Origin of the sequence: Pandoraea oxalativorans, assembly GCF_000972785.3 — a bacterium.
Lineage (GTDB): Bacteria > Pseudomonadota > Gammaproteobacteria > Burkholderiales > Burkholderiaceae > Pandoraea > Pandoraea oxalativorans.
Map to the genome: position 1 here is coordinate 173,014 of NZ_CP011518.2, position 230,686 is coordinate 403,699.

Sequence of the window (230,686 nt, forward strand, 5' to 3'; positions counted from 1 at the left end):
GATTCCGGATGCCTGGCAGGCCGCCCAAGCGATCGTCGCGGCACACCTCTCGCCCACCGGCAATGAGGAGCTCCGACGCACCCTGGCCACCGACGCAGCCCCCCAGGGGATTTTTGCCCAACTGGGGGATTCGGGTCGGTTGTGTTTGACCGCCCAAGTGTGCCATCGAGACGCGGACGCGCACGTGCTCGACCGGCGTTGGGCGTTGGCCGTAAGCGATTACGCCACGGCCAAGCTCGCCTACGCGCAGGTGCCGGGCTCCGAGGCGACGGTGAAAGAGCTGGACCGACTGGCGACGCTCGCGCAAGCGCAGGCAAATCAACAAAATCAACACGTCGAGACGAAGCTCAGCCTGCTGTGGGAACGCGCTCAGGCGTTGGCCGATCAGCCCGAGGCGGCGGCTCCTATTTACATGAAGATCGGTCGCTTAACGTTCGAGCACCATGTCACACTCGACGACGTCGAGGCCCTCCAGGCCACCCTGCAGGACGCCGCCAAGGCCTTCGCCGCGGCATCCGCCCGCTACACCGACAGGGGGCAGACCGCGAAGGCCCTCGACGCCGATCTGAGGGCCGCACACGCCTTGGATTGCGGGCTGCAGTACCAAAAAGCCGCGGCCCTCTACACCAAGGTCAAGCAAGGCTTGCTCGCACGGCAAGACGTTCATAAGGGGAGCCATGGTGCCGAGCGGGCCGACATCGACGCCCATAATGCTAAATACGCCGAAGACCGAGCCCGTGCAGCCGACATTCATCGGCTACTGTACCGTACGGCGGTCGACTTCGCTAAAAGCGGCCAAGACGCCGAGGCGGCAAAGAGCTACGAGTCCCTCGCATGGATGCATCAGCGGGCGGGGCAACCGGTGCAGGCCGGGCTGCTCTTGCGTCTGGCCCAGGCGTGCCACGTGCGCGTCGCCCAGCGGCAGATGACCGCGGCACAGGACTTCGCGGCACAGGGTAAATACGCCCGGGCAGGGCATATTTACGCCGACGCGCAGGAAAGGTTTCGACTGGCCGATCAGCCCCAACAGGCCCAGGAGGCCAAGGAGGCCAAAAAGCTCGCCTACGCCAGAGCGGAGGCTCAGTCCAAGCTGTTTGAGCAGCTCGCGCAGGCCATGGGGGCGCACACCACCAAGGTCGATCAGAACCAACCAGGCGGGGTGGAGAACACCCCACTGGTCAACCGGCTCCAACAACTTTTGCGGGAATTCCCAGACGCACTGCCCTAAGGGTTCGACGGGTTCAGACGCACATGCCGAGCGGCGCGGGCGGCACGTGAGAGCGTTGGTTCTGTCGCGATAACGAAGGTGCGCCGAAGCGAAGCCCGGGGCGCGCCGGGGGTGCTGTCACGTTGGCGCGGGCGTTGGCCTATCGAGCGTGACCGGCCGAGTCTCAAGCAAACCGGTGCCCTCGGCCGCGATGACGGCCGGGGGTGGCGCGGCTGCCCCCGCCACCCCGAGCCTCGCCGCCTATGGCTGCCTCATCGCTCGATGGGCTCGACGGGCTCGATGGTGCCGGTGGGGCCAGTGGCTCAGCATCAAATCGGCCAACGAAGTTTAAAAAACACCAAGGAACGCCCCGCACCTGCCATTCCCGCGCATGGCATGGCGCGCGGCCGTCCGACGCGTGCAACGTCACCTTCCTCTCGCCCTCGCCGGGCGTATTCAAGCGGTGCAATCGACGTCCGCGGGGCGCGGCGACCCAGCGACACAGCGACAAAGCGACACACGGCATCTTGACGAGGGGGCGTGACGATCGATGGCAAAAAGCACGGGCTGTCGCGGGCGGTGGAGCGGGTGGGGAAGACTCCGATGTGAGGCGTTAAGTCGGCTCGCCCATGGCAGCGCTTCACCTCAGTGCACGCGCGGGCCTGGAGCCGGTGCATGGCGTGGCGCTATCGCCGCATGCCGAGCAGGGCGCGAGGGCCGGTCAGGCAATCGCTCGCGCTCAAAGGGACGCAGGGCGCAGGGACGCAGGGTCGAAGGCGGGCTGTCGGCAGCGGTCGGCCCGCGTGTCCACCGGTCATCGCGTCACGCCGACATTTTCTCCTCAAGACGCAGAGGTCTTGCACACCGCTCGCGCGGGATCCGCCGCGACAACGGCGTGCGACGCCGTTGGCCGTTGCCCCCACGGCGCGAACCCGCGCCCTTTGGGGCGGTCAAGCTCGTGCGTTGAGCACGCACGGCGGTGGTCGAATGATCCGCGTGTCGTCGCGCCGCCCGTCGCAATCCCTCTGTCGCAAACCTTCTGTCGCAAACCTTCTGGCGCAGCGCCCGGGGGGCGTTCACGGATCGAGGCGCAACCCTCGTCAGCAGGGCGAACCCGCAGGCGCGTACGGGCTTTGCGTCGATCGCCACAGCCAGTGGGGCGGCGGCACGTTCCCCGTGGCCTAATAGCCAAAGTAACCGCTGAAGAGCGCGGTAATGGCGTGATGGAGCGTGTCCGCCGACACCGGATACGTCTCACCACAGTGCCCGCATACCCATGGTTCGGGCGGACTCGACGAGAGTTCGCTGATCAGCTTGTGATTACTCCCGTCACAGTGGCTGCAGTGGGTGATCACGGGTAAGTCGAACCAAAAGTCCCAAGTCAGGAGGGCACGCAGAAATTTCATGGAGCGGTTCTCCCGGCATCAGGTCCGCCTCAGAAGCGCAGCGTCCCGCAACATGCCGATAGTGTTCAAGGCGAAGCACCGTGGGGCATCCCGCCGGCCGGTGCGTGCGACGCCGCAACCCCCGCGGTGCGGGGGGAGGGCGGTGATCGGCGCCGGCGGACCGCGCGCTGATCGTGTCATCGAAAGCCCCCTTGGCGCTCGACAAGCGGGACGCGTGCGCGGGGGGCGCATGGCGGCGCGGGGGCCGGTGGGCTTGAGGGTGGGACCGCCGCAGAGGCTCGCCCTTGTCGGGCGGCGTCGACGCGCCACTACACGCGACACGCGGGTATGACCCTCACCCACGACCCGAGGCCGTGGCCGGGCGTGGCCGCCACGCCCGGGTTCCCGGCAAGGGGACAAGGGTCGTGACAGCCGCAGCGTAACCGTCCTGCGGGCGGCGCGCTTCCGGGATCGCGCGCAAACTTTCCGATTTCGGCGACGGGAGGGGCCATCGGGGGAACCCCGCGGCAGGCACGGCACGATCGACCCCGCCCGCCGAGGCCGCGGCCGTGGCCCAATGGCTGATCACGCGACGGCGCCGCCTCGCGATCGGACAGCGCGCGCGACCCCGTTGCTCTAACGCCCGCGGGGGGCGGGTCGCGTGCGCTCCGTCACCCGGGCCGGGTCGCGGCGAGCATCGGATAGGTGAAGAGGAAGAAGTGCGCCACGTTCAGCCCCCCGTGCGCGAGCACCGCCGCGGCCAGCCCTCCGCCGCGGTAGGCCCAGCCGTAGCCGAGGCCCGCCACCATGGCGAACCCCCTCCAGGGCCACCCCCCGGCGACATGCGCGAGACCGAACACGGTCGCCGCGACGCCAAGGGCGATTTCGTCTGCGTAAGGTTGCGCTCCGAGCCAACGGCGCAGACCGCCCTGCAGGTAGCCGCGGAACAGCGCTTCTTCGACCAGCGAGACGAGCAGCAGATTATTGAGCAGCCAGAGCCCACTGACGGACGGCCATTTCGGTGCCCACTTGACCAGCCCGAGCAGCACCGCCATCAGCCCACAGCTCACGAGGGTCATCACCAGGGCACCGAGCCCCACCCGCAGCGATCCCCACCCGACTTGCGGGCGCCGAATCCACGGTAGCACCAGCAGCAACCAGAAGCCCGCCAGGGGCTTGTCCAGATTGAGGTACATCGTAAATGGCACCGCATCGGCGGTGAAGCGTTCGGGGCCGATCACGCGGGGATTATGAAAGCCCGGGAGCCAATGCAGGCTGAGCGCGATGGCGAGCCCCACGAATACCGCGTGCCCGAGGCCGCGCAAATACCGTGGGCGCCGGGGCGACACCGCATAGGCGGCCGCGAACAGGCCCGTGATCGGCAACAAGGCCCAGGCATCCATCTGCCCACCCGCCAGCGCCGCGCCATAGCCGATCGAGAGCAGCCCCAGACTCAACCACCGAGCCGCGGGCCACCATAGCGCCAGCGCGGCGGGGAAAATGGCGATCCATGGCACGACGAACATGGGCGTGTCTCCTTCATGAGTGAATGGCCATGGCAGGGTCGATGCCAAGTCCGATACCAAGTCCTATGCCACGTCCTATGCCACGTCCTATGCCACGTCCTATGCGCGGGCACCCGACCGCAGCGCGCGTCAGCATGGTTTATTCCCATGCGATGCGCATCGCACTGCCTTGGGCTCTGCTGCGCGCATGCCCCTGAGGATGATCGACTGGCGTCGCACACCACCGTCCCCGCAGCGCATCTTGCACGCTCGGCGCATCCGCGATCGCCACGTCAGCCATCTCGTCCCGTCCCCGGCGGCGCAACGGGAACACGACCGACCGGAGCGGGTGTGCATCGACACGGCCTCGGGCGAGGGCGTGGGAAATTCCGTGTGCAAGGCGGGCGAGGCATCACACGCACGGTCGCACGCAACGATCGGCGTTAAGGATAGCGAATGGATTGCCGGGCGCTGTCACCGCCTTGGCTGCACGCCCCCATCCGCGGCGATATTGCCCATCGCCCGCCCAATGCGTTTCGGCGCTGCAGCATCGCTCGGGAAGTGAGCTCGCGTGTTGATGATCTTGCGCTGATGCGCAGGGCGATGTTCAAGGGCGTTCGTAGTGTAGCTAACCTTGCGCACGTCCGGGGCAAACGCCACTGACCGCATCACGCGATCTGCGGCGTTGCGCCACGACGCGCTCACCGTTGGGAATTCCTGGCCTGCATGGCCCGTCGGTCAACGCGTTCAATGCGCGCGTCCAATGCGGTTTGAGCGGCCTCGGCTCTGAGGACGATGCAGACCGGAGCGGTTTGATCGCAGCCGCCGGCCCCGTGCGACCCTTCCCACTCGCGGCATCGAGGCGATTACGGAGCCGATGGACGATGCCGGTTTGCCGCGTCGTTGCGCCAATCACGGCGGCCGGCGATGCCGGCATGGCTTTGAGGCCAACGGTCACGGCGATCAGGACGTCGTGCATCCCTCGCGTTTTCAGCGCGTTGAGCACCTTTATCGAGACTAGGCACCTTCGGTGCGCGCGAGCCACAGGCGCAGGGGGGGCGCGCGAGCCGTCAGGCAAGCCCCCCGGTGCCAGATGGCGCGCCGTGTTATGCACCTCGGCGTGTTCGCGAATCTTTGCCCGCAGCGCGTCGAAGCACACCGGCGGATCCACCGGCTCGCGGGGCCGGGACTGCCAGGCAGTGACCCCCGGATCTCACGCAGCGCCCTGCCGCGGGCCTACCTGGCGACGATTTTGCCGTCGAGGCCGGCGAAGCGGCATTCGCGGGTCGGAATCAGGATGGCCCCGAAGCCGCCGGGCAGGTCATTACGGTCGCGCGGCATCTCAATGCGAATTGGGCCGACTTGGCTCCTTTGCCCGTTGCGCCGATTCGCGACGGTGGCACGCGTGGCAGCGCCGGACACATAGCTCAGAGGGTGATTCGTCGCGCCGCCCGCGCACGCGCGGCGCGATCAGCGCCTTCTCACGCGCCATGGTCGCGGCATGGATCGCTTGGGCCGTTATCGAACCTTTACCGAACGGCGCAAGCGGTTCGGCGGCAATCGCCGGCCGATTCGCCTGCGGCACTTTCTGTTGTGCCGGATCGTCCCGGCCACGATCGCGGCGATGCACATGACTCGCAAGGCGCGCAGGTGTGGTGATGGCGTCGCCTCGACGGCAGCCGGACAATGGCTACGCCCTCACAATGTCGATCGTCCTGATCCACTCAGGTTCAGCGCGGTCTCAACGCCCTTAACGCGACACGGTCAGCAACGGCCGGGGGCATGCCGCTGCCGGCGCGGCAACGCCCCGCGCGAGCGCGCCGGTTGACAAACCGCCGTTCAATAATCGAACGAAACCGTGCCAATCCGAAAGCGTTGCGTGGGGCCACGGCATAAAAATGACCTGTCTGCAGGGCTTGCAGCGTAGCGCACCAGGCCCAACCGAAACGGGGATGGCGGCGCTTTGCAAATCCGGCGCCAGCAGCCCGCCTTGCCCCCGAGGCTCTCTCAGCCTCCTGAGGACTCCTGAGAACTCAGGAGAACTCCTGAGGTAGCCGAATTGCTTCAATAGGATAACCAACATGTTTTTTTTTCCAGTCTCCTCTGACCAGATCGTCCTTCGCATCCGGTATGAAAATAACGATTCCATCAACTGGGCCGAGGCGCAAATCATCAAGGACGCGCCAAACCTTGAGCGAGTCGCCACGCTCCGAGGCGATCCGCGCAGTTTGTGTGAAAAAGTGCGGGATTTGTGTTGCCTGGCGCCTGAATACAACGGCGTCACGAAGGAGGCTGAGCGGATGCTGTGGCGCCTGACGCACGCCGAAGGCGACCGGCTCGCCGACTTCGAAGGCTTGCGCGATGTGGTGACGGACGAGGGCCGGGACAATTTCCTCTATCTGTCGTTTAATCGCGACACTGTCGACTTCGCGCTGGAGGGGCTGGAAGAGAACCCCATTCACTTTACGGCGGCTCCAGAAGGTATCCCAAAGCGCATCATCCAAAACCTCTGGGCGCCAACGGGGCGAGAGCGGCAGGCCGGACCCGCGGTCGCCCAGAGCAACCTCGCTGCGCTGCGGTTGTACCATGACGCGTCCCCCCATATACGGGAGATGCTGGACCAGCTCGCCCGCCCGTCGACGTTTATGGCGATATGCCGGGCGTTCGATCTACCTGAGGCGGGGGCTGAGGCGCAGAGGGAGAGGGAGGCGGAGGCGGAGAGGGAGAGGGAGGCGGAGAGGGAGAGGGAGGCGGAGGCGGGGATGGTCCACACCGCGATGCTACCAGCCGGGACCACGGACTCTTTTATCGAGCAGGCGCAGCGACAGCGGCCGACATTCACCCTGCGCGCGCTTACGAACGGCATCATCCGAGCGACCGTGAGCTATAGCATCGGGTTGGCGCGACAGGAGGTCACGTTTCTCATTCGCGAGCTCCCTCACGAAGGGGCTCCCGTCGAGGATACCCTGCAGTGTGTTTTCACCAAATACATTTCCCCTTTCGCATGACCCTGCCTGAATTTTGCGTACCGCAGCTCACGCCACGGGTCGTATCGCTTCGTGAGCGTGCGGTGTGCGGTTGCCGTTCGACGAATGGATGCGTTGGCGATGGTAAAAGCCTTCGATCCGGTCCACCGCCTCCCGTCTTGCCTGCGCTCGGGCTCTGTGTCGACACCGCGGGCCTGCTCAGCGCTCAAGGTCTTAAAGGCGCGCTGCATCGAGACGTTGTTCCACGCGTTGGCTCGCCGACGCATGGACGGGGATGCAAACGAAAACTTGGAAGAATTACGAATGGAGCCCTAAGTACTTTCGATGCGCAATGACGCTGCGTATCCCGTCGGGGCTTTCGCGCCCGCTCGCGTGGTTTGCCCGGCGTTGCGTTTGTCCTTCAGCCGGTCGCTCTTGCCGGTGAACTGCACGATACGGGTGTGATCGATACGGGCGTGATGCGGCAGTCGATCGCGCGTCGCCGCCGTCAGCGGCGGTGCGTCGGCAAACGCGGTGGCCCACCGCGTAAGCGCCGGTTCACGAGGCTGCACGAGGGCGTCGCGCTGCTACCGCTTGGCCACGACGTTAAAGAATGGGTGGGCTGATTCTCGTCCAAACGGCAAATGGCCGATGTCAGCGATGACCCGCCACTTGGGGCCGACCACGGCTCGGTTAAAAAGCGCTCACAACCGCTTCTATGGCCTGGCAGTCGCTCGGGGCATCATCCAGTCGGCGCCCGTCGTGCCGCGCGTTTTGATGCCGGCGTGCATTGCCCGATGCCAAGGCACAGGCGAGGTGCGTTTTGTGCGCGCCTGACGGGCCCGGCAGCCCCACGTTCTCGGCACGCTCGATCAATGCCGGAGCGATGGCGGAGGTGGCCGCCTTTCGCCGGGCAACCCTCGCTTGCGTCGTGTCGGTGCAGGCGCCGGCGTCGTGCTTCAAACCGGCGACAACATGAATGCCGCTTACTCGCTCGGCGAGCGCACCGAAGGCTTCTCTTTCGTCGTGGTATGTCCCCGAAGATTGGCCGCCTCCGCCGGCCGGCGGCCGATGTGGCGGCTGGCCGGCCGGTGTCGGTGCGTTGCGCGCATCCGCGCCGCGTGCTCGGTGAGGTGAACGGTTTTGTGCGCACCGCAAAATCGAGCTTCAGCGCCCGGTCTCGAAAGAATTGACCGGCGTCAGTTTTTAGCATGATCCACGGACCCCGCTTTTTTTCGGTTCATCGTGGAAAACCGGGGAAGTTTTCAAGGCAATTGACGATCTGACGCCCATAGAGACGGGGTTCGGGGGAGCAATTGCGAGATGAAAAGCGCTGCAAGCCCTCGGTTGCCGGACGGGATACCGAGTTGGGCGAGGGGAGGGGCCTTCACAGGACAGTGGGACACTGTCGTTGTATCTGAAGCCATCAAGCCGAGTGATGCTGTGCGAGCAACGCGGCAAGCGTCGCTCGCAGATCCACGAGACGACGGGGCGCCGGGTTCGGGATCTTCCGTTGTTTGAATATCGCGTGGTGTTGCATGTGCCGCGTCGTCGGCTTTGGTGCGAGCACCGTGGTGGGCCGAAGCCGGAGACGTTGGACTGGCGCGGGCGCTGCCGGCGGGTCATGGCACGCTTTGCCAATGCCTGGGAAATTCTGCTCAAGTCGACCAATGTCCAGGCCGTTGCAGCGTTCTACGGTTTGGATTCGCATACCGTCAAAGCGATCGACAAAGCGAGTCGGCGAGCCGGCATTGCCGAACCGGATGGGACGCAGGTTCGATATCCGGCGATGGACGAATTCGCGCCGCACGAGGGCCACCGTTACGCCACGGTGGTGGTCGAGCCGCTCCGTCGGCAGGTGCGATGGATCGGGCATGGCCGTTCGCGTGAAACTGCCCGGCCCTCGTTGAACAGCCGCCCGAGGGCGTTGCAGAGCGTATCGAGGCTGTTGCCATCGATATGCCAACGGCCTACGCGTTGGAAATCAAGGCGAACTGTCCGCAAGCGGACATCGTCTACGACTTGTTCCATGTCATTGCCAAATACGGACGCGAAGTGATCGACCGGGTCCGGGTCGATCAGGCTAATCCGCTCCGAGACAACCGGCCGGCACGCAAAGGCCTCACATCAAGCCGCCGGCCGCTCTTGCGCAATCAAAGGAATCTACGGCCGGAACAGTCCGTACATCTGAGTGAACCGCTGCACGCCCACCCGCCCCTGGTGTGCGCCTATTTGCTACGCGACGAACTCAAGCGACCGGGGTTCTACCGAAAGCCGGCTTGGGCGCAAAAGGCATGGGAACAGTGGATTACTCAAGCCAACCACAGCGGTATCGCTGCGCTGAAACTATTTGCACAGCGCCTGCAAGGCTATTGGCACGGCATCCGGGCCCGCTGCCGACCCCCGCTTAACACCCGCGTCGTTGAAGGCATCAACACCACCCTCAAGGTCATCAAGCGCCGCGCTTACGGATACCGCGACGAGGAATATTTCTTCCTTAACATCCGCGCAGCTTTCCCCGGCAATCCACGATGAACCAAAAATAGCCGACTCGGCTTGAGCAAGAGCGGCGACACCGAGGTGCGAACGTTGCCGCTCCCCGGGGCGGGTGCCGACATGCAGGCACGCCACCGCTGGGAGGACCGGCAAGGTGAGCGATCTCGACGACGGCGCGCGGCGCAACCACCACGTAGCGAGTGGCGCGCCGGCCAACACGAACGCACGGATCGTGCGGGCGCCGCCGGCTCGCGATCGGGAGTCGCGCGGTGACCACGAGTCCGATGACCCCGTCAGGCCGACTGTGTCATCCGCCGCGGCATCACGCGGGTGGCAAGCACGAGCCCCCGTGCACCGATTGCCTCGGTCATCATGCGGTGATGACACCCCAGCTCAGACCGTGACGCGCCCCGCCCCGCGTTGCCAAAGCGCCCTGAGCGCGCCAAGGTGATCGGGGCCGCGTCAGCCTATTTCCTCAGGGGCCGGCTTGCGCCCGGCATCCCCGTGGGCATCCCCGTCCGCAGGCCTGGCGGCCGGCCCGACCTTCAAACCATCGCGACACAAAAAACTGCCGCACCGGGGGCGTCCGAGCAAGACAACGCGCTCGCCGGCCGGTCGGGTGGCGCGCGCCACGGCGCGAGTCTGCGAATTTGCGGAAAGCGGGCGTCTTCGCACAATTTCGAAAGCACGGCCGCCGGCCTTTGGGTACAAAGTCGCATCACCTGCCGGCCCGCCCCGCGGCGGGCCGGCAGGAAGCGAGCGACTCACGGCGTGTCGTCGGTCGCGGCGGCGACGCGTGGCCCGGCACCTGTCCCCCCCGGGGGTGAGCGATAGCGCGCGCGCAGGTCGGACGCGTGCCGAGCGAGCGCTGCGGCGCGGCCGTCGCCCCGGCGCCGTTCGGGCTCGACGCTGTAAGGACGACAGTCCCCGTTCTGTCCTGCCGTTTTGTCCCGCCTTTTTGCTCTGCCTTATCCCCGGCATCGAACGGCGTCCCGCTGCCCGAGGCGTGCCCGTTTGGGCTTGTGTGCGGCACCGGCAGCCGCCCGCGCGCGAAGTCGCCGGCGCGGCGCGCAGCAGGCAAACCCCGGGCGCGATGGCTGACGAGGGCCGTGGAGCGCGCGGGTACGGCGCGCGCGCCGCAGCTTCACACGCCGATGGCGGGGCGGTGTCCCTTGGCGCGTCGGCACCCCCGCAAGACGCACGGGTTGTGCGGCGCTGACGCAAGCGGGCGGGCAAACACTCCCGTATTCCTAATTTTCGACCCATGGCAGGTTTTTCGGAGCGGCATCATGCAGAGCACTAAATCGAGCGAGACCCACGCCCCTGTCGGACCGTCGTATGATCCGAACGAGACGGGGCAGGCGCCCGCCGACGCGCTCCGAACGGCAGCGCCGGGCGGCGTCGGCGCAGCGCCGGGCGGCGTCGGCGCAGCGCCGGCGGGCGAGGGGTTCACCCCGACGCGCACGCTCGCCGAGCAGGGAGCACTGCCCGACAAGGCCGAGCCGTGGACGAAGATCCGCCTTGATCTGCCCCACTGTCAGCTCACGCCGGCGCAGCTCCGCGAAATTGCGGAGTTCATCGAATCGCAGTCCGCCTCTCTGCGCGATCTGTCGCTGGACCTGTCAGGCTGCAGCGGCCTGGAGTCCCTGTTGGGACTGGAAGAAGTTTTCAGGTCGTTAGGCAGTGCAGCGGCGCTTGAAGTGCTGGTGATTTATATGAGAAGTCCCGCGTACACGGACAATGACGAGACGCTCGCGGCGCTCGGTCAATCCTTGACGGAGCTCGACGCACTGGGCGCATTCGCGCTCGACATCGCCGGCCACAACTTTTCGGATGTTGGCGTCGCCACCTTCTTTTACCAAGTGTCGAGAGTGCCCAATTTGCGGCAAATGTGGCTCAGTTTCGCGAGGGGCAAACGCCTGAGTGCCCAGTCGTTTGAGCACATCGAGCATCTGGTGGCGGCCTCCGAAACGCTGAAAAAGCTGTCGCTTGACTTTTCCCACATGCAGGCGATTGACGATGAGGCGTCGGCCTATTTTGGGCCGATTGCCGGGCGCATCGCAAAAGCGCTTGAAGAATTTAACGTGAATATCAGCGGCACCGCTTGCACCAACGACGGCCTGGAAAACATTCTGCGGGGTACCCGAGCGTCCCCGGTTGAGCGCCTGAGCATCCACGCCTTTGACGTTGCGAGAATCGACCACCACGCGCGTGCGATCGTGAATGGTTTTAGCAGCTTTCGCATGAAAGCGAGCCTTTATACGCGGCCTGAGGACTTCACTTGACCGGCCGCCGACAGACCGCCGACAGACAAGGCGGGGTCGCCGACCGCGCGACGCCCGGGTGAGATCCGTCGCACGCTCGCCGGCCGCGCGACACCGCCACCCGGGGCCCGCGTTTCGCCGCGGTGACCGCCTGAGCGCCCGGACGCGGGCTTTTTATCCGTGCTTCCGCGACCCGACCGGCGTGCCCCGCTGTCCTTTCCCCTGCGCTGAGTCTAGCGACTCCCCCCTCGGTGAGCGGGCGGAGCCCACCCGTCATGGCAACCCCTCGATCAATCAGCGAATAAAAACCGAGAGGTTGTGATGAAGCGTCTAGGGCGCAAGGACGCGATGACGCATGAGCGCGGCGCGCGTCTATGGGCGCCGCGGCCCCTGCGAAGCCCCCTGAGCGACAGCGGCCACAATTTTTCAACGCCACCTGCCACGGCGTCTTCGTTGGTTCGCCAACCCGGCGGCTTCGCGCCGCGCCGACGAATACGTCGTCCGGACACCCGGTGACTTAGCGAGCGTGAGGTGACGTAGCGAGCGTGAGGTGACCTCGCCAAGCTTGGCCGGTGGCGTTCGTCTGCGACGCATTGCGCCGGAGCTACGGCGATCGCCGTCAACGATTTGCGGGGAAGTCGCTCGCCACGGCGGTCTCGGCCGATATCGCGCCCGCCCGGCCGAGTCCGCCTTTTTGAGACGGAGGGGACGTCCCAATGGACCGTGGCCGGCCCGGCACCCGGGCCTATGCCGTCTTGTCACCCGCCTCCTGGCGCCGGACCGTCGCCGGATCACATCTCGGGCGGGCCCAGCGCAAATGCGATGCGGGGCCCGCACATGCGCCTCGCGCACGAGCCAATGTATCGATCCCGGCTCATCGGGCCCGGGGCGTCTTGCGAGCGGCGTTGCAGACGCCTCCGCGTTCCGGACGTCGTTTCATCGCCACGAGGAACGTGAGGCGGGACATGAGGTGGGACGTGAGGCGGGACGTGAGGCGGGACATGAGGTGGGGCGTGAGGCGGGACGTGAGGCGCGACGTGAGGTGGGACGTGCGGTGGGACGTGAGGCGCGCAGTGCGCGGGCCGCCGGGCCGCCGGACCATTGCGCCGCCGGTCCGGCGCGACGATGCGTGGGGGCACGATCCGCATGGCGCCTCGTGCCATGCGCCGCGCTTCGCGCCCGGCCCCCGTCTCACCCCCTTACGCCACCGGGATGCCCGGTGGGTGTCTCAGCGGTCGATGCGCCCCATCGTCGCGCGACCCCGACAAGGCATCGGCCGGACCATCCAACACTGATGTCCGTACCAGGCACGTCTGCAACTGTCTCAACGCCCTTAGAGACTCATCCGTCTCGAAGAGGCCTCTTTTTACGGGTGAAGCCAATTGCTCGAGCGCGCATCGTACCCGCTCGGGGCCCGTCGTTGCCGAGTCCCCGCCGAACCGGAGTTCGCCGAACTTAAGCGCCTGCACAATGGCGCCCATCGCCGGTTCGTTTAACTCATGGCTCGACAGTGCCCCGGCGATCGCATGCTCGCCGGCCGGCGTGTCCGCCTTGCCGAGCAGGCGGTCGAACGCCTCCCTCGTCGGGGCGTCACGTAGGCCCGCGCGAATGTCGGCGATCGTCTGCTCACCTACCGCGGCCCGTCCGTTTTTAACGCACTGGTTTGTATGCGTGATAACGGACGTGAACCGTGCCAACGGATCGCGCGTCTTGTCGTCGCTTGGGCCCGCGCCAACGTCGGCGATCGTGTTGTCACCGACCTTGGCGCGTTGGTCGTTGACGAGCGTGTTCACACCGTCCATAACGGACGCGATCGTTTCCAGTTGGCGCATCACTTGGTCTTGACGAAACTCGCGGTCGATCACCCGGCGTTCCAGCGCCAGGAATCCGTAGGCGCCGCCGAAACCCGACGCTGCGGCCAAGCTTGCCCATACCGGCGCCATAGCACCCGCCAACCCCATGGTCGCCAACGTCAGCGCCGCCGTGAGCGTGAGCGTGAAACAGATCACGATGGCCACGTGAGTGAGTGTCCTGCGCCAGTCGCACGGCGTAAATACAGCCTGCATATGCTCAATGTCGCGACCCAGCGCCTCTAATGCCACCGCCGTCTGCGACAGCACCTCAACGCTTGGCGTGCCCGTGTCTCCGGTTTCCCCGGCCAGTCGGGTTCGACAGTGCTCTAAGTCGTCTAGACGGCGCGCGACATCCGGGCGGTCTTGCAACTCCGGCAGGTCTTTCAACGCAGTCATCAAACCACCCAGTTCGGTGTGAAGCGTTTTTCCCCCCTCGAGCACCTCTCGGAGGACGGTGTCGGTCAGCGCCACCGGGACGTTGCCAACCTCGGCCACCGGGTGATTCGCGCTCACGCTCGTGGAACCCCGCGGACTTGCCCCATCTATGCTACCCATGTCCCACTCCTAAGTTTGTGTGTCCGGCACGCTCCGCCGCCCGGGCGCCAATCATGCGCAATCGGTTCCTGTGCGCGGCGCACGAGAAGGTCGACGCGGCCGAACCGGGGCGCACACGGCACGCCCCGTGAGAGGACAGCCGCATCGGTGCCGCCCGGCGCCCATGACGCCGTTGTGGCCAAGAAAACAGCCCCATTTCACCGTAAAGCGACCGGTCTTTCGGTTTTCCGCAAACCCCGCACGCCAAGGGGGCGCGGCCACCCCTCGTTCTCAATGCTTGGTTACCGGGCGAATGTGCCTGTTGATGTGCCCCAAACCAGCGCCTTCGACCACGGCCCCCGGGCTCAAAAAATGCTGAAAACCTACGTCAATCCCCACGTCAATCCCCGCGCCGGCCACCCAAGCGAATCCTTCCCCGCCCGGGCCCCGTCCGAGGTATCGAGCGCGCGTCCGGGCGCGCGCCGCGTGCCCCGCGTCGCCCCCGCCCGGGGGGCGGCACAGCGTCTGCCGTGGCCTCGCATCGTGGCGATGAGGCGGCATGGGGGTCTTGCTGTGATTATCCGCATGACCCTTCAGGCAGGCTTCGGGTGAACACCTGAAGTGCGCGCCGTTACCGACGGCCGGCCTTCCCCCGCTTCGCCCCCACCCGGTCCTCGACAACCCGGGGTGGGGATTGCCGGCCGCTCACGCCCCGCGGGATGCGGCCCCTGTCTCGGAGGGCAAGTCGGTTTGGCCGCTCGCCGACAGGTCAGGGCGGCAGGCTGACGCCCGTCGCTCTGCGGCGGGTTGTCCGGCCGGCGGGCCCGCCTGGAATTTGCCGGTGAGAGTCTCGCCCAACCCGTGAGCGACAAGGCGACGCCGCTCAAGCGCCGTGGTCCGTCCCGAATCATGCGCCGCGGCGGACGTGGCGAGGCCGAGGTGCACAACGGGCAGCGCCGAACGGGCAGGGTGACGGCCCGGTTGACGCGGCACATTTGCACAGCCGGACGAGGTTTTATGGGCCCGAAGGTGACAGCGGAGGACGCGCGCGAGCGGCGCCGTCCACTGCGGCAAGCGCCGAGCGAGGGGACGCATGCGCCGGTGCGCGTGACGGATCCGATTGAGCCGAAGATTGACCCGAAGCGCGGGAGGCCCTTCCCCCGCTTCCCCACCGCACCCGGTCGTGCGGGCCGTGTCGCGTTAAACGACCGTGAGGGGCGGTTTCGTGCACCGCCCGGCGGTCCCCTGTGCCGTGCGATGACGGCCTGAGAAATTTGCGCGTACGCTTCATCCACGGTGAGCACGTCGCCGCAACGATGGCTTGGCGTGCGTTGCGGGAAAACCGCGGCCATTACCGCGCCGCGTTCTCGCGACGCGCCAACGGCAAGGGGGGGCGCCCAGGCGCGCCGGTAGATGACAAGCAAACCAAGCAAACGTCGGGCCGCGCCGCCTCCAAGCGGGACCTCTATTGACGGCAACGAGACGACACGCGCGTGTGTCGGAGCTATCGAGAGTGTCGGAGCTATCGAGAACGGGGCGAATCGGCGCATCAAGCCGTGTGAGCGGCGTGAACGGCCGGCGGCCGGCGCTGACGGGGTCGACGTCGGTGTCGGGGTCGATGACGGCGGTGTGGTGGGCCCCGCGCCGCGGGCCGGAGCCCGGCGCGGGCGCGAAAAGGGCTCGGTGGGACCGACGCGTGTCGGGCACGCCGGCACGGCGCCGGAGATTGTCACCGCCGGGCATGGCGCGATTTTGCGTCCCTGCCGGGGCGCGCCGGCATCCACATAAATGAATTGCCGCACACGCGTCGCGCGCCTGAAAGGCGCAGGCGTCGATCGGTCGTTATCCTATACGTCTTCCTCGCCGTTCGGTTGCTGAAGCTGTGCGGCCTCAGGCAAAGGGGGGGCAGCGCGAGCTGCGCCTCATACCGTACCGACCTCAGTTCGGTGTTGCGGTTCGTGACGCTGTATGACGCCTTACTCAACAGCATCGCGGTGCTGAGCGAATGCGCCGGGAAGACGTTGCGCGCCTCGGCGCCGAAGCGCACCCGGGCGTCATCGTGGAGCGTATGCTGCCACGAGTGAAACGCGATATCGACCCGATGGGCGAGCCGATGCCAGAATGTCCGGCGGGCGAAGAGGATGATTTTGCGTTGCTCAAGGCGCGGGTTTTCAAACACCGGCAGACCATTATTCCGGCTGACCCGGTGCATCGCGGCTTCCCCGCGAGCGAGCGTGGCCAACACGTGCCGTCGCAGGGCCGCGTCAGCGGGGAGCGACCTCTGAATCAGCTCGATCGCGCGGCCGAACACGGCCTCTTTCGCCACTTCGAAAGTCATCTGGTTCGGCGGGGGGGCCGATAAGTGGTGCTTCCTTGCCCACTTGGTGAGGAGGGGCGCCAGGTCCGCTGCCTCGGGCAGCGCCAACTGTGCCAGATTGCTTAATGCGGCGCCGGCCTCGCCCAGGCTCGCCAGGCTCGCGTTGATGACGTCCTCACCGTCGACCTGAATGACCAGGGGCGGCGTGCGCGGGGCGGGGAACAGGGCTCCCGTTAGCATGGCACGGATCTCCGCCTGCAGCCTCGCGTTGTCCTGCGCCGCGAGCCGTGCGAGCTCGCGCACGTGCGCGTTGCCGGCGCCGTAGGTGGACGGGGGAAGCGGCGTCGCCCGCGGCGACGTGCGCTCGTCCAGCGGAGGCACCCAGCACGTGAAGGAGGGAGTGCCAATGTGTAAGAGGCGACCGGCGCGCAAATTGTTTGCCCGGTTCTGGACCATTGCATGCGCGCACAGGTCAGTGACTTTTTGCTGCGTCTCGGCATCCACCGGGGCACGGTCGCGGTACACGCGGTGAGCGTCATTGTCGGTTCGGTAGCGCGCCACGCGATGGCGCCGCGGGCCATACGCTTGCTCTGCGCGCACGAACCAAGCCATCGGATCATCGAGGTGGAGGTCGATGCCGGCCGGGCGGGCGAGCTCGGCCGGGTCCGTGAGCTCGTTCACCCCGCCCACCACGAATTTGACACCCCGGGCGCCAAACAGGGTGGCCAGCGCGTGCTTCAGGCGCTCCCAGCCATCCGGCGCGGCGGCCGGCACATCGAGATGCCGCTGCGTCGTCTCGACCAGAAGCGGGCGTTGGTCCGGCCGGGCCACTTGCACCGTGGCCCTGGTCAGCTCCGCCTCGAGTTGCCCCTCAGACGCGCCGCTCCCCGTGCTCGTAAACGTCACCGCCAGGTCGACGATGTGCGTGGCTTGGGGGCAGGCTGCGCTTCGTTGTCCGTGTACGTCGTCGTCATGTGAATGCACACCGTGTTGCCGTCGGTGTGCACATCGATGGCCTGCCGGTGCTTGCGCCGCGTCGCATCCGGCGCGACCAGTAATTCATGCGCTGACAGGAACGTCGGGCATGCCAGAAAGCCCGCGATATCCCGGGCCTGAACGAGCGCGAGGTCGGTTCGCACCCGGGCATTCTCAAAGGCGTCGCCCATCTGCGCGATCAGCGTCTGCAGCAGCGCGCCGCCGCGCTCGCCGACCGCCACGCGAGGGTCGATCAGCCTGTCAAGCGCCACGCTATTCACGCTTAGCGCGATCGGGGCGCGCTCATCGCCCGGCGCGGCCCAATATCGTGCCGCCATGTCCGCGGCAACCTCACGCTCGGTGCGGTCGGCGATTTCGGTTTGAGGGACCAGCACCTGCTCAATAATGCTGGTATGCGTGCGGTTCCACGAGCGAATCCGTGTGCTGGGTGGCATGCGATGTTTCTCCCTGCAAGTGAGTTGAAAACCCTGACGCCGCTCGGCGCACGATGCGCTGAACGCACCTGCCGCACACCCGGCATCGCATGGACGCGCGGTTTGCGGGGATCGTGGCCGACGCGGTTTTGCGAGGCGGCGTCCCCGCGTCGAGCGTCAGGCGCGTCGTCATGCCGAGTGCGTGCCGAGGGTTCGGTGCCGGCCGAGCCGCCGGTACCCGCCCGGCAGACCTCGTGCCGCACCACGGGTTTTGGGGCCGCACGCCGCCGGGCTTTGCCCCGATGAGGTTGCCCCCTGGGGGGCCTGTCGCCAACGCCGGGCCGCCGATTGTGGAATCGCTTATCGAGGGCGCCGTCGCAGCCCTCTCGCGTGGGGGGCGCGCACGTACCGGGGGGAGCAGGGGCGTCCGCTTCGCCCCGGTGGCCTAAAATCAAGCGATATCGCTGAGGATTTTTACCGTATGCGGCGCGCGGTTACTGTCGAAAACAGGCCGCGATACCCGGCTTATGGAACGGTGAACGTCGCTGTGACGCCGGCGCACGCTTTAGCATGGACGCGCCCGGTTTGCCGGGCGACCAGGGCGATAGCCGCAGGGCCGCGGGCAGCGCGGTGGAACGTGAAGGGCGTCCGGTGCTGACGCCGCGTCGTGAACCGCCGGGGTTTTCGGTACCGAATTCAGAGCGCGTTTTTCGGCGACTCGGGTCACGTCGGCCCGCGCCGGCCGACGCCCACGCTTCGAGACGGGCGGAGGCCGCCGGTGTGACTCACGCAACGGCAGTGAGGCGTCGTCGCCTCCGTCTGCAACACGCCGTCGTCCGCGCGCCAAGGCGGCGCGGCGCCCCCGTCGTCGCCCGCGAAGCGTCGTGTGACGCGCTGCGGCGCTTGCCCGGTGTGCGGGCTCCTTTGCGTCGCGGGGGCGCCTGAGCGGCCACGGGGGCAAGGGGGGAACGGGCGGAACGGGCGGAATGGGCGGAATGGGCGGAATGGGCGGAATGGGCGGAATGGGCGGGCCCATCCTGAACCTGTCGTCCGCTATCCGCTATCCGCTATCCGCCATCCGCCATCCGCTTTCCGCCGGCGTTGCTTCGCCGCCCCTCGCGCGGGTCTCGTCCCGCCCGCCGCCGGCGCGCGCACGACGACGCGACCCGCACGGCGTTGGTGATCTTGGGCCCGCGCCTTAGGCGTTCACCCGCTTGGCGTCCCGCGACACGGTGTTTCCAGGGGGAGCGAACCGCCAAGCCGCGGGGGCGTCCCGAAAAGCGGGCGGCCCGGCGCGATGGCTGTCAGACCGGGCTCGGTTTGCCTGATCACGCTGCCGCGCCGAGCGTCGAGCAATTGCCGGAACCACGGCAACCGCGCAGGGAGTTCGCGCCGCTGCAAGCGCAGTGTCCGGCGCTCGCGCCCCGGACGCCGGCGGCCTCCCCGGGCAACGGCGATGCCCTCCCGGTCGGGCAGGCGGAGCGGGAGAATCCGCCCGACGCGGCGCCGCCGGTTTCCGTAAAACGGGCTTCCCGGCACGATTGCGAAAGGAATACGCCGGGTCATGCAGTAAAAAGGCGTTATGCGTCGCGCAGGGTCCGCCGGTCGCGCGCGGCGAAGTGCGACGGGCTGCGCACGGCACGACGTTATCGGTCACCGCCGTCATGCCACCCGCAACGGTACGTTACGGATGCGCCGAACCCGGATCTCGCGGATCTCTTTCACTGACAGTGTTTCAGGGGGCGATGATGAAAACGAACTTCTTTCTTTCCAAGTTTTTTCCCAACAGCTCACACCGGGGGCAAATATGCGACGTTCATAGCCCTTTTCAACTCAGGGCAGGCGCACGTGAAGTGACCCACGAGGTCGCGCGCCACGGCGCGCTGGATCGCGCCGAGAGTGAGCTGGTGCATCGGAGCCGAATCGGCGCGTATCGTCCCCATACGCTGCACCTGACGTGGGGTCCTCGGGAGCTCGGGGACCGAGAGGAGGAGACGCCGCCTACGGAGTACCGTTGGGGAGAGAATACGATGTGGCCTCCGCCGAAGGCGGTGGAGCTGCGCGTGGTCGATCGCCTGCTGACGAAGGCACAGCTCGAGGTGATCAAAGAGGAGATGCGCCGTCACGGCACGGAACTCGAATATCTGCATTTTGGAACGCCGGAGTGCCGCTCAGACGAGGTGGTCGTCACGAAGCATTCACTGCAGCCGATACCCGTGAATCCGGCTGAGGTTATCGCGTCTTTCCAAGTCGCGCCGAAGCTGAAGATATTGAGCCTGGATCTGAGTAATGCGGAATCTGTTCAGAATTCCGCCGCTTGCGCGGAAGTGGTGAATGGAATCGTGACAGCCTTGCATCACCTGCCTTCGCTCGAGCGCTTCGCGCTCGCCCTCGAGGGGGGCGCTCCCCGGCCAGACTCCATCGCACTGCTATTTGATAAAACATCGCATGTGAGAACGCTCAAAGCGTTTTTCCTGAGCCTCTCGGAAAGCCATGGATTTGGCAAAAATAATGTGGAATTGCGCGAGGCATGGCGCTCGCTTGCGAAGATGTCCTCGCTTGAGGAGCTGCATATCTACATGAATAATTTCCTCGACGACGATATGCAGGTCAACGACGCCGCCATTGCCGACCTGTGCGAAGCGGTGCAGAGCCTGTCGGCGCTCGGGAGTGTCAGACTCGAATTTGGCGTCTCGGAAACCACATTCGCGAGTGCCGCGCGCGCCCTCGAACTTGGGACAGAGTTGCCGCTGCGGACGCTGCACGTGCGCGATTACCGCGACGAAGCGCCGGAAGCGCAGGCGCCGATCGTGGGCGGCAACGATCCGATGTGGCAAGCCGCCCCGCCCCTCGCCCTCGAGCAATTGACGCTTGAAGTCAAGGGCATGCCCTATTCGATGAGGAACATTGTCGACCTGTTTGCGTGGATCGGAAGTGCCCGGACGCTGAAATCGCTTTCCCTGGACATCTCGTCAATCAGGGAGATCGGGGCAAATAATTCATTATCCCGTCATATATTTCGCAAATTGAGTGCGCTCACGTTACTTGAGACACTGGTGATTCGCACCAATGCCAATGTGCTGATGGATGACGCCGTTGTCATGGCGCTGGACGAGGCGTTGCGCAACATGCCGTGGCTGCGGACCCTCCGCCTGGAAATGGATGGGGCCGCTTGCACCGACGACGCGCTGGATCGCCTGTTTGACACGGTCGCAAACGAACTGGACTACATGGTCTCGGTGTACGTTCAGGCGCGCGGCTGCGAGAAAATCAACGAGGGCACCGTGCGCCAGTTAATGGCATTTCATTTCACCAATACCAACGTCACCGCGACCGTTGTGCTGAGCCCCGTGTTTGAGGGCGCCCCACAGCCCGAGGACGCGCAACGTGATGCCGGGCAGCTTGATGAAGCGCACCGTCATGCGGCGCGCCCGGCCGAGACGCGGTTGACCTGTTAAACTCTTGGTCTATCGGCCCCGCACATGATTGCACCGCGGGGTGGGGGGGCCGACTCGATGCGCTGCGCGACGCGCGCAGCCCGGCGAAGCGAGCGGCGCGCGCGCGCCTCGCCGGCGTGGCGCGACGGGCAGCCTCGCTGCGGGGGGCAATCACGCAGGGCCGGGGGCCGCTGAACGTCAGCCCGGCCCCCGGGAGCCTTGTGAAACGGCCACCGGCGCCTGCACGATGGCTGCAACGTCCCGGGGCCGGTGCGTTGTCGCTCTTCGCGCCTCGCGAGAAGCGTCCGGGCGCCTTCCGGCGTTTCGGCGCGCAGCTCACCCTTAGGCCCGGACCGGTCGGCGCAACCGTGCGAGCCGCGAGCGGCTGTCGGGCGCGTCACCCGATATGCGGTGGTAGCCCGTGCCCGTGTCGGGCGGCATAGCGCCCGGCTCGCCGCGTCGAGAAAGCCGCCGCATACGCCGGTGCTCTCGGCCGCGGCCGAACGAACCCCGGCGTCGGCGGCGCCGGTACCGGGTCGCGGGGCGACGGTGCCACACGAGGCATCGGGTGCGCTTGCGGGCGTCTGACACGCGCTGGCGCACTCCCAGGGCGCGCCGGGAGCTACGCAGCCGCCGGTTGGGCGAACGTGGCGCCGGTTCGGGGATGCGCACGGACTTCCCTTCGCCTTACCGGATTGTTTGCCCCCTGACGATCGCCGGCGGACGAGGAGAAATGAAGTGCAAAATACCGGGCATCGACCCCGTCGCCATTACGGTGGCAGAGCCGGTGTCTTCGGCGGCCTTTGACGATGCCCCTTCGGTGCCCAAATCGATGCGGCGCATGGGATTGAAGGCAAGACACGTGTCCGTCAACTCGCCCTTGGTGGCGCGGTGCTCGGTATTCGCCCACGGGGTGGCGGCGTGGACCCGGTGGCGCAGCGCCCGAGCGTCGATGCCGGCGGCATGGGCTTACGCCGCGGCGGACCGGTGCGCGGTTGGCTTGCATGGCTTGCGCAGCGACGCGTCGGGGTGTTGCCAGGCCCGACGCCACGATAGACGGCGGACTGTCGTGCGAGCCATTCCCTTTCTCTCGCGATATCAACGCCCGTCTGATTGGACGGATGGTCGCAGACCGATGCTGACGATCACGATGTCTTGAAAAACACCCGGCCCCCGTCTCAGAGCGGGCGATGAACGACATTCGCGCGGCGCGCACCGCTCACCGCCGGCAGGGCTGAAACGGTGAGGGCGGGGCGGGCCCGGCGCGCACGGTCGGCCCGTCCGTGCGAGGGGGCGGGGCGGGCGTGAGGCGCATGAGCCCCCGCCGCCACGCCACGTGTCGTGACATAAATCGGGCGTCGCGACATGATTTCGACGGAAATCGCGGGCGTCATGCGATAAAAATAGCCCCCGGGTCGCGGCGTATATGCGCGGGCCTGCGCGCGGCGCGCTCGGGGCGTGCACGCGACGCGAGCGTCCTGCCCCGGCGGCGGCCCGTGTTCCGCAAATCGCACTGCCTCGTCGCGATTTCCCAAGCGGTGGGCGCGATCAGCGCGCCGCCCACGGCGTCTTGCCCCCGGCCGGGCCGGGACCGGTCCGTGGTTTGACGCGTTTCACCCAAAGTAGACCCGGGGGGGCTGAAAAATGAGAGTGATCCAGCGCGACTTTCTGATGCCGGCTCACGCTGCCGGGACGCAACAATGCCATGCCTCAACGCTCATCGCGTTGCCCGACGGCGATCTTCTGGCGGCTTGGTTTGCCGGGCCGGGGGAAGGGCGGCCGGGTACCGCGATTTGGCTGAATCGGCGACATGACGGCCAGTGGCTCGCGCCGCGGCGGGTGGTGGCGAGCGATAACGCCGCGCACTGGAACCCGGTCCTGTTTCGTTTCCAAACAGAGGTGTGGTTGTTTTTCAAGACGGGGGCCAGTGTCCATACGTGGCGCACCCACTGCGTCAGGTCCGGCGATCTTGGCCGCACATGGAGTGTGCCGCGCGAGCTGGTTCCGGGGGATCCTCTGCCGCGGGGGCCCGCCAAGAACAAACTCCTGATCACGACAGCGGGTCTCTGGGTCGCGCCGGGGTCGATTGAAACCGACGGGCATTGGGACGCGTTCGTGGACCGCTCGTCTGACGAGGGGCGGAGCTGGAGCCTCTCGCCGGTGCCGCTCGTCCATCGGCGCAGCCGCCCGGCCCGGGCGGCGGCACGGTGGCCGGGACTGCATCGCGGGGTCTTCTGGCACAAGGATGTCACGCGGGTGTTGCAGTGGGACGGGGTGATTCAGCCCGCGCTGTGGGAGTCGTCGCCGGGCCGGCTGCATATGCTCATGCGTAGCACGCGCGGCCGGCTCTATCGATCTGACTCCGCCGATCATGGCCGGACGTGGTGTGAGGCCTATGCGACGCGGCTGCCGAACAACAACAGCGGTATTGACCTGGTCAAAACGGACGCAGGGAGCTTGGTGCTTGCCCACAATCCGGTAAAAGGCAACTGGGGCGCGCGTTCCCCGTTGACGCTGAGTACTTCGGCCGATAACGGCGAGCACTGGACGGAGGTGCTGGAGATCGAAAGCGGCGAGGGCGAATTTTCGTACCCGGCGTTGATCGGTGTGGGCGACACGCTGTATCTGACTTACACGTGCAAGCGCGAGAATATCGCGTTCCGGGCGCTGTGCGCGGCGTGACACGCGGGCGCGCCCGGGCGCCGCGCCGGCAGCGTTGCGGTGGGGTCGCGCCCCCCGTTAAACGCGGCCGGTGCGGACGCCGCCCGGATGGCCGGCGGGTTCCGCCAAAGCTCCACCGGTTCCGGCGGCACGCCGCCGGCCGGCCCATGGAAGCAGGCCGCGCGGCCCGCCGGTCCGCAGGGAATTCGACCCGCCCGGCGATGTTCGGGCCCGTCGAAACGTGAGAGAACGGCTTCCCACGGAGCACCGGAAGCCATGCAGAAGCGCCGATTCACGCTAGCGCGGACGCACGGATGCACGGATGCACGGTGCGCGCCCAAGCTTTCACGACCGGGCCATGGGCCTGCTTCGCCCGCAGGGCAGCGTAAGCGGCATCGTTTCCTGCAATGGCCGCCGTGTCGTGGCGTCAACTGAGCCACCTGCGCCTACCGAAACGCGTGCCGTCGCGCCGAGGGCAACCATGGCCCGACGGCGAATTTCTTTACGAAGGTGACCCCACATGCCAACGATTCAGCCCCGCGGAATTTGCGCCAAGATGACGCGCCTCGCGGTCGACCAGACCACGGCGCGCCACCCCAACGCGCTGTCCCTTGAGGATAACCGGTTCGAGAACACCAATACCGAGGCGTTTCGGCGCCACCTCGGACTGGTGGGCCCCGCCAGTGAGTACTTTGTGCCGCTCCCCCAGGGGCCCGAGGTGGCGCCCCTGACGCCCGAGGCACTGGCCATCGCGGGGCGGCCGAGCGCCGGGCTACGGGTGCCGACGTCGCCGGCCGACCTGGGCCCCTTCGTGATACCGCTGATCTTCGGCGTAGTCCCCCCCGAGGCCGATCGCCTTGGCGAGCGCGACACCGAGCGCCCCGTTGACGCCGGACTGGGCCATCTGGGCCAATGGCCGGCGGGTAGGAAATCCCTTGGACGGGGGGTCGACAGTGCGAGTCGGTCAGCGGCCCCCGAGGTGCCCTGGGAGCGCTCCCTCACCTCGCCGGTCGCGGGGCAACCGGTCCCGGAAGCGGTGGCCGTCTTGGGGCCCTTCGGGGTCCCGCTGCTCATCGACTCGGGAATGGCTTTCTTTGATCTCGATTACCGTGCCTACAACGCGGACATGTTTGAGGATGAGCCGGGCTACGTGGCCGGGTTTTTCGCGGGTATGAACTATGTGGAATCCCCCCTCTTTGACATCACGCGGTTCGAATGCGTGAAGCGGTTGTATGCCCTGGTGGCACCGCATACGCGGATGTGCATTCCGGTGGACGCGTTCGTGGTGACGCGCGTCGACCCGCCTGATGAGGCGGCGCGGCAACATCACCTGGAACAATGCGCGAACGACAGCATTCAGTTTGATCACACGCACCAACAGCTGCTGCTCAAGACGAAGTTGGGTAACGTCAGCGTGCATGCGTTCAGGACTGACGCCGACGCCGCCCAGAAAGAGCGCTTTCTTAAGCGGCTGGACACCCAGCCGAGCACCCTGGCGGACGCCGACGCATTGGCGCGCTTGTTTGAGGGGGCGGCGACACGGCTGCGTTACGTGAGCGCGACACGCCGCATCGCGCATTTTGCCAAGCATGGCCCCGGCTACGCAGAGGCCTATTTCCCCGGGCATCGCCTGCCCGATGATTTCGCCGCGTGTTCCCACCCGCCCCCGGGCGACCCCGCGCCCCGGCGGATCAAGATACGCACCTTCGACACGGGCACCGCCCCTTTCGTCGTGACCTGCTATCGGGACGAAAGGCATATCCGCAACTTATTTGAGCACAAGCTCAAAAAATTCCGGATCGCCAGGTTGGCGTTGTTCCCCGCGCGAACGCAAATGGCGCTGATCGCCGGGTTCGTGGCGGAAATGGTCAATGCGCATCCCTTCACCGATGCGAACAACCGCATTTGGACCCAGATTATATTGAATCACCTGTTGCGGCGCTGCGGTCAGTCCGAGTCGATCCTGGCGGTGCCCAATGGCTTCGCCGCCGTGGCCCGCTACTATTTGAACCGCTACCGACCGCATGCCGCCCTGCCTCCCGAGCCCACCTCCACTGACTTCCTCAACGCGCTGACCGATGCGCTGCTCGCCATCGAGGACGGCCAGCGCTACTACCAGGCCCTGCTCGATCGGGCGCGGGCGGCGGACGGCTTTGTCGCGCCGGATCGCTGGCTGTGATCCGGCATGGGTGCCCGACACGGCCGTGCCCGCGCCGCGCACCCCGTGTGCACGCCGGCGCGCCGTGCGCCTGCGCGCGCTCCGGTCGGTGCCGGCGTGTCGGCCCCTGTGGGGGGCCGAGTTCGTCGGCCCCGGGACGCGCGACTGTCGGCCGGGCAGCGGGCACGCGAGAGCGGCGGGCCGCGTCGCTCGCCGCCGGCGACACGGGCGGGATATGGCGCGGACCCGCCGCGCCCGCCCCGCGCCACCTTGCGTCGGCGCGTGACGGGATTGTCCGGGCGCGCCCGCGAATCGCGCCCGGGCGCTCCCGCGGCACCGTCAGTGACGCTCGCCCGTGAGATGGCGCGTGTCGCTCAATCGTGCGGCGTCCATCGGCAGCCGCGCTTCGCCGCGCACATCCGCACTGGCGCGCGCTTCACCGGGCCGTAAGCCCCCCGGCAAACCCACCCCCCTGGCGAGGGCCGGCGATTAAGGGGCGCCGACGTCCGACGATGCGGCGGCAACCGTTCGATCTCACCGGCTGTTTGCGTCGGCCGACGCGTGCGTGCGCGCGTGCGTCAAATAGACGTAGGGATTGGAGCGGTTCAGTTGTCGCGCGCGGATCCACCTCATGATCGCCGCCCCGCGCCGGCCCGCCCGCGCCGAGCCGGCAAACAACCCCTTGCCGTGTGCCATGGCGCACGTGCCGGGGAAGAGCCCCTCCCGGGTTGTGGCCCATCAAGCGTTCGCCGCGACGCCGTCTCGCGCGCCTGCCTGTGCCTGCACTTGGTTCGCATGGCCCCGTGATCCCCTTGGCGTCTCCGGCGCAAAGGTCAAGCGGGTCATTGCATGACGTCAGTCGATTTCCGATGAAAACTCCCCCCTCAAAGGGGCCGTTCGGGGGGCACGTCAATCACCCGAGCCACGGCGCGCGCCGTCGATTTCCCGCCCCGGGTCCGCCGCGGCCCCCGGCGCCAGGTCTGCCCTGTCCGCCCTGTCCGCCCGGCTGCGCGCGCTTGACTTGCGTGAGGCACACGCGGGGAGCGCCGCACGCGCGAGACTCGCCCATCGCTGCGCCCAACCCGACGCGCGGTTCCGTCAGCCGCGCCTCACCCTGCCGGCTGGCGCGATTTGCGCACCGGTTCATCCCGCCGTCAAGACATCTGCGTGTCCTGCGTATTCTGCGTATTCTGGGTGTCCTGCGTGTCGCTTCGGCGAGCGTTGAGCACCCCGTTAAGCGACACCGCCACCAGGGCGGCGAGAACCACGCCGCTGTGCAGCAACGGCGCAAGACTCGGCGGGAAAAATTGGAAGAACTTTGGAGCAAACGCAGGCGTCATTCCGATGCCGACGCTGACCGCCACAATCCAGGCGTTGGCGGTATTGCGTTCGTAGTCCACCTTCGCGAGGACGCGGATTGCGGCCACGCAAATCATGCCGAACGTGATCATGCTTACCGAACCCAATACATACACAGGCACCGCGGCGATGACGGCTGCGAGCTTCGGAAACAGCGCCAGCACCACCAGGATCCCGGCCGCCGTGGCCGTGACGAATCGGCTTCGAACCCCCGTCGCAACGAGCAACCCGACGTTCTCGGCATAGGTCGTGTAGGGAAACACGTTAAAGACTGCCGCCAGTGCCGTACCGAGTCCGTCAGCACGGAAGCCCCTGACGATGTCCCGCCGCCTCACCTCGACCCCCGTCAGTTCACCCAGCGCCATGAACACCCCCGCCGTTTCCACCGTATTGACCAGCATCACAACGCACATCGCCACGATGGACCACGGCTCGAATTTGAGGCCCGCCAGATGGAACGGCCGCACGATCTCCAGCCACGGCGCTTGCGCTACGCCGTCCAAGGTGGCCAGCCCCCGCGCCACACACACGATCATGCCCGCCGCGAGTCCGATCAGAATGGCAACATTCCTGACAAACCCACGGCCGAACTTCAGTAGCGCCATCACCACCAACAACACACCGAAGGCAACGCAGAGATAGGTCGGGCTACCGAAATCCGTCACGCCGGCGCCCCCCGCCATCCAGTGCGCGCTGATATCGAGCAACGACATTCCGATGGTGAGCAGAATGCTGCCGATGACGACAGGCGGAAACAGATACCTCAGACGTCCCAGCAACGGCGCCAGCACGATGCACAGCAGGCCCGAGACCAGCATCGCGCCAAAGACGCCGGCGAGCCCCAGGTTGGGATCGCTGCCGATGGCGAGCATGGCGCCACTGCCGGCAAATGAGACGCCCATCATCACCGGCAGTCGAATACCGAAGCGCCCCACTCCAAGTGACTGGACCAACGTGATCAGCCCGCCGACCAACAAGGCGGCGCTGATCATACCGGCGATTTGGTCGGCGGGCAGACGCAGCGCTTCTCCGATGAGGCGCGGGAACGCGACCGCCGAGGCCGACATGACGAGTACGTGCTGCAGTCCGAGCAGAACCATCTTGCCGGGCGATGACAGCGGGTTCAACGATGATGCGGCGTTTGAGTTCATCGGGTCTCTCAATCGGCTTCGTGTCGCAACAAGGCCAGCCCCCGTTTAAGGCCCTCCGGACGATCCGAACCTGAGCTCCGAGAGGCGCTGATTCGCGCGCCGGACCGCACGCGCAAGCGAAGCGGAAGATCCGGTCGGTTTGTTCCGAGGTTCCGCGGTTCCAAGGTTCCGTGGTGCCATGGGTGAGGGGCGCGTTCCCGGTATCGACTTCGGTCAATGCACACGTCGAACGCAGGCAGTGTTGGGCTGAAGGTCGTCGGGTCTGCCCGTTGGCTTGCCACGTCGTGCCCCGGGGAAGCCGTCCGCGTCGGTGACAGCGGGACGGCCGCGTGCCCGCCGGCCCGCCAGCCAGCCGCTTTCGGCGACGCACGCGTGGACAGCCGGGTTTGGACGGCCCGTGTGACGCCCCGCGCGTCGCTTCGCGCCGCCTTCGGGGGCCGGCGCGCCGAGCGTGTCAGCGAGTTGCCCAGAACTCGCGCTGCACCGCGGCTGCCTGCTCCGCTATTGCGGACACCGGACCGATCACCTGAACCGCCTTCTGGCCGCAGGCGAAGACGTGCCGGCACGGCAGGTTCATGGTCGGATTCTCCGCGTGCGCACCCGTCTGCTCAAGCAGCGACGCCTCGGTCATGCCGAACACGATGCGCCCAATATTCGCCCAATACGCCGTGGCGGCGCACATGCAGCATGGCTCAACCGTCGTGTAGAGGGTGCAGCCCCACAGAAATTCGGCCGTGAAATTGGTTGCGGCGACGCGCGCCAGGGTGGCTTCGGCGTGGTTCACGGTGTCGATGTTGCACTGCTCGAGCAGCACCGTTTCCTGGTCGGGCCCGACTAAGACGGCCCCAAACGGGTGATGCCCCAGCGATACCGCTCGACGCGCCACTTCATTGGAGCGCGCCAGGTGCCGCATGATCTGGTCCTGGCTCGGCTCCAGACCTTGCGCGGGAAATGGATTCATGATTTCTCCTTGATGGGCGGTGCGGCGCGTGCAGGCCTTATGCCCAGCCGCCGGTGAGGCCCCCACGTGCTGACGAATCGGGTCGCAGACGGACGTTGAACCCGGCGGTACGGCGCGTGCCAAAAAAGCGCCGGCCGACGCCGGGCCTACCTCCACTCGTGGCGACCGCCGCGCAGGATCCAATTTCTTTTATCGCGCGCCGCCATGACGACGTTACCCAGCAACGTCGCCGGTGTCCACCTGCGTGACAGCGATGCACGGCGTGTTCCATTTTCCGCATGTTTCGCGCCGAAATACGAAAGGGGGGCGCGGCGGATGATGGTATTTGTCGGCATCGCGGGTGCTTGTCCGAGAAACGGTTTTACGGGTGCCGCATGCCGGGTCGCACGGCGCGTGAACCCGTTGTCGTTGACGCGGCTGCCGACAGTTGCGTGAGGCTAACGGCGATCGTGCCCCGCCTGTCGCCGGCCGGCGTGCGGCACCCGGCGTGACACTATGCCGTCGTCCTTTGAACCCGTTAAGGAAAACCCAAGGCTTGGGTCGCGCACTGTTGCGACATGGGACGACGGCGGCCGTGCGGGGAGCGCTTTTTATCGGTCTTCGTCACAGGGCGCCGTCAAGCCCCCGGGTACGACAAGATTTGAAGCGCCCCGGGTTTTGCGCCGCCGCCCAATCTTGAGAGAGGGGAGAGAAGGGAGCTATGGACACCACCAAAAAGAAGACCCTGAGGTTCTCGCCGGAAGTGCGTGAGCGTGCGGTGCAAATGGTGCTGGAACATCAAGGCGAGCGTGAGTCGCGGTGGAAAGTGATCGCCGCGATAGCCGCGAAGGTGGGCTGCTCGGGCCAGACGCTGCGTAGCTGGGTGCGCACGGAAGCGCGGGTCCGGAGTTTGCGTCCCGGCACGAGCACGCAGCTGCAGGAACGCATCCACGCGTTGGAGCGCGAGCTGTGCGAGCTTCGGCAGGTCAACGAAATCCTGCGCAAAGCGTCAGCCGAGTTCGCACAGACGGAGCTCGAGCGCCGATCGAAGTGATGCGCAACGTTGCTGGCGATCACCGGCACGTCTACGAGTCGAGCGCGTTCCGCATCGTGCGCCCGAGCGCGCCCTCCGCGTACGTCAAGCGCGTGGCCCGTCGCGTTGCCGCCGGCTCGGTGCCGCCGCGGGCCCGGCGCGCCCGGATGCGCAAGGATAAGCTGCGACGCGCAGGGGCAAGACAATCGCCGGGGCTGCGCAGAAACGGTCGCCAAGCAATTGCGGCGCGACGGCATCCTCATCGCGTGCCGCACGATCGAACGGCGGAGCAAGCGCACCGGCCGGCGTGGCAGGCGCGACGGATCGAGCGACCCCTTCGTTTGCCCGTCCGTTTCGCCCATAAACACCTGCCGATACGGCGTTTGCCGCCGCCACCGCACCTTCTGCCGCCGACCGGCCAACCACGCGCGCTGTGCAACTCAGGTGTTGATCGGATACCATCAGCGCTCTCACACCGATAAAAAAACGGCGAGGGGGGTGAAAGGGACGAAAGGGGTGATTTCGCGTGCTGTGCGCCATACGACGGCGACTGCCCCAATATTTTTTACGGACTTCGGTCGTGACGCCGGCGCCGCCCCATGACAATGCCGCAACGCGCCAACCCCCCGGTTGGTTTTCGCCGGTACCCGCTGTCAGAAATATCCGCGTGTCTTTACCGTTCGGCGGCCGCCGACATCCCGCCATGGGGGCTCGGGGCGCCATCGGAGCTTCAGGGCCGGGCGTTACGGGCGGGCACCGTCGCTTCCTCTCGGGGCGCACGTGCAGCCCGCCCGACCGCAGGGCCCCCGAAAAAGCGATCGCGGGCGGTGAAAAGTCTCTCACACGCTTGCCGTGGTAGGCAGCCGCAGCGGTGCGGTCTTAATATCACGGACGCCGCGCTTCGCGTTGTGCGCGAGGCGACCTCGGCGCATGGGCGTCGGCCATGTGGGGGGCAGGGCGCCCGGCGCGGTGCCGGGGGGGCGGGCCGCGCGCGACAATGTGTTGTATCAACCTAACTCATCGCAAAGGATTCCCCGATGCCGGGTAAGACATTCATTTTTTTGCGCACTGCCGGCGCAGTCGCCCTCGCTTACTGGCTGGTGGCACTGCTCAGCGAGAGCCTGGCGCGTGCCGGTACGCAAAGCGTGCCGGTCTGGCTGGCCGCCGGGGTGGTGTACGGTGTGCTGTTGGTGGTGCGCGCGCCCCGGCGCGGTGCGGTACTGCTGGGCGCGACCGTGGCGAGCTATGCGTGGGGGCGGGTCGGGCACGGGCTCAACGCGGGCGCGGGCCTCGTGTTTGCGCTCATCGAAGTGGCCAGCATTGCCGCGGGCGTCTGGGTCGCTCAGCGTGCCGAGCGCGGGAGCCGCGCGCCGGCACGCGCGCTCAGCGCGGCCGGCTGGTTGATCGCCGGCGCGGCGCTCACCGCCGGGCTGGGGGCCACGCTGATCGCGGAATTCTGGCGCTGGCAGCAGCCCGACGTACGCTACGGTGAGGAGTGGTGCGCTTGGGCTTTTTCGACCGCGGTGGGCATCCTGCTGGTCACGCCGGTGATCGCCGTCTTCCAGGGCTTTCGCCTCAAGCGCTCGGGGGGCATGCCGATGGCGCAGTTCGGCGCGGGGGCGATCGCGTTCCTGGCGTTTGCGGCGATTGCCACGGTGGTTTTCGGCCAAGGGGTGGAGCAGCGTTTCGGGACGGTTGCGGCCAGCCTCGACTATTTGCCGATGCCGTTCCTGTTGCTGGCCGCCATGGTGTGGGGGCCGCGCGGTGGGGCGCTGGCGATGCTCGCCGGCGCGCTGCTGGTTATCGGCTTAACCGCGGGCGGGGGCGGACCCTTCGCGGTGGCCGACAGTTTTGCCGGCGAGGCGGTGATCGAAGTCCAGGCCTATGTGGCGGTATGGGCGGCGCTGATGCTGGTGGCGCGCGGGCTGTCGGAGGCGCAGCGCGAGGCGCGTGCCCAGGCGCTTGACTGGCGCTTGCGTTACGAGCGCATTCTCGGCGCGATCGGCGCGGTCAGCGTGGAGTTTGACGCCGTCACGGGCGCGGCATTCTGGGGCGAGCAGGCGGCGCGGGTGCTGGGCCGCGAAGTGCTGCAGTTCTCCCACGTGGGGGACTGGCACGCCTGTCTCGAGGCGTCCGAGCGCGGGCGCGCTCAAGCCGCGTGGCACGCCATCGCCCAGGGCGAGCAGTCGTCGTATCAGAGCTGTTACACGGCCAAGCTGGGCGCGCGGGTACTGACAGTGCAGGTGCAACTCGCCGGCGTGGAAGGCCCCGACGGCACGGTGGAGCGCATCGCCGGCCTGTTGCAGCCGGTGGCGAGTGTGCGCGGCGGAGGCGAACGTGACTGAGCCGGGCGTCTTACTCATTCACGGGCTGGGGGGCACGCAGTACGACCTGGGCTCGCTGCAAAAGCGGCTTAAGCATGCGGGCTTCGCCGTTTATTCCCCGACCCTGCCGGGCCATGGCACGCGGCCGGAAGATCTGGTGCAGGTCCGGGTCGGGGACTGGCTTGACGCGGTGCGGCAGAAGTACCACGAGGTGATCGGGCGCCATGAGGTGCTGCACGTGGTCGGCATGTGCATGGGCGCGCTACTGGCCGTGGAGCTTGTGAAGCGCGAGCGGCACGCCAGGGGCCGACTGGTGGCGCTGGCACCCCCCGTGTTCATCGACGGGTGGGCCACGCCCTGGTACCGCGAAGTGCGCCGGCTGCTGTACCACGTGCCCGGCGCGGCCGAGCGCATGAAGATCGTCGAGGAAGCGCCGTACGGTCTCAAGAACGAGCAGTTGCGCGCCATCATTCAGGCCAAGTTCAAGCGCGGCGATAACTTCCACTACCGTTGGGTGCCGCTTGCCTGTATCCGTGAGGTGGACCGGCTGCGCGCGATGGTGATGCGCGGGCTCGACAGCATTGTCTGCCCCACGCTGGTGGTGCATGCCCGCGAGGACGAGCTGACCAGCCTGCGCTCGGCGCACTATCTCGTGGAGCACATCGGCGGGCGGGGTCACGCGGGGCGTGCCCGCATGGTGGTGTTGGAAGACAGCTACCACATGGTGTGCGTGGACAACGACCGCGAGATCGTCGCGCGCAACGTGCTGGAGTTTCTCGGCGTCACCGCCGAATCGTCGCTGGGCATCGCCGCGAGCGAGCCGGGCATGTCCGCCGCCGACCTGCAGGCCTTGCTCACGGCGGTGCTCGCGGATTTGGCGCGCGGCGACTTCGCGAGCCTGTTCGCACGCGGCACGCCCGAGGTGGTCTGGTCGCAGCCGGGCACCAATCGCACCAGCGGGGTGTTTCGCGGCAGCCAGGGACTGGCCCGGATGCAAGCGTGGGCGGGCGAGATTCGCTTCGATGCTTTCGGCGCGCCCAGCATCAACCGCGGCATGGCGGTGGTGCCGGCCACGCTGCGCGCCAGCGCGGACTTCGCCTCGCAGGGCATTGTGGCGGTGGCGGTACACGCGGGCCGCTTGCGGGAGCTGCGCTGGTTCCCCGATGCGGTGCAGAGCGAAGATACGTACTTCGGCGCCACGACCCCGGCGCAGATGAAAACCCCTGTGGTGTAAGCGCCGAGGGCGCGGGTCAACGGGTCACAAAAAGCACCCGGGCGAACCCCGACCCGGCCGGTCGCGCGACGCCGGCCGTTACGCGAGTCCGGCCGGATTCGCGACTGCGGCCGGTCGGTGCCGCGGGGCCGCCCGCTTGCGTGCGAGGGCTCTCATCAGCGGCCGCGGCGCGCACGGCGCGCGTCAGGTGGCGGTGCGCTTCAGGTGAGCGGCCCGACGATGCGATCCATCATTGTTGAGGGAGTACAGGATATTTTTTCCGTCGCCGAGCCGACGTGCGGGCCGCTCACCTGAAGCGCACACGCAGAGGGTCTTGCGTGAGGTGACCGGGCGGGGCGCGGCGCGAGCCGCGCGTGGGGACAGACGGGGTGCGTCGTTATGGGCGCCTGCGCAGCAAGGTCAACGCCGCACCGGGTGGCAAGGAGCCCCCAAGCACCCGGGGGGAGTGCACCATTATAGAGCGTTGCCGGCCGGCAGACCAGAAGGGCCACGCGGTCCCCGTCTATTCCGACCCGCCCACGCGCCGTCTCGCCATGACGCGTGGCCGTCACGATCGTGCTCGGCCCCAAACCTCCCGCTGATCCGCCGCATGTTCTTTTTTCACTGACCGGGCGTCGTTGTCCCGTGCAGCAACGCACGTCGCTCGCAATATCGCTTCGTCATCGGGCGGCGTGCGGTACCCGATCGACGCATCGACGCGTCGACGCATCGACGAATGGATGCGTTGACGATGGTAAAAGCCTTCGCTCCCGTCCATCCCATCCCATCCCATCCCGTCCCGTCCCGTCCCGTCCCGTCCCGTCCCGTCTCGCCCGGGCGCACTTCTTTCGCAATTGTGATGAAACCCGTTTTACGGACACCGGCAGTGTCAAAAAAGCGTCGCGAGCACGACGCCCGTTTCTCAATCCGGCTCCCACGCCTTGCAGCGTAAAGAGGGCGGAGTGGGGGGCGGAATGGGGGGCGGAAGGGGGGCGGAGTCGGTCAACCGAGCCGGGCTGCGTCAGGCGATGCCGAGGACCGCACTTCGGCGCTGACGCGGGGTCCTGTTTCGCCTCCTTAGGACGTGTCTCGCTCGGTATGCGGGGGCGGCGAGGCTCCTCGTGGTCGGCGCCGAAGCCTCGCCGCCGCGCCTCAGGAAACAATATGTGACGCGTGAAACGCACGTCGCCCCCGTGAAAGCGAGGGCCGCGGGGGCCAGAGCGACGCCGGGCCGCGCGGGCCGCGCGTCACGACGCGGGCCGAAGGTGGATGAAGGAGTGAGGGAATGAGGGGATCGCGCGGCGCAGGACGCTCCGTCTCGCCGGTGGCGGGCCCCCGCGGCCCATCCGGCCGGCGGCGACGCACGCTGCGCTCTCCCACCGATCCAGGGCGGCCACCGGGCCCCCGGGGCTGAACGCCTCGGGCCTGCGCGGGATGCGACTCGGCACGCGCGTGCTCGCCCGCGTCGCGCGTGCTCGCCCGCGTCGCGCGCGCATGCACGCCAAAACTCGAGCCGCGTCGGCTGCCGTACGGTAGACTCCATACGCCTTGCCTCCGGCCGGGCACATGGCGCGTGCCCCGGCGCGACCCGTTGCCCGCCCCCACGGATTCATTTGAGGTATTCGATGAAGGCTGAGATTTTCTTCGGACTCTATTTGATCGCCATTACGACGGAAGCCATGTCAGGCGCGATTTTGGGCATGCAGCGCGGCATGGATCGGTTTGGTCTGGCCTTCGTCGGTACCGTCACGGCGCTCGGCGGCGGCACGATTCGCGACGTGCTCCTCGGACGGCACCCGTTGGGCTGGATCGCCCACCCCGAGTATCTCCTGATCACGTTGGGCGCCGCGACGCTGACCTCACTGATCGCCCGCCACGTGCATCGCTTGCGGGCGACGTTTATTACCGTCGACGCCGTGGGGTTGGCCGCCTTTACGGTCCTGGGCTGTGATATTGCCATGACCATGACGCACAGTCCCGTGATCGTGGTCGTCTCCGGGGTGATCTCGGGCATCGGCGGGGGCGTGATGCGCGACTTGCTGTGCGGTCAGGTGCCGCTCGTACTTCGCCGCGAAATGTATGCCGGCGTCGCCTGTATCGGCGGCACCCTGTACGTTGCGCTATTGCATTGGGGGGTGGCGAACGGCATCGCCACCGCGCTCGCCTGCGGGGTGGGGTTTGGGATCCGTATGTTGGCCGTCTGGTTTGGCTGGCGCTTTCGCACCTTCGAGGACGACGCGCCCGCGGACCCGGCGCATTAAGCCCCGGCGGGGCGCCGGTGCGCGCCGGTTCGCGGGCGGCGGTGCTGTGTCCGATGCCCGGCGTGCGGCTCGGGAGCGGCCCACCCCGGGGGGCGCCTTGCACGACGGGTCCTATGTCGGCGGCCGTTTTGCCGGTCACGGGTGCAGAGCGCCTGAGCGACGCAAAGCGCTCACGCCGGGCGAGGACGCGGCCGCGGTGACCGGCGCATGTACCGCGGTCCGTGAACACGAGGCAGGGTGACGCCGTGCCGCCGGGCTGCCGCGCGACGGCGCACAGCGAGGCGCCCGGGGCTCGCGCTGACTGCAGGATGGCGAGTTTTGCGGGGGCGGTGCCTTGCCGACGACGCGTCGGCGCGGTCAGGATTTCGATGCTTTGCCCGTGGTGGCAAGGCGTCATGACAGGCCCGAGACAACCTTTGATTTTAAGAACGTCCGCGCGTTCTCAGACCCGTCGAGCGGCCCCATGACGGTGGCCCCCGCACCGCTATGTTTTCTCGTGCCGGCCAGTCAAGCCCCCCAAAAAGCGGTGGCACGGGGTAGGGGCGGGCCCGAGCGCAGGCGTTTGACGATCGGGTGGGCCGGAGGCCGGGCGTCGGCAAGCGCCTCAAGTGCCCCGCCGTGTTGTGCGCCCCTCGGATGACGGCTTGCCGAGTGCCGGCAGGGTTTCACGAGCCTTTTGCCGGGGTGATCCCCCGGCCGGGTCACCAGGGCGCGCGCCGCGCGCCATGCGCGCCCATGGGCGTGTCCGCGGGGCATGCCCGCCGACGCGTCGCCCGGCGCGCGCGGCCCTCCTGCCCCGGCCGCAGCCGGGCTTCCCGATCCCTCCCGATCCCGCTCATCGACCGCTGCGCGCACGCCCGCCTGGGTGCGGCCGCCATCGCCCGCGTGCGCTCGTGGTGCCATGCCCCTGTCATGTCCCCGGGGCACGCCTGGCACGCCCGGCACGTCGTCGCGTCGCAAGGCACGCGTCGCGTCCGTCACGCGAGGGCACTCGCGTCGGTGGACGGTGATTTCCAAAAAGTGAGCATTGCCGCACGATTTCGATAGGCCGCCGGGTCGCCCCCCTCTATAACCGAGGGGAGCGGCGGCGCGGGTGTCCCGCTCCCCGGGAAGCGCCACGCGGGGGCTCGCCGCCGGCCGATGCTGACCTGCGTGGCGTGGCCGCCATGGACTTGCGCCGCACGTGGCGCACGACGGCGTCCGATCCCCGCGGGCCGGCCCCCCGGTCGTCTGCCCGAGTGTGCCACCCGCGTGTGTCACCCGAGCTCCCGGCGCGCGCCGGTGTGACGCAGCCACGGCACGGGTCGTGGCGCGATTCTTTGAGCAAGGAGTTTGGTTCATGTTTGATGGCGTCTCTTACTCGATTCAACCCCGCCCGGTCAGCCAAGTCCCCGTCCCGGCCCCCCTCGACCCGCGCGTTGAGCGCCAACAACAGTGCCGAGGGACGTTGGAACACTACCTCACGGTACCCAACGGGACACTGGTGGGCCCCGACAAGCAAGCGGTCTTGAATGCCATGACGGGCCTCGACTTGACACCCGAGCAGGCCCAAGTCATCCGCAACAGTCTCGGCCACGAGGCGTTGCAACATGAGGGGGGCGCGGGCAATGATATCGCGCTGGTGGTGGCCGTCATGCGCAAGCTCAGACACGATCACCGCTCCACGTTGCCGAACCTCGGCAAGCCGCCTAAGGCCTATGACGAAGCGGCAAGCTGCCTGGAACATTTGGCGCGGTACGAGCAGCCCACGGTGTCCGCCAAAGGCTTTCACGTGGTGAAAAAACACCACTATTTTTGTCTGGCGCCGGGCAGCAAACCGACCAAGGCGGCGGTCAAGCAAATTGTGCAGGCGCGGGGCACCCTCGCGTATCTCGATCTCTCCGATCTGGATTTGCGCGATGTCGATCTCACGCGCACGGACATGACGGGCACGCTGATGCGCCGGACCAAAATAAGTGTGCCGAGCCTACAACACGCGATCGACTGTCAGGCCATGCTGCACGGGGCGGATTTGTCGGGGCTCGATTTGCGGCTGATCAACTGGCGATTCGCGGACGTCAGCGGGGTGATCCTGTGGGGGGCCCGCGTCAACGGGGCGGACGTGACCTTTCTGAATCGTGGCTTCGCGAACCTGCGGGGGGTCGATCTGCATGACCAATTCTTACGCGGGGCGGACGTGGAGGGGGCCGACTTGCGCGACGCCCTGCTCGCGGGTGCCGAGGTCGACGCGCCCGTACTGCAGCGAGCCATCGTCTGCGGCGCGGTCATCACCCGGGTCCAGGCGGTGGGACAAAGTCTGTGCGAACTTCAGCCGCAGGGCCACGAGGTGGATCTGCGTGAGGCAAATCTCTCGCGCGCCGATCTGACGGGGGTGAATTTTCGTGGCTGTCGGGTGTGCTTGCGGCAGGCGGACCTGGCGGGGGCGAATTTTGACGGCGCTTTGATGAACGGGGACGGACTCGAAGAGTTTCTCGCCGCCGGGGCGAACCTGACGGGCGCCAATTTCTACGGCCGAGATCTGCGGCATGTGCGCGTGCGGGCCGGCCACGACCGGCCCATTGTGCTGCGCAAAACGCAGCTGGGGCACGCCCATCTGGCGGGCTCTTGGCTGCGGCAGGCGAGATTTCAAGGTGCGATATTTGACGACGATACCGTCATACTTTTCGAGTTTTCGGATGATTTGGATCTTGATTTCAATCACCTGAATAATCCCTCGGGGTCATTTTTTACCGCGGTCGAATCGATTGATGATGAATACGGTGCCCTCAAGCGAAACTTGATGACGCAGGTCGTCGAAGAACTGGCGAGGCACGATCTTGACTCGCTGGTGGAACCGATGCTCCAGATTTTGTTGAATCGACCGTTCGATTACGCCGGGGTGATCACGGGGAATAAAGCGTTTAGGGACAAATTTCTGCATTGTTTGGCAAAAAAAGCGGAGCGCGCGGCAGTGCCCTTGAATCACCATGGCTTGATTTTTTTTGTCGACAGATACCTGGCCAAATTGAGTCAAAGCGATCTCAAGGCGTTCATGTTCCAAAAGAATAATTTATTTATTCAAATCATCCATCAAGGGCTTGCGTCGCCGGAGGAAAGCACTCAGCAACTGTGTCGCGACATTTACCAAAACTATCTCGCCATGCCGCGCGTCATTTCCGTGCATGAAAAGCTGGATCGTGCATTGATGGAGGACTATCGGATTTTTACGAAGGGCGAAGATAATTTCGCGGTATCCGAGCACTATATGGATAAGTTTCTCTATAAAACGCATCCGGAGTACGGGGTGCGCTGGAATGACGACCGAGTGCTTTTTAAGCGTGGCGTGGATACGGAAATTGACGATATCGAGGCCGATGTTTTTCAGGATTTCACGGTATTTCTCAATAGTTTCGCTTTTGAAAAGAAGCATGCCAAGTTTCTGAGGCTGTTGGAGTTGTTGCGGCTCGGGCCGTATCTTGCCGCTTTTGTGTCCGTGATGGGCACGACGCGCTCCGAGCTCCATCTGTGTGGGGTCGAGGATCAGCGCCGCTTGTATGACACCTTCGATCACGTCTACCAAGTGCGGGGCATGGGGGCGCTGCATGACGGCGAGGCCAAAGTCGCACTCGAATTGAACCGGGACCACCTGGACGCGATTCTCGCGGATTACGAGTTGACGCGGGCGGATGCGCGCTCCCAAGCGACGCTGCTGCTGCTGCTGGGCGGGGTTTTTGCCCGCTTCAGCTCGTCGCGGGGCTTGGGGCAGGAAAGGGACTCGCCCCATGCGGTGCGCAGTTACGCCTTTGGACTGATGAAAGCGGCGCGTGCCACGGACGAGACCTTGGTGCCGGGGCCGACCTTTGAGGGCTGGACGGACCGGCTGCTGGGCATGGGCGATGCCATGGAGTGTTCGGGCATGCTGTCCGACGATCTGATCAAGTATTGCTACACCTTGCCCGGGTTCCACGCGCGCTTTGCCGGCGTGATTCCGCCGGCGTGGCAATAACGCACCGCGTCGCGCGGCCCGGGCGGCGGCGCGCCCAAGTTCAGGTGTTCACCCTATGCCGGGCGCGGCGGTCGTGTCGACAATGAAGGGTAAGCGATCCCATGCCGCCCGAGGGGAGAAAACCCGCGGGGCAGGGGTCGGTCGCCCGAGCCGGACACGCGTCTGGCCTGCTCCCACCTTCCTGACGGAGGACACCCGATGCGTCAGCCCACTCAAGCCCCACAAGCGATGCCGGTTTTAATGCAAGAAATTCTCAAACGCCAGCACGGCATCGAGAAGTTACTCAACGAGTTTGAAGTGCTGCGCGTAAACCTCGAACGCCTGAAGACGCGCGCCGACACGGACCCGGTCGCCCGCGAGCAATACGATCGCCTGCTCGCGGAGATGGAGCATGGCAAATACGCGCCCGCGCTGCGCCAGATGCGCGCGTGGACGAACGAGCTTGAGGCGTATCTCAAGCAGTTGCCCAAACTGCTCGCGAGCCTGAGCGTGGCCACCCCCGGCACCCCGGGCGCCGCGCCGCTGGTCGCTCCGACCGTGGCCCCCACCGTGGCCCCGGCCGCCCCGGCCGATGACATCGCGGCGCCCACGGCCCGCGCCCACAAAGCCCGGGCCAAGGCGCGCCGCACATTCCTGTAATCCTATCCGAGCCGACGACCATGTCCCTTGAAACCGCAGCCCTGCGCAACCAAAACTTTGGCAGCCCCACCCGTCCCGACGAACGCAACGCCGCCGAACGCGCCCAGACGTCCACCACCTCCGTGGTCAACTCGAAGTACTTCCCCCCGGGCGAGGCGGGGGACGCCATGCGCAACGCGGTGCTCGTGTTGGAAAAGTCGAGCGACGTGAACCGGGAATTGTTGCAACAGTTGACCGGCAAGCTCGACGAGGCGGCCAATCGCTCGCGCAGTTCCACCCAAGCCGCCGTCATGCTCGACAGCGTGGGGGTCACCTTAAAGAAGCCCGGCGAGACGGCGGCCCTGCCCGACGACGTGTTGCAGTACATGCAAGACCGAGGCATCCCGGTCACCTTGGCCATTGGTGGCAAGCCGCCGCAAACCATCGATCAATATTTGGACGGCGTCAAGCGGGCCAACAAGGACTACAAGGGCGGGCCGGTGCTGTTGACCAAGCAGCAGTTTGACATGATCAAAGCGGGGCTCGACGCCGACGCCAGCAGAAACGCGGACGTCAACACGCGCGGCACGCTCGAGCTGCAGCGGATTATGCAGAATCTGGGGACCTTGCTCACCTCGGCCTCCAATACGCTCCATCAGTTGGGCGAGTTGCTGCGCACGCTGACGGGCAACCTGCGCTAACGGCCTTCAGGGAGATGACCATGTTCGAGCCTCACGAGTCTCACGAGTCTCACGAGCCTCACGAGCCGGGCGGGGCGGGTGCCGACGGCGCCCGCCGCGATGAGCCGGGCGCCGCCCGCGCGGCACCGGACGAGCGCGACCTCGCCGGCGTCTATGCGTACGCGTGCCAGTTATTTGACGCCGGCGACCATGCGCGGGCACAGCGCTTTTATCAATTGCTGGCGCTGCTCGCGCCGGCCCGGGCGGACCACTGGGTGGCGTTGGGCTTGACATGCCAGCGTCTGTCGGAACACGACGATGCGCTCGCGTGCTTTGAGCGCGCGGCGTCGCTGTGCGGTGACGACCCGCGCCTGGCGTATTACACCGGGCTGAGCCACCAACTCATGGGGGCGACGGCGCGCGCGCAAGCGGCCTTTCGGGTGGCGCTCGCGCGCTGTGCCGGGCACCCGCAGTACGAGACCTTGGCGACGAGCGTGCGACGCCAAGTGGAACAGGGCCTGCCGCGGCGGCCCGCACCGACGGAGGTCCCACGATGACGACAACCCGACTCGAACGGCCGGCGGCCCCCGCGGCCGGTGCCATCGACGCGCGCGCGAGCGCGCCGCCCCGCGAGGCCGACCCACGGGCCGTCGGCGCGGGCGCGTTGCAGCCCCATGCGCCGCTCGGCAGCCCCACGGCCGGCGGGCCGCGCGCGGAGGGCTTGCCCACACCGCCGGCGCCGGCGTCGCCCGTCACGTTGCGTGAAGCCGACCGGTCGCTCAACGCGCTGCTGCGCATGGCGCTTGGTGAGGACGAGCCCGAGCAGCGCATCACGCGCGATGACCTGGAGAACATGTCGATGGCGAGCTACGGGATGTTCCTGGTCGCCTTAAACGCCAAGTACACCGGCCAGATGACCGAGCTGAAGTTGCAGGCGTTGCAACTCTACACCGATGCCACGGAGGTGATGCGCGACACGCAGGCCCAGGCCTTGGCCGCGCAAGGCGAGAACGCCAAAGCGCAACAGGCGCAAGCCCGAATGGCCTCCAATTATCAGCTGGCCGGCGAGGCGGCGATGAGTCTCATCAATCAGGTCAGCGCGATCGGCAAATACCGCAGCGGCAACTTCGTCGGTATGGCCGTCGACGGGCTCGCCGGCTGGTTTGGCGCGGTCAAGTTCTGGGCCCACGCCATCCAGAGGACGACGAACGATGAGGCCTGGGTGCGGCGATTGAATAAGGTCGCCGATTTCGCCGGCGAGTGCGAGGGCGCCTGCATGAAGGTAAGCCTGGCGGTGGACGCGGCCTCGATCGTGCGTACGGTCGCCTCGAGCAAGCTGATCGGCGCGGCGACCAAGAAAATGTTCGTCGGCGCCGAAGGACAGGCCCTCCCCCGCCCCTTGACGCTTACAGAACACACGGCAGACAAACTGGTAACGGAGGCCGTTCAAGGAAACAAGGCGGGCATTCAGGCGGCGGCCGGCGAGGTGGGGCGGGTCGTGACGGCCGAAGTCGCGGCCGAGGTGCGCACTCTGCTGACGCAGAGCCGGTGGGCCATGTTGGGCGGCGCGCAATTCCTCGAGAAATTCAGCGAGACGGCCATCCGCGAGATGGTGACGCGCGGCCTGGTGTTGGCGGTGGACATCGCCGTCACCCGTGTGGGCACGCGCTGCGCCAAGACGCTGGCCAAGGAGATTGGGCTCGAAGCGGAGAAGCAAGTCTGCAAGCAAGCCTATATGGCCGCCGCCAAGGCCGCTTTTTGGAACGCGCCCAACGCGGGCAAACGCGCGACACAGGCGTTCGTGACGGGGGGCGTGGCGATCGGCAAAGGCTTGACCGCGCGGGAGCAGGCCAAGTTGATTCGCGAAGCGCAAGAGGTGTCGATCGAGTCCGAGTTCCTCCAGTATTTGATCGAAGACCTCCACCGCCAGACCCAGGACGCGTACACCGGGATCAAGCGGATCAACGAGCGCCAAGCGGACGTGACCCGCTCCGGCGCGGAGATCATCAGCAAAAACGGCAGCGTGCTTCAAAGCATTGCCAATATCGGCTCTATGAGAGCGTGATTTTTTAAGGAGATTGCTATGCAACGTGTGAGCGACAGTTCCGGCCCCGTCTTCGTGGACGGCCAACGCCCGGCGCAGGAGCGGCCGGGTCCCTCCGGTGCGCCAACCGCCCGCAACGTCGTGCACGTGCGGGTCGAGGTGAGCTGGGGCGAGGATCGCGGCTACCTCGGCAGCGACGCCGACGGGCCGTCGCAGGCCGAGATCATGATGGCGTTGACCCGTATCCGGGACATGCTGCGTGAAGTCCAACTCGCCTACGCGCAGAACGCGCAATGGAATGGTGGGCAGTTGCGCCTGGAGGAGCTCAAGCTCAAGTTGGACGCGGCGCTGGAGGCCTACAAGGCAAAAGACGCCCAAGCCTGGGGGCAGATCGAAGGCGGCGCCACCGCGGCGGTGGCGGGCCTGCTGTCGACCTATGGCGCCGCGACGGGCAGCGCCCTCCAACATGTGGGCGACGTTGGCCGCGGGCTCGACGGCGTGCTGCAAGGCTACGGGGGGCTCAAGGGCAATGAACACTCCCTCGAGGAGCAGAAAATGCAAGTCGCGGCCGAGTACCTGCGCGCTATGTTCGAGCTTCTCAGCAGGACTGCGGCGGACGGGGGGGATGCGGCGAAGCGCTACTCGGACGCTGGCAACAATAGCTTGCAGTCGTATATCCACACGGTGCAACAGATGAACAACGCCGCGCTCGGGAGATAAACGGCGCCCCCTGCGCCCGGTGGGCGCGGGGGCCGTTGTGCTATGCTTAATGCAGTTAACAGTCAGTGGAGCCGGCGGGGCCTCGCGCCTCGCACCTCTCGCATCGCGATGACAGACCGAGACTTGTTTGCGCCGCATGTGGCGGATTGGGCGGACGACCCCCTGGGCGCGTTTGACACCTGGCTGGCGGGCCGTCGCGGCCGCGGCGCCGCGGCGCAGCACGGCTTACGGGCGTCCTCCGCGACGGTTTACCGGGCCCAGTGGTCGGCGTTCGTGCGCCACTTGGCGCGACCGCCGCGCACCCCGCTCACGCAGGTGGGCGAGGCCGACATCAGTCGCTACCTGGCGGGCCTGACGCACGAGAATCGGGCGCAGCGCGCCCGTATTCGCACCTTGATTGAACGGGTGTTGGAGGATGTGTATCGGGTTCAGGCGGGCTCGGGGACACCGAATCCGGCGCGGCGCGCGTTGCTGGCCCCGTCGCTCGACTGGAAGGCCGTGCGCGGCAATCGACCCACGCCCTTTTTGGCCGCACCGGCGCTTGCCCACCTGTGGCAGTCGCTGTGCGCCACCCCGATGGTTGCGCAACCGTTTGGGCAATGGAAGGGGGCGAGAGACGTGGCGCTCGTGGTGGCGTATTTGGGCGCAGGGCTGAAGGTGGGCGACAGTCTACGCCTGACTGTTAACTGCATTAATGTCGATGCCAGCTGGATCAACGTGACACCCGACGACTCGCACTATCCCTACCGCGCCCCGCTCCTGCCCGAGGCCCGACCCGTGCTCGCCCGGTGGCTCGCGGTGCGACGCGAGGCGGGAACCTTGGGAGCCCTTCTTTTTCCCGGCGGCCTCGATGGCCGGCCGATGCACGGCGTCACCGCGCTGCGCGCCGTGCGCACCGTCGCGGCGTGCGCCGCGCCGGCCCACGCGCACGCACCGCGCCTCAGTCCCCAAACGCTGCGCAACACCTACGCGGCGACCCTGCTCGCGCAGGGCGAGACGGATTTGGCGTTGTGCGCCGCGCTGGGCTTTGCGGAAGTGCTCAGTGCCTCCCGCTTGCGCGCGGCGTGGCAGGCCTGGCAAGCGCAATCCGCCACGCCTGCGTCAGTGTCGCCCGGCCCCTAACGGACGCCCGCCCGCGGCGCGCTCAGACGAGACGCCGCGTCGGCACCCTTAGCCGGCCCCCTTAGTCGGCGCGCGCGTCAATGCGCACGGCCCACGCGTCGTCCAAGCGCAGCAGCCGGCCCTGTCCCCACAGCCGCTCCCCCTGGGTCAGCCGCAGCGCGACGTGCGCGCGCGCCTCAAGCGCCACGTCGGTCCCCGGCGTCCAGTCGGCCAGCGCCGCGGCCGACATGCGCACCCGGCCCACCTCCACGGCCAGGCGAACGGTGTCGGGCAGCTCCTCGACCCACGGCAGCGGCGCCGCCGCAATGACGGCGTGCCGGTCATCGAGCAGCTGAAGTCGGCCGGGGCTCGCCTCGGGATGCAGCCAGAGGGTGTCCAGGGTCTCGGCCATGCCGAGCAGCGGCAGCGCATCCCCCACCGCGACGTGCGCCGGCGCGTCGCCGGCAAGTTGGCACCAGCCCAGTGCCAACGCGAGCTCGTGGTGCTGCTCGGGCGACGGCGCGAGCGCGGCCAGCAAGACCTGCATGACGCCCGCCGGCGCCTCCTGCACATACAGGGGCAAGCGTCGGTCGCCTTCTTGCAGCGTGAAGCGCCAGCCGGGGGGCGGGGCGTCGCCGGCGTCCACCTCGGGCGCGCAGAGCGCCTGCGCGCCGAGCCGCTGCAACCAGCCGTCGAGCGGCGCCAGCGTCCATGCCGCCACCAGCGGGAGCAGATCGGGGGGGACTTGCGTCCAGGCGTGGGTGGCCAACTGGGGCGCAATCCAATCACACCACGCCGGCTCCGGCACCCAGAAGCACAGCGGCTCGCCGCCGCAGCGCGCGCGCAACCGGACGCCCGGGCCGTTCGCGCCGGCCCGGTCGGCGATGAGCCGAGCCCCCTCGAGCTCGGCGCTTGCGCCCATGCGACTCAACTCGAACACGCTCAGGGGCGTGGGGCGCTCAGCGCTCATCGTGCACCTCCACCGCGACGTCCACGCCCAGCGCGGCCGACAACGCGTCGGCAAGCGCCGGTGCCGCCCGCTTGAGTCGCTCGGACAGCGCGCCCGCCGGCGGGCGCAGGCTCAGCCCCAGGGCCGCCCCCTTCCAAGTGGCCTGGATCACCAGGCCGTTAAGGGCGGCAAGCTTGCCCGGCGAAGGGCTCACGCGCAGCTCCAGCGCCGCGGCGTCGAGCACCATCGTGGCGCTCGGCGTCATCGTGGTGGTCGACGCGGTGGCCGACGTGGCCACGCCGTGCGCGGGCGCGGGCATGCCGGGGCCGCCGTCGGGCGGCACCGCAGGGGCGGGGGGCGTGGCGATCGCCCCGGTGGGCGACGGGCGCGTGAGCGGCGGCGGCGGTGGCGGCGGTAGCAACGGCGACGGCGGTGGCGGCGGCGGTGGCGGGAAGTGCGATCCTTGGGCCGCGGCGTCGGCCGCCTCCGCTTCCGCCTCGGCCTCATCGAGCAAGTGGCGGAAACGGTGCGCGTCGCGCGGCTCGGCCGAGGGACTGCGAGTCTGTCGATCGGGCGCGCGAGGGGGCAAGGTAGGCTTGATAGTCGTCTGCATTGTTGCGGAATCCGGGGATGAAGGGGGCGGGCCACGGCCGGCCCACGGGGGGTGCCTCAGTGTTCATTGTCGGCATGGGGGGGGGACGGCGAGGATCGGGTGAAGACCTGAAGTCGCGGCGGGGCATGAGATGGCGCGCGATGACACGAGATGTCGGGGGAGGCGGTCGGGGGGCAGGGGCGGGCACAGGTATTGACCCCGCCCCCGCATCGGCCAAGTGACGGGTTAAGTGGCTCTCTCGGTGGCTCGCTCGGTGACTCGCTCAGCGGCTCGCTCAGCGTCGCAAGCGAATGCGTCGGCCGAGGTGCTGCTCTTCGGCGCCGGCGGGGGCCGTCGAGCAGGGTCACACTCCGTCCCGTCGGTAAGTGTCCGACAAGCGTCCGAAAAGCGTTCGGCAATTGTCAGACACGCGTGCCGGCAAGTTTCGCGGTGGCGGCGGTGCACGCATCGCGCTTTGCGTGCTCGCGCCCCGTCCGTCGTCGCCTGGACGTCAACACGGTTCTGTCCCACGGCCCGGCGTGCCAAAACGAGCGAGCCGCGCTCATGGGGCGCGACCGAGACCGAAGGCATGCGGTGCACGCAGGGACGAACGCCGCTCGGACGCTGACGAACCCGCCCGCGTTTTCACTGCAACCCGCGCCGCGCCGGGAGCCGGTTAAAACGCCGCCGACACGCCACGGCGGGTTCGCCGCATGACGCAGAGGCTTCAATGATCGCCTGGCACGGCGGCGCGCACTTCGCGGCCCGTCGGGTTGCGCTTTCACCGGCGTGGCATACGCCGTGCGGCGCGGCCCCCGGAAGCCGCGCCACGACAATCCCGATTCAGACAATCCCGATTCAGACGACCCCGATTGAGACGATCCGGATCGAGATGATCCCGGTTGACACGAGGATTTCCTCGGCGTGCAGACCCGGCTCGATCGTCTCGATCCCTTGTCGTCGGCGCCCGGCCGGGATTGCAATTTTTCGCGCACCTCCCGCACCTCCCGCACCTCGCGCACGGCGCGCCCGCATCGCTTTGCCGCCAGCCTCCTGAAGCGCTTTGCGCGACCGCGCGTCCTGCTCTTGGATGGCGGGCGGGGTCGCGCGCCGGGCATTCTCCATGCCCGCGCTTGCCATGTCGTCCCCCAACAGTTCGCCTTCGGACGGCGGTCAGTCAAGCGTGGCGGCGTGCGATGCGGTGATGCGTGTGTTGCATGTGATGCGCGTCATGCGGGCGACCGGCCTGAGTTACCGTCGTGTTGCCGGGGACGCGCTCAAGCACCCGCACCGTCTTGCGCTTCGCCGTGCCTCTCTTGCGGTCGCCTTCCATTGCCGGCGCTCACCGTCTTTTCCTCGATCATGCGTTGAGCAGGTTTTCACCGGGTCAGTCCCCGCGTGTCGCCAACCCGTTGGCGGGCATCCGTCTTCGCGCCCGTCTGTGGGTCCATCGTTTAACGAACCACGCCCGATTAGGTATTAGGTGCACGCCTCAGCCCTAACCGCCCAGCCGACGTTTTTGCCGCGGCCTCGCTACTACCGCCTGCTTGAAAGTTTCCTCCCTTTCTCTCAATTCTTTCTTCAGTCTCCGATCCCGGATGACGCTCAACTTTTGCTCCACGTCCGCGTTTCGGGTACGGCGTTGCGGATCGGCATGGTGCGGATCAAAAAATGGAAGTCTGAAGCTCGCTTCCGTTAAATGGGTCAGTGAATCAAGCATCTCCGGAAAATCCTCCGGCTCCCCATTCACCGCCCGCGCGGTAATTTTCAACGCTTCCAAGCCGGTCATTTTCTCAAGGTGAGCCGTCACGATACTAAAATCACTCAACCAAATGCTGCGCGAAACATTCAACTCAAGATTTTTTATTTTTTTAAAGTCCGATATCCTGAAAAATAACGCCTCAAATTGATCGTCATCGAATGAGTTATGCTCGATATTTAAGGACAAATGCCTTATATTTAACATTTTTTTAAACGAACTCATGAGACAGCGAAGCGCGCCGTCGCCTGCAAAATGGTGAGCCGTGTTAATAAAATCAATCTCGAGATCCTCCAGTTTATCTAAATTCTTTACCGCCCCGGAAATGACCTTTATTTCACGATCCGATGCAGCACCTGGAAAGTATGTATTTTGGCCATCAAAATCCAGGCGAAACGAGAATTTCTTTAGAGCGTGAGAATTGGCCAGAAGAACGTCGAACATTCCCCGATATTGATTTTTAGACGGTTGGCAGCGAGAAAAATCGAGATGCAACTCTTGCAGCGGCCCTGTATTGGGAGGCAGAAAATTTCTATTCTTTAATAAGGCTTGGGATACAACGGTCGCAGGATCGGAAGTCGCACAAAGACTTTTTACTTTTATTCGATGTATATTGATATTTTTTTCTGTGGACAAATCTTCTGTCGGTATATACGCTTCTTTCAACTCAGCAATCTTCTCACCAGAGATTTTGGCATTGTATGCCTTGCTATTATCTTTAGATTGAAGTTCGGGGAAATGGCAAAAATTTTGATTTCCGGAACCTGGCCTCGATGCTTTCATTTCGTAATTTTTTATTGAAATAATTTCATTAAAAATTGATGTGACGGCGTAAGCCGCCAACACATTTCGCAAAACCACGCCGCTTAATCGAGTTTCCATCAAAAATCGGCCTTCACCGAAAACGCCTGCGGAGCAGCCTTCGTTTTCGGTAGGCGGGGTGAGCGGGCGACCTGCGGATCATAGGCGGCGCAGCGCCGCCCGGCTTTCGTTTTCCACGCTTTGCTTGCCAATTTCGGGGGCGCAATCACCTCGACGCATTGCCTCGCCCCGGCGGGGGGCGCGCGCCACGTGCGTCACCGGGCGCGAGGCCCGCCGGAGAATGGGAGAGGAGCGACAGGGGCGCGCCGGGCCGTGGCCGCCCGGCCTCGCTCGCCGCCCACGCCGTCGCGCTATCGCGTATTTATCGCGTATTTATCGCGTATTTATCGCGTATTTATCGCGTACCGATCGCGTAACTCATAAGCGTTGTGCCGCGCCGCGTATGGACCGGGCGCCAATACGCTGTCGCGTCGCTTTGCGCGTGCGTCGCATTCGGGGTCCGCAGGTTCGGGGGCCGCAGGGTCGGAGTCCTCAGGCGGGCGCTGCGGTTTCGCGCGCCGAGCCCCGCGTCGATGAACGGCATCGCCCAACAGCCCGGAAATGCCGAGAAATGCCGAGCAAGCGGTTGACCCCAGACGTTGCCCACGTCCTGACACGCCTACGCGCCCCGCCGGCAGTGAGGGGGCAGGGCGTGCGCGGCTGCGGCGCCGGTTGGCAGACCAGCAACCGGTGACGGTTCGCGAGCGTGTCGAGCCGGGAAAATAAGGTTGCATGCTCGCGCGCCATGACGGCGTGAACCCGAACCCGCAAGTGCCCCGGCGCAAGCGCTACCGGGACGCGAGCCTGTCAGCGCTCACCCCTTCAGGCCGGCGAAGCAGTGGTTGCGGCGTCGGCGGTGGCTCATGCGCTCAAATAGATATCAGATTCACGAGCGACAAGGACGGCAGGTTGCTCGGCAAAAAGCAATGGAGCGCGGTCGCGCAACAAATGGATAGCGCACTCGCCCTTGCTGCCGCAGCACGGCCGGTGAAACCGGTCTGTGAGTTCTTGGCGTGGCGCGCTCGAACGTGAACGTGTCGGCACGACAGTCGCGTGCGGCGACGAGGCGCGACGGCCGGCAATCCAGGCCGACCAACGACGAAACTGTCGTCGCGCCCATCCGCCGTGTCCTCGGCGATTTACCCGGTGAGGGATTTCGGCGCGTCGGGGGCACGTTGCATGTGAAGTGGCGCCGTTCGATGCCGAGCGCATTTATGGCGTCATGCGCACGCACGGGCTGCCGGCCCAGCGCCGACCGTTGGCGCCGCGAGCGTACCATCGACATGACGGCAAAGGGGCCGTCGCGCGCAGCCACCAGCGAGGAGCTCGGGCGGCTGCAAATTCCGCTGCGACAGCGGCAAGCCGCGGCGTGTGACGTTTGCGCCGGATTGCCGCCACCGAGACGCAATGCGCTGCGCGGTGACGCCGGCAGGCCGCAGCGGCCACATCGTACCCGGCGTCACGCCGGCCGCAGTCCCGTCAGGGGTCGCCGGAACGCCGGAACGCCGGCGCGCCGGGTGACGGGCCCCACGCTTGCCGACGCGCGGCTCGGCCAGCGCGTGTCTCAGGCTCACAGGCTCCCGGTCAAAGGCGCTCGAACGCGTGGGAAAACGCAACCCGACGCGTCGCACGCCCGATCGTGATCACCGTCGTGATCCTCCCTTAACCGTACCCCCCCGTCTTGCGGACCGAACCCGATCACCGACGCGGCGGCACACCGTCGCGCCGAAATCCGCAGCCACGCAAGCGAAAACCGTTCAGGCCGCCATGACGGGGTACGTGAAACGTGCGCGCCGCCGCACGCCAACGCCAACGCCAACGCCAACGCGCCCTGAGCAATTTACTCGTTCACTGTTGCCGGGGTTTCGTCCGCCGACGCCTATGCAGGCACGATGCCCGGCGGGAGCCGCGCCTGCTGCGGATTGGCCTCGTCCCACGTCGCTGCACCGCAGGGGGGCGGCCGCTGCAACGGCGTGGAACTTGCGTGGGCATCGCCAAACGAGGGCAATGCCGCGATATCCGGACGACGCTCCAGGCCCCCGAGCACCTTATTCCACGTGCTTCGAAGTTCATACTCCGGAATGGCCGTGTCGCGCCACGCGAGCGCTTCCTCGGGGGACTTTATCGGGGGCGTGACGGCGCCTCGGGACGCGCCCCGTTTTACGCTTGCCACAGGCGCGGTGATCACACTGTCCGTGTCTGAGGCGGGTTCCTGCTCGGGGGCTGCCAGCCCGTTGAGCCGGTTGCGGCGCGCGCGCGCCGCTTCCTGCTCGAGGGCGGCGCGCAAATGCGTGACACCTTGCTCCGCAACCTCAGGGCGGAATCGCAGTCCGCCGTCTTGAATCGCGCGCATAAGGATGCGCTTCTCATCCTCCTCGGTCGGGTTGGACCGCAGCGCCGCGTTGATCATCTCCTCGTTGGGCTGGGCGTCGGCCGCCTGGAGCAGGCCGTCGAAAAATTTGCGCGCCGGCTCGGATAGCTCAGCGCGAATCTCAGCCACCGTCTGGGCGCCTTTCAGGCGGTGCAGCAGGGCGATCACGTCGTTGTACGTGTGCTCCATCGGTTCGAGCTTCTCTCTCATTTGCCTTTGATGCTCCCTGCGCTCATGCTCTCGGAACTCCACTACACTGAGCCCCGCGGCAAAGCCCATCACACCGCACTGGCCCAGCAGGTTCGCCGCGAACCCCGCCCAGCCCCCCAAACACACCTCCGCCGTTATCATGAGCGCGATCGAGGTCAGCGCGAGCGTGTATCTGAGCGCCGTGCACAAGAATGAGATCACCGGAACCCACCGGCTCGGCTCGAACGGCGCCTTCAATTGTTTTATGTCTTGACCCAACTGGCCCAATGCGGTTGCCGTTTTGGTCAGCGCCTCAAGGGTCGCGGCACCGTCACCTCCGGCGGCCGCCGTGGCCAGCGTGGCTTGACAGGCTGTTATTTGTTTGGGGTCAAAGCCGTCGTGCGGCTCGGTTGCCAATGTGCCGCTCAATGCAGTCAATTGGGTCTGAAGCGCGCCGATTCCTTGGTGCAGCGAATCCCACAGGGGTGCCAAGAGGGCCGCCTCCGCGCCAGGGCCCGCCGCCGAAGTGCCATCCACGGTTTCGCGCGCCGCGACGCGCGGATGCGAGTAAGGGTTAGGAGGTATCGGGAGGTGATCCAGACTCATCGTTTATTTATGACCGTCAGGCGGTTGGATTGATGACAAGCCACGTCGGCGGCGGTGGGGAAACGACGTCCCGTACGCCGCCAAGCCGGCAGAGTAAGCCCCATTCCCAAGCGGCGAAGGCGTGGGGGCACAGCGCACGTTGATGCTCGCGTCGCCGTCATTGCGGCCCGCCCCGCACCGGCCCGAAACGTCCCCGTGGACCGCGGCGAAGCGCTGCCACCGGCGTGCCGACTTAACGCGATGCATCACTTTCTCTATCACCCCGTCCCGGACTCGCCCAGGCCGACGCGAATTTCCCGAGCGCGGGTGCTAACCTGGATGCTGGCGGTGTCCGACGCTTCGCAGGCTGCGGAAGTCCGCGCGGCAAACACGCGGGATCACTCGCCGGGGTTCCGTCGCGCTGACGTCGGAACGCCGGAACCCCGAAGCGAAGCCGCCGCCGCGTCGGGGCTGACGCGGCCAACGCATCGCACGGCTGCGTCGGCGCACGCCTCGCTTTCTCGAGAACCGGCCGCTCCTTGCCCCCCCACGACGCGGCGTCGGGCAACCCGCCGCCACGCCTGACTCGGCCGTCATTTCCGGCAGAGCTCGCGAGCGCGGCGAATCTGCGACGGCCCCGCGCACGCACCGCTGCATCACCGCCAACGGGGCGGGCACGCGTCCGCGGACCTTCGCCGGGCGTGCGGGCCACGGCCAGGCTTAGGCGTACGTGCGAGGCAGAGGCTTCTTCACGTCAAGCGACGAGCGCCGCGCCGTGTCGGTTGTGTGTACGAGCTTCGCCCAGGGGCGGATTCGCTCTGCCAGCGGGGGCACAAAGAGACGCACCGTATAGGGCAACACTTTCAAGCTGCGCGAGCGCGAGCGCGAGCGCGAGAACGGGTCCTGCGGCGCCTGGATAATCGTGACCCCCAGGTGTTTGCCGAGCTCGTTGCAGTCCTCGGCGGTGCATGAGAAGGTGTGCTCGCGATCGCCGCTGCGCCAACTTTTGGACACGTCCTCGGCCAGCGCATGCCAATTGAGCTTGTCCGTCTTGAGGGCCGGCTCCGAGACGGCCCGGTTGGCGCGGGCCACCGCCATTGACTCTAACGACTCAAGCCACGCCGGTATCGGGCGCCCGGTGTGCTGGTGCTTGTGCTTGGAGAGATCGGCGTTCACCGGGTACGTCGGCAGCTCCTCGCGCAAAAGCCCAAACTTGTCCTTTAGGCTCTTGTCATCCAGCGCCGCCAAGACCCGCAATTTGTGAACCAGCTCGAAAGGCTTGCCCTGCTCGGGCCACGGCAGCGCGTCCTGCGTCGTGGTCACGCTGACGAGCGCCGCTACGCCGCGGGGCTGGTGGGTGTGGGGCAGCGCATAGAAGCCATTGACCGTTTCGATGCAGTCCCCGGGCCCCAGCCGCGCGCCGAACCTCAGGGCGAGACAGTCATTGGGCAGTTCGCGCACCGGCATAAAGGTGGGGCCGGTCGTGTGCCGTTGCCATTGCTCCGTGCCTTTGTCGTCGGACGCGTAACATCCCCGGTAAAAATCCTCGAAGGCAGGCGGCGCGGCAAGGCTGTGCACGTCCAACCACTGAGCCGCGCCATGCGCGGCCAAGTTCTCCTGCAGCCAAGACAGGAATGCCTTGTCGATCGACAGCGCGCCATGACAGTCCACATTCGTGAGGACCAAGGGCCGGAACCCCTCACGAAAGACCAACGCCGACGCCAGCAATTGCAGATCGTGGCGGTGCGCCGTCGAACTCTGGAACGCTTGGTAAGCGTCTCTGCTCTGTGGCCCCCGCGCGAGGGCGGCTTCCGCGGCCAGCAGTCGTCCCAACGCGGCAATCGCGCCCGCGGCATAACCCTCCTTAAACCCGCCTATGCCCGCCTGGAGGGCGAACACCAGCGTCTGCGCGGGACTGCCTTGGAAGGCCTGACCGATGATCATCTGCGGTGCCCCCGCATCGCTCGCCTCGCCCTCCACCGGGAGATCGAGCAGCGCCGAGAAGTGGTCTCGTTCCGCGTCGGTCAGCCTCGCTTTGAGGGCGGTGATCGTCGCCAACGTTTCGGCGCGAAGGGCCAGCTTGCGGGTATTGTCGAATAACGTTGTGAGCGCCGCGTGTTGCGCCGAGTGTTGCGCCGCGGCGTCTTGCACGCGCTCGGCGGCCCACCGCCTGAGGGCCGGCTGCGCCGCGAGCAGCCCCCCCACACCGGCCCCGGCGCCCGCATAGACAAGCGCTGCCGGAATCGCCAAATACGGCGCGATCGCGAACGCACAGTAGGCGGCGATCACGCTGAGTTCGGCGACCACCACGGTCCCGAGATACGTTAAGGCCCTGAGCGCCCAATGCGGGGCAAACCGGTCGCGGTTGCGCTCGACCTCGCTCGCCATTTCAGCGAACCGCGAGCTCGCGTCGCAAATCGTCTTGAGGATCTCGGCGTGGTTGCCCTCGCCCTTGACCAGAGCGGCCTTCTGCGTGTTGAGCGCGTCGGTACACGCGTCCAGCGCGACGAAACTGATCGCCCCGCCCGTGCACGCGTTGACGTCGCTCCGGTAGTCTCTCAGTCCGTCTACAAACGCTTCTATCGCGGTGCACAGCGGCTGATCTTTCGGATACTTCGGGTCCGCGCTGAGCGCGACACCCCCGGGCGGCATCGGCGGCCGACCACTCACCTTGTCCTGCATAGGCATGATTGAGCAACTCCTTGCGAAAATGCGCACCCGGCCAGCCGCGGTGTCGAATGGGAACAACGGGACAAACGGGACAAACGGGACCCATGGGACCAATGCGCCGCGTCGCGGCGCCCGAGGGCGCGTCCCGCCTTGGGGCGCGGCAGGCCGCGCCGGCGAAGGCGTCGCCATAGGCGACGCCACTCCCGGGGCCGTCAGCGGTGCTTGAGCGCTATTCTCGGGGGGGGCGCAGGGCGTGCCCATCGGGCCAACACCTGAAGTGGGGCACAGCGACGACATGGGGCGGGGGTGGGGTGGGGCGGGGCGGCGGACACGCCCGAGCGCGCGCCGGCGGGACACGCGGGCGCCGTTCGCCGCGTCTGTGCCCGGTGATCCGCGCGCCTGCGCCGGGCCCCGGCACGCCGCAAGCCGTCCCGCCCACGACGCGATAACGCGAAGCGCGACACCCCGGATGCCGGGGGCCGCCGCGGGCGAGCCACGCCGGACCGGCCGCGTGGCCATCCGGCACCGTACCCGGCCCGTCACCCCGTACACCCCGCACACCCAACATTTGCGTTGGATCGACGGGCCGATGACGACAGGCGCGACGCGCTGACCCTTTTGCGCCGGGGGGAGGCGCCGAGTGCCGCGCCAGCCCCCGCCCCGGGGCACGCGTGGACGCTCCCCCGCGTGCGTCCCCGCGCACGCGCCCCCTTACCGAAGGCCGCGGATCGGCCCGCGTGGCGCATCCCCCGAGCACCCATCGAGCACCCATCGAGTACCCATCGAGTACCCATAGCGCACCCATAACGCACCCATAGCGCGTGCGTGCCCCCGGGGCGGCCGACGCGATGACGCGGGCGCGCCGCGGCGCCGCGACGCTTGGCTTGCCGCCGCCCCCGCCCCGGTCCGCACCGCGCCCCGGCGGCGACACTGCGGGGGCCGAGGGCGGCTTATTTGCGCTTCAAATCGACCTCGACAGTGCCGCGCCGCAGATCGATCGTGTCGGCCGTGACCTCCCAATCCGTGGCGATCCGCACTTTGGCATGCGCCAGTTCGGCCGGTTGGATAACAAAGCTCGAGCCCACGCCAATATTCACATAATCGTTTGCCAGGGGAGGCGCCTGGCTCTCCCGCTCGTAGTGGACGGTGAAGCCGGGCCGGCCGTCGGGTTGGGAAGTGGTCGTGAAGTGACAGCGGCGCTGCTGCACGGGGCTCGTAATCACCGGTACGCCATATATGTCCCCGACAAAATCCACCGTCAGGTCGAACGTCTGCGTGAAGAAAGGCGTCACTTGTCGTTGCAAGTCCGCGTCGGTAATCACCTGAGCGAGCATGTCAATCGCGCTCACGCTCGCTTGCTTCCTCACGGCGGCGGCGAGTGTGGCACGCGTACACCGGTCGTTCGCGCCGATGGGCGGCAGCCCGCCGTCCTCGATCAGAGTCCGCAAGGCGGGCGGCAATGCCGCGACGTCATACTCCACATCGTTCGTCAACGAGTCGAGCGCCGCGTAGGCGTCATAGAATTTGTCCGCCACCAGCCTCACGCCGTTCACCATCAAGTAGTCGCGCCCCAATGGCATCAGGTTACGATCAAAGTCCTTGACCAACAGTTCCTGCAGGTTCCTCATGCGTTGCTCAGAGACATCTTCGGTGACCTCGCCCAGCAAGCGCGCGGCGTGGCCGGCGCTCGAGGGGGGCACCTGAACCTTGTAGTGCAGCGCGCCCTCGCGCTCATAGGTCTCGAAATCCGGCTCGGCGGACACCCGGCCGACGGCCTGGAATTGCTCGCGCTGATTCGAGATCGGTTTTTGCGGGTCGATTTGCTGCCGCCGCAACGCGATCTCGACCGCTTCGCGGCGCTTTTCGGCGGGGATGCGCTCGATCAGCGTGGCGCGCGCGTACGCGCTATCGCGCGAGACGCCGGCGTCGTGGCGGCGATAAACGGCCACGCGTTGGCGCCAGTGCGCACCGCGCGGCGCCGCGGACACGGCCTGTGTGCCCTGCGCGCGCTCCATAAAGTCCCGGACGCCGTCCAACGGCGCGCGGGCGGGGGCCGCCCAATGTGCCCCCCGCCCGAAATCGCCCGCGTTAAACACCATGCCGCGCCGCCCGAAGATTGTCTCCAACGCGCGGTACCATTCCGCCACCGCGCCCCGCCACCCCGCCGGCTCCGGGGGCGCCCCCAGTTGCTCCCTCAGCGCGGTCGTGATGTCGCTCGACGGGGCTTGCCATACGGTGGCGCGTTCCCCGCAGCCCTCGAGCAGCCAGTGCTTGTCACTGCCGAAGCACTTGACGTGCCGGTCTATCGCGTGCAACCACGCATTCGCCGGTTTGGCCTCGAAGCTCATCGTCACGTCGATCAGCGCCGTGAGCGGGGGGGGCGCCGCGGGCTCGTGCGCGCCCGACGCGGCCACAAACGTGGTGGTTTTGTGAAAACTCACTTTGCGCCCGTCGATGCAGAGATTGACGCCGCGCTGATCGACTTGTTGCCCCACCAGCGTGGCCCGCAGGGCCTCGTCCGCCGTCATGAGCTCTTCGTCCGCCAAGCGAAGCACGATGTCTTGGGCCTGTTCCAGCGCCACGTCGAGTGGCACGCCGTTTGCCGCAAAGGTGTCGGCGACCTGTTCCGCCAGCTTGGTCAGGAGGACGAGGCCGCGTTGGCGCAGCGCGTGCGCATCAAGCGGATCGAGCGGATCGAGCGTGTCGCGCGCCGCGTTTTCCGCCGCCCGCGGGGCGGCCTGCGCGGCGTCCTCGGCCACCGCGCCCCCATGGCCCGGGCCGGCGATTTGCGGCGTGCCGTTCACGCTTACGCTTAATGCCACCTCGGCGCGCCCGTGGGCGTCCACGACTAAAAAGCGCTTGGCCACGGCCTCACAAAGCGCGTCCATCTCATACGGTTGCAGCCGGCCGACGGCCGGCTGCAACACCGTGCCCCACGCGCCGCTCATCAATTCCGGCGCGCGGGCCGCGATTACAGTGGTTGACACCATGCTGTCCTCTTATTCGCTCATACAACGCACGCTTGCGCTGACTTGGATTCAATGTGCGGCTTCGCCAAGCGGGGCCGCCCCTCTCGCCACTCTCGCCACTCTCGCCACTCTCGCCACTTCCGCGCACGCCGTCGACCACGTACGCCATCGCGTCGGCCCGGTCGGCGCGACGCGCCATCGAGGTGGACTCGCTCAGGCGTCGCGCGCCACTGCCGCCGCCCCGCAAGGCGCGTCGGCCAGGCGGTGTAACAGCGCGGCGACCTCGGCCGCAGGCACCGGTCGCGAGAACAGATACCCTTGCGCTTCCTCGATCCCTTCGGCGCGCACCGCCTCGAGTTGCGCCTGCGTTTCCACGCCTTCGACGGCGGTGGTAATACCCAGACTGCGACCGATACCGGCCACGGCGCGCACGATTGCCAACGAGGCGCGACCGTGCGGCAAATCGCCGATAAAGCTCTGATCGACCTTGATCTTATCAAACGGGAAACTGCGCAGGTAGCCCAGCGACGCATACGCGGTGCCGAAGTCATCCATCGCAATCTTCACGCCCAGACGGCGAAGCGCTTGGAGCGTTTTGACGTTGGCGTCGTTGCGCTCGAGCAGCACCGACTCGGTGATTTCCAACTGCAGCCGCGACGCGGCCACGCCCGACGCGGCCAGCGCTTCGGCGACGGACGTCACGAGGCGGCCGTCTTTGAACTGCGCGGGCGACAAATTCACCGCCACGCCGATCGCTTCGGGCCAGCGCGCCGCCTCCCGGCACGCCGCCCCGAGCACCCATTCGCCGATCGGCGTGATCAGCCCGCACGCTTCGGCGATGGGGATGAACTCGGCGGGCGAGACCATGCCGAGCTCCGGATGGCGCCAGCGCAACAGGGCCTCGCAACTGCACACGCGCTGCGTCGCCACGCTCACCAACGGCTGAAAAAACAGTTCGAGCTCGCCGCGTGCCAGCGCGGTTGCCAGCCCGAGCTTGAGCGTCTGGCGCGCCAGCATCGGCGCGTCCATCCCCGGCACGTAGCAGCGTGCCGTGCCGCCCCCGTCGGCCTTGGCCCGGGACAGCGCCACGTCCGACGCGCGCATCAGCTCGTCGACACACGTGCCGGCCTCGGGGGTCAACGCCACCCCCACGCTGGTGGCGATGTTCAGCGTTACCTGAGCCAGCGCAAAGGGCGCTTGCAGCGCCGCGACGACGCGCAGCGCGAGCCGCTCGGCCTGCGCGGCGTGACGCACCCGCGGGCGCAGCACCACAAACTCATCGCCGCCGAGGCGCGCCACCGTGTCCTGCGGGTCCACACACGCGCGCAACCGGTCCGCGACGGCCCGCAACAGTTGGTCGCCCACGGCCTGCCCGTAGCTGTCGTTGACCGATTTGAAAGCGTCCAGATCCAGGCTCAGCACCGCCAGGTGAGCGCCGGGCTTGGCGTGCGCCAAACCGTGCTCGAGTCGCTCGCGCAGCAGTGCACGGTTGGGCAAGGCGGTGAGCGGGTCGTGGCGCGACATGTGCAGCAGTTGCGAGTGCGCCTGCCAGCGCTCGCGCTCGGCGCGACGGCGCTCGGACGTGTCCCGAAAGAACAGCGTCAGGCCGTCCTCGGTCGGCGTGGCGTGCACCTCGATCCAGCGATCCAAGCTCCCCAAATACGCCTCGCACGTGACCCGCTCATTGGCGGCCAGCGCCCGCTCGTATTGGGCGGCAAAGGCCCCCTGGCGCACCTCCGGAAAGAGCGACCCCAGGCTGCGTCCCAAGGCCGCATCGCCGAGCGCGAGCAAGCGGCGCGCGTGGGCGTTCAGGTAGGTCAAGCGCCCCCCGGGGTCGAGCACGGCGACGCAATCGGTGGTGCTCTCCAGCACGGTGGCGAGCTTGGCGGCGGCCGCCTCGGCGGCACGGCGCGCCGCCTCGGTCGCGTCGCGCGCGGCCTTGGCGGCGGTGATGTCCCGCCAAATCGTGAGCATGCACAGCACGTTGCCCTGTTTGCTCAACACCGGCGCGGCGATCACATCGACGTACCCGCGCGCGGGCGCGTCGGCGGTGACGGTGGTGACGGGGTCGAGTGCGGTGACGCTGGCGAGAGTGGCGAGGGTGGCTTCAAAGCGCGCCACCCGAGCCTCGCGAACCTGCGCAAACGCACGCGTCACCTTATCGGCGTCGCCCGGGTCCACCACGCGCTCCCAGCGTGGCCCGCACGACGCCTGCGGCGGCGCGGCCGGCGCCTCACCGAACAGACGCCGGCCCGCGTCGTTGACAAGCAAGGGCTCGCCGTCAAGCGCGAGCAGCCAGATGCCGTCGGGGCTGCTGTCGAAGACGCTGCGAATGCACGCCTCACTCTCTTCGAGCGCGCTCTCCGCGGCCCTGCGCTCGGTCAGATCCAGGATCGAGCCGGCGAAACCGAGCACGCCGCCTTGCGCGTCCAAGCGCGGCTCACTCACATCGATCACCCACGCCCACCGGCCGTCGTGGCGGCGCACGCGATACTCCACGCGCAGGCCCGTGCCCGCGTCGCGCGCTTGCTCAACGCAGGCGCGCACCCGGGCGCGATCGTCGAGGTGCACCGCCTCGAGCCACCCCCACCCGAGCGCCTGCGGCGTCGGCCGGCCGGTGCGCTCGGCCCAACTCCGACTCACGTAAGTGCGGGCGCCCGTGGCGTCGGCCAGCCAGGTCATCGCCGGCGCGCCGTCGGCCATCGCGCTCACGCCAAGCGCGTTGTCGTGCCGCGCCTGCTCCGCGCTTTTGCGTTCGTGCACGTCCTCGAGCAGGCCGTACCAACGCACGCCCCCACCCGGCGCGTCGGGGCGGGCGGCGGCGCGATTTCGCACCCAGCGCCACGCACCGCCGGCGCCCCGCACCCGACACTCCACGTCGAGCGGGCCGGCGCCGGCGACGCACGCGCGCCATTGCTCACGCACGCCCGGCAAATCGTCCGGATGCACCGCCGCTTCCCAGCCGTGGCCATAGGCCGCCTCGGGCGCGCGCCCGGACAAGCGCGCCCAGGTCGGCCCGACCTCGATGACGTCGCCGGCCGCGTTCGCGACCCACACCACCTGCGGCAACCACTCCATCAGCGCGCGGTAATACCGCGCTTGCGGGTCCCGCGCGTCCTGCGCGTCTTGCGGGTCTTGCGGGTCCTGCCGGGCGGGCGTGTCCACGCCGCGCGGCTGTGGCTCGTCCCCCGGTCGTGGCGCGACGTCGGCCAGCTCCGTCATCCGCTCGAGCAGCAGCGGCGCGTCGGTGCCCGGCACCACCACCCGTTGTTTTTCCGTGCGCACGGTGCGCTCGCGCCCGTCGGCGCCCGACAGCGACTCTTCGAGCAGGCGCGCCTCGCCGCTGGCGAGGACTTCCCGATCCAGCGCGATGCTGCGCTCGGCGCGCTCGGGGCAGCGCAACTCGCGATCGGTGCGACCGACCAGCGCGCACGCGGCGTAGCCCAACAGCGCGCCGGCGCTCGCGTTGGCCTGCACAATGCGCGAATGCGCATCCTTGAGCACCACCGCATGCCGGCAGTGCGCGAAGCGCGTCGAAAACCAGGGCGTGACGCCCGGCGCAGCGGCCGGGCTCATCGCGTCATCTGAGGAGGGCATCATGGCTCACCTATGGCAAAGAATGTTCGTTATCTCAAGGGCGCGCGCGGGCGCGCGGCCGTCTCCCCACCGGGCAACGCTCGATGCGCCCCACGCCCGCGCCTCGCGCGGGCCGGGCTCACGCACCGAACAGGCCCCCCGGGCGTGTCACCGGGGCCGGCGAGGGCCGCCTTATGCTTCATCGGAGGACTCCGCGGCGAGCAGGCCGAGTTTTTCCTGCTCGCGCAGGTTGCGCCGCAGCGCCGCCTCCTGCTCGACGCGCGTGCGCTCGAGCTCGCGCCGCTGTGCGGCCACGCTCTCGCGCTCGCGCGCCAGCGCCTGGCCTTCACTGTCCAGGCGGGCGAGCTCGGCGCGCAGTGTGTCCAGCGCGCGCGGCGCGAACGCGCCCCCTTGCGAGGTCCGCTCGCGCAATTCGCCATACACCGCCTCGCGCCGGCGTTGCAACGCCTCTTCCCGCGCACTGAGCGCACGCGCCTCGTCGTCGAGTGCGGCGAGCGCACGATGCAGATTGCGCTCGCGGCGACGCTTGATCGCCAACAGTTGGTTCAGCATGGCAGCCCCACCGCGTCGCCCAGCGCGGCACAGGTCTCCTTGAAGCCGACCCGCTCGTCCACGCGCTGGCGCAGCAGCGCGTCGATCCGCGCACGGCGCGCGATGGCGTCGTCGGCATCGGCGTCCTGCCCCGCGCGGTATTCCCCCACGCGCACCAGCAGTTCGATCTCGCGCCACGCCGCCATCAGTTGGCGCAGGCGCGCGGCCGCGTCGCGGTGCGCGGGCGCCGCCACTTGATGCATCACCCGGCTGATGCTGGCCAGCACGTCGATGGCCGGGTAGTGGTTCGCCTCCGCGAGCTTGCGCGCGAGCACGATATGGCCGTCGAGCAGCGAGCGCACCTCTTCGGCGAGCGCATCGGCTTTGTCGTCGACCAGCACGGTATAAAACGCGGTAATGCTGCCGCGCGCGGCCGGCCCGGCCCGCTCGAGCAAGCGCGGCAAGCGGGCGTACAGACTCGGCGGATAGCCGCCCGCGACGATCGGTTCGCCCGCGGCCAGCGCGATTTCACGCACCGCGCGCGCGTACCGCGTGAGCGAATCGACCAGCAGCAGCACGTTTTTGCCCTGGTCGCGAAAATGCTCGGCGACGGCCGTGGCGGTCGCGGCGGCTTTGAGCCGCTCAAGCGCCGGTCGGTCCGAGGTGGCCACCACCACCACACTGCGCGCGCGCGTCTCGGCGCTGAGCACATGTTCCAGAAATTCGCGGACCTCGCGCCCGCGCTCACCGATGAGCGCGAGGACCACCACGTCGGCGTCACTGCCCGCGGCGAGCATGCCGAGCAGCGTGCTCTTGCCGCAGCCGGCCGGGGCAAAGATCCCCACGCGCTGGCCCACGCCGACGGTGAGCGTGGCGTCGATCGCACGCACGCCCATCGGCAAGCGCTTGGCAATGGGCATGCGCTGCATCGGGTTGGGCGGCTCGGCATCGATCTCACGCCGCCGCTCGAGCACGGGCGCCGGCGCGCCGTCGATCGGGCGGCCCAGCGCATCGACCACGCGCCCGAGCAGCGCGTCGCCCACGCTCACGTCGGCGCGCCGCCCGGTGGGCGCGACCCACTGGCCGGCGGTCATGCCCAGCGGCTCGCGATACGGCGAGAGCAACGCGTCGTCGCCTTGAATGGCGATGACTTCGGCCGGCTCGCCACCGGGCAGCGTGCACAACTCGCCCAAGCCCACGCCGGGCAAATGCGCGCGCAGCAGGGTGGCCCCCACCTCACACAGCCGGCCTTCCAGGCGCTGCGGCGAGGCCTCGCCCGGCCCGGGCGGCGCGAGCGCATCGAGCGCCTCGAGGGCTTCACTCCACTCAGGCAAACGCATCGTCGCCTCCCAACAGTTCCACATGCCCCAGCACCTTGAGCTCCGCTTCGTCTTCCAGATCCTGGAAGGAGAGGACCGGCACGGCAAACATGTCTTTTTCAATGAGCTTGCGCACAAAGCGGCGCACGTCGATGGCGGTCACCAGGGCGAGCCCCGCCGTGCCGCTGCGCGCCAGCGCGTCGCGGATCGTGTTGACGATCGCCTGGTTCTCCTCGGGCGCGAGCGCCGAGTACGAGCCCGCCGACGTCTGACGAATCGATTCGCGGATGGTTTGCTCGATATGGTTGCCGATCACCCAGGCGCTCACCCACGGCTGCCCCTGGCGTTGACGGCCCACCACGTGACGACGCAGCGCCAGACGGGCGTATTCGGCGAGCATGAGCGGATCTTTTTCGCGCGGCGCCCACTCCACCAACGCCTCGAACACGGCGCGCAGATCGCGAATCGACACGCCCTCGGCCACCAGCCGTTGCAATACGTCGGCCACGCGGCTCACCGGCAGTTGGCGCTGCAGCTCCTTGACCAACTCGCCGTAGCGCTGCTCCATCTGATCCATCAGGTAACGGGCTTCTTGCACGCCGATGAGCTCGGAGGCGTAACGATCGAGCGCGAGTGACACCAGGTACGCCACCCGGTCCACGCCCTCGTGCACCGTGTGCCCCAACGCCGACAGGCCGCTCGCTTGCTCGGGGGCGACCCATTGCAGCGTGATCCCGCCAAACGGCAGCGTGTCTTGCGCGACGGCCTGCGGCAGCGCCGGGGTCGTCGCATCGAGCAGCACCAAGGGGCGCACCTCCAGTTGCAGGATCGACTCCTGGTAGAGCAGAAACGAGAGGTGACGCGCCGGCAGCTGCGGGTCGAGCTGCAGCTGAATATCCGGCAGGGGCAGCCCTTGTTGCTCGAGCTTGCGCGTGCGCAAGGCCGTGAGCGCGAGCGCGAGCGCGGGGCCCTCGGTGAGCTCGGGATGCACACGCAGCAGCAGCGGCACCGCGCCGATGTCGGGCGCGGCGCCCGCACCGCCCGCCTCGGCCGCCGCATCGGCGTCGCCGGCGGACGTGCCGTCACGGCGGGCGCGACGTTGCACCCACCAGGTGAGCAGCGCCACGCACCCGCCCAACGGCAGGAACACCGCGACCGGAAATCCCGGCAGCGCGGCAAACAACATCAGCACCGCGGCGACAATCCACAGGGCTTCGCGCTGGCGCATAATCTGCGAGGAGAGCTCATCGGCCAGATTACGACGCGTCTCGCCGGGCACGCGCGTGACGATGATACCGGCGGCGATCGAGATCAACAGCGCGGGAATCTGCGCAATCAGCCCGTCGCCCACCGAGAGAATCGCGTACAGGGTGGCGGCCTCGCCGGCGCTCATGTCGTGCATGAACACGCCCACACAGATGCCGCCGAGAATGTTGACCAGGATCACGATGATCGAGGCGATCGCATCGCCCTTGACGAACTTCATCGCCCCGTCCATGGCCCCGTACAGCTGACTCTCCTTTTGGACCACCGCACGCAGGCGACGCGCCTCGGTCGCATCGATGACGTTGGCGCGCAGGTCGCCGTCGATACTCATTTGCTTGCCGGGCATGCCATCGAGCGAGAAGCGCGCGCTGACCTCCGCGACGCGCTCGGAGCCCTTGGTGATCACGATGAACTGCACCACCGTAATGATCGAGAACACGATCAGCCCGACCACCAAATTGCCGCCGACCGCAAACTCACCGAAGGTGTGCACGATCTCGCCCGCATCGTGCTGCAACAAAATCAGTCGGCTGGTACTGATCGTGAGCGCCAGTCGATACAGCGTGGTGATCAGCAGCACCGAGGGAAAGGCGGAAAACTCCAGGGGCTCGCGGATATAGACCGCCATCATCAGCAGCGTGATGGACAGCGCGAGGTTGATCGCGATGAGCACATCCACCAGCAGCGTGGGCAACGGCACGATCATCATGAACACGGCCATCAACAGCATGGACGCGAGCATCACGTCCTGACGGCCGGACAACCCTTGCAGCCAGCGATTAAGTGTTTTCATGGGTGGGCTCCGTGACACGGTCCAATAAGCGCCGCTGCTGCGCGGCGAGCGACGCCCACAGCTCGGCACCGCTGTCGGGCGGTGCGGTGGCGGCCAGCCACAACTGACCCCGCGCGAGCCAGGCGCGCAGGGGCACGCCGCCGCTGGCTTCGGGCAGCAGCAGGCCGAGCAATTTGTGCAGGGCGGCCACGTGCTGGGCCGCGGGCAGCGCTCGCGCCAGCGCGATGCGGGCGCGCTCGCCCTGCTGCTCCAAGTAATACGTGTCGGCGCCGCGCCGCACCGTCACCTGCGGCGCAGGGGCGAGGCCACGCATGTCCATCAGGCATAGCCACAGCTCCGTACGTCGTTGCCATTGCAGGTCCATGCTTGTTTTCCTCTCGGGCGTAATGGCCGCATAGTGCGGCGAGGCACGCCGCGCAGACATCCGGCCAACACCTGAGCTCACGCGGGAAGCGGAAAAAACGCCCACCCGCCTCCCCACCTCCACGCCCCCCACGACTCCATGCCCTCATGGCCCCCCGGCCCGCACGGGCGGGCCGCGAATGGGGCGGGGCGGGGCCGCGAATGAGGCCCGGATCAGGCCGGGAGCAGGCCGGGATAGGCCGGAAGCAGGCCGCGACCAGGCCGGAATTGGCCGGGAGGGGCGGCGACGGGCCGGGCACGGTGCGACCCCTGCGACGCTCCCCCGGATTCAGGTCTCGGCCTGATGCGCGTCACGCGGCGGGTGCGCACAATGCGAGCCATACCATCTTCGAGAGGCACCTCATGCCGACGACCGATCCCGTCACCCTTATCGTGGTACTTGCCGCGCTGTCCCTGCTACCGCTGTTGGTGGTGATGGGCACGTGTTTTCTCAAAGTCTCGGTGGTGTTTGCGCTGTTGCGCAACGCCCTGGGCGTCCAACAGATTCCGCCGAACATCGCCCTTTACGGGCTTGCTCTGGTGCTCTCGCTGTTCATCATGGCGCCGGTGGGCGTGGCGGTGCAGGACCGGCTGGCGGCCGCGCCAGCGGACCCGCAGGCCTCCATCGTGACGCGCTTGTCCGACGGCGCCCTGGACCCTTACCGCGATTTCCTCAAGAAAAACACGGCACCGGCCCAGACCCGCTTCTTTCGCGAAAAAGCGCGCGAGCACTGGCCCGAGGAAGTCCGCAAGCGCGTCAGTGATGACTCGCTGCTGTTGTTGATCCCGGCGTTTTCCGTGAGCCAGTTGGTCGAGTCGTTCAAGATCGGGTTGTTGCTGTTCCTGCCTTTCATCGCCATCGACCTCATCGTCTCCAACGTGCTCTTGGCGATGGGGATGATGATGGTCTCGCCGATGACCGTTTCCATGCCGTTCAAGCTGCTGCTGTTCGTGCTGGTGGGCGGTTGGGACCGCTTGCTCGGCCAACTCTTACTCTCGTACCACTAAGGAGACCCTCATGACTCAAGCGCTTATCGTGCAAATGGCCAGCGAACTGTTATGGCTGGTGCTGGTGCTGTCGCTGCCGGTGGTGGTGGCCGCGTCGATCGTCGGGGTGTTGGTGGGCTTGGTGCAGGCCCTCACACAAATTCAAGATCAAACCGTCTCGTTCGTGATCAAGTTGGTGGCCGCCTGCCTCACGCTGGCGCTGACCTACCGCTGGATGGGTGCGGCGCTGATGCGTTTCACCGAGCAGACGTTTGACCTTGCGGCCCGCATGGGAGGGTGATGTGGACGAGCTCGTGCGCTGGTTGCCGCTGATTGCCCTGGCCATGGTCCGCCCGCTCGGCGCGATGCTGCTGTTGCCGCCGTTGAGCTCCGGGGTGTTGGGCGGCATGCTGGTGCGCAACGCGCTTGCGCTCATGGCGACGTTGCCGACACTGCCGCTGTTCGCGTCGCTGAGCCTGCCCAACGGGCTCACCGATCCCGGCGCTTACCTGCTGCTGGTGGCGAGCGAGTTGACGATCGGCTTGCTGATGGGCTTTTCCGCCGCCATCCCGTTCTGGGCACTCGACATGGCGGGCTTTTTGCTCGACACCATGCGCGGCGCGTCCATGGCCGGCGTGTTCAATCCGCTCATTGGCGGACAGTCGTCGCCGCTCGGCGGACTGTTCTCACAAATCGCGGCCGCGCTGTTCATGTCGCTGGGCGGCTTTCACGCACTGATGTCCGCCCTGTACGCCTCCTACACCCACTTGCCGCCCGGGGCGAGCTGGCATTGGGCCGCGGGCTTCCTCCCGATGCTTGAGCGCGAGTGGCACACGCTGCAGGTGCTGATGCTCGGTTTTGCCATGCCCGCGATCGTGCTGATGGTGCTGGTGGACCTCGCGCTGGGGCTCATGAACCGCTCCGCGCAACAGATGAACGTGTTCTCGCTCTCGATGCCCATCAAGAGCGTACTGACGCTGTTGATGCTGCTGCTGAGCTTGAACGCGGGCCTGTCCGACGTCGTGACGCGCTTCGACCGCTTTGACGGCGGCTTGTTGCGCATGCTGGAGGTGGCGCCATGAGCGAGAAGACCGAACAGCCCACCGAGAAACGCATCCAGGACGCGCGCAAGGAAGGGCAGGTCGCCAAGAGCCAAGAGATCAATGCCACGGTGCAGCTGACCTTGACGCTGTTGTGGCTGATCGCGGAGGGCCCCGACCTGTACGACGCGCTGGCCAAGCTCATCAGCTACACGGTCGATGCGACCAACTTGTCGCTCGACGCCGCGACCGTGGTGCTCACCGAGCACGTGGTCTCGCTCACCATGCGCTTCGTGTTCGGCCTGGGCGGGCTGCTCGCGCTGTCGCTCACGCTGACCGGGCTGATCCAGTCGGGTTTCTTGTTCGCGCCCAAAGCGATCCAGCCGCAGGCCAAACGGCTTAACCCGCTGGCCAATGCCAAGCAATTGGTGTCGATCACGAAGCTGTTCGAGTTGGGCAAGATGCTGCTGAAGGTCGCGGTCCTGGGCATCACCTTTACCTACATGATCATGCGCTTCGGCCCCTCCTTTGCCACCTTGCCGCAAGCCCAACCGTCGGCGGGCCTGGCGGTGTGCGTGCAGCTCGCGCAATGGATGTGGGCGGTGCTCGCGGGCATGACCGCGGTGTTCGCGGTGGCCGATTACGGGATGCAGTATTACCAGTTGCGCAAGCAACTGATGATGTCGCACGACGACATCAAGCAAGAGCACAAGAACGCCGAAGGCAGTGACGAGATCAAGCAACGTCGGCGCGAGTTGCAACAAGAGGTGCAAAGCGGCAGTCTGGCCGGCAAAGTGGCCAAGTCATCGGTGGTCGTGCGCAATCCCACCCATATCGCCGTGTGCCTGCGCTACGAGGAGGACGAGACGCCCCTGCCGCAGGTGCTGGAGTACGGGCGCGAAGCGCGCGCGCTGGAGATTGTGGCGCTGGCCGAGCAGTTTGAGATCCCGGTGGTGGAGAACGTGGCGCTCGCGCGCGCCTTGATCGCCTCGACGCAGCCGGGCGACTACATCCCCGAGACGTTGTTCACCGCGGTGGCGCAGGTCTTACAACTCGTACGCGCGCGGCTGGACGAAGCCGCCGCGAACGAAGACGCCGATGAGGACGAAGACGCCGATGAGAACGGAGAGAACGAAGAGAACGATCGGGGCGAGGAGGACGAGGAGAAGGACGACGACGCGGATGACAACGTGGATGACGACGGTGACGCCGGCGCGCTCGACCCCGACGGTCACAAGCCCGAGGGTCACGATCCCGAGGGTCATGCCCCCGCCAGCGCGCGCGACCCCGAAACCCAGCGCGACCCCGGTCGCGACGACCAGGAGTCCGCCGATGCCGGTCATCGCAAGCCGTAAGCCGTGGGGCCGCGCCACCGTGGCCCTGCTGGCGAGCCTGCTCGGGCTCGCCGCGCCGGCGCGCGCCGAGCCGCTGCAATGGTATTCCGTGCCGGCGCCCGGCGGGACGTCGCCCGGCGCCGGCCCGGCCGCGCCCGCGCTCCCGGGCGCGCTCCCCCCGATCGCTCCGATCGCCCCGATCGCTCCGGTCGCCCCCGTTGCGCCGCGTGACGCCGCGGACTTGGCCGACTTGGCCGACTTGGCCGCCTTGGTCACCGCCGCGCCGGCCCCCCCGGGCGCCCCACGGGCCGCCCCCCTGGCGCCGCCCGCCCGCTCCACGGCGCGCCCCGGGGCGCCGGCGACCCCGTCGCCCGCCGCCGCGGCGGCGCCGCAATACGACGCGCTGGTCGCCGACGCGGCCCACCGGCACGCGCTCGACCCGCTCCTGGTCCACGCGGTGGTGGCCGCCGAATCCGCCTACCGCCCCGAGGTGGTGTCGCCCAAAGGCGCGGTGGGCCTGATGCAGGTCATGCCCGCGACCGGCGCGCGGTTTGGCAAAACCGTGCTGACCGAGCCGCGCGAGAACCTGGAGGCCGGCACGGCTTACCTCGGCTGGCTGATGCAGCGCTTTGGCGGCCGACTCGACTTGGCGCTGGCCGGCTATAACGCGGGCGAAGGCGCCGTGGCGCGCTATGGCAATGTCGTGCCGCCCTATGCCGAGACGCAGGCCTACGTACGCAAAGTGTTGACCCACTATGCCAGCCTGCGCGGCGAGCGCCCCGGCGAGGCGGGGCCCGGCGTGCTCACCCTGTCCGGCGTGCCCCGGGCCCCCGTGGCCCGCGTCCCGCCGATCCTTTCCGCTGCGCCGGTCGCCCCGTCCGCCGCCAAGCCGCGGGCGACCGGCGGCTTGGGCGATGTGGGACAATGGGTGCAGCTGTTTACCGGTGGCTCGGGCCGTGCCCACGCCGCCGCCACTCCCCGTCTGTGAGCCACTCTATGCCGACGCTACCCTGGCGCTCCTCACTGTCATTCCGCTTGGCCCTCACCCTCAGTGCCGCCGTCGCGGCATTGTGGCTGCTGAGCTCAAGCATCGCCTTATTCCTGGACTTTCGTGACACCCGCGAAGCGCTGGTCTACCGACTCGAGTCGGTGACGGCCGATCGCGCCGTCCAACTCGGCGAGGAGCTCGGCGGCGTGAAACGCGACGTGCAAACGCTCGGGCGCACTTGGGTGACGCTGCCCGAGGACGTGGGCAATGATCAGGAAACCCATCTCGCCGCCCGCTTCGTCGCCAACGACGGCGCCGCCGTGCCCTCGACCCAAGCCCGCCGGGCGCTGGCTTTTGCCGAGATCTACGGCAGCGGCGGGCTGGGCAGCTACGTCGACACCTTCGTGATCCTCAAGGACGGCGTGGCCCTGTCCGACGCGAACACGCCCCTGCACAGCGATGACGAGCAGCGCGCGCGCTGGCGCGCCTTGGTGCAAAAGCCCGAACAGGACGGCCTGCGCTGGGGCGACCCGTTTCGCAATCCCGCCGACGGGCGCTGGTACCTGCAAGTCGCGACGGGCGACGCCGCCTCCGGCACCCTGGTGGGGGTGACCGTGCAACTCTCGCGGCTGTTCGGCCAAGCGCGCTTGGTCGACCCCCAGCAAGGGGCGCTGGTCTGGCTCGGCGCCGACGCCAAAGCGCTCACCCCGCTGCCCGCCCTCGCGCCGCCGGACCTCATGGCGGCCTTGCCCGACTGCGCCCAACCGTACTTCCAACGCGTGGGCGACGTGCATGCGGTGTGTCGCAATATCGGTCCGACGGGCTGGCGCCTGGTGCTGCTGTATCCCGCCAATCAAATCACCGCGCAGGCCCTCGCGACACTGCCCAAACGGGTGCCGCTCGCGCTGCTGGAGCTGCTCTCGTTGTTGGGCCTGCTGTACGTGGTGCTGCACCGCACCCTGGACCGCAACCTCGAAGGCTTCGTCCACGTCATCAGCCCGCAAGCCGCGGTCAGCGAGCAACAGCGCTTGCCCGAAGGCCGACCCGACGAGCTGGGGCGCATCGCCAACGCCTACAACCGGCTGCTCGACGCGGTGAAGGCCCAATACGGGGAGCTCGAAGCCAAGGTGGTCGAGCGCACCGTGGCGCTAAACGAGGCGCGCGAGCGCGCGGAGCGCGCCAGCGCCAACAAGAGCGAGCAAATCACCAGCATCAGCCATGAGTTCCGCACACCGCTCAATGGCATCGTGGGCGCCTTGACGCTGCTCGATCGCACCCCGTGCAGCGACGACCAGCGCGATTTGATCGACACCGGGCTCAAGTGTTCGGTCCATTTGATGGAGATCATCAACAACCTGCTGGACTTCTCGCGCATCGAATCCGGTCAGATGGTGGTGGTGCCGGCACCGCAAGATCCCCTCACGCTGCTCGACCACGCCATGCTCACGGTGCAACTGCCGGCGCTCACCAAGGGGCTGACCCTCACGTGTCAGGCCGAGGCCAGCTTGCCGCTCGCGCTGCACACCGACGGCCTGCGCGTGCGCCAGATCCTGATCAACTTGCTCGGCAATGCGGTCAAGTTCACCCCCGCGGGCAACATTGCGTTGAGCGCCTGGAGTGCCGAGGGCCGCGTCTATTTCCGCGTGCATGACAGCGGGCCGGGCATCTCGGCGCAGCAGGCCGGCGAAGTGTTTACCGCGTTCCGTCAGCTCGACAGCCACGCCCCGGGCAGCGGCTTGGGGTTGGCCATTGCACGCAGCCTCGCGCGACTGCTCGGCGGCGACCTGCGGCTCGTGCCGGTCACGCGCGGCGCCTGTTTCGAGCTCGAATTGCCGTTGGGCGAGGATGTGCCCGGCGCGGCAACGCCGCAAGGCGTGATGGTGGCCCCGCCGGCGTTGCACGCCCAACTCGCGGCGTGGGGTTATATGCCGCAATTTGGCGAGAATGCGCGGCTCGCCGCGCCGGAGCTGGCGTACTTGCCGGGACGGCTGCGCCAGCGCTTGGCCCCCGAAGGCTCGGAACGCGACGTGGCGGACGAGTCACCGCCGATGTGCGCCTGGAGCCTGCAGGTGCTGGTGGTCGACGACGTGGCGACAAACCGCGAGATTGTGGGGCGCATGCTGCGCGAGCAGGGGCATCACGTGCACCTCGCGGCGAGCGGCCAAGAGGCCCTCGCGCTCGGGCGCGCGCGCATCTTCGACGTGGTGTTCATGGACATGCGCATGCCCGGCCTGAGCGGTGCCGAGACGGTGGCGCAGTGGCGCGACGACGCGAGCGGCACGCTCGACTCGGGCAGCCCGATCATCGCGTTGACCGCCAACGCGCAGCCGGGGGAGCGCGAGCGCTTGCTCGCCGAGGGCTTTGACGAATACCTCACCAAGCCCGTGTCGCCCGCCACCTTGGCGCGTGCGGTGGAATTCGCCTCGGATCTGCAACTGCAACGCGGCGCCGAGCTTGAGCCCAACACGGCCACCGCGCCCAGCACGCTCGCGTCCGATCCCGCGCTGCTCGCGCGGCTCGGTGACGAACTCCGTCTGTACCACCGGCGCCTGGGCGAGGCGCACGGCGAGTCGGTCCCGGCGGGGGCGGCGCACGGCGCACCGGGCGAGCCGGATCGGGCCGAGTGTCTGAGGCTGTTGCACACGCTCAAGGGGCTGGCGGGTCAAGCCGGTCTGGAGCGACTGCATCAGGCCGCCGCCCATTGGGAGAGTTTGCTGCAGGCGGGCGCCGCCGCCCCGCCGCAGGCGTGGGAAGCGTTCGGACGCTTGATCGAGAGCGAGCTCGGGGCCGAGAGCGCGTCGCCGGCATGACGGCGTCACCGCGCCGTGGCCGCTCGGCGGGAGGTGACCCGGCGGCCGGAGATGGCGGGACTGGCCGGAGACGGCCCGAGGCGGCGGCGGGACGGGGCGGGGCGGGCGGGGCCGCTAAGGAGAGCGAGCGCGGCCCCCGCCCGCGTGGGTCACTCGTTCAACACGCCCAGGCGCCGTGCCCACGTGCTGAGCTCCGCCGTATTGTGGGCGTCAAGCTTGCGCATCAGGTTCATGCGGTGCGTCTCCACGGTTTTCAGACTGATCGAGAGCAGCTCGGCCACGTCGCGGTTGCGATGGCCTTCGGCCACCAGCTTGAGAACTTGCCGCTCACGCAACGTCAGCGGCGTGTCGCCAATCACGGCTTGACTCGTGTCGATGGTCTCGAGCTTGAGCGCCGGGTCGACGAAGCGCTTGCCCAACACCGCGTGCTGCAGCGCGGCGAGCAGCACTTGCTGCGGGCTGCGCTTGAGCATATAGGCCATGGCCCCCGCGTCGAGCGCGGCGCGACTGCGATGTTCTTCCGTCGACGCGGTGACCACCACGATGCGGATATCCTCCCAGCGCCGGCGCAGTTGATGAATCACATCCACCCCGTCCATGCCGGGCAACCCTAAATCCAGCAGGATCAAGTCGGGCGAGAGCCGCTGACAGGCCTCGTACACCGCCAGTCCGTCGGAGACGGCGCCGACGACCTCATAGCGCGGCTGCTCCGCCAGCAGGTGGCGAATGCCATCGATGAGCAAAGAGTGGTCTTCGACGATCAGCACCTTAACGGGCGCACTGGATGGGGCGTATCTCATGGTGGTGACGCTTGCTCGTAGAATTAGGCTACCCTCGATTCACGCGCGGGGCCATGCGGTGACGGGCCGACGCCACGCCAGCATAAATGATACCCGCGCGCGGCGCCCGACAGTGGCGTGCTCGAGGCCCGAGGCCTCCGCTTGACGCAAATACTACTCGGGAAGCCTGGGAAGGTGTGCGCAAAATTCACCCGACGTCGTTATTAGCCGACTGTCGCACGTGGGTGACCCGCCCGGATCGCCGTGCCGCCCGGACGGCGGTCGCGCCCCGCAGGTCCGGCGGGCGCGGCCATGCCGACGCCTGCCCATGGCCGACGCGTGCGGCGGCTCGGGCCCGTCGGCGAGGCCGCGCCGCCCGCGGGTGAGGGGGCGCGCGCACAACGCGGACAACGCGGCCGACCGCCGTGAGGACGGACGATGTCGGGGGCGCACAACGCCAGGGGGACAACCTCGGGGGAGGACGACTTCACGCGGGGACGACTTCGAGGGGGGACGACCTCAGCGGCGCACGTCGTCAGTCTGCGGCGCCGTGCCGCGCGCTCCGCCCGCGCCGCAGGGCGCGGACCCGCCCCGAGGGCGGGCTCCGGCGGAGGCCTCGAGCCGCGCACTCCAACGCACGGATTAAGGGGGGGCCGACGGGGACCAACAGGAGGACCAGCAGAGGGACCGCCCGGGAGGACCCAAAGAGGGGGAGCAAACCGTGGGACCAAACCGTGGGACTAAACGGTGGGACCGAACGCCAGGCAACGGCCGGGCGCCGGCACCGCCCGCCTCGCACTCGGGCCGGCGGCGCGCTCAGGCCTGAGCGCTCAGGCCGCCGGCGCGCGTTGCGCGGGCACAGGCGGCGCCGGGCTCGGCCCCCCAATGAACGCGGGTCAGACGGGGAGGGTGGGGAGCGTGCCCCGTCGAACGCGGCCCGGCGTGGCGGGCGCGCCGCGAGCCCCGCTCCTCGCGAGGCCCGCGTGAGCGCGCCGGGCACATCGCTCACTCGGCATGGCGGTCCCGCAGTTCCGCGATTGCGCGCTCGAGCTGGGCCTTATGCTCCCCATCGTCAAAACAGTCCTCCGGGGACAATTGCACCAGCCGACCGAGCCCATGGGCGACGCGATAGTGCTGCCCCTCTTCGAGCGGGGGGAGCGTTTCGGCGACGCTGTCGGGGCTGCTCCACACTTGTTCGGTGAGCCGTACCAAGCATCGGAGCAGGACTTCGCCGTCGATCCCGGGCACCCCCAGCGTTTGGGCGATCTGGTGGCAGTGAGCCTCGAGGCTCAGCACGCGTAGCAATTGTCGCAGGTCGCCGATGACCGCCGCCAAGTGGCTGCCCACGATCGGCTGACCGCTGGCGGACAACTCATACGCCAGCACCTTCATCATGGTACGCACCTTGCCTGCGCGCTGCGCGGGCTCGCCCAGCGCCTCCAACCAATACGACAGCTTGCGCTTCTGCGCGTAGGCCGCCGTGCCGTCGGGCTGCTCGTTGGCCAGATGGTACAGGCTGACGAGTTCGCGGCGCAACGCCGGCGGAGGGTTAGGGAATTCGAGCGAGGCAAACAGCGAGAGCGCCAGGTTCCCGTCGGCGCCCAACTGCGCAAGGGCGTCTTCAAGGCGAGCGCGCAACTGCGGGTCGAGCGTGCCCCGCGCCAGCCACGCCGCCAGGGTCAGCGCGGCCTGTCCGGCGTCGCCGGTTTGGGCCAGCAGCGCCGCGAGCGGTTGTGACGCATGCATCCAGTCATGCGGGCCCGCCTCGAGGATGCCGTCCAGCTGCGCGCCTTCGACCGCGCTGACTTCCGTGACGAGTTTCTGGATGCGCACGCGCACAGTCTCGTCTTTGCCCGGCGTGCGCCGTGTCTCGCGCTGCCGCCCGCCGAGCGCGAAGGCGAGATTTTCCTCGGTTTCCCGCAACGCGTCCCCTTCAAACTCAAGGAGTTGCGCCAGCGCCGTCGAGGTCACCGATTCAGGCGGCGGCGCCGAGGGCGCGCGGGTCGGTTGCGCGTCGGGGAGCGTATTCGACGAAATGTCGATCGTCGGTTGAAAGATTCTAATCATGGGCCATCTCCCAGGGTTCGTCCGCGAAGTCCGTGAGCCATGTCGGCGGGCACGGGGGGGCCGCCTCGCGCCGGCCGGGGTCGGCGAGCGCGTTCGATGTCGGCGTGAAGGTCGGTGTCAGCGCGGAGGCCGCGTCGCGGCGCGCGTCGAGCATCGCGTCAAGGTCCCGGTCAAAGCCGAGCCCAAGGTCCCGGTCAACGTCAAGGCCGAGGTCCGGGTCAAAGTCACGGTCAAGGCCAAGGCCAAGGCCAAGGTCAAGGTCACGGTCCGGCTCAAGGCCGAGCTCCGGGTCAAGGTCACCGCCCGGCTCGCCGTCACGCGCAAACGCATATGGCGCGTCGGCTTGCGTGTCGACTTGCGTGTCGACTTGCATGTCGACTTGCATGTCGGCGTGCATGTCGGCTTGAGTATCGAGCTCGGCGTCGGCGTCAGCGTCAGCCGGCATGTCGGCCTGCAGGTCGGCTTCCGCGTCGGCTTGCGCGTCGGCGCCCGGCACCGAGGTGTCGGGCGCGCGGGCGAATTGGGCAAGCAGCGCCGCCTGGTGCGCGGGCGCATCCAGATGCAGGCGCAGGCGCGCGTTCTCAAGGCGCGCCTGACCGGGGGCGAGCTCGGCGTCCGCTACAACGCTCAATGCCGGAGTGGCCGCCCACGCCTGCGTGGCTTGCCCGAGCGCCTCAGGGGCCACCGCCAACGTGAGGCGCCCCTGCGGCAGCAACTCGGCGACGCGCCGCTCCACGTGCCGCAGCACGCGCTCGTTCGGATCGCGTTGCCCCAGCACCTCCTCGAGCACCTGCGCGGTCAGGCCACGCCAGCGGTGCGCGAGTTCCGCCGCAAGGCGTTGCGCGAGCCGATGCTCGGCGCACAGCCATTGCACCGTCTCCTCGACGGCCTGCGCCTTGGCTTGTTGAGCCAGCGCGTCGGCCTGCTCACGCGCGGCGGCGAGCACCTGCTCGGCCGCCTCGCGCGCCTGCTCGAGTGCCGTGGCGCCGGCGTCGCGCAGCGCGTCAGCCTCGGCGTGCGCGGCCGCGAGCAGCGTCTCACGCGCCGCGGCATGCTCGCGGCGTCGCGCCAGCTCCGCTGCGGGCACGATCGCGCCCGTCGGCAGCGGCCCGGGCAGTTCGTGCACCACAATGCCCAAAGGGTTGTTCATAGCCACCTCATGAGCTTGACAAGAATCGGTTCGACCGGCCGCGCGGGGGCCGGGTGGGTGGAGGGCGGCCAGCGCAGTCGACACACGCGCACGGCGGGGTCGGTCGCGCCGCCGAGCCACGCCGCGCCCAGATCGGCGGCCACGCCCGGCAGCGCCTGCGGCGCCACCGTGGCGCGACCGCCGCCCGTCGGCAACAAGGCCTGCAACTGGCGCTGGGTGCCCGCATCGAGTGCGTCCGAAAGGGCCTCCCGGTACGGTTTGAGCAACAAATAGTCGGGGCTGCCCAGCGCCCACAAGCCCAGCGCCAAGCACAGCGTGCGCGCGCGCGCGGCGTTGCCGAGCAGCACGGCCGCGGTCTCGGACACGGGCGGCACTGGGCCCGCGTGGCGCAGGCGCGTCGCGATCAGCGTGTCGAGCAGCGGGCGCAACAACGCCTGGGTGGCGTAGGGCCGGCGCCACGCCGCAAGCTCGACGCTGTCCCACCAGCCCGGGTCCATGTCGGCCCCGGGGCGGTGCCAGAGCGCGTAGAGCCCTTGCACGGCGGGGCTCATGGCGCCACCGCCTTCGGGCGGCGGCGCCACCACAGCGTGAGCGCGCCCACCCCGCCGAGCAGCGCCACGCCCCCGGCCGCGGCGATGGAGCGCCACGGGAGCGGCTGCACGGGGGCCACAGGCGGCGGCATAAAGCGATAGTCGGCGCGCTGCAGCGTGAGCGTGATGCGCTCTGGCGCGAGCCCGGGGATGCCGCCGCGCACCAGCGCGCGAATTTCGGCCTCCCGCGAGGCCAAGTTGGCCTCCGGGCTGTACTTGATAAACACCGCCGCCGAGGTCGGGCCGGCGACCTCGCCCTCGCGGGCGAGGGGGTCGGCCACCGAGACTTCGGCCACAATCACACCGTCCATGCTCGAGAGCATTTTCTCGAGTTGCTGGCTCTTGAGGAAGCTCAGCTTGGCGTCCTCCTGGCGCGGCGAGGTCACCAACTGGCCGCTGGGGAACAGGTCCTGCATCGACACCGTCTTGCGCCGCGGCAGACCGTTCTGACGCAGCACCTCGACCGCGTTGACGAAGTGCTCCTCGTCCACCTGCAGCGAACTGCCGTCCTTGCCCGCGGCCTTCTCGGCCGGGATCTTGTTATAGATGAGCAGCGCCAGCATGTGGTTGGCCTCGCTCTCATCGAGCTTGCTGTACAACTCGCGCTTGCAGGCCACGAGCAGCGGCAGCATGCACACCAGCAGCAGCCATCGCGACGCTTTCATGATTGGTTCACCAATTTGTTGATGCCCTGCACGCCGAAGTTGACCCCCTTGGAGATGGCATCGGCGGCGACGGCGTTCTCGTGCAGGCGAAGCTGAACCTGGAGCAGGCCCGCGGCGCCCGTCGGCCCGGACGCGCCGACGGACGACACCAGATTGTCCGCCGCGGCGGTGTTCGGGTCCGCCCCCGAGCTCGCATCGAGCGGGCTCTTGAGCAGGGCCGCAAAGCGCTGCTGCAGCGAGGCGCTGGGTTCGCCGGGCTGGCCGGGCTGGCCGGTGGCGGCCGTGCCGCCCAGGGTGCGCAAAAGGTTGTCAATGTTCATGAGCAGGACTCCGGCGGGGTGAGTGAGTTCGGCATCTGTTGGGTTTTCATCAAGACCAGCCCGCGCAACTGCACGCAGTCATCGGCGCTGAGCTTGGCCAAGCGCTTGGCGGCCGCTCGGTAACGGCCCAAGCTATACAGCAACATGGCCTCGCAGCGCGCCAACTGCTGCGGATCGTCGATCCAGTCGGGCAGCGCGGCCAAAATCTCCTTGACCTCGGGGCGCAGGCGCTGACTGACCGCGGCAAAACTCAGCTCGACGATCAGACGCGGAAAGCTCGGGGGCGACATGGCACGCTCCTCAACGTTAGAAGTTGTGCACGATGGCGGCCATCGTGTCCTTGGTGGCTTTCTCGGCGCTACTGAGCGTGGTAAAGGCGATGTTCCACGTTTGCATCGCGGTTTGCAGCCCGAGCAGACTGGCGGCGTCGCCCTTGTTCGCCGCGGTCGCGACCGCTTGGTTCAATTTGGCGTCGGCGTTGGCGAGCGTCGCCGCGAAACTGTCGGTGAGTGCATTGAAATCCATGGGAAACTCCTTAAGGTCGTGGGTGCGCGCCGCGTGGAGCTGGCGCGCCTGTTGTCGTGCGTCGCGCGGTGACACATGAAAATGGCGGCGAAAGCTCTCGGAAAAGTGCGCCGCGGTGCAAAAGCCACATTCCAGCGCGATCTCGATCACTTTTTTGGAGGTCGTCTCCAGTAGACGACGCCCGTGCTCGAGACGTTGGGCCTGCAGCCAATGTTTGGGCGAGGTGCCGAACTTGTCCTTGAACAGCTGCGTGAATTTGCGCAGCGGCAGCTCCAGCGCCTCGGCATACCGCGTCACCGGCCACGGTTCGAGCCGGTGCTGGTGCAGAAAGTCGCACAGCGCGAAGTCGGCCGACACCAGATGGCGCAGCAGCGTCGAGCAGCGCGTGCGCTCGGCCACCAAGCAGTACGCCAGCGTAAAGCGCCACATGGCGTCGGGATTGAGCTCGGCCAAACGCGCCACCGCGTCGAGCATGCCGGTCTCCGCGGGCACCGCCTGGGGCTGGTGGGGCGCGAGCGCGCGCGCACACCCCCCGTCGACCAGCAGGGGCTGCACGTCGCGGAACACCGACTGCAGCGACGTGCCACACAGGCTGTAGACGTGCGCGCCGCCGCACGGCGACGGCGGCGTGCCGCCGGCCACGAGCCACAGGCCCGGGGCCACCGCATGCGCGCTCGCGCCGACGTGCAGCGTGCCGTGGTGTCGAACGAGAATCATATGCAGACTGGACATCGTGCCTTCCTTGGTTGGCGTCTTACACACATGTTCGGGCAGCGCACGCGCGGACCCCATCAGGTCTTCACCTGAAGCGCCGCGCCGCGCCCGGCCTTAGACGGGGTTCAGGCGCCGCCAGACCCGCTCGACCACCCGGATCCCGGCCAGACAGGCGACGCGCCGACGCTCCAAGCTCGCGTAGTCCTGCGCGCTGTGCTGCTCGCGCTGCTGTTGACCCAGCGCCATGAGCTCCGCCTCCAGGCGGCTCAGGATTTCGCGACGCAGATCGCCGCAGCGGTCGGCCGCGAGTCGCTCTTCGATTTCACTCAGTAAAAACATCAGAACCTCTCGACTTAGCTTAGTGATGAAGGGGGAGAAAAACCAATTCGCGGCGCCCGGCGAGTGAGACGCCGGTCGCGCCAATGGCGATGACTTGCAAGCCGTGGGCCACCGTGCTGCCCACCACCAAGCGCAGACCGTTACTGAGCTGGACATAGGGCGCCTTGGTGTTGCCGCCCACCCCGGCGATGGGCGCCGGCAGATAATCGGCGCGCCCGCTGTCGCGGCCGGCGCCGACAAAGCGCAGCGGCACGACGCGGCCGGGCTCGGCGCTCGCGCGCGCCAAAAAGGTTTGCAGTCGCGCTTGCTGGGCGGCCTCGAGCTGACCGGAGAACAGCCATCCGCGCTCCGCGCGGGTGGCACTCAGGCCGGTGAGCAGCCCGGCGGCTTGCAGCCGTGGCAACAGGGCGGTGAGTTCGTCGCCGCCGCGATCGGTGAGCTGCCAGCCGCTCAGGCCCGACAACTTGTCGAGCGCGTCCACCAGCGCGGTGCCGTCGCTCACGACCGGGCCGTCGATCTCGGCACGGCCGGCCTCGTCGACCGTGACGCGCACGTCCAGATCGCCGAAACTGGCCATCAGCGAGCGCACCGCTTGGCGCAACTCGTCTTGGCACACGGTCTCGGTGCGCAGGTGCACGCCGGCCGCGCGCAAGCGCGTGGTGAGCGCCTGCAACCGGGCACTGTCGCGGCAACGCCCGGACAATTCGAGGGTGTGCTCGCCGAGCCAGCGCGCGGTGATCCCGGGCTCGCCCGCCAGCGCTTGGGGCAACCAGTCGCGCGCACTCGGCGGTGCCGCGACCGGCGCCGGCAACAGACTCCAGCCCAGCGCGCCGGCAAGCGCCAGCGTCACGATCAGCAGGCCCGCCACCCGGCCATAGGCGCGCCCGCGCGGCGGCACGCCCGGGTGCCCGAGCTCGGCGTCCGCCGGCCCCCACACCAGCGCCACGCCGGCCAGATCGACCACCTGGCGCGGGGGCAGCGCGCCCGGCGCACAGCGCCGACCGTTGACCCAGCACGGCGTCGCGCTGGTGAGCGTCACGCCCGCCTCGCCAACCTCCAGCGTGGCCGTGCCGCCGCCTTCGAGCGGCAGCGCGAGATCGCTCTCGTCGCCGCCGACGCTAAACGGCCCGGGGGGCAACCGCAGTTCGTGGCCGGCGAGCGGACCGCGCAATAATTTGAGTTTGTATGCCGCTTCCATGAGGGGTTACACCTGACGCGGTTCGGCTTTGATGAGGAACAAGCGGATCACGCTGCGCTCGTTCTTGGCGGTGTTACGGAACAAGCCCCCGATCAGGGGGATGTCACCGAGCAACGGAATCTTGCGCTCGCCCTCGGTGTGTTCGTCTTGCACGAAGCCGCCCAGCAGCAGCGCTTGGCCGATGTTCAGCGTGGCCTGCGTGGCGATTTCGGCGTTCTGCACTTGCGGCAGCGGCTCGGCGAGGCTCAGCGGTTTGTCCTGGCGCCCGTCCTGAATATTGAGCGTGAGCAGCACCCGGTCGCCACTCGGCTCGTGAATGATGCGCGGCGTGACCCGCATCAGCGCCCCCGCGGTGATCGCCTGCAGTTGGGCGCTCTTCTCGCTCGACACCTTGGTGTAGAACGTAATGCTGCGATCGAGCACGGCCTGCACGTTATCGAGCGTGACCACCGAGGGCCGCGAGACGATCTTGGCCTTCGAGGTTTCGGTCAGGGCGTGAATGCGCGCCATGAAACTGCCCGAGTTGGGGACCAACGAGGAGAAGCTGTCGGAGCTCATCGTGCCTTGGTTAAAGCTCACCGAGCCGCCGCCGATGTTGGCCGCGGCGGACCAATCGATGCCCAACTGATTCACGTCGCCCGCGTTCACATCGATGATGGCCACCGAAATCTCCACGAGCGTGGGGCGTTGGTCCAATTGCGGGATCAGCACCTCATACACACCCATGTTCTTTTTGCGATCGCGCACCAACACGGCGTTTTGCCGCGTGTCGGCGGAGAAGGTGGGCAGTCCGCCGGTGTCCACGGGCATCGCCGACTTGTTATCCGGGATCGGCATGGCGCGGCCTTGCGCCATCTCGCGCAGCACCGAGGTCACCCCCGGCACGATGACGTTCTGGCTGCGATAACCGTAGCTGCTGTCGGCGGCGTTGGCGTACTTGAGCGGGAAGATCGCGATCGTTTCTTTGTTTTGCTCCTGATTCAGGTTTTGATCGTCGAGCTGTTTGGCCAACACGCCCACCCGACTCAGGCAGACCGGCACGCCGCTGATTTGCAGCGCATTCCCGCCCACCGCCTGCACCCGACACGCCGTGGGGTCCATCTGCCGACTCTGGCCGATCAAGCGCGAGAGCTCGGCCCCGCTCAGGTAAGCGGGCGTGAGCAAGGTCTGGCCCATTTCTTCAGCCTTATAGATGTACAGCGTGTTGCCGTCGTAATACGGCGTGAGCTGGTACAACCGCGCGAGCTCGCCGAGCGCGCGCCCCGGCGGCGTGTCTTGCAGCGTGCCGGCATAGGCCTCCGTGATCTTGGGGCTCACCACCACCGGCAGGCCGTAATTCGCCCCCAAGTCTTTGAGCACCGAGGCGAGCGGCGTGTTGCGGCTCGAGATAAAGAAGGCCGGCCCCCGCCAAGCAATGGGCTCGGCGCACACGTTCGTGCAAATCAAGGCTGCGGCGATCAGGCTGGGGTACTTCATACAAATCTCCCGATGAGGGGGGCGGGCGCCCGCGCAGCGCGCTCGCGGGGCACAAGTAACGCAGCCATGCTCTGCTGCTGCTTGACAAGCAGGTCCAACTCCACTTCGGTCAGCGACGTCGGATAGCGACGCAACAGCCACAGGCGCGACTCGGCCACATAAAGCGCGTCGTCGCACACCTCCGCCAGGCTCGCCAGTAGCAAGCACGCCTGCGCGGCTTGCGGCACCGGCCAGTCGAGCGAAAGCGCCACCGTGAGGCCCGTGGCGAAGCGGCGCGCCCGCACGTCGCGCGTGCCCAGCACGCCGGTGAGAACGGTACGGGCGACTGACCAGTGCGGCCGCTCAAGGCGGTGGGCCAGCCAATGCAGTGCGGCGGAGGGGTCGAGGTGTTTGCTCATGGGGCCATACTGCCGATGCGCCGGCCAACCACGTATCAGGCCGATACCTGAATTCCGGACATAACTATCGGGTTTTGACGGGGCGCGCGACCGGTGCGGGGCAGCGACGGGCGCGGCGCGTCGGACCCCGGCGGGGCGGGCGACTCAGCGGCGCTCGGGGGCATTCAGGGGCACTGGGGGGCATTCAGCGGCGAGCGGGCGCGCCGTGACGGCGGACGGCACCGAGTCCACTCGCGCGCACGCCGATCAAGACGCGGGGGTCGACGCGCCAGGCCGCCGACGCCCGGCAGACGCCCCCCGGTCGGTCACCGCAAGCCCCCCGTTCGCCCGCGCCGTCGACGCCGTTCGGCAGGCCACGATCGCCCCCGCGCGCGCCGCGGCACGCGACGGGCCACCGCCCGTCGGGCGCGCGGGACCGGCCGATCGACACGGCGCGCCCGTGTGATGACGCGACCCGATTCGCTGCTCCCCGCCGGCTCGCCACGAGACGGCGCGCGGCAACTCAGGTGTTGACCCGATCGTGGCCGGGCCGCGGCGGCGGACAATGGCAGCAAGACTTGCGCCGTGACGGGCGCCGAGCGGCCCGAGGTGGCATGCCGGCGCCGCGCCGATGCGCTGCGCGCCACCGCCGAGGCGAAACGCCGGCGGTGCGCGCCACATGCGTTCGGTACGCGCCGGCCGCCCCGGTGGCGCGACGGTCCCTCAACACGTTCAGGCGAGCCCCGCGTCACGGCGTCGCCGGCACCGCGGCAGCAGCCTCCCTCGCGAGGCACTGCGGCTCATCCTTCAGGAGCTGGTTTATGTTCAAGGTTGGTAGCGTCGCGCTCCTCCACCACGGCGGTTTCCCGCCGCGGGACGATTGTGAGAAGGAGTTCTTGGCCACGCTGGACACGGTGCGGTTCTCGGACCCGGCCTCCGTCGGCCGCGCCTATCGGAAACTCAGCGCGTTGCCCTTTTTCGAAGGCACCTGGGATAAGCTCCTTCACAAAGGTCATAAGGCGGACAACCGCAGGGCCGTCGTCACGCTGGCGTTTTACAAGCGCGCGATGGAACGGGGCGAGGATCCGACGAACGTGCCGGGAGACCACCACGCGGCCCTGACCCTGCTGGCGAACAATCTCTCGGCCATGGGGGAAACGGCGCTCAACCAAAGTGTGGCCCCGGGACACGAAGCCCACGAAGCCACCAACCCGTTTTCGCGATACCTGGGATTGTCGGAACGCCATCTCCTGGCAGCTCTGGTGCGCCTTGCACAAGCCGACACGCACGCCCCGGGCTCCCCGGAGTGCGCGAAGGCCAACACCGCGGCCGCCGAACAGTTCGCCGCGGCCTCGCTCCGGTACGCCGGGCGCGCCACCCAGCCTACGTGGGCAGCGTTGACCCAAAGCACCCGGTACCGCAGCGCCGACGCCACGTTAGCGTCAGGCCTCGCGCACTGGGAGGGCCAGCGACCGGCGTCCGCGGTGATGGCCTGCCTGTCGGCCCTCGACACATTCACGACCTTGGCGCTGCCCGAGCCGGCCGCGCGGGCCCGCGAGGCGCTGAACACGATCGTCGCCGCGGTTGCGATGCAGGATAATACGCAGGCGCTACTCGAAGCGCTCGCGAAGCGCCGTGCCACGGGGCAGCAATTCGAGACGCTCGCGAGCCTCCATGAGCACGCCGGTCAACGCACTCTGGCCCAGACCGCCCTGCGGCATGCCGGGCAGGTGTATTCACAACGCGGGGAGGACGACGCCGCCCAGCGCTGTTATATCGATGCCGGTACGCTTGATCTGGCGGCAATCTCATCGGAGCGGATCGCCCACGCCGCTCCCGACCACCGTCGGGCCCTGCAGGCGTACCGGCAGGCCATCGAACTTTTCGACAAGGCGGGCCTCCCCAAGGAAGTCGAAAGGGTCCGTGCCCGGGCCGCCGAAGTCGAGGCGACGCAGCGCGCGTCAGTCCGTGAAGCCGCCAAGCCCACGCCGGTCGCGCGCGCCGAACCCGAGACCACCGGCTCGCCCGACGCGCAGGTCAAGCGACCCGCACCGCAAGCGGTCCCCGATGTCCATCAAGCGCTTGAGCCGGCGCCGGTCGCGAGCGTCGAGCCCGAGACCACCGGCACGCCTGACGCGCGGGTCGAGCGACCCACGCCGCAAGCCGCAAAGCTAGGTGCAGGGCGGCCGCTGCCCCCCCCGGGCCCCGACGTCGGTTGAGCCGCCGCGCCGGAGCCGCGCGCCGTGCTCATGGCCTTTCACGCCCCTGCCGCGACCGCATGGTGCTCGCCCGGCCACACCGGGCGCTCGCAAGCTCCCTGGCACCTGCCGCCGGTACCCTTTGGCAGCGGGAGAGGGCGCCGGTAGCTCGTCAAGGACCGGCGCCGCAAGGCGCACTTTGACAAGTCCCCGCCTAAGAAGCGGCGCCTGAGGCTCACGCAACGCGAGCGAAACCCGATCACTATCCCCATCGTTATCGCCGCGACGGCGCCGGTCACCATCACGCAGCCTCCCGTGCACGCCCGGAGGGAACCGTTCGGCACCGGCGGGGCCTGGGGCCGCGGGCCGGAAGCCGCGAGCCTTTTGAGTGCCGTGAACAACGCCGGCCAGCGGGGGCCGTCTGCCGAACCGGAGTGCCCTGTGCCACGACGACGGCGAACGCGAGCGTTGCCCCCGCCCACCCACCGCGCCCGCGGGATCGCACGCGTGCCCGGCAGGGCGGGTCGCCGACACGCGTGGCGCGCAGAGGCGATGGTCGCGTGATAGCGTGGTAGCGTGGGCCGCCGGCACGGCCCACCTGCGCCGTCAAGCGGGGCGCGCGTGCGGGCCCCCCGGCCTCGTGAGACCGCGCCGAGCGCTGACGGGGCGGGGGCGGGGCGCGATCGCCCTCACGCGTGCCGCAGCCCCGCGACGCGCCACACCCCGGCGGGCTCGCGTGGGCGGCGCACGCCGGGGTGCGGGCCGCCGCCGCGCGGCGCGCGGGTCGAGCCGTTCGACACGGCGCGCCCGTGTGACGGGCGCCGAGCGGTCCGAGGGTGGCACGCCGCCGTTCGGTGTGCCCGTCTCGAACCCGTCGCGGGTCGCCCGGGCTCGCCGCCGGCATTTTTGTCGGCCGGCGCGCTGGGCTCTCGGATGCCGACATACGACGGGGCGTCGGCCGCGATGACGGCGGCCGGCGCCGCGCCGACGCGTTGCGAGCCACCGCCGGGGAGAACGACAGCGGTGCGCGCCCCGCGAATTCGGTACGCGCGAGCCGCCACGATGGCCCGACGGTCTCTCAACACATTCAGGCGGGCCCCAAGTTACGGCGTCGCCGTCACCGCAGCAGTGGCCTCCGTCGCGAGGCACTGCGGCTTATTTGTCCGGAGCCGGTTATGTTCAAGGTCGGTAGCGCCGCTTTTCTCCGCCACGGGGGGTTCCCGCCGCAGCAGGATGATCACGACAAGAAGTTCGCGGACAGGCTGGCCCAGGTGCAGTTCTGGGATGCGGCCTCGGTCGGCCGGGCCTATCGCGAACTCACCAAGCTGCCCTTTTTGGAAGCCACCTGGGATCGGTTCGTGCACCGCGGTCATAAGGCTGACAACCTGAAGGCCGTCGTCACGCTGGCGTTTCACAAGCACGCAATGGAAGAGGGCAAGAATCCGGTGAACGTGCCGGGGGACTACCCATTGGCCCTGCTCACGCTGGCGGGCAATCTCTCGCCCATGGGGGAAGCGGCGCTACGGCAAAGTCTGCCCCCCGAACACGATAACAACGCCACCCCCAACGCCTTTACGCAATACCTGGCTTTGCCGCACCGGCATCAGCTGGCAGCCCTGATACACCTTGCGCAAGGCGGCGCGCACGCCCCAAGCTCCCCGGCGTGCGCGAACGCCAACAACGCGGCCGCCAAAGCGTACGCTGCGGCCGCCAAAGAGTTCGCCAACCATCTTTTTTGCGCAGACCTGGCCGAAGACACCCGGCGACGCGGCGCCGACGCCGAGTTGGCGTGCGGCCTCGCGCACTGGCACGGCGGGCGCGCCGCGCCCGCGGTGATGGCCTACCTGTCGGCCCTCGACACGTTCACGGCCTTGGCGCTGCCCGAGCCGGCCGCGCGGGCCGGCGAGGCGCTGAACACGATCGCCGCAGCGGTTGCGATGCAGGGTGATACGCAGGCGCTACTCGAAGCGCTCGCGAAGCTCGGTGCGACGGCCAAGGAATTCGAGACGCTCGTGTGTCTCTATGACGCGGCCGGTCGACGTTCGTTGGCCAAGACCGCTTACTTCTATGCCCGGCGGGCGTATGAACTACGCGAGGAGGACGAAGCCGCCAAGCGCGCGTTTGTCCATGCCGATGCGCTTGACCTGGCGGGGGCCGCATCGGAGCGGATCGCCCGGGCCGCCGAAAAGACGGCGGGGCGGCGCGCATCAACCGGTGGGCCGCCGGTCCCGCTCGAGGCGGGGTATTCGGAGGCGCCTGACGCGCGGGTCGAGCGATCCACGCAGCAAGCCGCAAAGCAAGGTGCAGGGCGGCCGCTGCCCCCCCCGGCCGCCGGTGTCGGTTGAGCCGCCGCGCCGGAGGCGCACGCCGTGCTCATGGCCTTTCAAGCCCCTCCCGCAACTGCCGGGTGACCGCCCGGCTACACCGGGCACTCGCAACCCGCGCGGCATTTGCGGCCGGTCCCCTTTGGCTGCGGCAGGGGCGCCGGCGGGACATCCAGGACCGGCGCTCCAAGGCGGACTTTGACGAGGCCCCCCAACGAAGCGGCGCCTGAGGCTCACGCAACGCGAGCGAAACCTGACCTGTCACACCGTTATCGCCGCGACGGCGCAGGGGGCGTCACGCAGCCCCCGTGCAAGCCCCCCGGACGGCACCGCTCGGCACCGGCGCGGCCGGTGACCGCGGGCCGGAACCCCGGCCCTTTTGCGTGCGCTGCACCACGCCGGCGGGCAGCGGCCGTCCGCCGAACCGGAGCGCCCTGTGCCACGACGACCGCGAACTCGAGCGTTGCCCCCGCCCACTCGTTGCGCCCACTCGATGCGCCCGCGGGATCGCACGCGCGGCGCGCAGGGCGGGTCGCCGGCTCGCGTGGCGCGTAGAGGCCGGTAGCGTGCTAGCGAGGGCCGCCGGCGGGGGCGGGCGCGCCCGGTGCGCGTGGGCCGGCGGCCACGCCGGCATGGCGCAAGTCAGCGGGCTGCCGAGCCCGACCCATGGTGCGCCACGCCACGCGCGGCCCGAGGGGGACCGCCCGAGGCGGACCACTCGGCCGTCGTGCGGGCAGCCTCACCTTGGGTCGGCCGCGGGGATCGCGAGGCAGCGGCCGTGCGTCACCGATGTTGCGCAGCCCGGGTGCACACCACACGGCGCAAAGCAACCCAGCGCACCCCCACACAACACAACACAACGCAAAGACGAGACGAGACGCAACGGTTCCCGGGTACGCCCCCACGGCTTGCGAATCGCTGACCGACCCACGGTCGGCCGATTTACGCAGTCCCCACGGGGCCCCGTCACCGCGACGACGGCCCGGTCATCGGCCCGGTGAGCGGCCCGGTGAGCGTGGTCACCCCCCCGGCCTGCCCAACGCCGGGCGCGCCGGCAGACGTCTTGTGTCGGACGTGTGTCCGTCTTGTGTCGCGGGCACCGAGCCCCCTACACCGTAGGCGCTTTCATGACAAGGTCTCCGGCCAGCCAAAGTGTCGCCGCCAATACCACGCCGATGCCGGCGATCAGAGCGATCGTCTCGGTACGCCGCGCGTTGGTGCGCGCCCCGAACCGCTTGACGTTCGCCGCGGCCTCGGACACGTCGATACTCGGCGGCCCACTCGAGCCCGCCGCGGACGGCCGGCGACGAAACCATCGCCTTCGCATGAACACCTCGCGTTTGGATGAAGGTCACGATTCGGCCCCCGTTCGCAGCGCGCATCGGGGGCGTTCTTAGTCCTACTAACCGGCGTCGTTTCACACGATCGCTTGAAGCGACGCTTTCGCATCGCGCGCCGCCCTCGAGGGGCGCAGGGGGCGCTGCAGGGTGCGTCACAGCTCGCCTTGGACAAACAGGATCGACACCGTGACGCATGCCGCCACGGCCATTATCCCCAGCATCCGCCCAATGGAGACACGGCGACGCCCTCGCGGCAGCCCGCGCGGCGGCGTCGCCACGACGTCAGGTGTCATCACCCTCAAGAAGGCGTCGAGATCCCGATTGTCATGAAGCGACGCATGATCCTCCTCATGACGACGCCAATGAATCATTCCTCACCCCCGTGCGTTTGCGTATTTGTCAGCGAGTGTATGCGCACTTCGCGTCACTAAGCTATCGGATTTCACGTGCTTCTTTCGTTTTGCCCGGGGTACCGCGAATTCGCCGCGCCACGAGCGAGTCGGGCGGCCCCATGGATTGACCGCGTCGCGCCTGCCCGGAGCAGCGAGCACTCACCACCGGCCCGCACCCCAACGCACCGCACAACCACGTCGATGCTCCACCACACGCGCAGCCCGCGCTGCCACGTCGACACGCCGACACACCGACACACCGACACGTCGGCGACATCGGAAGCCCCGCGCTGATTCGGCCGGTCGGCCTGGATTGGACGATTGGCCCGGTCCCGCGGACGCGGTGCCAAGCCCTCGGCAATCGTCGTGTGAACCCGTTTGCCGCGAACCGCCCCTTGAGCTCCCACGCATTGCCCCCGCCCCTGCAGCAGTCGGCCGCGCATGCAGCGCCGCCCCATGATGCGTGCCCGGGTCATCGGCTTGCCAACCGTGTCCGCGCCGTAGACCGGCATATTAAACCGCACGTTAAACCGGGGCGAACAACGGCGCGGGCCCGTTTTGACTCGATCGTGCTTTAGTCGCGTCGCGGGACTTCGGCAGCCACGCCGCAGGCGTGTTTGACTGCCATTGTCGACCCCCTCTTTGCGCGCGCCAACAGGTCCGCACCTGACATGACGCCGGCACCGATGTACCGCGCGACGCCCCACCGCCCACGTTTGCGCGCCACCGGCGTGAGCTCGAGCCGATGCGGGCCGATGCCGGCCCTCTCCGCGGGCGGCACGGGGCTGGGTGGGCTTCGTCAGGCTTCGTGGGGCGCCGCGCCGAAACCGCCGATAAAACGATGCTGCCACGCCTCGGCCGCGAGACTGCGGCCTTCACCGGCGGCGAGCGGCTCAAGCCCCCGCCGCACCGCCGTCGCGAGAGCCGGCCGTCGTGAGAGCCGACGGTCGTGAGCGCCGGCGGGCGCGTCGATCGGCCGAGACCGAACCGTTTCGCCCGCTCCGGTGTGCCGGTCGTGCCTTCGTTCTCACGCGGGGAAACGGGCTTGAGCTGCGTCGGCGCGCCCCTTCGCAGCGACTCGGGCGCTGCCCGTGCGCCGCCGGTGTGCTTAACGTTGCGGTTGCGCTCGCGCGCGTCATGCCACCGAACCCGGTCCACACTCTGCGCTCGGCCGGCAGGGTCGAGTCGGCCCACGGCGCGGCGAGACGGCGCAAGCCCGCGTCGGCTTGACGCAAACGCTTCACACGGTTCGGTCGAGCGCGCAGGCGCCACGCGAGCTGACGTCGGGGCGCTCCACGAACCCGCTTCGCCGAATGCGCATGACTGACAACCCGATGTTCGCTTTGCAAGACGTTGCGCTCGCGGGCCAAGGGCGTACGCTGCGCGCGCCACTCGCGCGGGCACTCGCCGCCGGCCAGGTGCACGGACCGATCGGCCACAACGGCTCGGGCAAGTCGAGCCCGATCAAGTGGCTCGCGCGCCGCCACGCCGGCCATGTCGGTTTTCTTCGAGGTCGACAGGCGCTTGGGCTGTGCGGGCGCGCGGGCCGCTGCGGGGCCGCCCGTTCCCGCCGTCGCAAAGCCCGCGCGTGCGCTCGCAACCGCTAACGCAAACGTTTGCCGGGCGGCGCCCGACAGCGTCGAAGTCACCCCTCAGGCGCGCCCGCGAAGCGGACGCATTCTCCCTGGCGCACCGCACGTCGCGCGCGCCGCGGGCGTCTCGTTTCGCTTCGGGGCCGTGCGCGTTGGCTCGGGTACCGCGCTCAGGCCGCTGCCGCGAGCCGGCCCCCGTGAAGCGCCGCGCTCATGCAGGCCACGCCCGGTCTTGCCACCGATGGCGAGTGTTGAGCTTGCCCGTGCCCGGCGCGGGCCGCGCATTGCCCGAACGAAGCAAGCTTGCCATTGCCCGGGGTCCGATGCCTCGCCCCCCGGGCCGAGCGTGTCGCGCATCGCGCACCGCGATGCCGTGCTTCAGCCGCCGCCGGCCACGCAGACGGTGCGGCGGCACTCGCCCGCGAAACTCGATCGGGGGCCGACTGCCCGCGCCGGCGAGAATGACACACGGCCCCTTCGCAACACCGGCATGCGTGCGCGCCTGGGTGGTCTGCCGCGGTCATTGGCAAAACCCGAAAGAAGCGCGCCCGGTGAACCTGTATAACCGTTATCGCGCTGCTTGCCGCATTGTCCGCAACCGACGCAGCACGCACTCGCGGCTTGCCGGTGGCGCAGAACCGCTTGCACCGGCCGACACGGCACCGGCATCCCGGGGGCGGCGGCTTCATCGCCGACCTTGCCGTCCTCCTGGGATTTCGGCGCGCGCGCCGAGTGTCGTGTGAGTGCCGGATTAAACAGCCAGATCGAACATCATGAGGGAACGACACATGGCAAATTGGGTCACCACTAAGATTGCAGCACCGCCGCACGTCCTCGCCGCGCTCCTGAACACGGACCGCGTCGTCGACTTCTCACGGATCGAGGCGTTCTCGGGCACCTTCGCGTGGAACAGTGTTCACAGGGCTGCCGAGACGTTGGCTGAGATCGTGGTCGGGCGGCCGCTCTCCGACCACCCGGAGCTCGCCGCCTTGGAGGCCGAAAATCGTGCCGAGGCGACGCTCGGCGCGCTGACCGACGAAGCGTTCGAGCAGTTTGTGCAGATGCTGCGCAATCACCGCCACTGCGGCTTCTTCCACGAGGCGGACTTCGCATACGAGCGTTGGGGCACGGCACGTAACGCCGTCGAGTCGTCAGTGGACTTGGCCGCCGGCACGGCCTCGTTCCAAACCGCGTGGGCGTGCCCGACACCGGTGCTTTACGCGCTATCGAAGCAATTCCCCGGCGATAGGATCGACATCCAATATGCGGACGAGGACGTGGGGCGCAACTGTGGCATGTTCGCGTTGCTCGGTGGCGAAGTCGTTCAAAGCGACATCGCACCCCTATGGGACGAACCGGACGACGGACGAAGTGAGTTCTGGCACCGTTTCGCGTGTGCGCTCACAGGCCGCGATCCGGACGCTATTGAGGATTGACGCGGGGGTCACGCGCCAAGGGGTGTCGCGACAATCTTGGCGAGGCATGCGGGCGCCCCGTGTCCGCGGACGGTCAAGCCGTGCAATGAATCGCCCCGTGACGGGTTGCCCGGACGTCGGACAGCGCGGCACCGCAGAGCGACGACCTCTTTGAGGGGGACTGTCCATTTTGGGAGCCACTCGTGTGGGCGCAGAGGTCCGAGCGCGGCGTGGCGGCGGACCGCTCGAGGATCCTTCGCGGGGTGATCAAGTGGCGGCCGGTTTTCGCGACAGCGAGGCGTCGCTGGCGGCGCCCCGTCGGGGATTGCCGGCGCACGGACGGGCGTTATCTTCGGGGCAGGGGGCACCGGGGCTGGCGCCCGTGCCCCTCGCGGGCGGGGGAGCGGGCGGGGCACGCCGCACGCCGTCACCGTTGAGCGACGACAGACGCGGCGGGGCGACCCGCGCCGCGCAGCAACCGCCGGGCGCCCCGCGCGAGACCTCCCCTGCCGATCCGCCAGCTCCAGTCCCCGAAACCACCGCGTCGCACAGGCCCCCCGCGCAATCCCACGGCGCGTCGGCGCCCAGCCCGGGTTTTCAGAATTTCCGTGGTGTGTCCCTCGTCCCGGGCGACATCCACGCCCTGCCGATGCGTCGCACCCAGCACAGGCGTGCCCGCGAGCGTCGCCGTGCGTGCCCCGCTGAGCAGTGCGATGCATTGCCGGCGCAAACACCCCCGCACCCCCTGGCTTCGCTTCGGCGTCACGTCGTTATCGTGTCGGTGCCCTTGGAGTTCGTGCGCAAGCCGAAGCTCGCGTCGGCACAGCGCCCCCCGGATCGTTCGGCGCGTGCCCGAAGGAAAGACCTGCAGTCAGGAGAGGGCCGGCCGGTTTGGCACGGACCGATCAACGCGCTATCGTGTGCTCTCGCCACGCTTAAGCGGACGGCACGCCCGTGCGGCGATCCAGGCCGCGCCGAGCCACCGCACGAATGCCCAACTTCGCGGGCCGATTCGCCGGCCAGTTCGCCGGACGATTCGCTGGCCAAAGACGCGGCCCGAGCGTCGTGCTCAACGCAGGCCACGGTGCGGCGTTTTTTTACGCCCGCCGGGGCAGTGGCTTCCGGCAATGCGGTTCGGCAGAGCCTCACTTCAGGTGTTCACCTGATCCCGCCGCCGCCCAGGTGTCGTCGATACTTCACTCAACGGTTGACGCCATGCCGTGAAAGCGTCGACGACAGCTCAGAGGCGCCATCACGGCCGTGCGCGGCGCGACATGATTACGGGCTGATGACGCTGCGATTTATCGCAGCGGTGACACCCATGGCGAGGGTGGAGCTTCCGATTTGGCCGTGGTTTGGCCGTGCTTTGAGAATAGCACCGGTGCAGTGGATGCGTCCGGTGCACGGTTGGTCCTCTGCTCACCGCCCCCCGATGGTGATGCAGATTTGCCCGCAGCTTATCGCTGCGGGTTTTTTTTCCCCGCCGTGAGCGTCTGTCGCTCGCGCAAGGCCGTGGAATTTCCCGACCTTGGCTCCTCGCACTTCGAGCTCATTTCGCTCTTTTTGTGGGGGACTTTGCCGCCCCCATGGGGCGGCTTTTTTTTGGTCCATTGCGCTCGACAAGGAAAAGCCGCGCGGATTTTGAACAACGCATATGCCTCGTCGCGGTATCCGTAAGCGCGGCGTTTAATAACCTTGACGGTGGCGTTGAGGGCCTGAACGCCACCGGTGCCAAGTGGGGAGCGGCCGCGCGCCAGGATTGCGTGCCAGTCACCTTGCAGACGCCGCCCGAATAGTTTCAGCGCACCGATACCGCGCTCGTTGGCTCGAGCAATCCCTTGCTGCCTTGCCTGTTACACCCGGGCCAGCTTTCTGAAGCCCACCGTCGCTTAAGTTCGTGGTGTAGCCAATAGACGCACCACAGCGGCGGGTTGGCGCGCAGCAGTTCACTCACACGCACGGACTGTTCCGGCCGTAGCTTCCCTGGACTGCACAAGCGCAGCCGCCAGCTTGATGGGCGGACTTTGCCTGCAGGCCGGTGACCCATGACCCGTCGAGACGAAAGGGATGCTCCCGCGGGCGAGGCGTGCGCGGCGTCTTCCTCTGACTTGGCAACGTGCGAGCACTCTTGGACTTACGCACCGTGCGCTCGCTCAAGCACTGCCGCCATTTGGGGGCCAACGCCGAATCGCTCTCGAAGCCTTTTGGCATCCGTTTTCGTTAAGCGTTCGAGCATCGTGCTGAGCGTCGCGAGTTCCTCCGCGAGCGCGAGGTAGCGCTTTGCCGGCAGGCGCACCGAAGTCGCCAGTGTCCGCAACATTGGCGTATCTCCTAACGAACGCAGCGTTGCGCAGTGAGCAACGCACTCCGGAGTCTTTGTCCCTAGAAACCGTTCTCTGATGTCCTGTGGTGCATTTATCAGTAGGGCTCGTCATTGGTTGAGTGCCTGAGTCTGAGCCTTGCCGCCGCTGCGACGTGCAACTGATCCGGTTCGCATTGCCTCAGCCGCGCCCGACTGCTCTTTGGGAATCGCATCGGCTCGTCCGGCGAGGACCGCTCACGCGGCATTTTGCGCCTCCCTCGGATTGGATTTTCCACGGGACCGACGCGCCGCACGATCAGGGCGATGGACCTCCGGCACCTCGATCTCATCATCTCGCAACACTCGGGCAAGACCTGCGCCATAGGTGTCGGTCCCGTGTTGATTTTCGCCCAATGTAGACCGGGGGGCATGCGGCTATTTTCTTGGACTGTTGTGCCTCGTCAGGCGGAGGCTTTCACGGTACTCGGTGGGACTGAGACAGCCAAGGGAGCCTTTGATCCGTTTCTCGTTGTACCAGCGGACGTAGGCGTTCAATATCGCAACGAACTGCGCGAGGGTCGACGTCCGACTTTCGCGCCAACGCCTGTGCACTTGCTTCACGTGTGCGGCGTTCATCCACGGCGGCCGGTGCGGTCCGTCAATGTCGCGGCGGGTCGCCCCGCCTTGCCAAGCGCGCCTCTCCCGGTTTCCGGATAACGCTCGTGAAGCCGCGCCGTCAGTATCCGGCGACACGGACAGCCTCATACCCTGAGCGTGACGGCGAAGCGGCGCCCGTGGTTGACGTAGGGCTCGAGTGCCACGTGCTTCCGGTCTTCCGCATATTTCGGCTTTGCGCGAACATACGCCTGGCCCCAATCGCCCCTCTTCTCCAATTCGTCACCCCCCGCCTTGAGAGCATGCTTCGTCGGGTCACCCAACGGGCGGAGGGTCGCCTTAATCCGCTTGCCGTGTTTGAGCCACAACGCGTCCGCCCGAACGCGCGCTTCGTATGAATACATGGACTACCTCCCGGTAGTCCAAGATGTTGGACGCATCCCCCCCGGCGCAACATCTGGGGAAAATCATCACTTTGGGCGCTTTGATGGCGACCGCCTGGCCGGCCTCGGAAGAAAAAACGTCGCCGATGACCGCGTTCGCCCACCGCACCCCGGCCCCTGAATCCTCACCGCGAGCGGCGTCGCAGCGCCATGCCCACCGGCGCACGGGCCGCCGGGCCGCCGGGCCGCCGGGACAAAGGGACAGGCAAACCAGACAGGCCCGCCGGCGGCACGCTTCAGGTGTTCACCCGAGAGCCACGGGGGCGAGGCGCTCGAGAATATCGTATGCGCACCGGCATTCCCGGTCCTCGCCAATGCAACCCTGCGCAACGCGGCGCCGTTGGCGTCGCCCCCGCAGCCTCAGCAGGCGAGCGGTGATGGTGGTGCTCTGCGGTCCGGCGAAGCGGACAAGCACGCTCGCCATCCTGTTCTCCTTCGCTTACCCCGCGCGACTCAGGCACTGGCGGCGCGGTTCGTTGCGCGCAAGCCCGAGGCCCGCGCCGCGCTCAAGGAATGTCGTGGGCCGCACCCGGTTTGAGCGGCGTTTATGGAACTAAAAATCCGGCGCCGTGCTTGCGCCAGTGGCAGTACCGGCTCATCGAGGGTCCACCATGGGTCATCGGGTATTGGGTTTGCCCGATCCTTCGCACTGACCCAACGACGCATAGCGGACAGACCGCGCTCGGCGTGAACAATAAAATGGTGTCAATCAATCTGAATTTTGAGAGGTGCGTCGTACGCCGAAGTAGTCATTTCCAAAAAAGAGGCGAATGCGGGGGGGCGTGTGCCGAAACTGCCGCCCGCGCCGTCGAAGTCGGGTCAATGTGCTGTTCGTCGGCACAAATTATATAAAGGAAATAAAATGAATTATGGTTTTCGTATGTTAAGAAACGGTGTTTTGGTGTACCAAAAAACAGCGATTGAGACGTATGGTCGCGGCAAAAATGAATGCATCGAAAAAAAAGATTTACGCCAACGCCGGTGTGGCCGATTGGGACGCTGCCATATTTGCCCGAGAAGCCGGACATTGAATCTTACGAAAATCGTTCCGTGGGCAGCGACTCGAGAATTCATAAAAAAACGACAACTGAGATTCGTGTGAATGCAGAGTCTATTGACCCCAACAGATCGTTGAAAGACCAATTTGGGATAGAGCCGCCAATAGGCACTTTGTCGGCATTTGTGTTCGCAGGGGGTCGTGGCTTCCCCTGCACACCGCAGCAAATCAATGAAATTACCAGGCTCCTGTACGATAACACCTGCCTGAAGCACTTTGGCCTTGATCTATTTAAACCCACTACGCATCTGATAGATGTTGCCGGCGCACTGAGAAGCCTTTGGAAACTTGAGTCTCTGTCAATTAAACTTGAGTTCACTGCTACCAATATTAAAAAAATAGCGGGCTTTTTGCTTATCTCGGCAAATCAATTGGGCATTTGCATAATCTAAAAAAACTTGAGATTATTGTTTCTCATACCGACGGTTCTGATAATGAATTATTAAAGATAATTAAAGGAGTGGCGAGCCTGAAAAAATTGGAAATTGTGAGAATTAGTTTCGATTCGAGTGAGCCTCTCACAATTCCCGGGCTTGACCTATTGAAGGCGGAGAGTGAGAAAATCCGGGCGACTGAGTCATTGAGTGTGACGGGCACCTGGGGGGGCAGCAGAATTGTGTTTAAGGACGTTGGCGTGCAAGCTCACCCTTCACGGGATTGGGCAGGCCGGACGCAAGAGGATGTGCGCGTTTCCGCACAGCCCGCTCGTTGGAGAGATCGCGATAAAGCGAAACGCACGAAATGTTGGATTTTTTAGTTGACGGGTTCGGACGGAGTCGATCAACGCTCAGGAACATGATGAAGAGGATGACGTCTCAGAACCCGCTCATCGCCGTGTCGCTTCGTCACGACGTGCAGTGGACCTCCAGTGAGAGGGTGCCCGGGACGAGCGTGGCGAACCCAACTATGCCATCGACGGTCGCCGACGCTGCCGTGCACTGGGTAGGGTACAAAGAACCCTCTGCCATGAACCGCGCGGCGCCCGCACCCTTGTCGTCGGACAAGCATCCCCGCCGCTCCGTGGGCGCCGGAAAGGTCGTTTGCCGTCAATGATCTCGCGGGATGCCTGCAGACTGTCGGCGTTTGCCGGTTACGCTGCGCTTTGGTGCGGACGCTCGGGGCACAGATCGCATGCGGACAATCGGACTCGCGCGACGCGCGCCTGAACCCGCGAGCGAGGCGTGCGAGGTAGAGGACGGCGGCCGCCGCGCCGGTCAGCGGGACGCAGGCATGCCGGGGGCGGGGCAACACGCTCACGGCCTACCGCGTCTTCGGCCCCGGGAAGGCCCGGGTGGCATGCGATGCCGGCGCCGCGTGCCCAACTGACGCAACTGACGCAACAGACGCAACAGACGTAACAGACACAACAGACGCAACAGCGCATGCCACGGCATCAGGTCGTGCGCCGTCCGCCGGCCGGCACCGGGCTTGATTTCAACGGACAGGCGGCGCCCGGACCCGGACCACCGGCGTATGAGGCGCGGCGCGCGCGGTTGGCTTACCCGACGGGGGGGCGTCAATCATGGGATTTTTTCGTACGCCGAGCGCGCAGCGCGTGCGTCGCGCATCACGCTCTGTCACCCGCGACGCTTGACCGCCGCCCGGGTCGCCGGCAAGAAGGGATTGACCGGACGTAGCGACATCGAGATCGAAATCCGCCTCGCCGTTTAGCACGCGCTCGTCCTGTCACGGCGACTGACGCAACGCGGCAACCGGAATAAACACGGCACTGACGCTCGTCGCCCGGAGGTCGCCGGCGGCCGGGCGGCACGTCCTGCCGAACAGGCCTGACCCCTTGCCGAGCGAGCGCAAGTTGATCGACCGGGACGCGCGCATGGCGTGGCGGGCACGCGGGTGACAGAAGAACCCGGGGTTACGGCTTACCGCCCGTCACACGTCTCGCGGACAAGGCGGGGGCCGGTTGGCCGAGCGCCGTCGGCACCGCGCCGCCGCCCCGTGTGACGCCCGGGCCCCGCCGTCCCTTTATCGCGCCGCGCCCGGCGCCCGTGATGCCCTGCCACGTGAGGCGGGGGTTGACCGAACAGCAGCGCGGGTGTGCCGGGGCGATCTTCAGGAGTGCTCAGCACTTCAGGTCTTTGGCCGATGTCGCCGCCGGCGGCGCGCCGGATAAGATCGGGCTCGTGCAGGCGTGCTTCACGCAGGCGTGCCTTGTACGGCCTGTCGACCGGCCACCCGGCCGCGAGCCCCCCCTTGTCGAGGAACCCTTTTCATTGATGACTAACAGCATCTCAAATCTCATCCCGCCTCCCGGCCCAGTGCAAACAATCGCTCCGCACATCGTGCCCGGCTTGGCCGACCTGCCGCACGACCTGGATCTCGAGGATCCGGAGGCCGTCAGCGCGCTGCGCGAGCACCTGCGCGAATCGCCGGAGCTGGCGCACTTCTGCGCGCGGTTCTTTGACAGCGTCGATCCCGACAAGAGTCTGGACGCCTGGATTAACCTGATGCTGTACCGCTGCGCCTATGAACGGCAACAGCGTCCCTGGGGGATTGACCAGCCCGTCGAAGCCGCATGCGAAACGGTGGCCAAACGGTTGTCTCCCGTGGGCCAGGACGAGCTGCTGCAAGCCCCTGACGCTGACGCTGCGCCCCACCCGTTTTCCCAATACCTCGCCGAGGCGGAGCGGCTGTATCTGATCGGCCATCTCTTCCTCCAACGCGGCGAGGCCGAGGCCGACCCCGAAAATTTTGTGCGGGCTGCGGAAGCTTGCGCCGCGGCCACGCAAGCCTACCGCCAGAGGAACGACCCGGAACAGGCCGCCCAAGCCGGCCACAAGACGGTCGAGGCTTACCAGGGCGCAGGCCTGCTCGGCAAAGCGGTGGAAGCCATGGAAATGCCCGCGGAAATCCTCAGCGAGGCCAATTCGCTCGACGAGGCGATACGCGTCTACCTGCGTGTCATTCACGGCTACGAGCTGTGGGCCGGCGCGCTTCGAAAGGACAACGCGCACCAGGCGGCCGAACACGCTTACAACGCGGCCTTGGCCACTTTCAGTACGGTCGCAGAGCTCCACTGCAGGTGCGCCGCCACGCTGCTTCAGAAGGGCGCGGTCACGTTCGCCATAAAAGACTACGAAAAGGCCGTACACCACTACACGCAGGGTAAGCGGCACGGGCTGGCCGCCCAGACCAGTGAGACGGTGGCAAACATCTACCTGCAGAGCGGGCAACCTCAACAGGCCGCTCAACAGCATAAAAATACGGCCCGCGCACATTGGCGTGAGGGGAAGTACCAACTGAGCGCACAGGCTTACGGGAAGTCCCTCGAATTTTATCGCCAGCGGGCCTGGTACGATCGCCTGAGCGCCACCTACCAAGAGATCGCCGAGGCCTGGGCCTGTACCGACGACCCTGAGAGGCACCTGCACACCGCAAACGCCTGGCTGGCGGCGACGGGAGCCGGCATGCGGTGCCATGAGCAAGACACCCACAACCCCGATCCGCTCTCCACGGCCCCTGAGGCGTTCAAGACATTTGAGAAGGAGGCGGCTGAAAAAAACTACGAGAAGGCCGTCGCCGCCTGGGCGGCTGCAGGCACCCCGGAGATCGCCCAGGGCATAGCAACCGCCCTGTCGAAATTCGCGGACGAGTGCACGGCGAACGGCTGGGATGCGCTCGCGGGCTGCGCCTACAGGGACTTGGGGCTGCAGATGCAGGCCGTCGCCGCCTTCACGAAGGCCGCAGGCCGTTACTGGCGAGACAATGCGCTGGGGGACGCGGCAAGATGCCGGTCGGAGGCCGGAAAATGCCACATGAAAGGGGAGTCGTACGGGCATGCCGCAGCCCTTTTCACGGAGGCCGCGGAAACCTACGGGCTTGATAACGCCTGGAACAAAGCCGCAGAAGCATGGCAGCAGGTGGCCAAAGCGCTCGCCGCGGCGGGACAGTACGAAGAGAGCGAAGCCGCCCTCGAGAAGGCCGACGCCGCATACGCGCGCCTAGCAGGCTGTTGAAATACCCCTCGCCGATGTGCGGCGGGGCCTTCGGATGTGGCGATGTGTCGGTTCGGTTCTTGACGATTTAATGCTGCGCGTCCCTAATTCGAGTGAACCCAATGCCATCGTCTCGCCAATTTGCGCCCCTATGCCGCCTTCGCAGCGAGCGTACGCATGCGAGTCAGGTTATAGGCCGCCTGCGTCAACACAAAGAGCTGTTCGATTCGCTCGCGGCCGCGATACATCGCTTGCCGAATTCGGCCTACCGTCTTGCCCCAGCCAAAGACCTGCTCGATGCACTTGCGCTTGCGCTGACTGATGGCGTAACCGGGCCAACGCGTTGTGCGCCCGTCGATTGCCGAGCCGCCGGCTCGGCCGTCGTTTTGCGCCACATGCGGCGTGACACGATTTTCGCGGCACGACGCCACAAAGCCTGCCGTGTCGTAGTTCTTGTCAGCGCCAACGGTGATGGGGCTGTCGGCAAGAAACGCCGCATCGGCGAGCATATGGGTCGCAGCGTCGCGCTCGGCCGTGCCGCTCGCCTGCGTGACCTGGGCGTTGACAACCAGGCCATGCCGGTTATCGGTCAGCACATGCCCCAAATAGCAAAGCACCGCGCCGGTGCCGCGACTCTTGCGAAACAAGCGCGCCTCGCTGTCCGTGCTCGATTCATGCGTCTCGTTGCTGCGTTTCTCGCCGTGCCAGTTCTCGCGCTGGCGACTGCCGCCCTCAGGCGGTGTGTCGTCGTCTGATTTGTCTTTGCGCACGAAGCTCTTGTGTCCCGCCCAAGCCTGAATCAGCGTGCCGTCCACGCTGAAATGCTCGCCCGAGAGGTGGCCACGCGCGTGCGCAGTCTCAACCGTTTCGTTAAACAAACTGACGATGACGTCGTGAACCAGCAAGCGCTCGCGGTTCTTACTGAACGTCGAGTGGTCCCACACGGCATCGTCCATCGCCAAGCCGACGAACCAGCGGAACAGCATGTTGTAGGAGATTTGCTCCATCAGCATGCGTTCGCTGCGAATTGAATACAGCACTTGCAGCAACAGCGCACGAATGAGCTTCTCAGGTGCGATGCTTGGCCGGCCGCCTTTCGCGTCGCTCTCGTACATGCGCCTAAACACGGGGTCCATGCGCTTGAGCGCGTCGTTCAGCCAGTTCCGAATCGGCCGCAACGGGTGGTTCGCTGGCACAAAGTTATCCAGCGTCGTCACTGTGAACATCGACTCGGTGTAGCTGTCCGCTCCGCGCATCGTTTCTGTCTCGGTGTTGTTCGGTTCTTCGTTTCAACGTTTACCCCTCCCGGCTGGATGACACGTGCGGGAGGTATTTCAACAGCCTGCTAGACCGCACGGCGCATTCCGGACGAACGTGACCGGCCGTTTCGGGAGCATGACCGATCGGGCCGCAAGACGGGGTTGGCGTCGCGCATGCCATTGACGACGCGTGCTTTGCCCGCAATTCCCGTCTACAGGACACACCGCATACCGTTTGGGTGAAGCGTCCCGCGCACCGCGGCACTGCAAATCGAAGGGGCGCGGCATTGGCATGTCGCCGGGCCGCACGGGCGTATGACGCGGTGCAGACCGAGTTGCAGGGGCGCCGGCGGAGCGGCAACGCTCCGCCGGCCGCGTGTATTGGGTGCCCCGTCGATGTGGTGACGCCCTGCGCGATGCCGCCAGTCATTTAACAGCGCGGTGCAGCACCGGCGCGGGCGGCGGGGCCGGACAGGGCCAGATGGTGGCGGCCGGCCGCCAAGGGCCGTGTTCGGCACGTGCCGACGGCACCCTCCGCGCGCCTTCCATCGGCGCCGGCCTGCGCGTGACGTGGCCCCTGCCCGGCCCCCCGAGGCGCGGGGGTGTTTGCGCAGGCAACGCATGACAGTGCCGAGCGGGGCACGCCCGGCGTCCCTTGGGGGCAAGCCTTGGCCCGGTGCGAATCATGTGCGAATCATGTGTCGGGCCTTGATGCCGCCGAGGACGAGGCGGGCAAAACCGCAAATTCGAAAACCCGCTCTCGGCCTCACGCGCCGTTCGATCACGCGTCAGTCGGCTCGGCGAGCGGCTCATCGGCCCGCCGTAGCGAGCGTAACGTATCGGGCATGGAGCGTGCGGCGCCGGCGTCCCGGGCCACGGCCGGTGGCGGAGCGCCGAGGGTGGCGGGCTGCGCGATCGAGGGCGACGGCATGGCGGTGGCCTTGGCCGACGTCGACGCCGATGACGACATCGACGGCGTCATGAAGGAGAAACGAAGCGTTTTGCATGGCCGTTTGCCCAAGAAGTGAGCCGGCCCGCAAAAAACCCTGGCGGCAAGTCTCGGCATCCCCGTGACGGACGGCGTCGGAAAAACCCGTGCCAACCCCCTGTGGGCGATCGCCAGCCACCCACCGGAGCCGGTGACACCCGCCCGGTTCACGACTACGACCGGGGGCGAGAATCATACCGGGCCCGGCCGGCCAAATCCTCGATTACCGAGGAACCACCCTGGTAACGGGGCGCATAAGCGCCCGCCACGCGTGGCGGCGGGCAAGGTCACCGGGTCGCCGCGGGTCAGGGCGCTTGCAACGAGAGCCGCAGGGCCTCGTGGTGCGCCTGAGCGGTGGCGGCCGCCTCGGCGTACCGAGGCGCGTTGAAGGGGTCTTCGCTCGCCGTGGCCAATTCGCTGCGGGCCAGCGCGTAGAACGCCAAAGCGCTCCGGGCCTCCGCGTCGGCCTGCTCGGGCCGCCCCGCGCCCCGATGCTCTGCCACGGCGGCCTCGCAGCGCTGTCCGATGGCCAAGTAGCACAGGCCGGCACCGCCGTGATCGCCTCCCATCGTGAAGAGCTCGGCGGCCGTCTCGTAGTCGCACACCTTCATCAAGCTATGCCCGGCGGCCGGGTAGTTGTGCGTCATCCAATGGACGCGCGCGGCATACTGGGAGGCACGCTCGGCCCTCAGGGCGGCGTCCTCGGCCAGCGCGAGCTGATCGGCCTGATAATGCACGTTTGCGATGCCGGTCCAGATGTCGGCGATCTCGTCGAGGAGGGTTGCGGCCTGGGGGCACAGCCCCAAATCCACGAAGGCCGAGGCGGCGACTGTGCCAACGGCGATGGCAAACTCGGGCAGCTCCAACTCCCGGTAGAGGGCGGTCGCCACCGCCAAATCGCAGGTGGCCCGCGTCACGGCGTCCTGGAAAGCCGCCGCGTCGCTCGGTTGGGGCGGCACGCGTGCGGTGAGGGCGAGCGCATACGCGAGCTCAAGCTTGCTGGCCGCAATGAATCCGGCGACGGCGGCCACACGGTTATCGGCCTGCGCGTGTGCGTCGCCGGCGTAGCGATGGAGGTGGGCCACCCACGTTTCCTTACCCGGCACATGCGCGAAGCGCTTCGCGGCGGCCTCGAAGCAGATGGCGGCCTGTGCGTGCTCGCCGCGCGCCAGGCAGGCCTTCGCGTCTTGGTACCACACCTCGCCGTCCAGATACCACCGGTCCTCTTCCTTAAGGTGCGTGGCAAACGCATCGGGGGGCGCGGTGGGGTCGAGGCTTCGCCGCAGCGCCTCCGCGCCGGTGGGCGAAAGATGGCGCGCCAGCCTCATCAGCACGGTCTCGCGCGGCTCCAACGCCGTGCCAAGCGGGTGCCCGTTATCAAGGTGCGCGTGGAGCATGAGCTCGACAAGGCCGATGAGGTCCCCCTCGGGGTCCGTGCCGTCAAAGTTCGCGTCGCGCAAGTGACGCAGCGCGGGCACCCGGAGGAGCGCCTCACGCGTCTCGTTCAGCGCCTGGACGTCCTGCAGGTCGGGGGGGATGACCGGCATCGCGTCGGGGTCGACGGCGGGGGCGTTGATGGGCATAAGCTGGTCAACCGGCGCGGTGCCGGTATTGGCGACCTTCTTCAACATAAGGAGCTCCTCGAGCAGGCCTCGGCGACGGCCGGGGCCGGGCGGCATGAGGCCGCCCACAAAAGCGTTAGCGTAGGAGGGGGCGCCGGGGGCGAAACTCAGGTGGACACCTGAAGTCATGACCGGTGCGCCGCTTCACCCCGCGTGCTCGAAGGCCGGGAGGCGATTCGACATCGGGAAGTCCAGTGGCAAGCGATGCCGACGCCACGTGGATGACCGACGTAAAAGCGAATGCAAATGCATCAGGTCGTGCGCGGACCGCAGGTCACCACCGGGCTCGATTTCTTTGGTCAGAGGGCGCCCGAACCCGCGCCACCGGCGTACGAGGCGCAGCGCGCGATGTTTGCACCCGGCGATCGCTATAGGATCGGTGGTTGTCCTCGAAGATCTCTGCGACGGTACGACGGACTTCTGCACATATGTCGGCACCCGTATGCGCGACCGACGGTGGAAATAGGCGCTGCGCGCCAGGTCCGACCGCGCAAGCGGCTCAACCAAACCGTATTCGTCACTCGGGGCGTCAACCAGCGTCGTCTTCTCCCGGTTGCTCAGGAGTGGCAGGTCGACGCCCGGGTCTTTTTTACGCGTTCATTCGCTTTCTTCAGCAGGTCGTGTTCAAGCTGCAGATGGCGGATATCGCGCCGGAGCCCTTCGACCTGTCGCGCCGATTTGTCCCGGTCCGTCTGTGCAGGTGTTCGCTTGTCGCGTTTCATGGATGCGTGGGACCTCTGGTCAGAGTCACCGGTTCTTCCGGTTGTACAGCGTCACCCTGTCGACCTCCGGCTTTCACGCCCCCGCCTGCGCACTTGCTTCACGTGTGCGGCGCTCGTACACGGCGGCCTGTCCGGCCCGCCAATGTCGCGGCCGGTCGACCCGCCTTGTCAAGCACGCCTCACCCGGTTTCCGGATAACGCTCGTGAAGCCACGCCGTCAGTATCCGGCGACACGGACAGCCCAATGCCCTGAGCGTGACGGCGAAGCGGCGCCCGTGGTTGACGTAGGGCTCAAGTGCTCGAGTGCCACGTGCTTCCGGTCTTCCGGATATTTCGGCTTTGCGCGAACATACGCCTGGCCCCAATCGCCCCTCGTCTCCAATTCGTCCCCCCCGCCTTGAGAGCATGCTTCATCGGGTCACCCAACGGGCGGAGGGTCGCCTTAATGCGCTTGCCGTGTTTCAGCCACAACGCGTCCGCCCGAACGCGCGCTTCGTAGGAATACATGGACCACTTCCCGGTAGTCCGAGATTTTGGACGTATTCCCCCGGGTCGACGTTTGGGGAAAACCAACACGACATTTCATCCGGTGTGCTTGCACCGATCCACACGACACCGGATGCATTCGTGCCCACGTCAGCCGGAACCCCCGGACTTTTCCGTCACACCGGCGCCGCGCGGCCATTGCCCAAGTCGGTGGGAAAAAGGAATTAACCGGGCGCTCGGACATCAAGCGCGAGACCGGCCACCGATACGCGCGGCTGATCGCCAATGCGATCATTTACTACGGCTCGGCCAAGCCACGGGTTCACCCGGCAGTCTGGCGTGCGAGGACGTGTGAGCCTGAGGGGCCGTAGATCTCCGTCAGCGCCTCAGGCGTTAGGAAAACCTGCGCCGGCGCAGGCCCCGCCCGGCGGTTGGAGACGACACGGACCTCGGGCGGCGGCACGGGTTCATCCGGATGCTCTTGTGCAAAGCCGTGTTGGTATTGCGGGTCGAGGCTGTCCACCCACAACTCAAGATTGAGGCGATGCAGTAAAGCGATGGTTTGCTCATAGGGGGCGTGGTCCAGCAAACCGCTCAGTTCGCCCTGTACCTCGACAGGAATCTCGGGGGCCGGCTCAGCGAGCCCCGCCGGCAAACCGCGTACCTTACCCGTCAAATAACCGACTACCCGCTCAGTCCAGAGGGGGGTGTCATCTGGCTCAACCGCAAGCACGCGAGGCAGAAAACCGCGCAGATTCGTACAGTTCGCGAGCAACTTGCGGGCGGAGGGCGTCAGGGCACCGTACCACCGGTCGAACGCCGCAATGTGCGGGTCAGGAGAACGCTGAGAAAGCTCGCCACGCGCCTTCACGTCGGCCGCCGAGAAGAAACCGCTCTCGTCGCCGGGCGCAAACGAGGAGCTGACATCGATGTCGGGCAGCGCCGGGACACCGTCCCCCCACTCGGGTGCGGCCGGGAAACCGCCCTCGACGTCGGACGCCGACGAGAAACGGCTCTCGTCGCCGGGCGCAGACCCGGAGCTGTCAACGTCGCGGGGCAGCGCCGGGACATCGCCCCCCGCCTCAGGTGCGGCCACGTCGGGCGCGGCCGGGCCATGGGCGGCTCTCTCCGCCGGCTTGGGTTCCGCTGTGGCCAGCAGACACCGCATGCTCCCCGTGGGGACAACCAGCCACTGCTGCCTGAACGTAACCGCCCGATGGGGGCCCGGCCGCGCCCCGGTCGCGCTCAAGCGGAGCTGCTCGTCAGAGAGCTTGCTCTCACTGGTGATCGCCACCACGATGTCAGGCCCGTTGCGCATAATCGAGAAGTGGTGCCTGCACGCCCAGTTACTGACGGTGCGATCGAAGCCCGGATCCCTGGCGGCGGCCAGGTCCATCCATGCTTGCGCCGCGGTGTCGGCCTGCATCAGAAAAGCCACCGCGCTCGCCTGGTGAAACGTGATCTCCCCTGCCCTTAACGCGCCGACAAAGCCGAGTAGAATCTGCTCATTGGCACGGCTATCAATGCGTGTGGCCCCGACGTTCTCGGACCTGACCGAGCCCCCGACGCCAAGATCGACCTCGTAAATGCATTGGCCCGCGGCGGGGGACTCGAATTCAAGGTTACTCCGCCAATCCCCAAAGCGCAGCGCGCCCAGTTCGTCAACCCCCACGTCAACCGTATACGGCTCCTCGACGACGAGAGCGGCTTTGTCCACCCACGCCACGACCTCCCTGAGCTTGATCCCCCGGTCTGTGAAGTGACATGTCGTTGTGGCCCACCGCGTAAGGGCATGGTGCGGGGGGGCATCGTGCGGGAGAGCATCATGCGGGGGGGCATCGTGCGGGGGGGCATCGTGCGTGGGGGCAACGTTATCCGTCAAACCGAGACGCTTGGCTTCTTCGAAAGGCAGCGCCGCGGCGCTCACGCGCAGCTCGACGCACAGGCTCGTGTTGATGCTCAAGATGTATTCGTGGGTCGTCGCGTCGTACCGTTCGCCAAACACCGCGTCTCGCGTGGCCGGCGTCGCCATCGCCCTCAGCGCGAAGTAATTCTCCGCCATCGTCGCGTCGTCCTTGGCGCGCATCGCGGCCCCCAAATACGCGTTGGCCTCGGCACGTCGGGTGCCGCAGAAACAGTCTCGAATGGCGTCCCAAATTACATCGATCAAACGGTCGAAGCATCCTGGCTCGGCCTTCAGGGCCCTTTGCATGTCGCGAACGGTCAACTCGAACGTTTTGGTGCCTTTTTCGGTGACGGTCTGAAGGATGAGCGGTGCGGGCGCGACGAGGTTGGCGTGATTGGCCGGCGCTCCGACGCGGAGGCGTGTTTCGATGGTCATGGTAGGGGCGCCTGATGATCGTGATGACAGGTACGGGCGCTGACGAAGGCGGGGCGCAGGCCGCGTTGATTCACGCGATGCACAGGCCGGCGTGCTCGCCGACGACGCGGCCCGACGCCCGGCCGCACGGCGGCGGCGTCGTACGCCGGACTCGACAAAACGCGGCCCTGCGGCAGGGACGCACGGTCAGCGACCTCCGGGGCTATCGTAGACCTCGACCCGGCCACCGGCATCAGGTGAACACCTGAAGTCGGGGCGATGCCGCCGGGGGCCGGGACTATCGCGCGAAGGCATTCCCTTCGGGTCTCATGAGATTGAGTTTGCGCGCGTCAGCGCTGCGCCGACGTGATTGATTTTGGACTTTTGCGCGAAAGCCGCACCGTGACGTCCTCGGTATTGAAGCCGCTTTGGGCGACCTGACCTAGGTGAGCAACAGGTGCTGCTTTTGGATCTTTGTCATTTCTTCGGCGGGGACACCGGCGAGGCGTCCCCACTCCTCCCAGCGCATGATCGCCGCTCGGGCTTGTTGGATGACCTCGCTTGCCGTCCCAACGCCGAAACGATCAGCCTCTGCGAGAAGATCCGCTTCGGTGAAATCCTTGAATTTGCCGTTCACAGACATCAGGTGCTGATTCGTCCATTCACCTTCGGGGTTATGCGCGAACGTTACGTCGTACGCCGGGGCCAGTTCCCACGTGGTCGTGCCGTGCTTCAAGCGGAATGAGAAGTTCTTCGTGTGATCGTCGCAATTGCGGCCCATGACATTAAAGACCATCCGACGGAAGGCTTCTTCGAGCGCCTCGTAGGGCAGGTCGAGTTGACGGATCACGGTGAACAGTTGGGCATAGGCGTTCGTGCCTTTCTTCTTGTAGTCAAGGTGGTCCATGGCGCACAGCGTTTGCATGTGGTGACGCATGCCGGCACCTTCACGGTCGAAGCGCTTCGTCATGAAGTGGGCGCGGCCGTTCTCCTTGAGCAAGTCACAATCCGACATCTCTATGCCGGCGGCGCGAGCCATTAAGTGATAGGCATACTCGATGCGCCCATAGGCCTGCGACTCGCCGAGCTCGTGGTCCTTGCCCATCCCGTCGAACTTGAGGAGCCAGTGCTCGAACCCCTCCGGGGCGTCCAATTGCCCCGACCGGATCTCCTGCGTTGCCCGGTTAAGGGCGATCACGGCTTTGGCTCGCGCTCCACCGGCTGAAGTGCCGACGTCAATGATGCTGCGCAGCGCGGCGCCGGTGTGGTCCTCGTCATCCACGACGCCCTGAACGGCGTGTCGAGCCTGTTCCACCAAGGCACCCAGCGCAATCGCCGTCGGCTTATGTTTGGTTGGCCCACGCCGCGGCTTGAATGTCAGCGCCCCCATTGCGCGATTGCCCATGTACGCCAGCCTGTCCAAGGGCGTGACAGCCTTGGCCGGGATACCTTGCTCGGCCATGTAGCGGTTGATCAAGGCGTTGCCGAAATCGTCGGGCAATGCGTCGCCGAGCATTGCCGGCAAGCGCTTGAAGGTGGGTTCCGGAAGGTCAGTAAATATGTACGGTTCCTCGGAGAGCGGCATATGCAGCGGTGAGGGTTCGATGCCTTGCTTGAGAAAGGCCGGGGCATACCCGAACACGTAGTACCCATACCGGGGATCCAGGGCAACGGAGCCAATTTGCGTCTCCCAGAGGTAGGCGTCCACCTTTTCGACATGAGAGAAACGCCGCTTTTTAGGGGTTGGGGTGGTCGCCATCGTGTCCTTATTGATCGCGCTCGTCGTTTCGCTTGCGTGGCCGGGTCGGCCCGGACGCCGTCAGTGATTGTGCCGACGGAAGGCGCTGTGCCGCGCTGCGCTTTGTCGCCGGGCTCGATGCCCGCAGACGCGTTGCCGCGCGCGTTGTAAAGGTTGCCGGATTAATCGTGGGTACGGGCGCCACTGTTTGGAGCCAAGATTCGCGGCCGAGCGCCCGAATAACGCTCAAGAGCGTCTTAAGGGTGGACCCCTCTCCGCTTTCCAGGTTGCGTAACGCCCGCACGCTCACGCCGGCGCGTGCCGCCAACGTCTGCTGATCCAGATTCTTGTTCAGGCGTAACCGTTTGAGCTTGCCGCCTAACTCCCACTCCATTTCTTCGACCGTTTGCGCGATGGCCATATCACCCCCTCATAACCGCCCGATTTTTGCCGATTGAATTGAAAAAACCGTGCAACTGTCCTAAATCTGCCTTTTATGATAGGCCTCCTTAGCAAGGAATTCAATGCATCATTACCGGCGATTACTTGCCGATAATTCATGAATATCGATTCAACCGGCGTAAAACAGCCTGTTATGATTGTGCATATACCCTTGGACTGGCGCCCATCTCCCCCCGTCGCCCGCGGCAGATCCCGCGCGCGTCGGTCATCCCGGCGCCGCCGCGGTCACGGCGAATGCCATGCCGCGCGCGCAACGAACCGTGTCGCGCAGGTATCGGTGGATCGTCGCGATGCGCGCGTGCCCCGTCAGGTCGCGCAGCACCGAGAGATCCGCCTGATCGTGCAGGCGTCCGGCCGTGCGCGTGCCTAATGTGTGACGCATCCAATGGGGCGTCGCTTCGCGCGGTCGTGCGGCGTCGGCGGATGCTCGTGGGCGCGAGGTCGTCGGCCGCCTCCGCGAAATATCCTCCAAGTTCAACCCACGCTTGGGTCATCACCGCCAAGTCGTCGTACGGCATGCCGCGGTATCGCGCGCAGAACAGCCTTTAGCCCACGCTCGCGCGCGAGCGGCCCACGGGGCTTTCGCGATCCCGCGCGCACACAAACCTTGCGGTCATGCTGCGGGCCTCTCCGACAGCACTTCGCACGCCAACGCCCGGGGCAGCGCCCAAGGCGCCACCGCGCGGCGCTCGCGATGCGCTTGGCCCGGTAACGTCCGGGCGTCCGGGCGCTTGGCCCGCGGCGTGCACTCCCCGACGGGGCCTAAGCGCCGTCCCATGCGTTTTGAGACGCCGGGGCCGCCTGCCGCGGCCCCGACGAGCCTCCCCATGAGCCTCCCCATGTCGCCCCCCGTCACGCCTCGCTCGGCCTTCGCGCCGATCTCGCGGGCCCGGCGAATCGGCGGCGTAGCGGCGCATGCCCCGAACCATCACCGCCAACCGGTAGGGCATGCGCTTCGGGACCGGGGCCATGGCGCGGGCAACGGTAGCCTCGAGGGGTTGGCGGCGCATCGCATCGACGGGGCGCCGGGCGCTCAACACCCGGGCATCTAGCGAGCCCCGCCGATTGCGCCGGAGCGCTTCGGGGCGGCGGGCAGGTCGCTCATCAGGGCGCTCACACTCTGCCTGATCACCTTGTTGCGCGTTTCGTCGACGTCGCGCGCCGACGCGCCCTTGGGCTGAATCGCCGCCGTGTTAAAGAGCACCGGCGGCACGAGCGTCCCCGTGCGGCCGGCCGCATCGATCTTCGGGGAAAGTCCGGAAGTGGCGGTGCATACGATGTCGCCCCGGGCCGTGACCGGCGTGCAGTGATAAATCAGGACGATCTCGTACCGCTTCGCTGGAAAGCGCTTCACGTACTCGGGCGTGATGAGGTCGCTCACCAGTGCCGACATATCCACCGGCTTGCCATCGCCAAAGTACGTGAGCGTGAAATCACCGGCGGCGCGGACCCCGAACGTGGTGAAGACCAGTGCCAACAACAGCGAGAGTTTCGCTTTCATGCGAGGTTGCCCGTAAATTTGAAAGTTGCCGATATCGTCGCCACTCGCAAGAGCGGCGACCCCAACCGCGTACACTGAAGCCTGTGCATCGCCCCATCATGCAATGGCGCGGTGCGCGCCGCAACCCCCGCATGCCGTGGCGCCGGATTCGCCGCAGGCAGCGCTGTTTTCTCGCAGGCGCCTTCGCAGGGGGCCGTTCGGCGGATGCCGGATCCGCGAAGGGCATGATCGCCGACCCAGGCCACAGGCCCGTCGGCGCGCGTGCAGGGGCAGGGTCAGCCGGGGGGGAGGGGACGCTACCGTTGAACGGGGTATGCCGCACGGCGCGGGCGGCATCCATGCATGACGGAAGCGCCGCGGACTTTGACGAAATCCCGTCTTGTCCGTCAAGCGGTCGCGACGGAGTTCGCCCGGTCAGGCTGTCGTGTTTTCAGAACGCCGAAACACCGATGCCCACGCTCACCTGGCGCAGCGGAGCGCCGCGCGGGACAGGGTGGGCTTGCCGGCCGCCGCCGCCCCCCCGGGCGACGATGGCCGCGCGCGGCGGTGCCGCACTGCGGACCCGCGCCGCTTCGCACCGATGTTCCCCCGGGGCGTTTATCGACCACGCGACTTCGCGCTCCCGTTTGTTCCCGGCGGCCGCCGGGCGCGGCCGCCGCCGGCGCGGCGTGACTCGCAAAAGCGGGCGTTCTCACCGGGCGCCGTGCCACCGCCCGTTCGCAGGCATTGGCGTTCGCCACCCTTGCAGGGTGCCGGGGGCATGGGCAAAACCTCGCGCACCCGGGGTGGAGGGAAAATCCGTGAGCGCCTCCGGCGTCCGGGCGGGTACCGATATGGCGCTCGCGCGCGTGACGATCCGCGACGAACACCGGCGCAAAAACGCCGTTCGCCCGGGAAAGCGAATTCGTCGAGCGCCCCGCATCGGGACCGCGCGACGATGGACCGCGCGACGATGGGCCGGGCGCCTAATCGTTGTCGGCAACCGCATGGCGTGCACGCGGTAAGATGCGTAGGTCGCTTCACCCGCTCCGGCGCCCCGCGGTTTCAGTCGTGCGATGCCGTGTCCGGATTGACCGGGCCACCGCCGCACAAGCCCCGCTCACGCTCATCCGACACAGCCCGTCACGTTCGCCGCAATACGCCGCCGAACCGATTGAACCCCTGAACCCCGACAGACCTTGGTCAGATCAAACCGACCGTTCTCCTCGTTAAATTCAAGCTTCGGTGCGCACCCCGTTTCACCGGGCAGCGACTTCATGGCGAGCGTCGCGGGCAAAGTCTGAGCGGCGAGAGGGCGAGGGCGTCAGTCCCCTCGCGTCCCGCCCCTGCCGTCGCAATGATCTTCCCTTATCTGACACGCGGCATGCTAGGATCACCCGAAGCATTACGACATGTAGTGAACTTTCCTTGCTCCTAGAGGTTGCCTCATGACCTGCAAAGGTTGGATTTCGGTTGCTGAACACTTGCCAGAACTTTCGCCGACCACAGCACGGGTGACCGCACTGGTGATCGTCAACGACTCGACGCTATTGGCGGACGGCGAACCCGGGTTTGTTGACATTGCGACCTACTGGCGTGACAAATCCGTTTGGACGATCACCTGCAGAAGCGTTGACAGGACTGTCTCGGACCGGCCCGTTCGGGTGACCCATTGGATGCTGTTACCCGATCCGCCAAACCCGGATTGAGCGCCCCGCGTTGACGAGTGCAGCGCGTGACGCCCGGTGGCACGCCAATGCGCCCGTATGAGGTGACACCCACGACCTCATCCGGCGTGGCAAACCGAACCGCCCCGGATTTTGTGGAAGCCCCGACGCGTGAGAGAAGGGCGCCATGAACAAGAAGGTCACCCGGTTTTCCCCGGACGTCCGAGCGCGCGTCGCGAACCAGCGTCGAGGGGGACGGCAGTCGAATCGAGAGCGCCGATGACAGGCGGCACACCGCGCACTGCACGAGGGGGTCAAGCGCGACCGGGTCGGCCACGGTCAGCGCGATGGCGTACGTGAAAACGAGGCACGGCCAAGGCTTATGCACACGCACCGTGAAGCAAGTCACACGGGCGTAGGGGTTGCCGGCGACTGCCGATGTTTTGCCGCTGTTTTGCCGGCGTTCGGTGCGCTCGCGCCCCCCCCCGTGCCGCAACCGCTGTTTCGCGCGTGGCACCGAACGCCACGACCTTCTTGGCATGCCCGCGGAGGCAGCCGTCGCGGCACGTCGTCACGGCCAATGCGATCCGCTCGCGGGTTATCGGGTCCGCATTACCGGACTTGCCGGCGCGAGTCCGGCACCGGGCCCCGGTCCCGCCTCTTGGGGTGTTGCTGCAAAGGGGCCGACGGGGCCGTTCCATTCGTCGCACGCGGCAGCATCAAAGGTGTGATCGCCGGCCCCGCACACCGTACCGACATTTCCTTTCGCCGGCCGCCTTCGCAATGAGATGACCTATGCAACATCGATGGAAAAACCCTCTCGCCTTGCCCGGCCTCGATCAGGCGCGGCTCTTGTTGCCCGCGCGGGCCCACTGAAGCCACACCACGCCGATCAATCCAATGGCCAACGGCGGCAACATCAGACCGGTGACGGTCGTCCAGCCCATCGACGTCAGCAGGCTGCCGGACGCGAATGATCCGATCACCATCGCACCGAATACAACAAAGTCATTGATCGATTGGACACGCGGCGCTTCTTCCGCCGAGTGGCAGGTCAACACCATTGCCGACGCACCCAAGAAACCGAAATTCCAACCCAGGCCAAGGAGCACCAAGGCCAGCCAGAAATGACCGACGGACACGCCCGCCATACCGGCGAGTGCCGCACACGCGGTAAGGGCCAGGCCCACCATCACGACAGGATAGGCGCCGAATCGCGAGATCAGGCGCCCGGTGAAAAAGCTCGGCGCGTACATCGCCACGACATGGAGCTCGATGCCGACGTTGGCGCGCTGGCGGGGAATGCCGCACAACTCCATCGCCAGCGGTGCCGACGTCATCATGAAATTCATGAGCATGTAGGTCACGACACCACAGAGCATGGCCACGATCAAGCGAGCATCGCGCAGGAACACCGATACCGGGCGACCTTCCTGTCGCGCAGCGCTCTTGGGCGCGTAGTCGAACCGCCCACCTGCCAGCACCCCGGCTGACAGCACGGCGACTGCCGCCGCCGCCAGATAAGTCGCGGCATAGGCGTACGGCGGCCAGACATTCATCGTGCCGGTCACCAATTGCGGTCCCAGTACGCCGGCGAGCACACCGCCAGCGAGCACTGTCGAAAGCGCTTTCGGACGATCGGCAGGCGACACGCACTCGGCTGCGGCGAATCGAAAAGTCAGCACCACCGCGTTGTATGCGCCGCCAAAAATCATGGCGAACGTGAACAGCGAGAAAGAATGAATGACGAGCGCCAACGCCGCCAGCAAGCCCATGGCGACACCGCAAGCGTTGCCGACGAAGAAGGCCGGCACGCGTCCGTAGCGTTTGATGATCGCGCCGACCGGCAGCGTCGACAGCGCCATGCCAAGTACGAAGATCGAAATGGGGAGCGTTGCCAGCGATGGCTGCGGCGCCAGCAGGTTGCCGACAATAGCGGCCGTCGCGTACACGACAGTCGAGTTTGCGCCGGCCAATGCTTGCGCCAGAGACAGGCGCAAGACATGACGGTTGGAGCTCAGCCCTAGCATCTTCAAAATTCCTTTTTCTTCGTCAGTCCGCGAAGCCAAAGCGGCGAGCGCCCAGGAAATACCCAATTCCCGTGTTTGAGCGCACGCGGGTTAGCGGCTGCTGTGCGCAACGCCTGTCGCGCTTTCTTGAGGACGGTCGGAATGCGTGTATGCCACCGGACGGGGGAATGTCAGGCCGCGATTCTGTCAGAGAAGTGCCGGGCGGTGGAGGGCGCTGACGATAAATGATCAAGCCCTGCCTGAATGCGGTGTCGATGGGAGAACGGTTCGGTGTCCTTCGTGATCACTTGCGGGGCGTGCGCTCGCGTGGCGCAGCGGCCGCTGTACACCCGCTCGGTTTGTCACGCGCCCGAGAACGGTTCAAGGGGGCGCCGTCGCAACCCCTGCCTTGACGTCTCATCGACGCCGGCCTCCGGCATTGCCTGAGCCGCTTCGGGTAATCGTCGGAGCCCTATGGGGCGAATTCAACGGGTCGCGCGCGCGCCCCCCTGGTATTTAAAGATGTGTTGCAGGGCGTAAACTGCAAAACGGCGGTAAGCACTGACGGGACGAGCCGCGACGCATTCGTCGCATGCCCCATCGCCGGGACACGAGCCCAAGCGTCGTTCTTGGCGGCGGATTGCACCCGGCATGACACACGAGAGGCCGCGCACGCCGTAGGCACCGCGCGAACCGCAGGCGCACCTCGCGCGGTCGGCTCGCGCCGGTTCCATTATGGTGGCGGCATGCCCCTATTCATGTCGAAACCTGTTTCGGGACGATACGTGTCGTTCGCTGAGCGAGCGCAGAGCGCGTTGCTCTCTGTCCGGGGGCTCGGGGTGCGCGAGATTATCCACGATGTGGGATTCAGCAAGAAGCGCTACCGGACAAGCAAGGGCATCGCGTTGCCCGACGTCGTCACCTACGCGCATTTGGGGGCCGACTTTTCGCGAGGCGAGGCTGTCGCGGCGGCGTACGAGTGCGTCGACCGGCATGGCGCAGATCCGAGCAACGCACCGCTATTCTGGAACCGGGGAATAGGGGTGTTCTGGATGGCCGCCGGGAATGTGGGCTGATGGGTAGACATGGCAAAACGACGATAATTGTAGTAACATTGCTACAAATTTTCAGTGTTAGGAGGGTATCGTGGGCACTCTGACCATGACCAGTCGAGAATTCAATCAGTCCGCAAGTGAAGCAAAGCGGGCATCACTTAGCGGCCCGGTATTTATTACCGATCGCGGGAAGCCATCGCATGTGCTCCTGAGCATTGATGAATATCGGAAGCTTGCTGGGGGTATGACCTCGCTTGCTGATGCTATAGCCCAGCATGGCGGGGGGGGTGTTGACTTTGATGCACCCCGAGTTGGCGGTCTTTATCGTGAGGCAGATTTGTCTTAATGTTTTTACTCGACACAAACGTTATCTCTGAGTTGCGCGTTCCCAAACGAGCGAATCTGAACGTGCTTGCATGGGCTTCGGCTCAGCCTGTGGGCGCACAGTTTATTTCTGCCATCACGGTCCTTGAACTGGAGCTGGGCGTCCGGCAAAAGGAACGCGGGGACAAGGCCCAGGGCGGCATCTTGCGAGCGTGGCTGGAAGGACAGGTTTTGCCACAATTCGCAGGGCGAGTATTGGCGTTTGACCAGGTGGTTGCAATACGCTGCGCAAGCCTACATGTTCCTGATCCCCGGGCCGAACGCGATGCCATTATTGCCGCTACAGCACTTGCACACGGCATGACGGTGGTATCGCGAAATACTGATGACTTCAAGGCAACAGGTGTGCCGCTTTTGAACCCTTGGCATTAAAGGCTAATTGTTAGCGCCGATGTAAAACTGACCCACCGGGGATGCGGACAAAATCTTGGACTACTTTGAAGGTAGTCCATGTATTCATACCAAGAACGCGTTCGGGCGGTCGAGCTGTACCTGAAACTCGGGAAGCGCAGCAAAGCGACCATTCGCCAGTTGGGTTACCCGACGAAGAATTCTCTCAAGGCGTGGTGTAACGAATTCGAGAAGATTGGCGATCTGCAGAGGGGGTATGTTCGCGTAAAGCCGAAGTACTCAGAAGAACAGAAGAACGTAGCACTCGAGCATTACGTCAACCACGGGCGCTGCTTCGCCTTCACCCTCAGGACATTGGGCTATCCCTGTCGCCAGATACTAACGGAGTGGGTTCGCGAGCGCTATCCGGAAACCAGGAAATGCGTGGTTGGCAAGGCCGGTCGACCAACTGCTTCATTGGTGTCCAAGCAGGCTGCGGTGTACGAACTGTGCACACGAGTTAAAGTCAAATCTGGTGTACGGGGCGTGAGCAAGATTAGGCGGCCAGGGGCTGCTGAGCCGGTGTGCTGTCGGTCACCGGCTCTCCATCCTTGAACGTCATCCCGTCAAGCATCGTCGCGATCTTTTCGGGGGCGCGGATGCGCCGCCACGAGTCTTCGGCCGACTCGATCAGCTTGAATGCCAGGCCGAGGAACGTCGCGCGCGAGACGCAGTTGCGCGTGCGCTTGGTGCGGTGACGCACCGTCGCGAAGGTCGATTCAATCGGATTCGTCGTGCGCAGATGCTGCCAGTGTTCGGCCGGGAAATCGTAAAATGCCAGCAGCTCGTCGCGATCTTGCGTCAGCTTTTCGACCACCTTCGGATACTTTGCCGAGTGGGTATCAACGAAGTGATCGAAGGCAACCAGCGCTTCGGCACGCGTGGCGGCCATCCAAATGTCCTGCATCGCCTTTTTGGCGCGGGCCTGCTGCGATTTCGGCAGCGCGTTGAGCACGTTGCCCATCTTGTGGAACCAGCAGCGCTGATGCTCGGTCTGCGGGAACACTTCTTCCATCGCTGCCCAGAATCCCATCGCACCATCTCCGCAAGCCAGCAGCGGCCCTGACTGCAGACCGCGCTTTTTCAGATCGAGCAGCAGTTCGGCCCACGACGCCTTCGATTCCCGATACCCGTCACTGATCGCCACACGCTCTTTCGTTCCGTCCGGTTTGACACCAATGATCACCAACAGGCACTGGCCGTCGGAATCGTCGCTGCGCACGCCGGTGTGAATGCCGTCAGCCCACCAGTACACCCAGCGCGCCAACGACAACTCACGCTGATTCCACTGAGCATGCTCATCGGCCCATTGCGCCTTCAGACGACTCACCACATTTGGCGACAGGCCGCTGACCTGGCCGCCCAGCATGATGCCCATGGCTTCGCTCATGTCGCCCGTCGAGATGCCTCGCAGGTACAGCCACGGTAGTGCGGCCGACACGCGTGCGGATTTGCGAACGTACGGCGGCACGACCGCCGAATTGAAGCGGATGCCCGAACCCGAGCGATCACGCACCTTCGGTACCCGAACCGGCACCGGACCGATGGCCGTGACGACTTCGCGCTCTGGTAGGTAGCCGTTGCGCACCACGGCACGCCGACCGTCGATCGACCTCACGTTGCTGTACTGTTCAAGCATGCTCGCCAGTTCCGCTTCGACTGCCTGCTCGATGATCTGCCGCGCGCCTTGCTGGATCAGTTCATCGAGCGCGCTCTTCGTTTGTGCTTTACTGCCGTTCGTTTCTTTCGTAATCTTCTTCATGGTGGTCGGGGCCGGCTCGCGCCGGCTTTGCTCGGTGTGCCTTCGACAAGCAACATTCTCAGCTAAACCGCCACCGCCTTCTCATATTTCCCAAAGCACCCCGTACACCATGCATGGACGCCCCCGGCTTGCCAAGCTCTCATTTGTAACGGAGGGCAGGTAATGATTGCGGCCATGCATCCGGACTTCGATGTCCCGGCGCGAGGCCGGCGGTCCCTGATGGAATTCGCTGGCCGGACTCTCATCAGATTCGCGTGCTGGTGCGCACGTTGGTGTACTCAGAGTTTCCCGGCCACGGTCTGACCTGTCTCGCCATCACGTCATGATCGCCTGAGCAATCGGAAGTAGGCTACCTGCTGGTAGTTACGGGTTGGGCATGCGGCGGACAGTTAAACAGTCGCTGCAGGCGCGTGGTAATCAGGGTGAAACTCACGGCCGTGGACCAGTAGCGCCCAGACGATCCGCGCGTTCTTGTTCGCGAGTGCGACGGCGGCGACATTTGCGTTTCGCCGCTGCAGCAAGCCATGTAGCCAGCCGCTTTTGCATTCCTTGCGTTTGGCAACCTGCAGAAGGGAACGCGCACCGTGGATCAACAATGTTCGCAAATACACGTCACCTCGCTTGCTGATGCCCAGCAGCACGTTCTTGCCGCCGCTCGAGTTTTGCCGGGGTACCAGACCGAGCCACGCCGCAAGTTGTCGGGCGCTACTGAAGCTCTTTGCGTCGCCGACAGACGCAACGAGCGCGCTCGCGGTAAGGGGCCCGATGCCCGGGACGCGCGCGAGCCGTCGACTCCTTTCGTCACTACGGTGCCAGGCCTGAATCTGCGCCTCGAGCTCCTTGACCTGTCGGTCAAGCTCCTTCAGTTGGTCCATGAGGCGCTGGATGAGCAATCGAAACGAGCCAGTCAGTTCGTTCTCCGCATCTTCGATCAGTTCAGGAACCTGACGCTCGAGATGCCCGATTCCCTTGGGAGCAACGATCCCGAATTCGGCGAGCAGTCCACGGATCTGGTTGGCCTGCGCGGTGCGCGCCCGCACGAAACCCTGGCGTACGCGATGCAGCGACAACACCGATTGCTGCTCAACGGTCTTGACCGGCACGAAACGCATGTTCGGCCGTGCGACTGCCTCGCAAATCGCCTCGGCATCCGCCGCGTCATTCTTGTTTGTCTTGACGTACGGTTTGACGAACTGCGGTGCGATCAGTCGTACCGTATGCCCCATGGCCTGCAGCTTGCGAGCCCAGTAGTGCGCGCTGGCGCATGCCTCCATTCCGATCACGCAGGTGGGGAGGTTGGCGAAGAACTCCGCAACATGATTCCGCTTGAGCACTTTCTTCAGCACCGTTCGGCCATGCTCATTTACACCATGGACGGCAAAAACGTTCTTCGCCAGATCGATGCCAACTGTCGTAATCTTCATGATGGGCGCTCCCCTCGGTCAGGTGGTTGCTTCGACACTTCCACTTTGGCACATTGATGCCGCTTCGGGTGGGGGCGTCCATCCCATTAGATTCGACAATAGCTCCTGTGCACACGGGAAGGAAGTGCAGAGGCGGTGGCCCGAAAGCTGGACGTCGACAGGGTGACGCTGTACAACTGGAAGAACCAGTTACTCGGCCGAGAGGCTCCTGCATCCATGAAACGCGACAAAGGCTCGCCCGCAGAGACAGATCGGGACGAACTGGAACGGCAGGTCGAAGCGCTCCAGCGCAAAATTCGCAATCTGCAGCTTGAACAGGACCTGTTGAAGAAGGCGAATGAACTCCTAAAAAAAGACCTGGGCGTCGACCTGCAACTCCTGAGCAACCGGGAGAAGACGACGCTGGTTGACGCCCTGAGAGAGCAGTACGTTTTGGCTGAGCTGCTTGAGCAGCTGGACTTGGCGCGCAGCTCCTATTTCTACCATCGGTCGCCCATGCGGGTTGCCGACAAATATGCCGAAGTTCGTCGTACCGTTGCGGAAATCTTCGAGGACAATCACCGATCCTACGGCTATCGTCGGGTGCAGGCAGCGCTCAGCAGACAACGCGTGTTTCTATCGGAGAAAGTCGTGCGTCGCCTCATGAAACAAGGCGGCCTCTACGCGGCGAGGCCCAAGCGGCGCCGATATCGTTCTTATGTCGGGGAAATTAGCCCTGCCCCAGATAACATCATCAATCGCGATTTCCACGCTACCGCCCCCAACGAAAAGTGGCTGACGGATATCTCCGAGTTCCAGATCCCGGCCGGGAAGGTATATCTATCGCCGATGATCGACTGCTTCGATGGCATGGTAGTCAGTTGGTCGATTGGCACAAGCCCCGACGCCGAGCTCGTGAATACCATGTTAGATGCGGCTATCGAGACCGTGACCGAGGACGATGAGAAGCCGATCGTACATTCCGATCGGGGTGGCCACTACCGTTGGCCTGGCTGGCTATCGCGAGTTGCAAAGGCTAATCTGATCCGATCCATGTCGCGTAAAGCCTGCTCACCAGACAATGCGGCCTGTGAGGGATTCTTCGGAAGGCTGAAGACCGAAATGTTCTATCCAGGGGACTGGCGTTCGACGACCATCGTGCAATTCGTAGAGGCACTGAACGCCTACATTCGCTGGTACAACGAAAAGCGGATCAAGGGCTCCCTTGGCTATCTCAGCCCCATCGAGTACCGTGAAAGCCTCGGGTTAACGACGTAAAACAGTCCAAGAAAATAGCCGCATCCCCGGTGGGTCAGATTTAAACCGGCGTTGACAGCTAATGGCGTCGGACCATTGACAGTTCACCAGCACACAGTGGTTGGTTGAGTGCGGCGGACGCAAAAGTGATTTGACAGGGGCTTCGGCCCCTTTCTTTTTTGGGCTGTAGATTTCGCTCGTTCCCAATCGGTTGACCCATTGCAAAATTCGGAAGTTAAAAACATACACCTAAGGGCGGAGCACTCGGAATCGGTCCGGCAATACGCTTGGGTTTCGGCCCATATTCGCGGTATCGCGTACCCGCTACAGTCGGTGGATGTACCAACGTGATCCACTTGAATGGGAGCACATGTCAGACACGGAGAAGTCGGCAGCCGCTCGGGAAATTCGCAACTTATATTGGATCATCCGCAACACACGTCGCGGCACTCAGGACGCAAGGCGCCGCCGTGTGTATTACCGGATTGCGGACGAAAAAAACGCCTGCAGCCAGCAGGCGTCAGGAAGGAGCAGATCTTGGCGTTGTTACGCTGTTGCCGGGTGGGGAATTGCCTCGGGCACGGGTGTTTTGACTGTCCGCAGTCGATGCAAAATCATAAGTAGGATTTTACATAATCTATGTTATGCGAATATTGCATGTAAGTCCAAAGTTCAAATGTCGTGTTTGCGCTAAATTGAAATGTCGTGTTTGAAGGTTCAAGCTGGTGGCCGACATTGCTTGAGGAGCGCCGGCCATGAACGCATCTGGGACGATCACCATGTCGATGACCGAGCTGGATCGTCTGAGGACCGTACAGGCAGTCATCGAGGGGCGCTTGAAGGCGGTCGCCGCCGCGCAACGTTTAGAGGTAACGGATCTGCAGATACGCCGGTTATTGGAGCGATATCGACTACACGGGCCGGCGGGCCTGGTTTCGCGTCGGTATGGACGTCCGAGCAACAACCGGCTTCCCGCGTTGCGCGAGGCGGCTGCGTTGGCCATCATTCGTGAGAACTATGCGGACTTTGGGCCGACGCTGGCGTGTGAGAAATTGCGCGAAGTTCACGGTCTGTCGCTGGCCAAAGAGACCGTGCGAAAGCTAATGATCGCCGGTGGGCTCTGGCTGCCACGTGCGCAGCGTCCGCCGAAGATTTATCAGCCCCGCAATCGCCGCGCGTGCTTGGGCGAGCTGATCCAGATTGACGGCAGCGACCACCGGTGGTTCGAGAATCGAGCGCTGGCGTGTACGGCATTGGTCTACGTCGACGACGCGACCAGCCGGATCATGGAAATACGCTTCGTGGCGTCGGAATCGACGTTTAGCCACTTTGAGGCAACCCGCGCTTACCTGGAGCGTCACGGCAAGCCCGTGGCGTTTTACAGCGACAAGGCATCGGTTTTCCGTGTCAACAGGAAAGCCGCCGTAGGCGGCGACGGCCACACGCAGTTCGCGCGGGCGCTATTTGAACTCAACATCGAAGGAATCTGTGCGAACAGCAGTCAGGCCAAGGGACGTGTCGAGCGTACGAACAGGACGTTACAGGACCGACTCGTCAAGGAGATGAGGCTGCGCGGGATCAGCACGATGGAGGCGGCCAACACCTTCATGCCGGACTTCATTGCGGACTACAACGTCCGGTTTCACGCTTCCAGAACTGAAGTGGCGCAAGTTCGTGATTTCTGACTTTCAATACCGCATAGCGGGTATCAACCCGGCGACTGGACTCGCAGAGATCGGTGGAAAATTCCATGAAGGAATGTGGCAGGCCGATCTGTACACGAATGACGTTGCTGAGCGAGATAATCCGACCTCGATCAAACAGGTGGAAGCCGAGGTTGAGAAGCAAAGTAAGCACTCGATGTGTACCGTAGATCGGGTTGTTGACGCGCCGGTAAATGGCGGTTAGCGAATGGGCTCGATCTTGGCGGTGTCAGGCAGTTGCTGCGCCACATTCCATGGCAGCAACTCGTCGATCCGATTGGCCGGATGATCGGCAATGCGCTCGAGCACGTGGGCGAGGTAGGCTTCCGGGTTGATGCCGTTCAAGCGTGCCGTACCGATGAGGCTGTACATCGCCGCAGCACGCTCACCGCCCGAATCAGCGCCAGCAAACAGATAATTGCGGCGGCCAATCGCCACGCCGCGCAGCGCACGCTCGGCAATCAGATTGTCGATCTCCGCTTGCCCGTCCTCGCAGTAATAGGCGAGTGCAGGCCAGCGGTTCAGAGAATACTGAATCGCTTTGGTCGTGTCGGATTTGGCCGAGAGCATGGGCAATACCGACTCGTACCATTGTCGCAGTGCCTCGAGTCGCGGTACCGCCCGAGTTTGGCGCACCTGCCGTCGTTCATCAGGCGGTTTACCCCGGATTTCGGCTTCTATGCGATATAGCTCGCCGATGCGGTGCAGCGCTTCTTCTGTAATGGCGCTGGGGCGTACCGCATGCAGGTCGTAGATCTTGCGTCGCGCGTGCGCCATGCACGCCGCTTCGCGGATGCTGCCGTCCTCAAAGAGCGGCGCGTAACCGGCAAACGCATCGGCTTGCAGCACCCCGCTAAAGCTTGCCAGATGTCGCTGTGGGTGCTCACCACGCCGATCCGACGTGTAGGCAAACCACACCGCGGGCGCCTCATCCGAGCCGCACGGCCGGTCGTCACGCACGTACACCCAGAGCCTGCCGGTCTTGGTGCTGCCTCGCCCGGGCTCTAACACCGGTAATGGTGTGTCATCGCCGTGGACCTTGGTGCCGCCCAGCGCGTAGGCTCGCACGGCGTCTACCAGTGGATCGAGCAACCAGCAAACACGCCCCAGCCAATGCCCCATCTGCCCGGCCTCGAGTTCCACGCCGTCACGGGCATAGATTGCCTGCTGGCGGTACAGCGGTTGGTGGTCGAGGAATTTGCTGGTGATAATGTGTGCGAGCAGATTGGGGCCGGCCACGCCACGCTCAATCGGGCGACTCGGTGCCGGCTGCTGCACAATCGTGTCGCAGCACGCACAAGCGAGCTTGGGGCGGCGGTGGCGAATCACACGGAAGTGCGCTCGCACGTATTCGAGCTGCTCCGAGACGTCTTCGCCCAGCGGCTTGAGGTCGCCACCGCAGGCCGGGCAATCGTCTGCCTCGGGTAGGTAGACGCGCACTTCGCGCTCGAGGTGCTCCGGCAGCGCCTGGCGCTCGACTCGGACTTTTGCCTGGGACTTGATCGGCGTGGCCGCCTCGGTGGCACCTTCGTCGGCCTGCAGATCTTCCAGGCGCAGCTCAAGCTGTTCGATCTGACGCGCCAGTTTCTCCGACTTTCGTCCAAACGTAAGCGTCACTCTAAGGCCGTCTTGACGATCAGAGCTTGACCTCTGAGAGCCGCTGATTCGTCAGCACGAGATCGAAAGCGGCGGGATCGAAGCTGCCGCCACACCTCTCGAGGAAGTGGTCGTGTTCCTCGTGCGTCGGATCGGTGATCGCTTCGAGGAAGTCGGCATATCCTGGAACTCCACCGACGTCTTCCGGTGGACACGCATTCTGCCCGTCCAGGCACAGCGGCCGGCGCATGTCTGGATCAGGCGTCAGCGCCTTCTCGACCTTGATCCGATGCTGCCAGTTGTCCCCGTAATCGTAGACGTAGGTGAATGACTTCAACCCGCCCAGCGCCTTCGCCAGCGTGACCCGTGCTTCATTGAGCATTGGCGGATCGCTCTCGAACCCGAAGTCGTCCGGTTCACCATAGTTGGTTTCGCCGAAGACGAATTCGTGCAGGTGCCCGCCCTCCCAGCCCATGGCCAGCAGTAGCACGACATGCAGCTTGCCCAGCCGGATCGAACCGGGAACGATGATTCGGCGCCAAATCGCAGGCTTGATGTACTTCAGCTCAACGCGCAGTACGTAATCGGGCACTGGCGCCTTGACTCGGCGCACAGCAGGTCTGAGGGGGTGGACCATCGGATTGATTCTCAGGCGGCGTGCTGCTCGACGTGTTCGGCTGACATCAGGCTCCACGGCAGCAACTCGTCGATGCGGTTGATGGGATGATCGGCGATGCGCTCAAACACCGTGCGCAGGTACGCAAACGGATCGAAGCCGTTCAGGCGTGCAGTACCGATCAGGCTGTAGATCACCGCCGCGCTTTCGCCGCCGCCGTCTGAGCCTGCGAACAGATAATTGCGCCTGCCGAGGACCAGCGTAAAGGCTCGAGGAGTACCGTCTTGATGGGAGGCGAGTCTGTGGGTACTTTTGCGTCCACCAAATGAAATGGTGGGCGCAAAAGTGGACAAGGTTTTGAGTGTGGCTGTGGAAGCGGTACCTTACCGACGAGCGAATTTCTCAATGGAGTTCAAGCGCGCAACGGTTGAGGCAACGTTAAGGCCAGGTGCGTCGGTTGCTTTGACGGCGCGCAAGGCAGGCATCAACGCCAACTTGTTATTCAAATGGCGCCGGCATTATCTGGCTGGCGCTTACGGTGATGTCACGCCTGAGCTTGTTACTCGCCAGAGTTCTGCGGCTTCGGTGACCGAGTTTGTTCCCGTGACGATCACGAAGGCTCTCGTTGGTATCCCCACGCCGTCGGCAGACCAAGCAGTCCCGACCTCACGATGTTCATTGCGGCACGAGGGGAAGATCGAGTTGGTGATGCGTGGCGGCACAATGCGCTTCGATGGTCCGCTGAGTTTGGAGTTACTGCGCGAGTTGATCTCGGAGCTACGCACATGATCGGGTTGCCCTCGAACACGCGGGTGTGGATTGCCGCTGGCGTCACGGATATGCGCTGCGGCTTTAATAGCCTGGCAGCCAAGGTCGAGTTGGTGCTGCAAAAGGACCCGTTCTCGGGGCACATCTTTCTGTTTCGTGGCCGGCGCGGTGATCTGCTCAAGGCCCTGTACTGGAGCGATGGCGGGCTGTGCCTGCTGGCCAAGCGGCTGGAGAAGGGGCGATTCGCGTGGCCACGGGCCGATGGTGGTGTCGTGGCACTCACCACTGCGCAGCTCTCACTCTTGCTTGAAGGGTTCGATTGGCGCGAGCCCATCGACGCGGCTCGCCCACGCAGTGCGAGATAACGTATTTTTTGGGAGATATCCGATAGGCAACGGGTGCTCTGGGCGATAGGCTTACGTCATGAGCTTCTCCCGCGCCAATCTGCCTGACGACATCGATGCCCTCAAGGCGTTGGTGTTGGCTAGCCAGCAGGTTTTGCACGAACGCGAAACACAGCTCGCCGAGCTGCAGACGCGCCTCACATCGCGCGAGCAAGAGATTGCGCATTTGAAGCTGCTCATCGACAAACTCAAGCGTATGCAGTTTGGACGAAAGTCGGAGAAACTGGCGCGTCAGATCGAACAGCTTGAGCTGCGCCTGGAAGATCTGCAGGCCGACGAAGGTGCCACCGAGGCGGCCACGCCGATCAAGTCCCAGGCAAAAGTCCGAGTCGAGCGCCAGGCGCTGCCGGAGCACCTCGAGCGCGAAGTGCGCGTCTACCTACCCGAGGCAGACGATTGCCCGGCCTGCGGTGGTAACCTCAAGCCGCTGGGCGAAGACGTCTCGGAGCAGCTCGAATACGTGCGAGCGCACTTCCGTGTGATTCGCCACCGCCGCCCCAAGCTCGCTTGTGCGTGCTGCGACACGATTGTGCAGCAGCCGGCACCGAGTCGCCCGATTGAGCGTGGCGTGGCTGGCCCCAACCTGCTCGCACACATTATCACCAGCAAATTCCTGGACCATTTGCCGCTGTACCGCCAGCAGGCGATCTATGCCCGTGATGGCGTGGAACTCGAGGCCGGGCAGATGGGGCATTGGCTGGGGCGTGTTTGCTGGTTGGTCGATCCACTGGTAGACGCCGTGCGAGCCTACGCGCTGGGCGGCACCAAGGTCCACGGCGATGACACACCATTACCGGTGTTAGAGCCCGGGCGAGGCAGCACCAAGACCGGCAGGCTCTGGGTGTACGTGCGTGACGACCGGCCGTGCGGCTCGGATGAGGCGCCCGCGGTGTGGTTTGCCTACACGCCGGATCGGCGTGGTGAGCACCCACAGCGACATCTGGCAAGCTTTAGCGGGGTGCTGCAAGCCGATGCGTTTGCTGGCTACGCGCCACTTTATGAAAACGACAGCATCCGCGAAGCGGCGTGCATGGCGCACGCGCGACGCAAGATCTACGACCTGCATGCGGTACGCCCCAGCGCCATTGTCACGGATCGGCGTAATGACGCCGGGGATGATCGCCGTAATGGCGCCAGTTTGAAGTGAGGTAAAACGCGGATTCGAACGGACTCAAGAATGCGGTTTTTTTGTTGATTTCGCAAGCCGCGTCTGATCGAGGTCAGGCATTGGCCTAGGCGTTCGAAAGCTGTCACCATCGAGCACGATACGATAGGCGCCGTGTCGCAGGCGATCGAGTGTGGCGGCGCCGAGGATGCGGTTGCCGGCAAACGCATCGCCCCATTCGCTGAAGTCGAGGTTACTGGTCAGGATCGTCGCAGCAGTCTCGTACCTTTCCGCGATCAGGTCGTGGAAGTCTTCATCTTGCGGCGAGCGCAGCGGCTTGAGCGCGAAGTCGTCGACGATGAGAACTGGTACGCTGACAAGCTGTTTCAGTTTGCGCTCATAGGTACCGGTCGCGCGCGCTGCCTGCAGACTGTTCAATAGCCTGGTCTGCGTGGCGAACACGACATCGCGTCCTTGCCGGGCGGCGCAATTGCCCAGTGCCTGGGCCAGGTGTGACTTGCCAGTACCTGTTGGCCCGGCAATGAGAATCGCGACCTTCTCATCGATATAACGGCCGGTAGCAAGGTCGTGAATATGGGTCCGATTCAGGTTTGGCAGCCGGTCGAAGTCGAACGTTTCAAGGGTCTTGCCCATTGCGAAGCCAGCGCGGGCCAAGCGGGTGCGCAGCTTCTTCTGGTCGCGCCGGGCGACTTCGTCATGCAGCAGCATGGCGAGGAACTCCGTATACGCGAGCTGGCCGTCAATGGCCTGCCGGTTGCGCTGCTCAAGAGAATCGAGCACGCCGGACAGGCGCAACTGCTTGAGGGCTGTGTTCAGTTCAGGACTGGGGTTCATGGGTGTTTAGTGGATCAGCAGGGATTGGAGATTGCGACCGAAGCGGCCGCCGTTGACGTAGGTATCGGTGAGCGTTTGCGGGGACGCTGCGATGGGCTCGCTTTCCAGACCTTTGTCCAGAATCGTCTTGACCGTTCGCCATCTGGGACTAGCATGGGCCAACGCCCGTTCGCATGCGGCATCCAGCCGCGCGTCACCCACCTTGCCACGAAGTCGGACAATCCCCTGCGCACCGCGCAGGTTGACAAGCACCTCATCGTTGAAGAGCGTCAGAATCAGCGCGTGGCAGGCAGGACCGATTTCTTTGGCCCGCGCCAGACACCATTGCGGATCGTGTTCGAGCCACGCCTGCGCTGCCGGGGGCTGATGATCGCGGACGGTAGAGCGTGCGCCTGGCTTGCGCAGCCGGGGATGGGTGGCCACGAGTTCGTGCTGATGGAACAGCTGCACGACCGTGTCTGTCGCCTTCACCCACAGCGTCTTGCCGACCAGGGCGAACGGCACCGAGTAAAGCGCCTTGTGATGCTGGATGTGAGCGTCACGATGAACGGTCACCGTGGACCATGCGGCGAGCACGGGCGGTACATCGGGCAGCGCCGTCAATAGCGGCTTCTCGATGGCGAAGCGCGCCAGCGGCTGTTCGCGTGTCGTGCCGTGCTCACGAACGCTGGCTTCCTGCATGATCCATTTGCGCAGTTGCCGATTGGCATCCGGCAGATCACGAAACGCGCGCAGCGGCATGAAGGACTTCTTGACGTATTTGACTCCCGATTCAACGACGCCCTTCTTCTGCGGGTCGTGCGGGGGACAGGCATCGATCCTGAAGCCATATCCTTCAGCGAGGCCCGCGTAGGAACGCTGGACCTCGGGGTCGTACGTGCATGCCCTGATGATCGCGCACTTCGCGTTGTCGATAATGATTCGCCCGGGACAGCCGCCGAACCACTCGAAGGCGCGCCGGTGACAGGCCAGCCACGTCTCGACGGTCTGATCGAACACGAGTTCGACATACTGATGACGCGACCAGCATAGCGTCATGACGAAGAACCACGTCTTGAGCGTGCGACCTGATTCGTGGATGAGCGCGGGACCGGCGCCGAAATCAACCTGCGCGGCATCGGCCGGCGGGAAGTCCAGAATCGTCGTCGCGGTGACACTGCGTTCGGCCTCCAGATGCTTGAGGAAGCGACGCACAGCCGAGTAGCTGCCGGTGTAGCCATGGTTACGTTTGAGTGCACTGTGAATCGTCGTGCCCTGCACGTCAGCTCCGAACCAGTTGCTGATCTGCTCGCGAAAGGGCTCGAGCGTCGACACGCAGGTGCTGGGCAGGTGTGGCGTGCGGCCGAACTGGCCGGCGATCACGCTGTCTTGCGGCAGCGGCCGCGACGGATCGAGCCAGCCGAGCTCTTGCGCGGTGCGCCTTACGGCGGTGAGCTTCTTGCGGCCCATAAGCCCGGCGCGCGCTATGTCGCGGTCGGAATCGCCTTGCCGCATGCGGACAAGGACTTGGCGGTACTCAAACAATTCGAACCTCCGGTTGGCCATGGGCGCTCCGCTCAGAAAAGAGCGAAGCGTACCCAGTTGGGAAAGTTCGAACCGCGTTTCACTGCACGACGCAGGTGGCGCCAATACGCCGATCATTACGTGGCACCATTACGGCGATCCTCGACTGGCGCCTTTACGCCGATCCTGCGCTGGCGCCTATGCGCCGATCATCAATTGGCTCCTATACGGCGATCCGTGACAGCCATTACAGAAGAAGCGCTGCACCGCATCGGCGAGCTATATCGCATAGAAGCCGAAATCCGGGGTAAACCGCCTGATGAACGACGGCAGGTGCGCCAAACTCGGGCGGTACCGCGACTCGAGGCACTGCGACAATGGTACGAGTCGGTATTGCCCATGCTCTCGGCCAAATCCGACACGACCAAAGCGATTCAGTATTCTCTGAACCGCTGGCCTGCACTCGCCTATTACTGCGAGGACGGGCAAGCGGAGATCGACAATCTGATTGCCGAGCGTGCGCTGCGCGGCGTGGCGATTGGCCGCCGCAATTATCTGTTTGCTGGCGCTGATTCGGGCGGTGAGCGTGCTGCGGCGATGTACAGCCTCATCGGTACGGCACGCTTGAACGGCATCAACCCGGAAGCCTACCTCGCCCACGTGCTCGAGCGCATTGCCGATCATCCGGCCAATCGGATCGACGAGTTGCTGCCATGGAATGTGGCGCAGCAACTGCCTGACACCGCCAAGATCGAGCCCATTCGCTAACCGCCATTTACCGGCGCGTCAACAACCCGATCTACGGTACACATCGAGTGCTTACGGACCAGCGGCCTGATCGCACGCTCCGCCGTATTGTTGTCCACCTCGACGCGCCCGTCTTCGCAATAGTGTGTGAGTGCGTGCCAGTGCCCCAGCGAGTATCTGATCGCCTTGGCCAACCCCGACTTCGTCGAGACCTGTGAGAGCGAGTGTTCGAGCCAAGCCTTCAGCTCGGTGAGCAACGGTGCCGAGCGTTGCTGACGCGCAGACAGGCGCACGTCCGGCGTCTGGCCGCGAACCTCGCGTTCAACAACATATAGCGCCCCGATGCGGCGCAGTGCTTCTTCGGCAATCGGTGAGCTGTCCAGCTTGTACAGGTCGTAGAACTTGCGCCGCGCATGCGCCCAGCATCCGGCCTCGATGACCGTGCCGTCACGATACAGGGCGTCATACCCGCTGAAGGCATCTGCCTGCAGGATTCCCGCGTAGCCCGCCAGATGTTCCCGAGGTCGCTCCCCTTTGCGGTCGGGTGAGTACCTGTACCAGACTGCTGGTGGCGCACGGCTTCCTGCCGGGCGGTCATCGCGCACATAGGTCCACAGGCGCGCCGTGCGTGTCTTGCCACGCCCCGGCTCCAGCACAGGCATGGGCGTGTCGTCGGTATGGATCTTGTCTGCATCGCGCACGTAACGACCAAGTGCATCGGACAGCGGTTGCAGCAGCGCAGCTGCTTCACGCACCCACGAAGCCAGTGTTGCCCGATCCAGTTCGATGCCCGCGCGTCGATAGATGCCGGCCTGCCGGTAGAGCGGCGTATGGTCAGCGTACTTCGCGACGACGACCTGTGCGAGCAGCCCCGCACCCGCCATCGAGCGTGCTATCGGCCGCGAAGGTGCCGGCTCCTGCACGACTGCGGCACAGCGCGGGCAGCTCAGCTTCGGACGGACGTGACGCAGTACCTTGAAGTAGCCGGGCACATAGTCGAGCACCTCCGAGACGTCCTCGCCGAGTGCTCGCATCTGTTTGCCGCACTCCGGGCATCCGCAGTTTGACGGCGCATGCACAACCGTTTCGCGAGGAAGATGGGCAGGGAAGTGCCGCGACTTGCGGCGCAGCGGGACAACGTTCGTTGTGGCTGATGTATCAGCAGCCGTATCAGCATCGGGCACCTTCGACGTCGCGGTCATGGCCGATTCAGCAGCGGGCAGTTCACCGAGCGCGAGCTGCAACTGGTCCATCAGTTCGGTCATGCGCTCCGATGACCGCCCATACTGCCAACGCTTGAGTCGCGAGATCTCGGCCAGCAACTGTGCGATGGTCTCGTCGCGCGAAGCAACGATTCGCTTGAGTGCGGGGATGTCATCGGGCAGATGGCTAGCTGGCATGCGTGCCAGTGTAAATGAAGCCCACGGGTTTGTGGACCCTCGCTTCCCCCTTTACGCCGCGTGCGTCGGCTGCCACGTCCGCTCGGGATGCCGCCAATCAATCCCCTCGAGCAGCATCGACAGTTGGGCGGCAGATAGATGGACCGTTCCTGAATCCGCTTGTGGCCACACGAAGCGTCCGCGCTCGAGTCGTTTCGCGTACAGGTTCATGCCGTCGCCGCTCCACCATAAAATCTTGATGAGGTCACCGCGACGCCCGCGAAACAGGAAGATGTGCCCCGAGAAGGGGTCACGTCCGAGTGCTGACTGCACCAGTGCGGCAAGCCCATCCATGCCACGGCGCATATCGGTAATGCCCGCTGCCAGCCAAACGCGGGTACCGCTTGGCGGCGCAATCATGCTGGCATCAGGCAGCGCAGCACGAGGCGCAACTGCACGGGGTCGACCATGCCCGTGACACGTACACGGGCACCGTTTAGTTCAATTTCGATGCCCGATGCTGCCGGCACGCTCTCGCGATGTGGCTCGACAGACTGTAGAGCGGGCGACACCGGTTCTGCTCTCTCGCCGCTCGGTGCATCAGGTAGCGCTACGGGCAGCAACACCGCTGTGCTGTGCCCCGTCCCTTCAAAAAGTCCCGCTCGCAGTTGCCGACGCCACTTGAACACCATATTCGAATTCAGCCCGTGCACCTGCGCGAGCTTGGCCACCGAAATACCCGGCTCGCATGCCGCGACGGCAACTTGCCGTCGGTACTCTGGTGTGTAATTCGGTCTGCCTTTACGGTTCGAAGGCTTTACATTCCGTGTGTCCAAAGTAGTCCCCACCACTTGAAGTAACGGACATCACTTTGGACACCGCAGGAACCTTTGTCCATGCGGCCTTCAAGTCACGCTTACGTCCAAACTGCATACGCTTGAGTTTGTCGATGAGCAGCTTCAAATGCGCAATCTCTTGCTCGCGCGATGTGAGGCGCGTCTGCAGCTCGGCGAGCTGTGTTTCGCGTTCGTGCAAAACCTGCTGGCTTGAATCGCCCCGGCTTTCGAGGAGGCCGGTTGGTTTAAGTTAACGCAGGCGCTTCAGCAGTATTTCTGAGTTGCCTGTAGTAGTTTGCCTCAGCCTCGGCTGGCGGGATATAGCCCAGCGGTTCCATCAGCCGATGATGGTTGTACCAGGCTACCCATTCCAGGGTGGCGAGCTCGACGGATTCCTTCGTTTTCCAAGGCGCTCGCCGGTGAATCAGTTCCGTTTTGTATAGACCGTTGATCGTTTCCGCCAGGGCGTTGTCATAGCTGTCGCCGCGGCTGCCGACCGATGGCTCAATGCCCGCTTGGGCAAGTCGCTCGGTGTACCGAATGGAAACATATTGCGATCCCCTGACGCCCTTCTAAAGGTCAAGAGGTAAATTGGGTCTGCGCGATCTGGCGGTAACGTTGCCGGATGGCGTAGAAGACCTCTCGTGCGATATAGCGCTTGAGGCATCGAATCGCTTCAAGCTTTGAGTGGCCCTCGCTGACGCGTTTGGCGACATAGGCTTTTGTGCGATCGTCGGTTCGCAATCGACCGATGGCGATAATGTGCAGGGCGCTGTTGGCCGCGCGATCTCCACCGCGATTCAGTCGATGTCGTGTCACCTTGCCAGAAGACGCCGGGACGGGACTCACTCCACAGAGGGCGGCGAAGCTGGCCTCTGACTGAAGCCGGTCGCTGTTGTCGCCAGCGGTCAGTAGCAGTTGCGAAGCGGACTCATAGCCAATTGAATACCGGGAGACCAGATCGGGGGCGAGTTCATCGACCAGAGCCGCGATCATGACATCGAGGTCGGCGATCTCGTCGTGCAACTCGAGATACCGACGCCCCAGTGATTTTAATGCAATCCGGTTGGCAGAGATCAGGCTCCGATAGTCAGACAGATCGGGACGCCACGCGGCCAATGTTCGAATAAGCTGCATCCGTGTCATCTTGCGCAGCGATTCGCGTAACTCGTCAGGCGCGCTGATGATGGTACTGTGAATTAGTTGCAATGCAACGCGCCTCGCGGAGATGGCGGTCTTCCGGCAGACTTTCAGAACGCGCAGCGATTCAATCATGCCGTCGCGTGTCTTGGGCGTGACTGTACGCACACCAGCAAAGGCAGCATGCGCCGCGTTGCAAGCGTCCAGCGTGTCGTCCTTGCCGCGTTTGCGCCGGTCGCTCCTGTCGGGTGCCGTGACCTCAAGCACCGTTACGTGGGCCAGTTGAAGGTAGCGAAGCAAGCCCGCTCCGTAGGAGCCGGTGCATTCGACGCCAACCCGGGCAAGCTCTCCGAATGAGCGCATCCAGAGCAGCATCTGTTTGTAGCCATGCCGCGTGGTAGGGAAGCATTCACTGCCGAGCAGACGATCGTGTTCGTCAACGACAGCTGCAACATGCACGTCCTTATGGGTATCCACGCCGCCCACAACGTTGCGATATCCAGAAATAGCCGGTTCTTCTTTCATGAGCCTTGCTCCGGTTGCCGATGAGATTGAGGCGATTTCACCGGCATCGAGTACCTGGACAAGACAGTAAAGCGACAGAGCGTCAGGCCCTTCTTGAGTCACACGTATCGACGAGGCGAAACCTCGCCGCTCGGCGGTTCCGGACGATCGACAGGTCAGGGGAAAGACACTACGTCGATCGGAATGTGGGTCAGGTCGCCCGGAACGCTTTACGGCACCAAAAGTCGCCGGACAGCCCTCATTGAAAGCCGCGAGAAGCCCGGAAACATCTGATACCCGTATTCTTACTGTCGGAGTGATGGATCAGCGTCCCGTCGTCGCCCGGTTGGCGGGCATACAGCGCTTGTTCAAGCGCATCGAGTACGAAGTCGGTGCGCATGGTACGACTCACCCGCCAGCCAACGATGCGTCGTGCAAACACGTCGATGACGAACGCCACGTACAGCCAGCCCTGCCACGTCGAAACGTAGGTGAAATCGGAAACCCAGAGCTGATTCGGCCGGTCGGCTTTGAATTGGCGATTGACCCGGTCCAGCGGGCGAGGTGCCGAGACATCGGGAATCGTTGTGCGAACCCGTTTGCCGCGCACCGCGCCTTGCAATCCCAGCCGCTGCATCAGTCGCTCGACCGTGCAGCGGGCCACCCGAATTTGCTCCCGGTTCATCTGCCTCCAGACCTTGTCTGCGCCGTAGACCCGCATGTTGGCGTGCCAGACACGCTGGATTTCCGGGCACAGCACGTCGTCACGCTTGACTCGGGCGCAGCGCTTGGATGGATCGCGAAGCTGGGCAGCATGGCGCCAGTAACCCGACGGGGCAATCCGCAAAACCTTGCAGATCGACTCGACCCCGAAGGTGTCGCGATGCTGATCGATGAAGGCTTTCAGGACTTGATACGGCGGTCGAGCTCCGCCTGGGCGAAAAACGCGCTGGCCAGTTTGAGAATCTCGTTGGTCTTGCGCAATTCCTTGTTCTCGCGCTCCAGCGCCTTCAGGCGATCACGCTCGCTCGCGCTCAGGCCGGCACGTTCGCCGTTATCGATCTCGTCGCGCTTGACCCAATCGTTCAGCGTTTGCGGCGTGCAGCCGATCATCGGCGCAATCGACTCGACCGCCGCCCACAGCGACGGATGCTCGCTACGCTGCTCGCGCACCAGGCGCACTGCGCGCTCCCGGACTTCCGGGGAAAACTTGCTCGATCTCTTGTTCATGGCTCCATTCTCTCAAGAGTTGGAGCCTTGTATCTTCGTCTTCGTGATGGTTAGCTACCGTCACATGAGGTGAAGTGAGCATGTTTGGAGCCTGAAGGCTTGGACCTTGCTGTGGAGATAATGCCCTTCGCCTCGCCCTCACCAGCACAGACACTGAACGGTAGCCAAGGGCGTGGACCCTGTATGTACAAGGCAAGTGGGTGAGTTGGTATTGCGGAAATTTTCAAGCTAGTTGTCGCCTCCACGAATAAATTTCAGGCGGCCTTTCTCTCCTGACTACGGCGCTGTGCGGCGACGTCCTGGTGGTCGATGCGATCCGGGTTCAGGTGCACAGCATCGACGCGCTGCCAGTTGCGCGTGCGGCCTTTCCAGCGCAGCGGGTGGCGTTGCCGGGCGGCCTCATAAAGCGCTGCTCGTCGATCCAAAATGGTCTGGTCGAGATTGGCATGGCGCTGCGCCGGCGTCACGAACCGGATCGCGCTGTGACGGTGCTCTTCGTTATACCAGCGCACCAGCGCGCCCACCCAGGTGCGTGCGGCGAGCAGGGTGTCAAATGCCCTCAGCGGGTAAGTCGGCCGGTACTTTAGGGTCTTGAACAACGATTCAGAATAAGGGTTGTCGTTGCTCACGCCCGGGCGGCTGAGCGAGTGCATGACGCCCAGCGTCTGGAGGGTGGCGAGCATCGTCGCACCTTTCATCGGGCCGCCGTTGACGCCCTTCTAAAGGTCAAGAGGTAAATTGGGTCTGCGCGATCTGGCGGTAACGTTGCCGGATGGCGTAGAAGACCTCTCGTGCGATATAGCGCTTGAGGCATCGAATCGCTTCAAGCTTTGAGTGGCCCTCGCTGACGCGTTTGGCGACATAGGCTTTTGTGCGATCGTCGGTTCGCAATCGACCGATGGCGATAATGTGCAGGGCGCTGTTGGCCGCGCGATCTCCACCGCGATTCAGTCGATGTCGTGTCACCTTGCCAGAAGACGCCGGGACGGGACTCACTCCACAGAGGGCGGCGAAGCTGGCCTCTGACTGAAGCCGGTCGCTGTTGTCGCCAGCGGTCAGTAGCAGTTGCGAAGCGGACTCATAGCCAATTGAATACCGGGAGACCAGATCGGGGGCGAGTTCATCGACCAGAGCCGCGATCATGACATCGAGGTCGGCGATCTCGTCGTGCAACTCGAGATACCGACGCCCCAGTGATTTTAATGCAATCCGGTTGGCAGAGATCAGGCTCCGATAGTCAGACAGATCGGGACGCCACGCGGCCAATGTTCGAATAAGCTGCATCCGTGTCATCTTGCGCAGCGATTCGCGTAACTCGTCAGGCGCGCTGATGATGGTACTGTGAATTAGTTGCAATGCAACGCGCCTCGCGGAGATGGCGGTCTTCCGGCAGACTTTCAGAACGCGCAGCGATTCAATCATGCCGTCGCGTGTCTTGGGCGTGACTGTACGCACACCAGCAAAGGCAGCATGCGCCGCGTTGCAAGCGTCCAGCGTGTCGTCCTTGCCGCGTTTGCGCCGGTCGCTCCTGTCGGGTGCCGTGACCTCAAGCACCGTTACGTGGGCCAGTTGAAGGTAGCGAAGCAAGCCCGCTCCGTAGGAGCCGGTGCATTCGACGCCAACCCGGGCAAGCTCTCCGAATGAGCGCATCCAGAGCAGCATCTGTTTGTAGCCATGCCGCGTGGTAGGGAAGCATTCACTGCCGAGCAGACGATCGTGTTCGTCAACGACAGCTGCAACATGCACGTCCTTATGGGTATCCACGCCGCCCACAACGTTGCGATATCCAGAAATAGCCGGTTCTTCTTTCATGAGCCTTGCTCCGGTTGCCGATGAGATTGAGGCGATTTCACCGGCATCGAGTACCTGGACAAGACAGTAAAGCGACAGAGCGTCAGGCCCTTCTTGAGTCACACGTATCGACGAGGCGAAACCTCGCCGCTCGGCGGTTCCGGACGATCGACAGGTCAGGGGAAAGACACTACGTCGATCGGAATGTGGGTCAGGTCGCCCGGAACGCTTTACGGCACCAAAAGTCGCCGGACAGCCCTCATTGAAAGCCGCGAGAAGCCCGGAAACATCTGATACCCGTATTCTTACTATCCGAATGCAGAATCACCTGGTCGGGTGGTATCGCTTCGCGCGCACACAGGTCCTTGAGCACTTCACTGGCCAGTGCGCTGCTTTCCTGCGCATAGACCTGCCAACCAACGATCTTTCGGCTGAACACGTCCAGAAACAGGTACAGATAAAAATACTGCCCGCGAACCGTGCTCGGCAGATAGGTGATGTCCCAGCTGTACAACTGGTTCGGCGCACGCGCGCACACCGCACGGGGCTTGCTATGGGCCTGGGCCGGCCGTTCGCTGCGCCGGTGGGCGAGTTGCTTCTCGGCCTTCAGGACCCGGTAGAAAGTCGATTCCGAGGCAATATAGCGTTGCTGATCTGCCAAGCGCGGCACGATCTGGCTGGGCGGCAGATGACCCAATTCGGCCGAGTTCGCCACCGCCAGAAGCTCGGCGCGCTCCTCGGCGCTAAGCTTATGGCGCGGCTCGTGGTGTCGTAATGTGCGCCGGTCCACTGCGTCAGGTTCGCCGCGCTGCCAGCGCTGAACGGTGCGGGCACTGAGCCCCAGAATGACGCACGCGCGTGCTTGGCGAGCCCCGGCCCGAGTCGCCTCGGTGATCAGACCAATCAATACTTTGCGCTGCTCAGACGACGTCATTCGGCCTCGTCCCCGAGCAGCGCACGGTACTTTTTTTGCAGCACCAGTAGCGCCGCAGCCTCAGCCAGCGCCTTCTCCTTGCGCTTCAACTCGCGCTGCAGTTCAACATTGGCCTGCTTCAGAACCCGCACCTCTTGGGCGCTTTCGCGCCGGCTATCACCGTTTCTGCCCGCGGCACAGAACTGCGCTCGCCACTGCGCGAGATGATGCGCAAACAAGCCGCGCTCCCGGCACCAGCCATGCAAGGCTTCGTCGACCAGACCATGGCTCTCCTGCAAGGCCATTAGCCGTTCCTCCAGCGACCAATCTTCCGGTCGTTTTGCGTGTGCAGAGCCCGAGCTCCGATTCGCGGCAGCGGCGCCTCTCATCCATTTCCTCAATGTCAGTACGTTCACGTTCAATTCGTCGGCCACCGCGCCAACCGTGCGGCTCCCACGCCGCAGGACCTTCGACAGCGCTTGCTCCTTGAACTCGACAGAATACGTTTGTTTCACTTTCAACTTACACCTCTGACGCTACTTAATAAGGAAGTTCAGAGGCGACAACTAGTATGACGCCGGGGGATTGATTCCTCGATTAAGGATCAAATTGATGTTCTACCTCGGTATTGATGTTGCCAAAGCCAAGCTGGATTGCTGCCTGCTGGACATGACAAACGGCAAGCGTAGTACGAAGGTTGTTGCCAATAGCCGCGCCGGCCTAACCGATCTGTTGGGCTGGTTGGGCAAGAGACACACCGAGCCGAGCCACGTACATGTCGCGCTCGAAGGTACCGGCTGGAGTTGACCCTGTAAAACCGGACACACCATCACACTAAGGTTGCTGAATCCATCGAGCGCCGGAACTCGCGAGGCGAGCGGTATTTCAGCGCGCTATGGGGGTGCTTCTCGTTGTAATGCTCAAATGCAATGGCCAGATTGTGAGCAGCGGTTGCAGCATCCGGCTTCGGCATGAAGGCGACGTAGTCGCGCTTCATCGTTTTCACGAAGCTCTCGGCCATGCCGTTACTTTGCGGACTGCACACGGGCGTGGTCAATGGCTTTAGTCCGATGTTCATCGCAAACCGGCGCGTATCGTCAGCCGTATAGCCCGAACCATTGTCGCTCAGCCACTCGATTTCGGACGGCGTATGCACCTCGTTGCCGAACCGATTTTCCACTGCGGCCAGCATCACGTCGCGCACAATGTCGCCGCTGTGGCCTGCTGTCGTCGCCGCCCAGCTCATCGCTTCTCGGTCGCAGCAATCCAGCGCAAACGTCACACGCAGCGGCTCGCCGTTGTCGCAGCGGAACTCGAAGCCGTCCGAGCACCATCGCTGATTGCTGCGCGCGACGGCCACTTTGCCATCATGTCGACGGTGGGCTCGCGGCGCAATCGGTCGGCGCTGCGTCAGCAGCCCATGCGTTCGCATGATGCGATAAATGCGCTTGGCATTGAACGGCGCCAGTCCAACTGCAACGCGCTCGTTGCGCAACGTGCCCCAAACCCGCCGGTAGCCATAGCTGGGCAAATCGCCGACGACACGGCGGATTTCCTCGACTACAGTTTCGTCGTCGGTCGGCCTTGATTGCCGGCCATCGCGCCACGTCGCCGGACGCGACAGTCGTGCCGATACGTTCGAGCGCGACACGCCGAGAACTTCACAGACCAGTTTCACTGGCCGTCCTCCGGCAGCAAGGGCGAGTGCGCTATCCATTTTTTTGCTCGGCTGTATTCAACTGCTTCCCGGAGAATCTCGTTCTCCATTGTTTTTTTGCCGAGCATCCGTTGCAGCTCGCGAATCTGCTTGAGCGCATCAGCCAACTCCGATGCCGGAACCACTTCTTCGCCAGCCTTGACCGCTGACAGGCTACCGTCCTGGTACAGCTTGCGCCAGTGGAATAGCTGGTTCGGGTTCACGCCGTAATGGCGCGCGACCATTGAAACCGATTTTCCCGGTTCGAAACTCTCGCGAACCATCGACAGTTTCTGCTCCGCCGTCCAGCGACGCCGGCGCTCTGGGCCCGTCAACACTTCCATCACTTCCTGCTTGGTGTTAGTCAAAAACACAGTCTTATGCCTACCCGTTATTGTAAGTGGGTCGCTGTGTCCGGTGTTTCATGGGGCCGCTCCACCGGCGTCTATCACGAGATGGCCGCGTGTGGCCTGCACGATGCCGGGCTCTCCGTGTCTGTCGTTAATCCTGCGCAGGTGCGTGCTTTTGCGACGGGAATGGGCGTGCGCACGAAGAACGACATGGTAGACAGCCACGTGTTAGCGCGCTTTGCGATGCACGCACAGCCAATGCGCTGGAGTCCTCCAGCGCCCGAGGCTCGCATACTTCAAGCACTGATGGCGCGCCGTGAAGCGCTTGCACAAGATCTTCAGCGTGAGCGCAACCGGCATGAGAAAGCGGAAATCACGGCTCCAACGGCGCTAGTCCTGCATTCGATTCTCGAGACGATCGAGTTTTTGGAGCGCCATTTAGCCAGCCTGCAACGCGAGATCGATGATCACATTGCTGCCCATCCGGGCCTTAGCAGGCTGTTGAAATACCCCTCGCCGATGTGCGGCGGGGCCTTCGGATGTGGCGATGTGTCGGTTCGGTTCTTGACGATTTAATGCTGCGCGTCCCTAATTCGAGTGAACCCAATGCCATCGTCTCGCCAATTTGCGCCCCTATGCCGCCTTCGCAGCGAGCGTACGCATGCGAGTCAGGTTATAGGCCGCCTGCGTCAACACAAAGAGCTGTTCGATTCGCTCGCGGCCGCGATACATCGCTTGCCGAATTCGGCCTACCGTCTTGCCCCAGCCAAAGACCTGCTCGATGCACTTGCGCTTGCGCTGACTGATGGCGTAACCGGGCCAACGCGTTGTGCGCCCGTCGATTGCCGAGCCGCCGGCTCGGCCGTCGTTTTGCGCCACATGCGGCGTGACACGATTTTCGCGGCACGACGCCACAAAGCCTGCCGTGTCGTAGTTCTTGTCAGCGCCAACGGTGATGGGGCTGTCGGCAAGAAACGCCGCATCGGCGAGCATATGGGTCGCAGCGTCGCGCTCGGCCGTGCCGCTCGCCTGCGTGACCTGGGCGTTGACAACCAGGCCATGCCGGTTATCGGTCAGCACATGCCCCAAATAGCAAAGCACCGCGCCGGTGCCGCGACTCTTGCGAAACAAGCGCGCCTCGCTGTCCGTGCTCGATTCATGCGTCTCGTTGCTGCGTTTCTCGCCGTGCCAGTTCTCGCGCTGGCGACTGCCGCCCTCAGGCGGTGTGTCGTCGTCTGATTTGTCTTTGCGCACGAAGCTCTTGTGTCCCGCCCAAGCCTGAATCAGCGTGCCGTCCACGCTGAAATGCTCGCCCGAGAGGTGGCCACGCGCGTGCGCAGTCTCAACCGTTTCGTTAAACAAACTGACGATGACGTCGTGAACCAGCAAGCGCTCGCGGTTCTTACTGAACGTCGAGTGGTCCCACACGGCATCGTCCATCGCCAAGCCGACGAACCAGCGGAACAGCATGTTGTAGGAGATTTGCTCCATCAGCATGCGTTCGCTGCGAATTGAATACAGCACTTGCAGCAACAGCGCACGAATGAGCTTCTCAGGTGCGATGCTTGGCCGGCCGCCTTTCGCGTCGCTCTCGTACATGCGCCTAAACACGGGGTCCATGCGCTTGAGCGCGTCGTTCAGCCAGTTCCGAATCGGCCGCAACGGGTGGTTCGCTGGCACAAAGTTATCCAGCGTCGTCACTGTGAACATCGACTCGGTGTAGCTGTCCGCTCCGCGCATCGTTTCTGTCTCGGTGTTGTTCGGTTCTTCGTTTCAACGTTTACCCCTCCCGGCTGGATGACACGTGCGGGAGGTATTTCAACAGCCTGTTAAAGCAAACTTGATGCTGCTGCAAAGTATCCCGGCAGTTGGCCCTCAGGTAGGCCGCACGCTGCTTGCCATCATGCACGCGCGCCACTTCGATTCTGCAGAACAACTTGCGGCGTATCTCGGCCTGGTGCCGGTGCAGAGGCAGTCGGGATCGTCGATCCAGGGCCCTTCACGTTTATCGAAGGCCGGGCCGCCCAAGGTACGGGCAACTCTCTACATGGCGGCCGTCGTCGCTAAACGCTATAACCCCCACATCAAGGCATTGTGTGAACGCTTGGCAGCGCGTGGCAAATCCACCATGTCTATACTCGGCGCTGCAATGCGTAAGCTTGTGCATCTGTGTTTCGGCGTTCTGAAGACACGACAGCCTTATCGGGCGAACTACGTCGCAATCGCTTGACGGGCAAGACGGTATCTCCACAAAATCCGGGGCGGTTCAGATGTCGATATCTTCGGAAAAGCGAGAGATCAGGCGGTGAGCCTTAGCCAACGACGTACCGCCCTTGAAAAGTAGGCGGTGACCGTCAGTGTTTATGCCGTTGAACAGGGCGTCGAGCGTCCAGCAGACCCAGAAGTCCTTCTCCACATACTGATCGCTCGTGCCGAGCGCGAGGGCGCGGGTCTGAAACAAGTTACGGCGATCTTCGGGCGGTGCGGTAATGATCTGGCTGTAATACGGATTCACGTGGCGCTCGAAGGAGAATGTGGGTTTTCTTGTGGATGCATCTGCCGCTCGCGAAATGACGTCGAGAGGTATGGTGCGAGTAGCTTCTGCATCCAACCGGGAAGGGTGTGAAAGCCATCCACCAGGTCGTGCGCGATTTCTTGGCCGTGCGTCGGATCCGTCAGAATCGAGCGAATGCGGTTGTCGATTCCCCAGGATTCGTGCGGGACGGTATCACGGAGCCAGCGAAGCGCTTGCACGAGCCGCATTGCCGGACGACCAGCCCAGTAGAGTCGGCTCGGCGCGGCTTGCTTGAACTGAATGGTCAGATTGCCGAGCTGGATGTTGCGCCGGCGGACGTCGGTATAGACCACGACCTTGGCCGGCACCACATTGGTGAAGCCAAGGTCATTGGCAGCCGTCAGACCATCGACAAGAATGCGCAGCTGGTCGCGGCGCGCGATCGCATCGACTATCTCCCGATAATCTGGAACGGTCGGCTTTGCGGTCAGAGAGTTCAGGCGGGGCCGGTCATACAGTCCACGATCAATCCGGCGTAGCGTGCCGTCGCTGCTCAAGCGTTGCAACGTCTTGTCGACGGCGTCCCGCTTACCCAGACGAGCGAAGTCGGCCGGGGTCCACACGTGGGACGACGAGGCCAGATTGATCGCGGCGAGGATATTGGATTTCAGATCGGACATTGCATGCTCCTGTCTGATATTTATATACACTTTTCGGACATTTTGCAAATTTGTCCGAGAAATGTCGTAATAATTCGGACAATTTGGCGGGCAACGCGGGAAGATCGGGCGCACTCACGAATAGACTGCATCAGTCCCCGCGCGTCGCCATTTCGTTGAGGCGCATAGCTTTGACTATGAGACGACTGTGCGAGCCCAACATCCGGCATCGGCGGTCATGTGAAAGAGGCGGCTATGCGGATACTTCTCCCGTTGAATCGCCCTAACCTGCTCGACGAAATCCGAAGCTGCTCGCGCGCAAAAGGTAATCGACTCTAGCTCTTCCGGATAGAAGAGGAAATGCTGGAACTCGGTATCGGCGGGCAGTTCGCGCGCCGTAACGACGCGCCATTCTTCCTCATAGGACCACCGAGGTGTTTTCGTGTACCAGACCGCCTCCCTGGCTGCTGTGAGGTGCGCCGGGCTTTGTCCGAAGAGCAAGAAGTCGAGGCCGGAGCCCGAAACATAGGGATGGTTGGTGTACACGACAGGCTTGGCCCCGAGCAGCGGCGTGCCGCGTTCAGGCAGGTGCCTGAAGCCGAGGACGCAACCGGCGTGCTCGCCGGCGTAAGTGCCCCACATGACTTCGTTCGACGGGTCCCCCGTCAGGCATAGCACGAGATGCGTCTTACCCGCCGGAGACTGAAAAAACGCTCGGAGGCCTTTTGCGAGCACACCGTCAGGGTCCGCGGCGCGATCTTGCAATACTAAGGCCTTCGACCAGCTTCTCTTCGTGCCCTGCGCCGCCCGCATCCGACAGACATGCAGCAGCGCTTTCGCACCTTCCGACAGGCTTACCTCCTCAGACGCCTTGATGCCATAAGCGACATCAAGGATCCGATCAACGTATGCTTCGTAGGAGTCGGCGATGCTGGGCTCGAAACACGGCATGCGCTGATACTCACCGATATCGTTGAACGTGTGAGGCGCTGCCCAGCGCAACCTGGAGCTTTCCAGGACAGCAAGCGCTGATTTCGGTGACGTGTATTTGTACAGGATGTCAGGGAGTGTCATGTGGGACGTCGGGTGAATGTTGGTCAGTCCCTATCGTGCGGGGACTGCGTCGCGTAAGTGATGGCGGTGACCGTCCGGCGCGTCACGCTACCGGCTTGCTCGTCGAACGCGACCGGAAACTCGGGCGCCTCGTCCTCATTCAGATACGGCAGCGCCATATCCGGCTCAAACAGCACATAATTCACTCCGCCCTCGTGCCGTGCGGACCAAAAAACGGAATTTTTCAAGCTAGTTGTCGCCTCCCCGAATAAATTTCAGGCGGCCGTTCTCTGCTGGCTACGGCGTTGCGCGGCGACGTCCTGGTGGTCGATGCGATCCGGGTTCAGGTGCACAGCATCGACGCGCTGCCAGTTGCGCGTCGGGCCTTTCCAGCGCAGCGGATGGCGTTGCCGGGCGGCCTCATAAAGCGCCGCACGTCGATCCGGAATGTCCTGATCGAGCTTGGCATGGCGCTGCGCCGGCGTCACGAACCGGGTCGCGCTGTGACGATGCCCGTGGTGGTACCAGCGCACCAGCGCGCCCACCCGGGTGCGTGCTGCGAGCAGGGTGTCAAATGCCCCCAGCGGGTAAGTCGGCCGGTACTTCAGGGTCTTGAACAACGACTCAGAATATGGGTTGTCGTTGCTCACGCCCGGACGGCTGAGCGAGGGCGTGACGCCCAGCGCCTGGAAGGTGGCGAGCGTCGTCGCACCTTTCATCGGGCCGCCGTTATCCGAATGCAGAGTCGCCTGATTGGGCTGTATCGCTTCGCGCGCGCACCAGTCCTTGAGGACTTCGCCAACCAGTACGCCGCTTTCCTGCGCATAGACCTGCCAACCAACGATCTTGCGGCTGAACACGTCCAGAAACAGGTACAGATAGAAATACTGCCCGCGCACCGTCGTGGGCAGGTACGTGATGTCGCAGCTGTACAACTGGTTAGGCGCGTAGGCGCAAACCGCACGCGGTTTGCTGCGGGCCCGGGCCGGCCGTTCGCTGCGCCGGTGGGCGAGTTGCTTCTCGGCCTTCAGAACCCGGTAGAAGGTCGACTCCGAGGCGATATAGCGCTGCTGGTCTGCCAGTCGCGGCCCAATCTGGCTGGGCGGCAGATGACCAAATTCGGCCGAATTCGCCACCGACAGAAGCTCGGCGCGCTCCTCGGCGCCTAGCTTATCGCGCGGCCCGTGGTGTCTTAACGTGCGCCTGTCCACTGCGTCAGGTTTTGCTTGCCGCCGGCGTTCAACGGTGCGCGCGCGTCAGCCCCACAATCTTGCACGCGTGTGCCTGGCGAGCCCCGGCCAGGGTCGCCTCGTGGATGAGCCCAATCAATGCTTGGCGCTGCGCAGGCGTCATTCGGCCTCGTCCCCGAGCAGCGCACGGTACTTTTTTTGCAGCACCAGCGGCGCCGCAGCTTCCGCCGGCGCCTTCTCCTTGCGTTTCAACTCGCGCTGCAGCTCGACATTGGCCTGCTTCAGATCGCGCACTTCTTGCGCGCTCTCGCGCCGGCTGACGGCGGCCCCACCGGCGCAAAAATCCGCACGCCACTGCGCCAGATGATGCGCAAACAAGCCGCGCTCCCGAGACCAGCCATGCAAGGCTTCGTCGACCAGCCCGTGGCTCTCCTGCAAGGCCATCAGCCGTTCCTCCCGCGACCAGTCTTTCGGTCGTCGTGGGTCTGCAGAGCTCGGGCTCCGGTTCGTGGCGCTGGCGCCTCTCGTCCTTTTCCTTAATGTCAGTACGTTGACGTTCAATTCGTCGGCCACCGCTCCAACCGTGCGGCTCCCGCGCTGCAGAACCTTCGACAGCGCCTGCGCCTTGAACTCAACAGAATACGTTTGTTTCACTTTCAACCTGCACCTCTGACTCTACTTGATAAGGAAGTTCAGAGGCGACAACTATTCTGACGCCGGGGGCAGGACACCTTCTACGTCGGCACGCTCAAACGGTAATGCCCCCGTTTTCCACGGTCAGCAGAAGTAGAAACTAAGCGACCATGGCAAGCCGCTGCTTCGGGGTAAAACCGCCCAATGCCATATTCGGGCGCTCGTGATTGTAAATCCACATCCAGTCGGCCGCCGCTTCGCGAACCTGCTCCAGGTCCTCCCACAGGTACTGCGACAGCCATTCGTATCGCGCAGTCCGGTTGAACCGTTCGATATACGCATTCTGCTGCGGCTTGCCCGGCTCGATGTATTCCAGCCGGATGCCTTGCTTCTGCGTCCATGTCACGATGGCCGCACTCAAATATTCCGGGCCGTTGTCGCACCGGATGACCTTCGGCTTGCCTCGCCATTCCATATGCTGCTTCAGCGTGCGAATCACCCGCTCGGATGGCAACGAGAAATCCACCTCGATGCCCAGCGCCTCGCGGTTGAAATCATCAATCACGTTCAGCGTCCGGATACTGCGCCCGTCAACCAGTTGGTCATGCATGAAGTCCATCGACCACACTTCATTGATGGCCTCCGGTACCGATAGCGGCTGCGGCGTTTCGCGCACCAGCCGCTTTTTCGGCTTGATGCGCAGGTTCAGCTCCAGCTCCCGGTAAATTCGGTAAATGCGCTTGTGGTTCCAGCCGAATCCCTTCACATTACGCAGGTAGAAGTAGCACAGCAGAAAACCCCAGTTGCGATGGCAGCCCGTAATACGCAGTAGCCAGTCGGCAATCTCTTCGTTCTCCGTGTTCAACTTCGCCGCGTACCGGTAGCACGACTCGCTGATGCCGAGCACCGCGCACGCCACACGAATTGACACGCGCCGCTGTTGCACAACTTGCTTTGCCATCTCGCGCCGACGAGATGGCTTCAGAACTTTTTTTGCAGGGCCTCCGAGGCAATCTCAGCCTTGAGCTTCTCCTCGATGTACATCTTGCGAAGCCGGGTATTCTCCGCCTCCAGCTCCTTCATGCGCGACATCATCGACGCGTCCATGCCGCCGTACTTCGAGCGCCACTTATAAAACGTTGCCGAACTGATGCCCAGTTCTCGGCACAGCTCCGGCACCGCCAGCCCAGCCTCCGCGCGCTTGAGCGCCTCCAGTATCTGGCTGTCCGTGAATCTCGACTTCTTCATCTGCAGAACTCCCTCTTAACGAGAAAATTCTACTTCTCCTAGCGGTGGATTTCAGGGGGCATTACCAAACGGGTGGGCCGGGTCTACCAGCAGACGTTCGTCGATACCTACTCGAAGGTCGCGTTCGCCAAGCTCTACGATCGCAAGACGCCACTGCCCCCCGGCGTCATACTAGTTGTCGCCTCTGAACTTCCTTATTAAGTAGCGTCAGAGGTGTAAGTTGAAAGTGAAACAAACGTATTCTGTCGAGTTCAAGGAGCAAGCGCTGTCGAAGGTCCTGCGGCGTGGGAGCCGCACGGTTGGCGCGGTGGCCGACGAATTGAACGTGAACGTACTGACATTGAGGAAATGGATGAGAGGCGCCGCTGCCGCGAATCGGAGCTCGGGCTCTGCACACGCAAAACGACCGGAAGATTGGTCGCTGGAGGAACGGCTAATGGCCTTGCAGGAGAGCCATGGTCTGGTCGACGAAGCCTTGCATGGCTGGTGCCGGGAGCGCGGCTTGTTTGCGCATCATCTCGCGCAGTGGCGAGCGCAGTTCTGTGCCGCGGGCAGAAACGGTGATAGCCGGCGCGAAAGCGCCCAAGAGGTGCGGGTTCTGAAGCAGGCCAATGTTGAACTGCAGCGCGAGTTGAAGCGCAAGGAGAAGGCGCTGGCTGAGGCTGCGGCGCTACTGGTGCTGCAAAAAAAGTACCGTGCGCTGCTCGGGGACGAGGCCGAATGACGTCGTCTGAGCAGCGCAAAGTATTGATTGGTCTGATCACCGAGGCGACTCGGGCCGGGGCTCGCCAAGCACGCGCGTGCGTCATTCTGGGGCTCAGTGCCCGCACCGTTCAGCGCTGGCAGCGCGGCGAACCTGACGCAGTGGACCGGCGCACATTACGACACCACGAGCCGCGCCATAAGCTTAGCGCCGAGGAGCGCGCCGAGCTTCTGGCGGTGGCGAACTCGGCCGAATTGGGTCATCTGCCGCCCAGCCAGATCGTGCCGCGCTTGGCAGATCAGCAACGCTATATTGCCTCGGAATCGACTTTCTACCGGGTCCTGAAGGCCGAGAAGCAACTCGCCCACCGGCGCAGCGAACGGCCGGCCCAGGCCCATAGCAAGCCCCGTGCGGTGTGCGCGCGTGCGCCGAACCAGTTGTACAGCTGGGACATCACCTATCTGCCGAGCACGGTTCGCGGGCAGTATTTTTATCTGTACCTGTTTCTGGACGTGTTCAGCCGAAAGATCGTTGGTTGGCAGGTCTATGCGCAGGAAAGCAGCGCACTGGCCAGTGAAGTGCTCAAGGACCTGTGTGCGCGCGAAGCGATACCACCCGACCAGGTGATTCTGCATTCGGATAACGGCGGCCCGATGAAAGGTGCGACGATGCTCGCCACCCTCCAGACGCTGGGCGTCATGCACTCGCTCAGCCGCCCGGGCGTGAGCAACGACAACCCTTATTCTGAATCGTTGTTCAAGACCCTAAAGTACCGGCCGACTTACCCGCTGAGGGCATTTGACACCCTGCTCGCCGCACGCACCTGGGTGGGCGCGCTGGTGCGCTGGTATAACGAAGAGCACCGTCACAGCGCGATCCGGTTCGTGACGCCGGCGCAGCGCCATGCCAATCTCGACCAGACCATTTTGGATCGACGAGCAGCGCTTTATGAGGCCGCCCGGCAACGCCACCCGCTGCGCTGGAAAGGCCGCACGCGCAACTGGCAGCGCGTCGATGCTGTGCACCTGAACCCGGATCGCATCGACCACCAGGACGTCGCCGCACAGCGCCGTAGTCAGGAGAGAAAGGCCGCCTGAAATTTATTCGTGGAGGCGACAACTAGCTTGAAAATTTCCGCCATCGGCCCGTGGCCATGCAAACCGGCCTTTCTCCAGCCGCTTTGCCAGCAGGCACAGCCCGCCGTCGCTCCAGTACAACGCTTTGAGCAAATCACCGCGCCGGCCACGAAACAGAAAGATGTGCCCCGAGAACGGGTCCTTTTGCAGCACCGACTCGACCTTGGCCGCCAGGCTATTAAAGCCGCAGCGCATATCCGTGACGCCGGCCGCAATCCACACGCGCGCGTTCAATGGCACGCCGATCACCGAAGGCTCTCCAGTACCGTGCGTAAAACTTGCGCATCAACTGGGCCATCGATCCTGACGAGCGCTTTGCCAATCTGCACTTCAATCACGCCCAACAATGGCGTTGCGCCCGCAGACGCGGCATGACGGTTTGCCTGGCTTTCCAACGGCATATCGACCACGTCGACCGGCAGCAGCGTTGTGTTGGACACCAAAGATGCTTTTCGCTCATCCGCTGATCTTCTCCGCCACTGGGCAACCATGTTGGCATTCAATCCGTGGGCGAGCGCCACCTCAGCAATTGAGCGGGTCGGATCATTCGCTTGGGCAACCACCGCCGCCCGGAACTCCTTCGTGTAATTCTTCGAGCCTACTCGTCTGCCGCGCCTGGCCTGTTTCATCACTCTGATTCCCATTACTTCTGATGGGAATCAGATTGCCTTCCTTGCAACATCACGAAAAGACGGTATGGATCGAGCGCTTACGTTGCTGCGCCATGTTCCATGGCAGCAACTCGTCGATCCGATAACCGGCTATCACTGCCGCGTCAACGACTCGTACTACGGTACTGATCGAGCGCTTACGCCTTTGTGTTCGTCACCTGGCTGACGGGGGGGGGGCGGTATGCGTTCAAGGCGCGTGTGCCGGTGGCTGCGGCACACGCGAGCACGCCCGAAGACCCTCGTCGACGCCATGCGGCTACGCCGTAGGGTCCGGCTCGGCTTGGTGTGGCTCAGGATCGGAACAGCCGGCTGTACTGTGTCTCGTGCCAGGCACTCATCATGGCAAGTGCCGGCGCGACGTTGCCGATATCGTCGTCGGCAAGCGACATGGCCGTGTGGGCGGCCTGCTCGATGAGGGGCACCGACGCGATGAGAATGCGCTGGCTTGATGTGTGGGCAAGAGGGACGAGCCGTGTCGCCGCGGCGACTTGCGCTTCAATGACACTCCACATCAGTCCGCGCAACGCGTCAGCCGGTGCGATGTGCCAGTGGTCGCAGGCGATGGCAAAGGCGGCGGGATAAGTGAGCCGGACATTGGCGTACGCGCCGGCACGCGGCACATCCAGATCAATGAGCAGACGCACCAATGACTCGCTCATGCGCCGGTCTTCGAGTTCGAACTCCCGACTTTCTCGCGCCGCGGCCAACCACGCATTGGCGTCGCGGAAGCGACTTTCATGGTTTTCGTTGAGCGCGTGGATCATCCGCCAGAACAGTGCGCCGTCCAGCGGCGCATAGCTATGCTCCAGCAGGCCAAGGATCCAGTGGCCCGCGGAGGGTTCATCGTTCACGATGCCGGCATGCACTGCCGATTCCAGTCCTCGGGAATAGGAAAAGCTCCCGACGGGCTGACTGGGGCTGATAAGGCGCACGAGGTGAAGCGCCGGCGCTTGAGGAAATTCGACGCGATCCACGGAGGCTCTTAAGTGGGATCAAACGGGGACACCTTGCCTCGACAGATGCGAGGCAAGCCAAGAGAAGGCGCACGCGACGGGCTTAGATGGCCATGAGCAGCAGCCCGCCGAGTGCAGTTGCACCACCGGCGAGACGAATACTCAGGCGCCCATGGGCGTGGCCCATCCAACGACTCGCACCGCAACCAAGACTGATCCCGGCCGCATGCAACGAGCTCGTGGCGAGCACAAAACCGGCGCCATACGCGAAGAAAACGGCATTGCCCATTTCGCCGCCATGCGCATGGCCGTGGAAAAACGCGAAAAAGCCGGCGATAAGGGCACCGACCGTCGGCGAGACCGGCAGGGCCAGGGCCACCGCCAAACCGAGCACCACGACCGACGCCAGGATGAACGGTTCGACTGTCGGAAGTGGCATGCCGAACAAGGCCGACAAAAATCCGAGGACCATGACCCCCACAAAGGCTGCCGGGACAGTGATCAAGGCGCGCCCGCCAAGCATTGCCGCCCACAAACCGACGGCAACCATAGCCAAAATATGGTCCGCGCCCGTCAGTGGGTGGGTGAAGCCTGCCCAGAAGGAGTTATGGGTAGGCGCGATAGGGCTCGGATGCGCAAAAACGGGGCTCGCGGCGAGCGCCGTGACCGATACGCAAATGCGGGTTATCTTTTTCATCGCCGTGTCCTGTCCTTATTGTCAGAGATTGGATCGGAACGATCCGAAGAGTGAGCCCCAAAAAATGACGCCCAAAGAGATCAACACGCCAACGCTCACCGTCATAAACGTGTCGCAATAGCTTCGTGCATGCGTCTGTTTGCTGATGGGCAGCAACAGCGGAACCGTGCCGTTGTGCGCAAGTGCATCGAGGGTGCCGGTGCCGAGCGCCGTCGGTTGACGCATAAGGGCGGGGTCGCTGCCGTGTGCTGGCGCGAGACGCGTGTACTGAGCGCCCCGGGGGCGATTCAGGCATTAGCCGTGCCCCCCGGAGGCGGTGCCCGTCAGCGCGGCCAAGGCATTCATCGCGACGACCGGCGACACCCAGGGCCCACCGCGTATTCTCAGAGCCGCGTCTCGGATTAAGGCAAACGTCGGCATTGGCGCCACCACGGCGCCGAAACCGACGCGACTCGCAATGGTGATGATCGTCCGGCCGGATGACTTCGCGCCGGCCTTCGGGCTTTCCCGCAAAACGCCGAGGCGCGTGAAATCGCGCACAATCCCCGTCGGGTTGGCTGCCCAGAGCGCGATCGGTACACCGCCGAGCAGAAAGAGCGCAAACCGGCGAATCACAAACCCGCCGGCGCCCACCATGCACGTCGGAGTTCGACGCGCGAGAAACGCTTCGCTCGATAGCGGCGCAGGGAGGGGCGCAGGGAGTGGTGCAGCCGCGGGAAGCCAAGATCAGGACGCTCCACCCTCGATAGGCGCGCCCCATCACCCGGGCCGGCGAGAACAGAATTGCGAGCCGTCCCATACAGTAAGCTCCTTTGCAATCTCCACCCAACCAATGAGATGCGTCGCCAGCTTCCCCAAGACCCCTGCAATTTACCCAAACGCATCACAAGAAACCAATGTAACCCGGCACGGCTGCGGCGTCGGCGTGCCGTATCTGCCGGGGGCAACAGGGCACGCAAGGGGCTCGCAACGGCGGCGGTTATCGAGATCGCACCCGCTCGGCCGAGACGTCTTTCTCAGACGTCGTCGGCGACTCGAGGCCCCCGGAGGACGGCGCGCAATGCGTGTATGCCAACGGATGGGGGAATGTCATGCCGCGATTCTGTCAGAGAAGTATCGCGCGGTGGAGGGCGCTGACGATAAATGATCAAGCCGTGCCCGAACGCGTGGTCCAGGGGAGAACCGTTCGATGGACTCAGTGAACGCTTGCGGGGCCTGCGCCGGCGTGGCGAAGTCGGCCGCAAATTTTTAAAGGATCACGCGCCCTCATGAGCGCTGCGAGCGCGCGTTTGACGCGGCTCGGCTCGGGGGTGACTCGGTCTCTGACGTCGGGCGTTGGGAGCTGCCGAGCTTCGCAAGGGCGCCACCCTTGACCGCGCGTCGCCGGTGCGCCTGCGTCTTGATCGATATTGACAGCCGTGTGGCCGTCTATCGGGCGAAGACCGCGGGGAGGTCAACGCTTCAACCGCTGTCTGAAGGAGACTTTCGTGATACCGCTCGCCGCCACGCTCAAGCGGTCGGCGCTGAAGCGGGATGTTGAAGCCGCCATGCGCGCATCGACCGGTGGCTCGCACACGTCGCCAACATGCGCGCGCACGCAACCACGCGCGCGCGACCGGTCGCAAGGCCAGCGCTCGGGCGGGCAGCGCTGCTGCCGCTGCCCGTGCCGACATCCATGCCGGGGCCGGCGCCTTCGACGCCGCGCCGGGGAGTGCCGCGCGAGCGCCTTCAGCATCCTCTGTCGGTGTACGACGCCCCGCTGGAGGTCGCGGCATGACTCTGCGGCACGAACGCATTGCCGGCCTAGGCAAACCGCTCAAACTCGGGCGCATCTCAAGCGACCGGGCAGCGCGCGCACAGCACACGGCAACGGCCGAGGCGGGCCTTGCCCCGTCGGTTCAACATAGGAAATCGCTCGATTACGGTTGATTGGTGACCGATACGGGGGCCCGCAAGCTGATGTACGTAAGTGGATATGGTGATCCTCGACGAGCCGGGCCACTTGCCATTCAGCCGGACGGGCGGCGCGCTGCTATTTCATCCGCTCTCGAAGCTGGACGAACACACCGGCGTGGCGATAACGACGAACCTGAGCTTTAGCGAATGGGCCGGCGTATTCGGGGATGCAAAGATGACCACTGCGCTGCTCGACCGGGTGACGCATCCCCGCCACATCGTCGAGACGGGCAACGAGTCCTGGCGGTTCAAGACCGGTTCGGCAAAGTCTTGGGTATCGCGGAAAAAGGCCCTCAACGGCACGGAAGCCGACGACTTATTCACACCGAAGGGGAGGTACTACGCTGTTTGGGGTGGGTCAAAATTCGATGAAAACCCCGGGGGGCGAGATTGGGTGAAAATCAACAGTCGTGAGCGTCGAGTCCCTCGATGCCCGATCCGGGTGCACCGCTCCCCGCGTGGACGGACCGGCTCAAGCCACGCCGGTTGACCGGGGCCGGCGTCGCCGGCGGTGCCGGAGCAGGGCTTGCTTGCGCCGCCCCCCCTGACGCTCAGGCGCAGCGGGCCGGCCGTCTACCGCCACGCGCGGCGCGCGCCCTCGCGTGTCACAGGCACTTTCTCGCGGGGACCAATGTCAACGGCCTCGGCCCACTTCCGCGTACCCCGTGCCGGCTTCACGTCCCCCTGTCGATCCCGTCCGAGGGAGACTTCAGGTGTTCACCGGAGTCGCACCACCGGGGGCGCCTCCTACCCTGAAGCGCATGTCGGCAGCCGCCGGCCGCGCGCCTGCGGCCAGCGCCGCGGCGACTCTCAGGAGCTTCCCTATGCGAAAGACTAACGTCAGCGGTGCCGGCAACCTCTTGGGGGCGCAACTCATGCCCATCGAGGACCCCAACGCCGACCCCGTCGCCGACCCCGAGGCTATGCCCGTCATACCCCCCGATCTCGATTTTCAGGAGCATGCGCTGGCCGCGGTGCGTCAGGCGCTGTTGCAAGCGCCCGCGCTGCGGGACTGGTGCAACTTCGCCTTTAACGGCCAGCTTGACGACCTGGTCTGCCACCTCCTGATCAACCTCATGTTCCACAAGCACGCCGACGACAGGCACCTGGCGGGCACGGCGACGGCCACGGCGTTGGCGTTGCGCGAGCTCATGCTGGCGCAGCTCGCGCCCCTGCTGTCCCACCAGGGGCGGACGGCCCTGCAGGCCAGCTTGGACGCCAACGCGGACGCCAACGCGCTCCCCAACGCGTTTGCCCTCCACCTGGCGCCACGGGACCGGTGGTATCTGAATGCTTTGGTGTGCCGCCAAGAGGCGGCGGACTGTCTGGCGCGCGAGGAGTACAAGCAGGCCGCCACCCACTTCGAGAACGCGGCGAACGGCTTCGCGAATGTGCCGGAGACGGCCGTGTTGGTGGCCGAATGCTATCGGCAGGCAGCCCACGCGCACGCGCAGGACCATCATGCCATCACCGCCGCCGCCCTCTTGGTGAAAGTCGGCCTCATCGAGTTCGCCCATGTGAATGTCCTCTATGACCGCGCCCCCGCCCAATTCGAGGACGTGATGGCCTGTCTGGACGCCTTTGCGCGGGGCGCCGGCGACTTGGCGGCGGCCGCCGCCCTCTACCGAAAGATGGGGCTGCACAGCGAGTCTGTCGCCCTCAATAGGAAGGCCGCCGACGCCTACGCGACGTTGAAGTTGTACGCGCATGCCGCGCGGTGCCACGACGAGATCGCCGATACCTGGGCCGCCATCGTCGACACCGCCCTCCAGGCGGGTGACCACACACGGGTCGCCGCCGCCGCTTCGGCGTCCGTGCAGGCGGCCGAAAACGCCGCGCGTTGCTATCTGAAAGTGGACGATTACGTGAGCGCCGGCTACGCCATGGTGAAGGCGGGTGATTACGTGACCGCCGGGCATGCGTTGGCCCAGGGGGGCGCTTACGCGGCGGCTGCCGTGGCCTTCGCGGCGGGGCAGGAGTACGCCCTGGCCGGCGGGTGCTACCAGTGGGTCGCACAGTGCTACGAGATTATCGTCACGCAGCATCAGCAAGCGGGGCGCACGGCGCAGGCCCGCGACGCCACCCAAGAGGCCTTGACGTACTACCTGCGGGCCATCGACCAATTCACGCGGGCCGCACAGGGCGCCGTCGATGGGGCGCAGATCGCCGGCGCGATCGCCACCGCCGAGACGCGCGTCGCCGCCTTGCGGCTCGCGCTGCAAGCGCCGCAGGCGCTGGCGAGCGAGTGACTTTCGCCCGCGCCCTGCGCCCGCGCGTGGGCGCAGGGGGCACCGGGGCATCCATCGCGGGCGTTGTGAATGCGGCGGCGGTCATGCGGCGGCGGCCGGTCGGTGCCGGCCCGACGCCCCGGCGACGGGGCGTCATGCACGTGAGTTGCGGGCCGAACGGGCGGGCGCGCGTCGCGCCAGGCGCATCGAGAGGCTGCTCGCGCAAGCACCCCGCTTACGCTCATGTCGCCCCCCTCGTCGGACGGCGCGCCCGCTTTGCCTCACGGTATCGTCGTCTTGCGTGGCGCTGACATGGCGTCCACAGCGCACGCAGTGGGACGGCCGCGCGCCCCTGCCGTCGCATGGTGGATGACCGCCAGGCCGTGTGGTGTCGCGTGGGCGCACTCGACCGGCCGACGCGCTCGACCGGCACCTGGGCCAAGAGGCTCGTGATGGTGTTACCACCTCTATTCGACGGCGCAGTCCCGCACGTGCGCACGGTGGTCCCAGGAGTATTGTGATAGCCATTCGTCGCGCACCGTCCGGTTGAATCGCTCTAGGTCGGCGGCGGCAAGGGGGCACCTGAGCCGCACCGTGCGCATGACGCGCCAGCATTTCGGCGGGGAGCCGGGATAGGGGCGGGCTGGCGCATGCCCCTATGCGCATTTTTCGCGACGCGGCCGCCGCCAACCGGCTCATGCGCAAGTTGCTCAAGCGCTACGGTTGTCCGCGCGTGATCGTCACGAACAAACTGCGCAGCTACGCGGCGGCCCACCGCGAGCTCGGGCTAAGCGTTGAGCACCGCCAGCATAAAGATTTGAACAGCCGGCCGGAGAATTCGCATCAGCCTACGCGGGTGCGGGAAGAGGGGATGCGCCGCTTTACGTCGGCACGTCAATTGCAGCGCTTCGTTTCAGTGCACGGTCAGGTTTCGAACCTGTTCATGGCGTGCCGCTATCACCGCAATGCCGAGCGCAAACGCACGGTGCGCACCCAGGCCTTTGCGGCCGGGGAATGGGCGTGCTCTGCCCGCTTGCCGGCGTAACGGGCGTCGTCTCCTGCCTTTGTGCCTTGGCCCGTCGACAAACCAACAACCTGACAATACCCTGGGCAGGTATGGGACCGGGTGCAACGCCGTTCGGGAGTTGCTCGCGCTGTGCCAGAACCCGATACACCGTTGATCGATCGATGCCAAACAGCTTGGCAATTTCCTGACGGCTCGCCTTCCCTTCATCAACCGGTTGATAGATATGCTTAAGCTGCGCCGGCTCGAGCTTTGACTTGCGGCCGAACTTCGTGCCGCGAGCCTTCGCAGCGGCTCGGCCGCTGCTGGTGCGCTTAACAATGAGACAGCGTTCGACTTCGGCGATGCTGGCGAACACCGTCGACACCATGCGGCCGGCCGGTGTCGTCGTGTCGGCCCAAGGCTCGGCAAGACTGCGTAGGCCGCGCCGGCATCGCGTATGCGCTCAACGATCTCCAACAGGTCACGAATGCTGCGCGCGAGACGGTCCAAACGCATGACGACAACGACATCGCTCGCGCGCAAGGGGTCGAGCATCCGATTGAGCTGCGGACGTGCGCGTTGGGTGCCTGTGATCTTCTCGGCGAAGATCCGGCCGCACCCGGTCGCGCGTAACTGCGCCTCCTGATTTGTCAGGTCCTGGTCGCGCGTCGAAACGCGCGCATAGCCGATCAGGTGGATGTCCAACTTCTGGGGTCCAGTTCAGGATCAGTGCCGCGTGCGGGTCAACAACGCGGCGCAGACTTTCGCCATTCTGCGCCAGGACAACATTTACAAAACCGGCCTGAAAAACTGCCGCATCCTGGCCTGCGCCAACGACGATTATCTTGCCAGACTCCTTGGCTGGCGCGCTGCCCAGGTCGGTTGATCCTTCGTGCAATAGCCCGCAACAGGCCCGGGGCAGGTCATGACTTCAGGTCTTGACCCGATGCCGATGCTGCCGGGAGACGACGATACTTCACTCAACAGCTGACTCAATGCCGTGAAAGGATCTCGTTGCAGGAATCCTTGCTGGCGAGATGGATCAGAACCACTGTCAGATTGAGAGGAATGACCATGGACAGCATCTTTGATTTTTTCTGAACCCGCCTCGGACAAGCCAGGGACTTCGGTCTCGCGATGATCGACCTCGCGCAACCGGTCGTGGAGATGGGCACCCAGTGTTTCTGGGTCTGAAGGCGCATGACCGGCCGGGCCGAAGGGTGGCGAGCACGTCAAGTCACCCCGCTCGGCCGCTGCGACAGCACGCGATACAGCGTCGATCTGTCGATACCGAACAGGTCGGCAATTTCCTGCCTGCTGGCCTTCCCTTCATCAACCAGTTGATAGATATGCTTTAGCTGCGCTGGCTCAAGCTTCGGCTTGCGGCCGAACTTCGTGCCGCCAGCCATCGCAGCGGCTCGCCCGCTGCTGGTGCGCTCAACGATCAGGCTGCGCTCGAATTCGGCGATGCTGGCGAACACCGTCGACACCATGCGGCCGGCCGGTGTCGTCGTGTCGGCCCAAGGCTCGGCAAGACTGCGTAGGCCGCGCCGGCATCGCGTATGCGCTCAACGATCTCCAACAGGTCACGAATGCTGCGCGCGAGACGGTCCAAACGCATGACGACACCGACATCGCCCGCGCGCAAGGGGTCGAGCATCCGATTGAGCTGCGGACGTGTGCGTTGGGTGCCTGTGATCTTCTCGGCGAAGATCCGGCCGCACCCAGTCGCGCGTAACTGCGCCTCCTGATTTGTCTGGTCCTGGTCGCGCGTCGAAACGCGCGCATAGCCGATCAGGAAAGCACCGCTCTGCACGTCACGCGTGGCACTGTCTGTGGGATCTCGCATCAGTCATTGGCGCCGGGGTGGGTGGCCGCTTCGTGGCGATGCTTCCAAAGGGCGTGCATCGCGGCGAGGCGATCATTGAAGCCGCGTAGTTGCCGGCAATCGCTATCGGTCTGTTCGTTGTAAGGCGTGCTGATACTTGCATGCCACTTGCCATCAAAGCGCAGGTCGTAACCTCCGACGCACTCAGCCGTTTCCGATGTGAGGCGCGAGGCGTGACGCCGGCGCATTAGGAATCCATTGCCGGCGGTCGCCGGATAGTTGATGTTGTGCTGCACGAAGAACTCGCCGTCATCAAGCAGCACCTGGGCGGTGGTATCGATCGACATGTGTTACTCCTGCAAAGGGCGTCTTGATGGCGCTCACCGCTCGGCACGCCCATTACCGGGCGACATGTCGCGAATCATAGTCTCATATGAAATTATTTTTAAGACTATATTTCGCAACATGCTGACACTCGGCCGCACAGTGGCCGGCACGGTGTTGCACCACTTAGGAGTTTTGCGACGCGATGCGCTCGAGCAGAAGCGCCCGTGTGTGCGTCCGTAAAAGGGGGCGTCGCCAATGTCCCTTTTCGACGACCCTGTTGATGACGGAATCGGTAGGTTAACGCTCAATTTCGAAAGAAAAACACATTTTTATAGAGTAAAAGCCATTTATTGTCGTCGGCTTGCATACCTTCCCTAGGACGCATATGTGGTCCAGCGCCTCCTCTTCCTTTCCACGTCCCGGTGCCCGGCGACGAACGTTCGCCACGTGCGCAATGTGGCACGCGCACGAACCGGCCCCGATGTGCTCGCTATCGAGCGCCCCACGTGATGCGTCGCTTTGCGGCGGAAACAATCAGCGCGATCCGTACTATGTCCATAAGAGCCTGCGGGGGAGTCGTCCTGCTGCTTGTGTTCGGCGTGTATTTATCTCAGTTGCGCCTTCGCAAGGCGATGACCATACTCCCTTAGAGACCGTTTCAAAAAGAGCCCAGGGGGGCTGTTAACCTTTTCGGCAAGCTGTTAACCTTGGCCATCTGAACAACAGGAACCGAGGGGATGGGCACGCCAATCATTGACGACGAGCTGTGGGCACTGATCGAACCTTTGCTGTCGCCGCCAAAACCGCGACGCCAGAAATATCCAGGGCGGCCACCGGTTTCAAACCGAGCTGCACTGAACGGCATCCTGTTCGTGTTCAAGACCGGGATACGCTGGTGCGACCTGTCGACCAAGTTGGGATTCGGTTCGGGGCCAACCTGCTGGAGGCGCTTGCGCGACTGGCAGAAAGCCGGCGTATGGATCAGGTTGCACCAGCTACTGCTGGACAAGTTACGCGAGGCGGGCGAGCTCGATTTCTCACGAGCAGCCGTCGATTCATGGTCGGTGCGAGCCGTTGGGGCGGGCGAAAAACGGGCCCCAACCCCACGGATCGCTCGCGACCCGGTTCCAAGCATCACATCCTCGTCGATGCAAATGGCATCCCCGTCAGCGCAATCCTGACCGGCGCGAACCACACCGACCTCACCCAGTTGCTGCCGCTCGTCGCCGCGATCCCACCCATTCGCGGCGTGCGCGGCCGACCGCTTCTGAAGCCCAAAGTCATCTTCGCAGACCGTGGCTATGATTCCGAGCCGCATCGTCAGGGGCTTCGCGAGCGCGGCATCAAATCGGTGTTCGCCAGGCGCCGGACAGAACACGGCAGTGGCTTGGGCAAATTCCGCTGGGTTGTCGAACGTACTCATGCGTGGCTTCACAACTTTCGCCGTCTTCGCATTCGCTTCGAACGTCGGGCTGACATTCACGAGGCATTCCTCAAACTCGGCTGTTCTCTCGTCTGCTGGAACATCTTCCGGCGCGCTGAGCCGCCTTTTTGAAACAGTCTCTTAGACGATCATTTGTTAATCGTAATAAATCAATCTTATTTGATGCTTTTGGAGAAAATATCATGACATCGGTAGTATTTGGTGGGGTGGCTTATAAAACGCATCTTACCGTCAAGCGGGAGGATGACAAAGAGAGCGCGGAATCGTCCGACAAAAATAAAGGTGCGACTGATAATCAAAATACTGATATAAAGCAGGCAGAAATTAATCGAGAACACTGGAAAACGGCTTCGTCAGTGGGCATGAGATTTGTTGAGGTGAATAAAGGCCATGAAGTTAATATGCCAGGCCCGCCATTGAAAGAGGTCCTTAATCTTCACAAGTTAAACGTGAGTCTGTTGGAAACAACGGTGATGGTAAAGCTAGACGAAGGGGTGTCTTTAAAAAAGCAACTTTTCCATGGCTGTGCACTGGGAGGGGTGCGCCAACTATATTTGGGTTTGAAAGAAGTGATATGGAAAAGTGATGATTACAAGCAGCTTGGTAACATATTGGGTCATGATTTACATCTATTGGAAACGCTAGACATCGATATGGATTTGTTCCACCATGCTCGTGAGCTGCCCTCTAATCCGGATTCCAGTGTGAAAGCGGTGTTTCGTGGAATTGGTAATTTAAAAAAATTGGAAAATTTAAATATCAGTTTCAATTATTCAAAAGAGATTGTGGATTACGACAATGTTTTTGGGGATTTCGGCAGTCAACTGGGGAAGTTGGGGCAGTATAATAAAATAGATACATTGAAAATATCGATGCAACAGAATAAGATTGACAATGCAGAAATGTTAAGGTTGTTTAGGGGCATCTCCGAGATGAAAAGTTTGAAGAGTTTGACGATTGATCTGAGGGGTAGTCATGAGTTCGATCAAACCGGATTCGATCCTTTGGTTGGACCCTTGAAAAAGCTAAATAATCTTTCTTCGTTAACCATGAACCTTGATTCGGACATCGATGCGACGGTGCTTCGTGCCGCCCTGTCGGCGAAGGACTCTGAAAAACCTGTGAAGGTCGACATCACCTCGGGTTGATGACCTGGGTTGCGCCGGCCGTATTGACCCAGCCAATATTGCACGGGTTAAGCGGCTAACGCGAATGCCTCCGCCGGTGTCTGACGTCAATTAGTCGGTCCTGAAAAATTGGCGGAGCCTTATGTTGTGGTGCTGAGGTAAACAATAAGCGTTGCTGGATTTGCAAGATGAGGTCATATTTACCGGGGTATGGAGTTGCCCCTGTAACTCAGGACGGCACTGTCACGTTATCGGTAAGTTCGCGTAGGATGAAGCGATGAGAAAACGGAAATCGCTCTATCACGGCCACCGATTCCCGGCGTCGGTCATCAGCCATGCTGTGCGTTAGTACTTCCGATTTCAGCTCAGCCTGCGCGACATCGAAGAGTTGCTATTCGAGCGCGGGGTGAGAGTCAGCTACGAGACGATCCGCCGCTGGTGCGACAAGTTTGGCGCGGGCTTTGCTCACCGGGTCAAAGGGGCACGCCGCAAGCCCGGGAGCACGTGGCACCTCGACGAGAGGTTCGTGAGCCTGCCGGGTGAGCCATACCTGCTGTGGCGCGCCGTCGATGAGCATGGCGCGGAACTCGACATCTGGAGCGGCCCCATGAAACACCGGACACAGCGACCCACTTACAATAACGGGTAGGCATAAGACTGTGTTTTTGACTAACACCAAGCAGGAAGTGATGGAAGTATTGACGGGCCCAGAGCGCCGGCGTCGCTGGACGGCGGAGCAGAAACTGTCGAGGGTTCGCGAGAGTTTCGAACCGGGAAAATCGGTTTCAATGGTCGCGCGCCATTACGGCGTGAACCCGAACCAGCTATTCCACTGGCGCAAGCTGTACCAGGACGGTAGCCTGTCAGCGGTCCAGGCTGGCGAAGAAGTGGTTCCGGCATCGGAGTTGGCTGATGCGCTCAAGCAGATTCGCGAGCTGCAACGGATGCTCGGCAAAAAAACAATGGAGAACGAGATTCTCCGGGAAGCAGTTGAATACAGCCGAGCAAAAAAATGGATAGCGCACTCGCCCTTGCTGCCGGAGGACGGCCAGTGAAACTGGTCTGTGAAGTTCTCGGCGTGTCGCGCTCGAACGTATCGGCACGACTGTCGCGTCCGGCGACGTGGCGCGATGGCCGGCAATCAAGGCCGACCGACGACGAAACTGTAGTCGAGGAAATCCGCCGTGTCGTCGGCGATTTGCCCAGCTATGGCTACCGGCGGGTTTGGGGCACGTTGCGCAACGAGCGCGTTGCAGTTGGACTGGCGCCGTTCAATGCCAAGCGCATTTATCGCGTCATGCGAACGCATGGGCTGCTGACGCAGCGCCGACCGATTGCGCCGCGAGCCCACCGTCGACATGATGGCAAAGTGGCCGTCGCGCGCAGCAATCAGCGATGGTGCTCGGACGGCTTCGAGTTCCGCTGCGACAACGGCGAGCCGCTGCGTGTGACGTTTGCGCTGGATTGCTGCGACCGAGAAGCGATGAGCTGGGCGGCGACGACAGCAGGCCACAGCGGCGACATTGTGCGCAACGTGATGCTGGCCGCAGTGGAAAATCGGTTCGGCAACGAGGTGCATACGCCGTCCGAAATCGAGTGGCTGAGCGACAATGGTTCGGGCTATACGGCTGACGATACGCGCCGGTTTGCGATGAACATCGGACTAAAGCCCTTGACCACGCCCGTGTGCAGTCCGCAAAGTAACGGCATGGCCGAGAGCTTCGTGAAAACGATGAAGCGCGACTACGTCGCCTTCATGCCGAAGCCGAATGCTGCAACCGCTGCTCACAATCTGGCCATTGCATTTGAGCATTACAACGAGAATCACCCCCATAGCGCGCTGAAATACCGCTCGCCTCGCGAGTTCCGGCGCTCGATGGATTCAGCAACCTTAGTGTGATGGTGTGTCCGGTTTTACAGGGTCAACTCCACCTCCCGGCTGCGCCAACTGATGCCGTCGATCGAGGCGAAGCTCGCCGAGGGCGTGCGTGCGGCCGAGATCGTCGAGACGTTGCGCAAGGGGGGGGCTGGAACTAACGATAGCCACCTTCCGAAACTACCTGTACCAATACCGTGCCAGGCATCCGAACCAGAGTACGGAGCGGCCGGAGGTGCCCGGCAGACCACAGCCGGCCGGGGTGCCCGTGTCACGCCGGCCCGAGGCGTGCGTGTCGCAGGAGAGTGCCCCGCCTGCAACAGATGGCGGGCCTCCCCCGCCGCGAGAACCGCTCTCGGTGCAGGAGCTCGATCGTCTGATGAAGCCCGATCCAGCAGAACTGGCCGAACGGATCGCGCGCTATGAGCGACTCGCGATAGAGAAAGAAAGGAGCCGAACATGAAAGTCGCCGTCTTAAATTTCAGCGGGAATCCGGGTAAGACTACGCTGGTTGATCACCTACTCGCGCCGCGCATGAACGCGCCGAGGTTCGAGATCGAGACCCTCAATGCCGGCTCGGCCGACACCGGCGCGCTGCGCCTCAGGGGCCGCGACTACGGCGGGCTGCAGGAGGGCCTGATGACGCTCGACTCGGCCATCGTCGACGTGGGCGCGTCCAACGTCGAGGAATTCATCAAACAGATGGGCCAATTCGAAGGCTCGCACGACGAGTTCGACTACTTCGTGGTGCCTGCGGTGAGCGAGAAAAAGCAACAGACCGACACCGTGAACACGATTGAGACACTGACGGGCCTCGGAGTGCCGGCACAGAAAATCCGCGTGGTGTTCAACAAGGTCGAGCTCGAAGACGCGAGCGACGTGCCGCGCCTGTTTCGCACGATCTTCGGCCTGCATGAAGACACCCGCAGTTTCACGCTGCGAGCAGACGCCGTGGTGTTCAAAAACGAGATTTTCGAGCGGCTGCGGGGACTGAACAAATCCGTCGCCGACGTTATCGCGGACGACACGGACTATCGGGCCATGCTGCGCGAAGCAAGCGACGACGCGACCCGCTCGCGCGCCGTGAGCATGATCAGCGCCCAGCGCCTGGCCAAGTCGGCCCACAAGAACCTCGATAACGTCTACCGGGCGTTGTTCAGGTGATCGGGAGGCAGCATGGGCAATGAGGTTTCCACCGCGCGCGAAGCGCTGATGGCCGAATTGCTGCAAGAGGTTGACGCGCTCGTGCAGCGCTTTGAGCAGGCGGACGCGACGCTGGCCGCCAAGATGGAGCAGGCCACCACGGACGCGGCCGGTAAGGCGTTTCTGGCCGCCCGGCTCAATTTCGAGTCCGTCATCGACCGCAACGCCGCGAAACTAACCGAAGCTGGCCGACACGCGGCGGCGCAGATCGGCAATCAGCTCAATCACGGCGCGGCGCAGCTCGTCGCGGTGAACCTCGCGCTTGAGCGCAAGGCGCGGCGGTTCGTGCTGCTGCTCGTCGGCTTTGCGCTCGTCGCGGGGGCGGTAGGTGGATTCGTCGGGGCCAGACTGGCGGGCCTCTGAGACGTGGACGCTGAGCCACTGGACACTAAAAGACGGACGGCCATCGCGCCATCGCTTCGAACACGGCTTTGCAATTGCGCATTTCTCACATGCGAAAAAAGCGCGGTCTAACTGTATCAGCCGGTACTTGACCTGACGGACAATGTGCGAAGTGTTGCCGTCCGGTGTGGTGCTCGAGTTGTCCTATCCTGACGACTCGGGCCGGTTTTGAACGGCGAGAAACAGTCTGCACGGAAAAGTGGTTAACGAGCCTGAGCGCAGAACTATCGGACACTGTCGGTCAGGTCAAATCCAATCTCTTTCAGGTCTAACAGATGCGCCAGTAGCCCGGCCTACGGCGTAAGCGCGCCCGATGAATCTGTTCAACGACTTGCCGGCCCTCTACCTCGTCGGAAACCACGTCGGGCTTTGCGCCGTGCCGGCGCGAATCCTTGCCGCCCCATCGGCGCACCACGACCCAATCGCCCAACAGGTCTTGTCCGAGCTCGACTTCGTACCATCATCTACTCGTCTCCCAATGCGCACGCAGCATGATATTGTCCACTCCTTAAGGCTCTGTTGACGATCTTCTCGACTTATCGGAATAGCCGAGAATCGAGCGTAAACGGCTCCTGCCGGGAGACCTTCACCTTTCGAAAGTCCGGGTGGAGCGGATTCAGAATGACGTTCCAGTCTGCTGGGCATACGACGGAGCGCACTTTCATCGCGACGGAGTTGGCTTGCGTCAACCACTGCCGGCCGATCTCAATTGTGGACGCCGGTATCGTGAGTTGATTCCAGTCCGGCGGGAGCACCGGCTCGTACCCTTTGTCGATCAACGCATCGGCGACGTCGACCTCCACCAGAAACAGGTTCGCAGCAGGGACAAACCCTGACGCATGCACACGCACCTCAAGCACAGCCGTCGATGCATTAAGGCTCGTGTACAGCGCGGGCATGCCAACTGGATTCCAGCGTCCACCGGCCACTGCGGCTCCGGTTCCACTCAAATCGTCTGCGCGGTACCTGCCCGGCTTGTCTTTTGCCAAACGAAACAGCTTCATACACCCACGCCAAACTCGATCCGTTGAAGGATTCGCTGCACGGCGTCATAGCCGGTCTGCGTATCGAGCATCGCGACCGGACGTTCGCCGCCCAGCTCCGCGTGCGGGGCTTGCATCCATTGCGCGGCAATGTCGCGGCTCTCAAAAACATCGGCCGCGTGAGCATGCACCAGAAGGACGCGCGAGACGCGATCCGACTCGCCGCTACTCAGGCGTTCGCCGGCAGCGAGCTTGCGCGTTGCCGTGCTCGACGGGATCCGCAGATACGTCAGTAATGATTGAACGCTCGTTTTCAACACTTCGGCCGCCACACGACCGAGGATGTTTGATTCGAGCCCTGTGCGGATCTCGCGACTTTGTGCAATGGGGTCGAGTTGCATGAAAAGTGCCAGATCATCCGGTATGGCGCCGATACCGTGTGTGCCGACAAGTGCACTTGGGGCACGGGCACCCGAACGGGCGGGCTTCTTCTCGGGGAGGCGAGGAGTCGGCATGGTCGTTCCTCCATAATGGGCAGTATGGCATAGCCATTATGCCATGCATGCTCGTTTGGCGCAAGCTGTATGCCCAAATAGCAAAGCACCTTAGACGGCATCACTGCGCGGCGCTGGCGCATAGCCGCCTGCTGAAAAGCCCTGCAGGTCAGTGCGCGAAGGCACCTCGGCCGCTCGCCGCGTGAGCGGTATTTTTAAGCTGAGATTGGACCTCCTTCGCGTCGTAGCGTTTGCGCGTTCGTGGCGTGATGGGGTCTCGTCCTCGACGAACTTGCTTGGCGCGTCAGAACCGAGCGCGGCAGACCTGCCGTGCCCGATTCTCCTGACATCATGCCTCAACGCTTTCCCCGGCGACGTCACACTTGTATGGTGGGCGTCCGCCTGCGTGGCAGCGACGCGAGACGTGTCAGCATCGGCGTCTGCGTCGGCCCCGTCTCCCACCTCGGGGAGATGTTCTGGCTCGAGGTGCGGCTCGGTCCGCTGCTGTGTCGCAAACATGGCGGGCATCCAGCCGGTGCCTTCGGCGAGCCGTTCCGCTTCGTCTGCAAGGTCGGCCTTCTTCAACTTTGAAATGCGGGTGACGTGTGCCGGAGCGTATTGCCTGACGGCCGCCAGCGTTGCCGCCTTCGGCACGTGCAGGAAATAGCCCTTGGCGGTGGGCGTCCACCATGCGGCCATGTCCAGCCCCACCGCCTGCGCCAGTGCTGCGCCGGGTTGTTGCACAGTGGGCAGCGCCGCACATGGCGTCACCACATCGACGGTAGACGCCACACACACGGCTATCAGCCGCACCAACTCGTCTTGCGGCTTGGCCAGCAGCACGGCGAACAGTGCCGCGCTGTCCTGCGGTAAGGCGTCCCCAGCAGCTTCCTGTAAGGTGTGCAGCGCCACAGCGGCAGACGATGCCGGTTCTTCGAGCGTCAGCCTTTCGAGCCGGTCTTTCACTGTCAGACTCACGCCTAGCGGCAAGTCGCCGCTGCGGTAGCGGCCTTGCAGCACGGTCTGCACCATGCCGTGCACCAGCGCAGCCAAGGCGACGTGCGGATGGCGTGCCACTTCGATTTGCAGTGCCGCCGTGCGGTGCGCGCTTAACCGCTGCGCCAGCCGCTCGGACAGTCTCTCACCAGTGGGGGCGTCGTGACCGTTGTGGCCTTCCTCGTCGCTCTCGCCGCCCTCACCATTCACGCCGCCTGCGCTCAAATCCTGCCGCAGCTTTTCCAGCGTGCGCAGCGCCTTGGCCTCGGCCTCGCGCAGCAGACCGCGATGAACCACGGCTTTGCCTTCAGGGTCGAGCGTCACAATGGCCCCGGCCACGGCGCGCACGTCCGGGGCATAGTCTTGTAAGCCATCCTCCACAGCTTGCAGTTCCTCGGCCACCTGTTCGCGGCGCGATTCCACGTCGCTGACCTTGTCCTCGTCCTCGGTGTCGTAAGCGCTTTCCAGTTCCCGCTCGATCTTCTCAAGCCGCGCTTGTAACGAGGCAATGCGGCGGGCTTGGCGTGCGCTCGGTTCGCGGCGCTGGCGCGGCGCGTTCTGAAACGTCTGGCGCTCGGCGTGGCTCACGTGCGGCACCGCTTGTACCCACGCCCAATCTTCGGCGCGCACCGCTTCAGCCATCGCGTCCAACTTGTCGCCCGCCAGCGTCTCCAGCAGCGCGACGTCGCTCAGATAGGTGCCGGTATCGCCCTCGGCAAACAGGTCACGGTGGATGCTGCCACCCGCTGCGGTGTAGGCGTCCATGCCGACGAAACGCGCCAGCGGATCCGAGGCGTCGATTTCGCGCTCGGTCAGGCGTGCGCGCAGGGCGGATGCGCCTCGCTGCCACTGCGGCGCACCGTAGAACGCGGCTTCCTGTGCACCGTGCTCATCGGTGATGGTCAGCGCCATCAATTGCTCCAGCGTCGGCGCGTCCGGCGTGTTGCTGCGGTAGTCGGCCAGCAAACGCGGCGAAACGTTCGCGAGCTTCAGGCGTCGCTGTACGACCAGCGGCGACACACCGAAATCAGCGGCGATGTCTTCCACGGGACGGCCTTCCTTGACGAGCGCGGCGAAGGCGACAAACTGGTCGGCCGGGTGCATGGCCTCGCGCTGCACGTTCTCGGCAAGGCTCACGGTACGGGCCGACGCATCGGCGACGAGCAGACACGGCACCTCGTGATCGGAGGGGATGCGCTTTTTCTTCGCCAGCAGTTTCAAGGCGCTCAAGCGGCGATCGCCCGCGACGACTTCATATTGCTCATTCACGTCGTCAGCGCGGGCGGCGGCAATCACGATAAGGTTTTGCAGCAGGCCAACGCGCGAAATACTCGCGGCCAACTCGGGAATCGACAGGCGCGGCGTCGTGCGTACATTGCGCTTGGACCGGCGCGAGCGCAGCCGGGACAGTGGAACCAGCATCAGGTGCTGGGTTGGGTCGGCCGCTTCGAGCGGTGCGGCGGCGTCGATGGTGGGCGCTTCGGCGTCGTGTTGGGTCTGAGTGGTCGCATTCATGGTGATATCTATATGAACGCGTCCCGTTTGCAACAGCTTTCGTGTGTTCAGACTGACAGGATGGGCTGCAGCTCTATATCCGGCCTTCTTGCAGCCGGTATTGCCGCTGCGGGCCCCTATGAAATTCGCTGACTCGCACCTCATTCTCCTTAAGAGCTCGAAGCTCCTACCACCATTCAGGTTTAGCGAGTCCCGGTCCTACCTGATTCGTCATCACACTCGATTGCTGCGCAACCTTTCGACGTTCACCCTGTGTTAAACACGTTGATGTTCTACTTCGCGTATCCGGTCAGGCTGGTTTCACGCTCATGTAGTCCTTCCGGTACGGCCGCTCATGGGCGAGCACCGCCCAGATCGTTCGCGCCATCTTGTTGGCCAATGCGACGATCACCACATTCGGCGGTCGCCGCATCTTCATCTGCTCGACCCACTCTCCGGGCTCTTTCGCGTGCGTGAGCACACTTCGTGCACCGTGGATCAGTAGCGTGCGCAGATACGTGTCGCCCCTCTTGCTGATCCCGTGCAGGTTCACCTTGCCGCCCGAGCCGGTCTGCTTCGGCACTAACCCGGCCCACGCCGCGAACTCCCGCCCCGAACTGAACGCCTTCGGGTCGCCCATCATTGCTACCGCGGCCGTGGCTGTCAGCAAACCTACGCCAGGTATCTCGCTAATCGCCTTCACTGCCTTGTCTTCCTTCTTCCATTCGCGCATCCGGCGTTCGATTTCCGCGATCTGTTCGTCGAGCTTTGCCAACCCGTTCCATTGCTCGCGCAACGTATCGATCAGTGCCGCTGGCAGGCGCTCTGCGATTCGGCCGAGCGCAGCCGGTATTTCCGTGTCCAGCTTCGCTCGTCCCTTGCTCATCACCTCGCCGTATTCGGTCAGCAAGCCACGCAGCCCATTGATCTGCATCGTGCGGAACTTCACCAACTGCTCGCGCATCCGGTGCAGCGCCAGCATCGCCTGCTGCATCTCGGTCTTCACTGCCACCGGCTTGCCCGGCTGCTGTACCGCCAGCCAGATCGCCCGGGCATCCGCCGCGTCGTTCTTGTTCCGGATGTTGAACGCCTTCACGAACTCCGCCGGCATCAGCCTGACCTCATGACCCGTCTGCGTGAGTTGCCGAGCCCAGTGGTGGGCTCCACCACATGCTTCCATCCCGATCAGGCAGGCCGCACGGTTCGCGAAGTGCTCCAAAAATTTCTCACGCTTGATTGCCTTGTTCACGATCTCGCCAGTTCCCCGGTCAACGTAATGCACTTGGAATACTCGCTTGGCGATGTCGACACCTACGGCCATACTGTTCATCGTGGATCCTCCGGTTGCCAGAAAATGCGTGCATTTTCTACCTGGGCACATCGATGCCGTTGGCCCGTGAGGATCCACCCTCATTCTTCGCTCACTCGGTCACGGGGTGGGACGCGTTCATTTCATTCTCCTAGCGGTTCAGTGGGCAGCACCGAGAGACGCGGCAAGGGCGGCTGCCTGCCCCTGCCACATGAAGAACATGGCGAAATCAGGCCTTCAACCGGCGCAGGCCGTCGGCCAGCAGCCACAGGGCACGATTGAGGCGAATACCGTTATCGATCCCCTGCACTGGCCGCGTAGTCTGGCGGCGAGCGTTCGCGGCGCGCCCGGAAAGTCCGCCTTTGATGAGGTTTTCCTGAAGGCGGTTGAATACACTCCACAGATCGCGGTGCTCGTCGCCGTGACGGCGGGGCGTCAGGATTTGCGAGGCCGTGATGGGGGCCGGTGTAGTGTCGTCGTACTTCAACGCGAGCGCGGCACGGGCGAACACTCCGGCCTCGCCGTCGTCGAGCGTGACGGCCAGCATCGCATCGCGCGAGGCTTGCGCCCGCTCGAAACCGTGCAGGATCTCGTAAGCGCCGTCGATGACTTGCGCGGCCGCGTCGCCCTTGTGGGGTACGCGTACGTCCGCCACGGCATCGCCGCAAACGAGGCCATTCTGGCAAACGAAGCGGAACATTCCGGCGAGCATTTGATAGCTGCTCGTGCCGTCATGCGAGTTCAGCAGGATGATTTCGTTGGCTTCGTGGCCGTTGATCTGGCTCACGTGGCGCAGCCGGATCATGCGTTTGGTGGTCTCTCGCCGGTCGTCGTGGCGCACGCGCGTCTGACACACCATGAATGGCTCGAAGCCTTCGCCGCGCAGTTCTTGCAGCAAGATGGCAGTGGGGATGTAGCGGTACCGCTCGGAGCGGCTTTCGTGCGGGGTCGGTGCAAAAATCGATGGCGCAACGGCGCGAATTTGGTCGTCCGACAACGGATATTCGGAGCGCAGCGCCGGTGCATGGGAAGCAAAGTGAGAAGCGAGTTGCATGGTATGTCTCCTGACAAAACGGGGGCCATAGCTTTCTGAGACGGCCCCAGGTAGGAACGCGCCGCCTTGGCGAGCGCCATCGTTTGGGCGTTGGCACTGCTTTGGTGAGGCGGGTTCTGCGCGAGCGCAGGGCTCGCGGCAGGGCGGGTGCGGCCGCAAGCGCGGAGCTGGGTCGGCATATCGAGCGTTCCCGATTAGCACCACACGACGTGACCAAAATCGACGGTGCGGCGGTAGTGATTGCGGCCATCCCAAGGCGTGAGCGTGTATTCCATGTACGCGCAACTCAGCACGACGATCCAGTGATGCAATGAGAGCGGTGGCATATCGACCTCCATCAAAAAGGGGGGGGATTCACCGCTACCGGATTCCAAGATTCGGAGCCCGCTTTTCGGGGTTTCGGTGCGGTCGGCACGAGGAGCCCGGATGGCCTGTTGCCGCCGTCTTTCCTTGTATGGTTCGAAACACCCAGGGGAGCTCGGCATGGTTGACGGTTTGCAGGTCTTCTTCAAAGGCGGTGGGCAACTCGCAAGAGTTGTCCGCGGCCGGCCCCCGGTCGACGTGGATGCCGCAGCGATCACGTCAGCCCCGAGTTCCTCGTTCACGGTTGTTTTGGCAGGGGCGTACAGCCCGTTCTTTCCAAGAGCTGGCGATCACCGTCGCAAGCCCGTAACTCAGCTATTGGCGTACGCCCCTTGCCGCTTGTTGTTAGCCCGAACAGTTGTAGGAAGGCTTCACTTCGCATGTACAAGGAGGGGCAATGACGAGCCTGTCAAAGCAAGCTAGCGGCACGCCGCTGTGCATTGGGGTAGACGTGGCGAAGGCCATGCTGGAGGTGGGCTTTAGCGACCGGGAGACGACGTTCGCGCCGGCTAACGACGCAGTTGGTCATCAGTCTCTGGTGATGCTCCTGCGCGATCTCCAGTCGCAAGGTGCATCGATCGGTTTGATCGTGCTGGAAGCGACGGGCGGCCTCGAAATCGTGGTGGCGACGGAGTTGCAGCTGGCCGGCTATTCAGTTGCTGTGGTCAATCCACGTCAGGCGCGCGACTTCGCGCGCTCGATGGGCTACCTGGCGAAAACAGATCGACTCGATGCCAAGGTGCTGGCCCACATGGGCCAAACACTTCTGCAGCGCAGCGATTTGCACAAGCTAGTGAAGCCGCTCACCGACGAAACGCATCGGATGCTGCAGGCGCTCGTAACCCGCAGACGACAGCTGATCGACATACGCACTGCCGAACAGCAGCGTCTTGCCGCCCCCGATAAGCGCATGCATCGAAGCGTGAGTTTCATGATCGAGACGCTCAACAGTGAACTCGGTCGCGTGGACCAGGATCTGCAGTCCTTCATCGAAGCGCATTACAGCGAACTGGCAGCATTGCTCGACAGCGTAAAAGGCGTCGGGAAAGCCACGATCAGCACGCTTCTGGCCGAGGTTCCGGAACTGGGGAAACTCAGCGGCCGCGAGGTCAGCGCATTGATTGGTGTGGCACCTATCAATCGTGATTCAGGTGCAACGCGCGGCAGGCGATCTATCTTTGGTGGCCGTCGGGATGTGCGCAAGGTGCTCTATATGGCCGCTCTTACCGCGTCGCGCTACAACCCCGTCATCAAGGTCTTCTATCAACGCCTGGTCACCGCTGGCAAGCCGAAGAAGCTCGCCTTGACGGCCTGTGCGCGCAAGCTGTTGGTCATTCTCAATGCCATCGCTCGAGCCGGAAAACCATTCGACATGACGCTTCACAGTGCTTGACTCAAATCACAGTTGCTGAGTTCATCGTCCGCGACGGCCAGGAGTGCGCGACCCGGGGCCGTCAAGGAAACCAGCGCAGGGTGGGTGCGGCCCGCAGGCGCAGCCGAGGACACGGCCCTGCGCGCCTTGAGGGCAGCGGGCCGTGCGCTACAGTCGCGGACAAGGGGATGAAGTCAGGAAAGACGGCTTAGCGGGAAATGGCCGAGCGTGCATGCCGGCCGCGTGCAAGCGAAGCGCGCGGACCCGGATGGATGAATCCGGGCCTTAGGCGTCGTATCAGCCGAACAGAGTGAGGAATGAAGTGGGAATGCCAGGGCCGAGACGCCGCAGCCGGTGCGATGTGCGATCTATCTCGAGACTTGCAAAAATGGAGGTGACCATAGATGTCTTGAGCGCACCCCGTCACCCCGACCGCTTGCCTTCGGTCCGGGGGGCGCAGCGGATGGCACCAGTGCTCGTCTGGCTTACCTCCTATTAACGATGCTCGACATCAGGAAAATATGAAGACAGTTGTAATTCAAGCGAATCTTGATGAGGTTGTGGACCTCGTTCGGAAATTCGCACATGGCGAATTTGCCCGCACGCTTGGCGTCGCGACGCTCTCAGAACAGGACGTTCGCGGCTTCCTTCTCGAGCGATTGCGCTCCATGCAACTTCAAACTGAAGAGCTTGGGGACGAGTCGACGGTGAAGCGCGTGTACGATTGCGTGTATGTCTTGCCAAGATTTGCTCGACTCGAAGGGGTAGCGGCCATCGAAGCGAGGCTGCTGGTCATGCCCGACGCACGTCTCACGCCAAAGTCCTACACCGTGATATCGGCATAACCCCAGCCCTGCCGACGCTGCCTTCTACCGTGATCAAACCGCTCCTCCGTATCAAGTCACGCCATTTGACGCAGTCCCGCGCCGTTGCCGTGAGTTCGCCGCGCGGCGAGCGCCTACGCGCGACCTCGGATATCCGCACCTGGCCAGGGGGTGCGTAAGCAAAGGAAGCGGCAGAGGCAGAGACTCGGCAAATCAAACGAAACAAAAGTCTTGGCGGGGGTAACCTGTCACGACCTTTGTGGATGGGCCAGCGCGAACGGATCTGGACCGTGGCCCCGTGAGGGTGAACGTTGCGTCATCCGGACAGAGTGTGCCGAAAAAAAACCGCCCCCGCAGGAGCGGCAAAGACCCCCACCAAAGAGCGGAATGCGCTCGAAGTGCACGAGCCAAGGATGGGGAGGCTTTAAGGCCGATAATCGAACGACAGACGCTGAATGTACGGCAAAAAAAGCCCGCAGCGATGAGCTGCGGGCAAATCTGCAACACCGATTCAGGGGGCGGTGAGCAGATGACCAAACAACCTGCGCCGGGGGAGCCAAACACCTCGGCGCTATTGCGACGCAAGGATATCAACCCGCAACAGGGGTGTCACCTGAGATAAATCGCAGTGCCATCGCCACTCGATTTCGGCAGTTGCTGCTTTCCATCCCGTTTCGGGAGCAACTATGGCACTACGATTGATCGGTGTGATTCATGGACATCGTTTCAACGAATATGGGACGATGGAGCGCGAAATTTCGATGCGGCTGCGTTGGGTGCACAAGTATTTCGAGACCGGCAATGCCGGTCTTCTATGCACGCGTTGTGGCATCTCCAGGCCAACGCTTCGCAAGTGGCGGCGCCGCTACCACGAGGCCGGAGAAGACGGTCTACGCTCGCAAAGCCGTCGCCCGTTGAGCCACCCGAATCGAAAGGTTTCTGACGCAGATCGGGCAACGATGCTTCGCCTGCAAAGCCGTGGTGGTCGCAGCGCAGAACCGCATCGCGCTGGCGCGCGCCTGGGGCCGCGGCGGCGTGGCTTCGGCCGACGGCATGCGTTTCGTCGTGCCGGTACGCACCATCCACGCTGCGCCCAACCAGAAATACTTCAATCGCGGGCGCGGCGTCACTTGGTACAACCTCCTGTCGGATCCGTGCATCGGGCTGAACGCGATCGCCGTACCGGGCACGTTGCGCGACAGCCTGGTACTGCTGACCGTCGTGCATGAGCAGCAGACCGAGTTGCATCCCACGCGGATCATGACCGACACCGGCGCGTACAGCGACGTGGTGTTCGGCCTGTTCCGGCTGCTGGGCTACCGCTTCAGCCCGCGCTTGGCTGACATCGGCGGCACGCGATTCTGGCGCGTTGATCCTCAGGCGGGCTACGGCGAGCTCAATGCGCTGGCGCGACAGCGCGTGAATCGTGATCGCGCCACGCCGCATTGGGACGATGGGCTGCGCCTGATCGGCTCGCTTAAGCGCGCTCTTATGCCGGCGATGGGCATCATGTGACCTTGCCTCGAAACGACGTACAGCAGAGAAGTTGGATAATCTGTTGAACGGAGGACGAAATGGGCGAAAAAGGCGTACCGAATCGTCGCTACACGGATGAGTTCCGGGTGGAGGCGGCAAGACTGGCAAATTCAGTGGGACACAATGAGGCGGCACGCCGTCTGGGCCTGCCGGTGGCGACCCTCGGCAACTGGGCGCGCAAGCAGCGCGAAGGCGGGGCGGCCACGCCAGGCGCGGCAGCCTCTGTGAGCCGCGCCAAGCCCGGCGTATCGGAGCTGGAGGCGGAAGTCAGCCGGCTTCGCAAGGAATTAGCCAGTGCGAAACTCGATGTGGAAATCCTCTCAAAAGCGACGGCATACTTCGCGAAGGGGTCGCGGTGAAGTATGCATGGATCGACGCTCACCGCGACCAATACAACGTAAGCCGTCTGTGCCGAGTGCTGAGGGTCTCGCGCAGTGGCTACTGCCAATGGCGGGTACGGTGGCCAAGCGAGCGCCGGCAGCGGCAGGCGGCCTTCGATGACGAAGTCGCCCGTCTGCACGCGCAGAGCCGCGGCTGCTACGGCCGTCCAAGACTGGTCAAGGCGCTGGCCGCCCAGGGCATGAAGACGAGTGCGGAGCGCGTGCGCCGCAGCTTGATACGTCAAGGTTTGCGGCCGGTATACCGGCGGGCATGGCAGACGACCACAGACTCGGCGCACCGCTTGCCGGTGGCGCCGAACCTGCTGGCGCGACGCTTCGATGGACGGGGGCCGAATCAGGCGTGGGTGGCCGATATTACGTACCTGCCCACCAGCGAAGGCTGGTTGTATCTGGCGGCCATTCTGGACTTGGGAAGCCGCCGCATCGTCGGGTGGTCGATGTCCGAGCGCATCGATGCCAAGCTCGTGTGTACGGCGCTGCGCTCGGCGTACTGGCAACGTCGGCCGCCTCGGGGCTGGATTGTACATAGCGATCGCGGCGTGCAACTTAGGTTCAAGGAGTCGTCGCAACATCCATCGTTATGTTGCGGATAACAGTGCGTGGAACGCTTCCGCTGGCGTCTTCCATCCGAGCGTTTTACGTGGTCGACAGTTCAGTGTGCTCGCCACCGCGTCGAGTTCACGCTGGGTATATCGACTCATATCTGTGCCTTTCGGAAAGTACTGTCGCAGTAGGCCGTTCGTGTTTTCATTGGTCCCGCGTTGCCATGGACTCTGGGGATCACAGAAGTAGATTTCCAGATCTGTGTCGATTCGTAGCTGTACATGCTGGGCCATCTCTGCGCCTTGATCCCATGTCAGTGATCGCCGCAAATGCTCGGGTAGTAGCACGATCTTTGTCGCGATAGCGTTGCGAACCGCCTCTGCCCCGCGACCTGCCAGCGCCGGCCCGTTCTTGGCACGCACCCCGACGCCATGACCCTCCATTGGTGGAAGATGCAGCAGCATCGTGAACCGGGTGGTGCGCTCAACCAGAGTGCCAATCGCGGAGCGGTTAAGGCCAATGATCAGGTCGCCTTCCCAATGTCCAGGAACAGCTCGATCGGCAATTTCTGCCGGGCGTTCACTGATCATCACCTCCGGAGTGACGAAGTGCTTTCCGCGCTGTTGCGTCCTGGCCCGCGGCACGCGAAGTGCGCGGCCCGAACGCAGGCAAGCAGTAAGCTCTCGTCGCAACGCGCCTCGGCCTTGAATGTAGAGTGCTTGATAGATGGCTTCGTGGGAGATCCGCATAGACTGATCATCGGGATAGTCAATCTGAATTCGCCGACTGATTTGCTCCGGACTCCAGCAAGTGCCCCAACGACGGTCCGCACGACGCCCTTGTCTTCGTCCTTTCCACGGAACGTTAGGTCCGGGAATCGGCTTGCCCCGAAAGTCAGTGATCGTTCCAGCCAGGCGAGCCTGCACATATGCCCTCAACTGGTCGTTCTCTGCCAGTTTCGAGGCCTTCGGACGCTCGGCCGCGCGTTCAGCTTTCCATTGGGCAACCGTTGCCCGATACACCAGAGTACCACTGCGGGTCGCGGCGTTACGGCGTAGCTCGCGTGAAATCGTTGACGGTGACCGCTGCAGCCTGCGCGCAATCTCACGAACACTGCAATCCTGCGCCCACAGCACTGCGATCTCCTCGCGCTCCGAAAATGACAAGTAACGCCCAGAGTGTGGCACCAGGTCGATCGGTGCCATGCCACCCGCTTCACGGAACCATCGCGGCCCCAACGGTTGCGATACGTTACACGCCAGCGCTGCGGCCTCGCTCTCCATCCCTTGTGCGATGCACTTCCAGAATGCTCGCTTCGAATCGAGTTGATTGACGCCCGGTCTGCCAGGTGATCGCATGAGGGGCCTTCCCGTTTGTGCTGAGCTCCATCCCAGTGGTCGTCCCATTCAACACCTCCAATCTGGAGATGTTGCGACGACCAGTTGAATCCGCCCAATACGCGAGTTGGTCGCACCGCGAGCTTGCTCAGGAGTACGGGATGGTCATGTCGATGAGCCGGCGTGCCAATGCTTGGAATAATGCGCCGATGGAGAGCTTCTTCAAGACGCTGAAAGTCGAGCAGACGTCGCGATGCCGCTACGAAACACGAGCCCAAGCAAGACTGGATGTGATGGACTGGATCGAAGGCTTTTACAATCGTCAACGCATCCATTCATCGATCGGGTACCTCACGCCGTGTGATTACGAAACGAGGCTACAAGCGGCGTGAGTTGCTGTACGTGAAAACGAGGCAAGGTCAATGCGCACATTGCAGATCGATGAACGGCCGGCTAGCGTGGCTCAGGCGATGGCCGAAATCGGTCGCATCGACAACACCATTCACACGTTGAACTTCATCGAGGATAAGTCCCGTCGCCGCGCCACGCTGCTGCAACTCAATCTCGGCGAAGGCCGCCACAGTCTGGCGCGCGATGTCTTGCACGGCAAGCGCGGCGAGCGATTTCAGCGCTACCGCAAAGGGCGGGAAGACCGGCTGAGCGCGCTCGGCCTGGTCGTGGACATGATCGTGCTATGGAACACGCTTTACATGGACGCGGTGCTGGCGCAATTGCGCAGCGAGGGCTACCCGGTGCCGCCCCAGGACGAGGCACGGCTGTCGCCGTTCGGCCAAGAGCCCATCAACCGGTTCGGGCGCTATTCGTTCTGCGTACCCGAGTCCGTTACGCGCGGAGCGTTGCGCGCTTTGGCAAGAGGAAGCGATTTATGAAGTGCCTCGGGCGAGCTCGCCGGGCTTAACTGACTTCATTGTTCCGTTGCTCCCCGGGCCCCGACCCCGCGCCGTCGCCCACCTCAGGTGTTCGCCTGAGGACGGCCTTCCTGGATGAAGTCCACAATGGCTGCAGAACATGCGCTGTGGGCCGCCCGCCAAACGTGAACAGCCGATTTTACGCGGCGCCTCGGGAGCATATGGGGTGGCGGCCGTCCACATTGACGCAGCCCCATTGGCTTTGTGGGGGGAGCCGGGTCCCGCGGCCGTTCTGTTTCGCGGCAACTTGCGCCATCCACCTCGAACTTGCAGGAGAACACACATGGAGTTCAACACCGCCGGACGCGTGACCACCGTTGGAATAGGGGACCAGGCGCCCGTGAGGTCACGCAAAGACGTGGTTCTAAAATTCACGGGATCCTCCCGCGCGATCACGGTCGGCGACGTTGAGGATGCCCGCGCGGCCACGTCCTTCGAAGACGTCAATCGCTCGAAAGGCTGTTTCGGCAACCTGTTCTTCTCGATGCCCCACCAGACGGCGTTGACTCGGGAGCTACTGTATTGCTTCTCTCACCCGGGCGACGACGACCTGCCCGACGTACTCAAGCTCTTTGAGCGCGTCAGGAGGGAAATGATTTCTGAAGATCAGAGCAAGTTCGAGTACCAGGAAATTGCTCATGACACTGTGACGATCGCCCTCAGCGGCGTAGACGCCGCCCCGCTCACCATGCAAGTGGAGCCAAGGGACGCCGCCAGGGCCGCCACCGAGAGCTTCCGAAACACGCCCGACCCGGCACCCGACGAAGTCGAGGCGCTGCTGCAGGCCGGCAACTTCACGGAAGCCTCCATTTTCGAGCGCATGAGTCTGGCGCAAAAGAACCTGCTAGCCAAGCTCGCGGCTCCGGCGACGCGCGCGGCGCTAGCCGGAGCGCTCGGAGTGGTCGACCACCCCATGGACCCGGGCCGCAGGGAGCTCGAGGAAAGCAAGCAGCCCGAGCAGAGCCACCGACTCAGGCCGGACCTGGCGTTGCTCGCGCCGAACTGCGTGTTAAGCATGCAGGACAATGGCTTCCTCCGGGTGCTCGGCATGTTTGTGGGCCAGCCCCACATGGAGGTCGAGGCCATCGTCTCGCAGGACCAACTGTGTATCGTCGATGCACGTGCCTTGGACGTTGGGATGGGGATAACGGAGCGGCCTTGGCGAGCGGCCCAGTGAAAGGAGTGACGCGCAGGCTCTTGAAACCGCCTTTGCGGCTCCTTTTCTTTGGGGCTTCGGTGTTCGGCGTAGTTCCCGCCACGCGGTGTGGTGAGCGCGACGCTGACAACTTCTGGGCAGACCGTCGAGACGCTACCCTGGACTCGCTTACGTGCCGCGCGCCTTCGCAGCAGCTCGGCCGCTACCAGTACGCTCAGTATTCAGGCTGCGTTCGAACTCGGCCATGCCCCCGAACACCGTCAACACCATGCGCCCGGCGTTGTCGTGTCGGCCCATGGCTCAGCGAAACTGCGCAGGCCCGCGCCGGCTTCGCTGGCTGCGATGGGATACGCAATGCGCGGAACATCCAGCAGCGTTGCGATTCGCCCGGCCGGCAGTCCTTCCGGGCCGGCTTGGACCTGCGCACGAAACACGGCCAGATGGGATTCATGGGCCAGGGCTGCCAAGGCCACAACAACCGGTTTCGTTTGCATAGTTCGCTATTAATCGAAGTATCGAATAGAAGCAAATTGAGCCTGCCCGGCAGCCAACGATGGCGGGGTCGCTGCAATCGCTGTCTGCTAGCGTACGAAAAAATCCGTTTATCCAGAGCTGAGCTTCCCTCGGTTTTTCGCCTTCCATCGGTCCCGAGTGGTGCAGCGGCATTTTGGCCAGTGGCATCAAACGTTTTCCGACGACGCGACGCGCACCGCGGCACTCCTTGATCGGCTACTGCGCCACGCTCAGGTAGTCCCCATCTCCGGCGACTCCTACCGACTCAGGGAGAAGCGGCAAGCCGGTGTTATCAACCGCATTCCACCGTCGTCCATCGAGGCCGATGACGTCAAACGAAAACGAAATCTCAAGGAGGCAGCGCCCAGCCATTCGATGCATAACCCCCGGCATCGGTGTATCAATTTACGAGTGCGTGTGCGTCTGAAGCTGTACCAGGCTGAGATTGCGTTTGGCACTCGCGCTACCTTCCGCTGCGGCCGGGAATTTACCGCGTGCCTCGGCCTGGTTCCGCGGCAAACCGGAAGTGGCGCTCGCATACGACAGCGTGGCCTGAGCAGACGAGGTAACACCTACCTTCGAACGCTGCTGGTGCACGGTGCGCGATTGGAGGTACTCCGTGGCCGTCGAACACCGTGGCTCGACGACTTGCTGGCGCGGCGCCCCTTCAATGTCGTTGTGCCGCAGCAGCCAACAAATTGGCCGGGACCGTCTTGGCCGTCCTATTCCGCCCAACCCGATATGAGGCGCCTGTCGACGCGTAAAAACTGCCGCGCGGCTGCACATTTCCGGTGGTAGATTCCCTCACCAAGGAGCGCAAGCAAAGCGTTGCCTGATGGCTTGCAGGTCGGACCGGGTCGAGGCGCGTCTGAGAAGAGTCGTGAACTTAGAGTTCGCGTGTTAGCTGAGACCCGCGTCAGCGAATTCCAAATGGGCCAGCCGGGATCAGTAGCTGAAGATATGACCGACCGTGATTGCGCCGTGCATGCCGGTTTCGACGCAGGCGTCGTTGGTGAGCAGGCTCTCGAACTCCGGGGCGAGGAGGCCGAGCAGACCGAGGAACGTGAGGATGACGTAGACGATGGGTGCAAACATGAGGGTTCTTCTTCATCAAGTCAGTGGTCCGGGTTGATCGGGCGGCTTTCGCTGGGTTGCGCTAGTCGTTGAGTGAAGTATCGGCCTTGCCGGATCGGACCGCCTCGGGCGAACACCTGATTTTCACGGCCGGCTGATGCCCGGGCGAGCGCCGGGTGGACTGCTGCCGGGATCGTAAGCACTTCTGGCCTATGATTGGACTGCTGCCGGGATCGTAAGCACTTCTGGCCTATGATTTGAGCATAGGAGGAAGTCCATGAGTGCAGAGCGATTTACACCGGAATTTAAGGAAGAGGCGGTCTGCCAGATCGTCGAACGCGGCCACTCCGTTGCAGAGGTGTCCGCCCGTCTTGGCGTCTCAGCGCACAGTCTTTACAAGTGGGTCAAGGCGGTCACCCCGGACAAGACCGAAAAGCAGCCGAGCGAGCTGGTCGAGGCCAAGAGCGAGATTTTGCGACTTCGGGCGCAACTGCGTCGTACCGAGGAGGAGCGCGACGTCTTAAAAATGTATGGTCTGCCCCGGATTTGCAAGTCACTGGTTTTCCGCTTCGACAGAACAACGTTTGCGTCAATGTATCCGGCCTGTTTGCGCAGTGTGTAACTGCTGGCCATGATGGAATCCGCACACACCAAACCCAATAAAGCGTTCAGTCATCGAAGACTGCTTTTTTAGCCGGGCTCTTGGCATGCCGGTCAACGGTTCTGTGTCATCAGTTAATCAGGACTCGCAAAACAGGACTTCGACACTTCGTTGTTCTCAGGCGACTACGGGGGCGTCTGGAAATGGTCGATATGGCAGTTGGCTCGTCAATACCTTCCAGCAGATTCGGACGATCTTGTTGGCTAGCGCAATGAGCGCGACGTGCGGATGACTTCGCTGCTCGAGTTCACGAAGCCACAAGCCCATTCGAGATTGATCGCGCTTCATGTGGATCATCAAGGCCCGCGTGACCTGCCCCCCGTGAGCGGGTGATTGACCCATTTAGGCGGCGATGGCCCGTCGCTGGCAATCAGCAGCGTCACGGCTTCTTTCTGTCGGTTCATGTCGTATCGGCTTGAGTGAGACAGACGCTGCCAATGCTTGAGGAAGTCCCGGGTGTAATCCGAAGCGCGAGGCAGCTTCGCCCGCTTACTTGCGGCTGGCTTCTTCGAGGGCATTAAGCAACGCGTCAGCGGTGGCAAAGCGAGCGCGGCGGCTCTTGATAAGCTCGTCGGCCTCTGCAAGGGCGGCGCGGGTGGTGGCGTGGGGCGCCTTGAGCGCGAACGGTGGTTCCTGGTCAGCGACAACACGGGGCAGGAACACGCGGATCGCATCCGAAGCGGTCAGGCCCATCGCGGCCAGCGTTTCCGCCGGCTGCACCTTGATGTTCTCGTCCACGCGCACGTGAACCATAGGGGGTTGCCGCCATGATGGGCTCTTGGTTGTCAACGCCGGTTTAAATCTGACCCACCGGGGATGCGGACAAAATCTTGGACTACTTTGAAGGTAGTCCATGTATTCATACCAAGAACGCGTTCGGGCGGTCGAGCTGTACCTGAAACTCGGGAAGCGCAGCAAAGCGACCATTCGCCAGTTGGGTTACCCGACGAAGAATTCTCTCAAGGCGTGGTGTAACGAATTCGAGAAGATTGGCGATCTGCAGAGGGGGTATGTTCGCGTAAAGCCGAAGTACTCAGAAGAACAGAAGAACGTAGCACTCGAGCATTACGTCAACCACGGGCGCTGCTTCGCCTTCACCCTCAGGACATTGGGCTATCCCTGTCGCCAGATACTAACGGAGTGGGTTCGCGAGCGCTATCCGGAAACCAGGAAATGCGTGGTTGGCAAGGCCGGTCGACCAACTGCTTCATTGGTGTCCAAGCAGGCTGCGGTGTACGAACTGTGCACACGGGAAGGAAGTGCAGAGGCGGTGGCCCGAAAGCTGGACGTCGACAGGGTGACGCTGTACAACTGGAAGAACCAGTTACTCGGCCGAGAGGCTCCTGCATCCATGAAACGCGACAAAGGCTCGCCCGCAGAGACAGATCGGGACGAACTGGAACGGCAGGTCGAAGCGCTCCAGCGCAAAATTCGCAATCTGCAGCTTGAACAGGACCTGTTGAAGAAGGCGAATGAACTCCTAAAAAAAGGTTCATTGAGCATTACCGGGGAAGGCGGCGCGGATTTTGAGGAAGAAGTATTCCTGGTCTCGGTAGCCGTAGGCGCGCCGCTTAATGACCTTGATAGTGTTGTTAATGCCCTCAACGATGCTGGTGTTTAGACGATGTCGGCATCTGGCCAGGATGCCATGCAGATAGCCTTTCAGACGCTGAGCGAAGGTGTTCAAGGGGGCTATTCCGCTTTGCTCGGCCTGCTCGCACCAGTGGTGCCAGGCTTGTTTTGCCCAGGCAGGTCTTCGGTAGAACCAGAGCCGCTTGAGTTCGTCCCTCAGGACATAGACCGTCAGCAGCGGCTGGTTGGCTTGCAGCAATTCGTCGAGCCGGACGGCCTGCTGCCGGTCTAGCTTGTCGCGGTTGCGCAATAACAGCCAGCGGCTCGATTTGATGACCCGGCGCGCGGGACGGTCCTGGCGCAGTTGGTTGGCCTGATCCACGCGCACCCGATCAATGACCTCTCGTCCGTACTTGGCCACGACATGGAACAAGTCATAGACGATCTCCGCCCGTGGGCAGTGGGCCTGGATTTCTAACTCGTAGGCCGTAGTCATGTCGATGGCTACGGCCTTGATGCGTTGGGCGACCCCACGCGGCAATTGCTCGAAGAACGCCCGAGCCGTCTCGCGTGAGCGTCCTGGGCCGATCCACAGCACCTGCCTGCTGATCGGATCGACGACTACCGTCGCGTACCGATGCCCTTTATGCAGGGCGAACTCGTCCATCGCTAAATACTCGATCCTGGACCAATCCGGTTCGCGCACTGACGCTCGGAGCCGGGCCTTGTCCAGCGTCTTGACGGTATGCCAACCCAGCTCGAAGAACCTCGCCACCGCCTGCACGTTGCTCGATTGCAGCAATTGGCTGCAGGCCGCCGCAAGCCGATCCGTCACCCGCTGGTAGCGACCCAGCCAAGTAAGCCGCTCCAGGCGCGGGCCACCGCATTGCTCACACAACAAGCGCCGGCGTGGAACATGAAGAACAACCCGGTACTCAAATAACGGCAGATCTCGCACCCGGCGCACCGTGGTCTCATGGACCTGGCGACATCGTGCGCCGCACTGCTCGCACAGCATCACCTTGGCGGTTGGCTTCAAATAGATCGACAGCGTGCGCCCTGTGCCCTCGGGCCACTCCACGCGTTCGACGGCATAGCCCTGCCAGCCTCCCAGCGACTCCAGCAGCTTGCGATCCAGCATCTCCACGCACTCCTGATGGCAAATTCCTGCCATCAAGAGTACGAAAACTTGTCAAATCCCTCCACGCTATTGCGCGATGAACCTAAAAAAAGACCTGGGCGTCGACCTGCAACTCCTGAGCAACCGGGAGAAGACGACGCTGGTTGACGCCCTGAGAGAGCAGTACGTTTTGGCTGAGCTGCTTGAGCAGCTGGACTTGGCGCGCAGCTCCTATTTCTACCATCGGTCGCCCATGCGGGTTGCCGACAAATATGCCGAAGTTCGTCGTACCGTTGCGGAAATCTTCGAGGACAATCACCGATCCTACGGCTATCGTCGGGTGCAGGCAGCGCTCAGCAGACAACGCGTGTTTCTATCGGAGAAAGTCGTGCGTCGCCTCATGAAACAAGGCGGCCTCTACGCGGCGAGGCCCAAGCGGCGCCGATATCGTTCTTATGTCGGGGAAATTAGCCCTGCCCCAGATAACATCATCAATCGCGATTTCCACGCTACCGCCCCCAACGAAAAGTGGCTGACGGATATCTCCGAGTTCCAGATCCCGGCCGGGAAGGTATATCTATCGCCGATGATCGACTGCTTCGATGGCATGGTAGTCAGTTGGTCGATTGGCACAAGCCCCGACGCCGAGCTCGTGAATACCATGTTAGATGCGGCTATCGAGACCGTGACCGAGGACGATGAGAAGCCGATCGTACATTCCGATCGGGGTGGCCACTACCGTTGGCCTGGCTGGCTATCGCGAGTTGCAAAGGCTAATCTGATCCGATCCATGTCGCGTAAAGCCTGCTCACCAGACAATGCGGCCTGTGAGGGATTCTTCGGAAGGCTGAAGACCGAAATGTTCTATCCAGGGGACTGGCGTTCGACGACCATCGTGCAATTCGTAGAGGCACTGAACGCCTACATTCGCTGGTACAACGAAAAGCGGATCAAGGGCTCCCTTGGCTATCTCAGCCCCATCGAGTACCGTGAAAGCCTCGGGTTAACGACGTAAAACAGTCCAAGAAAATAGCCGCATCCCCCTTCGCTCGCCTCCCCCAACTTGATTGACTAGTTTAACTTTAGCTCCAGGCCAATGGCCTTCGTGGGCTCGCACCGGCGGGTTACTCTGTCTGGCATGCTGCGTTTCTCCTGAGAAATTGGTTCGAAAGCCCCGCCCGAGGGCAGTTTTTCAGTTGCCGAGCGCGGTCTTTTTGTAGGTTGTCCTAAGCACGCCGCCCCGCTGGCCGCACGCGTCGCGTGGGAAAAACCGTCGCCTTACGGAGCGCGGGCGCTCAGATCGTGACAACGGTGATGCTGTCATTATTAAGGTTCTCGGCCCGACCGCCCTCCGGCAAACCCCTGAAATCCACGCTGACACAAATGAGATTGCCCCCGTGCGTCACGAAGCGATGTAGGCCGGTAAGGTGCCACACCTCGGCTCGCCGGTGCCTGTTACCACTACGCCCGACGTCTGGCAGCAGGAAGGGTTGTGCGGTAATGCCCCCGTTTTCCACGGTCAGCAGAAGTAGAAACTAAGCGACCATGGCAAGCCGCTGCTTCGGGGTAAAACCGCCCAATGCCATATTCGGGCGCTCGTGATTGTAAATCCACATCCAGTCGGCCGCCGCTTCGCGAACCTGCTCCAGGTCCTCCCACAGGTACTGCGACAGCCATTCGTATCGCGCAGTCCGGTTGAACCGTTCGATATACGCATTCTGCTGCGGCTTGCCCGGCTCGATGTATTCCAGCCGGATGCCTTGCTTCTGCGTCCATGTCACGATGGCCGCACTCAAATATTCCGGGCCGTTGTCGCACCGGATGACCTTCGGCTTGCCTCGCCATTCCATATGCTGCTTCAGCGTGCGAATCACCCGCTCGGATGGCAACGAGAAATCCACCTCGATGCCCAGCGCCTCGCGGTTGAAATCATCAATCACGTTCAGCGTCCGGATACTGCGCCCGTCAACCGGTTGGTCATGCATGAAGTCCATCGACCACACTTCATTGATGGCCTCCGGTACCGATAGCGGCTGCGGCGTTTCGCGCACCAGCCGCTTTTTCGGCTTGATGCGCAGGTTCAGCTCCAGCTCCCGGTAAATTCGGTAAATGCGCTTGTGGTTCCAGCCGAATCCCTTCACATTACGCAGGTAGAAGTAGCACAGCAGAAAACCCCAGTTGCGATGGCAGCCCGTAATACGCAGTAGCCAGTCGGCAATCTCTTCGTTCTCCGTGTTCAACTTCGCCGCGTACCGGTAGCACGACTCGCTGATGCCGAGCACCGCGCACGCCACACGAATTGACACGCGCCGCTGTTGCACAACTTGCTTTGCCATCTCGCGCCGACGAGATGGCTTCAGAACTTTTTTTGCAGGGCCTCCGAGGCAATCTCAGCCTTGAGCTTCTCCTCGATGTACATCTTGCGAAGCCGGGTATTCTCCGCCTCCAGCTCCTTCATGCGCGACATCATCGACGCGTCCATGCCGCCGTACTTCGAGCGCCACTTATAAAACGTTGCCGAACTGATGCCCAGTTCTCGGCACAGCTCCGGCACCGCCAGCCCAGCCTCCGCGCGCTTGAGCGCCTCCAGTATCTGGCTGTCCGTGAATCTCGACTTCTTCATCTGCAGAACTCCCTCTTAACGAGAAAATTCTACTTCTCCTAGCGGTGGATTTCAGGGGGCATTACCGTGCTACCTCGCCCAACGCCCCGTTTTGAACAAATCAGCGGTGCCCCGGGTGCTCTTTTACCTCTCGACACGGGCAATTTCTTTCGAAACCAAGTCGTGATGCCCGATTTATGGAAGGTTATGAGCTGGCTTGGCGCGCCAGCTGCAACGCTTCGCATCGGTCCATGGACAGGTTTCGAATCTGTTCAGGGCAGGCCGCTACAACCGTAACGCGCAGCATAAACGCGAGGTGCGCGCCCAAGCCCTCGCAGCCTGGGACAGGGCTTCGTGCGCCCGCATGGCGACGGAATGCCTGTCCAGCGACAATTAGAAATTCCGGTGGCGACAATTAGATTTGCCGGTTGAAGAGAGCTGGGCCGATTCCGGTCTGGCTCTTGTTTATCGTGCAGCCTCCGCAAGGAGGCCACATGAAGCAAGACGGAGAAATCAGATTGTTGCTGGAAGAACGACGCAAAGGAACGAGCCAGAAGTTAGCGGCAGCCAGGACCGGCATGAGCGAGCGGACGGTACGCAAATACGAACGCGCCGGCAAGCTGCCGAGCCAGATGAAGGCGCCGACAACGCACCGTACCCGAACCAACCCTTTCCTGACGGATTGGCCGTGGGTCCAGGCGCAACTGCAGCGAGATCCGGCGTTGCAGGCCAAGACGGAGCTATTGTCGAATCTGGTGTACGGGGTGCTTTGGGAAATATGAGAAGGCGGTGGCGGTTTAGCTGAGAATGTTGCTTGTCGAAGGCACACCGAGCAAAGCCGGCGCGAGCCGGCCCCGACCACCATGAAGAAGATTATGAAAGAAACGAACGGCAGAAAAGCACAAACGAAGAGCGCGCTCGATGAACTGATCCAGCAAGGCGCGCGGCAGATCATCGAGCAGGCAGTCGAAGCGGAACTGGCGAGCATGCTTGAACAGTACAGCAACGTGAGGTCGATCGACGGTCGGCGTGCCGTGGTGCGCAACGGCTACCTACCAGAGCGCGAAGTCGTCACGGCCATCGGTCCGGTGCCGGTTCGGGTACCGAAGGTGCGTGATCGCTCGGGTTCGGGCATCCGCTTCAATTCGGCGGTCGTGCCGCCGTACGTTCGCAAATCCGCACGCGTGTCGGCCGCACTACCGTGGCTGTACCTGCGAGGCATCTCGACGGGCGACATGAGCGAAGCCATGGGCATCATGCTGGGCGGCCAGGTCAGCGGCCTGTCGCCAAATGTGGTGAGTCGTCTGAAGGCGCAATGGGCCGATGAGCATGCTCAGTGGAATCAGCGTGAGTTGTCGTTGGCGCGCTGGGTGTACTGGTGGGCTGACGGCATTCACACCGGCGTGCGCAGCGACGATTCCGACGGCCAGTGCCTGTTGGTGATCATTGGTGTCAAACCGGACGGAACGAAAGAGCGTGTGGCGATCAGTGACGGGTATCGGGAATCGAAGGCGTCGTGGGCCGAACTGCTGCTCGATCTGAAAAAGCGCGGTCTGCAGTCAGGGCCGCTGCTGGCTTGCGGAGATGGTGCGATGGGATTCTGGGCAGCGATGGAAGAAGTGTTCCCGCAGACCAAGCATCAGCGCTGCTGGTTCCACAAGATGGGCAACGTGCTCAACGCGCTGCCGAAATCGCAGCAGGCCCGCGCCAAAAAGGCGATGCAGGACATTTGGATGGCCGCCACGCGTGCCGAAGCGCTGGTTGCCTTCAATCACTTCGTTGATACCCACTCGGCAAAGTATCCGAAGGTGGTCGAAAAGCTGACGCAAGATCGCGATGAGCTGCTGGCATTTTACGATTTCCCGGCCGAACACTGGCAGCATCTGCGCACGACGAATCCGATTGAATCGACCTTCGCGACGGTGCGTCACCGCACCAAGCGCACGCGTAACTGCGTCTCGCGCGCGACGTTCCTCGGCCTGGCATTCAAGCTGATCGAGTCGGCCGAAGACTCGTGGCGGCGCATCCGCGCCCCCGAAAAGATCGCGACGATGCTTGACGGGATGACGTTCAAGGATGGAGAGCCGGTGACCGACAGCACACCGGCTCAGCAGCCCCTGGCCGCCTAATCTTGCTCACGCCCCGTACACCAGATTTGACTTTAACTCGCCAAGACGCTGTGTGTTCTGCTCTGCGAGGTGTATCCCGGGCGGTATCAGGAAAACCAGTTGCGCACGCTGCAGCGCCATGTGCAGGCGTGGCGTGCGCAAAGCGGTCCGGAGCGGGAGATTATGTTCCCGCAGGAGCATGTTCCGGGGCGGATGGCGCAGTCCGACTTTACTGAGATGAATTCACTCGGAGTGACGATAGCCGGCGCTCCGTTTGAGCATCTTGTGTATCACCGTGTCCTGACGTACTCGAACGTCGAAGCGAACCGCATTTGCTTCCCGGAGAGCTTTGAATCTTTAGCCGAAGGGTTGGAAGCTGGCCTGTGGCAAATCGGAGGTGCTCCGCAATGGCATCGGACCGACAGCCTCACGGCTGCGGTGCGAGATTTGGATCGTGACGGCCGGCACGAGTTCACCGCCAATTACCGAGGCTTGCTGAATCACTACGGCATGCAGCCGTCAGCCAATACCGCAGGTTGCGCCAATCAGAACGGCGATGTCGAGCAGTCGCATTTCCGCTTCAGGACTGCGGTAGACCAGGCGCTGCGTGTACGTGGCAGCCGAGAGTTCGACGATCGTACCGCGTACGAACGGTTTCTGAGCGATTTGGTACGAAGCCGCAACCTAACACGCACACTTCGCTTTGAAGCCGACCGTGCTGCCCTGCGGCCGTTGCCGGCGGCACCGTTGGACTTCACGCGCGAGCTGACAGTCAGGGTGTCGCGTTTTAGCCTGATCCGGGTGCTCAACAACCATTACACCGTGCCGTCGCGCCTGATCGGTGCGAGTGTGAAAGTGCGGGTTCGCTCGGAAACACTGGAACTGCATCATGGTACTGCGCATGTGCTGACGCTGCCCAGGCTGATTGGCCGCAATCAGCGCCGTATCGACTATCGTCACCTGATCCGGTCTTTGCTACGAAAGCCTGGCGCTTTCGCCAATTATTGCTATCGGGAATAGTTGTTCCCGACGACCGTCTTCCGGCGCGCTTATGACGCGCTGCTCGAAGGCAAACCTGCCGGGGCCGACAAGGAGTATCTGCGCCTGCTACATCTGGCAGCGAGCACGAGCGAAGCTGAAGTTGAGTGCGCGATCGGGCTGCTGCTGGACCAGCAGCAATTGCCGACGTTCGATGCGGTGCGCGAGCTCATTGTAAAAACGACTCCGACCCAGGCACCGGCCATCGATAAGGGCGTCATCGATTTGTCGGGGTACGACCGTCTGATTCCGTCGAGGAGCCAACATGGCCAGTGCGCGCGATGAATTGTTGGCGCTGCTGCGCACTTTGAATCTCTCGGCCATGGGCGAGGCCGTCGAGGTGACGGCGTTGCGCGCGGCGAAGGAAGGATTGAGGTCGGTCGGAAAAAGTGGAAGCCAACGTTTCGTACAATGACGAGACGGAGAGCACCATGAATCGAATTCCCAAAGCGAGCTACACGCCGGAATTTCGTGCAGAAGCGGTCAAGCTGGCGCACGAGGTTGGCAGTAGCGAGGCGGCCAGGCGGCTGTCAATATCGATCAAGACGCTGGGGAACTGGCAACGCTCGGACAAGGCCGGAGACCTCGCGAAGATCGGCAGCACACAACGTCCGAAGACAGAGGCCGAGTCAGAGCTGAGCCGCGTCAAGCGCGAGCTCGCAGAGGTCAAGATGGAGCGTGATCAGTTAAAAAAGTTTGCGGCCTACTTCGCCAGGCAGTCGCGATGAAGTACGCCACGATTGAGCAGATGCGACCCCACTATCCCGTGCCGGCACTGTGTCGCCTGCTGCGTGTCTCGGTGAGCGGATACTACGCCTGGCGTGGGCGTCAACCCTCGAGGCGAGAGCAGGCAGAGCCCCGGCTGGAAGCCGAAATCCAGGCCGCTCACCGTCGCACGCGGGAAACCTTCGGTCCCGAGCGACTGCAAAGTGAATTGGCGCAGCGCGGTGTCCGGGTAGGCGTGCATCGCATCAAACGGATCCGGAGCAAACTGGGCCTGCGTTGCCGGCAAAAGCGCAAGTTCAAGGCGACGACAAACTCGCGCCACGTCTTGCCGGTGGCGCCAAACCTGCTGGCGCAATCGTTCGACGTTCAGGCCCCCAGGTGTCAAATGCCCCCAGCGGGTAAGTCGGCCGGTGCTTTAGAGTCGTGAACCACGACTCGGAATAAGGGTTGCCAATGCTCACGCCGGGGCGACTCAACGACGGCATGCCACCCAGCGTCTGAAGGATGGCGAGCATCGTCGCACCTTTCATCGGGCCGCCGGTGTCCGAATGCAGCATCACCTGGTTGGGCTGTATCGCTTCGCGAGCGCACAGTACTTTGAGGCTTCGCTGTTCAGCACGCTCTGCTCGGCATCGACCTGCCAGCCTACGAGCTTTCGGCGCAACACGTCCAGAAATGGGTACAGCATGTAGCCTCGGCCGACCCGGGGATAAGGGTTCGGGCACTCGCTCGCCAACGTGGCGGCCGTGGCCCATGGCAGGCGCACCCGGGGAGGGCCGCCGCCGTCGTTAGGTGCGAGCGTGGGCCGCCGTGCGCCGGGGCCGCGAGGGGTAACCATGACGCACGGCCGCGCGGTGCCGCGCCGCCCGGGCCCGGCGCTCGCGCCAAACGCTAAGGGCCCCGCCTGTCGGCCCCGGCCGGACCGGGACGCGCCGGTCCCGTCAGGCGAATTTGTGTACCGCAAGTATGTCACGAGCGGACTCCTTGAAGTCAGCACTCAGGATGCCCACCAGTTTCTGCGCGTGGAGAGTCGACCGTCCCACGAAGTCCCCAATGTCTTCATCGCTCGCCGTGTGAAAGCCGGCAGCCAGATCCCCCACCGAGCGACCCAGCTCGTCCGCGTAGCGCCCGTCGTCGTCATGCTGATGCAGCCCAAGGCGCTTGAGTGCATCGACAAGCGGGGATTCGCTGCGCAAATAGCGTATCTGAACGTCGATCGACATATCGGTGTGCTTCGGCACGACCTTTGGCATTTGGTGGAACTTGCTGAGCACATGCTGGTTCTCATAGTGGATCAAACACAGCAGGCGAGCCGTCTCGACGACATTGATCGGGTTGGCGAGTGCGGCGTGCTCTGTATAGCACGGGATGGCCAGCTCGCCGACGCGAAAGACTGCCGGCCCCTGGGACGATACCTGCCAGGTCATTGGGGGGGGGTGAAATATAGCGCACATACTGGTACAAATCAGCGAACGCGGCCAGTTGCGCCGCCCCCGTGGGGGCGCAAACCAGACGCGTGAAGGCGCCCTGCGCGGCGTCCTGATGCGCGCTCTGGAAGAGACTGGCAATGTCTTTCCAACCTTGTAGGCGGAGGTAGGGAATCGCGTCCTTGCCCACCGTCATCGTGAGGGACTTCGCGGCAAGCCCAGTGATGACCAAGGTCCCGGTGTCGAGATCCTCTGAGAAGCGCACCTCCGGGAGCTGCTTCTTCAGCAAGGAATAGGCCTGTATCACGTCGTGGTCGCTCCCCCCGCCATCGCCCGGGCTCGCGTTGCCGACTTCGGTTCGGCGCTGCACTACGTCCATCGCCGCGAGCACGGCCGCGCGCTCGGTGCCGCAAAGCCGGTCGACGAAGTTGCCGAAAGCTAGCGTACAGGAGCGCGCACCGGCATCCCCCCAGAGCTATTGTCGAATCTGGTGTACGGAGTGCTTTGGGAAATATGAGAAGGCGGTGGCGGTTTAGCTGAGAATGTTGCTTGTCGAAGGCACACCGAGCAAAGCCGGCGCGAGCCGGCCCCGACCACCATGAAGAAGATTATGAAAGAAACGAACGGCAGAAAAGCACAAACGAAGAGCGCGCTCGATGAACTGATCCAGCAAGGCGCGCGGCAGATCATCGAGCAGGCAGTCGAAGCGGAACTGGCGAGCATGCTTGAACAGTACAGCAACGTGAGGTCGATCGACGGTCGGCGTGCCGTGGTGCGCAACGGCTACCTACCAGAGCGCGAAGTCGTCACGGCCATCGGTCCGGTGCCGGTTCGGGTACCGAAGGTGCGTGATCGCTCGGGTTCGGGCATCCGCTTCAATTCGGCGGTCGTGCCGCCGTACGTTCGCAAATCCGCACGCGTGTCGGCCGCACTACCGTGGCTGTACCTGCGAGGCATCTCGACGGGCGACATGAGCGAAGCCATGGGCATCATGCTGGGCGGCCAGGTCAGCGGCCTGTCGCCAAATGTGGTGAGTCGTCTGAAGGCGCAATGGGCCGATGAGCATGCTCAGTGGAATCAGCGTGAGTTGTCGTTGGCGCGCTGGGTGTACTGGTGGGCTGACGGCATTCACACCGGCGTGCGCAGCGACGATTCCGACGGCCAGTGCCTGTTGGTGATCATTGGTGTCAAACCGGACGGAACGAAAGAGCGTGTGGCGATCAGTGACGGGTATCGGGAATCGAAGGCGTCGTGGGCCGAACTGCTGCTCGATCTGAAAAAGCGCGGTCTGCAGTCAGGGCCGCTGCTGGCTTGCGGAGATGGTGCGATGGGATTCTGGGCAGCGATGGAAGAAGTGTTCCCGCAGACCAAGCATCAGCGCTGCTGGTTCCACAAGATGGGCAACGTGCTCAACGCGCTGCCGAAATCGCAGCAGGCCCGCGCCAAAAAGGCGATGCAGGACATTTGGATGGCCGCCACGCGTGCCGAAGCGCTGGTTGCCTTCAATCACTTCGTTGATACCCACTCGGCAAAGTATCCGAAGGTGGTCGAAAAGCTGACGCAAGATCGCGACGAGCTGCTGGCATTTTACGATTTCCCGGCCGAACACTGGCAGCATCTGCGCACGACGAATCCGATTGAATCGACCTTCGCGACGGTGCGTCACCGCACCAAGCGCACGCGCAACTGCGTCTCGCGCGCGACGTTCCTCGGCCTGGCATTCAAGCTGATCGAGTCGGCCGAAGACTCGTGGCGGCGCATCCGCGCCCCCGAAAAGATCGCGACGATGCTTGACGGGATGACGTTCAAGGATGGAGAGCCGGTGACCGACAGCACACCGGCTCAGCAGCCCCTGGCCGCCTAATCTTGCTCACGCCCCGTACACCAGATTTGACTTTAACTCGTCCCCCCAGGAGACGGTGTTTTGGCGCAAAGCGCTTGCTAGGAAATTGCCGTGAATGCGAACAGCCGGGAGGGCCACGATGAGTTCTCCAGTCCGACCGTCTTGACGAGTCGGCGTGTTGACAAGAAAGCCGCCGAGAAACCCGGCAGCGACGCGCCGCCGCACGCGTGCGCGTCGTCCGACGCACCCCCGCCTGGCGGCCCCAGGCCCCGTCGACGTGGCTGCGTTCGGGCGGTGGCGGCCCGCGCGCAAGGCAGGTCGCTGCGCCCATGATGGGCCGGCTCGCCCCGCCCCTCCCTCAGGTGGACACCTGAATATTCTCCGCCCCCGGCCCCGCCAGCAGGGCCCTCGCACGAAGGAATTACCTTTTGGAATCATGGGATTAAGATTTCGCTTGTAAACTCTGCTGCGAAGTCGTTGACTTTTGTCTTTTGCGCAGCAAAAGATGAACAGTAAAGTTCTCAGTATTGAAGACGCTTTTGGAGATCTGAGCGATCCGCGCAGCAGGACGCCGGTGCACTGTCTGACGGAGATGCTGACCTTGCCGCGAAACGACGTACAGCAGAGAAGTTGGATAATCTGTTGAACGGAGGACGATATGGGCGAAAAAGGCGTACCGAATCGTCGCTACACCGATGAGTTCCGGGTGGAGGCGGCAAGACTGGCAAATTCAGTCGGGGACAATGAGGCGGTACGCCGTCTGGGCGTGCCGGTGGCGACCCTCGGCAACTGGGCGCGCAAGCAGCGCGAAGGCGGGGCGGCCACGCCAGGCGCGGCCGCCTCTGTGAGCCGCGCGAAGCCCGGCGTATCGGAGCTGGAGGCGGAAGTCAGCCGGCTTCGCAAGGAATTAGCCAGTGCCAAACTCGATGTGGAAATCCTCTCAAAAGCGACGGCATACTTCGCGAAGGGGTCGCGGTGAAGTATGCATGGATCGACGCTCACCGCGACCAATACAACGTAAGCCGTCTGTGCCGAGTGCTGAGGGTCTCGCGCAATGGCTACTGCCAATGGCGGGTATGGCGGCCAAGCGAGCGCCGGCAGCGGCAGGCGGCCTTCGATGACGAACTCGCCCGTTTGCACGCGCTCAGCCGCGGCTGCTACGCACGCCCGAGACTGGTCAAGGCGCTGGCCGCCCAGGGCATGAAGGCGAGTGCGGAGCGCGTGCGCCGCAGCCTAATACGTCAAGGGTTACGGCCGGTATACCGGCGGGCATGGCAGACGACCACAGACTCGGCGCACCGCTTGCCGGTGGCGCCGGACCTGGTGGCGCGACGCTTTGATGGCTGGGCACCGAATCAGGCGCGGGTCGCGGATATCACGTACCTAGCGACGGACGAAGGCTGGTTGTATCTGGCGGCCATTCTGGACTTGGGAAGCCGGCGCATCGTCGGGGGGGCGATGTCCGAGCGCATCGATGCCAAGCTCGTGGGTACGGCGCTGCGCTCGGCGTACTGGCAACGTCGGCCGCCGCGGGGCTTGATTGTACATAGCGATCGCGGCGTGCAATACGCGAGTTGGTCGCATCGCGAGCTTGCTCAGGGGTACGGCATGCCCATGTCGATGAGCCGGCGTGCCAATGCGTGAGACAATGCGCCGATGGAGAGCTTTTTTTAAGACCCTAAAGGTCGAGCCAACGTCGCGATGCCACTACGAGACGCGAACGCAGGCGCGACTGGACGTGGTTGATTGGATCGAAGGCTTTTACAATCGCCGTAAGCGCTCGATTCATACCGTCTTGTGAGCGATATGAAGTATTGGGAAAGTAGTTCCCGCTACTTAAGTGACGGGAACTACTATGGAATCAGAAAAGAATCATGGGAATGGACGGCGTGGTCGTCCGAACTACGATGTGGCGTTTCGCCAGCGCCTGGCAGCGGCGGCGTGCGAGCCGGGGGTATCGGTTTCAAAGCTTGCGCGCGAGCATGGCATCAACGCCAATATGCTGTTCAAATGGCGGCGCAAGTATCGGGCGCAGCTTGCCATCGAACCCGCGCCATTGCTGCCAGTGACGCTCGTCAGCGATCGCGCAGCCCTCGAGCATGCAGGGCGCGCGCTCGCCCCCATATCTGCTGAAGTGCAGCGGGATCCAGGCACGATCGAAGTACGGATCGGTAAGGCGGCAGTCAAGGTTTCCGGTTCTGTTGATGCGCAGGTGCTCCGCACGGTGTTGGAGGCATTTCGGTGATCGGCGTGCCATCAAATACGCGGGTGTGGATCGCCGCGGGCGTGACCGACATGCCCTGTGGCTTCAACGGTCTGGCGGCCAAGGTCGAGGTGGTACTGCAAAAGGATCCGTTTTCGGGGCACATTTTTCTGTTTCGTGGCCGGCGCGGTGATTTGCTCAAAGCGTTGTACTGGAGCGATGGCGGGCTGTGCCTGCTGGCAAAGCGGCTGGAGAAAGGCCGGTTTGCATGGCCACGGGCCGAGGGGGGTGTGGTGGCACTCACCACCGCGCAGCTCTCACTCTTGCTTGAAGGGTTCGATTGGCGCGAGCCCATCGACGCGGCTCGCCCACGCAGTGCGAGATAACGTATTTTTTGGGAGATATCCGATAGGCAGCGGGTGCTCTGGGCGATAGGCTTACGTCATGAGCTTCTCCCGCGCCAATCTGCCTGACGACATCGATGCCCTCAAGGCGTTGGTGTTGGCTAGCCAGCAGGTTTTGCACGAGCGCGAAATACAGCTCGCCGCGCTGCAAACGCGCCTCACATCGCGCGAGCAAGAAGTCGCGCATCTGAAACTGCTCATCGACAAGCTCAAGCGCATGCAGTTTGGGCGAAAGTCGGAGAAGCTTGCGCGCCAGATCGAACAGCTCGAGCTGCGCCTGGAGGATCTGCAGGCCGACGAAGGTGCCGCACAAGCTGCGGCGCCGATTCAGCGTGAGTCTAAAGCACGTCCCGCCCGCCCTGCGTTACCGGAGCACCTCGAGCGTGAAGAGCGCCTCTACCTACCCGAGGCCGAAGATTGCCCGGCCTGCGGCGGTAATCTCAAGCCGCTGGGCGAAGACGTCTCGGAGCAACTCGAATACGTACGGGCGCACTTCCGTGTGATCCGCCACCGCCGCCCCAAGCTGGCGTGCGCCTGTTGCGACACGATTGTGCAGCAGCCGGCACCGAGCCGCCCGATTGAGCGTGGCATGGCTGGCCCGAATCTGCTCGCACACATTATCACCAGCAAATTCCTGGACCATTTGCCGCTGTACCGCCAGCAGGCGATCTATGCCCGGGATGGCGTGGAACTCGATGCTGGGCAGATGGGGCATTGGCTGGGGCGCGTGAGCTGGTTGTTAAATCCGCTGGTGGAAGCTCTGCGTGCCTACGCGCTGGGCGGCACCAAGGTCCACGGCGATGACACACCATTGCCGGTGTTAGAGCCCGGGCGAGGTAGCACCAAGACCGGGCGACTCTGGGTGTACGTGCGTGATGACCGGCCGTGCGGCTCCAATGAAGCGCCTGCCGTTTGGTTTGCTTACACGTCTGATCGACGGGGCGAGCACCCACAGCGACATCTGGCAAGCTTTAGCGGGGTGCTGCAAGCCGATGCGTTTGCCGGTTACGCGCCACTTTCAGGTAGTGACCACATAGCTGCCAAAAGTGCCATTTGCGAATGAGGACGTCGCGGCCCGACAGTCTCAGCCTGACTCGGCCGCCTTGGCCGCGGCGAGGATCCGATAGACGGTGGCCTCGCCCAAGTTAAGTTGGCGGGCAATACTGACTTTCGTCGTTCCGAGCGACGCCAACTGCAGGACCGCATCCCGAAGTTCGGGGGCAATCGGCTTGCGCCCCTTGTATCTGCCCGCTGCCTTGGCTTTGGCCACGCCTTCGCGCTGGCGCTCGAGCATCATTTCCCGTTCGAACTGCGCGACTCCACCCAGGACCGTCAGCATCAGCTTGCCGGTCGGGGTATGCGTGTCCATGCCCAGGTTCAGCACGCGCAGGCCCACGTTCTTGCGATCGAGGGTCAGCACTGTTGTCATCAGGTCTGCGACGGATCTGGCCAGCCGGTCGAGCTTCGTGACCACCAGCACGTCACCTTCCCGCACATATTCAAGCGCAGCAGCAAGCTGGATGCGTTCACCGATCGACGAAACCTGCTCCTGAAACAGTTTCTCGCAACCGACGGCGCGAAGCTCTTTCAGTTGAGCCTCAAATCCGGCGTTCTGATCGACGGTAGAGGTACGTGCGTAGCCGACGATCATGTTCCGATCACAAGGATCTGACAGGTTGTGACGGTAAGTCGATCAAAATTGAAAATTGATTTCATTGATTGGCCTTTGTGGGGTAGCTGAAATCGATCACTTGGGCAAGCCCTATTGATAGGATGACGATTTCGCTCAGGCCGCTAACGCCTCGAGCGACAGCCGCTTACCCATGTCCAGATCGAACCGACCGTATGGATTGATGTGGGCATAGATTAACGGCGACAGCGCGCGGAAGTCGGCGGCCTGCATCATTCGCCACCAACGTGGCTCCGACAGTACACGCTGGATCATCAGCGTGTTGACATACACCAGACAGATCTGCAGCAGGTGAAGGGCCAGCACTGACAGTTCCTGGTCTTCCAGCTGGTTCGTCGCGACCTCTCCGCCCTTGCCGAAGAAGATGAAGCTGTTCGCACTGTTCCAGTTTTCTACGACATTGAGCCCTTCATGAATTTCGCGGCGCAACGCTTCCGAATCCAGATAGCGGCACAGGAAAATCGTCTTGATTGCCTTGCCGAGTTCGGCAAGCGCCTGATAGGTTGGATGCTGCCGGTTGCTGCGCTGGAAGCGCCGCAGGATGGCTTCTGCTTCGGCGGTGCCGAGATGCAGCGCCGTCGCGTACTTGATCATCTCGTCGTATTGCTGCCGAATCAGTGTCCAGTTGATCGGGCGCGTCAGCACCGGTTCAAGATTCGCGTAGTCGGCGCCACTGCCGGCCGTCGGGAGATACAGTTTTTGTGATGCGATCGCCTTCAGACGTGGAAGCAGCTCGAAGCCGAGCAGATGGCAAAACGCGAAGCCAACTTCGCTCTGGCCATGGCTATCGGTATAGTGATTCTGTATCTCCATGTTGCTCTCATGCCGCGGCACGCCTTCGATCATGGCTGCGACCTCGGACGACGAACAGCGCTTGAGCTGCGAGTAAATGCAGACTGATTTGTGTTCGACGTGCCAGTAGATCATGACGCCGCGACCGCCGTAGCGGATATGCCACTCGGTCATGAGGTTCTGGTCCCACGCGCCGAATTTCTTGGAGTCGGATGCACAGGTGGTGCTACCGTTTCCCCAGATGGCGGTTTGCCGCACGGCGAATGTGGCATTCACGACACGAGCAATGGCGTCGCGCAGCGCGTCCTTGCGGACAAAACGTTCGCGAACGTAGCGGATTTCCTTGTAGGTGGTTGCGTGTTCGTCGGTCAGCACGCGCTTCAGTCCGGTGTTGGTGCCCAGACCATAAAGGCAGAGCAGCAGTCGGCGTTGCAACGTCGCGCGATCCACGACTTCGCGCGTACTTGCGCTATGAAATGCATCGCTGAATCCGATGCGCAGATCCGCTTCCTTGAACACATCGAGCAGGCCAGTCGACGCCCAGCGTTTGAATATCTCCGCTTTCACACGCTGCAGGTTCGGTGGATCGGGTTGTGCGTCGAGCGGCGTGAGACAGATGCGGTTCTTGCCTGTCGGGCGCAGGGTGACGCGTGAATTTTTTGGCAGCCCCTGATTCAACGCGGTCAATGCCTCGATCATCGTCCGCCGGATACCGGCCATGAACAGTTCGACATCTGCAGGGTGCCCAAGCGCTTCATAGTAAGCCTCGCGTCGCTCCCCGAAATCCGCCGGCAGATCGTCGTCAGGATTGCGGTAGCGTTCAGCACCGATCACCCAGATTTCCTTGCATTGCAGCCGCTCACGCAGCGACTGCAATACGCAGATTTCGTAGTTGATCCGGTTGATGCGCTCCTTGCCGTCCTTGTCTTCGTCGATCACGATCTCCCGCCATTTGTCGCGGATGACGCCCTTGACCGGCACTTCGTCGACGGCGAAATACTGCTGACGGCTATCGCGGTACTGGCGCAAAAGGTTCAGTGCGTTGATTACCGGGCGATGCGCTTCATTGTTGCTGCGAAATTCGAGTGCATCAAGCAGGTGAGGCAACATGCGGCGATAGTGGTTGCTATACGACGCCCGCAGAACAGTATGAACGACACGCCGAAAAGCCGGCCCCGTCGCCTTGTGCTCCTTGACGAGATCCTTTAGGGTCTGCAATCCGACGACCGGGTAGAGTGCCTGTTTGACGGAGTCATCCGGATGATCGACGGCCGCCTCCGCCAGACGAAACAGCACACCGGTCTTGCCGCGCACGCGACGGAAATCTTCCAGCAATTGCTCCTCCACCTTCTTCTCGGCCTTGCTGTCGATCTTGTGGATGATCTGCATCAGCAGATCAATCAGGCCATCGACGATTTCGTGCTGTCGCTGAAAGCAGAACGAGGCCGCCAGGCCATAGCGAATGTGTGGAGGATGTCGCCGCAAATCCCAGATCGATTCAACGCCTGCCCGCTGACGGAATTTCTGCAGCCATTTCGGTGGCACCGTTGCCAGTGTGACTGTCGGCAGCACAAGTCCGCGGATCGCTTTCAGCTTCGCCAGTTCCTGCAATAGGGTTTCGAGACTGACGCGCCCCGCGTCCCGGCGCAAATGCGAAAAGCTGATTTCCCGCTCCGGCGCCGACGTATCGCCACTCTCGTCGCCCCCATCATCTGCGGCACCCAGCAGGCGGTCCAGTGCAGTGCGCGACGTATCGGAAATGTGATCGGCAATATCCGTCAACAGTCTGGATTCGTACGCATGTGCCTCGGCGCGTAACAATCTGTCCAGTCGATGCGTGCCGGGCGATTCGAGACCCTGACTTTGTAACCAGTCGTCCGTTCGTTCTGTCAGTTGCTCAAGAGAATGATCGCCCGGCAGCAACTCGGCACGCAACCACAACGCCAAGGCATCCCAGTCGGCGGCCGTCATCCGCCGGATACCGAGCCACGACAGGATCTCAGTACGCTGACGCTTTGCGGTTCGTCCTTGCCAATCGAAGTCGTCGAGCGCCTTGATGGGAATCGCTAACTGTTCGGCCAGGTGACGCACCACCTCGGCGGGCACCTCACGGCGCGAGTCAGGAAACCGGCCCTCATACTGAAAATATTTGAGCAGTACGGCAAACCCGAACTGGCCATGACCAGTTCGCCCAGGCAGCAGTGCCCGCTCCTCTGCGGTCAGCGTCCAGTGCGCGTCGAGCTCGCCCTCGTCCCATTGTCGCTTCACCGGGTTGCCTCTCTATTTAATCATAGAAGCATATGATAGACAGATTGACTCATTCCAGCCAGAGGTATGGCGACTCAAATGGCACTTTTGGCAGCTATGTGGTCGATATTCCCCAATACCGCGAAAGCTGTTACGCCCGACTGCATCAACGCGACCAACGCCGACTCGGACATCTTTATCAAGGGCAAGAACTATTACCAGAGTGGCGGGGCAGTGATGCGAACGACGCGCCCAACCTGACCAACATGTGAAGGCAACGGCGATGGCCTACAGTGGCGGAAACGCAGACCTTGACGGTACCCCGGACAGCCCGACAATATCGCAATGACTTCAGGCGTTCGCCTGATGCCAGTCTCTGCGCCGAGGCCCAGAATGACAGCAAAACATCGAACGCGCTCGGACCGTCAAAACCCCACAGCCGCTGCGTTTTGTCGAATTTAGCTTGCGAGGCAGCAGAAAAACGCGTGCTGCCGGGCGCCGGGCCTCGCCGCCGGCAAGAACGCCGGCACTGCTATCGCGGGAAAACTGCGGCTGACGGCCCCCGCCTTCGTTAGCAAGCCGTCCTTTATCATAACGATAGTCAGGCGAACATACTATGCGCATCGACTCCACCAACGCCCCACCCCCAGCCATTAACGCCGGCACGACAGCGGACGAACCGTTAGTATTCGAATTCTTCGAAAACGGCACATACAAACAGTTCTTTATTGCCGTTGAAGACATGCAAAAGGCCGACCCCGCGGCCTGGAACCATTGGTTCAAGAAAATCTGGAACTCAATTTGTGACTGTTTCTCCGGCCCCCGAGTCGCCGGCCCCCAAATCAACGAGGCCAACACACTTTTTCATGCCGCGGTGAGCGCGAAGGACGATGTCACCAAGGCGAAGAATTACTTCGCGTTGAAGGCGATGGCTACCCCCGAAACCCAAAGAACAAGATTTAGCGCGGTGTACGACACGACTACAGGCTTGGTTACCCTCGGCATTGAAGCTCGACTTGGCAAGGGCACGGGCGTCGCGATGACAGTGGAAGCATCAGCCCTACCTTCCGAAGCAATAGCGATCCTCGACTTGCCGCAAGACGTCATGACCGCGGCTCTGGAGAGGGAGGCGAAGAGGGATAGTGGGCAGCCTGTGCAAGCGAACTCCGTGGAGGGCGGTGTGGCTGCCGTGTCCACGACGACGCTCCAAATTGACATGACAGCTCACCTGACGGACTGGGCCAACCGGGAGTGCACGTTACCAGATAAGGATATTTTGGATGACCCGGAGCGTAAGAGGGGAGAACCACCGCCGCGTCTTATGTATTGGTTGGCCATCTTCAATGAGGAACCCCCTGTCCACGGCCAATGCGTCTACGAGCTCGAGATGAACGACGGCCTGGGCCCTTACACGTCCGAGAACGTTTGGGCCGAGGGCGCTGACATGGCAGCTAATATTGAAATCGCAGAGCGTCTTCACGAGAACCGGACGCTCCCGTCTGCTCAGGTGAACTCAGCGGGCTTTCTGATGCTGTCCGCCAACGCAGTGCAAGAATTGATGAATGAGGCCGCAGCAAAGGATCCACGCTTCGATCGCAGCGCTAATGGTTGGATGTGCAAAAATAACTTCTCCATTTCGCAGAACGGGGCCCATATGGTGATGTCCATCACCAGTGAGAGCAAACTGTCTGACGAGCAGCTCTACATGGACACAGGGGCGAGGCCGGACGCGCCACTCGTACATCCGGAGGTCACGTACAGGCAGAAGTGGGTTATCAACCCCGACGGGCGGATGCGGTGCCTCTTTGCCACAGCGGCGGCGAAAACAGTAAATCTATTGGGTGCTCTAGACGACGATGTCATTGCCGTGCATGCAGACGTTGACGACCCGCACACTGCCGGGTTAAAGAAGCGGTACGATGCTTTGGGGGACAAGGCCCGCCATTCGCTTGCGTCGTGTACGAGTCTACGAGAGTTTTTGAAGGATGCTAAGGAGTTTTTGTCAGGCGATAACGCTCGCTTTAATGAGCGAGTGGCCCATTATTTGATGGGCGAACTCTCCGTTTTGCCCAAGGGGCTAGCTAAGCCGGAGCCCGATATTCCTGTAGAAGTAAAAAACGAACTCAAGAAGCTGCTGCGCACTCATCGATATGGAATATTTGGGATAACCGAAACGCCTGAAAAAACAATAGCTAAACTCTATGCCTTGGATCTTAAACTGTTGGATGACAGAATCGACCCTGAATATAAACACCTCTCCGCAAAAGATGATCCAAGTGAACAAGTTCCTCAAAATGGGAACGACGTCTCCCCCTGACCTGCCCTGAAAAAAACGAGGATGTCCATAAATTTTTTATGCGTCGTAGGACAACTCGTGACCGCCCGGCTCCTTCTGCTTCTGCGGCTTGCCGCTCGGGGAGCCGTCCTTCGTGTGCGCGTGCCCGGCATGGCTTCGAAGCTGGCTGATTTCAAGCGCGGCCGTCTTCTCGGCCTCGCGCATGACGACAGCCGGCAGGCGCGCGGTATCGTCTGTGAAAATCTCAGCCTCGTAGCGAGCACGCGATACCGGCTCGTAATTTTTGCTGTGCCGTCGCTCGGCCTGCATGGTATCAAGCCGGTCCAGCAGTCGGTGTTTCTTGCCGGTGCCTTTGAAGCCTAGCGCGGCTGTGATTTGTGCCGGTGATGACGAGCGTTTGTGCGCGCTCGGCGGGCGGCAGGGCTGCGTAAGTCTGCACGATCTGGCGACGTCCGCATTCGCAAATGGCACTTTTGGCAGCTATGTGGTCACTACCCCACTTTATGAAAACGACAGCATCCGCGAAGCGGCGTGCATGGCGCACGCGCGCCGCAAGATCTACGAGCTGCATGCGGTACGCCCCAACGCCATTACAGAAGAAGCGCTGCACCGCATCGGCGAGTTATATCGCATAGAAGCCGAAATCCGGGGCAAACCACCGGACGAGCGACGGCAAGTGCGACAGGCACAGGCTGTACCTCGGCTCGAAGCGCTACGGCAGTGGTACGAGTCGGTGCTGCCAACACTCTCTGCGAAGTCCGACACCACCCGCGCGATTCAGTACTCCCTGAACCGCTGGCCCGCGCTCGCCTATTACTGCGAGGATGGGCTGGCGGAGATCGATAATCTGATCGCTGAGCGTGCGCTACGCGGCGTGGCGATCGGACGCCGCAATTATCTGTTTGCCGGCGCCGACTCGGGCGGTGAGCGCGCTGCCGCGATGTACAGCCTGATCGGCACGGCGCGCTTGAACGGCATCAACCCCGAAGCCTACCTCGCCTACGTGCTCGAGCGCATTGCTGATCACCCGGTCAATCGGATCGACGAGTTGCTGCCATGGAACGTGGCGCAGCAACTGCCCGACACCGCAAAGATCGAGCCGATCCGATAACCGGCTATCACTGCCGCGTCAACGACTCGTACTACGGTACTGATCGAACGCTTACTGATCGACGGGGCGAGCACCCACAGCGACATCTGGCAAGCTTTAACGGGGTGCTGCAAGCCGATGCGTTTGCCGGTTACGCGCCGCTCTTTGAGGACGGAAGCATCCGCGAAGCGGCGTGCATGGCGCACGCGCGCCGCAAGATCTACGACCTGCACGCAGTACGCCCCAACGCCATTACAGAAGAAGCGCTGCACCGCATCGGCGAGCTATATCGCATAGAAGCCGAAATCCGGGCCCCCCCCCGGACGAGCGACGGCAAGTGCGACAGGCCCAGGCTGTACCTCGGCTCGAAGCGTTACGGCAGTGGTACGAATCCGTGCTGCCAACACTCTCTGCGAAGTCCGACACCACCCGCGCGATTCAGTACTCCCTGAACCGCCGGCCCGCGCTCGCCTATTTCTGCGAGGATGGGCAGGCGGAGATCGATAACCTAATTGCCGAGCGTGCGCTACGCGGCGTGGCGATCGGACGCCGCAATTATCTGTTTGCCGGCGCCGACTCGGGCGGTGAGCGCGCTGCCGCGATGTACAGCCTGATCGGCACGGCGCGCTTGAACGGCATCATCCCCGAAGCCTACCTCGCCTACGTGCTCGAGCGCATTGCTGATCACCCGGTCAATCGGATCGACGCGTTGCTGCCATGGAACGTGGCCCAGCAACTGCCCGACACCGCCAGGATCGAGCCCATTCGATAACCGCCAAGCACCGGCGCGTCAACTACCGCTTCTACGGTACACATCGAGTGCTTACCAATCGCCAACGCCTTCACTCGTCGATCGGGTACCGCACGCCGTCCGCTTACGAAGCGATGCGGCAAGTGGCGTGAGTTGCTGTACGTGAAAACGAGGCAAGGTCACTGCCGGGAAAACCTAGGGTTCTGCTCGTTCCCGCAAGACTGCAACCGTGATTCATATAGTGATCGACGGCAACCTTCTTTTGCTCGGCAGCATATCTGGGGTGTGAGCGACTGTATCCCTTCGGCAAGTCAGCCGCCTCAATATATTTACGGTACCAGCGCGGCAGGTTTTTGGATGACGGGTAACCCAGCTCGCGAATAACAGGGGCCGTGCGCTTGCCGTACTTAGTGTATAGCTGAACCGCCTTAATACGGTCTTCGTATGAATACATGAACTATCTCCAGGGTAGTCCCAGATTTTGTCCGCACCCCCTCGTGGGTCATTTTCATCCCGTTGCTGACAGCGGCAGCCATTTCACAGCGGGGGCCTTCACCGAGGCGGTGCTGGGCCGAAGCATGCGGCTGTCGCTGGTCGCAACGGCGCTTGGCGTGACAACGTGTTCGTCGAGCGCCTGTGGCGCAACATCAAGTACGAAGCGATGTATTTCAGCGCCCACGACTCCGGCAGCCCCGGCCGGCGCCCCATTCGCCAATCCCTTGAGCGGCACCATCGCAAACGTTCTCGTTCGAGCCGGGTCGATCCGTCGCCCGGTGAGGGATACTTCGCGGCGCCGCCGGCGATTCCCTCGGCAGCATGACCGCCCCGGACGTTCCACTTGAAATCTAGGCGCCCCTGTCCGGACAAGCGGCGCCACCTCTATCTACCCTTCTTCTCGTGCTCGGTTTCAAAACCATCAAAACAGGGAACGGTGGTCTTGGGGGCTCGCACAGAGGTCCGACGATCGTCCAGCTGGTCGAGATAGATGAGGTTGCGTATGGCCTCAAATTTTCTGCACGTCTTTTCAGGCAACTCGGTTTTCCAAGAGAAGAACCAATGTTGGTTAGTGCGCAGCAACTCTTTGAACACGGCTTTAACGTCGTCGGAGATCGGCGGGTCCGGCTCAGACAACTGTGCGGGCAACTCTTTGACTTTGCCCATCAAATAGTGGGCCACGACTACGTTATGGCCGCGGTATTTTGGGGTTAATAAAAAGTCGGTTGCCCGCTCCAGAAAATCCCCGAGCCCCTCACATTGCACAATCAGCGTCTTTTGCTTATCAGGCAAGTTCTGGAGACGTAGCTCAAATTCCATGGTGCCTCGGGCGGAACCGAGAATGTAAGGTAAGGGTAAGCTCGCCTCAACGTCCGGCGCCACCCGTTGTCTCGACCCACAATACAATTGGGCACCCAACTCACGGAGTATTTCGATGGTTTTTTCAGGTGCCTGGCCCCTCCCGGGACGCCGAGGTCGGTCGGTGCGCAGCAAACCCTCAAGGATGTTTTTGACGTCTAGGGCAATCTCCGTTCGCGGCTCATCCAAGTCGTTTGGCAATTCGTCCCGTATGCCCATGAGAAAGTCGGTCACGACTTCGCTACTGTCGCCATTGCCCGAATGCTCGATATATGTGATAGCGCGCGGCAAAAACTCCTTTAGTCCCGCACAGTTCTCAAGCAACGCGGCCTCCTCAAGCGTCAAGGCCCGGAACCACTCCGCCAGTGTCTCGGTAACGGACGCGGTGGAGGCGGTGCCCAGCGTCGAGTCGAGATTGAGAGACGATGGAAAACCCGCTTCAGCGTCTTGAACTGCCCGTTGTCTCCACCAACCATGCAATCGCGCATCCAAGTCACGGAGTATTTCGATCGTTTTTTCGGGTGCTTGGCGTTTCCCGGAGTGTCTAGGTCGATCGGTGCGCAGCAAACCCTCAAGGATGTTTTTGACGTCTGCGGCAATCTCCGTCCGCGGCTCATCCAAGTCGTTTGGCAAATCCTCCCGTATGCCCATCAGAAAGTCGGCTACATCCTCGCTGCTGTCGCCGTTGCCCGACTGCTCTATATAGGTGATGGCGCGCCTTAAAAACTCCTTTAGCCCCGCGCAGTTTTCGAGCGAGGCGGTCTCCCTGAAGTCCAGGGCCCGGAACCGCTCCTCGAACGTCTCGGGGACGGACGGAGTGGAGTAGGGGTATAGGGTATGGCCGAGCGGTCCTAAACGCATGTTTTCTCCAGGCTGGGTGGCTACGGGTTTTTCGCGTTCTCACCAGCGGCCCAAAAGCACAGGCAAGCGAGGCGCAGGCGAGACAGTTGCCCGAACGCATGTCGAAGCGAGTGGCGGCCCGACGAAAATGTTTCAGGCGATGGTAAAAGCACTCCGGGATCTTCGGGATGCGATTCAGCACGCCGCTATAGCGACGTTTGGTCTTTCGGCCCGAGCGCGGCGGGATTTATTTACAATCGCCACCGAATCCATTCTTTGATCGGGCGCCGCCCGCCGTCCGAGGACCAAGCAATATTACCCGCGGCGTGCGTTGCTGTAAGTGTTAACGGGGCAAGGTCAGATGACTCCAGTTCCTCTACACTCTGCGGCCGTAGTACTGAGTCGGCACGCCGATTGCAGCGTTTCGCTCCATCCGCGCTCAGGTGTCGAACCGGTGCATGGGGTGCCTCTATCACCGCCCTGCTGAGCAAAAACGCGCGGTGCGCCCCCAGGCTTCCGCGACCTGGGAACGGGCGTGCTCCGCCCGCATGGTGGCCCAAGGGCATCGTTTCCTACCTTTGCCGATTTGGCTCGTCGTCCCCCGATATCCTAGCGATACCAATACGTCCGCCTGAACGTGGCTAGCATGCTCAGTCTGATCACCTTGGTATCTCCTGCTCATAGGCGGAGCGAGGCGGTGAATCACGTAGGCCAAATTTCGATGAAAACTCCGCCGCTCCACAGGGTCGGTGCTTGGTGCTCCCAACACCGTTATGAGTGACGATCGCGTTCGCCTATGACGCTGTCAGCGCCGTGGGCGCAACGCCGGGTGAGGCTGCCGGTCCTACGCGCCTTCAATCGCCGTCAGTTCGCGGCCCGCTCGTGGCCGGGTCCTGACGCGGCTGGGCTGTCGGCGCGGCGCGGTAACGTCAGCCAGGTGTCGGTGACGTCCGAGATTTTCCTTTCCGAAGCCATATTTCCGACAATATGGGCATAGATATACTCGACCGCATTGATAAGCTGCTGCGGCGCGCAGCCGTGCGAGACCGTTCGGAGCGCAGCGATCTCGACCTCGGTAAAGGCAGCCAACTCTAACAGTCGCTTGGCGATCTTGCGGTGAAGGTGCGATGCCGCCTCGGCGGGGTCCTGGGGGGCATCCTTATCGACCGGCTTCGGTTTTGCAAGAAATCTCAAGACCAGCACGCTGGTGAAGAAACGCTCGTGGAGCGCTTGGGTTCTCACGGCCCCCTCCAGGTCGTTGAGGGGAAGTATTGCCCAGTGCATGATGTTTGCGCACTCTTCCGGCGTGGCCGTCAGACTAACGGCCTGCTTCCGCGCCCGGTCGGCCTTGCCCAGCCGAATCGCGGCATACACGAGCCAAGTCGTCGACAATACCGTGAGGCCGAGCGTCGTGCCCTCCACCAGCGGTCCACCCATTTCCGCTAACGCGAATACGCTGACGGCGCCCGAAAGCGAGGCTGAGGTCAGCCCGTACATCATGCGTATCTTCGCCGTCCTGGATTGATCATTGCACGCTCGGATCGAACCGCTCAAGTTTTCAAGCAAGGCGGTGCGAACCTCGTTCACGACCCTCACCACGGTTTCGAGTTCGTCCCCCTGCGCGTTGCGCAGCAACTGATCGAACCGGGCGCCCTGAGTGCTCGCCCTTGTCCGGCGAACGCTCTGGTCCAGCGCCCGCAAAACGGCTTTCGGTTCGTCTTCCGGCGCGGCCGGCCGGGCGACGGCGCCATCAGCAAACGTTCGCAGGGCCTGCTTTGCCGACTCCGCGCGGTCCCACTCTTGCTTGCCTTGCACGGCATGCAGCCCCCCTGCAATGGTGCTGAGCATGGCGCTGACCGCGCTCGATACAACGGTCGGGAAGAAACCCGTAAGCTTGCCGATTAACGTGGCGGTTTTCGCTGCCCCGCCGCTTAGCTGGACAGGCGTATCACGAACCAACATCGTCCGTGACGGCCCGTCCGACTTTTCAAGGTGGGCCAGTCGAACCGAAGTTTCGACGGATTCGATCACCGCCAACGCGTCGCTACTCGACGGAGGCGCAATTCCCCCCGGGGCCTCCGACTTGCTCTTGGTCCGCCTAGCGGCTTCCACGAATAGCGCCGTCGCGCCTCGTAATTTTCTGAGCGCCGCTTTCAGGCCGCGTTGCTCGTCATGCTGTCGGAGCCGTTTTGTGCACACGGTGATTGCCTCGATGCCCCCCGCGACGATTGACCCCGCAGAGAAGACCGGTGCAGCGCTCGCAACCGTCTTCAGCACTTGGGCCAGACCGTTGCCCATCGACATGCCCGCCCAGAACCAATACAGTTTCGGCCCTCCCAAACGGAGTTCTTGTTGTGGCGCCACGGGCGCTGTGGCTACATTCGAGAGCAACGAAACGTGCGCTTCTCTCCCCGCTCCCCCGAGTCGCGGCAACAACGGTGCGCCAAGCTCTGCGAAGCCATCTTGCCCCGCCTCCAGCCGGTTCACGGGCACGAACCGCTGCGGCGCGCCGGGGCGGTCGGCGACCGGTTGCGAGGGGACATCGTCGCGGGACCCCCTCGGAAGCTGCGATGTATGATCTGGGGGCGCTGACGTCGCCCGCCCGCCCGCAGGAAATCCGAATGAGGACGTCCGTTGCGGCGCGACGCCCTCCGAGACGGTCTGGGGCCGCTCCGCCCACGGGCGCGGCATATCGACACCTAACATTTGCCGCAAGCGTCTCTCGGTCTCGGCGGCTCCCAGTCCCGGCGGGATAAGTTCGTTTTGCCCCCCCACAACGACGACGTGTTGTCCTGGGGCTGGAATAACCACTCGTTCATCTACGATGGTGCCAGAGGGCTGCTCCTGAAGTGGATCGGCTTGGGGGGGAGCGGGGTGGTAAGTCGTTGGTCCTACGCGATTGAGCATGGTGGCTATCCGTGGCAAGCGAAGAAAAACGCGGAGGCAACCGGGTATGAGCCGGGCGCCTATCGCGCTGCGCTGACGATGATGTGGCGCCGCCCCAGAGGGCGCTCACGCGCGCGACACGCATGGCCATCGACGCAGTCCACTTCGGACGACCCTGATAGCACTACATAGGTGCGCCGCCCTCGCGGGCTTCTCGCCGGATTGTCGATGTGGACGGTTCTTTTTTACACGGTGCTGGTGTCGCTGCCTTTCGAAATCAGGTGGCGAAGCACGATTTTTGGCACTCGTTGGCATGCCCCCCGTTCGCATGCGCCACAGGTGCCTAGTCGCCACGGTACTGTCAGGTCGATGAGTCGAAACCGAGCGAAGGCGCCATGGCAGAAAACGACGCTCGTCATGCCACCATGCGGGCGGAGCAAGCCCCGTTCCCGGGTCGCGAAAGCCTGGGGGGGTGCACCGCGCGTTTTTGATCGGCATTGCGGTGATAGGGGCACGCCATGAATAGATTCGACACCGGGGCGTGGCGGGAGGCGAAACGCTGCAACTGGCGTGCCGACTTAGTCGCTCCTGAACCAATCGATCCCCCTCGCGACCCCTTCCGCTCCGCGTCGAACCGCAAGGTCTTGCGGATTGCCCCGTCGGTGTACTGGCGCCCTTGTCAACGGCACTCAGGAATGGATACAACTTCTGTCGGCATCGGCACGTCGGATTTAGTACACCGGGGTGGTGTTATTGCGGTGCCGACCGCATTCCGTTGAAGCGTTCTCCTTGGTTGTGACCGATCTCCTCGCGACCAATTCCGCTGGGCGCTTATAGCGTAGACGATGGCTCTCCCGCTGGATCGCTACACCGTGGGCGTGATGCAACAGCGGGGCGAGCATCGTAGCAGGGAGCGTTGTGTCATTGACGAATGTCTGGTCCCCTTGCCCGAACGGAAGATTGCTGGGCACGATCAGACTGCCACGCTCATATCGTTTGGCGATTACCGGGAGAAACAGGTTCGCTTGCTCACGTCTCATCGGCAAGTAGTCGAGCTCATCGATGTTCAACAGCCTGCACGGGTTGACGAACCGTTTGAGGGCGTCGCCCAGCTGGTTCAGCCGATGTGTCGTGGTCAATATGATCAACAGATCCGCTGCCGTAATGAATCGCTCTGACCTTGCCTCGTTTTCACGTACAGCAACTCACGCCGCTTGTGGCATCGTTTCGCAATCACACGGCGTGCGGTACGCGATCGACGAATGGATGCGTTGACGGTTGTAAAAACCTTCAATCCAATCCGCCCCCTCCAATCGCGCCTGCGCTCGCGTCTCGTAGCGACATCGCGACGTTGGCTCGACTTTTAGCGTTTTAAAAAAAGCTCTCCATCGGCGCATTGTCCCATGCATTGGCACGCCGGCTCATCGACATGGGCATGCCGTACCCCTGGGCAAGCTCGCGGTGCGCCCCACTCACGTATGGCACGCCGCGATCGCCATGCACACTCAAGCCCCGAGGCGGCCGACGTTGCCAGTACGCCGAGCGCAGCGCCGTACCCATGAGCTTGGCATCGATGCGCTCGGACATCGACCACCCGACGATGCGCCGGCTTCCCAAGTCCAGGATGGCCGCCAGATACAACCAGTCTTCGTCCGTCGCTAGGTACGTGATATCCGCGACCCACGCCTGATTCGGCCCCCATCCATCGAAGCGTCGCGCCAGCAGGTTCGGTGCCAGCGGCAAGCGGTGCGCCGAGTGCGTGATTGTCTGCCATGCTCGCCGGTACACCGGCCGTAACCGGTGACGTATTAGGCGGCGGCGCACGCGCTCCGCGCTCTTCTTCATGCCCTGGGCTGCCAGCGCCTTGAGCAGCCGCGGACGACCGTAGGTCGCGCGACTCTGCGCGTGCAGGCGCGCCACTTCGCCATCGAAGGCAGCCTGCCGCTGCCGGCGCTCGCTTGGCCGCCCCGCCTTCGCGCTGCTTGCGCGCCCAGTTGCCGAGGGTCACCATCGGCACGCCCACACGGCGTGCCGCCTCATGGTGTCCCACTAAATTTGCCAGTCTTGCCGCCTCCGACCGGAACGCATCGGTGTAGGGACGATGGGGGCCGCCTTTTTCGCCCATATCGACCTCCGTTCAACGTATGCTGCAACTTCGCTGCTGTACGTCGTTTCGAGCCACGGTCAGGCGAGCTGGCACCCCTGGAGTGGAACGCTTGGGACAACCGTCATCGGCTGATGGAACCGCTGGGCTATATCCCGCCAGCCGAGGCTGAGGCAAACGACTACGGGCAACTTAGAAATACTGCTTGAGCGCCTGCGTTAACTTAAACCAACCGGCCTCCTCGAAAGCCCGGGCGGTTCCTTTTGCGTCACGCTAGCGGCTGGTTACGCGGCGGCGTTGCCGAATCGTTAAGCGCAAATTTTCCGCTGTACCCGGCATTGACCAATGTGTAATCATCGTCATCGGTCACTCGCCAAAACGAAAATGACGACATCCGCGCGACCTTAAACCTGTCCCTTTTAATGGTCGTGCGGCCGAATCGCACCTCGCCGTGCTCGCAGAGCGGGGTCTGGGACGAGTAAAACTTGATAAAAGCGTTACATGGCACCTCCGGCCGCGTTGGGTTGCTGATGAAGATGGAGATTTGGCGCATCTCATAGTGTCCGTTCAAAAACTGAGGACCACCGTCGCCCTGAATGACGACGTGCTGCGACGCTTTCTCTGCGTAGGCGAGCGCTGCGAGCACGCCCCATGCACGCACGAAATCACCGCGAAACGCCTCCATAATCCGCTCGACCACCGCCTCGACCAAGCGTTTTTTCACCTCCGTTATCTGCTCGGCCACACTCAGGCCCGCTAGGTGGGGCGCTGGCGCGCACGTGTCAACCCTCCGCCTTGGTTCCGATAACTCGGCCGCCGACGCTGATCCCTCGGCCGTTTGCGCCCGCTCCTGGCGTCTTAACCTCTGGGCATACTCGAGCCACTCCGCCTTATGCGGGGACAATATATTGGCACCGCCCAGCGTGATGAAATGATGGTTGGTCATGCTGTACCGGAACAGATCGCCTCCTAGCGTGGCCTCTAGGTCCTCGAGCAGCGTCTCCCTCATTTGAGCAGCGAGAACGGCCTGAGTGAGATATTGGGCGGCAAAGCGATAGGTACACGACGCAGGCGCCAAGCGGTCCCCGGCACGAAGATCGTCCCCAGCGGTCAGTTGTCTCTTCTCTAGCAACAGGCTGGCCTGCCGGTCGGCTCTCGCCTCCCCGTTTGCCATGTAGGCTTCGAATTGCAAGTCCTCATCCAATAGATAGTTGTCGCGAAACACATGACCGTCTATGCTTTGATACTCAGCCACCCCGTTGTTCCACCAGCCGTAGTCTTGCCGTACCGACACGAGCAAGGCCGAACGATCGAAATCCTCGTCAAGGTGAGCGAGGTCGAGTTGCGGTGGGCGCTCGACGGCTGTCAAGCTGGCGAGAGCTTCCGCATGGCCCACCACCACCTCAACGCCCCGCTTGCCGAGCAGGCCCGCGAGCCGCGAGAGTACTTGCATAACACATTCCCAGAAACCGCTCGGCGCCCTCGGCACCTTGAAATGCATCCCCGCGCGTTGGACCAACTCGTCGGACGTGAGCAGAACGTCGCTCTCCAGTGAGCCACCCAGGCGCACCGCAGCGTGGGTAACCTGTGCTTCGAGCCGCCAAGTGTCGCCCAACCCCCCGTAACTGCACTTGGTCGAGAACGTCACCCCCAGGTCCACGACCTGCGTCAGCGCGTCACGCCCCTGCGCCTTGTACGTCGTCGTCTTGTGAAGACAAACTTGGGTGCCCCGGATGCTGACGTCCAGAGCTTGCTGATACGCAATTTGCTTGACATCCGGGAGGCTCAACAAGCTGTCCGCATTCAAGAACTCCGCGCAACCCAACTGGCGCGCGATAGCCCACGCCTGTACGTGTGCGATGTTTCCCGGCACGCCCTCGGCCACGAAGGCTGCGCTAATTTTCCTGATCATCTGCTCAAGCAGTTCGCTGCCGGTGCGGGGCGCCGCGTCAACAGCGACGGCGCTCTGCGCCGCGTGCACCCACACCCCATTCACACGCAGCCGGATCGGCACCGCCATACCGCCAAGCGAGGAGAAAAAGTGCCTGTCCATTTCCTCACAAACCGTGGCGTGGCTTTGTTCGCTGAATGAGAATCGATGATCTAGCGCCCGGTCCAAAACTTCCGTGGGCAGCCAAGGGCGGCTCACTCTCATGTTCGATATGCTGCGTTTGTCTGCGTCTCACGGACCGGCGTCATCGCGCCGGGGATGAGCGGCATAATGAGACCCCTCATAACGGCCCCGAAATGCGCTTTTAAAGGGCCTCAAGAATGAGGTTTCTGAACAGATTTTGCAACAATGTTTTCGCTGCTTACGTATTTCCGCGAACGTGATCGCGATCCGCCGAAATACGGGCACGGACGCCCCCGTTGCCGAGCATCTGCAGCGCGTTGCACGGGGAGGGTCAGGGGGTTCGTTGCAACGCGCCAAGGCGCCCGGGCAGACGCGGCGTAGCGAGGACACCCCTACGCCGTCATGGGGGCAGCGCGAGCCCTGCGCCCCGTCGCCAAAGCCGGGGGACGCAGCGCGCGTTTGTGCGCGGCGTTGCGCTCATAGCGGCACGTCGCGAACCGGTTCGCCATCTAAGCGGGGACCGAGGCGAAGCGCTGCTAGTGGCGTGCCGACGTGAAGCGGCGCATCACCTTCTGCCGCATCCGCGCCGGCCGATGCGACTTCTCCGCCCGGTGGCGCGCACCGTTATGCTGCCGGTGCGCAACGCTTAAGCCCGAGCTCGCGGAGGACCGCCGCGTCGCTGCGCAGGTTGTCCGTGACGATCACGCGCGCGTGACTCCAGCGCTTGAGCAGGCGGCGTATAAGCCGCTTCGCGGCGACCGGATCGCGACCGCATTGCCTCCGCACCTCCAGCGCAGCGCGGTGCTCGTTGACCGCCCCCCACCGCCCGTGCTCGTTGCCATGCGTCCTCACGATGCAACGTGGGGCCGCCTCCCCGGCGCGACAGATCGCAGCGCTCGAACACGCCGCGCGATGGGCCAGACCCCACAGCCTCGCCCCGCGCCATAGCACCTCGCGGGTCATCATTACCCCGGGCGGACAACAGCTCCTCGACCCTGCGCAGGGACAGCGGGCAACGGTCATACCGCCACCCCTCAGCCCCACCGCGTCGCGTCTGACGCCCGGCGCCAATCGGTAGCCCGTAAACGAAATCGGCGCGGCGAGCAAGCGCTGGGGCTGCCTGTGGATTTTTTCCTGGCGCATGGGATCCTCCGCCCACCCCACCCCCTGACCCTCTCCGTGCGATCGCTGAACCTGCGCATGCGCCTTAGAAAGCCGCGGCCGCCTTCCGCCCTGATGCTGGCTGCGGGGGCGCTGTGGGCTGTTCTTCGCTAGTGTTGACGGCGCAAAGGCCAAACTCACCGAGCGTGCGCCCCCGACGCGCTACGCCCTCGATTTGTCCAGAGGGGCGTACCCACCCACTAGAATCGGTAGCGCACGCCCAGCCGAGCGCCGATCGCTGAGACACCGTAGTTGTCCAGATTGGTCTGCGCATTGAGCTCGCCATAGACGGCCAATCGTTGCGTGACCTGCCCGTTGGCCCCCACGGCCACACGCACCGCCGCGCCGACGTTACCGAGGTCAAAGGCCGTCCCGGCCAGCACCGGAGTCGCCCCGTCAAGCCACGTGTACGACAGGCCCCACCCCACATACGGCGTCCACGACGAATCCACACCCTCGATCGGGTATGAGAAGCGTACGCCCGCCAGCGTCGTCCAGGCGTGGCTCGTGCCAAGCGCGACCGACACACCGTCCTTATCGGTCATGTCGCGCAAAAACATCGATTGGCTCATGACCTGTGCGCTCGTCTCGACCTGCCAGCCACTCGGCAGACTCACGCGCCGGCCCCCCTCGAGCGAGACGTCGAGGCCCGTGCCGTAGAGCGTGCCCACGTTCTTCGTTTGCCCATTCACGCTCGCGCGGTAGAAGTGGCCCGCCACAATCGCGTCGGCATACCAGCCTGACCGGTTTTCCCAGGTGGCGCTCAGCGCCAGACTTTGTGCCTGCAACGACAGCTTGCTTGGCATCCCCGCCCCGTCCTTAGGCGTCGCCGTGCTCGAGCCCACTGTGCCGGCGATCCCGACGCGCAGGCTGTCGCGCTCACCGATCCGATAACGCGCAACATTGCCACCAAACTGCACCGCTTCGCTGCGCTGGTTGAAATCGACCCCATAATTTTTCCAGGGCACGTTGCTGCCATAATCGCCGGTCTCAGCCATCACCCGTGCGAACCCTTCCGCACGCGCCCCCCCCCCCGCGCCGTCGGCTTGCCTGCGCATGTCGCTTAGCCGCGCGTGCAGGCTGTCCATGATCATCGCGCCATAACGCTGCAACGCCAACGGCGCCAACAGGTAAGCACCGGCCTGCGGCAGCACCATCGGGCGCACATCGGGATCCACCCCTGGCACGATGTTGCCGCTCTGGTCTTCGTAGGCAGTCTGCAAACGGTAGTCCCACAGCGCCGACGGGCTCGGCTCGGCCACGCCGTACTTCGAGCCCGGCCCGTAAGCGAACAAGCGGTACTGGTAAATGCTGCCCGGTGCAGCGACGTAGGAGCGATCGAGTTGGAACGCACTCATGGCCGCATTGCCGCTCACCTGCACCAGCGAAATGCCTTCATCGGCGTGAAACAAATTGTCGAGGCGCATATTGCTGTTGCCGCCGGTGCCTTGCGTATTCAGATGCAGGGTCGTCACCCCACTCACGTTGCCCGCGATGACCAGCCGATCCGTGAAACTGTTGGACGCGCCCCCGGTATTGAGGAAGGTGTTCAGCGTGACGCTGCCTCCCCCCTGGTAGTTGCCGTTCACCGACAGCGTATAATATGGCCCCGCCTTAGAGGCGGCCGGTTGCTGCACAAACGCAACGCTGCCGAGGTTGGACAGATCGTTCACGCTCGCGTTGCCGGTCAGATTCCAGGTGGTGCGCGCATCGGCCAGCGTCAGATTCACTTCGCCCCCATTGGACTGATTTACCCGCCCGCTGAATGTGGTGCCCCCGGCCAGCGTCGCATCGACCACCGTGGTTTTGCCCCCTCCGTCGGCGGTCATCGCCCCGCTCAACGTGGAAGCACTGGCATTGAAAACGCCCCGCCCCCCTGCGACGATCGAATATAGGTCGCCATCGCCCGCGACCACCACGTTCGACAGCGTGACGCGCGTGCCGTCCGCCGCCGTGATGATCGGCGCGCCCGTCGCGTTGGTGATCGTCCCGCCGCCAATCGTAAGTGCGCCCTGCTGCACCGCGAGCCCCCCCGTGAACGTCGCGCTGCCCAGGCTCAGGCTGCCCGCTCCCGCTTTGGCAAACGCCGCGTTGCTGCTGACCCCCACCACACTGCCCAGGCTCGCCGTGACGCCATCGTCAACACTCACGCTGCCGTCGCTGTAGAGCTGCACCATGCGGCGCGACGCAAAGCTCCACGGTTTGCCCGGCATCGCGTTCGAGATCTGCAGCTCACCGCCCATCAATCGGATTTCGCGCGAGATTGTCGTGTCGCCCAAATTCGCATCGCGCGTCACCTGCAGGGTGCCACCTCGAATCTGCGTCGCGCCGACGTACTGATTCTCGCCCGTCAGTTGCGCGGTGCCGGCGCCCTGCTTGATCACATACACGCCCGCCCCCTTCGGGCTGGCACTGCTCCCAATTTGGTACGCGACGCTCTGCCCGCCGATCACCACCAGGTTGTCGTTCACCCCGATCACACCCCCGCCAGCGCGACCATCGAGCACCGTAATGCCCCAGTTCGCTGCGGTCTGCGGTTGGCCCGCATCAAACGGGACGTTATTCGCCGACAGGTCAAGCCAGCCACCATTGATGTGGAATGTCCTGACGAACTGCGTGGTGTCGCCCACCTCGGCTACCGCGAGTACGCCGCCGTTAAGATAGACGTCGCCCCCGAATCCCCACGCACTCGCGCCCGATAACACCTGCGTGTTGGTGCCGCTTTTCGTCAGAGTGCCCGTGCCGTTAATCGCGCCGCTAAAGGTGTAGGCCCCCGCCATCGGCTGACTGCCGCCCAGGTTCAGCGAGCCCGCTCCGAGCTTGACGGTGCCCCCGCCCTCCAGATAGCCGAGGGTGAGCGGCCCCGGATGCGCCGTGGCGTCCAGCATGCCCGCGGCGGCCCCCCCCGCTGCCGCGTCAAGTCTTACCACGGCGTCGGGCGCCGACGCCGTGCCGCGAAACTGCACGGTGCCGCCGGCGGTGGCCCACAGCCCGTTGCCGTTCGTCGATACATCGTCGGCCAACGTAATCGTGCCGCCGCTGCCGGCCTTCGCGCCCCACGTCAGCGGGTCCGCACCGGTGCCCGCCAGGCGCGCGCCCGCAGGACTGGCAAATACCGCACCGCTTCGCAGCGTCAGGCGCCCACCGTCGTGCGCCTCGAGCAGTGCGCCACTCGCGACGCTGAGATTGGCCAGCGACAGCCCGTTACCATCGAGCGTGTAGCTACCGGCACCGCGCACCGAGAAGGCGTCGGCATGTTGGCCTTGGGTGGTAATCGACGTGCTGGGGTCCAGAGTGAGCGTCACCGCCCCTGCCGTGTCGGGCTCGAGCATCACGCCGGCCGTCGCGTCGGCCTGCGTCGTGACTGACAGGCCCGCCTGGCCGCGCAGCGTCCCCGCGCGCAGGTGCAAACCATAGGCGCTCGCCCCCGTGGTGGTGATCTGCGTTTGCCCCGGGTCTACCCTCCCGCCCGTCAACTCGATACCGTGCGCACCCGCGCCATGCGTGGTGATGGCACTCTTTGCCATGGCACTGCTGGCGCCGAGCGTGGCGATCCCCGCGCTGACGTTTAGGCCCTTGCCGCCGGTCGCGTCCACCAGGAGGTCCGTGCCGGTCAGCGTCGAGCCCGCACCGCTGAGCACGATGCCATCCCCCTTCAGCGACTGCACCGTGACGCCCTTAAGTGTCACGCTCGCATCAGCGGCCGCCGCAATGCCCACACCGCCGACGATGCGGCTGGTGGCGTCGGTGCCCATCACCGTGAGCGTCCCGAAGTTCACGTCGGCCCCGCGGCTCACGCTCGCGACCTCGACGTCCACGTGCCCCCGGAGATCCACCACCGAACGCGGCGCGACCGCAACGCCGACAATCCCCTCGGGGCTCGTTCCATTTAGCGCACGCACCGTGATGGAGTTGTCCGAGACCAGCGTGCCCCCATTTCTGGCGTTCAAAACACCATTGGATGCGCCCGCCGTCCCGTAGCCGGACGCGGTGATCGCAGTGACCCCATGAAACGCGACCGACGCGCCCGCCCCCCACGCCGTGATCGCCTGCGAATCAAATCCGGCGATTGAGCCCGCGAAATTCGAGTTCACATTCACCGTGGCGGTGTGTGCCGGATCCTGGGCAAACGCATATAGCAGAGACGCGCCCCCAATTCCCGCCGCCGTCGACCTCACCAGGGTCGGACCATTGAGCGTCACACTGATGGAATCGCTAGGGCCCGTCACCGTGTCGACAAAAATGGCGTTCTGCGTATTGACGGTGAGGGTGTTATTTCCGGCGGCCACATAATTGCCCACAAAATTCAACACCCACGCCCCGGTGCTGCCAGAGCTCACGTCGACACAGGCCCCGGCCCCCAGATTGGCGTTGGTCTGCGTCGTCGTGGCGCACTGCGCGAGCGCCGTCTCCGGGCCCGCGGCCATGCAACCGATCCCCGCCAATGCCCGCACTAATTGCTTAATCCGCCAGGGACGACAGGCCCGCGCTTGCTGCGTTTGCTGCGTTTGCTGCGTTTGCTGCGTTTGCTGCGTTTGCATTAGGATTATCCACTCTCAAAAAATAGAAAACAGCCTGTGAACGCCCAGCCGTGCAATGACGACGGGCAGCCCAGGCTGCCGATCCGATCGGCGGGAGTCTGCGCGGCCCGATCCGGCGCGCGGGCTCCCGGCCCCACATCAGAGCGTCTCGCAGTATGCTAACGAACGGCGCTGCCAGCGTGCGTGCCCCACTGACGTCGCTCACTGCGTTCCGTTTTTCTTCGGCCAGCGCCGATCCTGCGAGGCGGCCGACGCTTGCTCGCCGCAGCGCTGCCTCGGCGAATGTGCGCTCACCGCGCGTGGCGCTTGCGCTGTACGCGTCGCCCCGGGGGGGCTCTTGCCGTGAGCTAACGAAGCCATCGCCGAGACCGCGATGCCGACGCCTTCGGCTCGCGAAGCGCTCACCAGACGCCTACCCCCCGGCCCGCCCCTGCGCGACGCGACACGACACGCGCGCGGGTACCCCACAGGGGACACGGCCCGGGCGACACCACGACGCGCGCGTCGCCGCGGGAAAAACGCCCTGCATGGCCGGTGCGCACCGTGGCGGCGAGACCACCGCGCGATGCGCCTGGTCGCGGCCGGGAAATGCAACTCCAGGAGAGACGTGTGTTGCAGGACTGTCCCGGGCCGCGCTCCGGCGTGCGAAAGCCGGTTGCGCCCAAGCAGCCGCGACCGCGATCTTCTGCTTGACCATGCTCGCCCGCAGACGCTTGCTCTCCCCTGTGCGCCAGGATAGCGACGCTGCCCTACCCTGTCACCCAGGACAAATCACCGTGCCACGTGCCCGGTCCCGCGCATCCTTTCCCTAGCGCGCCTCATCCGCCATGGGACGCACGCTTAGTGCTACTAATAAAACGGCTTTGTCGGCGTGCGCCCGCAAATATCGCAGCTAGCCCAGCGCACTGCGCTGCGGCACCGCCTCGCGATAAGGAGGCAATCAGCTCCCTGCGTGTCCATGGCAGGGCGCGCGCGACGTCACAGAAGGCCAAGTGCCGGACAAGCCGGCGGCGTTCGCAGCGCGCCGGATGACGCAGCGATCCTCGCCCCTTAACGGCGACGCTGGCGGGCTTACGGTGATACCGTCTGCACTCAGCGCCCGTGAAACAGGGTGGCCAGCTCAAGCGGCCGGCCAACGTGGAAGCCCTGCACAAACGGAGCCCCGATATGACGGGCCATGAGCAACGCCTGCTCGTCCTCGACGTGCTCAACGATGAACAGCCGGGCGTGCTTTTGCGCCGCAGCGATGACCTCCATCAACGCGGCCCTTCCCTGAGCGCTGTGCTTAGCACCGGTGACCAGCGGCCCGGCGATCTTCACAAAATCACTGCCGCCCAGCGCGGCCAGCGTGTCATCGCTATGGCTGGCACCGAAGTCGTCGACCCCGACTCGGCATCCCAGTTGCCGAAGTTTCGTCGAAAACCGACGGCAATGGCCCGGCATAGGACGCGCCGTTTCGGTAATTTCGACGATCAGGCGCCGTGCGACCAGCGGCGACGCCGCGAGCTGTGCGAACGTGGAGTGCCACCACGCGTCCTCCACGGCGCTGCCCGCCGAGATATTCACGCCCAGCACCAGCTGCGCGTCCTGCGCCAGAAGCCTGATCGCACGCTGTGTCATATCGCGATCGAAGGCCCGCATCAACCCCAGCTTCTCGAGGCTGCCGATGCGCATCTGATGCGCCACCGACGCGCCCGAATCACGCGCACTTATCCGGGCCAGACACTCATAGTAAAAAACCTTGTCTGGGGCCCCGGCTTCGCAAATCGGTTGCAACACGGCCCGCACCCTTCCTTCGCGCATCGCGTCGTGGACGCTCGACGCCTGATCAATATCCCGCTGGCACGCGAGCTCAGGGCCCGTCGGCATGCAGGACGGCTCGCCGTTACGCGGCGCGTGCGCCTGCGCATCCCCGCCCCCGTGAGGATCGACCCAACGGGCGCTGAGCGCCGCGAGCGAGTGCACACCGCGAGCGGCGGCGTGCGCGCCGCTGAGCTCCATGACTAGCGCCTCGAGCAGCCCGGCCCGACCGCGAGCGCCCTCGATGCTCGCCTGCGTCAGACCGTGACGCCATTCCACCGAAATTCGGCTCGTCCCTCGCCACGCAATTTGCGCGCCGGCCAAACGCTGGCGCACGCGCGCAAACACCGCCTGGCCAATGTGCGCCCACGCCGTAGGGCCGAACGCCGCGAGAATCTGTGCGCGATTGACCAGGTCGATTTGCGCAACGTACCTCCCCGACGCTGGCGGGTGCTCAGTATTAGGCATGCTTTGCGTTCTCCCCTAGGAGTCGCGACGGCGAACGGGGCGCCAGCAACGACTCGCCCGTTGCGCCGGCCCTTGCTTGCCTGCACGACGGGTACACTCGATCCGCGAATGACGTGTGTGAGTCGGCACGAGACGAGACGGACAGTCTCGGAGGCGCTGCCGGGTGGGCTCTGCCGCGAAAGCCTCGCTCTTGGTCTTCGCGCGCCCTTGTCGAAAGACAAGCCCAGTCGACCAGGAAAATAGGGGGCAAGGCAACGTGAAAAATCATCGGCCACGGTCGGTCAGGACAAATCCCGTGTTTCGCACATGACGCGTCAAACGTCATGCCCGTGCCCGCCCGGACGAACGCATGGAGCCCGAAACGAGCCGGCACGCCTGGTGCACCTTCCCTGCGAGCCTTCGTTGCCCCTAATCCTCACGACGCTGCCCGGGTGCCACGTGCCATCTTGGCACACGTGGCACCGCGCTCCGCTTCCTGAGCGCCTGAGCGTATCTGCAGGCGCGCGTCGCGCTCACGCGCCAATATACCGAAAGTACGCGTGCCGTACTGCACTCAATGCAGAAATTCTTCGTCTCAGCGTTCCTGTCTCATCGCCTACACGCAGTGGGCCCGCACGCGTCGCTCACCGCTGGCGCCCGGGCCACCATCAACACCCCGCGCATTGAAGCGGTGTCACACCCCATGGCCGCTGCGTCCTGCATCGTTATGGACGGCTCAACCCCGGCCGCAACCGGCTGCCTGCGCTCACCAGGCTTGCCGCCCTTGCCCCGGCCCACCGGTTGCGCGGGGCGAACGGTGCGAAGCTCCCCTCAGTGACCCGCCCCCGGTGCGGGCGCGCCGCCGTTCGCGGGGGTGCCGCGAGTGGGCGCTGAACGCGTCCCCGCGCCGTCCACCGTCTTTTGCGGCGCGATGCGAACCACCGCGCCAGACCGACGTCGCTCCAAGGCGAGCCTGCCGGGGTTGCCGGCATACCGGCCGGCGGCGCCGCGACGAGATCCTGCCCGCCTTGCCTGCCGGCCAGCGCGAACCACGCTGCAGGCGACACTCGCCTGACCGACATGCGTTGCCCGAGTGCCACCCGGCCGGTCCCGCCCTTCGCCCGGCTGCCCCCGTACACGCTGCTCGCGCGCTCTCGTGCAGGCCCGGCGTCGGCCGCCGCGTCCGACCGACGCCGGCGACGCTCACCAGCACAGTGCGCCGCCCCGCGCGGAGCGACACGCCGCGTTTATCGCGCGTCGGTCCGCGCGTCGGTCGCGTTATCCTACGCGGGAGGCTCGCCCCGCGCGTTCGAAAAGCGGCGGTTCCTTCCCGATTTTGCGCGCCGCTCGGGGGCCCGACGATTCCGGTCAGCTGAATAGGGCTCAAGCAGCGCGATCACGGCATTTTCCGCACAGCATTCCGTGACCGTGAAAGATACCTATGTCCGCGAATGCCGGTTTTTGCCGATCGCTCTTGCCAGCTCGAAGATGGGCTCGCGCGAAATTCTGCCGTCAGGCCCTGGTCCGTGGGCATCCGCCAGGCGGTCTGTGCCGCCGGTGCCGGCCCCGTCCCCCTACATGGATGCCACTGTCCCGGGGTGGCTGCGCTGTGCTTCGGTCGTGCCCCTGCCGCCGGCGCTTGACTGCGGTTGGCGCGGGCACGCATTGCGGGCGGCGACCCCGGGCCAATTTACCGCTGCGGCGGGCGCCCCGCAGCCAAACTCGCGCACTTCGGTCTGACGGCGACGCCCCTTCTTTGTTGACGAACCGCTGCGTCAACTGGGCGCGGCGATGGAACTGGCATGGCGCTTGAGCCCCTCATGGGCGATGCGACTCGGGCCGGCGGCGGGCAACGCCTGGGGCTCGCTCACCCCCCGCGGTTCGAGCTGCGGATCGCCGCGATTCTTGTGCGGCGGGCGCCGCCTGTGTCGTACCATTCGTTGCCTAGGTAAAAGCGCTCGCGCGCCCAGCCCATCACGTGTCCGGCCTGACTGACATTACTGAGCGGGCAGGCTAACTCGAGCCTCCCGACGTTGGCGTGGAGGACTTTCCGGCCTTGCGTCAGGCCGAACTTCTTGCGGTTCGGGGGCCGCAACGTCGCCGCAACTGTTGCGACGAGCAACGCCGCCCCGCGGAGCGAGACGGACGACGGTCAGATTTAGCTGAGGCTATTCCACCTGACACCGGCAGAATATCGCCGCGCTACCGAATGTTGTGCGGCCACCGGGGCCGAGAGTCGCCCGACACCAGGGCTGCGAAAAAACCGGTCAGCTCCCCTCTCTTGGATGACGTCTGAGCGAGGTATTTCAACCGGCGGCTAGACGTTCACCGTCCAACTTCCGGGGCCCACTTGATGAAGTCGCAGCGATCACTCTGGACACCGCAGACACCTTTGTCCATGCGGCGTTCAAATCACACTTACCGCTCTCGCGCCGCTGGCGGCAGCCTCGCCGGCGCAAAAAACCACTCGCCACTGCGCCCCATGATGCGCAAACCAGGCCCGCTCCCACCTCCCGCCATTCCATGCTGCGTCGTTCAGCCCGTGAATCGCCTGCAAGGCCATTAGCCATCCCTGCTGCGCTCCGTCTCCCGATCGTCCTGCGTGCGCAGCGCCCGAGCCCCGGTACCTGGCGACGGCGCCGCTCATCCATGGCCGGAATGTCAGCACGCTTAGCTTCGGTTCGTCCGCCACCGCTGCAACCCTGCGGCTTGCGCGCTGCAGGGCCTTCGACAGCGCCTACTCAGTGTACTCAACAGCATGCTGTGGCGATGTGGCGGACGTCGTGGGCCAAAATCGGACTCGGTGAGCTCGGTCAGCTCGTGGGGCGATTTAACCCCATGCATCGCGCGGCCGCTGAGCGCGAGCCACCTTGGCGCAGGCGACCGCGCTTGCCGGGCCTGCCGGACCACGTGCCCGCCGCGCCCGACGCTTCCCACCGTCAGGGAGTACAGCGGCCTCAATCCGGTCGCGGTGGCGCGCGCCCGCTTGCCGCGTCTGGCGGCCGCTGCGCTCACCGCCGCCATGACGTGCGGCCCTCCGATGCATTGCCCCGCTTGCCGCGTGGGGCGATAATGCGGCTAGCTTCCCCTTCCCAGGAGTCCAGATGGCGAAATCGTTTCAGCGCTTTACCCTACACGTTCAGCTTGAGCATATCGAGCCACCGATCTGGCGCCGCATCGAGGTGGAAGGCACCGAGTCGCTGCGCAAACTGCACCACATTCTGCAAGCGGCCTTTGGCTGGGAAGATGCCCACCCGTACAGCTTCGTGGTGGACGGCACGACGTATGCGAGGCCCGACGTTGATGACATGCCGCACTCTGCAGATCCCCCCACCCTGGCCGATGACCGCAAAGTGCGACTGCACAAGATCCTCAAACCCGGCGCGCAGCTGCGCTATTGGTACGACTTCGGAGACGGCTGGGAGCACGCCATCTTCGTTGAGACAATGGCAACCATCGAGAGCGAGCCATGGGGCGCGGCCCAGATCGTGGAGGGGGCGCGCGCCTGCCCGCCGGAGGATGTCGGCGGCCCGCCAGGTTACGAAGCGTTCCTGCGCGCGCTACGCCACGATCCGCAGGGCGACGAGGCAGCCCAATACCGCAGCTGGGTGGGTCCCGGCTTCGACGCCGAACAGTTCGATCTGCGTGCCGCCAATGCCACATTGCGCCGCATGGCGGCCAACCGTTGGGGCAAACAGTAACGCCCTTCGCTAGCTTCTTTCTTGCGGTGCCTCCGCTCAAGCGCGGGTCTCGCAAAACGCCGCCCTAATGGATCGGCGCAGGGGGCGATCCCCCTAACGCACGAGCGCACCCGCGCGCTTGTGCCGATGAACGCGAGCACCCGCAACGGCCCAACCCGCCGCGCCGGAAAGCCGCCCCCCGGGCCAGCGCCATCGCGCTGGGCGGCAGCGACCCTGGGAGCGCGACACGCGAACGCCGCCGCGTGACGTGCTCGCCACCGGCGGTGGCGTCTCGCCTGCCCCCCGTCCCCGGGCTCGCGCAAGTGTCGCAGGCCGTGTGCCGGGCGACTGGACGCGCTGCGTCAGCCGGGCCGGTTTGCCGGCGGGGTCGCCAGGGCCCGCCTGCCATTTCCCCTTCGCGCGTATTTTGGCCGAAATGCGACTGCACCGCACGGCTGTCGGTGGTATCCCTTAACCTCACCACGACTCGCCCGAGAAACGCCCCGATGAAGCGCATCGATCCCGCACACCCCTACCCTCCCCTGCTCCTCGCGCCCGGCGGCGAGGGGCTCGCCATCACCGTTGCAGCCGCGGCGGCAATTGACGTCACGGACAGCCGGGCCGCCGAAAATGCCCATTGGATCCTCAGCGAAACGCAGGAACTTATCGACTTCTGCAACGAGGCCTTTGACGGCAGGCAGCCGGACAATGTCCGGGACGCCGTCGCCACCCTAATCCTCTGCCGGCACGCTGATGTTCAGCAGCAGAGTACTAACGCGATCCCTGGCGCGCGCGAGCCCGCGTGGAATCTGCTGGCGGAGCATCTCTCGCCCGCCGGACGGGCCGCGCTGCTGCGAACGCTTCACGGCCACGCCGCAGACGACAAGTTCGCCACTTATTTCGCTGGTGCCGACTGGTTGCGTCTGGCCGGCCGTGCTTGGCGCCTACAGGGTGAGTCCCTCATGAACGCAAAGCGTTACGAACGGGCCGCCGAGGACTATAAAACGGCCGCCGAAGCCTTTCGGCAGGTGCCAGGCTGGGCCGACCGGGCGGCCCACGCCTATTTCCAGGCGGCCGAGGCTCAGCGTCGGAACCATCAGCCGGAGCTGGCCGCCGAGAGCTACGAGATGGCGGCGGGCACCTACGCGCAGACGGACAAGCTCGAGTTGGCCGCGCACGCTTACAGCAGCGCCGGGCTGGCGCATCAGCGCGCGGGCAGGCCCTGGCTGGCTGCGGCCGCCTGTAACATGTCCGCCGAGCTCTACATGATGCACGCCGAAGCACTCGCGTTGGCCGGTGACGCCACGCCGGCCCGCGACGCTTACGAACTGGCCTTACGGGGTTTCGAGGCGGCCGCAGCACTTTTGCGCGACGACCCGGAGCGCGCGCTGCAGACTCTGGACGCCGAAAAGCGAGCCGCAAATGCCCTGACGCGGCTCGGACGGCACAAGGAGGCCATCGAACGTTACCGCGGGATTGCGTCCCAGTATGACGCGCGGCACCTGGATACGCTGACCGAACAAGTCCACGGGTTGACCGCACAAGCCTACTGGCGGGCCGCTCAGGCCGAGCCGGCAGACCAGCACGAAGTGGCCGCCACACTCGCTTGGCAGGCTGCAAGGTTATATCGGAAAGCACGTCATTACGCACTCTCCCATGCCGCCTACGAGTGGGCCGCACGCAACTACGTGACGGCGGCCGAAACCCTCCTGAGGCCCGCGTCCGTCACGCTGACGCACGCGCAGGTCGACCGTATCCGTGCACTGGCGAGCACTGCCGACGAGCAGGCCGCACAGATCTACACCGAGGCAGGTGCGCACTCGAAAGCTGCTGAAGCCTACCTGCGCGTCGCCCATCTTCAGTCGCAAGCGGGTTCCGCCGTTGCGGCCGCCGACGCGCTCCTGCGCGCGGAAGGCGCCCGCTTCAGAGGCGCCGATGCCTATGCCGCGGTCGGTTTGCACACGGAGGCGGAACAGGCCTACCAGAGCGCGGCCAGCGCCTACGAGACGGCCGCACAAGCCTTGCTAAAGCTCGCGCGAACCGACCCCGAGGGGGAGGGGCTGCGGCAGGCGGCAGACGCCTGGTGCAGCGCGGCAAAACTGTACTCGGAGGCGAGTCTGCACAGCCCGGCCGCGCAAGCGTGCCGCAAGGCCGCTGAAGTGTTCGAGGCGGCGGGTCTATCCGAGTTGGCCGAGCGCGCCAATGCCGGGGCGACCCAGCATGACATCCGTGCCACGGCCCCCCCGTTGAGCCGGGCGGGGATGGTCAAAGCCATCACTAAAGAAATCGCATTGCGCCTGGAAGGCCTGAAGAAGGGCCTTCGCATCGCGCAATCTGGCATGACGCTTAATCTGCCAAAGGGAGAAGATGTCTTGTCGTTCGAAGACTTCGCC

General features: G+C 64.4%; 159 protein-coding genes, 44 pseudogenes and 1 other annotated feature (2 of these 204 running past the window's edge). Of the genes and pseudogenes, 90 read left to right on the forward strand and 113 right to left on the reverse strand.

Annotated features, from left to right (window positions below; genetic code table 11):
• Window positions 1-1,228 carry the 3' portion of a hypothetical protein gene (locus tag MB84_RS25455; RefSeq protein ID WP_052654448.1) on the forward strand. It extends 272 nt beyond the left edge of the window, so only the last 1,228 of its 1,500 coding nucleotides appear in the window; its start codon lies beyond the left edge, outside the window; its stop codon occupies window positions 1,226-1,228.
• Between the two features lie 2,035 nt (window positions 1,229-3,263).
• Here the strand turns inward: MB84_RS25455 and MB84_RS25460 are convergent.
• The 3 genes and pseudogenes from MB84_RS25460 to MB84_RS31815 form a co-directional block, all read right to left on the reverse strand.
• On the reverse strand, window positions 3,264-4,118 hold the full coding sequence (locus tag MB84_RS25460; protein ID WP_052654450.1) for a CPBP family intramembrane glutamic endopeptidase: 855 nt from the start codon (window positions 4,116-4,118) through the stop codon (window positions 3,264-3,266).
• A gap of 453 nt (window positions 4,119-4,571) precedes the next feature.
• Entirely contained in the window at window positions 4,572-4,766 is a 195-nt protein-coding gene (locus tag MB84_RS31810; RefSeq protein WP_425415932.1) for a hypothetical protein, read from the reverse strand.
• A pseudogene (locus tag MB84_RS31815) lies at window positions 4,726-5,295 on the reverse strand (transposase); the annotation flags it as partial. The gene MB84_RS31810 and the pseudogene MB84_RS31815, both read right to left, overlap by 41 nt.
• 883 nt (window positions 5,296-6,178) lie before the next feature.
• On the opposite strand from MB84_RS31815, the gene MB84_RS25470 reads away from it, so the two are divergent.
• On the forward strand, window positions 6,179-7,105 hold the full coding sequence (locus tag MB84_RS25470) for a hypothetical protein (protein WP_052654452.1): 927 nt from the start codon (window positions 6,179-6,181) through the stop codon (window positions 7,103-7,105).
• Between the two features lie 290 nt (window positions 7,106-7,395).
• On the opposite strand, the gene MB84_RS31515 is transcribed toward MB84_RS25470, so the two are convergent.
• Window positions 7,396-7,635 carry a P-loop NTPase family protein gene (locus MB84_RS31515; RefSeq protein ID WP_052654456.1) on the reverse strand — a complete coding sequence of 80 codons (240 nt, stop codon included), beginning with the start codon at window positions 7,633-7,635 and terminating at the stop codon, window positions 7,396-7,398.
• A gap of 121 nt (window positions 7,636-7,756) precedes the next feature.
• A complete protein-coding gene (locus tag MB84_RS31820; protein WP_425415931.1) occupies window positions 7,757-8,221 on the reverse strand; it encodes an ATP-binding protein in 465 nt (154 codons plus the stop codon).
• A 175-nt stretch (window positions 8,222-8,396) separates the two neighbouring features.
• Here MB84_RS31820 and MB84_RS25490 point away from each other — a divergent pair.
• A pseudogene (locus MB84_RS25490) lies at window positions 8,397-9,598 on the forward strand (ISL3 family transposase).
• A gap of 1,250 nt (window positions 9,599-10,848) precedes the next feature.
• Complete coding sequence (locus tag MB84_RS25495; RefSeq protein WP_052654460.1) at window positions 10,849-11,844, forward strand: hypothetical protein; 996 nt, start codon at window positions 10,849-10,851, stop codon at window positions 11,842-11,844.
• A gap of 1,178 nt (window positions 11,845-13,022) precedes the next feature.
• On the opposite strand, the gene MB84_RS25500 is transcribed toward MB84_RS25495, so the two are convergent.
• The 3 genes from MB84_RS25500 to MB84_RS25520 all read right to left on the reverse strand — a co-directional run bounded on the left by MB84_RS25500 (window position 13,023) and on the right by MB84_RS25520 (window position 17,957).
• Window positions 13,023-14,189: a hypothetical protein gene (locus tag MB84_RS25500; protein WP_157122989.1), complete on the reverse strand. Its 1,167-nt coding sequence runs from the start codon at window positions 14,187-14,189 to the stop codon at window positions 13,023-13,025.
• Window positions 14,190-15,939: 1,750 nt separating this feature from the next.
• Entirely contained in the window at window positions 15,940-17,433 is a 1,494-nt protein-coding gene (locus tag MB84_RS25515) for a hypothetical protein (RefSeq protein WP_052654467.1), read from the reverse strand.
• Window positions 17,430-17,957 (reverse strand): hypothetical protein, encoded by a 528-nt coding sequence (locus tag MB84_RS25520; RefSeq protein ID WP_052654469.1) that lies wholly within the window; start codon window positions 17,955-17,957, stop codon window positions 17,430-17,432. The genes MB84_RS25515 and MB84_RS25520 overlap by 4 nt, the downstream gene beginning before the upstream one ends.
• Window positions 17,958-19,789: 1,832 nt before the next feature.
• Here MB84_RS25520 and MB84_RS25530 point away from each other — a divergent pair.
• The 3 genes from MB84_RS25530 to MB84_RS25540 all read left to right on the forward strand — a co-directional run bounded on the left by MB84_RS25530 (window position 19,790) and on the right by MB84_RS25540 (window position 26,213).
• Complete coding sequence (locus MB84_RS25530; RefSeq protein ID WP_157122991.1) at window positions 19,790-21,394, forward strand: leucine-rich repeat domain-containing protein; 1,605 nt, start codon at window positions 19,790-19,792, stop codon at window positions 21,392-21,394.
• A 1,623-nt stretch (window positions 21,395-23,017) separates the two neighbouring features.
• Window positions 23,018-24,055, forward strand: a complete 1,038-nt coding sequence (locus MB84_RS25535) for a sialidase family protein (protein WP_052654475.1) — start codon at window positions 23,018-23,020, stop codon at window positions 24,053-24,055.
• A 499-nt stretch (window positions 24,056-24,554) separates the two neighbouring features.
• Entirely contained in the window at window positions 24,555-26,213 is a 1,659-nt protein-coding gene (locus MB84_RS25540; RefSeq protein ID WP_052654477.1) for a hypothetical protein, read from the forward strand.
• A gap of 513 nt (window positions 26,214-26,726) precedes the next feature.
• Here the strand turns inward: MB84_RS25540 and MB84_RS30205 are convergent.
• From MB84_RS30205 to MB84_RS25555, 3 genes are all read right to left on the reverse strand, one after another.
• Window positions 26,727-26,888, reverse strand: a complete 162-nt coding sequence (locus tag MB84_RS30205) for a hypothetical protein (RefSeq protein WP_157122993.1) — start codon at window positions 26,886-26,888, stop codon at window positions 26,727-26,729.
• A 458-nt stretch (window positions 26,889-27,346) separates the two neighbouring features.
• The gene (locus MB84_RS25550; RefSeq protein ID WP_084010116.1) at window positions 27,347-28,702 is read right to left on the reverse strand and encodes a nucleobase:cation symporter-2 family protein; all 1,356 of its coding nucleotides are present in this window, start codon (window positions 28,700-28,702) and stop codon (window positions 27,347-27,349) included.
• Between the two features lie 454 nt (window positions 28,703-29,156).
• Window positions 29,157-29,663: a nucleoside deaminase gene (locus MB84_RS25555; RefSeq protein WP_052654481.1), complete on the reverse strand. Its 507-nt coding sequence runs from the start codon at window positions 29,661-29,663 to the stop codon at window positions 29,157-29,159.
• A 700-nt stretch (window positions 29,664-30,363) separates the two neighbouring features.
• Between MB84_RS25555 and MB84_RS25560 the strand changes: the two genes are divergently transcribed.
• From MB84_RS25560 to MB84_RS25610, 11 genes are all read left to right on the forward strand, one after another.
• Entirely contained in the window at window positions 30,364-30,696 is a 333-nt protein-coding gene (locus tag MB84_RS25560; RefSeq protein WP_052654483.1) for a transposase, read from the forward strand.
• 1,016 nt (window positions 30,697-31,712) lie between these two features.
• The gene (locus MB84_RS25565; RefSeq protein ID WP_052654485.1) at window positions 31,713-33,020 is read left to right on the forward strand and encodes an MASE1 domain-containing protein; all 1,308 of its coding nucleotides are present in this window, start codon (window positions 31,713-31,715) and stop codon (window positions 33,018-33,020) included.
• Window positions 33,013-34,233: an alpha/beta hydrolase gene (locus MB84_RS25570; RefSeq protein ID WP_065225872.1), complete on the forward strand. Its 1,221-nt coding sequence runs from the start codon at window positions 33,013-33,015 to the stop codon at window positions 34,231-34,233. Before MB84_RS25565 ends, MB84_RS25570 begins: the two co-directional genes overlap by 8 nt.
• A 1,604-nt stretch (window positions 34,234-35,837) precedes the next feature.
• Window positions 35,838-36,473 carry a trimeric intracellular cation channel family protein gene (locus MB84_RS25575; RefSeq protein WP_052654487.1) on the forward strand — a complete coding sequence of 212 codons (636 nt, stop codon included), beginning with the start codon at window positions 35,838-35,840 and terminating at the stop codon, window positions 36,471-36,473.
• Between the two features lie 1,339 nt (window positions 36,474-37,812).
• A complete protein-coding gene (locus tag MB84_RS25580) occupies window positions 37,813-40,458 on the forward strand; it encodes a pentapeptide repeat-containing protein (protein ID WP_084010117.1) in 2,646 nt (881 codons plus the stop codon).
• A gap of 240 nt (window positions 40,459-40,698) precedes the next feature.
• Window positions 40,699-41,097, forward strand: a complete 399-nt coding sequence (locus MB84_RS25585) for a hypothetical protein (protein WP_052654490.1) — start codon at window positions 40,699-40,701, stop codon at window positions 41,095-41,097.
• A 20-nt stretch (window positions 41,098-41,117) separates the two neighbouring features.
• Window positions 41,118-41,777 (forward strand): hypothetical protein, encoded by a 660-nt coding sequence (locus MB84_RS25590; RefSeq protein WP_052654491.1) that lies wholly within the window; start codon window positions 41,118-41,120, stop codon window positions 41,775-41,777.
• Window positions 41,778-41,797: 20 nt separating this feature from the next.
• Window positions 41,798-42,313 (forward strand): CesD/SycD/LcrH family type III secretion system chaperone, encoded by a 516-nt coding sequence (locus tag MB84_RS25595; RefSeq protein WP_157122995.1) that lies wholly within the window; start codon window positions 41,798-41,800, stop codon window positions 42,311-42,313.
• Window positions 42,310-43,821, forward strand: a complete 1,512-nt coding sequence (locus MB84_RS25600) for a type III secretion system translocon subunit SctE (RefSeq protein WP_052654493.1) — start codon at window positions 42,310-42,312, stop codon at window positions 43,819-43,821. The genes MB84_RS25595 and MB84_RS25600 overlap by 4 nt, the downstream gene beginning before the upstream one ends.
• Before the next feature lie 18 nt (window positions 43,822-43,839).
• Window positions 43,840-44,520 (forward strand): hypothetical protein, encoded by a 681-nt coding sequence (locus MB84_RS25605; RefSeq protein ID WP_052654494.1) that lies wholly within the window; start codon window positions 43,840-43,842, stop codon window positions 44,518-44,520.
• A gap of 123 nt (window positions 44,521-44,643) precedes the next feature.
• Entirely contained in the window at window positions 44,644-45,642 is a 999-nt protein-coding gene (locus MB84_RS25610; RefSeq protein WP_169835081.1) for a tyrosine-type recombinase/integrase, read from the forward strand.
• A 61-nt stretch (window positions 45,643-45,703) separates the two neighbouring features.
• Here MB84_RS25610 and MB84_RS25615 read toward each other — a convergent pair whose 3' ends face one another.
• From MB84_RS25615 to MB84_RS30210, 4 genes are all read right to left on the reverse strand, one after another.
• The gene (locus tag MB84_RS25615; RefSeq protein ID WP_052654500.1) at window positions 45,704-46,591 is read right to left on the reverse strand and encodes a FliM/FliN family flagellar motor switch protein; all 888 of its coding nucleotides are present in this window, start codon (window positions 46,589-46,591) and stop codon (window positions 45,704-45,706) included.
• Window positions 46,581-47,183: a hypothetical protein gene (locus tag MB84_RS25620; RefSeq protein WP_052654503.1), complete on the reverse strand. Its 603-nt coding sequence runs from the start codon at window positions 47,181-47,183 to the stop codon at window positions 46,581-46,583. Before MB84_RS25620 ends, MB84_RS25615 begins: the two co-directional genes overlap by 11 nt.
• An 837-nt stretch (window positions 47,184-48,020) precedes the next feature.
• Entirely contained in the window at window positions 48,021-48,302 is a 282-nt protein-coding gene (locus tag MB84_RS25625) for a hypothetical protein (protein WP_052654505.1), read from the reverse strand.
• 358 nt (window positions 48,303-48,660) lie between these two features.
• Window positions 48,661-49,803: a hypothetical protein gene (locus MB84_RS30210; RefSeq protein ID WP_157122999.1), complete on the reverse strand. Its 1,143-nt coding sequence runs from the start codon at window positions 49,801-49,803 to the stop codon at window positions 48,661-48,663.
• A 639-nt stretch (window positions 49,804-50,442) separates the two neighbouring features.
• On the opposite strand from MB84_RS30210, the pseudogene MB84_RS31210 reads away from it, so the two are divergent.
• Window positions 50,443-51,258 (forward strand): annotated as a pseudogene (locus tag MB84_RS31210) (transposase); the annotation flags it as partial.
• Window positions 51,259-51,661: 403 nt separating this feature from the next.
• Here MB84_RS31210 and MB84_RS25635 read toward each other — a convergent pair.
• The 8 genes from MB84_RS25635 to MB84_RS25670 all read right to left on the reverse strand — a co-directional run bounded on the left by MB84_RS25635 (window position 51,662) and on the right by MB84_RS25670 (window position 66,496).
• Window positions 51,662-52,834 (reverse strand): hypothetical protein, encoded by a 1,173-nt coding sequence (locus MB84_RS25635; RefSeq protein WP_157123000.1) that lies wholly within the window; start codon window positions 52,832-52,834, stop codon window positions 51,662-51,664.
• 813 nt (window positions 52,835-53,647) lie between these two features.
• On the reverse strand, window positions 53,648-55,615 hold the full coding sequence (locus MB84_RS25640; RefSeq protein ID WP_157123001.1) for a hypothetical protein: 1,968 nt from the start codon (window positions 55,613-55,615) through the stop codon (window positions 53,648-53,650).
• 932 nt (window positions 55,616-56,547) lie between these two features.
• A complete protein-coding gene (locus MB84_RS25645) occupies window positions 56,548-58,587 on the reverse strand; it encodes a hypothetical protein (RefSeq protein ID WP_157123003.1) in 2,040 nt (679 codons plus the stop codon).
• A gap of 192 nt (window positions 58,588-58,779) precedes the next feature.
• Window positions 58,780-62,166, reverse strand: a complete 3,387-nt coding sequence (locus MB84_RS25650) for a bifunctional diguanylate cyclase/phosphodiesterase (RefSeq protein WP_052654514.1) — start codon at window positions 62,164-62,166, stop codon at window positions 58,780-58,782.
• 168 nt (window positions 62,167-62,334) lie between these two features.
• Window positions 62,335-62,715, reverse strand: coding sequence for a hypothetical protein (locus tag MB84_RS25655; protein ID WP_052654517.1), 381 nt, complete (start codon window positions 62,713-62,715; stop codon window positions 62,335-62,337).
• Entirely contained in the window at window positions 62,709-64,034 is a 1,326-nt protein-coding gene (locus tag MB84_RS25660; protein ID WP_052654519.1) for a FliI/YscN family ATPase, read from the reverse strand. The genes MB84_RS25655 and MB84_RS25660 overlap by 7 nt, the downstream gene beginning before the upstream one ends.
• Window positions 64,021-66,072 (reverse strand): EscV/YscV/HrcV family type III secretion system export apparatus protein, encoded by a 2,052-nt coding sequence (locus MB84_RS25665; protein ID WP_052654521.1) that lies wholly within the window; start codon window positions 66,070-66,072, stop codon window positions 64,021-64,023. The genes MB84_RS25660 and MB84_RS25665 overlap by 14 nt, the downstream gene beginning before the upstream one ends.
• Complete coding sequence (locus tag MB84_RS25670; RefSeq protein WP_245725614.1) at window positions 66,059-66,496, reverse strand: hypothetical protein; 438 nt, start codon at window positions 66,494-66,496, stop codon at window positions 66,059-66,061. Before MB84_RS25670 ends, MB84_RS25665 begins: the two co-directional genes overlap by 14 nt.
• Before the next feature lie 341 nt (window positions 66,497-66,837).
• On the opposite strand from MB84_RS25670, the gene sctR reads away from it, so the two are divergent.
• From sctR to MB84_RS25700, 6 genes are read left to right on the forward strand one after another with little or no spacing between them, the layout of a single operon-like run.
• Window positions 66,838-67,482 (forward strand): type III secretion system export apparatus subunit SctR, encoded by a 645-nt coding sequence (gene sctR, locus MB84_RS25675; RefSeq protein WP_052654525.1) that lies wholly within the window; start codon window positions 66,838-66,840, stop codon window positions 67,480-67,482.
• A gap of 10 nt (window positions 67,483-67,492) precedes the next feature.
• Entirely contained in the window at window positions 67,493-67,762 is a 270-nt protein-coding gene (gene sctS, locus MB84_RS25680) for a type III secretion system export apparatus subunit SctS (protein ID WP_052654527.1), read from the forward strand.
• A 1-nt stretch (window position 67,763) separates the two neighbouring features.
• A complete protein-coding gene (gene sctT, locus MB84_RS25685) occupies window positions 67,764-68,543 on the forward strand; it encodes a type III secretion system export apparatus subunit SctT (RefSeq protein ID WP_052654530.1) in 780 nt (259 codons plus the stop codon).
• Window positions 68,540-69,856 carry an EscU/YscU/HrcU family type III secretion system export apparatus switch protein gene (locus MB84_RS25690; protein WP_065225874.1) on the forward strand — a complete coding sequence of 439 codons (1,317 nt, stop codon included), beginning with the start codon at window positions 68,540-68,542 and terminating at the stop codon, window positions 69,854-69,856. The genes sctT and MB84_RS25690 overlap by 4 nt, the downstream gene beginning before the upstream one ends.
• Window positions 69,834-70,823, forward strand: a complete 990-nt coding sequence (locus MB84_RS29350) for a lytic transglycosylase domain-containing protein (RefSeq protein ID WP_052654532.1) — start codon at window positions 69,834-69,836, stop codon at window positions 70,821-70,823. Before MB84_RS25690 ends, MB84_RS29350 begins: the two co-directional genes overlap by 23 nt.
• Window positions 70,824-70,831: 8 nt before the next feature.
• Complete coding sequence (locus MB84_RS25700; protein WP_052654534.1) at window positions 70,832-73,633, forward strand: two component system sensor kinase; 2,802 nt, start codon at window positions 70,832-70,834, stop codon at window positions 73,631-73,633.
• A 149-nt stretch (window positions 73,634-73,782) separates the two neighbouring features.
• Here the strand turns inward: MB84_RS25700 and MB84_RS25705 are convergent, their stop codons facing one another.
• The 12 genes from MB84_RS25705 to MB84_RS25760 all read right to left on the reverse strand — a co-directional run bounded on the left by MB84_RS25705 (window position 73,783) and on the right by MB84_RS25760 (window position 83,854).
• Window positions 73,783-74,433 (reverse strand): two component system response regulator, encoded by a 651-nt coding sequence (locus MB84_RS25705; protein WP_052654536.1) that lies wholly within the window; start codon window positions 74,431-74,433, stop codon window positions 73,783-73,785.
• A 984-nt stretch (window positions 74,434-75,417) separates the two neighbouring features.
• On the reverse strand, window positions 75,418-76,479 hold the full coding sequence (locus MB84_RS25710) for an HrpJ domain-containing protein (RefSeq protein WP_065225875.1): 1,062 nt from the start codon (window positions 76,477-76,479) through the stop codon (window positions 75,418-75,420).
• Window positions 76,472-77,629, reverse strand: a complete 1,158-nt coding sequence (locus MB84_RS25715; protein WP_052654537.1) for a hypothetical protein — start codon at window positions 77,627-77,629, stop codon at window positions 76,472-76,474. Before MB84_RS25715 ends, MB84_RS25710 begins: the two co-directional genes overlap by 8 nt.
• Window positions 77,626-78,180 carry a type III secretion system domain-containing protein gene (locus MB84_RS25720; protein WP_052654635.1) on the reverse strand — a complete coding sequence of 185 codons (555 nt, stop codon included), beginning with the start codon at window positions 78,178-78,180 and terminating at the stop codon, window positions 77,626-77,628. Before MB84_RS25720 ends, MB84_RS25715 begins: the two co-directional genes overlap by 4 nt.
• On the reverse strand, window positions 78,177-78,884 hold the full coding sequence (gene sctJ / locus MB84_RS25725; RefSeq protein ID WP_052654538.1) for a type III secretion system inner membrane ring lipoprotein SctJ: 708 nt from the start codon (window positions 78,882-78,884) through the stop codon (window positions 78,177-78,179). Before sctJ ends, MB84_RS25720 begins: the two co-directional genes overlap by 4 nt.
• Window positions 78,881-79,204 (reverse strand): hypothetical protein, encoded by a 324-nt coding sequence (locus tag MB84_RS25730; protein ID WP_052654540.1) that lies wholly within the window; start codon window positions 79,202-79,204, stop codon window positions 78,881-78,883. Before MB84_RS25730 ends, sctJ begins: the two co-directional genes overlap by 4 nt.
• Window positions 79,201-79,494 (reverse strand): DUF1039 domain-containing protein, encoded by a 294-nt coding sequence (locus tag MB84_RS25735; protein WP_052654541.1) that lies wholly within the window; start codon window positions 79,492-79,494, stop codon window positions 79,201-79,203. The genes MB84_RS25730 and MB84_RS25735 overlap by 4 nt, the downstream gene beginning before the upstream one ends.
• Window positions 79,495-79,510: 16 nt before the next feature.
• On the reverse strand, window positions 79,511-80,446 hold the full coding sequence (locus tag MB84_RS25740; RefSeq protein ID WP_157123005.1) for a helix-turn-helix domain-containing protein: 936 nt from the start codon (window positions 80,444-80,446) through the stop codon (window positions 79,511-79,513).
• 111 nt (window positions 80,447-80,557) lie between these two features.
• A complete protein-coding gene (locus MB84_RS25745; RefSeq protein ID WP_065225877.1) occupies window positions 80,558-80,782 on the reverse strand; it encodes an EscE/YscE/SsaE family type III secretion system needle protein co-chaperone in 225 nt (74 codons plus the stop codon).
• 19 nt (window positions 80,783-80,801) lie between these two features.
• The gene (sctD, locus tag MB84_RS25750; protein ID WP_052654544.1) at window positions 80,802-81,980 is read right to left on the reverse strand and encodes a type III secretion system inner membrane ring subunit SctD; all 1,179 of its coding nucleotides are present in this window, start codon (window positions 81,978-81,980) and stop codon (window positions 80,802-80,804) included.
• A 6-nt stretch (window positions 81,981-81,986) separates the two neighbouring features.
• Window positions 81,987-83,456 (reverse strand): EscC/YscC/HrcC family type III secretion system outer membrane ring protein, encoded by a 1,470-nt coding sequence (locus tag MB84_RS25755; RefSeq protein ID WP_052654546.1) that lies wholly within the window; start codon window positions 83,454-83,456, stop codon window positions 81,987-81,989.
• The gene (locus MB84_RS25760) at window positions 83,453-83,854 is read right to left on the reverse strand and encodes a hypothetical protein (protein WP_052654548.1); all 402 of its coding nucleotides are present in this window, start codon (window positions 83,852-83,854) and stop codon (window positions 83,453-83,455) included. The genes MB84_RS25755 and MB84_RS25760 overlap by 4 nt, the downstream gene beginning before the upstream one ends.
• An 800-nt stretch (window positions 83,855-84,654) precedes the next feature.
• Here MB84_RS25760 and MB84_RS25770 point away from each other — a divergent pair.
• Together MB84_RS25770 and MB84_RS25775 are read left to right on the forward strand one after the other, a co-directional pair.
• On the forward strand, window positions 84,655-86,052 hold the full coding sequence (locus MB84_RS25770; RefSeq protein WP_052654554.1) for a hypothetical protein: 1,398 nt from the start codon (window positions 84,655-84,657) through the stop codon (window positions 86,050-86,052).
• Window positions 86,053-87,206: 1,154 nt separating this feature from the next.
• A complete protein-coding gene (locus MB84_RS25775) occupies window positions 87,207-88,376 on the forward strand; it encodes a hypothetical protein (RefSeq protein WP_052654556.1) in 1,170 nt (389 codons plus the stop codon).
• Window positions 88,377-89,463: 1,087 nt separating this feature from the next.
• Here MB84_RS25775 and MB84_RS25780 read toward each other — a convergent pair.
• Window positions 89,464-89,616 (reverse strand): hypothetical protein, encoded by a 153-nt coding sequence (locus tag MB84_RS25780; protein WP_157123006.1) that lies wholly within the window; start codon window positions 89,614-89,616, stop codon window positions 89,464-89,466.
• Between the two features lie 231 nt (window positions 89,617-89,847).
• Complete coding sequence (locus MB84_RS30815) at window positions 89,848-90,066, reverse strand: hypothetical protein (RefSeq protein WP_052654560.1); 219 nt, start codon at window positions 90,064-90,066, stop codon at window positions 89,848-89,850.
• Between the two features lie 1,340 nt (window positions 90,067-91,406).
• Between MB84_RS30815 and MB84_RS25790 the strand changes: the two genes are divergently transcribed.
• Together MB84_RS25790 and MB84_RS25795 are read left to right on the forward strand one after the other, a co-directional pair.
• On the forward strand, window positions 91,407-91,694 hold the full coding sequence (locus tag MB84_RS25790) for an ATP-binding cassette domain-containing protein (protein ID WP_157123008.1): 288 nt from the start codon (window positions 91,407-91,409) through the stop codon (window positions 91,692-91,694).
• Window positions 91,695-92,467: 773 nt separating this feature from the next.
• Entirely contained in the window at window positions 92,468-93,115 is a 648-nt protein-coding gene (locus tag MB84_RS25795; protein ID WP_052654563.1) for a DUF1281 family ferredoxin-like fold protein, read from the forward strand.
• A gap of 1,436 nt (window positions 93,116-94,551) precedes the next feature.
• On the opposite strand, the gene MB84_RS31825 is transcribed toward MB84_RS25795, so the two are convergent.
• The 4 genes and pseudogenes from MB84_RS31825 to MB84_RS31220 form a co-directional block, all read right to left on the reverse strand.
• Complete coding sequence (locus MB84_RS31825; RefSeq protein ID WP_084010156.1) at window positions 94,552-94,929, reverse strand: transposase; 378 nt, start codon at window positions 94,927-94,929, stop codon at window positions 94,552-94,554.
• 305 nt (window positions 94,930-95,234) lie between these two features.
• Window positions 95,235-95,792, reverse strand: a pseudogene (locus tag MB84_RS31830) (IS110 family RNA-guided transposase); the annotation flags it as partial.
• Window positions 95,793-95,831: 39 nt separating this feature from the next.
• Window positions 95,832-95,975 (reverse strand): annotated as a pseudogene (locus MB84_RS31835) (IS3 family transposase); the annotation flags it as partial.
• A pseudogene (locus MB84_RS31220) lies at window positions 95,974-96,415 on the reverse strand (IS3 family transposase); the annotation flags it as partial. The pseudogenes MB84_RS31220 and MB84_RS31835, both read right to left, overlap by 2 nt.
• Window positions 96,416-97,402: 987 nt before the next feature.
• Here MB84_RS31220 and MB84_RS30220 point away from each other — a divergent pair.
• Both MB84_RS30220 and MB84_RS25820 read left to right on the forward strand, forming a co-directional pair.
• Complete coding sequence (locus tag MB84_RS30220; protein ID WP_157123010.1) at window positions 97,403-97,903, forward strand: hypothetical protein; 501 nt, start codon at window positions 97,403-97,405, stop codon at window positions 97,901-97,903.
• Between the two features lie 1,641 nt (window positions 97,904-99,544).
• On the forward strand, window positions 99,545-101,485 hold the full coding sequence (locus tag MB84_RS25820) for a hypothetical protein (protein WP_157123012.1): 1,941 nt from the start codon (window positions 99,545-99,547) through the stop codon (window positions 101,483-101,485).
• Window positions 101,486-101,613: 128 nt separating this feature from the next.
• Here the strand turns inward: MB84_RS25820 and MB84_RS25825 are convergent, their stop codons facing one another.
• The 9 genes and pseudogenes from MB84_RS25825 to MB84_RS25860 all read right to left on the reverse strand — a co-directional run bounded on the left by MB84_RS25825 (window position 101,614) and on the right by MB84_RS25860 (window position 112,562).
• Window positions 101,614-102,720, reverse strand: coding sequence for an IS5 family transposase (locus MB84_RS25825; protein WP_044454374.1), 1,107 nt, complete (start codon window positions 102,718-102,720; stop codon window positions 101,614-101,616).
• 793 nt (window positions 102,721-103,513) lie between these two features.
• Window positions 103,514-103,789, reverse strand: a pseudogene (locus tag MB84_RS31225) (hypothetical protein); the annotation flags it as partial.
• Window positions 103,790-104,016: 227 nt separating this feature from the next.
• On the reverse strand, window positions 104,017-105,342 hold the full coding sequence (locus MB84_RS25835; protein ID WP_157123014.1) for a hypothetical protein: 1,326 nt from the start codon (window positions 105,340-105,342) through the stop codon (window positions 104,017-104,019).
• Window positions 105,343-105,664: 322 nt separating this feature from the next.
• Window positions 105,665-106,562 (reverse strand): annotated as a pseudogene (locus tag MB84_RS31230) (IS3 family transposase); the annotation flags it as partial.
• Between the two features lie 301 nt (window positions 106,563-106,863).
• Window positions 106,864-108,882, reverse strand: a complete 2,019-nt coding sequence (locus tag MB84_RS25845) for a hypothetical protein (RefSeq protein ID WP_052654583.1) — start codon at window positions 108,880-108,882, stop codon at window positions 106,864-106,866.
• Window positions 108,883-109,303: 421 nt separating this feature from the next.
• Complete coding sequence (locus MB84_RS25850; RefSeq protein WP_052654585.1) at window positions 109,304-110,620, reverse strand: type II toxin-antitoxin system HipA family toxin; 1,317 nt, start codon at window positions 110,618-110,620, stop codon at window positions 109,304-109,306.
• A gap of 7 nt (window positions 110,621-110,627) precedes the next feature.
• Complete coding sequence (locus MB84_RS25855; protein ID WP_065225880.1) at window positions 110,628-111,020, reverse strand: helix-turn-helix transcriptional regulator; 393 nt, start codon at window positions 111,018-111,020, stop codon at window positions 110,628-110,630.
• 246 nt (window positions 111,021-111,266) lie between these two features.
• A complete protein-coding gene (locus tag MB84_RS29370) occupies window positions 111,267-111,443 on the reverse strand; it encodes a hypothetical protein (RefSeq protein WP_342672668.1) in 177 nt (58 codons plus the stop codon).
• A 666-nt stretch (window positions 111,444-112,109) separates the two neighbouring features.
• Window positions 112,110-112,562: a hypothetical protein gene (locus tag MB84_RS25860; protein WP_052654587.1), complete on the reverse strand. Its 453-nt coding sequence runs from the start codon at window positions 112,560-112,562 to the stop codon at window positions 112,110-112,112.
• 1,427 nt (window positions 112,563-113,989) lie between these two features.
• Here MB84_RS25860 and MB84_RS29375 point away from each other — a divergent pair.
• Window positions 113,990-114,250 carry a DUF551 domain-containing protein gene (locus tag MB84_RS29375; RefSeq protein ID WP_084010120.1) on the forward strand — a complete coding sequence of 87 codons (261 nt, stop codon included), beginning with the start codon at window positions 113,990-113,992 and terminating at the stop codon, window positions 114,248-114,250.
• Window positions 114,251-115,047: 797 nt separating this feature from the next.
• On the opposite strand, the gene MB84_RS25865 is transcribed toward MB84_RS29375, so the two are convergent.
• The gene (locus MB84_RS25865) at window positions 115,048-116,238 is read right to left on the reverse strand and encodes an MFS transporter (protein ID WP_052654589.1); all 1,191 of its coding nucleotides are present in this window, start codon (window positions 116,236-116,238) and stop codon (window positions 115,048-115,050) included.
• 737 nt (window positions 116,239-116,975) lie between these two features.
• On the opposite strand from MB84_RS25865, the gene MB84_RS25870 reads away from it, so the two are divergent.
• The 4 genes and pseudogenes from MB84_RS25870 to MB84_RS30235 all read left to right on the forward strand — a co-directional run.
• Window positions 116,976-117,293, forward strand: a complete 318-nt coding sequence (locus MB84_RS25870) for a hypothetical protein (protein WP_245725616.1) — start codon at window positions 116,976-116,978, stop codon at window positions 117,291-117,293.
• A gap of 85 nt (window positions 117,294-117,378) precedes the next feature.
• Complete coding sequence (locus MB84_RS29380; RefSeq protein ID WP_084010158.1) at window positions 117,379-117,618, forward strand: type II toxin-antitoxin system prevent-host-death family antitoxin; 240 nt, start codon at window positions 117,379-117,381, stop codon at window positions 117,616-117,618.
• Window positions 117,618-118,028 (forward strand): type II toxin-antitoxin system VapC family toxin, encoded by a 411-nt coding sequence (locus MB84_RS25875; protein ID WP_052654592.1) that lies wholly within the window; start codon window positions 117,618-117,620, stop codon window positions 118,026-118,028. Before MB84_RS29380 ends, MB84_RS25875 begins: the two co-directional genes overlap by 1 nt.
• A gap of 78 nt (window positions 118,029-118,106) precedes the next feature.
• A pseudogene (locus MB84_RS30235) lies at window positions 118,107-118,505 on the forward strand (IS3 family transposase); the annotation flags it as partial.
• Between the two features lie 37 nt (window positions 118,506-118,542).
• Here the strand turns inward: MB84_RS30235 and MB84_RS25880 are convergent.
• Window positions 118,543-119,808 carry an IS256 family transposase gene (locus MB84_RS25880; RefSeq protein WP_046290067.1) on the reverse strand — a complete coding sequence of 422 codons (1,266 nt, stop codon included), beginning with the start codon at window positions 119,806-119,808 and terminating at the stop codon, window positions 118,543-118,545.
• Window positions 119,809-120,197: 389 nt separating this feature from the next.
• Window positions 120,198-121,232, reverse strand: a complete 1,035-nt coding sequence (locus MB84_RS25885; protein ID WP_046291684.1) for an IS110 family RNA-guided transposase — start codon at window positions 121,230-121,232, stop codon at window positions 120,198-120,200.
• Window positions 121,233-121,337: 105 nt separating this feature from the next.
• Here MB84_RS25885 and MB84_RS25890 point away from each other — a divergent pair.
• From MB84_RS25890 to MB84_RS30240, 3 genes and pseudogenes are all read left to right on the forward strand, one after another.
• Window positions 121,338-122,489: pseudogene (locus tag MB84_RS25890) on the forward strand (IS3 family transposase); the annotation flags it as partial.
• Between the two features lie 734 nt (window positions 122,490-123,223).
• Window positions 123,224-124,111: pseudogene (locus MB84_RS25895) on the forward strand (ISNCY family transposase); the annotation flags it as partial.
• 31 nt (window positions 124,112-124,142) lie between these two features.
• A complete protein-coding gene (locus MB84_RS30240; RefSeq protein ID WP_157123020.1) occupies window positions 124,143-124,376 on the forward strand; it encodes a hypothetical protein in 234 nt (77 codons plus the stop codon).
• On the opposite strand, the pseudogene tnpC (MB84_RS25900) reads toward MB84_RS30240, so the two are convergent.
• From tnpC (MB84_RS25900) to MB84_RS29390, 3 genes and pseudogenes are all read right to left on the reverse strand, one after another.
• Window positions 124,373-125,782 (reverse strand): annotated as a pseudogene (tnpC, locus tag MB84_RS25900) (IS66 family transposase); the annotation flags it as partial. The gene MB84_RS30240 and the pseudogene tnpC (MB84_RS25900) overlap by 4 nt on opposite strands.
• Before the next feature lie 25 nt (window positions 125,783-125,807).
• A complete protein-coding gene (locus MB84_RS25905; protein WP_046290070.1) occupies window positions 125,808-126,404 on the reverse strand; it encodes a plasmid pRiA4b ORF-3 family protein in 597 nt (198 codons plus the stop codon).
• Between the two features lie 11 nt (window positions 126,405-126,415).
• Window positions 126,416-126,643: pseudogene (locus MB84_RS29390) on the reverse strand (transposase domain-containing protein); the annotation flags it as partial.
• Window positions 126,644-126,728: 85 nt separating this feature from the next.
• On the opposite strand from MB84_RS29390, the gene tnpA (MB84_RS25910) reads away from it, so the two are divergent.
• The 3 genes and pseudogenes from tnpA (MB84_RS25910) to tnpC (MB84_RS25920) all read left to right on the forward strand — a co-directional run.
• Window positions 126,729-127,172, forward strand: coding sequence for an IS66-like element accessory protein TnpA (gene tnpA / locus MB84_RS25910; protein WP_169835084.1), 444 nt, complete (start codon window positions 126,729-126,731; stop codon window positions 127,170-127,172).
• Window positions 127,169-127,516, forward strand: a complete 348-nt coding sequence (tnpB, locus tag MB84_RS25915) for an IS66 family insertion sequence element accessory protein TnpB (protein WP_046289885.1) — start codon at window positions 127,169-127,171, stop codon at window positions 127,514-127,516. The genes tnpA (MB84_RS25910) and tnpB (MB84_RS25915) overlap by 4 nt, the downstream gene beginning before the upstream one ends.
• A 58-nt stretch (window positions 127,517-127,574) precedes the next feature.
• Window positions 127,575-128,651 (forward strand): annotated as a pseudogene (gene tnpC, locus MB84_RS25920) (IS66 family transposase); the annotation flags it as partial.
• Between the two features lie 75 nt (window positions 128,652-128,726).
• On the opposite strand, the gene istB reads toward tnpC (MB84_RS25920), so the two are convergent.
• Entirely contained in the window at window positions 128,727-129,515 is a 789-nt protein-coding gene (istB, locus tag MB84_RS25925) for an IS21-like element helper ATPase IstB (RefSeq protein WP_046290236.1), read from the reverse strand.
• A gap of 6 nt (window positions 129,516-129,521) precedes the next feature.
• On the reverse strand, window positions 129,522-131,039 hold the full coding sequence (gene istA / locus MB84_RS25930; RefSeq protein WP_046293229.1) for an IS21 family transposase: 1,518 nt from the start codon (window positions 131,037-131,039) through the stop codon (window positions 129,522-129,524).
• Window positions 131,040-131,261: 222 nt separating this feature from the next.
• Here istA and MB84_RS25935 point away from each other — a divergent pair.
• Window positions 131,262-131,786, forward strand: a pseudogene (locus tag MB84_RS25935) (IS66 family transposase); the annotation flags it as partial.
• Here MB84_RS25935 and tnpC (MB84_RS25940) read toward each other — a convergent pair.
• The 10 genes and pseudogenes from tnpC (MB84_RS25940) to MB84_RS25985 all read right to left on the reverse strand — a co-directional run bounded on the left by tnpC (MB84_RS25940) (window position 131,783) and on the right by MB84_RS25985 (window position 140,073).
• Complete coding sequence (gene tnpC / locus MB84_RS25940; RefSeq protein WP_052654595.1) at window positions 131,783-133,165, reverse strand: IS66 family transposase; 1,383 nt, start codon at window positions 133,163-133,165, stop codon at window positions 131,783-131,785. The pseudogene MB84_RS25935 and the gene tnpC (MB84_RS25940) overlap by 4 nt on opposite strands.
• A 51-nt stretch (window positions 133,166-133,216) precedes the next feature.
• Complete coding sequence (tnpB, locus tag MB84_RS25945; protein WP_046290068.1) at window positions 133,217-133,564, reverse strand: IS66 family insertion sequence element accessory protein TnpB; 348 nt, start codon at window positions 133,562-133,564, stop codon at window positions 133,217-133,219.
• Window positions 133,561-133,995: an IS66-like element accessory protein TnpA gene (gene tnpA, locus MB84_RS25950; RefSeq protein ID WP_052652849.1), complete on the reverse strand. Its 435-nt coding sequence runs from the start codon at window positions 133,993-133,995 to the stop codon at window positions 133,561-133,563. The genes tnpB (MB84_RS25945) and tnpA (MB84_RS25950) overlap by 4 nt, the downstream gene beginning before the upstream one ends.
• Before the next feature lie 230 nt (window positions 133,996-134,225).
• Window positions 134,226-134,543, reverse strand: a pseudogene (locus tag MB84_RS29395) (integrase core domain-containing protein); the annotation flags it as partial.
• 16 nt (window positions 134,544-134,559) lie between these two features.
• Window positions 134,560-135,645 (reverse strand): IS110 family RNA-guided transposase, encoded by a 1,086-nt coding sequence (locus tag MB84_RS25955; protein ID WP_046289963.1) that lies wholly within the window; start codon window positions 135,643-135,645, stop codon window positions 134,560-134,562.
• Window positions 135,646-135,934: 289 nt separating this feature from the next.
• A pseudogene (locus MB84_RS29400) lies at window positions 135,935-136,854 on the reverse strand (IS3 family transposase); the annotation flags it as partial.
• Window positions 136,457-136,573: a sequence feature (AL1L pseudoknot), on the reverse strand. Its footprint overlaps the pseudogene before it by 117 nt.
• 254 nt (window positions 136,855-137,108) lie before the next feature.
• Window positions 137,109-137,564 (reverse strand): annotated as a pseudogene (locus tag MB84_RS25970) (integrase core domain-containing protein); the annotation flags it as partial.
• 16 nt (window positions 137,565-137,580) lie between these two features.
• Complete coding sequence (locus MB84_RS25975; RefSeq protein ID WP_046289963.1) at window positions 137,581-138,666, reverse strand: IS110 family RNA-guided transposase; 1,086 nt, start codon at window positions 138,664-138,666, stop codon at window positions 137,581-137,583.
• Window positions 138,667-138,904: 238 nt separating this feature from the next.
• Complete coding sequence (locus tag MB84_RS25980; protein WP_084009760.1) at window positions 138,905-139,579, reverse strand: DDE-type integrase/transposase/recombinase; 675 nt, start codon at window positions 139,577-139,579, stop codon at window positions 138,905-138,907.
• Complete coding sequence (locus MB84_RS25985) at window positions 139,576-140,073, reverse strand: transposase (RefSeq protein WP_046289964.1); 498 nt, start codon at window positions 140,071-140,073, stop codon at window positions 139,576-139,578. Before MB84_RS25985 ends, MB84_RS25980 begins: the two co-directional genes overlap by 4 nt.
• Window positions 140,074-140,170: 97 nt before the next feature.
• Between MB84_RS25985 and MB84_RS25990 the strand changes: the two genes are divergently transcribed.
• Entirely contained in the window at window positions 140,171-140,365 is a 195-nt protein-coding gene (locus MB84_RS25990) for an IS110 family transposase (RefSeq protein ID WP_046292424.1), read from the forward strand.
• 22 nt (window positions 140,366-140,387) lie between these two features.
• On the opposite strand, the gene MB84_RS25995 is transcribed toward MB84_RS25990, so the two are convergent.
• A protein-coding gene (locus tag MB84_RS25995) for an IS3 family transposase (protein WP_157122856.1) occupies window positions 140,388-141,598 on the reverse strand; the annotation gives its coding sequence in 2 pieces (ribosomal slippage) (window positions 140,388-141,283 and window positions 141,283-141,598; 1,212 coding nt in all).
• A 66-nt stretch (window positions 141,599-141,664) separates the two neighbouring features.
• Between MB84_RS25995 and MB84_RS26005 the strand changes: the two genes are divergently transcribed.
• The gene (locus MB84_RS26005; protein ID WP_245725617.1) at window positions 141,665-142,180 is read left to right on the forward strand and encodes an IS110 family transposase; all 516 of its coding nucleotides are present in this window, start codon (window positions 141,665-141,667) and stop codon (window positions 142,178-142,180) included.
• 57 nt (window positions 142,181-142,237) lie between these two features.
• Here MB84_RS26005 and MB84_RS26010 read toward each other — a convergent pair whose 3' ends face one another.
• Window positions 142,238-143,344, reverse strand: a complete 1,107-nt coding sequence (locus MB84_RS26010; protein ID WP_044454374.1) for an IS5 family transposase — start codon at window positions 143,342-143,344, stop codon at window positions 142,238-142,240.
• A 106-nt stretch (window positions 143,345-143,450) separates the two neighbouring features.
• On the opposite strand from MB84_RS26010, the pseudogene MB84_RS26015 reads away from it, so the two are divergent.
• A pseudogene (locus tag MB84_RS26015) lies at window positions 143,451-143,834 on the forward strand (transposase); the annotation flags it as partial.
• Between the two features lie 39 nt (window positions 143,835-143,873).
• Here the strand turns inward: MB84_RS26015 and MB84_RS26020 are convergent.
• From MB84_RS26020 to MB84_RS26045, 7 genes and pseudogenes are all read right to left on the reverse strand, one after another.
• Window positions 143,874-144,119 (reverse strand): annotated as a pseudogene (locus MB84_RS26020) (nucleotidyl transferase AbiEii/AbiGii toxin family protein); the annotation flags it as partial.
• Window positions 144,116-144,799: a DUF6088 family protein gene (locus tag MB84_RS26025; protein WP_065225882.1), complete on the reverse strand. Its 684-nt coding sequence runs from the start codon at window positions 144,797-144,799 to the stop codon at window positions 144,116-144,118. The pseudogene MB84_RS26020 and the gene MB84_RS26025, both read right to left, overlap by 4 nt.
• A 174-nt stretch (window positions 144,800-144,973) precedes the next feature.
• Entirely contained in the window at window positions 144,974-145,852 is an 879-nt protein-coding gene (locus MB84_RS26030; protein WP_052653693.1) for a DUF2971 domain-containing protein, read from the reverse strand.
• Between the two features lie 23 nt (window positions 145,853-145,875).
• Window positions 145,876-146,037 (reverse strand): hypothetical protein, encoded by a 162-nt coding sequence (locus tag MB84_RS30245; protein WP_157123022.1) that lies wholly within the window; start codon window positions 146,035-146,037, stop codon window positions 145,876-145,878.
• 69 nt (window positions 146,038-146,106) lie between these two features.
• Window positions 146,107-147,042, reverse strand: a complete 936-nt coding sequence (locus tag MB84_RS26035; protein WP_084010122.1) for an IS3 family transposase — start codon at window positions 147,040-147,042, stop codon at window positions 146,107-146,109.
• Window positions 147,043-147,180: 138 nt separating this feature from the next.
• The gene (locus MB84_RS26040; RefSeq protein WP_245725619.1) at window positions 147,181-147,675 is read right to left on the reverse strand and encodes a transposase; all 495 of its coding nucleotides are present in this window, start codon (window positions 147,673-147,675) and stop codon (window positions 147,181-147,183) included.
• A gap of 139 nt (window positions 147,676-147,814) precedes the next feature.
• Window positions 147,815-148,902 (reverse strand): IS3 family transposase gene (locus MB84_RS26045; RefSeq protein WP_157122635.1). Its coding sequence is split into 2 segments (ribosomal slippage): window positions 147,815-148,653 and window positions 148,653-148,902, totalling 1,089 coding nucleotides; the frame shifts between segments, so codons are not numbered across the junction.
• Window positions 148,903-148,959: 57 nt separating this feature from the next.
• Between MB84_RS26045 and MB84_RS31840 the strand changes: the two are divergent.
• A pseudogene (locus MB84_RS31840) lies at window positions 148,960-149,076 on the forward strand (IS481 family transposase); the annotation flags it as partial.
• A 52-nt stretch (window positions 149,077-149,128) separates the two neighbouring features.
• Window positions 149,129-150,702, forward strand: a protein-coding gene (locus tag MB84_RS26060) for an IS3 family transposase (RefSeq protein ID WP_425415910.1) whose coding sequence is annotated in 2 segments (ribosomal slippage) — window positions 149,129-149,594 and window positions 149,594-150,702 — 1,575 coding nt in all. Because the reading frame shifts where the segments join, the coding sequence is not laid out codon by codon here.
• A 3-nt stretch (window positions 150,703-150,705) separates the two neighbouring features.
• On the opposite strand, the gene tnpB (MB84_RS26065) is transcribed toward MB84_RS26060, so the two are convergent.
• The 6 genes from tnpB (MB84_RS26065) to MB84_RS26090 all read right to left on the reverse strand — a co-directional run bounded on the left by tnpB (MB84_RS26065) (window position 150,706) and on the right by MB84_RS26090 (window position 153,698).
• On the reverse strand, window positions 150,706-150,990 hold the full coding sequence (tnpB, locus tag MB84_RS26065; protein WP_052653699.1) for an IS66 family insertion sequence element accessory protein TnpB: 285 nt from the start codon (window positions 150,988-150,990) through the stop codon (window positions 150,706-150,708).
• A complete protein-coding gene (gene tnpA, locus MB84_RS26070) occupies window positions 150,987-151,370 on the reverse strand; it encodes an IS66-like element accessory protein TnpA (protein ID WP_052654598.1) in 384 nt (127 codons plus the stop codon). The genes tnpB (MB84_RS26065) and tnpA (MB84_RS26070) overlap by 4 nt, the downstream gene beginning before the upstream one ends.
• A gap of 332 nt (window positions 151,371-151,702) precedes the next feature.
• The gene (locus MB84_RS26075) at window positions 151,703-152,386 is read right to left on the reverse strand and encodes an urease accessory protein UreF (RefSeq protein ID WP_052653702.1); all 684 of its coding nucleotides are present in this window, start codon (window positions 152,384-152,386) and stop codon (window positions 151,703-151,705) included.
• A gap of 82 nt (window positions 152,387-152,468) precedes the next feature.
• Window positions 152,469-153,062, reverse strand: coding sequence for a HupE/UreJ family protein (locus tag MB84_RS26080; protein ID WP_052653705.1), 594 nt, complete (start codon window positions 153,060-153,062; stop codon window positions 152,469-152,471).
• A gap of 21 nt (window positions 153,063-153,083) precedes the next feature.
• The gene (locus MB84_RS26085) at window positions 153,084-153,287 is read right to left on the reverse strand and encodes a hypothetical protein (RefSeq protein ID WP_052653708.1); all 204 of its coding nucleotides are present in this window, start codon (window positions 153,285-153,287) and stop codon (window positions 153,084-153,086) included.
• Window positions 153,288-153,356: 69 nt separating this feature from the next.
• Complete coding sequence (locus tag MB84_RS26090) at window positions 153,357-153,698, reverse strand: hypothetical protein (RefSeq protein WP_052653711.1); 342 nt, start codon at window positions 153,696-153,698, stop codon at window positions 153,357-153,359.
• 793 nt (window positions 153,699-154,491) lie between these two features.
• Between MB84_RS26090 and MB84_RS31240 the strand changes: the two are divergent.
• From MB84_RS31240 to MB84_RS26110, 4 genes and pseudogenes are all read left to right on the forward strand, one after another.
• Window positions 154,492-154,839, forward strand: a pseudogene (locus MB84_RS31240) (IS21 family transposase); the annotation flags it as partial.
• A 195-nt stretch (window positions 154,840-155,034) separates the two neighbouring features.
• A pseudogene (locus MB84_RS31245) lies at window positions 155,035-155,307 on the forward strand (ATP-binding protein); the annotation flags it as partial.
• A gap of 535 nt (window positions 155,308-155,842) precedes the next feature.
• Window positions 155,843-157,267, forward strand: coding sequence for a hypothetical protein (locus MB84_RS26105; protein WP_157123024.1), 1,425 nt, complete (start codon window positions 155,843-155,845; stop codon window positions 157,265-157,267).
• 649 nt (window positions 157,268-157,916) lie between these two features.
• A pseudogene (locus MB84_RS26110) lies at window positions 157,917-158,291 on the forward strand (DDE-type integrase/transposase/recombinase); the annotation flags it as partial.
• A gap of 97 nt (window positions 158,292-158,388) precedes the next feature.
• Here the strand turns inward: MB84_RS26110 and MB84_RS29410 are convergent.
• Window positions 158,389-158,957 (reverse strand): annotated as a pseudogene (locus MB84_RS29410) (recombinase family protein); the annotation flags it as partial.
• On the opposite strand from MB84_RS29410, the gene MB84_RS30250 reads away from it, so the two are divergent.
• The gene (locus tag MB84_RS30250; protein WP_052653723.1) at window positions 158,950-159,138 is read left to right on the forward strand and encodes a hypothetical protein; all 189 of its coding nucleotides are present in this window, start codon (window positions 158,950-158,952) and stop codon (window positions 159,136-159,138) included. The pseudogene MB84_RS29410 and the gene MB84_RS30250 sit on opposite strands and share 8 nt — an antisense overlap.
• A 346-nt stretch (window positions 159,139-159,484) precedes the next feature.
• Here the strand turns inward: MB84_RS30250 and MB84_RS26125 are convergent.
• Window positions 159,485-160,101 (reverse strand): annotated as a pseudogene (locus tag MB84_RS26125) (recombinase family protein).
• Window positions 160,101-160,427 (reverse strand): hypothetical protein, encoded by a 327-nt coding sequence (locus MB84_RS26130; RefSeq protein WP_052653726.1) that lies wholly within the window; start codon window positions 160,425-160,427, stop codon window positions 160,101-160,103. The pseudogene MB84_RS26125 and the gene MB84_RS26130 overlap by 1 nt, the downstream one beginning before the upstream one ends.
• 717 nt (window positions 160,428-161,144) lie before the next feature.
• On the opposite strand from MB84_RS26130, the gene MB84_RS26135 reads away from it, so the two are divergent.
• The 6 genes and pseudogenes from MB84_RS26135 (at window position 161,145) to MB84_RS26165 (ending at window position 166,420) form a co-directional block, all read left to right on the forward strand.
• A protein-coding gene (locus tag MB84_RS26135; RefSeq protein WP_245725594.1) for an IS5 family transposase occupies window positions 161,145-161,962 on the forward strand; the annotation gives its coding sequence in 2 pieces (ribosomal slippage) (window positions 161,145-161,493 and window positions 161,493-161,962; 819 coding nt in all).
• A 71-nt stretch (window positions 161,963-162,033) separates the two neighbouring features.
• A complete protein-coding gene (locus MB84_RS26140; RefSeq protein ID WP_157123026.1) occupies window positions 162,034-162,999 on the forward strand; it encodes a hypothetical protein in 966 nt (321 codons plus the stop codon).
• Between the two features lie 256 nt (window positions 163,000-163,255).
• Window positions 163,256-163,573: pseudogene (locus MB84_RS26145) on the forward strand (IS6 family transposase); the annotation flags it as partial.
• Between the two features lie 94 nt (window positions 163,574-163,667).
• Window positions 163,668-164,878 (forward strand): IS3 family transposase gene (locus tag MB84_RS26155; RefSeq protein ID WP_157123126.1). Its coding sequence is split into 2 segments (ribosomal slippage): window positions 163,668-163,983 and window positions 163,983-164,878, totalling 1,212 coding nucleotides; the frame shifts between segments, so codons are not numbered across the junction.
• A 435-nt stretch (window positions 164,879-165,313) separates the two neighbouring features.
• On the forward strand, window positions 165,314-166,018 hold the full coding sequence (gene stbB / locus MB84_RS26160; RefSeq protein ID WP_052653743.1) for a StbB family protein: 705 nt from the start codon (window positions 165,314-165,316) through the stop codon (window positions 166,016-166,018).
• A 48-nt stretch (window positions 166,019-166,066) separates the two neighbouring features.
• Window positions 166,067-166,420, forward strand: coding sequence for a hypothetical protein (locus MB84_RS26165; RefSeq protein ID WP_052654599.1), 354 nt, complete (start codon window positions 166,067-166,069; stop codon window positions 166,418-166,420).
• A gap of 575 nt (window positions 166,421-166,995) precedes the next feature.
• Here MB84_RS26165 and MB84_RS26170 read toward each other — a convergent pair.
• From MB84_RS26170 to MB84_RS31520, 6 genes are all read right to left on the reverse strand, one after another.
• Complete coding sequence (locus MB84_RS26170) at window positions 166,996-167,463, reverse strand: RES family NAD+ phosphorylase (protein WP_052653746.1); 468 nt, start codon at window positions 167,461-167,463, stop codon at window positions 166,996-166,998.
• Window positions 167,460-167,843, reverse strand: coding sequence for a type II RES/Xre toxin-antitoxin system antitoxin (gene parS, locus MB84_RS26175; RefSeq protein ID WP_245725595.1), 384 nt, complete (start codon window positions 167,841-167,843; stop codon window positions 167,460-167,462). Before parS ends, MB84_RS26170 begins: the two co-directional genes overlap by 4 nt.
• Window positions 167,844-168,047: 204 nt before the next feature.
• The gene (locus tag MB84_RS26180; protein WP_084010124.1) at window positions 168,048-170,447 is read right to left on the reverse strand and encodes a ParB/RepB/Spo0J family partition protein; all 2,400 of its coding nucleotides are present in this window, start codon (window positions 170,445-170,447) and stop codon (window positions 168,048-168,050) included.
• 289 nt (window positions 170,448-170,736) lie between these two features.
• Window positions 170,737-171,756, reverse strand: coding sequence for an IS110 family RNA-guided transposase (locus MB84_RS26185; RefSeq protein ID WP_052653749.1), 1,020 nt, complete (start codon window positions 171,754-171,756; stop codon window positions 170,737-170,739).
• Between the two features lie 208 nt (window positions 171,757-171,964).
• Entirely contained in the window at window positions 171,965-172,789 is an 825-nt protein-coding gene (locus MB84_RS26190; RefSeq protein WP_052653752.1) for a DUF932 domain-containing protein, read from the reverse strand.
• A 194-nt stretch (window positions 172,790-172,983) separates the two neighbouring features.
• Complete coding sequence (locus MB84_RS31520; RefSeq protein WP_281192326.1) at window positions 172,984-173,115, reverse strand: hypothetical protein; 132 nt, start codon at window positions 173,113-173,115, stop codon at window positions 172,984-172,986.
• Window positions 173,116-173,549: 434 nt separating this feature from the next.
• Here MB84_RS31520 and MB84_RS26195 point away from each other — a divergent pair, with 434 nt between their 5' ends.
• The 5 genes and pseudogenes from MB84_RS26195 to MB84_RS29430 form a co-directional block, all read left to right on the forward strand.
• On the forward strand, window positions 173,550-174,545 hold the full coding sequence (locus MB84_RS26195; RefSeq protein WP_052653755.1) for an IS110 family RNA-guided transposase: 996 nt from the start codon (window positions 173,550-173,552) through the stop codon (window positions 174,543-174,545).
• 500 nt (window positions 174,546-175,045) lie between these two features.
• Entirely contained in the window at window positions 175,046-175,369 is a 324-nt protein-coding gene (locus MB84_RS26200) for a hypothetical protein (protein ID WP_052653758.1), read from the forward strand.
• Window positions 175,370-176,109: 740 nt separating this feature from the next.
• Window positions 176,110-176,325, forward strand: a pseudogene (locus MB84_RS29425) (helix-turn-helix domain-containing protein); the annotation flags it as partial.
• Window positions 176,315-176,860, forward strand: a pseudogene (locus tag MB84_RS26205) (Tn3 family transposase); the annotation flags it as partial. The pseudogenes MB84_RS29425 and MB84_RS26205, both read left to right, overlap by 11 nt.
• 62 nt (window positions 176,861-176,922) lie before the next feature.
• Window positions 176,923-177,830, forward strand: a pseudogene (locus tag MB84_RS29430) (IS3 family transposase); the annotation flags it as partial.
• A gap of 33 nt (window positions 177,831-177,863) precedes the next feature.
• On the opposite strand, the gene MB84_RS29435 reads toward MB84_RS29430, so the two are convergent.
• Window positions 177,864-179,234: an IS30 family transposase gene (locus MB84_RS29435; protein ID WP_211279395.1), complete on the reverse strand. Its 1,371-nt coding sequence runs from the start codon at window positions 179,232-179,234 to the stop codon at window positions 177,864-177,866.
• Window positions 179,235-179,278: 44 nt separating this feature from the next.
• Here MB84_RS29435 and MB84_RS26220 point away from each other — a divergent pair.
• From MB84_RS26220 to MB84_RS26230, 3 genes and pseudogenes are all read left to right on the forward strand, one after another.
• Window positions 179,279-179,557: pseudogene (locus MB84_RS26220) on the forward strand (IS3 family transposase); the annotation flags it as partial.
• A 30-nt stretch (window positions 179,558-179,587) separates the two neighbouring features.
• A pseudogene (locus MB84_RS26225) lies at window positions 179,588-180,055 on the forward strand (Tn3 family transposase); the annotation flags it as partial.
• Between the two features lie 322 nt (window positions 180,056-180,377).
• On the forward strand, window positions 180,378-181,271 hold the full coding sequence (locus tag MB84_RS26230; RefSeq protein ID WP_052653776.1) for a hypothetical protein: 894 nt from the start codon (window positions 180,378-180,380) through the stop codon (window positions 181,269-181,271).
• A gap of 153 nt (window positions 181,272-181,424) precedes the next feature.
• Here the strand turns inward: MB84_RS26230 and MB84_RS31250 are convergent.
• Window positions 181,425-181,576: pseudogene (locus MB84_RS31250) on the reverse strand (recombinase family protein); the annotation flags it as partial.
• 33 nt (window positions 181,577-181,609) lie between these two features.
• Window positions 181,610-181,744 (reverse strand): annotated as a pseudogene (locus MB84_RS31255) (ArsR/SmtB family transcription factor); the annotation flags it as partial.
• Window positions 181,745-181,916: 172 nt separating this feature from the next.
• On the opposite strand from MB84_RS31255, the pseudogene MB84_RS31260 reads away from it, so the two are divergent.
• Both MB84_RS31260 and MB84_RS31265 read left to right on the forward strand, forming a co-directional pair.
• A pseudogene (locus MB84_RS31260) lies at window positions 181,917-182,054 on the forward strand (ATP-binding protein); the annotation flags it as partial.
• A gap of 84 nt (window positions 182,055-182,138) precedes the next feature.
• Window positions 182,139-182,561: a transposase gene (locus tag MB84_RS31265; protein WP_425415933.1), complete on the forward strand. Its 423-nt coding sequence runs from the start codon at window positions 182,139-182,141 to the stop codon at window positions 182,559-182,561.
• Between the two features lie 147 nt (window positions 182,562-182,708).
• Here MB84_RS31265 and MB84_RS30260 read toward each other — a convergent pair whose 3' ends face one another.
• Window positions 182,709-182,858, reverse strand: a complete 150-nt coding sequence (locus MB84_RS30260; RefSeq protein WP_157123031.1) for a hypothetical protein — start codon at window positions 182,856-182,858, stop codon at window positions 182,709-182,711.
• A gap of 256 nt (window positions 182,859-183,114) precedes the next feature.
• On the opposite strand from MB84_RS30260, the pseudogene MB84_RS26240 reads away from it, so the two are divergent.
• Window positions 183,115-183,408: pseudogene (locus MB84_RS26240) on the forward strand (transposase); the annotation flags it as partial.
• A 579-nt stretch (window positions 183,409-183,987) separates the two neighbouring features.
• Here the strand turns inward: MB84_RS26240 and MB84_RS26245 are convergent.
• Window positions 183,988-184,251 carry a type II toxin-antitoxin system RelB/DinJ family antitoxin gene (locus MB84_RS26245; RefSeq protein ID WP_052653779.1) on the reverse strand — a complete coding sequence of 88 codons (264 nt, stop codon included), beginning with the start codon at window positions 184,249-184,251 and terminating at the stop codon, window positions 183,988-183,990.
• A gap of 100 nt (window positions 184,252-184,351) precedes the next feature.
• Here MB84_RS26245 and MB84_RS29455 point away from each other — a divergent pair.
• Window positions 184,352-184,987, forward strand: a pseudogene (locus MB84_RS29455) (IS3 family transposase); the annotation flags it as partial.
• A 3-nt stretch (window positions 184,988-184,990) separates the two neighbouring features.
• On the opposite strand, the gene MB84_RS26250 reads toward MB84_RS29455, so the two are convergent.
• Entirely contained in the window at window positions 184,991-186,211 is a 1,221-nt protein-coding gene (locus MB84_RS26250; RefSeq protein WP_046289972.1) for an ISL3 family transposase, read from the reverse strand.
• Between the two features lie 82 nt (window positions 186,212-186,293).
• On the opposite strand from MB84_RS26250, the pseudogene MB84_RS26255 reads away from it, so the two are divergent.
• Window positions 186,294-187,205, forward strand: a pseudogene (locus tag MB84_RS26255) (IS3 family transposase); the annotation flags it as partial.
• A gap of 520 nt (window positions 187,206-187,725) precedes the next feature.
• On the opposite strand, the gene MB84_RS26260 reads toward MB84_RS26255, so the two are convergent.
• Window positions 187,726-188,813, reverse strand: a protein-coding gene (locus MB84_RS26260) for an IS3 family transposase (RefSeq protein ID WP_157123033.1) whose coding sequence is annotated in 2 segments (ribosomal slippage) — window positions 187,726-188,564 and window positions 188,564-188,813 — 1,089 coding nt in all. Because the reading frame shifts where the segments join, the coding sequence is not laid out codon by codon here.
• A gap of 473 nt (window positions 188,814-189,286) precedes the next feature.
• Here MB84_RS26260 and MB84_RS26270 point away from each other — a divergent pair.
• The 6 genes and pseudogenes from MB84_RS26270 to MB84_RS31275 all read left to right on the forward strand — a co-directional run.
• Complete coding sequence (locus MB84_RS26270) at window positions 189,287-189,574, forward strand: MerR family DNA-binding transcriptional regulator (protein WP_245725596.1); 288 nt, start codon at window positions 189,287-189,289, stop codon at window positions 189,572-189,574.
• 81 nt (window positions 189,575-189,655) lie between these two features.
• Window positions 189,656-190,921, forward strand: a complete 1,266-nt coding sequence (locus MB84_RS26275) for an IS256 family transposase (protein WP_046290953.1) — start codon at window positions 189,656-189,658, stop codon at window positions 190,919-190,921.
• Window positions 190,922-191,020: 99 nt separating this feature from the next.
• Window positions 191,021-191,920, forward strand: coding sequence for a Mu transposase domain-containing protein (locus tag MB84_RS26280; protein WP_245725597.1), 900 nt, complete (start codon window positions 191,021-191,023; stop codon window positions 191,918-191,920).
• On the forward strand, window positions 191,921-192,223 hold the full coding sequence (locus tag MB84_RS31270; protein ID WP_245725598.1) for a hypothetical protein: 303 nt from the start codon (window positions 191,921-191,923) through the stop codon (window positions 192,221-192,223).
• The gene (locus MB84_RS30265; protein ID WP_245725599.1) at window positions 192,204-192,353 is read left to right on the forward strand and encodes a hypothetical protein; all 150 of its coding nucleotides are present in this window, start codon (window positions 192,204-192,206) and stop codon (window positions 192,351-192,353) included. Before MB84_RS31270 ends, MB84_RS30265 begins: the two co-directional genes overlap by 20 nt.
• A 16-nt stretch (window positions 192,354-192,369) precedes the next feature.
• Window positions 192,370-193,040 (forward strand): annotated as a pseudogene (locus tag MB84_RS31275) (transposase); the annotation flags it as partial.
• A 180-nt stretch (window positions 193,041-193,220) separates the two neighbouring features.
• Here the strand turns inward: MB84_RS31275 and MB84_RS31525 are convergent.
• Together MB84_RS31525 and MB84_RS26295 are read right to left on the reverse strand one after the other, a co-directional pair.
• Entirely contained in the window at window positions 193,221-193,352 is a 132-nt protein-coding gene (locus tag MB84_RS31525) for a hypothetical protein (RefSeq protein WP_281192327.1), read from the reverse strand.
• 253 nt (window positions 193,353-193,605) lie between these two features.
• On the reverse strand, window positions 193,606-194,091 hold the full coding sequence (locus MB84_RS26295) for a hypothetical protein (RefSeq protein ID WP_052653791.1): 486 nt from the start codon (window positions 194,089-194,091) through the stop codon (window positions 193,606-193,608).
• 598 nt (window positions 194,092-194,689) lie between these two features.
• Here MB84_RS26295 and MB84_RS26305 point away from each other — a divergent pair.
• The 5 genes and pseudogenes from MB84_RS26305 to tnpC (MB84_RS26330) all read left to right on the forward strand — a co-directional run bounded on the left by MB84_RS26305 (window position 194,690) and on the right by tnpC (MB84_RS26330) (window position 199,604).
• Window positions 194,690-195,955, forward strand: a complete 1,266-nt coding sequence (locus MB84_RS26305; protein ID WP_046290953.1) for an IS256 family transposase — start codon at window positions 194,690-194,692, stop codon at window positions 195,953-195,955.
• A gap of 637 nt (window positions 195,956-196,592) precedes the next feature.
• Window positions 196,593-197,735: pseudogene (locus MB84_RS26315) on the forward strand (IS3 family transposase).
• Window positions 197,736-197,789: 54 nt separating this feature from the next.
• Window positions 197,790-198,179, forward strand: a complete 390-nt coding sequence (gene tnpA / locus MB84_RS26320) for an IS66-like element accessory protein TnpA (protein WP_052653796.1) — start codon at window positions 197,790-197,792, stop codon at window positions 198,177-198,179.
• Window positions 198,176-198,523 (forward strand): IS66 family insertion sequence element accessory protein TnpB, encoded by a 348-nt coding sequence (gene tnpB / locus MB84_RS26325; RefSeq protein WP_052653799.1) that lies wholly within the window; start codon window positions 198,176-198,178, stop codon window positions 198,521-198,523. Before tnpA (MB84_RS26320) ends, tnpB (MB84_RS26325) begins: the two co-directional genes overlap by 4 nt.
• Window positions 198,524-198,581: 58 nt before the next feature.
• Window positions 198,582-199,604, forward strand: a complete 1,023-nt coding sequence (tnpC, locus tag MB84_RS26330; protein ID WP_281192328.1) for an IS66 family transposase — start codon at window positions 198,582-198,584, stop codon at window positions 199,602-199,604.
• 21 nt (window positions 199,605-199,625) lie between these two features.
• Here tnpC (MB84_RS26330) and MB84_RS26335 read toward each other — a convergent pair whose 3' ends face one another.
• A complete protein-coding gene (locus MB84_RS26335; RefSeq protein WP_052653802.1) occupies window positions 199,626-200,192 on the reverse strand; it encodes a recombinase family protein in 567 nt (188 codons plus the stop codon).
• A gap of 135 nt (window positions 200,193-200,327) precedes the next feature.
• Entirely contained in the window at window positions 200,328-203,291 is a 2,964-nt protein-coding gene (locus MB84_RS26340; RefSeq protein WP_052653805.1) for a Tn3 family transposase, read from the reverse strand.
• Between the two features lie 78 nt (window positions 203,292-203,369).
• On the opposite strand from MB84_RS26340, the gene MB84_RS30270 reads away from it, so the two are divergent.
• The gene (locus MB84_RS30270) at window positions 203,370-203,531 is read left to right on the forward strand and encodes a hypothetical protein (RefSeq protein WP_157123035.1); all 162 of its coding nucleotides are present in this window, start codon (window positions 203,370-203,372) and stop codon (window positions 203,529-203,531) included.
• A gap of 355 nt (window positions 203,532-203,886) precedes the next feature.
• On the forward strand, window positions 203,887-205,587 hold the full coding sequence (locus MB84_RS26345) for a hypothetical protein (protein ID WP_052653808.1): 1,701 nt from the start codon (window positions 203,887-203,889) through the stop codon (window positions 205,585-205,587).
• 36 nt (window positions 205,588-205,623) lie between these two features.
• Here the strand turns inward: MB84_RS26345 and MB84_RS26350 are convergent, their stop codons facing one another.
• Window positions 205,624-205,875: a hypothetical protein gene (locus MB84_RS26350; RefSeq protein ID WP_052653811.1), complete on the reverse strand. Its 252-nt coding sequence runs from the start codon at window positions 205,873-205,875 to the stop codon at window positions 205,624-205,626.
• Between the two features lie 211 nt (window positions 205,876-206,086).
• Between MB84_RS26350 and tnpC (MB84_RS26355) the strand changes: the two are divergent.
• Window positions 206,087-206,677 (forward strand): annotated as a pseudogene (gene tnpC / locus MB84_RS26355) (IS66 family transposase); the annotation flags it as partial.
• Window positions 206,678-206,733: 56 nt separating this feature from the next.
• Window positions 206,734-207,428 (forward strand): annotated as a pseudogene (gene tnpC, locus MB84_RS26360) (IS66 family transposase); the annotation flags it as partial.
• Between the two features lie 166 nt (window positions 207,429-207,594).
• Here tnpC (MB84_RS26360) and MB84_RS30275 read toward each other — a convergent pair.
• Window positions 207,595-207,861: pseudogene (locus tag MB84_RS30275) on the reverse strand (IS3 family transposase); the annotation flags it as partial.
• 165 nt (window positions 207,862-208,026) lie between these two features.
• On the opposite strand from MB84_RS30275, the gene MB84_RS31845 reads away from it, so the two are divergent.
• On the forward strand, window positions 208,027-208,227 hold the full coding sequence (locus MB84_RS31845; RefSeq protein WP_157123039.1) for a hypothetical protein: 201 nt from the start codon (window positions 208,027-208,029) through the stop codon (window positions 208,225-208,227).
• Window positions 208,228-208,286: 59 nt separating this feature from the next.
• Here MB84_RS31845 and MB84_RS26365 read toward each other — a convergent pair whose 3' ends face one another.
• From MB84_RS26365 to MB84_RS26400, 8 genes and pseudogenes are all read right to left on the reverse strand, one after another.
• Window positions 208,287-209,621, reverse strand: a complete 1,335-nt coding sequence (locus tag MB84_RS26365) for a hypothetical protein (protein ID WP_052653814.1) — start codon at window positions 209,619-209,621, stop codon at window positions 208,287-208,289.
• Between the two features lie 843 nt (window positions 209,622-210,464).
• Entirely contained in the window at window positions 210,465-211,898 is a 1,434-nt protein-coding gene (locus MB84_RS26370; RefSeq protein WP_157123041.1) for a hypothetical protein, read from the reverse strand.
• Window positions 211,899-213,217: 1,319 nt separating this feature from the next.
• Window positions 213,218-213,634 (reverse strand): ATP-binding protein, encoded by a 417-nt coding sequence (locus MB84_RS26375; RefSeq protein WP_342672663.1) that lies wholly within the window; start codon window positions 213,632-213,634, stop codon window positions 213,218-213,220.
• Between the two features lie 57 nt (window positions 213,635-213,691).
• A pseudogene (locus MB84_RS29465) lies at window positions 213,692-214,611 on the reverse strand (IS3 family transposase).
• 247 nt (window positions 214,612-214,858) lie between these two features.
• Window positions 214,859-216,739 (reverse strand): hypothetical protein, encoded by a 1,881-nt coding sequence (locus tag MB84_RS26385; protein ID WP_157123042.1) that lies wholly within the window; start codon window positions 216,737-216,739, stop codon window positions 214,859-214,861.
• Window positions 216,740-217,288: 549 nt separating this feature from the next.
• Window positions 217,289-217,807 (reverse strand): DDE-type integrase/transposase/recombinase, encoded by a 519-nt coding sequence (locus MB84_RS31850; protein ID WP_425415925.1) that lies wholly within the window; start codon window positions 217,805-217,807, stop codon window positions 217,289-217,291.
• A 218-nt stretch (window positions 217,808-218,025) separates the two neighbouring features.
• On the reverse strand, window positions 218,026-222,366 hold the full coding sequence (locus MB84_RS26395; protein ID WP_084010130.1) for an autotransporter domain-containing protein: 4,341 nt from the start codon (window positions 222,364-222,366) through the stop codon (window positions 218,026-218,028).
• A gap of 1,092 nt (window positions 222,367-223,458) precedes the next feature.
• Window positions 223,459-224,367 (reverse strand): EAL domain-containing protein, encoded by a 909-nt coding sequence (locus tag MB84_RS26400; RefSeq protein WP_169835085.1) that lies wholly within the window; start codon window positions 224,365-224,367, stop codon window positions 223,459-223,461.
• Window positions 224,368-227,717: 3,350 nt separating this feature from the next.
• On the opposite strand from MB84_RS26400, the gene MB84_RS26415 reads away from it, so the two are divergent.
• A complete protein-coding gene (locus MB84_RS26415; protein WP_052653838.1) occupies window positions 227,718-228,314 on the forward strand; it encodes a plasmid pRiA4b ORF-3 family protein in 597 nt (198 codons plus the stop codon).
• Between the two features lie 485 nt (window positions 228,315-228,799).
• Window positions 228,800-230,686: the 5' portion of a soluble NSF attachment family protein gene (locus MB84_RS26420; protein ID WP_052653841.1), read on the forward strand. Its footprint extends 198 nt past the window's final position; 1,887 of the gene's 2,085 nt are visible here — the first part of the coding sequence; its start codon is at window positions 228,800-228,802; its stop codon lies beyond the right edge, outside the window.

What these genes read in the sequence shown, in the direction of transcription:
- MB84_RS26350 (WP_052653811.1), bottom strand. Translation starts at nt 205,875, where the DNA reads ATGCAGGCCGAGCGACGGCACAGCAAAAATTACGAGCCGGTATCGCGT.
- MB84_RS26180 (WP_084010124.1), bottom strand. Translation starts at nt 170,447, where the DNA reads ATGAATGCGACCACTCAGACCCAACACGACGCCGAAGCGCCCACCATC.
- MB84_RS25650 (WP_052654514.1), bottom strand. Translation starts at nt 62,166, where the DNA reads ATGATGCCCTCCTCAGATGACGCGATGAGCCCGGCCGCTGCGCCGGGC.
- sctJ (WP_052654538.1), bottom strand. Translation starts at nt 78,884, where the DNA reads ATGAAAGCGTCGCGATGGCTGCTGCTGGTGTGCATGCTGCCGCTGCTC.
- MB84_RS25590 (WP_052654491.1), top strand. Translation starts at nt 41,118, where the DNA reads ATGTCCCTTGAAACCGCAGCCCTGCGCAACCAAAACTTTGGCAGCCCC.
- MB84_RS26395 (WP_084010130.1), bottom strand. Translation starts at nt 222,366, where the DNA reads ATGCAAACGCAGCAAACGCAGCAAACGCAGCAAACGCAGCAAACGCAG.
- MB84_RS25710 (WP_065225875.1), bottom strand. Translation starts at nt 76,479, where the DNA reads ATGATTAGAATCTTTCAACCGACGATCGACATTTCGTCGAATACGCTC.
- MB84_RS25740 (WP_157123005.1), bottom strand. Translation starts at nt 80,446, where the DNA reads ATGATTCTCGTTCGACACCACGGCACGCTGCACGTCGGCGCGAGCGCG.
- MB84_RS26370 (WP_157123041.1), bottom strand. Translation starts at nt 211,898, where the DNA reads ATGGGCAACGGTCTGGCCCAAGTGCTGAAGACGGTTGCGAGCGCTGCA.
- MB84_RS26245 (WP_052653779.1), bottom strand. Translation starts at nt 184,251, where the DNA reads ATGGTTCACGTGCGCGTGGACGAGAACATCAAGGTGCAGCCGGCGGAA.
- MB84_RS30220 (WP_157123010.1), top strand. Translation starts at nt 97,403, where the DNA reads ATGCATCGAAAAAAAAGATTTACGCCAACGCCGGTGTGGCCGATTGGG.
- MB84_RS25690 (WP_065225874.1), top strand. Translation starts at nt 68,540, where the DNA reads ATGAGCGAGAAGACCGAACAGCCCACCGAGAAACGCATCCAGGACGCG.
- MB84_RS26270 (WP_245725596.1), top strand. Translation starts at nt 189,287, where the DNA reads ATGAAGCAAGACGGAGAAATCAGATTGTTGCTGGAAGAACGACGCAAA.
- parS (WP_245725595.1), bottom strand. Translation starts at nt 167,843, where the DNA reads ATGCAACTCGACCCCATTGCACAAAGTCGCGAGATCCGCACAGGGCTC.
- MB84_RS26345 (WP_052653808.1), top strand. Translation starts at nt 203,887, where the DNA reads ATGCGCATCGACTCCACCAACGCCCCACCCCCAGCCATTAACGCCGGC.
- MB84_RS25885 (WP_046291684.1), bottom strand. Translation starts at nt 121,232, where the DNA reads ATGAAGATTACGACAGTTGGCATCGATCTGGCGAAGAACGTTTTTGCC.
- MB84_RS25670 (WP_245725614.1), bottom strand. Translation starts at nt 66,496, where the DNA reads ATGTCTGCGCGGCGTGCCTCGCCGCACTATGCGGCCATTACGCCCGAG.
- tnpC (WP_281192328.1), top strand. Translation starts at nt 198,582, where the DNA reads ATGAGCTTCTCCCGCGCCAATCTGCCTGACGACATCGATGCCCTCAAG.
- MB84_RS25855 (WP_065225880.1), bottom strand. Translation starts at nt 111,020, where the DNA reads ATGGCCATCGCGCAAACGGTCGAAGAAATGGAGTGGGAGTTAGGCGGC.
- MB84_RS25990 (WP_046292424.1), top strand. Translation starts at nt 140,171, where the DNA reads ATGTTCTACCTCGGTATTGATGTTGCCAAAGCCAAGCTGGATTGCTGC.
- MB84_RS30265 (WP_245725599.1), top strand. Translation starts at nt 192,204, where the DNA reads ATGGCCAGTGCGCGCGATGAATTGTTGGCGCTGCTGCGCACTTTGAAT.
- MB84_RS30250 (WP_052653723.1), top strand. Translation starts at nt 158,950, where the DNA reads ATGTCCAACTTCTGGGGTCCAGTTCAGGATCAGTGCCGCGTGCGGGTC.
- MB84_RS25560 (WP_052654483.1), top strand. Translation starts at nt 30,364, where the DNA reads ATGGACACCACCAAAAAGAAGACCCTGAGGTTCTCGCCGGAAGTGCGT.
- MB84_RS29435 (WP_211279395.1), bottom strand. Translation starts at nt 179,234, where the DNA reads ATGGGACGACCACTGGGATGGAGCTCAGCACAAACGGGAAGGCCCCTC.
- sctD (WP_052654544.1), bottom strand. Translation starts at nt 81,980, where the DNA reads ATGGAAGCGGCATACAAACTCAAATTATTGCGCGGTCCGCTCGCCGGC.
- MB84_RS26010 (WP_044454374.1), bottom strand. Translation starts at nt 143,344, where the DNA reads ATGCGCGGAGCGGACAGCTACACCGAGTCGATGTTCACAGTGACGACG.
- MB84_RS25700 (WP_052654534.1), top strand. Translation starts at nt 70,832, where the DNA reads ATGCCGACGCTACCCTGGCGCTCCTCACTGTCATTCCGCTTGGCCCTC.
- MB84_RS25975 (WP_046289963.1), bottom strand. Translation starts at nt 138,666, where the DNA reads ATGAAAGAAGAACCGGCTATTTCTGGATATCGCAACGTTGTGGGCGGC.
- MB84_RS26190 (WP_052653752.1), bottom strand. Translation starts at nt 172,789, where the DNA reads ATGCAACTCGCTTCTCACTTTGCTTCCCATGCACCGGCGCTGCGCTCC.
- MB84_RS25495 (WP_052654460.1), top strand. Translation starts at nt 10,849, where the DNA reads ATGCAGAGCACTAAATCGAGCGAGACCCACGCCCCTGTCGGACCGTCG.
- MB84_RS25640 (WP_157123001.1), bottom strand. Translation starts at nt 55,615, where the DNA reads ATGCCTATGCAGGACAAGGTGAGTGGTCGGCCGCCGATGCCGCCCGGG.
- MB84_RS25535 (WP_052654475.1), top strand. Translation starts at nt 23,018, where the DNA reads ATGAGAGTGATCCAGCGCGACTTTCTGATGCCGGCTCACGCTGCCGGG.
- MB84_RS26080 (WP_052653705.1), bottom strand. Translation starts at nt 153,062, where the DNA reads ATGAAAAAGATAACCCGCATTTGCGTATCGGTCACGGCGCTCGCCGCG.
- MB84_RS25745 (WP_065225877.1), bottom strand. Translation starts at nt 80,782, where the DNA reads ATGTTTTTACTGAGTGAAATCGAAGAGCGACTCGCGGCCGACCGCTGC.
- tnpA (WP_052654598.1), bottom strand. Translation starts at nt 151,370, where the DNA reads ATGAAACAGGCCAGGCGCGGCAGACGAGTAGGCTCGAAGAATTACACG.
- sctR (WP_052654525.1), top strand. Translation starts at nt 66,838, where the DNA reads ATGCCGACGACCGATCCCGTCACCCTTATCGTGGTACTTGCCGCGCTG.
- MB84_RS31810 (WP_425415932.1), bottom strand. Translation starts at nt 4,766, where the DNA reads ATGCGGTCAGTGGCGTTTGCCCCGGACGTGCGCAAGGTTAGCTACACT.
- MB84_RS25625 (WP_052654505.1), bottom strand. Translation starts at nt 48,302, where the DNA reads ATGGCAAGCGCGGGCATGGAGAATGCCCGGCGCGCGACCCCGCCCGCC.
- MB84_RS26200 (WP_052653758.1), top strand. Translation starts at nt 175,046, where the DNA reads ATGAAGACAGTTGTAATTCAAGCGAATCTTGATGAGGTTGTGGACCTC.
- MB84_RS31850 (WP_425415925.1), bottom strand. Translation starts at nt 217,807, where the DNA reads ATGCGCCAGGAAAAAATCCACAGGCAGCCCCAGCGCTTGCTCGCCGCG.
- MB84_RS26305 (WP_046290953.1), top strand. Translation starts at nt 194,690, where the DNA reads ATGAAGAAGATTATGAAAGAAACGAACGGCAGAAAAGCACAAACGAAG.
- MB84_RS25880 (WP_046290067.1), bottom strand. Translation starts at nt 119,808, where the DNA reads ATGAAGAAGATTACGAAAGAAACGAACGGCAGTAAAGCACAAACGAAG.
- MB84_RS30210 (WP_157122999.1), bottom strand. Translation starts at nt 49,803, where the DNA reads ATGGAAACTCGATTAAGCGGCGTGGTTTTGCGAAATGTGTTGGCGGCT.
- MB84_RS25770 (WP_052654554.1), top strand. Translation starts at nt 84,655, where the DNA reads ATGTTCAAGGTTGGTAGCGTCGCGCTCCTCCACCACGGCGGTTTCCCG.
- MB84_RS25850 (WP_052654585.1), bottom strand. Translation starts at nt 110,620, where the DNA reads ATGGCGACCACCCCAACCCCTAAAAAGCGGCGTTTCTCTCATGTCGAA.
- MB84_RS25470 (WP_052654452.1), top strand. Translation starts at nt 6,179, where the DNA reads ATGTTTTTTTTTCCAGTCTCCTCTGACCAGATCGTCCTTCGCATCCGG.
- MB84_RS25795 (WP_052654563.1), top strand. Translation starts at nt 92,468, where the DNA reads ATGGCAAATTGGGTCACCACTAAGATTGCAGCACCGCCGCACGTCCTC.
- MB84_RS26185 (WP_052653749.1), bottom strand. Translation starts at nt 171,756, where the DNA reads ATGAACAGTATGGCCGTAGGTGTCGACATCGCCAAGCGAGTATTCCAA.
- MB84_RS25790 (WP_157123008.1), top strand. Translation starts at nt 91,407, where the DNA reads ATGACTGACAACCCGATGTTCGCTTTGCAAGACGTTGCGCTCGCGGGC.
- MB84_RS25585 (WP_052654490.1), top strand. Translation starts at nt 40,699, where the DNA reads ATGCAAGAAATTCTCAAACGCCAGCACGGCATCGAGAAGTTACTCAAC.
- MB84_RS25860 (WP_052654587.1), bottom strand. Translation starts at nt 112,562, where the DNA reads ATGAAAGCGAAACTCTCGCTGTTGTTGGCACTGGTCTTCACCACGTTC.
- MB84_RS29370 (WP_342672668.1), bottom strand. Translation starts at nt 111,443, where the DNA reads ATGCGTCACACATTAGGCACGCGCACGGCCGGACGCCTGCACGATCAG.
- MB84_RS25615 (WP_052654500.1), bottom strand. Translation starts at nt 46,591, where the DNA reads ATGAGCGCTGAGCGCCCCACGCCCCTGAGCGTGTTCGAGTTGAGTCGC.
- MB84_RS25760 (WP_052654548.1), bottom strand. Translation starts at nt 83,854, where the DNA reads ATGAGCAAACACCTCGACCCCTCCGCCGCACTGCATTGGCTGGCCCAC.
- MB84_RS25865 (WP_052654589.1), bottom strand. Translation starts at nt 116,238, where the DNA reads ATGCTAGGGCTGAGCTCCAACCGTCATGTCTTGCGCCTGTCTCTGGCG.
- MB84_RS25540 (WP_052654477.1), top strand. Translation starts at nt 24,555, where the DNA reads ATGCCAACGATTCAGCCCCGCGGAATTTGCGCCAAGATGACGCGCCTC.
- MB84_RS25660 (WP_052654519.1), bottom strand. Translation starts at nt 64,034, where the DNA reads ATGCGTTTGCCTGAGTGGAGTGAAGCCCTCGAGGCGCTCGATGCGCTC.
- MB84_RS26130 (WP_052653726.1), bottom strand. Translation starts at nt 160,427, where the DNA reads ATGTCGATCGATACCACCGCCCAGGTGCTGCTTGATGACGGCGAGTTC.
- MB84_RS26030 (WP_052653693.1), bottom strand. Translation starts at nt 145,852, where the DNA reads ATGACACTCCCTGACATCCTGTACAAATACACGTCACCGAAATCAGCG.
- MB84_RS26250 (WP_046289972.1), bottom strand. Translation starts at nt 186,211, where the DNA reads ATGCTGGATCGCAAGCTGCTGGAGTCGCTGGGAGGCTGGCAGGGCTAT.
- MB84_RS25980 (WP_084009760.1), bottom strand. Translation starts at nt 139,579, where the DNA reads ATGACGTCGTCTGAGCAGCGCAAAGTATTGATTGGTCTGATCACCGAG.
- MB84_RS26295 (WP_052653791.1), bottom strand. Translation starts at nt 194,091, where the DNA reads ATGACCTGGCAGGTATCGTCCCAGGGGCCGGCAGTCTTTCGCGTCGGC.
- MB84_RS25870 (WP_245725616.1), top strand. Translation starts at nt 116,976, where the DNA reads ATGTCGAAACCTGTTTCGGGACGATACGTGTCGTTCGCTGAGCGAGCG.
- MB84_RS25705 (WP_052654536.1), bottom strand. Translation starts at nt 74,433, where the DNA reads ATGAGATACGCCCCATCCAGTGCGCCCGTTAAGGTGCTGATCGTCGAA.
- sctS (WP_052654527.1), top strand. Translation starts at nt 67,493, where the DNA reads ATGACTCAAGCGCTTATCGTGCAAATGGCCAGCGAACTGTTATGGCTG.
- MB84_RS31265 (WP_425415933.1), top strand. Translation starts at nt 182,139, where the DNA reads ATGCATAACCCCCGGCATCGGTGTATCAATTTACGAGTGCGTGTGCGT.
- tnpB (WP_046290068.1), bottom strand. Translation starts at nt 133,564, where the DNA reads ATGATTGCGCCGCCAAGCGGTACCCGCGTTTGGCTGGCAGCGGGCATT.
- tnpC (WP_052654595.1), bottom strand. Translation starts at nt 133,165, where the DNA reads ATGCCAGCTAGCCATCTGCCCGATGACATCCCCGCACTCAAGCGAATC.
- MB84_RS25905 (WP_046290070.1), bottom strand. Translation starts at nt 126,404, where the DNA reads ATGGTCCACCCCCTCAGACCTGCTGTGCGCCGAGTCAAGGCGCCAGTG.
- tnpB (WP_046289885.1), top strand. Translation starts at nt 127,169, where the DNA reads ATGATCGGGTTGCCCTCGAACACGCGGGTGTGGATTGCCGCTGGCGTC.
- MB84_RS26085 (WP_052653708.1), bottom strand. Translation starts at nt 153,287, where the DNA reads ATGCGTCAACCGACGGCGCTCGGCACCGGCACCCTCGATGCACTTGCG.
- MB84_RS25575 (WP_052654487.1), top strand. Translation starts at nt 35,838, where the DNA reads ATGAAGGCTGAGATTTTCTTCGGACTCTATTTGATCGCCATTACGACG.
- MB84_RS25665 (WP_052654521.1), bottom strand. Translation starts at nt 66,072, where the DNA reads ATGAAAACACTTAATCGCTGGCTGCAAGGGTTGTCCGGCCGTCAGGAC.
- MB84_RS26415 (WP_052653838.1), top strand. Translation starts at nt 227,718, where the DNA reads ATGGCGAAATCGTTTCAGCGCTTTACCCTACACGTTCAGCTTGAGCAT.
- MB84_RS30205 (WP_157122993.1), bottom strand. Translation starts at nt 26,888, where the DNA reads ATGGCACACGGCAAGGGGTTGTTTGCCGGCTCGGCGCGGGCGGGCCGG.
- MB84_RS29350 (WP_052654532.1), top strand. Translation starts at nt 69,834, where the DNA reads ATGCCGGTCATCGCAAGCCGTAAGCCGTGGGGCCGCGCCACCGTGGCC.
- MB84_RS26335 (WP_052653802.1), bottom strand. Translation starts at nt 200,192, where the DNA reads ATGATCGTCGGCTACGCACGTACCTCTACCGTCGATCAGAACGCCGGA.
- MB84_RS25605 (WP_052654494.1), top strand. Translation starts at nt 43,840, where the DNA reads ATGCAACGTGTGAGCGACAGTTCCGGCCCCGTCTTCGTGGACGGCCAA.
- MB84_RS25460 (WP_052654450.1), bottom strand. Translation starts at nt 4,118, where the DNA reads ATGTTCGTCGTGCCATGGATCGCCATTTTCCCCGCCGCGCTGGCGCTA.
- MB84_RS26400 (WP_169835085.1), bottom strand. Translation starts at nt 224,367, where the DNA reads ATGGAGCTCAGCGGCGCGCACGCCGCCGCTCGCGGTGTGCACTCGCTC.
- MB84_RS26230 (WP_052653776.1), top strand. Translation starts at nt 180,378, where the DNA reads ATGGAGTTCAACACCGCCGGACGCGTGACCACCGTTGGAATAGGGGAC.
- MB84_RS25825 (WP_044454374.1), bottom strand. Translation starts at nt 102,720, where the DNA reads ATGCGCGGAGCGGACAGCTACACCGAGTCGATGTTCACAGTGACGACG.
- MB84_RS25845 (WP_052654583.1), bottom strand. Translation starts at nt 108,882, where the DNA reads ATGACCATCGAAACACGCCTCCGCGTCGGAGCGCCGGCCAATCACGCC.
- MB84_RS26365 (WP_052653814.1), bottom strand. Translation starts at nt 209,621, where the DNA reads ATGCGTTTAGGACCGCTCGGCCATACCCTATACCCCTACTCCACTCCG.
- MB84_RS25720 (WP_052654635.1), bottom strand. Translation starts at nt 78,180, where the DNA reads ATGAGCCCCGCCGTGCAAGGGCTCTACGCGCTCTGGCACCGCCCCGGG.
- MB84_RS29380 (WP_084010158.1), top strand. Translation starts at nt 117,379, where the DNA reads ATGACCAGTCGAGAATTCAATCAGTCCGCAAGTGAAGCAAAGCGGGCA.
- MB84_RS30815 (WP_052654560.1), bottom strand. Translation starts at nt 90,066, where the DNA reads ATGATTCATTGGCGTCGTCATGAGGAGGATCATGCGTCGCTTCATGAC.
- MB84_RS25620 (WP_052654503.1), bottom strand. Translation starts at nt 47,183, where the DNA reads ATGCAGACGACTATCAAGCCTACCTTGCCCCCTCGCGCGCCCGATCGA.
- tnpA (WP_052653796.1), top strand. Translation starts at nt 197,790, where the DNA reads ATGGAATCAGAAAAGAATCATGGGAATGGACGGCGTGGTCGTCCGAAC.
- MB84_RS25600 (WP_052654493.1), top strand. Translation starts at nt 42,310, where the DNA reads ATGACGACAACCCGACTCGAACGGCCGGCGGCCCCCGCGGCCGGTGCC.
- MB84_RS25595 (WP_157122995.1), top strand. Translation starts at nt 41,798, where the DNA reads ATGTTCGAGCCTCACGAGTCTCACGAGTCTCACGAGCCTCACGAGCCG.
- MB84_RS26170 (WP_052653746.1), bottom strand. Translation starts at nt 167,463, where the DNA reads ATGAAGCTGTTTCGTTTGGCAAAAGACAAGCCGGGCAGGTACCGCGCA.
- MB84_RS26195 (WP_052653755.1), top strand. Translation starts at nt 173,550, where the DNA reads ATGACGAGCCTGTCAAAGCAAGCTAGCGGCACGCCGCTGTGCATTGGG.
- MB84_RS25580 (WP_084010117.1), top strand. Translation starts at nt 37,813, where the DNA reads ATGTTTGATGGCGTCTCTTACTCGATTCAACCCCGCCCGGTCAGCCAA.
- MB84_RS25655 (WP_052654517.1), bottom strand. Translation starts at nt 62,715, where the DNA reads ATGCTGAACCAACTGTTGGCGATCAAGCGTCGCCGCGAGCGCAATCTG.
- MB84_RS26105 (WP_157123024.1), top strand. Translation starts at nt 155,843, where the DNA reads ATGCGAAAGACTAACGTCAGCGGTGCCGGCAACCTCTTGGGGGCGCAA.
- MB84_RS29375 (WP_084010120.1), top strand. Translation starts at nt 113,990, where the DNA reads ATGACCTGCAAAGGTTGGATTTCGGTTGCTGAACACTTGCCAGAACTT.
- MB84_RS25550 (WP_084010116.1), bottom strand. Translation starts at nt 28,702, where the DNA reads ATGAACTCAAACGCCGCATCATCGTTGAACCCGCTGTCATCGCCCGGC.
- MB84_RS25755 (WP_052654546.1), bottom strand. Translation starts at nt 83,456, where the DNA reads ATGAAGTACCCCAGCCTGATCGCCGCAGCCTTGATTTGCACGAACGTG.
- MB84_RS30270 (WP_157123035.1), top strand. Translation starts at nt 203,370, where the DNA reads ATGGCACTTTTGGCAGCTATGTGGTCGATATTCCCCAATACCGCGAAA.
- MB84_RS31525 (WP_281192327.1), bottom strand. Translation starts at nt 193,352, where the DNA reads ATGCTGTACCCATTTCTGGACGTGTTGCGCCGAAAGCTCGTAGGCTGG.
- MB84_RS25520 (WP_052654469.1), bottom strand. Translation starts at nt 17,957, where the DNA reads ATGCCACCCAGCACACGGATTCGCTCGTGGAACCGCACGCATACCAGC.
- MB84_RS25730 (WP_052654540.1), bottom strand. Translation starts at nt 79,204, where the DNA reads ATGAACATTGACAACCTTTTGCGCACCCTGGGCGGCACGGCCGCCACC.
- MB84_RS26140 (WP_157123026.1), top strand. Translation starts at nt 162,034, where the DNA reads ATGACATCGGTAGTATTTGGTGGGGTGGCTTATAAAACGCATCTTACC.
- MB84_RS25835 (WP_157123014.1), bottom strand. Translation starts at nt 105,342, where the DNA reads ATGTTGAAGAAGGTCGCCAATACCGGCACCGCGCCGGTTGACCAGCTT.
- MB84_RS26275 (WP_046290953.1), top strand. Translation starts at nt 189,656, where the DNA reads ATGAAGAAGATTATGAAAGAAACGAACGGCAGAAAAGCACAAACGAAG.
- MB84_RS25955 (WP_046289963.1), bottom strand. Translation starts at nt 135,645, where the DNA reads ATGAAAGAAGAACCGGCTATTTCTGGATATCGCAACGTTGTGGGCGGC.
- MB84_RS30260 (WP_157123031.1), bottom strand. Translation starts at nt 182,858, where the DNA reads ATGTTTGCACCCATCGTCTACGTCATCCTCACGTTCCTCGGTCTGCTC.
- MB84_RS25735 (WP_052654541.1), bottom strand. Translation starts at nt 79,494, where the DNA reads ATGTCGCCCCCGAGCTTTCCGCGTCTGATCGTCGAGCTGAGTTTTGCC.
- MB84_RS25555 (WP_052654481.1), bottom strand. Translation starts at nt 29,663, where the DNA reads ATGAATCCATTTCCCGCGCAAGGTCTGGAGCCGAGCCAGGACCAGATC.
- MB84_RS26090 (WP_052653711.1), bottom strand. Translation starts at nt 153,698, where the DNA reads ATGGTGGGCGCCGGCGGGTTTGTGATTCGCCGGTTTGCGCTCTTTCTG.
- MB84_RS25645 (WP_157123003.1), bottom strand. Translation starts at nt 58,587, where the DNA reads ATGGTGTCAACCACTGTAATCGCGGCCCGCGCGCCGGAATTGATGAGC.
- MB84_RS25875 (WP_052654592.1), top strand. Translation starts at nt 117,618, where the DNA reads ATGTTTTTACTCGACACAAACGTTATCTCTGAGTTGCGCGTTCCCAAA.
- MB84_RS31520 (WP_281192326.1), bottom strand. Translation starts at nt 173,115, where the DNA reads ATGCCACCGCTCTCATTGCATCACTGGATCGTCGTGCTGAGTTGCGCG.
- MB84_RS26025 (WP_065225882.1), bottom strand. Translation starts at nt 144,799, where the DNA reads ATGTCCGATCTGAAATCCAATATCCTCGCCGCGATCAATCTGGCCTCG.
- MB84_RS25775 (WP_052654556.1), top strand. Translation starts at nt 87,207, where the DNA reads ATGTTCAAGGTCGGTAGCGCCGCTTTTCTCCGCCACGGGGGGTTCCCG.
- MB84_RS25715 (WP_052654537.1), bottom strand. Translation starts at nt 77,629, where the DNA reads ATGAACAACCCTTTGGGCATTGTGGTGCACGAACTGCCCGGGCCGCTG.
- MB84_RS25565 (WP_052654485.1), top strand. Translation starts at nt 31,713, where the DNA reads ATGCCGGGTAAGACATTCATTTTTTTGCGCACTGCCGGCGCAGTCGCC.
- istB (WP_046290236.1), bottom strand. Translation starts at nt 129,515, where the DNA reads ATGAACCCCAGTCCTGAACTGAACACAGCCCTCAAGCAGTTGCGCCTG.
- stbB (WP_052653743.1), top strand. Translation starts at nt 165,314, where the DNA reads ATGAAAGTCGCCGTCTTAAATTTCAGCGGGAATCCGGGTAAGACTACG.
- MB84_RS26165 (WP_052654599.1), top strand. Translation starts at nt 166,067, where the DNA reads ATGGCCGAATTGCTGCAAGAGGTTGACGCGCTCGTGCAGCGCTTTGAG.